The organism is Arthrobacter sp. TJ-270 (assembly GCF_058269075.1).
The window spans coordinates 57,672-256,020 of sequence record NZ_JBZCNB010000005.1; the positions used below are offsets into that span (position 1 = coordinate 57,672).

General features: G+C 63.2%; 177 protein-coding genes and 1 tRNA gene (1 of these 178 running past the window's edge). 83 read left to right on the plus strand and 95 right to left on the minus strand.

Annotated features, from left to right (window positions below; all coding sequences use genetic code 11):
- Positions 1-274 carry the start of a LacI family DNA-binding transcriptional regulator gene (locus tag AC4D2M_RS10940; RefSeq protein WP_490891846.1) on the minus strand. It extends 740 nt beyond the left edge of the window, so the window shows 274 of its 1,014 coding nt (coding positions 1-274); its start codon is at positions 272-274; the stop codon falls past the left edge of the window.
- A 154-nt stretch (positions 275-428) separates the two neighbouring features.
- Here AC4D2M_RS10940 and AC4D2M_RS10945 point away from each other — a divergent pair, with 154 nt between their 5' ends.
- Genes AC4D2M_RS10945 through AC4D2M_RS10960 form a run of 4 tightly spaced genes read left to right on the plus strand, consistent with a single transcriptional unit; the run spans position 429 to position 4,775 of the window.
- Entirely contained in the window at positions 429-1,847 is a 1,419-nt protein-coding gene (locus AC4D2M_RS10945) for a Gfo/Idh/MocA family protein (RefSeq protein ID WP_490891847.1), read from the plus strand.
- Positions 1,816-2,796, plus strand: a complete 981-nt coding sequence (locus AC4D2M_RS10950) for an NAD-dependent epimerase/dehydratase family protein (protein WP_490891848.1) — start codon at positions 1,816-1,818, stop codon at positions 2,794-2,796. Before AC4D2M_RS10945 ends, AC4D2M_RS10950 begins: the two co-directional genes overlap by 32 nt.
- A gap of 3 nt (positions 2,797-2,799) precedes the next feature.
- Complete coding sequence (locus AC4D2M_RS10955; RefSeq protein ID WP_490891849.1) at positions 2,800-3,705, plus strand: 5-dehydro-4-deoxyglucarate dehydratase; 906 nt, start codon at positions 2,800-2,802, stop codon at positions 3,703-3,705.
- Entirely contained in the window at positions 3,702-4,775 is a 1,074-nt protein-coding gene (locus tag AC4D2M_RS10960) for a mandelate racemase/muconate lactonizing enzyme family protein (protein WP_490891850.1), read from the plus strand. Before AC4D2M_RS10955 ends, AC4D2M_RS10960 begins: the two co-directional genes overlap by 4 nt.
- Before the next feature lie 42 nt (positions 4,776-4,817).
- Here AC4D2M_RS10960 and AC4D2M_RS10965 read toward each other — a convergent pair whose 3' ends face one another.
- Entirely contained in the window at positions 4,818-5,525 is a 708-nt protein-coding gene (locus tag AC4D2M_RS10965) for a phosphotransferase family protein (protein ID WP_490891851.1), read from the minus strand.
- Between the two features lie 170 nt (positions 5,526-5,695).
- Between AC4D2M_RS10965 and AC4D2M_RS10970 the strand changes: the two genes are divergently transcribed.
- On the plus strand, positions 5,696-6,691 hold the full coding sequence (locus tag AC4D2M_RS10970; protein ID WP_490891852.1) for a ring-cleaving dioxygenase: 996 nt from the start codon (positions 5,696-5,698) through the stop codon (positions 6,689-6,691).
- The gene (locus AC4D2M_RS10975) at positions 6,691-7,317 is read left to right on the plus strand and encodes an alpha/beta hydrolase (RefSeq protein ID WP_490891853.1); all 627 of its coding nucleotides are present in this window, start codon (positions 6,691-6,693) and stop codon (positions 7,315-7,317) included. The genes AC4D2M_RS10970 and AC4D2M_RS10975 overlap by 1 nt, the downstream gene beginning before the upstream one ends.
- An 88-nt stretch (positions 7,318-7,405) precedes the next feature.
- Here the strand turns inward: AC4D2M_RS10975 and AC4D2M_RS10980 are convergent, their stop codons facing one another.
- The 11 genes from AC4D2M_RS10980 to AC4D2M_RS11030 all read right to left on the minus strand — a co-directional run bounded on the left by AC4D2M_RS10980 (position 7,406) and on the right by AC4D2M_RS11030 (position 18,522).
- Positions 7,406-8,125 carry an NYN domain-containing protein gene (locus tag AC4D2M_RS10980; RefSeq protein ID WP_490891855.1) on the minus strand — a complete coding sequence of 240 codons (720 nt, stop codon included), beginning with the start codon at positions 8,123-8,125 and terminating at the stop codon, positions 7,406-7,408.
- A 50-nt stretch (positions 8,126-8,175) separates the two neighbouring features.
- Entirely contained in the window at positions 8,176-9,279 is a 1,104-nt protein-coding gene (locus AC4D2M_RS10985; protein WP_490891857.1) for a M24 family metallopeptidase, read from the minus strand.
- Positions 9,276-11,315 (minus strand): DUF6807 family protein, encoded by a 2,040-nt coding sequence (locus AC4D2M_RS10990; protein WP_490891858.1) that lies wholly within the window; start codon positions 11,313-11,315, stop codon positions 9,276-9,278. The genes AC4D2M_RS10985 and AC4D2M_RS10990 overlap by 4 nt, the downstream gene beginning before the upstream one ends.
- A gap of 23 nt (positions 11,316-11,338) precedes the next feature.
- Positions 11,339-12,649: an ABC transporter substrate-binding protein gene (locus AC4D2M_RS10995; RefSeq protein ID WP_490891859.1), complete on the minus strand. Its 1,311-nt coding sequence runs from the start codon at positions 12,647-12,649 to the stop codon at positions 11,339-11,341.
- A gap of 49 nt (positions 12,650-12,698) precedes the next feature.
- Positions 12,699-14,003, minus strand: coding sequence for an ABC transporter substrate-binding protein (locus AC4D2M_RS11000; RefSeq protein WP_490891861.1), 1,305 nt, complete (start codon positions 14,001-14,003; stop codon positions 12,699-12,701).
- A 58-nt stretch (positions 14,004-14,061) separates the two neighbouring features.
- On the minus strand, positions 14,062-14,997 hold the full coding sequence (locus tag AC4D2M_RS11005; RefSeq protein ID WP_490891863.1) for a carbohydrate ABC transporter permease: 936 nt from the start codon (positions 14,995-14,997) through the stop codon (positions 14,062-14,064).
- The gene (locus AC4D2M_RS11010) at positions 14,987-15,931 is read right to left on the minus strand and encodes a carbohydrate ABC transporter permease (RefSeq protein WP_490891864.1); all 945 of its coding nucleotides are present in this window, start codon (positions 15,929-15,931) and stop codon (positions 14,987-14,989) included. The genes AC4D2M_RS11005 and AC4D2M_RS11010 overlap by 11 nt, the downstream gene beginning before the upstream one ends.
- A gap of 200 nt (positions 15,932-16,131) precedes the next feature.
- Entirely contained in the window at positions 16,132-16,752 is a 621-nt protein-coding gene (locus tag AC4D2M_RS11015) for a flavin reductase family protein (protein WP_490891866.1), read from the minus strand.
- A 26-nt stretch (positions 16,753-16,778) separates the two neighbouring features.
- A complete protein-coding gene (locus AC4D2M_RS11020; protein ID WP_490891867.1) occupies positions 16,779-17,258 on the minus strand; it encodes an SRPBCC family protein in 480 nt (159 codons plus the stop codon).
- Positions 17,255-17,611 carry an ArsR/SmtB family transcription factor gene (locus AC4D2M_RS11025; RefSeq protein ID WP_490891868.1) on the minus strand — a complete coding sequence of 119 codons (357 nt, stop codon included), beginning with the start codon at positions 17,609-17,611 and terminating at the stop codon, positions 17,255-17,257. Before AC4D2M_RS11025 ends, AC4D2M_RS11020 begins: the two co-directional genes overlap by 4 nt.
- Before the next feature lie 74 nt (positions 17,612-17,685).
- Positions 17,686-18,522 carry an SDR family oxidoreductase gene (locus AC4D2M_RS11030; protein ID WP_490891870.1) on the minus strand — a complete coding sequence of 279 codons (837 nt, stop codon included), beginning with the start codon at positions 18,520-18,522 and terminating at the stop codon, positions 17,686-17,688.
- A 118-nt stretch (positions 18,523-18,640) separates the two neighbouring features.
- Between AC4D2M_RS11030 and AC4D2M_RS11035 the strand changes: the two genes are divergently transcribed.
- The gene (locus AC4D2M_RS11035) at positions 18,641-19,444 is read left to right on the plus strand and encodes an SGNH/GDSL hydrolase family protein (RefSeq protein ID WP_490892075.1); all 804 of its coding nucleotides are present in this window, start codon (positions 18,641-18,643) and stop codon (positions 19,442-19,444) included.
- A 24-nt stretch (positions 19,445-19,468) separates the two neighbouring features.
- Here AC4D2M_RS11035 and AC4D2M_RS11040 read toward each other — a convergent pair whose 3' ends face one another.
- From AC4D2M_RS11040 to AC4D2M_RS11050, 3 genes are all read right to left on the minus strand, one after another.
- Complete coding sequence (locus AC4D2M_RS11040; RefSeq protein WP_490891872.1) at positions 19,469-19,807, minus strand: DUF3140 domain-containing protein; 339 nt, start codon at positions 19,805-19,807, stop codon at positions 19,469-19,471.
- A gap of 153 nt (positions 19,808-19,960) precedes the next feature.
- Positions 19,961-21,634, minus strand: a complete 1,674-nt coding sequence (locus AC4D2M_RS11045) for an alpha-amylase family protein (protein WP_490891873.1) — start codon at positions 21,632-21,634, stop codon at positions 19,961-19,963.
- Positions 21,634-22,590, minus strand: a complete 957-nt coding sequence (locus AC4D2M_RS11050) for a TIGR03885 family FMN-dependent LLM class oxidoreductase (protein ID WP_490891875.1) — start codon at positions 22,588-22,590, stop codon at positions 21,634-21,636. Before AC4D2M_RS11050 ends, AC4D2M_RS11045 begins: the two co-directional genes overlap by 1 nt.
- Positions 22,591-22,739: 149 nt before the next feature.
- On the opposite strand from AC4D2M_RS11050, the gene AC4D2M_RS11055 reads away from it, so the two are divergent.
- From AC4D2M_RS11055 to AC4D2M_RS11075, 5 genes are all read left to right on the plus strand, one after another.
- A complete protein-coding gene (locus AC4D2M_RS11055) occupies positions 22,740-23,633 on the plus strand; it encodes an SDR family oxidoreductase (RefSeq protein WP_490891876.1) in 894 nt (297 codons plus the stop codon).
- A 343-nt stretch (positions 23,634-23,976) separates the two neighbouring features.
- Positions 23,977-24,858 (plus strand): manganese catalase, encoded by an 882-nt coding sequence (locus tag AC4D2M_RS11060; RefSeq protein ID WP_490891877.1) that lies wholly within the window; start codon positions 23,977-23,979, stop codon positions 24,856-24,858.
- Positions 24,859-24,998: 140 nt separating this feature from the next.
- Entirely contained in the window at positions 24,999-26,027 is a 1,029-nt protein-coding gene (locus AC4D2M_RS11065) for an iron-containing redox enzyme family protein (RefSeq protein ID WP_490891878.1), read from the plus strand.
- Positions 25,976-26,992 carry a glycosyltransferase family 2 protein gene (locus AC4D2M_RS11070; protein ID WP_490891880.1) on the plus strand — a complete coding sequence of 339 codons (1,017 nt, stop codon included), beginning with the start codon at positions 25,976-25,978 and terminating at the stop codon, positions 26,990-26,992. The genes AC4D2M_RS11065 and AC4D2M_RS11070 overlap by 52 nt, the downstream gene beginning before the upstream one ends.
- 213 nt (positions 26,993-27,205) lie before the next feature.
- Positions 27,206-27,706, plus strand: a complete 501-nt coding sequence (locus AC4D2M_RS11075; RefSeq protein WP_490891883.1) for a DUF456 domain-containing protein — start codon at positions 27,206-27,208, stop codon at positions 27,704-27,706.
- A gap of 17 nt (positions 27,707-27,723) precedes the next feature.
- On the opposite strand, the gene AC4D2M_RS11080 is transcribed toward AC4D2M_RS11075, so the two are convergent.
- The 3 genes from AC4D2M_RS11080 to AC4D2M_RS11090 are packed head-to-tail and all read right to left on the minus strand — an operon-like array spanning position 27,724 to position 30,870.
- Positions 27,724-27,846: a hypothetical protein gene (locus AC4D2M_RS11080; protein ID WP_490891884.1), complete on the minus strand. Its 123-nt coding sequence runs from the start codon at positions 27,844-27,846 to the stop codon at positions 27,724-27,726.
- 46 nt (positions 27,847-27,892) lie between these two features.
- The gene (locus tag AC4D2M_RS11085) at positions 27,893-29,371 is read right to left on the minus strand and encodes a S10 family peptidase (RefSeq protein ID WP_490891885.1); all 1,479 of its coding nucleotides are present in this window, start codon (positions 29,369-29,371) and stop codon (positions 27,893-27,895) included.
- A gap of 32 nt (positions 29,372-29,403) precedes the next feature.
- A complete protein-coding gene (locus tag AC4D2M_RS11090; RefSeq protein WP_490891887.1) occupies positions 29,404-30,870 on the minus strand; it encodes a DHA2 family efflux MFS transporter permease subunit in 1,467 nt (488 codons plus the stop codon).
- Positions 30,871-30,939: 69 nt separating this feature from the next.
- Here AC4D2M_RS11090 and AC4D2M_RS11095 point away from each other — a divergent pair.
- Both AC4D2M_RS11095 and AC4D2M_RS11100 read left to right on the plus strand, forming a co-directional pair.
- Positions 30,940-31,012: transfer RNA gene (locus tag AC4D2M_RS11095), tRNA-Ala, on the plus strand.
- Positions 31,013-31,201: 189 nt separating this feature from the next.
- On the plus strand, positions 31,202-31,663 hold the full coding sequence (locus tag AC4D2M_RS11100) for a MarR family winged helix-turn-helix transcriptional regulator (RefSeq protein ID WP_490891888.1): 462 nt from the start codon (positions 31,202-31,204) through the stop codon (positions 31,661-31,663).
- Between the two features lie 61 nt (positions 31,664-31,724).
- On the opposite strand, the gene AC4D2M_RS11105 is transcribed toward AC4D2M_RS11100, so the two are convergent.
- From AC4D2M_RS11105 to AC4D2M_RS11115, 3 genes are read right to left on the minus strand one after another with little or no spacing between them, the layout of a single operon-like run.
- On the minus strand, positions 31,725-32,399 hold the full coding sequence (locus AC4D2M_RS11105) for a DUF3618 domain-containing protein (RefSeq protein WP_490891889.1): 675 nt from the start codon (positions 32,397-32,399) through the stop codon (positions 31,725-31,727).
- Positions 32,396-32,845: a phage holin family protein gene (locus tag AC4D2M_RS11110; RefSeq protein ID WP_490891890.1), complete on the minus strand. Its 450-nt coding sequence runs from the start codon at positions 32,843-32,845 to the stop codon at positions 32,396-32,398. Before AC4D2M_RS11110 ends, AC4D2M_RS11105 begins: the two co-directional genes overlap by 4 nt.
- The gene (locus tag AC4D2M_RS11115) at positions 32,845-33,609 is read right to left on the minus strand and encodes a hypothetical protein (protein WP_490891891.1); all 765 of its coding nucleotides are present in this window, start codon (positions 33,607-33,609) and stop codon (positions 32,845-32,847) included. The genes AC4D2M_RS11110 and AC4D2M_RS11115 overlap by 1 nt, the downstream gene beginning before the upstream one ends.
- A 200-nt stretch (positions 33,610-33,809) precedes the next feature.
- Here AC4D2M_RS11115 and AC4D2M_RS11120 point away from each other — a divergent pair, with 200 nt between their 5' ends.
- Positions 33,810-34,052: a CDGSH iron-sulfur domain-containing protein gene (locus AC4D2M_RS11120; protein WP_490891892.1), complete on the plus strand. Its 243-nt coding sequence runs from the start codon at positions 33,810-33,812 to the stop codon at positions 34,050-34,052.
- Positions 34,053-34,122: 70 nt separating this feature from the next.
- On the opposite strand, the gene AC4D2M_RS11125 is transcribed toward AC4D2M_RS11120, so the two are convergent.
- From AC4D2M_RS11125 to AC4D2M_RS11135, 3 genes are all read right to left on the minus strand, one after another.
- Positions 34,123-36,249 carry an FG-GAP-like repeat-containing protein gene (locus AC4D2M_RS11125; protein ID WP_490891894.1) on the minus strand — a complete coding sequence of 709 codons (2,127 nt, stop codon included), beginning with the start codon at positions 36,247-36,249 and terminating at the stop codon, positions 34,123-34,125.
- A 265-nt stretch (positions 36,250-36,514) separates the two neighbouring features.
- Positions 36,515-36,787: a hypothetical protein gene (locus tag AC4D2M_RS11130; RefSeq protein WP_490891896.1), complete on the minus strand. Its 273-nt coding sequence runs from the start codon at positions 36,785-36,787 to the stop codon at positions 36,515-36,517.
- Between the two features lie 181 nt (positions 36,788-36,968).
- Positions 36,969-38,195 carry an alpha-hydroxy acid oxidase gene (locus AC4D2M_RS11135; protein WP_490891898.1) on the minus strand — a complete coding sequence of 409 codons (1,227 nt, stop codon included), beginning with the start codon at positions 38,193-38,195 and terminating at the stop codon, positions 36,969-36,971.
- 76 nt (positions 38,196-38,271) lie between these two features.
- Between AC4D2M_RS11135 and AC4D2M_RS11140 the strand changes: the two genes are divergently transcribed.
- On the plus strand, positions 38,272-38,952 hold the full coding sequence (locus AC4D2M_RS11140; protein ID WP_490891900.1) for a FadR/GntR family transcriptional regulator: 681 nt from the start codon (positions 38,272-38,274) through the stop codon (positions 38,950-38,952).
- A gap of 6 nt (positions 38,953-38,958) precedes the next feature.
- Here the strand turns inward: AC4D2M_RS11140 and AC4D2M_RS11145 are convergent, their stop codons facing one another.
- The 3 genes from AC4D2M_RS11145 to AC4D2M_RS11155 form a co-directional block, all read right to left on the minus strand.
- Positions 38,959-39,423, minus strand: a complete 465-nt coding sequence (locus tag AC4D2M_RS11145; protein WP_490891901.1) for a MarR family winged helix-turn-helix transcriptional regulator — start codon at positions 39,421-39,423, stop codon at positions 38,959-38,961.
- Between the two features lie 78 nt (positions 39,424-39,501).
- The gene (locus AC4D2M_RS11150) at positions 39,502-40,650 is read right to left on the minus strand and encodes a glycerate kinase (RefSeq protein ID WP_490891902.1); all 1,149 of its coding nucleotides are present in this window, start codon (positions 40,648-40,650) and stop codon (positions 39,502-39,504) included.
- Positions 40,647-41,660, minus strand: coding sequence for a LacI family DNA-binding transcriptional regulator (locus tag AC4D2M_RS11155; protein ID WP_490891904.1), 1,014 nt, complete (start codon positions 41,658-41,660; stop codon positions 40,647-40,649). The genes AC4D2M_RS11150 and AC4D2M_RS11155 overlap by 4 nt, the downstream gene beginning before the upstream one ends.
- Before the next feature lie 202 nt (positions 41,661-41,862).
- Here AC4D2M_RS11155 and AC4D2M_RS11160 point away from each other — a divergent pair, with 202 nt between their 5' ends.
- The 4 genes from AC4D2M_RS11160 to AC4D2M_RS11175 all read left to right on the plus strand — a co-directional run bounded on the left by AC4D2M_RS11160 (position 41,863) and on the right by AC4D2M_RS11175 (position 45,700).
- Positions 41,863-42,999: a Gfo/Idh/MocA family protein gene (locus tag AC4D2M_RS11160; protein WP_490892076.1), complete on the plus strand. Its 1,137-nt coding sequence runs from the start codon at positions 41,863-41,865 to the stop codon at positions 42,997-42,999.
- Positions 42,996-44,210 (plus strand): dihydrodipicolinate synthase family protein, encoded by a 1,215-nt coding sequence (locus AC4D2M_RS11165; protein ID WP_490891905.1) that lies wholly within the window; start codon positions 42,996-42,998, stop codon positions 44,208-44,210. The genes AC4D2M_RS11160 and AC4D2M_RS11165 overlap by 4 nt, the downstream gene beginning before the upstream one ends.
- Positions 44,207-45,082 (plus strand): sugar phosphate isomerase/epimerase family protein, encoded by an 876-nt coding sequence (locus tag AC4D2M_RS11170; protein WP_490891906.1) that lies wholly within the window; start codon positions 44,207-44,209, stop codon positions 45,080-45,082. The genes AC4D2M_RS11165 and AC4D2M_RS11170 overlap by 4 nt, the downstream gene beginning before the upstream one ends.
- A 96-nt stretch (positions 45,083-45,178) precedes the next feature.
- Positions 45,179-45,700, plus strand: a complete 522-nt coding sequence (locus tag AC4D2M_RS11175; protein ID WP_490891907.1) for a mycothiol transferase — start codon at positions 45,179-45,181, stop codon at positions 45,698-45,700.
- 89 nt (positions 45,701-45,789) lie between these two features.
- Here AC4D2M_RS11175 and AC4D2M_RS11180 read toward each other — a convergent pair whose 3' ends face one another.
- The gene (locus tag AC4D2M_RS11180; RefSeq protein WP_490891908.1) at positions 45,790-46,437 is read right to left on the minus strand and encodes an alpha-ketoglutarate-dependent dioxygenase AlkB family protein; all 648 of its coding nucleotides are present in this window, start codon (positions 46,435-46,437) and stop codon (positions 45,790-45,792) included.
- Positions 46,438-46,514: 77 nt separating this feature from the next.
- On the opposite strand from AC4D2M_RS11180, the gene AC4D2M_RS11185 reads away from it, so the two are divergent.
- Positions 46,515-47,300 (plus strand): VOC family protein, encoded by a 786-nt coding sequence (locus AC4D2M_RS11185; protein ID WP_490891909.1) that lies wholly within the window; start codon positions 46,515-46,517, stop codon positions 47,298-47,300.
- On the opposite strand, the gene AC4D2M_RS11190 is transcribed toward AC4D2M_RS11185, so the two are convergent.
- From AC4D2M_RS11190 to AC4D2M_RS11210, 5 genes are all read right to left on the minus strand, one after another.
- Positions 47,297-47,857, minus strand: coding sequence for a sugar phosphate isomerase/epimerase family protein (locus AC4D2M_RS11190; protein ID WP_490891910.1), 561 nt, complete (start codon positions 47,855-47,857; stop codon positions 47,297-47,299). The genes AC4D2M_RS11185 and AC4D2M_RS11190 overlap by 4 nt on opposite strands.
- Positions 47,794-47,958, minus strand: coding sequence for a hypothetical protein (locus AC4D2M_RS11195; protein ID WP_490892081.1), 165 nt, complete (start codon positions 47,956-47,958; stop codon positions 47,794-47,796). The genes AC4D2M_RS11190 and AC4D2M_RS11195 overlap by 64 nt, the downstream gene beginning before the upstream one ends.
- 18 nt (positions 47,959-47,976) lie before the next feature.
- Entirely contained in the window at positions 47,977-48,813 is an 837-nt protein-coding gene (locus tag AC4D2M_RS11200) for a carbohydrate ABC transporter permease (protein ID WP_490891911.1), read from the minus strand.
- Complete coding sequence (locus tag AC4D2M_RS11205) at positions 48,807-49,682, minus strand: carbohydrate ABC transporter permease (RefSeq protein WP_490891912.1); 876 nt, start codon at positions 49,680-49,682, stop codon at positions 48,807-48,809. The genes AC4D2M_RS11200 and AC4D2M_RS11205 overlap by 7 nt, the downstream gene beginning before the upstream one ends.
- Positions 49,683-49,766: 84 nt before the next feature.
- Positions 49,767-51,086 (minus strand): ABC transporter substrate-binding protein, encoded by a 1,320-nt coding sequence (locus AC4D2M_RS11210; protein ID WP_490891913.1) that lies wholly within the window; start codon positions 51,084-51,086, stop codon positions 49,767-49,769.
- 370 nt (positions 51,087-51,456) lie between these two features.
- Between AC4D2M_RS11210 and AC4D2M_RS11215 the strand changes: the two genes are divergently transcribed.
- The 3 genes from AC4D2M_RS11215 (at position 51,457) to AC4D2M_RS11225 (ending at position 54,581) form a co-directional block, all read left to right on the plus strand.
- Positions 51,457-52,461 (plus strand): SIS domain-containing protein, encoded by a 1,005-nt coding sequence (locus AC4D2M_RS11215; RefSeq protein WP_490891914.1) that lies wholly within the window; start codon positions 51,457-51,459, stop codon positions 52,459-52,461.
- A gap of 94 nt (positions 52,462-52,555) precedes the next feature.
- Entirely contained in the window at positions 52,556-53,440 is an 885-nt protein-coding gene (locus tag AC4D2M_RS11220) for a PfkB family carbohydrate kinase (RefSeq protein WP_490891915.1), read from the plus strand.
- Between the two features lie 46 nt (positions 53,441-53,486).
- Positions 53,487-54,581, plus strand: a complete 1,095-nt coding sequence (locus tag AC4D2M_RS11225) for a LacI family DNA-binding transcriptional regulator (protein ID WP_490891916.1) — start codon at positions 53,487-53,489, stop codon at positions 54,579-54,581.
- A gap of 6 nt (positions 54,582-54,587) precedes the next feature.
- Here AC4D2M_RS11225 and AC4D2M_RS11230 read toward each other — a convergent pair whose 3' ends face one another.
- Together AC4D2M_RS11230 and AC4D2M_RS11235 are read right to left on the minus strand one after the other, a co-directional pair.
- Positions 54,588-55,385 (minus strand): MBL fold metallo-hydrolase, encoded by a 798-nt coding sequence (locus tag AC4D2M_RS11230; protein ID WP_490891917.1) that lies wholly within the window; start codon positions 55,383-55,385, stop codon positions 54,588-54,590.
- Positions 55,386-55,388: 3 nt separating this feature from the next.
- A complete protein-coding gene (locus AC4D2M_RS11235) occupies positions 55,389-56,279 on the minus strand; it encodes a phosphoribosyltransferase (RefSeq protein WP_490891919.1) in 891 nt (296 codons plus the stop codon).
- Between the two features lie 118 nt (positions 56,280-56,397).
- Here AC4D2M_RS11235 and AC4D2M_RS11240 point away from each other — a divergent pair, with 118 nt between their 5' ends.
- Genes AC4D2M_RS11240 through AC4D2M_RS11250 form a run of 3 tightly spaced genes read left to right on the plus strand, consistent with a single transcriptional unit; the run spans position 56,398 to position 59,590 of the window.
- Positions 56,398-56,676, plus strand: coding sequence for a hypothetical protein (locus tag AC4D2M_RS11240; protein ID WP_490891921.1), 279 nt, complete (start codon positions 56,398-56,400; stop codon positions 56,674-56,676).
- Complete coding sequence (locus AC4D2M_RS11245; RefSeq protein WP_490891923.1) at positions 56,673-57,812, plus strand: baeRF2 domain-containing protein; 1,140 nt, start codon at positions 56,673-56,675, stop codon at positions 57,810-57,812. The genes AC4D2M_RS11240 and AC4D2M_RS11245 overlap by 4 nt, the downstream gene beginning before the upstream one ends.
- Positions 57,812-59,590, plus strand: a complete 1,779-nt coding sequence (locus AC4D2M_RS11250) for a thiamine pyrophosphate-requiring protein (protein WP_490891925.1) — start codon at positions 57,812-57,814, stop codon at positions 59,588-59,590. The genes AC4D2M_RS11245 and AC4D2M_RS11250 overlap by 1 nt, the downstream gene beginning before the upstream one ends.
- Positions 59,591-59,601: 11 nt before the next feature.
- Here AC4D2M_RS11250 and AC4D2M_RS11255 read toward each other — a convergent pair whose 3' ends face one another.
- The gene (locus AC4D2M_RS11255) at positions 59,602-60,414 is read right to left on the minus strand and encodes a phosphatase PAP2 family protein (RefSeq protein WP_490891926.1); all 813 of its coding nucleotides are present in this window, start codon (positions 60,412-60,414) and stop codon (positions 59,602-59,604) included.
- Positions 60,415-60,478: 64 nt separating this feature from the next.
- On the opposite strand from AC4D2M_RS11255, the gene AC4D2M_RS11260 reads away from it, so the two are divergent.
- On the plus strand, positions 60,479-61,126 hold the full coding sequence (locus tag AC4D2M_RS11260; RefSeq protein WP_490891928.1) for a pyridoxine/pyridoxamine 5'-phosphate oxidase: 648 nt from the start codon (positions 60,479-60,481) through the stop codon (positions 61,124-61,126).
- Between the two features lie 68 nt (positions 61,127-61,194).
- On the opposite strand, the gene AC4D2M_RS11265 is transcribed toward AC4D2M_RS11260, so the two are convergent.
- Positions 61,195-62,028: an aldo/keto reductase gene (locus AC4D2M_RS11265; protein WP_490891932.1), complete on the minus strand. Its 834-nt coding sequence runs from the start codon at positions 62,026-62,028 to the stop codon at positions 61,195-61,197.
- Between the two features lie 98 nt (positions 62,029-62,126).
- Here AC4D2M_RS11265 and AC4D2M_RS11270 point away from each other — a divergent pair, with 98 nt between their 5' ends.
- Positions 62,127-63,245 (plus strand): DNA polymerase IV, encoded by a 1,119-nt coding sequence (locus tag AC4D2M_RS11270; RefSeq protein WP_490892077.1) that lies wholly within the window; start codon positions 62,127-62,129, stop codon positions 63,243-63,245.
- A 114-nt stretch (positions 63,246-63,359) separates the two neighbouring features.
- Here the strand turns inward: AC4D2M_RS11270 and putP are convergent, their stop codons facing one another.
- Positions 63,360-64,859, minus strand: a complete 1,500-nt coding sequence (gene putP, locus AC4D2M_RS11275) for a sodium/proline symporter PutP (protein ID WP_490891934.1) — start codon at positions 64,857-64,859, stop codon at positions 63,360-63,362.
- Between the two features lie 133 nt (positions 64,860-64,992).
- Here putP and AC4D2M_RS11280 point away from each other — a divergent pair, with 133 nt between their 5' ends.
- Entirely contained in the window at positions 64,993-65,541 is a 549-nt protein-coding gene (locus AC4D2M_RS11280) for an acyl-CoA thioesterase (protein ID WP_490891936.1), read from the plus strand.
- 21 nt (positions 65,542-65,562) lie between these two features.
- Here AC4D2M_RS11280 and AC4D2M_RS11285 read toward each other — a convergent pair whose 3' ends face one another.
- Positions 65,563-65,721 (minus strand): hypothetical protein, encoded by a 159-nt coding sequence (locus AC4D2M_RS11285; RefSeq protein WP_490891939.1) that lies wholly within the window; start codon positions 65,719-65,721, stop codon positions 65,563-65,565.
- A gap of 78 nt (positions 65,722-65,799) precedes the next feature.
- Positions 65,800-67,740 carry an acyl-CoA dehydrogenase family protein gene (locus tag AC4D2M_RS11290; RefSeq protein ID WP_490891940.1) on the minus strand — a complete coding sequence of 647 codons (1,941 nt, stop codon included), beginning with the start codon at positions 67,738-67,740 and terminating at the stop codon, positions 65,800-65,802.
- Between the two features lie 213 nt (positions 67,741-67,953).
- Here AC4D2M_RS11290 and AC4D2M_RS11295 point away from each other — a divergent pair, with 213 nt between their 5' ends.
- The 4 genes from AC4D2M_RS11295 to AC4D2M_RS11310 all read left to right on the plus strand — a co-directional run bounded on the left by AC4D2M_RS11295 (position 67,954) and on the right by AC4D2M_RS11310 (position 73,905).
- Entirely contained in the window at positions 67,954-70,077 is a 2,124-nt protein-coding gene (locus AC4D2M_RS11295; RefSeq protein WP_490891941.1) for an FG-GAP-like repeat-containing protein, read from the plus strand.
- Between the two features lie 101 nt (positions 70,078-70,178).
- A complete protein-coding gene (malQ, locus tag AC4D2M_RS11300; RefSeq protein ID WP_490891942.1) occupies positions 70,179-72,251 on the plus strand; it encodes a 4-alpha-glucanotransferase in 2,073 nt (690 codons plus the stop codon).
- Positions 72,252-72,404: 153 nt separating this feature from the next.
- Positions 72,405-73,793, plus strand: coding sequence for an OFA family MFS transporter (locus tag AC4D2M_RS11305; RefSeq protein WP_490891943.1), 1,389 nt, complete (start codon positions 72,405-72,407; stop codon positions 73,791-73,793).
- 1 nt (position 73,794) lies between these two features.
- Entirely contained in the window at positions 73,795-73,905 is a 111-nt protein-coding gene (locus tag AC4D2M_RS11310; RefSeq protein ID WP_490891944.1) for an MFS transporter small subunit, read from the plus strand.
- A 77-nt stretch (positions 73,906-73,982) separates the two neighbouring features.
- Here the strand turns inward: AC4D2M_RS11310 and AC4D2M_RS11315 are convergent, their stop codons facing one another.
- From AC4D2M_RS11315 to AC4D2M_RS11335, 5 genes are all read right to left on the minus strand, one after another.
- A complete protein-coding gene (locus tag AC4D2M_RS11315; protein WP_490891945.1) occupies positions 73,983-74,306 on the minus strand; it encodes a hypothetical protein in 324 nt (107 codons plus the stop codon).
- A 72-nt stretch (positions 74,307-74,378) separates the two neighbouring features.
- The gene (locus tag AC4D2M_RS11320) at positions 74,379-75,362 is read right to left on the minus strand and encodes an aldo/keto reductase (protein ID WP_490891946.1); all 984 of its coding nucleotides are present in this window, start codon (positions 75,360-75,362) and stop codon (positions 74,379-74,381) included.
- A gap of 24 nt (positions 75,363-75,386) precedes the next feature.
- On the minus strand, positions 75,387-76,178 hold the full coding sequence (locus AC4D2M_RS11325; protein ID WP_490891950.1) for a ZIP family metal transporter: 792 nt from the start codon (positions 76,176-76,178) through the stop codon (positions 75,387-75,389).
- A 50-nt stretch (positions 76,179-76,228) separates the two neighbouring features.
- On the minus strand, positions 76,229-77,674 hold the full coding sequence (locus AC4D2M_RS11330) for a glyceraldehyde-3-phosphate dehydrogenase (RefSeq protein WP_490892078.1): 1,446 nt from the start codon (positions 77,672-77,674) through the stop codon (positions 76,229-76,231).
- A 255-nt stretch (positions 77,675-77,929) separates the two neighbouring features.
- On the minus strand, positions 77,930-79,012 hold the full coding sequence (locus AC4D2M_RS11335) for a LacI family DNA-binding transcriptional regulator (RefSeq protein WP_490891951.1): 1,083 nt from the start codon (positions 79,010-79,012) through the stop codon (positions 77,930-77,932).
- A gap of 165 nt (positions 79,013-79,177) precedes the next feature.
- On the opposite strand from AC4D2M_RS11335, the gene AC4D2M_RS11340 reads away from it, so the two are divergent.
- The 7 genes from AC4D2M_RS11340 (at position 79,178) to AC4D2M_RS11370 (ending at position 84,852) form a co-directional block, all read left to right on the plus strand.
- A complete protein-coding gene (locus AC4D2M_RS11340) occupies positions 79,178-80,026 on the plus strand; it encodes an ABC transporter substrate-binding protein (RefSeq protein ID WP_490892079.1) in 849 nt (282 codons plus the stop codon).
- A gap of 58 nt (positions 80,027-80,084) precedes the next feature.
- Positions 80,085-80,867 carry an amino acid ABC transporter permease gene (locus tag AC4D2M_RS11345; RefSeq protein WP_490891952.1) on the plus strand — a complete coding sequence of 261 codons (783 nt, stop codon included), beginning with the start codon at positions 80,085-80,087 and terminating at the stop codon, positions 80,865-80,867.
- Complete coding sequence (locus tag AC4D2M_RS11350; RefSeq protein WP_490891954.1) at positions 80,864-81,646, plus strand: amino acid ABC transporter ATP-binding protein; 783 nt, start codon at positions 80,864-80,866, stop codon at positions 81,644-81,646. Before AC4D2M_RS11345 ends, AC4D2M_RS11350 begins: the two co-directional genes overlap by 4 nt.
- A complete protein-coding gene (locus AC4D2M_RS11355) occupies positions 81,646-82,686 on the plus strand; it encodes a Gfo/Idh/MocA family protein (RefSeq protein WP_490891956.1) in 1,041 nt (346 codons plus the stop codon). The genes AC4D2M_RS11350 and AC4D2M_RS11355 overlap by 1 nt, the downstream gene beginning before the upstream one ends.
- Positions 82,687-82,714: 28 nt before the next feature.
- Complete coding sequence (locus AC4D2M_RS11360; RefSeq protein ID WP_490891958.1) at positions 82,715-83,842, plus strand: NAD(P)/FAD-dependent oxidoreductase; 1,128 nt, start codon at positions 82,715-82,717, stop codon at positions 83,840-83,842.
- 92 nt (positions 83,843-83,934) lie between these two features.
- Complete coding sequence (locus AC4D2M_RS11365; RefSeq protein WP_490891959.1) at positions 83,935-84,195, plus strand: antitoxin; 261 nt, start codon at positions 83,935-83,937, stop codon at positions 84,193-84,195.
- 3 nt (positions 84,196-84,198) lie between these two features.
- Positions 84,199-84,852: a DNA alkylation repair protein gene (locus AC4D2M_RS11370; RefSeq protein WP_490891961.1), complete on the plus strand. Its 654-nt coding sequence runs from the start codon at positions 84,199-84,201 to the stop codon at positions 84,850-84,852.
- Between the two features lie 9 nt (positions 84,853-84,861).
- Here AC4D2M_RS11370 and AC4D2M_RS11375 read toward each other — a convergent pair whose 3' ends face one another.
- The gene (locus tag AC4D2M_RS11375; RefSeq protein ID WP_490891963.1) at positions 84,862-85,752 is read right to left on the minus strand and encodes a ribonuclease Z; all 891 of its coding nucleotides are present in this window, start codon (positions 85,750-85,752) and stop codon (positions 84,862-84,864) included.
- Positions 85,753-85,816: 64 nt separating this feature from the next.
- Positions 85,817-86,425: an SRPBCC family protein gene (locus tag AC4D2M_RS11380; RefSeq protein WP_490891964.1), complete on the minus strand. Its 609-nt coding sequence runs from the start codon at positions 86,423-86,425 to the stop codon at positions 85,817-85,819.
- Positions 86,426-86,518: 93 nt separating this feature from the next.
- Between AC4D2M_RS11380 and AC4D2M_RS11385 the strand changes: the two genes are divergently transcribed.
- Positions 86,519-86,749, plus strand: a complete 231-nt coding sequence (locus tag AC4D2M_RS11385) for a hypothetical protein (RefSeq protein ID WP_490891966.1) — start codon at positions 86,519-86,521, stop codon at positions 86,747-86,749.
- Here the strand turns inward: AC4D2M_RS11385 and AC4D2M_RS11390 are convergent.
- The 5 genes from AC4D2M_RS11390 to AC4D2M_RS11410 all read right to left on the minus strand — a co-directional run bounded on the left by AC4D2M_RS11390 (position 86,746) and on the right by AC4D2M_RS11410 (position 92,454).
- The gene (locus tag AC4D2M_RS11390; protein WP_490891968.1) at positions 86,746-88,014 is read right to left on the minus strand and encodes a multidrug effflux MFS transporter; all 1,269 of its coding nucleotides are present in this window, start codon (positions 88,012-88,014) and stop codon (positions 86,746-86,748) included. The genes AC4D2M_RS11385 and AC4D2M_RS11390 overlap by 4 nt on opposite strands.
- A 129-nt stretch (positions 88,015-88,143) precedes the next feature.
- On the minus strand, positions 88,144-88,467 hold the full coding sequence (locus tag AC4D2M_RS11395) for a hypothetical protein (protein WP_490891969.1): 324 nt from the start codon (positions 88,465-88,467) through the stop codon (positions 88,144-88,146).
- 73 nt (positions 88,468-88,540) lie between these two features.
- Entirely contained in the window at positions 88,541-89,980 is a 1,440-nt protein-coding gene (locus AC4D2M_RS11400) for a lipase maturation factor family protein (protein ID WP_490891970.1), read from the minus strand.
- Positions 89,981-90,032: 52 nt separating this feature from the next.
- Complete coding sequence (locus tag AC4D2M_RS11405) at positions 90,033-91,700, minus strand: alkaline phosphatase D family protein (RefSeq protein WP_490891972.1); 1,668 nt, start codon at positions 91,698-91,700, stop codon at positions 90,033-90,035.
- 52 nt (positions 91,701-91,752) lie between these two features.
- Positions 91,753-92,454, minus strand: coding sequence for a GntR family transcriptional regulator (locus AC4D2M_RS11410; RefSeq protein ID WP_490891973.1), 702 nt, complete (start codon positions 92,452-92,454; stop codon positions 91,753-91,755).
- Positions 92,455-92,506: 52 nt separating this feature from the next.
- Here AC4D2M_RS11410 and AC4D2M_RS11415 point away from each other — a divergent pair, with 52 nt between their 5' ends.
- Positions 92,507-95,365, plus strand: a complete 2,859-nt coding sequence (locus tag AC4D2M_RS11415; protein WP_490891975.1) for an FAD-binding and (Fe-S)-binding domain-containing protein — start codon at positions 92,507-92,509, stop codon at positions 95,363-95,365.
- Between the two features lie 140 nt (positions 95,366-95,505).
- Entirely contained in the window at positions 95,506-96,327 is an 822-nt protein-coding gene (locus AC4D2M_RS11420) for a nitrilase-related carbon-nitrogen hydrolase (protein ID WP_490891976.1), read from the plus strand.
- On the opposite strand, the gene AC4D2M_RS11425 is transcribed toward AC4D2M_RS11420, so the two are convergent.
- The gene (locus tag AC4D2M_RS11425; protein ID WP_490891977.1) at positions 96,324-97,940 is read right to left on the minus strand and encodes a PucR family transcriptional regulator; all 1,617 of its coding nucleotides are present in this window, start codon (positions 97,938-97,940) and stop codon (positions 96,324-96,326) included. The genes AC4D2M_RS11420 and AC4D2M_RS11425 overlap by 4 nt on opposite strands.
- A gap of 143 nt (positions 97,941-98,083) precedes the next feature.
- Between AC4D2M_RS11425 and AC4D2M_RS11430 the strand changes: the two genes are divergently transcribed.
- From AC4D2M_RS11430 to AC4D2M_RS11445, 4 genes are all read left to right on the plus strand, one after another.
- Positions 98,084-99,598, plus strand: a complete 1,515-nt coding sequence (locus AC4D2M_RS11430) for an amino acid permease (protein ID WP_490891978.1) — start codon at positions 98,084-98,086, stop codon at positions 99,596-99,598.
- Between the two features lie 60 nt (positions 99,599-99,658).
- Complete coding sequence (locus tag AC4D2M_RS11435; protein ID WP_490891980.1) at positions 99,659-101,344, plus strand: flavin monoamine oxidase family protein; 1,686 nt, start codon at positions 99,659-99,661, stop codon at positions 101,342-101,344.
- A gap of 158 nt (positions 101,345-101,502) precedes the next feature.
- Positions 101,503-102,774, plus strand: coding sequence for a hypothetical protein (locus AC4D2M_RS11440; protein WP_490891981.1), 1,272 nt, complete (start codon positions 101,503-101,505; stop codon positions 102,772-102,774).
- A gap of 88 nt (positions 102,775-102,862) precedes the next feature.
- Positions 102,863-103,549, plus strand: a complete 687-nt coding sequence (locus tag AC4D2M_RS11445; RefSeq protein WP_490891982.1) for a class F sortase — start codon at positions 102,863-102,865, stop codon at positions 103,547-103,549.
- 171 nt (positions 103,550-103,720) lie between these two features.
- Here AC4D2M_RS11445 and AC4D2M_RS11450 read toward each other — a convergent pair whose 3' ends face one another.
- The 7 genes from AC4D2M_RS11450 to AC4D2M_RS11480 form a co-directional block, all read right to left on the minus strand.
- Entirely contained in the window at positions 103,721-104,665 is a 945-nt protein-coding gene (locus AC4D2M_RS11450) for a hypothetical protein (RefSeq protein ID WP_490891984.1), read from the minus strand.
- Positions 104,666-104,817: 152 nt separating this feature from the next.
- Entirely contained in the window at positions 104,818-105,333 is a 516-nt protein-coding gene (locus tag AC4D2M_RS11455) for a gluconokinase (RefSeq protein WP_490891986.1), read from the minus strand.
- Positions 105,330-106,559: a D-mannonate dehydratase ManD gene (manD, locus tag AC4D2M_RS11460; RefSeq protein ID WP_490891988.1), complete on the minus strand. Its 1,230-nt coding sequence runs from the start codon at positions 106,557-106,559 to the stop codon at positions 105,330-105,332. The genes AC4D2M_RS11455 and manD overlap by 4 nt, the downstream gene beginning before the upstream one ends.
- Positions 106,560-106,623: 64 nt before the next feature.
- Complete coding sequence (locus AC4D2M_RS11465; RefSeq protein WP_490891990.1) at positions 106,624-108,021, minus strand: mannitol dehydrogenase family protein; 1,398 nt, start codon at positions 108,019-108,021, stop codon at positions 106,624-106,626.
- Positions 108,022-108,044: 23 nt separating this feature from the next.
- Positions 108,045-109,460, minus strand: coding sequence for a glucuronate isomerase (uxaC, locus tag AC4D2M_RS11470; RefSeq protein ID WP_490891991.1), 1,416 nt, complete (start codon positions 109,458-109,460; stop codon positions 108,045-108,047).
- Positions 109,461-109,524: 64 nt separating this feature from the next.
- Positions 109,525-110,532 (minus strand): LacI family DNA-binding transcriptional regulator, encoded by a 1,008-nt coding sequence (locus tag AC4D2M_RS11475; protein ID WP_490891992.1) that lies wholly within the window; start codon positions 110,530-110,532, stop codon positions 109,525-109,527.
- Between the two features lie 137 nt (positions 110,533-110,669).
- Positions 110,670-112,670, minus strand: coding sequence for a hypothetical protein (locus tag AC4D2M_RS11480; protein ID WP_490891993.1), 2,001 nt, complete (start codon positions 112,668-112,670; stop codon positions 110,670-110,672).
- Positions 112,671-112,862: 192 nt separating this feature from the next.
- On the opposite strand from AC4D2M_RS11480, the gene AC4D2M_RS11485 reads away from it, so the two are divergent.
- The 5 genes from AC4D2M_RS11485 (at position 112,863) to AC4D2M_RS11505 (ending at position 121,454) form a co-directional block, all read left to right on the plus strand.
- The gene (locus tag AC4D2M_RS11485) at positions 112,863-114,098 is read left to right on the plus strand and encodes a family 1 glycosylhydrolase (RefSeq protein ID WP_490891995.1); all 1,236 of its coding nucleotides are present in this window, start codon (positions 112,863-112,865) and stop codon (positions 114,096-114,098) included.
- On the plus strand, positions 114,095-115,129 hold the full coding sequence (locus AC4D2M_RS11490) for a Gfo/Idh/MocA family protein (protein ID WP_490891996.1): 1,035 nt from the start codon (positions 114,095-114,097) through the stop codon (positions 115,127-115,129). The genes AC4D2M_RS11485 and AC4D2M_RS11490 overlap by 4 nt, the downstream gene beginning before the upstream one ends.
- The gene (locus AC4D2M_RS11495; RefSeq protein ID WP_490891997.1) at positions 115,126-118,188 is read left to right on the plus strand and encodes a glycoside hydrolase family 2 TIM barrel-domain containing protein; all 3,063 of its coding nucleotides are present in this window, start codon (positions 115,126-115,128) and stop codon (positions 118,186-118,188) included. The genes AC4D2M_RS11490 and AC4D2M_RS11495 overlap by 4 nt, the downstream gene beginning before the upstream one ends.
- A gap of 4 nt (positions 118,189-118,192) precedes the next feature.
- Positions 118,193-119,986 carry a beta-glucuronidase gene (gene uidA / locus AC4D2M_RS11500; protein WP_490891998.1) on the plus strand — a complete coding sequence of 598 codons (1,794 nt, stop codon included), beginning with the start codon at positions 118,193-118,195 and terminating at the stop codon, positions 119,984-119,986.
- A gap of 112 nt (positions 119,987-120,098) precedes the next feature.
- Positions 120,099-121,454 carry an MFS transporter gene (locus tag AC4D2M_RS11505; protein ID WP_490891999.1) on the plus strand — a complete coding sequence of 452 codons (1,356 nt, stop codon included), beginning with the start codon at positions 120,099-120,101 and terminating at the stop codon, positions 121,452-121,454.
- Here AC4D2M_RS11505 and AC4D2M_RS11510 read toward each other — a convergent pair.
- The gene (locus tag AC4D2M_RS11510) at positions 121,443-122,495 is read right to left on the minus strand and encodes a LacI family DNA-binding transcriptional regulator (RefSeq protein ID WP_490892001.1); all 1,053 of its coding nucleotides are present in this window, start codon (positions 122,493-122,495) and stop codon (positions 121,443-121,445) included. The genes AC4D2M_RS11505 and AC4D2M_RS11510 overlap by 12 nt on opposite strands.
- Before the next feature lie 154 nt (positions 122,496-122,649).
- Here AC4D2M_RS11510 and AC4D2M_RS11515 point away from each other — a divergent pair, with 154 nt between their 5' ends.
- Positions 122,650-123,276, plus strand: coding sequence for a TetR/AcrR family transcriptional regulator (locus AC4D2M_RS11515; RefSeq protein WP_490892002.1), 627 nt, complete (start codon positions 122,650-122,652; stop codon positions 123,274-123,276).
- Here the strand turns inward: AC4D2M_RS11515 and AC4D2M_RS11520 are convergent.
- The 6 genes from AC4D2M_RS11520 to AC4D2M_RS11545 all read right to left on the minus strand — a co-directional run bounded on the left by AC4D2M_RS11520 (position 123,273) and on the right by AC4D2M_RS11545 (position 130,837).
- Positions 123,273-124,784: a glycoside hydrolase family 43 protein gene (locus AC4D2M_RS11520; RefSeq protein WP_490892004.1), complete on the minus strand. Its 1,512-nt coding sequence runs from the start codon at positions 124,782-124,784 to the stop codon at positions 123,273-123,275. The two genes, AC4D2M_RS11515 and AC4D2M_RS11520, sit on opposite strands and share 4 nt — an antisense overlap.
- Positions 124,781-125,644 carry an ATP-binding cassette domain-containing protein gene (locus AC4D2M_RS11525; protein ID WP_490892005.1) on the minus strand — a complete coding sequence of 288 codons (864 nt, stop codon included), beginning with the start codon at positions 125,642-125,644 and terminating at the stop codon, positions 124,781-124,783. The genes AC4D2M_RS11520 and AC4D2M_RS11525 overlap by 4 nt, the downstream gene beginning before the upstream one ends.
- Before the next feature lie 5 nt (positions 125,645-125,649).
- A complete protein-coding gene (locus AC4D2M_RS11530; RefSeq protein ID WP_490892006.1) occupies positions 125,650-127,455 on the minus strand; it encodes a dipeptide/oligopeptide/nickel ABC transporter permease/ATP-binding protein in 1,806 nt (601 codons plus the stop codon).
- Positions 127,425-128,366 (minus strand): ABC transporter permease, encoded by a 942-nt coding sequence (locus AC4D2M_RS11535; RefSeq protein WP_490892007.1) that lies wholly within the window; start codon positions 128,364-128,366, stop codon positions 127,425-127,427. Before AC4D2M_RS11535 ends, AC4D2M_RS11530 begins: the two co-directional genes overlap by 31 nt.
- 66 nt (positions 128,367-128,432) lie before the next feature.
- Positions 128,433-130,001 carry an ABC transporter substrate-binding protein gene (locus AC4D2M_RS11540; RefSeq protein WP_490892009.1) on the minus strand — a complete coding sequence of 523 codons (1,569 nt, stop codon included), beginning with the start codon at positions 129,999-130,001 and terminating at the stop codon, positions 128,433-128,435.
- 233 nt (positions 130,002-130,234) lie between these two features.
- Positions 130,235-130,837, minus strand: a complete 603-nt coding sequence (locus AC4D2M_RS11545; protein ID WP_490892011.1) for a TetR/AcrR family transcriptional regulator — start codon at positions 130,835-130,837, stop codon at positions 130,235-130,237.
- Between the two features lie 94 nt (positions 130,838-130,931).
- On the opposite strand from AC4D2M_RS11545, the gene AC4D2M_RS11550 reads away from it, so the two are divergent.
- The 3 genes from AC4D2M_RS11550 (at position 130,932) to AC4D2M_RS11560 (ending at position 136,048) form a co-directional block, all read left to right on the plus strand.
- Positions 130,932-131,711: an SDR family NAD(P)-dependent oxidoreductase gene (locus tag AC4D2M_RS11550; protein ID WP_490892013.1), complete on the plus strand. Its 780-nt coding sequence runs from the start codon at positions 130,932-130,934 to the stop codon at positions 131,709-131,711.
- A 97-nt stretch (positions 131,712-131,808) separates the two neighbouring features.
- The gene (locus AC4D2M_RS11555; RefSeq protein WP_490892014.1) at positions 131,809-133,455 is read left to right on the plus strand and encodes an FAD-binding protein; all 1,647 of its coding nucleotides are present in this window, start codon (positions 131,809-131,811) and stop codon (positions 133,453-133,455) included.
- A 151-nt stretch (positions 133,456-133,606) separates the two neighbouring features.
- Entirely contained in the window at positions 133,607-136,048 is a 2,442-nt protein-coding gene (locus tag AC4D2M_RS11560) for a beta-glucosidase (RefSeq protein WP_490892015.1), read from the plus strand.
- A gap of 333 nt (positions 136,049-136,381) precedes the next feature.
- Here AC4D2M_RS11560 and AC4D2M_RS11565 read toward each other — a convergent pair whose 3' ends face one another.
- Genes AC4D2M_RS11565 through AC4D2M_RS11575 form a run of 3 tightly spaced genes read right to left on the minus strand, consistent with a single transcriptional unit; the run spans position 136,382 to position 138,274 of the window.
- Positions 136,382-137,113, minus strand: a complete 732-nt coding sequence (locus tag AC4D2M_RS11565; protein WP_490892016.1) for a mycothiol-dependent nitroreductase Rv2466c family protein — start codon at positions 137,111-137,113, stop codon at positions 136,382-136,384.
- A gap of 22 nt (positions 137,114-137,135) precedes the next feature.
- Positions 137,136-137,564: a VOC family protein gene (locus AC4D2M_RS11570; RefSeq protein ID WP_490892017.1), complete on the minus strand. Its 429-nt coding sequence runs from the start codon at positions 137,562-137,564 to the stop codon at positions 137,136-137,138.
- An 8-nt stretch (positions 137,565-137,572) separates the two neighbouring features.
- Entirely contained in the window at positions 137,573-138,274 is a 702-nt protein-coding gene (locus AC4D2M_RS11575) for a DNA alkylation repair protein (RefSeq protein WP_490892018.1), read from the minus strand.
- Positions 138,275-138,397: 123 nt separating this feature from the next.
- Between AC4D2M_RS11575 and AC4D2M_RS11580 the strand changes: the two genes are divergently transcribed.
- On the plus strand, positions 138,398-138,709 hold the full coding sequence (locus tag AC4D2M_RS11580; RefSeq protein ID WP_490892020.1) for a putative quinol monooxygenase: 312 nt from the start codon (positions 138,398-138,400) through the stop codon (positions 138,707-138,709).
- A 96-nt stretch (positions 138,710-138,805) separates the two neighbouring features.
- On the opposite strand, the gene AC4D2M_RS11585 is transcribed toward AC4D2M_RS11580, so the two are convergent.
- A complete protein-coding gene (locus AC4D2M_RS11585) occupies positions 138,806-143,116 on the minus strand; it encodes a beta strand repeat-containing protein (RefSeq protein ID WP_490892021.1) in 4,311 nt (1,436 codons plus the stop codon).
- Between the two features lie 168 nt (positions 143,117-143,284).
- Positions 143,285-144,325 carry an LLM class flavin-dependent oxidoreductase gene (locus AC4D2M_RS11590; protein ID WP_490892022.1) on the minus strand — a complete coding sequence of 347 codons (1,041 nt, stop codon included), beginning with the start codon at positions 144,323-144,325 and terminating at the stop codon, positions 143,285-143,287.
- Positions 144,326-144,514: 189 nt separating this feature from the next.
- Here AC4D2M_RS11590 and AC4D2M_RS11595 point away from each other — a divergent pair, with 189 nt between their 5' ends.
- The 3 genes from AC4D2M_RS11595 to AC4D2M_RS11605 are packed head-to-tail and all read left to right on the plus strand — an operon-like array spanning position 144,515 to position 147,636.
- The gene (locus AC4D2M_RS11595; protein ID WP_490892023.1) at positions 144,515-145,375 is read left to right on the plus strand and encodes a sugar phosphate isomerase/epimerase family protein; all 861 of its coding nucleotides are present in this window, start codon (positions 144,515-144,517) and stop codon (positions 145,373-145,375) included.
- Positions 145,376-145,435: 60 nt separating this feature from the next.
- Positions 145,436-147,145 (plus strand): dihydroxyacetone kinase family protein, encoded by a 1,710-nt coding sequence (locus tag AC4D2M_RS11600; RefSeq protein WP_490892024.1) that lies wholly within the window; start codon positions 145,436-145,438, stop codon positions 147,143-147,145.
- Positions 147,142-147,636, plus strand: coding sequence for a ribose-5-phosphate isomerase (locus tag AC4D2M_RS11605; RefSeq protein WP_490892026.1), 495 nt, complete (start codon positions 147,142-147,144; stop codon positions 147,634-147,636). Before AC4D2M_RS11600 ends, AC4D2M_RS11605 begins: the two co-directional genes overlap by 4 nt.
- Before the next feature lie 28 nt (positions 147,637-147,664).
- Here AC4D2M_RS11605 and AC4D2M_RS11610 read toward each other — a convergent pair whose 3' ends face one another.
- Positions 147,665-148,348 carry a GntR family transcriptional regulator gene (locus tag AC4D2M_RS11610; protein ID WP_490892027.1) on the minus strand — a complete coding sequence of 228 codons (684 nt, stop codon included), beginning with the start codon at positions 148,346-148,348 and terminating at the stop codon, positions 147,665-147,667.
- Positions 148,349-148,647: 299 nt separating this feature from the next.
- Between AC4D2M_RS11610 and AC4D2M_RS11615 the strand changes: the two genes are divergently transcribed.
- Genes AC4D2M_RS11615 through AC4D2M_RS11630 form a run of 4 tightly spaced genes read left to right on the plus strand, consistent with a single transcriptional unit; the run spans position 148,648 to position 152,372 of the window.
- Positions 148,648-149,421 carry an SDR family NAD(P)-dependent oxidoreductase gene (locus AC4D2M_RS11615; protein ID WP_490892028.1) on the plus strand — a complete coding sequence of 258 codons (774 nt, stop codon included), beginning with the start codon at positions 148,648-148,650 and terminating at the stop codon, positions 149,419-149,421.
- A 41-nt stretch (positions 149,422-149,462) separates the two neighbouring features.
- Positions 149,463-150,521 (plus strand): TRAP transporter substrate-binding protein, encoded by a 1,059-nt coding sequence (locus tag AC4D2M_RS11620; RefSeq protein ID WP_490892029.1) that lies wholly within the window; start codon positions 149,463-149,465, stop codon positions 150,519-150,521.
- Entirely contained in the window at positions 150,521-151,108 is a 588-nt protein-coding gene (locus tag AC4D2M_RS11625) for a TRAP transporter small permease (protein ID WP_490892030.1), read from the plus strand. Before AC4D2M_RS11620 ends, AC4D2M_RS11625 begins: the two co-directional genes overlap by 1 nt.
- Entirely contained in the window at positions 151,101-152,372 is a 1,272-nt protein-coding gene (locus tag AC4D2M_RS11630; protein ID WP_490892031.1) for a TRAP transporter large permease, read from the plus strand. The genes AC4D2M_RS11625 and AC4D2M_RS11630 overlap by 8 nt, the downstream gene beginning before the upstream one ends.
- On the opposite strand, the gene xylB is transcribed toward AC4D2M_RS11630, so the two are convergent.
- Together xylB and xylA are read right to left on the minus strand one after the other, a co-directional pair.
- The gene (gene xylB / locus AC4D2M_RS11635) at positions 152,369-153,769 is read right to left on the minus strand and encodes a xylulokinase (protein ID WP_490892032.1); all 1,401 of its coding nucleotides are present in this window, start codon (positions 153,767-153,769) and stop codon (positions 152,369-152,371) included. The two genes, AC4D2M_RS11630 and xylB, sit on opposite strands and share 4 nt — an antisense overlap.
- A gap of 118 nt (positions 153,770-153,887) precedes the next feature.
- Entirely contained in the window at positions 153,888-155,078 is a 1,191-nt protein-coding gene (gene xylA / locus AC4D2M_RS11640) for a xylose isomerase (RefSeq protein WP_490892034.1), read from the minus strand.
- A 144-nt stretch (positions 155,079-155,222) separates the two neighbouring features.
- On the opposite strand from xylA, the gene AC4D2M_RS11645 reads away from it, so the two are divergent.
- Positions 155,223-156,389, plus strand: a complete 1,167-nt coding sequence (locus tag AC4D2M_RS11645) for an ROK family transcriptional regulator (protein WP_490892035.1) — start codon at positions 155,223-155,225, stop codon at positions 156,387-156,389.
- A 7-nt stretch (positions 156,390-156,396) separates the two neighbouring features.
- Here the strand turns inward: AC4D2M_RS11645 and AC4D2M_RS11650 are convergent, their stop codons facing one another.
- The 6 genes from AC4D2M_RS11650 to AC4D2M_RS11675 all read right to left on the minus strand — a co-directional run bounded on the left by AC4D2M_RS11650 (position 156,397) and on the right by AC4D2M_RS11675 (position 162,409).
- Positions 156,397-157,281 (minus strand): EamA family transporter, encoded by an 885-nt coding sequence (locus AC4D2M_RS11650; RefSeq protein ID WP_490892037.1) that lies wholly within the window; start codon positions 157,279-157,281, stop codon positions 156,397-156,399.
- Between the two features lie 32 nt (positions 157,282-157,313).
- Entirely contained in the window at positions 157,314-157,685 is a 372-nt protein-coding gene (locus AC4D2M_RS11655) for an Hpt domain-containing protein (protein ID WP_490892038.1), read from the minus strand.
- Positions 157,686-158,053: 368 nt separating this feature from the next.
- On the minus strand, positions 158,054-159,712 hold the full coding sequence (locus AC4D2M_RS11660) for an amidohydrolase (RefSeq protein ID WP_490892039.1): 1,659 nt from the start codon (positions 159,710-159,712) through the stop codon (positions 158,054-158,056).
- Positions 159,713-159,728: 16 nt separating this feature from the next.
- On the minus strand, positions 159,729-160,964 hold the full coding sequence (locus AC4D2M_RS11665; RefSeq protein WP_490892040.1) for an MFS transporter: 1,236 nt from the start codon (positions 160,962-160,964) through the stop codon (positions 159,729-159,731).
- 106 nt (positions 160,965-161,070) lie between these two features.
- On the minus strand, positions 161,071-161,688 hold the full coding sequence (locus tag AC4D2M_RS11670) for a TetR/AcrR family transcriptional regulator C-terminal domain-containing protein (protein WP_490892041.1): 618 nt from the start codon (positions 161,686-161,688) through the stop codon (positions 161,071-161,073).
- A 19-nt stretch (positions 161,689-161,707) separates the two neighbouring features.
- Positions 161,708-162,409, minus strand: a complete 702-nt coding sequence (locus AC4D2M_RS11675) for a TetR/AcrR family transcriptional regulator C-terminal domain-containing protein (RefSeq protein WP_490892042.1) — start codon at positions 162,407-162,409, stop codon at positions 161,708-161,710.
- A 130-nt stretch (positions 162,410-162,539) separates the two neighbouring features.
- Between AC4D2M_RS11675 and AC4D2M_RS11680 the strand changes: the two genes are divergently transcribed.
- The 3 genes from AC4D2M_RS11680 to AC4D2M_RS11690 are packed head-to-tail and all read left to right on the plus strand — an operon-like array spanning position 162,540 to position 166,733.
- Positions 162,540-163,931, plus strand: coding sequence for a flavin monoamine oxidase family protein (locus tag AC4D2M_RS11680; RefSeq protein WP_490892043.1), 1,392 nt, complete (start codon positions 162,540-162,542; stop codon positions 163,929-163,931).
- 10 nt (positions 163,932-163,941) lie between these two features.
- A complete protein-coding gene (locus AC4D2M_RS11685; RefSeq protein ID WP_490892044.1) occupies positions 163,942-165,033 on the plus strand; it encodes an agmatine deiminase family protein in 1,092 nt (363 codons plus the stop codon).
- Positions 165,033-166,733 carry an amidase gene (locus tag AC4D2M_RS11690; RefSeq protein WP_490892045.1) on the plus strand — a complete coding sequence of 567 codons (1,701 nt, stop codon included), beginning with the start codon at positions 165,033-165,035 and terminating at the stop codon, positions 166,731-166,733. The genes AC4D2M_RS11685 and AC4D2M_RS11690 overlap by 1 nt, the downstream gene beginning before the upstream one ends.
- Positions 166,734-166,751: 18 nt before the next feature.
- On the opposite strand, the gene AC4D2M_RS11695 is transcribed toward AC4D2M_RS11690, so the two are convergent.
- Positions 166,752-167,102, minus strand: a complete 351-nt coding sequence (locus AC4D2M_RS11695; RefSeq protein WP_490892047.1) for an ArsR/SmtB family transcription factor — start codon at positions 167,100-167,102, stop codon at positions 166,752-166,754.
- Between the two features lie 94 nt (positions 167,103-167,196).
- On the opposite strand from AC4D2M_RS11695, the gene arsB reads away from it, so the two are divergent.
- Positions 167,197-168,288 (plus strand): ACR3 family arsenite efflux transporter, encoded by a 1,092-nt coding sequence (gene arsB / locus AC4D2M_RS11700; protein WP_490892080.1) that lies wholly within the window; start codon positions 167,197-167,199, stop codon positions 168,286-168,288.
- A 17-nt stretch (positions 168,289-168,305) separates the two neighbouring features.
- The gene (locus tag AC4D2M_RS11705) at positions 168,306-168,728 is read left to right on the plus strand and encodes an arsenate reductase ArsC (RefSeq protein WP_490892048.1); all 423 of its coding nucleotides are present in this window, start codon (positions 168,306-168,308) and stop codon (positions 168,726-168,728) included.
- Between the two features lie 27 nt (positions 168,729-168,755).
- Here the strand turns inward: AC4D2M_RS11705 and AC4D2M_RS11710 are convergent, their stop codons facing one another.
- Complete coding sequence (locus AC4D2M_RS11710) at positions 168,756-169,307, minus strand: heme-degrading domain-containing protein (protein WP_490892049.1); 552 nt, start codon at positions 169,305-169,307, stop codon at positions 168,756-168,758.
- Between the two features lie 149 nt (positions 169,308-169,456).
- On the opposite strand from AC4D2M_RS11710, the gene AC4D2M_RS11715 reads away from it, so the two are divergent.
- Positions 169,457-170,503 (plus strand): NAD(P)-dependent alcohol dehydrogenase, encoded by a 1,047-nt coding sequence (locus AC4D2M_RS11715; RefSeq protein WP_490892050.1) that lies wholly within the window; start codon positions 169,457-169,459, stop codon positions 170,501-170,503.
- Positions 170,504-170,582: 79 nt separating this feature from the next.
- On the opposite strand, the gene AC4D2M_RS11720 is transcribed toward AC4D2M_RS11715, so the two are convergent.
- A complete protein-coding gene (locus AC4D2M_RS11720) occupies positions 170,583-172,619 on the minus strand; it encodes a BCCT family transporter (RefSeq protein WP_490892051.1) in 2,037 nt (678 codons plus the stop codon).
- Positions 172,620-172,657: 38 nt separating this feature from the next.
- Positions 172,658-173,008 (minus strand): bifunctional 3-phenylpropionate/cinnamic acid dioxygenase ferredoxin subunit, encoded by a 351-nt coding sequence (locus AC4D2M_RS11725; RefSeq protein ID WP_490892052.1) that lies wholly within the window; start codon positions 173,006-173,008, stop codon positions 172,658-172,660.
- Between the two features lie 237 nt (positions 173,009-173,245).
- Between AC4D2M_RS11725 and AC4D2M_RS11730 the strand changes: the two genes are divergently transcribed.
- Positions 173,246-174,448: an NAD(P)/FAD-dependent oxidoreductase gene (locus AC4D2M_RS11730; protein ID WP_490892053.1), complete on the plus strand. Its 1,203-nt coding sequence runs from the start codon at positions 173,246-173,248 to the stop codon at positions 174,446-174,448.
- Between the two features lie 71 nt (positions 174,449-174,519).
- Complete coding sequence (locus AC4D2M_RS11735; protein WP_490892054.1) at positions 174,520-175,656, plus strand: aromatic ring-hydroxylating oxygenase subunit alpha; 1,137 nt, start codon at positions 174,520-174,522, stop codon at positions 175,654-175,656.
- Between the two features lie 43 nt (positions 175,657-175,699).
- Here the strand turns inward: AC4D2M_RS11735 and AC4D2M_RS11740 are convergent, their stop codons facing one another.
- From AC4D2M_RS11740 to AC4D2M_RS11755, 4 genes are all read right to left on the minus strand, one after another.
- The gene (locus AC4D2M_RS11740) at positions 175,700-176,500 is read right to left on the minus strand and encodes an IclR family transcriptional regulator (protein ID WP_490892055.1); all 801 of its coding nucleotides are present in this window, start codon (positions 176,498-176,500) and stop codon (positions 175,700-175,702) included.
- 132 nt (positions 176,501-176,632) lie between these two features.
- Positions 176,633-177,925: a molybdopterin molybdotransferase MoeA gene (locus AC4D2M_RS11745; RefSeq protein ID WP_490892056.1), complete on the minus strand. Its 1,293-nt coding sequence runs from the start codon at positions 177,923-177,925 to the stop codon at positions 176,633-176,635.
- 173 nt (positions 177,926-178,098) lie between these two features.
- Complete coding sequence (locus AC4D2M_RS11750) at positions 178,099-180,432, minus strand: FdhF/YdeP family oxidoreductase (protein ID WP_490892057.1); 2,334 nt, start codon at positions 180,430-180,432, stop codon at positions 178,099-178,101.
- 12 nt (positions 180,433-180,444) lie between these two features.
- Positions 180,445-181,311 (minus strand): methylenetetrahydrofolate reductase, encoded by an 867-nt coding sequence (locus AC4D2M_RS11755; RefSeq protein ID WP_490892058.1) that lies wholly within the window; start codon positions 181,309-181,311, stop codon positions 180,445-180,447.
- A gap of 218 nt (positions 181,312-181,529) precedes the next feature.
- Between AC4D2M_RS11755 and AC4D2M_RS11760 the strand changes: the two genes are divergently transcribed.
- Positions 181,530-182,180, plus strand: coding sequence for a GntR family transcriptional regulator (locus AC4D2M_RS11760; RefSeq protein WP_490892059.1), 651 nt, complete (start codon positions 181,530-181,532; stop codon positions 182,178-182,180).
- 26 nt (positions 182,181-182,206) lie between these two features.
- Here the strand turns inward: AC4D2M_RS11760 and AC4D2M_RS11765 are convergent, their stop codons facing one another.
- From AC4D2M_RS11765 to purU, 5 genes are all read right to left on the minus strand, one after another.
- Positions 182,207-184,015 (minus strand): anthranilate synthase component I family protein, encoded by a 1,809-nt coding sequence (locus AC4D2M_RS11765; RefSeq protein WP_490892060.1) that lies wholly within the window; start codon positions 184,013-184,015, stop codon positions 182,207-182,209.
- The gene (locus AC4D2M_RS11770; protein ID WP_490892061.1) at positions 184,012-184,887 is read right to left on the minus strand and encodes a bifunctional 5,10-methylenetetrahydrofolate dehydrogenase/5,10-methenyltetrahydrofolate cyclohydrolase; all 876 of its coding nucleotides are present in this window, start codon (positions 184,885-184,887) and stop codon (positions 184,012-184,014) included. The genes AC4D2M_RS11765 and AC4D2M_RS11770 overlap by 4 nt, the downstream gene beginning before the upstream one ends.
- Positions 184,884-185,510 carry a cyclodeaminase/cyclohydrolase family protein gene (locus AC4D2M_RS11775; protein WP_490892062.1) on the minus strand — a complete coding sequence of 209 codons (627 nt, stop codon included), beginning with the start codon at positions 185,508-185,510 and terminating at the stop codon, positions 184,884-184,886. The genes AC4D2M_RS11770 and AC4D2M_RS11775 overlap by 4 nt, the downstream gene beginning before the upstream one ends.
- A 121-nt stretch (positions 185,511-185,631) precedes the next feature.
- Entirely contained in the window at positions 185,632-188,124 is a 2,493-nt protein-coding gene (locus AC4D2M_RS11780) for a GcvT family protein (RefSeq protein ID WP_490892063.1), read from the minus strand.
- 54 nt (positions 188,125-188,178) lie between these two features.
- Positions 188,179-189,093, minus strand: coding sequence for a formyltetrahydrofolate deformylase (gene purU / locus AC4D2M_RS11785; protein WP_490892064.1), 915 nt, complete (start codon positions 189,091-189,093; stop codon positions 188,179-188,181).
- A gap of 122 nt (positions 189,094-189,215) precedes the next feature.
- On the opposite strand from purU, the gene AC4D2M_RS11790 reads away from it, so the two are divergent.
- The 8 genes from AC4D2M_RS11790 to AC4D2M_RS11825 form a co-directional block, all read left to right on the plus strand.
- The gene (locus AC4D2M_RS11790; protein ID WP_490892065.1) at positions 189,216-189,896 is read left to right on the plus strand and encodes a GntR family transcriptional regulator; all 681 of its coding nucleotides are present in this window, start codon (positions 189,216-189,218) and stop codon (positions 189,894-189,896) included.
- 112 nt (positions 189,897-190,008) lie between these two features.
- On the plus strand, positions 190,009-191,307 hold the full coding sequence (gene glyA / locus AC4D2M_RS11795; RefSeq protein ID WP_490892066.1) for a serine hydroxymethyltransferase: 1,299 nt from the start codon (positions 190,009-190,011) through the stop codon (positions 191,305-191,307).
- Positions 191,307-192,524: a sarcosine oxidase subunit beta family protein gene (locus tag AC4D2M_RS11800; protein ID WP_490892067.1), complete on the plus strand. Its 1,218-nt coding sequence runs from the start codon at positions 191,307-191,309 to the stop codon at positions 192,522-192,524. The genes glyA and AC4D2M_RS11800 overlap by 1 nt, the downstream gene beginning before the upstream one ends.
- A 13-nt stretch (positions 192,525-192,537) precedes the next feature.
- Positions 192,538-192,861, plus strand: a complete 324-nt coding sequence (locus AC4D2M_RS11805; RefSeq protein WP_490892068.1) for a sarcosine oxidase subunit delta — start codon at positions 192,538-192,540, stop codon at positions 192,859-192,861.
- Positions 192,858-195,779 carry a sarcosine oxidase subunit alpha family protein gene (locus AC4D2M_RS11810; protein ID WP_490892069.1) on the plus strand — a complete coding sequence of 974 codons (2,922 nt, stop codon included), beginning with the start codon at positions 192,858-192,860 and terminating at the stop codon, positions 195,777-195,779. Before AC4D2M_RS11805 ends, AC4D2M_RS11810 begins: the two co-directional genes overlap by 4 nt.
- Positions 195,772-196,404 carry a sarcosine oxidase subunit gamma gene (locus AC4D2M_RS11815; RefSeq protein ID WP_490892070.1) on the plus strand — a complete coding sequence of 211 codons (633 nt, stop codon included), beginning with the start codon at positions 195,772-195,774 and terminating at the stop codon, positions 196,402-196,404. The genes AC4D2M_RS11810 and AC4D2M_RS11815 overlap by 8 nt, the downstream gene beginning before the upstream one ends.
- The gene (locus AC4D2M_RS11820; protein WP_490892071.1) at positions 196,404-197,780 is read left to right on the plus strand and encodes an L-serine ammonia-lyase; all 1,377 of its coding nucleotides are present in this window, start codon (positions 196,404-196,406) and stop codon (positions 197,778-197,780) included. Before AC4D2M_RS11815 ends, AC4D2M_RS11820 begins: the two co-directional genes overlap by 1 nt.
- Before the next feature lie 132 nt (positions 197,781-197,912).
- On the plus strand, positions 197,913-198,349 hold a 437-nt coding region (locus AC4D2M_RS11825), incomplete at its 3' end, for a beta/alpha barrel domain-containing protein (protein WP_490892072.1).

Consider the following 198,349-nt stretch of genomic DNA (forward strand, 5'->3'; position numbering starts at 1 on the left):
CGCGGCTCACTCCGCGGAGCATGCCCTGGAAGGTGGGGTTGGCGAGGTCCGGAACGACGACGCCGATCGTGTCGGTTTTGCCCAGCGCCAGGCTGCGTCCCACTGCGTTGGGTTGGTAGTTCAGTTCCGCAGCAGCGGTCCTGACCCGGGCGGCGATCTCGGGGTCAACCGAGAAGTTGCCGTTCATGACGCGTGAGACCGAGGCCAGCGAGACTCCTGCCCGCTGTGCGACGTCGGTGATGCCTACCCTGCGGTTGGCAGTTTTCCTGGCCATAGGTTCCTCATCCGGGTGGGGAATCGGTGCCCCCGCAGCAAATGGTTGACGGGTGCACCGGTGTGTTGATAGAAAGCATATAACCTTTTCCAGAAAACGTTTTCTCGCATCAAGGCGTCGCATCATCGCCGATGCAGGCGACTGAAGGAGCCCCATGAGTACCGCCCCGCACACACTTCCCGCCGCGCAGCAGGCGCAGGAGCACGAACGCACCCGTCTGGCCCTGATCGGCACCGGCTCCCGCGCTGAGATGTACGTCCGCGCCGCGCTTGGCGATCACGCCTCCTCAGCCGAACTGGTGGCCATCAGCGACACCAATCCGGGGCGGGTTGAGTACTACCTCAACCTCGTTGCGGAATTATCACCGGCAACACAGGTTGCGCAGTTCCGGCCGGAGGATCTGACGCAATTCATCCGGGATAACAGCATCGGCCGCGTCATTGTCACCACGCCTGATTTTACCCACGCCGACTACATCGTCGAGGCTCTGGAAGCTGGCGCCGACGTCGTGGTGGAAAAGCCGCTCACCATCAACGACGACGGCTGCCGCCGGATCTGCGACGCAATCGGCCGCACGGGACGCGACGTCGTCGTGACCTTCAACTACCGTTACTCGCCCCGGAACAGCGCCCTGAAGGAGATCATCCAAAGCGGCGCGATCGGCACTGTCACTTCCATCGACTTCAGCTGGATGCTCGACACCGTCCACGGAGCCGACTACTTCCGCCGCTGGCACCGGCAGAAGGAGAACTCCGGCGGCCTCCTGATCCACAAGGCCTCCCATCACTTCGACCTCGTGAACTGGTGGATCGAGGACGTTCCCGAACGCGTCTTCGCCAGTGGGGGACTGCGCTTCTACGGCGACAGCAACGCTGCCGGGCGCGGGCTCACGAACCGCCCCGAGCGCGGCACCACGGACTCCGCCGCGGGTGATCCGTTCGCCCTGGACCTCCGTGAGGATGAGCGACTCAACGCCCTCTACTACGCCAACGAACACCACGACGGGTACCAGCGCGACCAGGACGTCTTCGCCCCCGGAATCACGATCGAGGACAACCTCGCCCTCGTGGTCGACTACCAGTCCGGACCGACCCTCAGCTATTCACTCAACGCGCACAGCCCCTGGGAAGGCTACCGGGTCGCGGTGAACGGAACGCTCGGGCGTGCCGAGCTCGAGGTCGTGGAGAGAGCTGCGGTCTCCAACAGCACCGATCAGAAAAACGTGGTCGACCCAAGCGCCACCCCGGTGGAGGAGGACGACGCGGTCCGGGTCAACGGTGAACGCCTCATCCTCCAGCGCCACTGGGAGCCCGCCGTGGAAATCCCGATCGTGAACGGAGAGGGAGGGCACGGCGGCGGTGATGCCCTGCTGCTCGCGGACCTGTTCGAGGGGCCGGGGGATGACCCGCTCGGCAGGCCGTCCGGCTACCTGGACGGACTGCGCGCCGTCGCCGTGGGCATTGCCGGCAACGCGTCGCTCGAATCCTCGCTGCCCGTCAGGATCAGCGAGCTCAACCTCGGTGCGGATCTCGCCGCGGACCGTGCGGAGAACGGGCGAGTACGCCGTGGCTGAGCGGGCGCAGACCGTGGTCCTCATCACGGGCGGCTCCGGCAGGCTTGGCCGCAGCGTGGTGACCGGCCTTGCTGGAGCAGGCTACGACGTCGTCTCCGTGGACCGCGCGCCCGTCCCGGAAGGTGCGTTCCCAGCGCATGTCCGGCAGGAGTCGGTTGACCTGCTGGCGGCGGGCGAGGCCCGCCGGGTCATCGAAGAGCACCGGCCCGATGCCGTCATCCACCTTGCTGCGATCGCCGTCCCCTTCAGCGCCCCGGAAGATGTCATCCTCCAGACCAACAGCCAGCTCGCCTTCCAGGTCATGGGCGCGGCCACGGAGCTGGGCGTCAGCCGGATCATCACCGCGTCCAGTCCGACGGTGCTCGGCTACGGCTCACCGGCCGGGTGGATGCCGGAGGCGTTCCCCCTCGATGAGGAAACGACGCCGAAACCCTGGAACGCGTACGCCCTCTCCAAACTGCTCGCCGAACAGACCATGCGCATGTTCGCTGCCGCACAGGGCGACCGCATCCGTTACGCGGCGTTCCGGCCCTGCTATGTCATCTCGCCGGAGGAATGGGCGGGTGCGCCCACGCAGCAGGGGAACACCGTCGTCGAACGGCTGGATGATCCGTCGCTTTCCGCACCGGCCGTCTTCAACTACGTCGACGCGCGGGATGTGGCGGATTTCCTCGACGTCCTGCTGCAGTCCATGGACCGCATTCCGAATGCGGAAACGTTCTTCGTTGGCGCTGCGGACGCGCTCGCCCGTGAGCCGTTGTCCGTACTCATTCCGCGCTACCTTCCTGCTGTGGGCGCGCTCGCTTCCAACCTGAGCGGCACCAGCCCGGCCTTCTCGATTGAGAAGGCGCGCAGGCTCCTCGGGTGGGAACCTAAGCGCAGCTGGCGCACTGAACTCAGCGAATCTCAGGAGTCCGAGTTGGCCTCCACAATCCAGGAAGCCAGGTAAGTCATGCAGTTCAACGGAGTGCTGTTTTTCCCCGTCACACCCTTCTCACCCACGGGGTCAGTTGATACCGCAAAGCTTCGCGAGCACATTGAGTCCCGGCTCAGTCACCAGCCGGGTGGGGTCTTTCCTGCCTGCGGCACCGGTGAGTTCCACGCCCTCGACATCGAGGAGATCCGCGCCGTCGTCACGACGGCTGCGAGCGCTGTCGATGGGCAGGTCCCGGTGATCGCCGGAGCCGGTGGCCCGCTCGGCCACGCCCGCGCTGCGGCGAAGGTTGCGGAGGAGGCCGGTGCCGATGCGCTGCTCGTGCTGCCGCCCTACCTCGTAAAGGGCCCCACCGACGGGCTGGTTGCCTATGTCGAGGACGTAGCCGCCGCGTCGAGCCTTCCGGTCATCATCTACCACCGCGCCAACGGGGTGTTCACGGCCGACGCCGTTGCCCGGCTGGCCGCCAACCCGAAGGTGATCGGCTTCAAGGACGGTGTGGGCGACGTCGGCCTGGCACAGGAGATCGTGTCCGCAGTCGCAGCCACGGGTCGCACCGATTTCCAGTTCTTCAACGGCCTGCTGACCGCCGAACTCAGCCAGGGGGCCTACCGCGGACTTGGAATTCCGCTTTACTCTTCCGCGGCATTTGCCATGGCACCGGATACTGCCACCGCGTACTACCGCGCCTACATCGACAATGACGAAGCGGCCCGGCACCGCCTGCTCGAAGGCTTCTACGCACCGCTGGTGCGCCTGCGCGACCAGGCGCCCGGCTTTGGCGTCTCGCTCATCAAGGCTGGCCTGCGGCTGGACGGGTTCGACGTCGGCTCCGTCCGCCCGCCGCTGGTCGACCCCACCGAGAGCCAGTTGGTTGAGCTCAAGGCGATCCTCACCGCCGGCCGGGAGCTCGTGGCAGCATGAGCCCGAAGATCACCGGCCTCACCGCACGCCTCATCACGGTGCCCCTGCGGCGCGCCTGGGGAGCGGACGTCCCGGAAAACCACTTCATCGCAACCACGGTGACCACGGACGACGGCGGTGTGGGCCACGGCTTCTCCTGGACCCCCACCATCGGGCCGCAGGCAGTACTGGCGTTGCTGGAAAATGACATCGCACCGTTCATAGCAGGACTTCCTGCACGCCCCGAGGAGGTCTGGGACGCGCTATGGGTCCGGCTCCACGAGGCCGGCGGGGGAGGGCTGACCACCATAGCGATGGCCGGCGTCGACCTCGCCCTCTGGGACCTGGCCGGGCGCCAGGCCGGCTGCTCGGTTCCGGACCTGTTGGGCCGGCGTCGTGAGAGCGTGCCGGTATACGGGTCCGGAGTGAACCTGCATTACAGCCTCGACGAGCTGGTTGAGCAGGCACAGCGCTGGGTCGCCGAGGGCAGGCAGGCTGTGAAGGTGAAGGTCGGGAAGCCGGACCTGCGCGAGGATGCCGAGCGCATCGCCGCAGTCCGGGAGGTCATCGGCCCGGATCGCGCGCTCATGATCGATGCCAATCAACGGTGGGACCTGCCCACCACCCTGCGCGCGCTTGAGTGGCTCGCAGAGTACGGCCTGCACTGGCTCGAGGAGCCTATTCGTGCCGACGACCTCTCGGCTTACCGCCGGCTGCGCCGCTCCTCACCGGTGCCCATCGCATTGGGCGAGAACGTGCACACCATCTACCGGTTCCGGGATTTCATCGAGGCGGACGCGGTCGACATCATCCAGCCCAACATCATCCGGGTCGGTGGCATCACTCCGTTCCGGCGCATCGTGGAGCTCGCGCGGGCCAACAGCATCGCCGTGGCCCCGCACCTGCTTCCCGAGCTTTCCGGTCAGCTTGCTTCCACCCTCGCGGAGACGGCGTGGGTCGAAGCGGTCGACGGCGCCACTCTGGGCGAGTTGGGCATCCTTGCCGGACCGTCGCCGGTCAGCATCACGGAATCGGGGCTCACCGTGACCGGGCAGCCGGGACTCGGCTTGGAGTTCACCGCGCCGCGCTGAGTGCTCGGCCTGCTGACGCGAGGAGCAGGCCCACAAGCGCGGTCAGCTCTTCCAGTGCCGCAGCGGGATCCTCGTTGGGGAGGGCTGCCGCGTCGCGGCGTCTGCCCTGCCTCGGTGCCCGCGACGACGTCGACGGCGAGCTTCCAGCGAAGTGCGATCGCGGCGTGGAAGCCCAGACGTATCTCCTCGAAGGTGATGTCGTGTACCTCCAAGCGGAGAGCATCGGCGTAGCTGTCCAGCATCGTCATTGACGATCGGCACTACGACGCCGGCCAGGACATCACGTCGGCGGACCGACGAGAAGGCAAGTGATGCCAGGTCCGCTCCCACCGGACCAGCGCCGACCGATTCCCAGTCAATGAGAATCGTCCCGGCGCCGGAGGAGAAGATGTTCGCACCGGCGGCGTCGTGGTGGCACAGCGTGTGCGGAAGTACTTCCAGGATTTTGCGGAAGCGGACTTGCTCGAGGATCAGTTGCTCGGCGCCGGCCAGTGGGTCACCGAGATGCGCGACGGCGTCGGGGTGGGCTCGGCGCAGCGTCGCCAACCCTTGTTCGACGGCTTCAGGCTGGCTGTGGCGGTCGATCCACTCCGTGAAGTACCAGGGCTCAGCGAGTTCGCGGTGGGCCCACTGACCTGCCATGCCGCCCAGGTCGCGTGCGGCGTCGAACTCCCGCCTGCCGTTATCCAAGAGGTACGGAGAGGCCAAACCAGAGCCCTCGGTATGCTTCTCGATCAGTGACCACGGCACGTTCCCACGGTCGACAGCTGCATACCCCCGGAGCCGACTTACCGTGCGGTGGGCGAGGAACGCATCGTAATCCAGGTAACGCCCGGTCGAGGGAATAACTTCGAAGGTACATGTATTTGCATGTATATGCGTCGACCGCAGGGGCCGGCTGAAAGTTCCGGAGGATCACCATGACAGCGCAAACCCCGGGTCTGCACCACGTCACCGCGATCGCAGGTGACCCGCAGGCCAACGTCGACTTCTATATCCGTGGCCTCGGGCTCCGGCTCGTGAAGAAGACCGTCAATTTCGATGACCCGTCCACCTACCACCTCTACTACGGCGACGACGCAGGCAGGCCGGGCTCTCTCATGACCTTCTTCCCGTGGGGCCAGGTAGCGCCCGGGCGGATTGGTTCCGGCCAGTCGACAACCACTGCGTTCTCTGTCCCCGAGGGAAGCCTTGGCTGGTGGCAGGATCACTTCCGCGCCCTCGGCGTGGAGTCCTCCGTCGCGGGGGTCTCCGCGGATGAGGAGAGGTTGTCGCTGCGCGATCCCGACGGACTCCAACTCGACCTTGTGGCCTCCTCCATCTCCGACCCCCGAGATCCATGGGATTCATCCTTTGTCCCCGCTGAGCACGCCGTGCGCGGCCAACACTCGTCGGTGCTTACAGTCGCCAACCCTGAGCGCACACTGCGCGTGCTCACCGAAGACCTCGGCCTACGGATCACCGGCGAGTCACAGGGCCGTACCCGTCTGGAAGCGGGTGACGGCGGCGCAGGAAACACGATCGACGTCGTCGCTGATACGTCCGGGCAACCCGGCCTGGTGGCCGGCGGCACCGTGCACCACATCGCCTTCCGGGTCCCGGACAAAGCCACCCAGGAACTGTGGCGGCAGGACCTCGTTGAACGGGGCTTCGCCGTCACGGCCATTTTGGACCGTCAGTACTTCACCTCGATCTACTTCCGGGAACCGGGCGGTGTGCTCTTCGAGATCGCGACCGATACCCCTGGTTTCAACGTCGACGAACCGCTGCTTGAGCTTGGCCGGTCGTTGAAACTCCCGCCGTGGCTTGAACCCTCACGTGAAGACATCGAAGCGTCCGTGGCAGCCGTGGAAGTGCCGGAGGACAACAACGTACTCACCGGCCGCACCGCCGCGGGCTCCACCGACAACGCCTGATGGCCGGCCCACAGCTCACCGACTGGCCTCACCTGTACCGGGAGGGCGCTACTGACCGACCCGTGCTCCTGATGCTGCACGGCACCGGCTCGAATGAGCACGAGATCACCGCGCTGGCAGCGGAGTTGGATCCGAACGCGTCCGTCCTCGCGCCGCGCGGCCGGACGCAGGAAAACGGCATGCTTCGCTGGTTTGCGCGGCGTGCTGAGGGAGTGTTCGACGTCGACGACGTTCTTGTGCGAGCCGGTGAGCTTGCTGGCTTCATCGAGAACGCACGGGAGGGCTATGTTCTCGGCGACCGGCAGATCGTCGCTGTTGGCTTCTCCAACGGCGCCAATATTGCGCTGGCAACGGCGATGCTTCATCCCGAGTCCCTCGACTGCGTGATCGCATTCTCCGGGATGTACCCGTTCGGCGAGCGGCGCCAGGAGATCGACCTGTCCGGCAGCCGTTTCCTGGTGCTCAATGGACAAGCGGACCCTATGGCACCACTGGACAGTGTCACCACACTGGTGTCCGAGCTGCAGCGCCAGGGGGCCGCCGTCGGACAGGTTTTGCGGGCGGGCGGCCACGGCATTGATCGCTCGGACCAGAGCGCCGCCGTCGACTGGCTTGGCAGCCTGTAAAAAGAAGCACCTCTGGTGGGTTCCGGCGTCGTAAAGCCACCAGAGCTGCGCAAAACTTCCCTAGACCTCCAGGGTCACCGGCCGCACATCAGACCTTGCGGTTATCCCGCACGTAAACCGTCAAGTCTTGCCGCTTGACTTGGAACATGCCCGTCGCTTCAACCAGCTCACTCAACTTCGTGTAGCCGTAATTCCGGGAGTCGAAGGAGGCCTGATTACTAATCTGATGGCCTACTACGCCCAAATGTGCCCAGCCATCATCTCCGCTAGCTGCGTCCACGGCGCTGCGCAGCATCAGCATCAGGCGGGCATCGCCTCTCAACTTCTGTGATTCGCGAGGCGCCGGTACCGTTCCGTTGCCTTCTGCTAGTTGCTGGCCGAGACCTTCAACATAGGTGAACTGAGAGCACGCGTTGATGAAAGGCTTGGGTGTCTTCTGTTCTCCGAATCCGTATACCTTGAGACCGTCGGTCAGCACGCGCATAACCAGTGGGGTGAAATCGGCGTCACTCGAAACGAAGGCAAATGCGTCAACCGATCGGGTATACAGCAGGTCCATGGCGTCAATAATCATCGCCATATCGGATGCGTTCTTGCCCGTGCTGTAGGCGAACTGCTGGATTGGACGGATTGCGTACGTGTGGAGTGTGTCTTCCCACGGCTTCATACTCGGGCTTTTCCAGTTGCCGTAGGCGCGTCGAATATTGGCCGTGCCGTACCGGGCAACTTCCGCAAGGATCACATCGACCTTTGAAGCCGGCGCGTTTTCAGCATCGATCAGTAGGGCGATGCGCTTCTCGTCAGTCACTTGCTGAGCATGTCGGGGAACTGGCACAAGGTCAACTGCGCAAAACTTCCCTAGACCTCCAGGGTAACCGGCCGCAGGAGTCCGTTGACCTCGACCGTCGGCCAGCGCTCGTCAACGCTGAGCACTTTGATGCCCTCGGCAGTGAGGAGCACAGTGTCCTCGATCTTGACCCCTGGGCCGGACGGGTTCCACGTGAATGCCTGATTCAGTACCACCTCGTCATCGGTGGACGCCGTGACTCTCGGGTCCCTGCCCGCATACCCTGCGGGACCGCCCTGGTGATGCAGCCGCCACTGGTCCGGCCCAAAGCCGTGGGCGTCATACGAGCGCTGGATGACGTCGAAGATTGCATCCAGCCGCGCACCCGGGACCGTCGCCGCGAAGATGTCCGATTCAACTGCGGCAATCCGCGCCTCGGAATCGCGCTCGGCGGCCGTCGATCCGTCGAAACGAACCCAGCGCGTGACATTCGCGACCATGCCGTGTCGCCTCGCGCATACAACCGCCATCGCCCGCCGCCCCAACGGTGACGCCGTCGGGAGCGGGTGGCGGAAGGCGGAGCGTTCGCGGCCGTTGCACAGCAGGACCAGGGGCTCCGCGTCCATCGCGATGACCCGAGCTGCCAGTTCCGCGGAGATGTCACGTTCAGGCGTGTGCGGCCGCGCCGCTGAGAGGACATCGGTCATGGCCCGTGCTACCTCGCGGTTGAGCTCGGCGTACTGCTCGGCTTCGACCGGAAGGAGGGACCGCCGCGCCTCGCGCAGTTCCCGCCGGACGCTCGCCTCGTCGAGCGGTTCGGCTGGGGATAGCCGGCGGGCCACCTCGTCCACGGAACCGTGCCACGGGACGGGATGAACGACGACGCCGGTCGGCAACTCCTCGCGCATCAACCGGTCCGCCTCGTTGTTGAAAGTCACCAGGTGGTCCCGCTCGCGGTCAATCAGCAGGGCGGCGATCGGATCGCCCGCGAGGCTGATATGCAGGCGGCTGCCGCCCAGATACCAGGTCATAGCCGTGTTGGTGGTGAGCAGCAGGGAGTCATGGCCGGTGCGGTCGAGGATGTCGAGGACCCGACGGCGTTTGATCGCACGCTCGTCGGCGAGATCCGCTGTTGGCTCCGCGACAGACAGCCCGGGCTCTGAGGTGGTGGTCATGGATGCCTTTCTTCGGCCGCGAGTGCACGGATTGCCTCGGCGGTCAGGGCGCCGTCGGCAATGAGAACGGTGACGGAGCGGGTAAGCGGGGATTCGCGTGTGGTGGTAACTGGGCGGTCCCAGGCGAGTGCCAGACCCACTCCCGGGTAGCCTTCGGCCCGCACGAACCAAGGGTCAGCGGTGTTGTCGTCGGGCAGGAAGAGAAGCGTCGCCAGTTGACCATCGAAGGTCCCCTGCCAGCACAGCCAGTCGGACACGGTGCCGTGGACGTCCGCTTCACCGGAGGCGTCCGCCGTCGTAATCGCGGGGTTTTCGCAGGCGGGGAGGCGCCAGAAGAAGCCGCCGTAGCCACCGCCGTCCCGCCCGTTCGATCCCGGGCTTCCGAGGTGCACGGGACCGTCCATGACGGGAGTGAGGGCGAACTCGAGCGAGAGTGCCCACACTGCGTCATTCACGGAGCGCCAGGTGATCCGGCGCGCTTCGTGCAGTAGCGTGGCGCCGTCAGGGCCGCTCCAGCGAAGGGTCTCCTCGAGGAAATCATTCTGTTGGGTGATCGCGGTGCGGGAGATCCGGCCGTGGTCCGGGCGCCAGACGTAGCCCTGCTGCTCGCGCCGATAGGTGCGCCCGCCCCAGAAGTTGACGCCGTTGACGTCCTGAATGGCAACGCCGACCCCGAGGTGCCAGACGTGGTCAGCGGGGAAATGATCGGTGACAACCACTCCGCCGCGTGTCGTGAGCGGGTGCAGATAGGGGCGGGGCGACAGCAGGGGAGTGACGGCGGAGCCGTCCCGGTAGGAGCCCACCGGGCGGCCGTCGAGCACAACAGGCAAGGACGACGACGCGCGCGCCCAGCCCGGATCAAGCTCACTGAACGTCGCCTGCGCCAGGCAGGCCCGCTGCAGGAGATCCTCGATGCCGTGTACGACGGGGCGCGCATCCTCCCCGTCGCCCTCCCAGGTGACGTACGCGGGGTCGATGGGGTGGGGTGGCGGTGCCAGCCGGACTGCGTCGAGGACCCGCATGAAAGCACCCGAGGAGTCGAGCGGACTGATCAGCGGAGTTCCGGCTGCTCGGTGCTCGAGGAGGTTTTCCAGCAGGTCGGCGCGCCCGAAGTGCTCAGCTACGGTCCCCTCGGCGGTGGTGACCGCCAGTTCGTCTTCGGTGTAATACAGCACGGCGGTCCCCTGTGTGCCGTGGAGCGTGACGCTGGGTCGCGTCTGCTCCGCGGCACACAGGGTAAGTGCGAGTGTGACGACGGAGCCGGGAGCTGTGCGCACCCGGATAGCCGAGGTGTCGTCGCACTCGATGTCGTGTGCCCGGTACAGGTCAGTCTCGACGGTAGCCACGTCGGACGCCTTCCTTGCACCAGCCACACGGAGGGCGGTCGCAACCGCATGGGCGAGTGGGTTCGTGGCCACGCCGTCGACCACGTCCACTCCATCCAGGGTCCGTTTCCCCGCCCAGCGTGAGCGCGCAAAGTAGCCCCGGGTTCGCACCCAGGCTCCGAGCGCGCTGACGCCGCGGACCGAACCCAGCGATCCCGATGCCACGAGATCGTCGATCCGGTCCAGCGCTGCCGAGCCCAGACTCTGAAACCCGGTCTGCACGGCAACGCCTGCTTTTTCCGCAGCAGTCAGAAGCGATTCGTACTGCTCCATCGACGCCACGGGAGGCTTCTCGACATACACATCCGCGCCCGCCGCGATCGCCGCGTGGGCGAGCGGCGCATGGGCCTGGATTGGGGTGGCGATAACGACGACGTCGGGCGCCACCCCTGCAGCAAGCAGGTCCTCCAGATTGTCGAACACGCCGACCTCGCTACCCAGCGTCCCCTCAGCGGGAGGGCGGGGGTCCGCCACGGCTACCAGCCGCGCGGCGCCCCCGGCCTCAAGCCGCCGAAGGTTGTCCAGGTGCCGGGCGCCGTACCCGTGGACGCCGACCAGGGCCACTCGCGCAACGCGGACGGATCCGTCGTGGCCCTGATGGTCGGCGGTATCTGCCGAGGAGTTCAGCGGACGGGGTGCGGGGTCGAGCATGATCGTTGTTCCGTTCCGGATGATCAGCCTGCGCTGATCATGCCTTCGATTTCGGCTGTCAGCTGTTCCGTTGCCTGCTCCGGAGTGAGCTTCTCGAACAGCACCTCGGAAACGTAGCGCTTGACCGTGTCCTGGACGCCGCCTGCACCCACGGGGGAGGGCAGCGGAGCTTCGGCCATGTCGGGGCGGATCTCGTCGAGGAAGTCCACCACGGTCTGATCTGTTTCATTCAGCTCCGGAGCAATGGCGGCAGCCATGTCGGGGTTCGCGGGAACCCCGCGGTCCACGAGCATCTTTTTTGCCGCCTCCGGGTTGTTGGCCAGGTAGTTCACAAACTTCGCAGCTTCCTCCTGGTCATCGGACTGGCTGGAAATGGACCAATACATCGACGCCTTGTAGTACATGCCGTTTTCGGAGGCATCGCCTGACTTCGAAGGAGGACGAAGCATCGTCACCTCACTGCCGCTCGCGGACTCCACCGCCGAGAGCTGGTTTGACCAGTACCACCCCATCGCTGCGCGGTTAGTTGCGAAACCACCGGCCTCGAAGGAGCCCGACATTTCCTCTGTGTACCGTGCGGCACTCGGTCCGCCGCCGTCGCGCACCTCGAGCAGGTGCTCGAACCAGGCGGTGACGTTCTCCGGTGAGTAGCCCACGGTTCCGGGCTCTTCGTCGTTGTAGAGGTTCTCCCCGTGCTGGCGGAGCCAGATACGCAGGTCGACATCCTGGGCGCCATATTCGGTGCCGACGATGTCTCCGCCCAGTTTCTCGCTCAGCTCCGCCGAGATGCGGTAGTAGTCGTCCCAGGTCCAGCTGGTGTCATCCGGGAGTTCCATACCGGCCTGCTCGAACAGGTCATTGTTGGCCATCACCACGTAGGCATTCTGCCCGGTCGACAGGCCGTACAGACCTTCCTCGTACCGGCCAAGGTTCAGCGACGCCTCATTGAACTTGGACGTGTCCAACCCTTCGAGGGTGCTGAGGTCCGCCAAAGCTCCGCGACCGGCGTATTCCTGCAGGTACTTCTCGTCCATGGTGATCACGTCCGGGGCGTCACGTCCCGCCGTCGTCGTAGCGAGTTTGTCCCAGTAGCCGCCGAAGTCGGAGTACTCACCCTCGATGGTGACGCCCTCGTTCTCGGCCTCGTACATGTCGATGATCTCCTGATTGGCCACATGGCGGGGGTCCGAGCCCCACCAGGAGAACCGCAGGTTGCCGTCACCGGCAGCAGCGCTGTCGCCGCTGCTGCCGCCGCAGGCGCCAAGGGTCATACTGAGCGCTACGACCGCGGTGGCGGCCGTGACTGCACGGGTTGCGCGAGAGAATCGCTTCATTGAATCTCGTCCTGTCTATCGGATGGATGTCGTTCGAGGATCAGAGGAGTCAGCCTGCGCTGATCATGCCTTCGATTTCGGCAGTCAACTGTTCGGAGGCCTGCTCCGGAGTGAGGTTGTCGAACAGGACCTCACCGACGTAGCGGACGATCGTTTCCTGCACGTTCCCTGCACCAACGGGTGAAGGCTTCGGTGAATCGGAAACCTCCGGAGCGATCTCCTCGAGGAAGGTAACGACGGTCTGCTGGGACTCGTCCAGCTTGGGCTCAATCGCGGTGGCCATGTCCGGGTTGGCGGGGACGCCGCGGTCAACGAGCATCTTCTCGGCGGCTGCAGGGTCATTCGCAAGGAAGTTCACGAAGTCGGCTGCTGCTGCCTGGTCGTCCGACTGGCTGGAGATGGACCAGTACATGGAAGCCTTGTAGTACATGCCGTTGTCTTCGGCGTTGCCGCTGGGTGAGGGAATCCGAAGCATGCGGACGTCATCACCGGTGGCAGACCGGAGGGCACCCAGCTGGTTGGACCAGTACCAGCCCATGGCGGTCTTTTTAGTGGGGAAGTTTTCGGCTTCGAAAGTGCCCGCAGCGGCCTCGGTAAACTGGGCAGCGCTGACGCCGCCGCCGGTGTCACGGACGTTGAGCAGGTGTTCGAACCAGGATGTCAGGGTCTCCTGCGAGTAACCGACCGTGCCCGGCTCGTCCTCGTTGTAGAGCTCCTCCCCGTTCTGGCGGAGCCAGATCCGCAGGTCCGCGTCCAGTGCGCCGTAATCGGTTCCCTTGACCTCGCCCAGCTTTTCGCTGATCTCGGCCGAGATCTCGTAGTAGTCGTCCCAGGTCCAGGTGGTGTCATCCGGGATTTCGACACCGGCCTCGGCAAAGAGGTCTGCATTGACCATCACGGTGTAGGCGTTCTGTCCGGTGCTCAGCCCGTAAACGCCGTCCTCGTAGCGGCCAAGGTCCAGAGCGGACTCAGGGAACTTGGACAGGTCCAGATTCTCGAGTTCGGTGAGGTCAGTCAGGGCGCCGCGGCCCGCATACTCCATGATGAACTTCTCATCCATGGTGATGACGTCGGGCGCGTCTCTGCCGGCCGTCGTCGTCGCCAGTTTGTCCCAGTAACCGGAGAAGTCCGAGAATTCGCCGGTGACGGTGACGCCCTCGTTGTTCGCTTCGTAAATGTCGATGATTTCCTGCGTGGCCTCGTGGCGGGGGTCTGATCCCCACCAGGAGAACCGGAGGTTGCCGTCACCGGCGGCTTCGTCGCCGCCGCTGCCGCAGGCGGCCAGGGATGCGCCGAGCACCACGGCCATGGAGGCCGCTGTTACGGCACGGAGGGGTCGGGAGAACTTCCTCATTGAATTTCTTTCCTAACTATCTGTTGTCTGTCGAGTTTTGCTTTTCAAACAGGGACGGCTATTTGATGCCGGTGGTGGCGATGCCCTTGACCAGGTACTTCTGACCGAACAGGAACACCAGGAAGACGGGCAGGAGGGAAACGATGGACATGGCGAACATGGAACCCCAGGAGGATGTTGCGGTGCTGTCCACGAAGGACCGCAGGGCGACCGGCACCGTATACATGTTCGGGTCGGTCAGGTAAATCAGCTGGCTGAAGAAGTCGTTCCAGGTCCAGATGAAGGTGAAGATGGTCGTTGTCGCGAGGGCGGGCACCATCAGGGGGAGGATGATGCGGGTGAAGATCCGCACGTGGCCGCAGCCGTCGATCCGCGCTGCTTCATCCAGCTCCTTGGGCAGCCCGCGAATGAACTGCACCATGAGGAAGACGAAGAACGCGTCCGTGGCCAGCAGCTTGGGAAGCACCAGCGGGATGAAGGTGTTCACCCAGCCCAGCTCGGAGAAGATGATGTACTGCGGCACGATGATCACGTGGATGGGAAGCATGATCGTCATGAGCATGATGGCGAAGAGCAGGTTACGGCGGCGGAACCTCAGACGGGCGAAGGCGTAGGCCGCCATGGAACAGGACACCAGGTTGCCGATGATGGAGCCGATGACCACGATCATCGAGTTGATCATGTAGTGCCCGAATGGTGACTGAAGTGCGTTCCACCCTTGGGTGTAGTTGCTGATCTCGAACGAGGTGAGCCAGAGGCCCGCCTCCCGGAAGATTTCGTCGTTCGGTCGCAGTGAGCTCACCAGCATCCAGAGCAGCGGGTAGAGCATGATGATGCCGAAGGCGGTGAGCGCAATGTGCTTGAGCAGTCGGCGTCCGGCGCTTCCGGTGACGTCCTCGTTACGGCTGCGGCGGCGGACCCGCGGCGGCTCGGGGGTCTCGTGTTGCCTGGTCGCAGGGGACGTAGTTGTCTGGGGCTCGATATTAGTCGTCATAGAACACCCACCATTTCGAGGCGATGAAGTTGATGAAGGTGAAGGCGGCAATGATGAGCAGGAGCAGCCATGCCATGGCTGAGGCGTAGCCCATATTGAAGTTGCCGAAGCCCTGCTGGTAGAGGTACAGGGTGAAGAACATGGTCGAATCCGCTGGGCCGCCCGTTCCGCCTGACACGACGAATGCCTGGGTGAAGGACTGGAAGGCGCCGATGATCTGCAGGACCAGGTTGAAGAAGATGATCGGGGTGAGCAGCGGGACGGTGATGGTGGTGAACTGCCGCACCTTCGATGCGCCGTCCATGGCCGCTGCCTCGTAGTACATCGACGGGATCTGGCGGAGGCCCGCCAGGAAGATCACCATCGGAGCGCCGAACGTCCACACGTTGAGCACCATCAGTGTGCCCAGCGCCGTGGAGGGATCGGCAATCCAGCCCATGCCCTCGATGCCCACAAGCGCCAGGAGCTGGTTGATCAGGCCGGAGGTTCCGAAAATCTGCCGCCACAGAACTGCGATAGCGACGGAGCCGCCAAGCAGGGAGGGCAGGTAGTAGACCGACCGGTAAAAGCTCAGGCCCCGCATGCCGCGGTCCAGGACCAGTGCGAGCGCCAGCGCTGCGATGAGCTGGAGGGGTACGGAGACGAAGACGTAGAGGAAGGTGACTCCGAGCGAGTTCTGGAGCCGGCTGTCCTCAAACATCCGCATGTAGTTGTCCAGCCCGGTCCATTCGGGGGGCTGGAGCAGGTTGTAGTCAGTGAAGGAGAGGTACAGCGAAGCCGCCATCGGGCCGATTGTGATGACCACCAGGCCGATCAGCCAGGGTGCCAGGAACAGGTAGCCGGCCCGCTCTTCCTTCTTTTCCGCATCGGTCAGCTTTCGCTTCTTTCCACGCGGCTCTTTTTTCAGCCGCGACATCTCACTCAGAGCTGACATGGCCGGTCCTTTCCGCGATCGCGAGGGCGCGTGATCGCGCCGTCGCGCACGCGTCGCTGGGAGGCTTCATCGGGAACCTTCTGTCCGGTTGTAGGGCAAATGCTTAGGTCCGAGAAAACGCTTTCTCGGGATTGCACTTGACCCTAGTGTGTCATCCGCCACACGTCAAGGAAAACGTTTTCTGACGTGACCGGGAACTGTCACACTCCGCCCGGGAAGGAGTCCGGCCAGTCTTCCACCCGGATCCTGTTGATCTGTCGGACATCACCGAGCGTGCCCCATTCATTGCGCCCGAGCCGTGACAGCGGCTTGAGCAGATCCACGCGCGGATGGTTTCCGTCGAGCACGTGTTCGGAGACTGCCGCGTGCACTACCTCACCCAGAACCAGGGTGCAGTTGCCCACGGGGATCAAATTGTGCAGGCGGCATTCCAGCGCCACGGGTGATTCGTGGACCCGGGGGGCGCCTACAACGGTGCTCGGCTCGCGTTGCAGACCCGCGGCGTCGAACTCGCTAACCTCCGGGCCGAATGCCGTGGCCGTCGCGTTGACTCGTTCGAAGAGCTCCTCCGAAGTGAAGTTCACGGTGAATTCGCCGCGTGCGCGGATGTTGCGCAGGCTGTCCTTTTCTCCCACCGATGTGAACTGGATGATCGGCGGGTCCGTTGACGCAACGGTGAAGAAAGAATGCGGCGCGAGGTTGTCTACGCCGCTCTCGGATTGGGATGCCACCCACGCAATGGGCCGCGGCACCACTGTGGCGGTCAGTAGTTTGTAGAAGGCGCCAGCTGAAAGTTGGTCACGGTGGAAGTCCCTGCGCATGTACCGAGCGTATGTTGCGGCGGGGGTTAGTGCTTGCCACCGAGCAGTTCTTCGAGACGCTCGTAGCCCTCGGTCATTCCGCCTTCCATCCCGGACTGCGCCATGCCGTCCCGAGCTTCCTGGGTGGGGTACACGGAGTGGCCCAGCAGTTTGGAGCGTCCGCTGCCCAGATCCTCGAACCGGAGGAATTCGAGGCTCACGACGTCGGGATAGCCGTCGAATTCGAACGTCTGGATGGCGAACTCGTTCTCCCGGACAGTGTGGAAGACGCCGCTGAAACCGTACGAAACGCCGTCGGGGCCGGTGTGGGTGTAGTGGTAGCTGCCGCCGCTGCGGAAGTCGTAGTGGTCCACCTCCGCGGTCATGCCGCGCGGGCCGAGCCACTGGGGAATGAGGACGGGGTCCCTGTGTGCTTCGAAGACTGCCTCGACCGGGAAGTCGAACTCCCGCTCGAAGTCAATGAAGGGGACGCCTGCAGGGACGGAGAGTTTGAGTTGGTTGCTCATGATTGATCCTTGGGTGCGCGGCCGTTTCTGGCCCTGGATTCGAGTAGATCATCGAGTGCGCGGAACTGGCTCTCACGTACAAGCCTGTACTGGTCAATCCACGCGGTGAGCGCCTCCAGTTTTGCGGGGTTCAGGTGCACTGGGCGACGCTGCGCATCACGCGAGCGCGTCACCAGCTCGGCCTGTTCAAGAACCTGGATGTGTCTGGAGACCGCCTGCTTGGTGATGTTGAATGGCGCGGCCAATTCATTGACGGTTGCCGGGCCACGGCTGAGGTGGGCGATAATGCTGCGGCGCGCGGGGTCCGCCAGGGCCATGAAAGCCCGGTCGAGATGGTCCGCCTCCGATTCCATTGTCAACCTAATCTTTTATCAACGAACTGGTTGAATACGAGGATAGACCTGACCACGAAAGGGGTCAAGGGTTTCTAACGCTTGAGCAGTTCTTCCAGGCTGGTCGGTTCCGATCCGGTCAGGTCCCGGACCACCGTCGTCGTGCTTTCCAGCTGCCCGGAAGCGATGGCGGTGTACGTACTCACCCACGCGTCCAATTGCCAGTCGGGCACACCGTAGGAAGCACGGGAGGCGTAAGCCTCCTCGACCGTTTCCTCCTCATACCGGGTATTGCGGCCGGTCACGCGGGTGATGATGGCCGCCACCTCACTGAGGGAGAGGGCTTTAGGGCCGGTGAGATCGTAGGTGCGTCCAACGTGGGCCTGTGGATCCTTGAGAACGACGACGGCAGCGCGCGCCACATCAGTCCGCGCCACTGCCGCTACCCGGCCGTCTCCTGCCGGTCCGCGCAGCACGCCTTCATCTCCCGCGAAGAGGGGCAGGACGTCGAGGTAGAAATTGTCACGCAGGAACGTGTGGCTCATTCCGGAGTCTCGGATGTGCTCCTCCGTTGCCCAGTGGTCCCGGCCCAGCGTGAAGGTTGCCTCAGGACCGGCGGCAAGGAAAGAGGTGTAGACGATGTGTTGGACTTCGGCTTCCGCGGCGGCGTCGATGAAGGTGCGGTGTTGATCCACGCGGTCTTCTGCCTCCGAGCCCGAGACCATGAAAAGCACCTCGCTGCCGCGGAGTGCATCAACGGCCGCCTCCCGGTCGGAGTATTCGGCCCGGGCGACCCTCCATCCCGGGAGATCCGGCGCCCGGGCAGGGTCGCGCACGATGAGTTTTTGTTCGTATCCTGCGTCGGACAAACGGCGGGCTACTTCCCCGCCTACGTGGCCGGTGGAGCCGGTAACCGCGATTCGTGGAGTCATGCTGGGTGGAGCGTTGAGTCCTGTCCGGATATTCCGAATTCACCGGGACTTTTCTTCACCGACACATGAGCGATGAGCCGGCGTCGTCCGTCTTCCCTACCGTGGAGCGGTGTCCAGGCTGTTTGTCGCGATCGGTGATTCCTTCACGGAGGGTGTGGGGGACTGGGACTCCCGCTATCCCAACGGTGTGCGCGGATGGGCCGATCGCGTGGCGAAACAGCTGAGCAAACAGGACCCCACCTGGCGCTACGCCAACTTTGCCATCCGCAGCAAGCGGCTTCGGCAGATCATCGACGAGCAGCTGCAGCCCGCGCTCGACCTCAACCCTACGGTTGTCAGCGTTTATGCGGGCGGCAACGACATCCTCGAACTGCGCACCAGCATTACGCCCCTCATGGAAAGCTACGAGGAAATGGTGTCGCGCATCGCCGGAGCCGGAGCCCGACCGCTCCTCTTCACCGGATTCGACGTGCGGCTCCACCCGGTCCTGGAACCGATGCGACGCCGGAACTGGACCTACAATGATCACGTCCGCCGGATCGCTGAGACCTACGGCGCACTGCTCGTGGACTATTGGTGTTTCGACGAGTACCACGACCCCAGGCTCTGGGATGTCGACCGCCTCCACATGTCTCCGGCGGGCCACAAGAATATGGCCGCCCACGTGCTGCGCGTGCTGGGCGTCGATCATACCCTCACGTCTAAACCCCTCCGTCCCCGGCAGCGGTTCACCGTCGCCGAACTGCTCCGCAGGGAGTCGGCCTGGTGGGGCGAATGGGTAATCCCGATGTTTGGACGGCGCCTGCGCAACGTTACGCTCGGGGATCATCTTGAGCCGCGGTGGCCAACACCCATCCGTCCGGCTGAGGGACTGAAGCGATTGGCCGCTTCCGGGAGCGCTCACCTGGCGTCCCGGGACTAGGCCAACGACGGCGGGCCCGTCGGCTCAGTCCTTCAGCGGGTCGTGCCCCCAGTTCATGAGCGAGTAGCGCCACTTTGAATGTTCGACGTCGGAGGACGGCTTCTGCGCAAGGTGCCGGTGAACGTAGCCAACCACCTTGCGCATGTGTTCAATGTCCGAGTCTGTCAGGTCGGCCTTCTTCGTGGACAGGATCTTGATGATGCGACGCCCGGACGCATGCCCAACCGATTCGCCGCCGTCGTCCTTCTGACCGACCTCCTGAGACTGATTCGTGTCCAGCCACTGGTCCAGCTCAGAAGCGGTCATATTGACCGCTTCCTTCCAGTCATCCCAGACCCCGTCAATGCCGGTGTTGTCACCCATGTCTACTCCTGCCCTCGTACACTGGTTGCATCATGACTTTCATCAACAAGTACCGCGTCCCGATTGTCTGGCTCGTCGTCATCGCTATGGTGGCCTCCGTTGGAGCAGGCTTCTTCGCCACCATCTTCTAGGCAGATCTGCCCGCTGAGGGCGTCACCACAACCGTCCGCTGCCCGGCGCCTGGATCCGCAGCCAGCGGTACCCGTATGGCGGCAGGCTCACTTTGAGGTCGTCGTCCGGTTCGATTTCCGTCTTCCTGTCCTCCAGTAGATCGGTGAGCGCGCCACCTCCGCGGGGCACGTCTCCGGCCTTGAGGGGTACTACAAAGTCCGCCGACTCATCAGAGAAGTTGTGGAAGAGGAACAGCGTATTGCCCTCCCAATCACAGCGATGGGCAAAGACGGCGGGATTGGCGATGTCGATCAGGGTGAAGGAACCCCACCCGAGTTCGGGACACTCACGATAACGCCGGATCAGCGTACCCATGAATCGAAGTAGCGATGAGCGGTCACGGCGGGACGCTGCCACGTTGACTTTTTCGGGCCCGAATTCGCCCTGGACAAGAGGAGCAACAAGCTTGTCCGGTGGCGCGGAGGAAAACCCGGCGCTGTCCTCGTCGGTCCATTGCATGGGCGTGCGCACGGCCATCCGGCCCTTCGCCGCCAGGTTTTCCCCCATGCCGATCTCTTCGCCGTAAAACAGCACGGGAGTGCCGGGCAGGGAGAACAAAAGCGAGTAGACCATCCGCATGCGCTGCTGATCGCCTTCAAGCATGGGAGGAAGCCGGCGCTTGAGGCCGCGATCGAAAATCTGCATGTTCTTCTCTGGTCCGAAAGCTTCGAACACCTCCTGCCGCTCTGAGCTCATCAGCTTGTCCAGTGTCAGCTCGTCATGATTGCGTACGAACGTTGCCCACTGGCTATCCGGGTCGATGGTGGGCCGGTCGGTGAGTGCCCGCGCCAACGGGCGGGCATCCCCGCGAGCCAGGGAAAGATACATCTGCTGCATTGTCACGAAGTCGAACTGCATAGTGAGTTCGTCCGCGGCATCGCCGAAAAATTCAGCCTGCTGCTCGTAGGGGAGATTGACTTCGCCCAGAAGGACGGCGTCGCCTGCCCGCCGTGAAAGGTACCGGCGCAGGTCCCGCAGGTAATCGTGCGGATCCCCAGCCTGTTTGTCGATACCCCGGGTCTCCAGGAAAAACGGAACAGCATCCACGCGGAATCCGGAGAGGCCCAGTTCCATCCAGAAGCCGATCGCCTTCGCGATTTCGTCGCGGACTTTCGGATTCGCGACGTTGAGGTCGGGCTGGTGCGAGTAGAAGCGGTGCAGATACCACTCGCCCGTCTTCCGGTCCTTGCTCCAGATCGAGTTTTCCTCGTCCGGGAAGACCACCTCGCCGGACGTATCCGGCGGTTCTTCCGACCGCCAGACGTAGAAGTCGCGGTAGGGGTTGTCCTTCGACGAGCGTGCCTGCTTGAACCAGGGGTGCTGGTCCGAAGTGTGGTTGACCACCAGGTCGGCGATGACCCGCATCCCGCGGTCCTTGGCGGTCCTGATGAACTCGACCACGTCGCCCAGGGTGCCGAGCCGTTCGTCCACCCCGTAGAAGTCAACGATGTCGTACCCGTCATCGCGCTGGGGAGATGGGTAGAAAGGCATGAGCCAAACGCACGTGACACCCAGTTCCGCCAGATAGTCCAGCCGCTGGGCGGCACCGGCAAAGTCTCCGACGCCGTCACCGTTGGAATCGCAGAACGTCTCGATGTCAAGGCAGTAGACGACCGCATTTTTCCACCAGAGGTCAGCGGTGTCGGTGATCCGCATCAGCGCACTTCCGGGAGGACGTGCTCGGCGAAGGCCTCGATGAACGGCTTCTGTTCTGTTCCCACATAGTGCAGGTAAAGCTCATCGAAACCAAGGTCCGCGAACTCCCGGAGCCGCTGGGCATGCGTGGCGAGATCGGCTGAAATCTGTACGGTGTCCCGAAGCTCCTCCTCGGTAAGGTCCCGGGTGGCTTCCTCAAAGTCGGACGGACGGGCGAGGTCCCATGTGGTCGGCGGCTTCACACAGTTCGAACTCCACTGCCTGTAAGCAACGTCCACGGCCTCCTCCTCAGTAGGCGCCCAGGACAGGTGTACCTGCAGGATGAGTTTCCCCTGACCGCCGTTGTCCCGGTAGGCGTTGATCATTTCCGTCAGCTTCTCGTGCGGCTGGTTCACTGTCACCAGGCCGTCGGCCCACCGTGCGCTTCGGGCGGCCGTTTCGACGCTCACCGCCGGCGCGATCAGCGGCGGCTTTACCTCCGGCGCATCCCAGAGCCGGGCCTGCTCCACGGTGACCAGGCCGCGGTGCGTGACTTCCTCGCCGTCGTGCATTCGCCGGATGATGTCAACACATTCTTCTATTCTCCGCTGGCGCTCCTCCTTGGGCGGCCAGGGATCCCCCGTGATGTGCTCGTTCAGGTTCTCTCCGCTGCCAAGGGCAGCCCAGAACCGACCCGGGAACATGCTCGCCAGTGTGCCGCTCGCCTGAGCAATGATGGCCGGGTGGTAGCGCTGCCCCGGAGCGGTTACGACGCCGAAGCGCAGCCTGGTGGTGGCAAGCGCGGCCCCCAGCCAGGACCAGGCAAAACCCGAATGTCCCTGCACCTCGGACCACGGTTCGAAGTGGTCGGAGCACATTGCGGCGTCGAAACCGGCCTGCTCCGCCAGCTGGACATCCTCTAGGAGCTGTCCCGGCGCGATCTGTTCGTGGGAGGCGTGAAAGCCGATGAGGGGCATACGGGGGCCTTTCCTTGGGTGGTGCTTGAACGCTTGAGCAGGTCCGTCCTAGTGTGATCAGCAGGCTTAGCAATACCTTTTGAGCCTATCTGTACTGCAGGTGGCCCTCAAGGGTGCTACCAGAAACTTCCACGTACCAGGAGGAACGCATGAGTGATCAGTACACATTTCAGAACCCCGTGACCCGTTTCCCGGAAATATCGCCACCCAAGCAGGACCAGCCGGAACCCGGGCTGGACCGCGACCTCGAGCCGCAGAGTGACCGCGGTGAAGAGTCGTACCGTGGCATGGGCCGCCTGGAGGGCCGGAAGGCTCTTATCACTGGAGCGGATTCAGGGATCGGCGCGGCAGTGGCGATCGCGTTCGCCCGGGAAGGCGCCGACGTCGCGCTTTCCTATCTGCCCGAGGAGGAAGCCGACGCCGATGAGATTGTCCGCCTGATCGAGGAGTGCGGGCGGACCGCGGTCAAGCTTCCCGGTGACATCAAGGACGGTGAGTTCTGCAAGGAGCTGGTCACGCGGGCGGTGGAGGGCCTCGGCGGTCTCGACATCCTGGTCAACAACGCAGGCAAGCAGATCGCGGTGGAGCGCCTTGAGGACCTGGACGACGAGCAGCTCGACCATACATTCAAGACCAACATCTACTCGTTCTTCCGCATCACACGCGAAGCGCTGCAGCACCTGCCGGCTGGATCGAGCATTATCAACACCACGTCGATCCAGGCGTACAACCCGTCGCCGACCCTGCTTGACTACGCGAGCACCAAGGCGGCAATCAACAACTTCACCAAGGGTCTCGCGCAGCAGCTTGCTCCTCGCGGAATCCGCGTGAACGCCGTCGCGCCCGGTCCGTTCTGGACGCCGCTTCAGGTGTCTGACGGGCAGCCGAAGGATGCGTTGCCCGAGTTCGGAAAGTCCACGCCGCTGGGTCGCGCCGGCCAGCCTACCGAACTGGCACCGGCCTATGTGTTCCTGGCATCGCCGGAGTCGAGCTATGTGCTCGGGGAGACCCTCAACGTCAACGGCGGAAGCCCGACACCGTAACCTGCGGGCTGCTGGCGGTTGGTGCCGGGAATGAACGCCCCGGGTAGTGCCCGGGCGGGACCGCCTCAGTCGGGGAAACGTGGCGGTCCCGCTCGGGGGGCTCTGGGAATACCAGTGCCGGCAGGAGGAGCCGGTGGTCTCGCCCGTCTCTGTCCTGCTCCATCAATATGACGGCCGCACCTTGGGAATTTCTTGGAGAAAATTCCCAGAAAAATAAGCGTGCTTACTGCTTCCCCTCAAGTGGGAGGGCGGGTTAACGTCGAAAAACATGGTTCCGTGTTCTCCAGCCCGTACAGATGAGTTGGCCGTCCAGGCCCGGAGCCACAATCGCGGAGGTATCCCCGTGTTCTTCCACAAGCAGGAATTGCAGTTCAAATCCACACCCGACAAGCCTGACGCCGTTTACGCAAGAAAGCTGCAGGAGGTCCTCGGCGGCCAATACGGTGAAATAACCGTCGCCATGCAGTACAGCTTCCAGGCCTGGAACACCCACATACCTGGCAAATACCGGGACCTGCTCTTCGGGATCGGCGCTGAAGAGTTCGGCCACGTGGAGATGCTGGCGACCATGATTGCCCAGCTGCTGGAGAAGGCGCCTCTTGGCATCACCGACGACGCCGTCCAGTCTGACCCCGCCATTGCCGCCGTCGTTGGCGGTACGGACATGCAGCAGGCAATTGTTGCCGGCGCCGGTGCGCGTCCCGTGGACAGCATGGGTAACCCATGGCAGGGCAGTTACATCACCGCCAGCGGGAACCTGCTGGCGGACTTCACAGCCAACGCCAATGCTGAAATGCAGGGCCGGCTGCAGGTCGCCCGGCTTTATCATATGACTGACGACCACGGCGTGCGGGACATGCTTTCCTTCCTGCTGGCGCGCGACACGATGCACCAGAACCAGTGGATGGCAGCCGCTCGCGAGCTTCAGGAAGAAGGGGCGGAGAACTTCCCCGTTCCCAGCAACTTCCCACTGAAGAAGGAAGAGCGAAGCGTGTCCTACCAGTACCTGAACTTCTCGGACGGCAAGGCGGCGTCTGAGGGGTCCTGGGCCTCCGGACCTACTCCTGACGGGCACGGCGAATTCACTTACCACGATGGTCCTACGACGTCGGCTCCCATGCCGCCGCCTACGCACCCCGATTCGCGTTTTTATGGAACCACGGAATTGCCGAACACCATGGAGAAAATGGCCGGCAGCGTGCAGGACAAGCTGCACAAGGAATAGGACTCATCCCTCAGCGGGCAGCCCTTTCACTCAGGTGCGGGGGCTGCCCGATGTTCGCACCTACCCAAATAGACAGTAGGCTTAGCACTGTGTGGTTTAAGGGGACGACGACGTCGTCCACCGGGTAGGAAGGTTGTGCCATGAGGAGTCCCGAAGCGCGCGGAATCGCGAGCAAGGCTTTGCTGGAGTTGCTACCGCAGGAACCGAACGCCGAGGGCATAGACGCCCTGCACGGAGCGGTACGGGCTGCGCTTGGAGGTTCCCCGGCAATACTGTCGGATGACGATCTCCAACTGACGCTCTTCTGTCTCTACGAACTGCACTACAGCGGTATCGACGGAGTCCACGCCGACTGGGAATGGGAGCCTGGCCTCATCGGGATCCGCCGTGAAATTGAGCGGGACTTCGAAGCGGCACTGCGTGCCGCCGTCGACCTTCCCTCGCTGGAACCGCGCGACAGCGACGGCGTGGCCGCCGTTCTCTTCGAGCTCGCTGCTGCCGATACCGGCCCGAGCGTTTCGCGATTCGTCGCCAGGAAGGCCACCCTTGAACAGGCCCAGGAATTCCTGATCCACAAATCCATTTACCAGCTGAAGGAAGCCGACCCCCACACCTGGGCCATACCCCGCCTGACCGGCCGGGCAAAGGCAGCCATGGTCGAAATCCAGGCTGACGAGTACGGTGGCGGACGCCCCGACCGCATGCATTCCACGCTGTTCGCGCGCACCATGCGGGGGTTGGAACTCGAGGACAGCTACGGACACTACGTTGACGCCGTCCCTGCCCTTACACTCGCGTCCACCAACATGATGTCCATGTTCGGGCTGAACCGCAGGCTCCGAGGCGCCATAGTGGGCCACCTGGCAGCGTACGAGATGACCTCATCCCAGCCCAACCGCCTGTATGGCAACGGATTCCGGCGGCTTGGTTTCGGCGAGGACGTCACCTGGTACTTCGACGAGCACGTCGAGGCCGATGCCGTCCACGAACAGATTGCCGGTCGGGATCTCGCCGGCGGTCTGGTGGAAGCGGAGCCGGAGTTGCTCGAGGACGTGTACTTCGGGGCCTCCGCTGCCCTCACCCTCGACGGCATGCTCGGTGAGCACATCATGGCCGCATGGGAGAAAGGTCAGTCGTCGTTGCGGGCAACCGCACCCGCACCGGTATGACCGGGCCCGCGGCGACCTACATCCTGCCGCTGCGGTGGACCGAAGATGGCGGGATAGAGGCGCTGGCAGCCTACCTCGATGAGGTGAGGCAGTGGGCCGAAGTGCTCGTGGTGGACGGATCGCCGGACGGCTTGTTTGCTCATCACGCGGCAGTCCTCCCTTCCCGGGTTCGCCATCTTCGCCCACGGTTCGCCTGCCGAAACGGCAAGGTGGCCGGAGTGCTTACCGGGCTTGCCGACGCCTCGTGTGAGCGGATCATCATTGCCGACGACGACGTCCGCTACGACGCCTCCACATTCCAGCGCGTTATCGACCTGTTGGATGAGGCCGACATCGTCCGGCCCCAGAACTACTTCCTGTCTCTGCCGTGGCACGCCCGCTGGGATACGGGCAGGACGCTGCTGAATCGGGCTTTCGGCTCGGACTTCCCCGGCACCGTCGGCGTGCGCCGATCCATTCTGAGTGCAACCGGCGGCTACGACGGCGACGTTCTGTTCGAAAATCTCGAGCTCCTCCGCACGGTGCGTGCAGCAGGCGGGCTGGAACTGCGTGCAAATGACCTGTTCGTGGGCAGGGTCCCACCTCCAGTGGGGCACTTTCGCCGCCAGCGAGTGCGGCAGGCCTATGACGACTTCGCCCAGCCGCCCCGGCTGCTCCTGGAACTGTCCCTGCTTCCCACGCTCATCCTGCTTGTGCGACGCTACGGTGCGGTCTCCTGCCTGCCGGCAGCCGCCGTCGTCGTTGGTTTGGCAGAGCTGGGACGACGACGGTGGGGCGGCAGGCAGGTTTTCCCGGTTGCCGCCCCGCTGTGGGCGCCCCCATGGCTGGCTGAGCGGATGCTGACTGTCTGGGTCGCGCTGGGTCTGCGCCTGACTGGCGGAGTGCCCTACTCCGGCTCAAAACTGACAAACGCAGGCAACTCCCTGCGGATGCTCAGGCGAAGGCACACGCCGGCGCGAGCTTAAGGGTTATTGCCGATCGCGTTGTAGTCCGTGCAGTCAATCTTGCGGCGGTACCGCATGCCGGTCAGTCCGCCCAGCACGGCGCCGGCCAGGCTGCAAGCAGCGCCACGACGACGGCGATGATGCCGGCCGTGGTCAGCGTACCTTCATTCAACGGCCAGTATTCCGCCGACGTGGAAACAAGGACACCACCCCGGCGGTGGCATGCTTGGGAGCATGGACTGGGAGATTCTTGTGACCGTAATCTGCGGGCTGGCCATTGCGGTTGGAGTGGCGGGCGTGGTCATTCCGATCCTGCCCGGCAGCATCCTGATCATCGTGGCGCTACTGGGGTGGGCACTCGCAGTAACGAGCGGTCCCGGTTGGGCTGCGCTCGCGGTGGGCGGCGCGTTGGCGCTGGCGGGGCTGTTGGCTGGGACCATATTGACCGGGCGCAAGTTGCGTCAACGCAGGATCCCCGGGCGCTCCATCACCATTGGCCTGGTCCTCGGCGTGGTGGGCATGTTCGTTATCCCCGTGGTGGGACTGATCGTCGGCTTCGTCGTCGGTCTGCTGCTGAGTGAAGCCGCACGACTGCACGATTTCGGTGCAGCCCTGTCTTCGAGCGGTGCCGCGCTCAAGGCTCTGGGTGTTGGGATTTTGGTGGAACTCCTGCTTGCGTGTGCGGCGGGCAGCGCATGGGTTCTTGCCGTGTGGGCGCATTTCGCCATGCGCTGACCCGCCTGACGCTTCGCTTACCGCTTGTAGCCGCGGTTCTTTCCTCGGCCGTACTTGGAGTTGGTACGGCCCTGCTGGCGCTTACCGAGCACTTTCGACGCAATGACCGGTGCGAGCATCCAGAGCATCTTCTTCAGCATATTGTTCCGCCTTTCGAGGAATGGACCTCCATAGTAAGCACACTGACTAATTCCCTGTCGACCGGAAGGAGACGAATTCCCCGAGGGTGGTGAGCTGAGCGAGTCTGCATTCGGGCTTGAGGTACATCATGTGGCCGGCCTCGTGATAGTGATGGGAAATCCGGGCTCGCGCGTGTTCATTGAGCGCCATATGTGCGAACACGTACTCAGCTGCGAAGTGCGGAGTAGCGCCGTCCTGATATCCGTAGTCCACGTGCACCCGCAGCGCCGGATTGTGGACCATAAGGCGCTCGAGTACGTCGCTGACGTCAACGGGTGCGCCTTCGAAGGTCCGGTAGCTCCACGGTTGAACCCGTGCGGTGAGGATCTCGTAGGGAAGGTCGTTTTCGTACCCGAGTTCGGCGCGCACATAGTGGTTGATTGCCGCCGCAAATGGCCCGGTAATGGCGCGCATGCTCGGATCATCCGTTGAGCTGGAGGACTGCAGGTTGGCGGGCGGAGCGGTGAATCGACCGTCAATCCTGCCCACTACCAGGCCCTCTGTCCTCAGCAGTTCCGCGGCGAACTCGTGGTACTCCCAGCGCAGGTTGGTGCGCCGGATGAAGGCCTCATCGAGGGTGGTGAGGGCACTGAGGCGGGCAACGGCCTCATCGTATTCGGACTGTGTCAGCCGCGCGCCCTGGGTGAGGGCATACCCGAAGTCGCGGGAGGCGAATTCCTCCGCTTCACGAACCACGTCCGTTAGGTCCCTGCCGGGATGGCGGCCGTGATAGTGCGCAATCGCTGCGTAAGTCGGCAGGTGGAGCGCGTACGGGGTGTCGCTGCCGGGGAAGAACCGAAGGGTGGACATGTTCAGCACTGTCGAAATGAGTCCCAGTCCGTTGACTGCCATGCCGTAGGCGTCGAACAAGCGTCCTGCGACGGCAACCGCACGGAGTGTTCCATAGGACTCACCGACGAGGTACTTCGGCGAGAGCCACCGGTTGTTGCGCGTGGTCCAGAGGCGGATGACTTCGGAGACGAGGTCACGGTCTTCGATGAATGCGTGGAACTCGTCGGTCTTCTCGCCCTCGATGACCCGGGAGAAGCCGGTGCTCACGGGATCAATCAGGACCAGGTCGCTGTGTTCGAGCAGGGTCTCAGGGTTGTCCACAAGGCCGAAGGGTGGAGGAGTCATGGCGCCGACGTCGCCTGAGTCCACCCTGCGTGGGCCCAGCAGGCCGAGGTGCAGCCAGACCGACGAGGAGCCTGGCCCACCGTTGAATGCGAATGTGACCGGGCGGCTGGAGTCGCTGTTGTCCTTCGTGTATGCGATGACGAAGATCTCCGCCTTCGGTTTGAAACCCTCGGACTTGCCGTCCTTGGTCTCTTCACGGCGCAGCACGAGCCGCCCGGTTGTTGCGGTGTACGCAAGGCCTGAGGGCGTGGTGTGCTGCCGTGTCACGAAGTCGTCGCTGACTTCCTTGACAGCGGCCGGCTCACTCTTCTCGGCGGTGGTATCTTCGGTTGCGAATTCTTCAGCCATGACCCGAGCCTAGCGGTGGTTACGGAAGGCAACTACCCCCGTTTAGAGGTTTGCATGGTGTGGCCGACGTCCGCGCTCCACGGCTGATGCTGTTCGGGGCGGGCGAAGAAGAGGGCCGCAACCAGGCCGATGACAATAACCGTTGCCGGCAGGAGCAGCGACTGCCCCATTGCTGCAGCGTACTCCGCGGCGCGCTCCGGTGCGTCCACCGCATTATTGGCGACGAGCCGTGCCTGCATAATCGCCGCGATACCGGCGCTGCCAATCACGGCTCCTACCTGCCGTGTGGTGTTGTAGACGCCGGAACCCGCGCCGGCTAACGACGGCGGGAGGTTGCGTGTGGCTGTCAATGAAACTGGAGCCCAGATCCCTGCACTCGCCAGACCGATCAGCGCGATTGGCAACGTCAGGAGCCAGATCGGTGTATCCGGCCTGAGCAGCGACGCCAGCCAGAACAGCGCAACCGCCATGCCCGTGAACCCGAAGATGGCCATGTATTTCGGGTTGCCGCGCTGGACGAGTTTGCCGACGAAAGGAGCGAGCACACCGGAGATGACCGCCATGGGAACCAGCAGCATCGCAGCTTCCGTGGGGGACAGGTTGCGGACGTTCTGGGCATAGAGCATCAGTGGGAGGCTCATGGTGGTGATAGTGAAGCCCATCGACGATATTGCGGTGTTAGCCAGTGTGAAGTTGCGGTCGCGGAACAGCTTCAGAGGGATGAGCGGTTCCTTGCGGTTGAAGCGTTGCCAGAGGAGGAAGGCGCTGAACAGGACTGCTCCGGTGATGATAAGGGACCATACGGAGATTGGCCCTGCGATGGGGCCCCAGTTGTAGCTCTCGGCCTCCTGGAGACCGAATACCAGGCAGAACATTCCTGCTGCGCTGAGAATAACTCCGAGGAGGTCGAAAGAGTGGCTATTGGTGGTTAGCTCGGGAACGTACCGGTAAGCAAGCACCAGGCCGATCACGCCCACCGGTACGTTGACGAAGAAGATCCACTCCCAGCCGAGAGTGTCCACCAGCACCCCACCCAGGATTGGGCCCACGAGAGTGGCTATGCCCGCGACGGAACCCCAGAGACCCATGGCAGAGCCGCGCCGGTCGGGTGGGAAAATCCGGGTGATGACAGACATTGTCTGTGGTGTCATCAGCGCGGCGCCCAACCCCTGGACCACCCGGGCGAGGATGAGCAGCTCGATGGTGTCGGCAAAGCCGCACAGGGCGCTGGACACAGTGAACACGGCGAGACCGGCGAGGTAGACCCGCCGGGGCCCGAACCTGTCACCCAGCCTTCCCGTGATGAGCAGCGGCACGGCGTAGGCAAGAAGATATGCGCTGGTGACCCAGATGGCGCTGTCAATATCCGCTTCCAGCGACTCCATGATGGCGGGGGTGGCAACGGACACGATGGTTGAGTCGACAAGGATCATGAAGAACCCGATGACGAGCGACCATAACGCCGGCCATGCCCGGATCTCCGTAGCGGAGGAACGCATGGTTCGAGGGTACAACCGGGCCCGGACATTTGGTTTCACGCCGGGATGCTGGGGTATCTTTGTTGCTGCGGGGCCTTAGCTCAGTTGGTAGAGCGTTTCGTTCGCAATGAAAAGGTCAGGGGTTCGATTCCCCTAGGCTCCACTTGTTTCCCCTGGTATCACTGGGCAGTTTCGGGTTGTTCCAATAATCGATATACCCAACGCGCCGCCGTCTCCCGGCTTGCCCGGTGAGTAAAACGCATCGTGCGCTAAACAGTGGTAGGAAAGAAACCATCCGTGGGCTGACAGGCTGCGAATTCCTAATTCCGAACCACGATGAAAAGAGGTGGAGATGTCGGAAACAGATCTTTGGACCACCGAAAGACTGCTGACCACCGCCGCCCGCCTCACCGAAAACGCCTGGAATGAACGTCTCCTCGCGATCGGAATAACTCACGCGGCCTTCATTGCTTTGCGCTCGATCGAGGCGAAGGGTCCGCTGTCCCAGACCGAGCTGGCGGAGCAGTTGCACGTCACAGCCCAAACCGTCGGCCGAACGCTGGTTCGCCTGCAGGACCAGGGGCTGGTGTCGCGCCAGAGCAGCGAGAGTGACCGGCGAACGTTCGTCGTGAGCCTGACTCCACGCGGCAGGTCCCGGCTCTCCGAGGCCGAGCACCACGAACGGGAATTTCTGCAGGACCTGCACCGTGCTTCTCCGGAACTGCGGCGGCTCTTGATGGAGCTGATCGAGGATCTGCTGCCCTCCCGGCCCGATCCGGCGGCAGCGGTCCAGCCGGAAGGAACTCCTGAATAAACAGAACAGGCCGGTGGCGCTGCATGTTTTCATGCAGCGCCACCGGCCTGTCGAGCGTCAGTTACGGTGTGCTCGAGCTGTCCTTGACGTTGGACTTGGCATCCTGCGCGCGGTCCTTGACGTCGGACGCTGCGCTTGTGCCCTCTTCCTTCACCGTGTTGGCCGAATCGGTGGCGGTCTCCTTCACAGAGTCCATCGCCTGCTGTGCCGGCTCCTTCATATCCTCAGCGACCTGCTTGGCTGCGTCAGAAACTTCGGAAACGAGCGGCTGGGCCTTCTCCTTGACGGTTTGAGCCGCCTGCTTCTCTTTCTCGCTTGCGGGGATCAGCGATGCTGCAAGCAGGCCCGCACCGAATGCGATCAACCCGGCGGCGAGGGGGTTTCCCTGCGTCTTCGAGGTAATGCGCTGCGGTGCTGACTGAACGGCCCCACCGGCCTGGTGCATTAGATCTCCCGCGGAGTGGGCTTTGCCCTTGGCCGAATAGGTAGCGTCCTGGGCGGAACCCGCCACGCTGTTTTTGGCGTCGTGGGCCGTGCCCATCACGCTGTCCTTGGCGTCCTGGGCCGTGCCCATTACACTGTCCTTGACATTGCCCAGCTTGCTTTTGACCTTGTCGGTCTGCCGCTGGGCGATGTTCGACGGGTTTACCTTATCGGCAACCGCGTCTACATCGGCGCCCAGTTCGCTGCGGGTGCGTTCAATGTCCGCGCGGATCTCATCAGGTGTCTGGTTCATGGCGTGTGCTCTCCTGGTTTCAACGTAGGCGGAATTTCCTTGGCTGTCTCAGCGGTCTGCGGCATGCCCTTGATCGATTTCATTTCCTTCTTGCCCTTCAGAGCGAGGACCGCAGCGATGATTCCCCAGATCACTGCAACGATCACCGAGGCCCAGCCGAGGCTCTCGATGAGGTCTGCCAAGCCCCACATCAGGGCGAGGGAAAGAAAGAGAAGTACAAAGTGCCCTGCGACGGCAGCGCCGCTCAACATTCCAGCGCCCTTGCCGGCACGGGTTCCGGACTCGCGCAGTTCAGCTTTCGCAAGCTCGAGCTCCTGGCGCATCAGCGTTGACAGGTCACGAGTGACCTCGCTGAGCAGCTCTCCGAGGGATGCATTCGAACCGCTGTCAGAACTCGACGGCGGCGGTTGCGCCGCGTGCGATCCGTGAAGGTGTTGTTCAGTCATTATCGGAAGTCCCTCCCTGATTCAGTCCCGCTTGCACCAGGCTGGCTGAGCGGAGTGGTGGGGGTGACGGTCGGCGTCGTCGTAGGCGGCGCGACCGGCGGGGTGTCAATGCCGGCACCGTAGTCCGGTACGTCGGTTCCGTACTCGTCCGGGACCGGCGGGTAGGTAGCAACGTGTTGTCCGCCCTTTGCTGAGCCGGTGGGTCCGTCCGACGAAGGCGAGCCGCTCGGGCCCGAGCCGCCTGTCATTCCGCGGGTAAGGCGCCCGGCGACGAGGCCTGCGCCTGCGGCAATCAGCAGGAATGTTCCTGGACGGCGTCGGGCAAAGCCGGTGACTTCATCCAACAGTGATCCCGGATCCCGGCCCTCAAGCCAGGATGCGGCGCTGTCGGTGCGCTGTGCCACCTGCTGTACGAGCTGCTGGGCGGTGCCGCCCTCGGACTTGTCAGCCATGGACTTGAGTTCGTCGGTGAGGGAACGCAGGCCTTCGGTGACACGCTGCTGCTGGCTGCCGGCCTGGTCCTTCAAGCCTGAACCAAGCTCGCCGACCAGGTTCTTAACCTGTGTGCCGGCTTCATTTGCCACGTTCTTCGCTTCTGCCCCCGCGGTCTGTGCGACGCCCTTTGCTGCGTCCGCGCCTTGCCGCCCTACATCCTTGGCTTCATCCTTCGCAGCAGACTTAGTGGACTGTCCCGAGGTTGAGGGGTCCTGTGCGCCCGGCGTTGAGGTGACCAGCGGGTCTTCTGACCAGTTCGTTGTGCTCATAATGACTCCTTTATTGATGTGGAGGACTCCTGGGAAGTAAGTCATCGCATCTACACAATAAGCATGCTTAGCATATGACCACAAGACCGCAACGAAAACTCTCCTTCAACCGACGGGCTCGCCGGGTCCTGCGTGGACAGTCAGCTTAGTATTCTGATCGAGAGACGGCTAGGGTCGTAGCTCGCAACGAGGGAGACATCATGAGTTCACCATCCGCATCATCCGGGAACGACGACGTCAGTATCGTGGCCTGCCCTGATGGCCCCCTGTTGGTGAGGGGGGATGTCCCCATTGTGACTCCGTCGGGAGAGCCGGTGCCCCGCCGTCGTAAGACCGTAGCGCTGTGCCGGTGCGGTGCTTCGGCTATCAAGCCGTACTGTGACGGAACGCACAAGCTCATCAATTTCCGTACCGAGCCGGATTTGCCCGACACTCAGGAGTAGGGGCAAAGCGAAAGGCCGCCGGTACCGCTGGAAAGCGGTACCGGCGGCCTTTCGCTCGGAAACCTTTGGGTTACTCCGCTATGTACATGTCCTGCCAGCCCTTGCCGATCTTTTGCGAGCCGCTGAAGCGTCCCGTCCCGTTACCGGTGTAGAGGTACAGTTCGCCGTTGCTGCTGCGTGCGATCAGATCGGCGTTGGAATCCGAGCCCCACGGTCCCGGACCGGCGAATGCTGTCATCCCGTTCCAGCCCGAACCGATCTGCGACGCGGCGAGGAAGCCTCCCCTACCATTTCCGGGGTAGAGGTGCAGCCCACCTTTGGAGTCCCGGGCAACCAGGTCAGACTTCCCATCTCCGCTGAAGTCTCCTGTGCTCAACAGTGCGGTCATCCCACCCCAACCCCGACCGATCTGAGTGGGAGTACCCCAACCGCCCTTACCGTTCCCGGGGTAGAGGTGCATCGCCCCGTCGCTGGAGCGGGCAATAAGGTCGGCGAAACCGTCTCCGTTGAAGTCGCCGGGTGTCACCAGGGCGCTCATGCCACCCCATTTACTTCCGATCTGGGCCCCTGGCTTGACACCGCCGGTTCCAGTGCCGGCGTAGAGCCAGAGTCGGCCCAGGCTGTCCCGGGCCATGACGTCGGCGATACCGTCTCCGTCGAAGTCACCGGGGAGGAGGATCATTTTCATGCCGCTCCACCCGGAACCAATCTGCACCCTCTGTCCGAAGGTCCCCGAGGCCGTGCTCGGGTACAGCCAGAGCCGACCGGATGAGTCGCGTGCGACGATATCCGGGTTCCCATCCCGGTTCATATCGGTGCGCCCGCCGGATGTGGCGGAAGGAGTCGCGACGGGCTGCGGGTTTGTCGCGACAGGGAACGGGTTCGTATTGATGGTGACTGAAGCGCCAGTATCTGAGACGGAGTTGATCTTGACGGCTGTTCCAGCGTGCGTCATGAACGTGCTGCCGGCCTGCCAAGCCGTGTTTTCCGCATAGTAACCAGGGAACGGCTTGCTCGAGGGCATCAGGAGAACGGAAGACGCCGGTGTGAGGCCGCCGCTCTGTACAATCTTCACTCCCCGGTTGCCGTTGATTGCAAGGTTCTTGTCGAAGCCGACGGGAACGCGAAGCTCCAGGTAGTAGATCTCACCGCTCTTCGGATCCGTGAACTTCACTGCCCGGTAGGCGTTGGAACCGGCCCATGGTCGAAGAGTGTAGGTTTTACTGCCGGACGCAACGCCGACGTTGAGAATCTCATCCCCGCGCCCAAATCCGCCGTAGTCCCAGAAACTGGAGCTGATGACCGGGGTGTCGAACCATCGGGAAATGCCCATCAGGTCTGATGTGTCACCGTAGTGCCGGATTTCACACCCGGAGCCGAAGGCGGCGGTATCCGTCTGGCCGGTGGTGCACTGCAGCGAATCAGCGTGCATGAGGCCCAGTACATGGCCAAACTCGTGGGTGAGTACGTTCGTGGTGAAGTTGCTCAGCTGGGAGGTGTGAGGCATAAGGATACGACCGCTGGTGCCGCTGCTGCTCCAGCCGTAGCCCAGGTAGCCCTCCTTCAACGCTGTGGGGGTGAAGACCACCAATGCGGTGTACGGGCTGTAGGTCCACTTCAGTTCTGCAGTGACCTTGTTCATGATCTGGTCGTAGGAATCAGTGGACTTCGCGGCCGTCTTGTGATTGACGACTCTCGACGCTACTGACATCGAAAGCCGTCCGTTGGACATGCTCTTCCAGTAGGCGCTCGATACGCCGATGGCGTTTTCGGCAGTTGTGAACGGAACCGTTGCGGTGCTGTCGGCCAGGTCTATCGTTACAAGCCGAACCTTGATGTCGCCCGCGCGGGACAGGGTGCCGCCGGCACCGAGCGGCGACGTGGCAGCGCCCTCGGTCTCTGCATCGTGTGAATGGGCATCGTGGGGTGTCGAACCGGGTGTCGAACCCTCGTAGGTATGGTCGGGATAGGACGGTATGCCGCCCGGGAAAAGTTCATGAATTTCGGCCGGCTCCGTCTCAGCCGGCGCTGTTTCGGACGGTGCAACCCCGGAATCCGGGCTCTGCTCCGCGGAATGGGTTGCGGTCGGAGACGGCTGAACGGTCTGCGCGGATGCCGGGTACACCCCGACAGAGAGGCTGCCCGCCAGGAGCAGGACGCCGGCGAGGGCAGCAGTGAAACGCTGAAGTGAAGGCATGAGAGTCCTTGGTGGTACGAGTGGGTCGGGGCCCACGTCGCAGTCTTCCCCGACAGCGACAACCGGCCGCTCGCAATCAGCGGCGCTTTATAGCCCCCCACCAAGTATGGTTTATCAATCGCCGGTAAATCGCTGGGAATTTGCAAAGGATTATGCAAAGAAGCTCAGTTTTACCGCAGGATCAACGCAACTGGAATGCCCAGCAGAAATTCGAATATATTTCTAATTGCCCAACCTAATTATGTGATTGAACGGGCGTTGCAAATTATGAGGCGCTGCGAGTAGCGCGCGCTGGCACAGGAGAGCTTGCCGAGCGGGGATCCAGATGTACGACGACGGTGGCCTCCGGCGTGACAATCGGGCGGTTCAGCGCCATTTGCGCTAGCGCCAGCAGAAAGACGGGGAGGGAGAGCAGTACGAAGGTGAAGAGCCCGTACAAGGCGATGATCGCGTGGACGGGGGAGTGGAACAGGCTGGCGATGAACGTTGCGCTCCCCAGCCAGGTCCAGAGCCAGAACAGCGCTACGGCATAAATCACTGTTCGGGCACGCCGATATTTCAACGGATAATGCACCCGCCGCCGCTTCATTTTATTGTGACCCCCAGGTCTCGCGGATCCCGCGCCCCGCGAGTTCCTCCAATGATAATAAGCCCAGGGAAAGCTTTTGTCGCCTGGCTGCCGCTTTGAATGAATTGGAGCGGAAGACAGGCGACAAAAACTACAGGAAACGAACGTGTTCGGGGGTGAGGTCCTCTACGCGGGTAACTCCGAGCAGCTGCATGGTGCGCGTGATTTCCTTCTCGAGGATGGCGACAGCACGGTCGACGCCGGCCCGGCCTCCGGCCATGAGGCCATACAGGTACGCGCGGCCGATCAGCGTGAAGTCAGCACCGAGGGCGAGGGCCGCAACAATGTCGCCGCCGCTCATGATGCCGGTGTCCAGCATGATCGACGTCTTGCCTTTCAGTTCGGCAGCGACGTCAGGAAGAAGCCGGAGGGGTATCGGTGCGCGGTCGAGCTGGCGCCCCCCGTGGTTGGAAAGCACAATGCCGTCCGCACCATGATCCACTACCTTTTTGGCGTCATCGAGAGTCTGAATGCCTTTCACAACGAGGTTGCCCTTCCAGACCTGGCGCAACCAGTCCAGGTCATCGAAGGTAAGGGTGGGGTCAAACATGGAATTGATGAGATCAGCGACGGTGCCCGAGTAGCGGTTGAGCGAGGCGAACGCCAACGGCTCATGCGTCAGGAAGTTGAACCACCAGGCCGGCCGGTAGGAAGCGTCGATGACCGTTTTAAGGGTCAGCGCCGGCGGAATGGTCATGCCGTTTCGGACGTCGCGGAGGCGGGCACCGGCTACAGCGGTGTCCACGGTGACCATCAGCGTGTCGTTGCCGGCGGCGGCTGCCCGCTCAATCAGCTCCATTGACCGCTCGCGGTCCGTCCAGAGGTACAACTGGAACCAGTTCCGCCCCGCGGGTGCTGCCTTGGCGACGTCCTCGATCGACGCGGTTCCCATGGTGGAGAGCGTGTAGGGGATTCCGGCGGCTTCCGCAGCCTGCGAGCCCGCGTACTCACCCTCGGACTGCATCATGCGGGTGAAGCCGGTGGGTGCGATGCCGAACGGCAGAGCGGATTCCTTGCCCAGGACCGTCACCGATGTGTCGACCTTCTCTACGTTCCGCAAAATGCCCGGCCGGAATTCAATGTCGAGGAATGCCTCCCGTGCACGCCGCAGCGTAATTTCCGCTTCCGCAGCCCCGTCGGTGTAGTCGAACGGTGCGGTGGGCGTCCGTCGCTTCGCAATGGCACGAAGATCACCGATGGTGTTGGCGCGGCCCAACCTGGCGCTTTGGCTGAACTCCGGCTTCTTGAACTGCATCAAGGGGGCCAGGTCAGCAACTTTGGGGATCCGGCGCTTGAGCGCTTCGGGCGTGTAGGACATGGGAAACCTTCGCGTCGAGATGTGGTCCGACCACAGTAGCGCCATGTGGTCTGACCATGCAAGCTAAACTTGCTGCATGCGTACCCATCAACTCGTGCAATCCTGGCTGGAGGACCAGCTCGCGGCCGGACGGCTGGCAGTCGGTGATCGGTTGCCGGGCGAACGCACCGTGGCGGAGCAACTGGGCATCTCCCGTGCTTCGGCTCGGGAAGGCATACGCGTACTGGAAGCAATGGGTATTGTTCGTGCGGGCGTCGGCTCCGGGCCGGGGGCAGGCACCGTTATTACTGCCAATCCGGCGGCCGCGTTGGGAGCCGCGCTCCGCCTGCACATGGCGACGTCACACCTGCCCATTGAGGACATTGTGCAGACGCGACTGCTGCTCGAGACGTGGGCTGCCGAGCATGCCGATCCTGCCGCACCCGCCATGGAAGATGCTGCTGCGCTGCTTGCTGCAATGGATGCCTCAGCGCCCGATGAGAAGGAATTCCTGCGTCTTGACTCGCTCTTCCATGTTGCGCTCGCCGAAGCGGCCGGCAATGTGCTGGTCGGAGCGATGATGTCGTCGCTCAGGGAATCGATCGAGGGCTATACGCTGCGGCTGACGCGCACCCTGCCCGACTGGGCAGCCACGTCGGCCCGCCTTCGCGCGGAACATCACGACATCCACGACGCAATCAGGAACGACGACGGCGCGCTCGCCGCCCGGATTGTTGCGCGCCATATCGAGGGTTTCTATAAAGAAGCCGGGTTCTAGGCCCGGCTACTGGTCCTCCACTGCGTGGAGCCCGCTTCTGCCGCGGACATGGCGCTGGGGCTCGGCGAGTTCCTCGATCGCAGCGCGGAGGTGTGATCGCAGCTCTGGAGACAGCAGCGCCTCATCCGAAACCAGGGTGCGCTCAATGTCGCGGCCCTTCTCCAGTGTTGCGAGGCCCTTCTCAGTGATCCGGACCGTCTGACTGCGCCGGTCGTCGTCGCCCCGCGTGCGTTCGATGTGTCCCCTGGCCTCAAGGCGATTGAGTGTTTTCCCAATGGTCTGCGCCTGCACATGCACTAATTCAGCGAGCTGGGCCTGCCGAAGCGGCCCATAAGTTGCCAATACGGCCAAGGCCGTAAACCCGGCGTGGGTGACATCCAGCTCCGCGAGGCGCTGATTCCAAGATTGCTCAACTAGCCGCGCCGCTGTTGTAAGGAGCCGGCCTGTCGACCAGGCTGAAAGATCGGGCATGCGCTTTCACCTTCCCTGTCGAAACCGTTTATCCAACTAATCATCAGCTTACTTATGATTGGTCTGGAATCAACCGTGCTACCCGGGAAAGGTACCTGTCAACCCTGAGGAGCTCGAGAGGAGGGCCCTAAGCACCCATTCTGACGCGTCGGCTGCATAGCGCCCGGCGTCGTTCATTGCGGCTGCTACGGAAGGCGCGGTGTCAGCCAGACTGCGCGCCTGCACCACCCCGTGGGCGGCCAGATCGGCCTCCGACAGCGTGATGCGGCCGGCCACCGCGAGGACCGGGAGGCCCAGGTCCCGGGCTCGATCCGCCAGGCCCAGCGGTGCCTTCCCAAACTGGGATTGCGCGTCAAGCGAACCTTCACCGGTGAGCACCAGATCTGCCTCTGCCAGTTTTCCGTCCAGCCCGGTGAGTCCTGCCACCAGATCGAAACCGGGCTCCAGTGAAGCATTCGCACAGGCGAGGAAAGCGGAGGGGAAACCACCGGCGGCACCGGCACCGGGCTGCTGGACATTGTTCCCCGTGGTGTCCTGCAGCAGCTGCGCCCAGTGGGCGAGGGCGGCGTCGAGCGTCGCGCGGAGGTCTGCGTCCGCTCCCTTCTGCGCGCCGAAAATATGGGCGGCGCCGTCGGGCCCGTACAACGGGTTCTGCACATCGACGGCGATGCGTAGCTGAGCGGTTTGAAGGCGGGGATCAAGGCCGGAAAGATCCAGGGAGGCCGCCCGGGACAGGGCAAGCCCACCCAGGGGGAGCTCGGCGCCGTCGTGGTCACGAATCTTCGCGCCGAGGGCACGCAGCGCGCCGGATCCGCCGTCGGTCATGGCTGATCCGCCTACGCCAAGCACAATCTCCGTAGCACCGGCGTCGAGCGCGGCCGCCAGCAGTTCGCCGCTTCCGTAGCAGTGCGCTGCGCCCGCCGATTCCATAGACGGGGTCACGAATTCCAGCCCACTGGCGCGAGCCGTTTCGATCACGGCAGTGGAACCCATGAGCGCCCACGGGGCCGTAACGGTGTCCTCGAGCGGCCCATGGACGCTTGTCTCGTTCCGGACACCGCCGGATGCCAACACGGCCTCAAGCGTTCCTTCACCGCCGTCCGCGATGGGCTGCACAGTGATGTCCGCATCCGGCATGACCCGGCGAACCCCCGCGGCCATCGCCTCGGCAGCCTCCGCGCCTGTCAGGGTGCCCTTGAACTTGTCCGGTGCAATCAAAATCCTCATGACGCTGATCCTGCTCCTGCCGATTCACGGATGATGACTTCGCCCATGACCGGAGCCGGCGGCGCCTGGTCGGGATTCAGGGCGAGGTTGGCTGCTTCTTCGCCCAACTGCTCGAGCGGCAGGTGGACCGTGGTGAGCGCGGGGAAGTAATCGCGTAGCGGGGGAATGTCATCGAAGCCTGAGACAAGGGCGTCCCCGGGCACCGCAACGCCGAGGGCCCGCAGCCCGGCGATGGCACCGATCGCCATGACGTCATTTACCGCCAGCAGGCAGGCCCCGCGCTCGCCGTTCAACTCCTCCCAGCAGCGCTGCGCGGCCTCGAAACCGCCCTCTCGGCCGAAGGAACTGCCGACGACGGCGGCAGGCTCCAGCCCTGCTTCATTGAGGGCAGCAGTGAAGCCGGCGACGCGGTCGCGTGCGGTATTCAGCTCGCTGGGGCCGGCGAGGATGGCGAACCTGGTGATGCCGAGCGACACGAGTTTCGAAACCAGGGCCGCGGCGCCCTCAGAATTTCCCACCGGTACGGTCAAGCCGGAGCCGCGCATGCCCCCAATGGTCACGACCCGACCACCGTTCTGCTGGTACCGGGCCAGCTCCTGTTCGAGGTCGGGGTCGGGCTGTGCACGGCGCGAACCCGCCAGGATGATCGCGTCGGTGCGATGGGAGGCGAAGGCGGCGACGGCGTCGTGCTCTGCGCTTTCGGAGGGGTCGGTGCTGGCGAGCAGGACCTGCCGGCGGTAGTTCCTGGCCGCGTGCTGGACGCCGCGGGCGATCGAGGAGAAGTAGGGGTCGGAGATGTCGTGGACAACCAGGCCGACCAGCCCGGTGGAGGAACGTGCGAGGGCCTGGGCCTGCGCGTTGGGGACATATCCGAGCTCGAGTGCCGAGGCGCGGACCCGCTCGGCGATATCTTCAGCCGGACGCCGCGACGAGCCGTTCAGTACCCGCGATGCTGTGGCCAGGGAAACGCCGGCGTGGCGGGCAACGCCGGACAGGGTTACAGCGGCCACCGGGCTCCTTCGGTTGGTGGGTTTCCCTGCTGACTGCGGAGGTGAGGCTCCCGGCCCGGCCGGAGCCTCACAATCTTTCCATTCAACGAGGAAGGGGGTTGACGTGGTCCTGATCACCACTCTATATTGGAAAGCGCTTTCCACCAACATTCTTCACTCTCCGGGAGTAAACGTGACAGAGACCAAGACCATCCGCATCGCGATGAATGGCATCACCGGCCGGATGGGGTACCGGCAGCACCTGGTGCGCTCCATCCTGCCCATCCGTGAGCAGGGTGGCGTCACCCTTGCCGATGGAACAAAAGTTCAGGTAGAACCCATCCTCGTAGGACGCAACGAAGCGAAAATCCGCGAGCTGGCCCAGCAGCACAAAGTAGAGCACTGGACCACCGACCTGGACGGGATCATCGCCGACCCCACCGTCGATGTTGTCTTCGACGCCTCCATGACCTCCCTGCGTGCCACAACCCTCAAGAAGGCAATGGCTGCCGGCAAGCACATCTACACGGAGAAGCCGACGGCGGAAACCCTCGCCGAAGCCGTCGAGCTGGCCCGGATCGCCCAGGAAGCCGGCGTCACCGCCGGTGTTGTACACGACAAGCTCTACCTGCCGGGTCTCGTGAAACTGCGCCGCCTGGTCGATGAAGGCTTCTTCGGACGCATCCTCTCCCTCCGCGGCGAGTTCGGCTACTGGGTCTTCGAGGGCGATCACCAGCCCGCGCAGCGCCCATCGTGGAACTACCGCAAGGAAGACGGCGGCGGCATGACCACCGACATGTTCTGCCACTGGAACTACGTGCTCGAGGGCATCATCGGCAAGGTCAAGACCGTCAGTGCCAACACCGTCACCCACATCCCCACCCGCTGGGATGAGCAGGGCAAGGAATACAAGGCAACGGCCGACGACGCCGCGTACGGCATCTTCGAACTCGAAACTCCCGCGGGCGATCCTGTGCTCGCGCAGATCAACTCCTCCTGGGCTGTCCGCGTTTACCGCGACGAACTCGTTGAGTTCCAGATCGACGGCACCCACGGTTCGGCCGTCGCAGGCCTCAACAAGTGCGTTGCCCAGCAGCGCGCCCACACCCCCAAGCCCGTGTGGAACCCGGACCTGCCCGTCACAGAGTCCTTCCGCGACCAGTGGCAGGAAGTTCCGGCCAACGCCGAACTGGACAACGGCTTCAAGCTGCAGTGGGAGGAATTCCTGCGGGACGTGTCGGCCGGCCGCGAGCACCGGTTCGGTCTCCTGTCGGCAGCCCGCGGCGTCCAGCTCGCTGAGCTCGGCCTGCAGTCATCCGCCGAGCGCCGTACTCTCGACATCCCGGAGATCACGCTATGACGTCGCTCTACCTTCCCACTGCGGCCGGCTCGCTTGAGCGCTACGAGCTCGCTCCGACCACCACCTGGGCGAAGCCCACGGCACCCCTCACCGCCCGCCACGCCTACGCGGCCGCGCATGTGATCCCCGAGGTCACCGCCGACAACACTCCCGGCGCGCCCGCCGTCCTTGACTGGGACGCCACGCTCGCCTATCGCCGGGAGCTGTGGTCCTACGGGCTCGGCGTCGCCGACGCGATGGACACCGCCCAGCGCGGCATGGGCCTGGACTGGCCGGCCACGCAGGAACTGATCCGCCGCTCCGGGGCGGAGGCTGCCGCCGTCGTCGGTTCCAACGCTGACGCGACCCGCGGCAAAACCGTCCGCGACCTCCTTGCCTGCGGCGCCGGCACCGACCAGCTGGACCTGGCGAACCTGCCGGCAGGCCGGGCGGGACTGAACGCCGTTGTCGAGGCCTACCGCGAGCAGATCAAGGTGGTGTCCGACGCCGGCGCGAAGGTCATCCTCATGGCTTCCCGCGCGCTCGCCGCCGTGGCGCAGAGCCCCGCCGACTATCAGTACGTCTACGGGATCCTGCTGGCCGAGGCCGAGGAGCCCGTAATCCTGCACTGGCTCGGCACCATGTTCGACCCGGCGCTGAGCGGTTACTGGGGCAACAACAACGTCGACGCTGCCACCAGCATCTTCCTCGACCTCATTCGCGCACAGCCGGAGAAGGTGGACGGCGTGAAGGTGTCTCTGCTCGACGCGGCACACGAGACCGCGCTGCGTGCCGCCCTCCCCGAGAGCGTTCGGCTCTACACCGGCGATGACTTCAACTACCCGGAACTCATCCACGGCGACGGGACGCACTACTCGGATGCGCTGCTTGGCATCTTCGCGGCGATCTACCCCGCTGCGTCAGCAGCTTTGCAGGCGTACGACGACGGCGACGCGGACGGCGGGCGCGCAATCCTGGATTCCACACGGAACCTGGGCAAGCACATTTTCAGCGCGCCGACCTTCTACTACAAGACCGGCGTCGCGTTCCTGTCCTGGGTCAACGGGCACCAGCCCGGGTTCCAGATGGTGGGCGGACTGCACTCCGGGCGTTCGGCACTGCATCTGGCGGATACCTTCCGCCTCGCCGACAAGGCCGGGCTGCTGGCTGATCCCGATGTTGCCGCGCACCGCTTCGAGTGGCTGCTCGCAAGCTACGGGGTGGGCGCATGAGCCGTCTCTCCCTGAACACCGCCACCACGAAGAACATCACGCTGGCGGAAGCGGTAACTTTGTCCGCCGACGCCGGACTGACCCATATCGGTGTCTGGCGGGACCGCGTCGCCGAGGTCGGACTGGACAAGGCAGTTCGCCTCGTGTCGGAAGCCGGTTTGTCCGTCTCCAGCCTGTGCAGGGGCGGGTTCCTGACCGCTGCCGATGAAGCGGGCCAGGCAGCGGCGCTTGCCGACAACACCCAGGCCATCATCGAAGCGGCAACGCTGGGCACCCGCGAGCTGATCATGGTGGTGGGCGGTCTTCCCGCAGCCGGCGCGCTCATCGGCGGCCCCGCCGTCGACCCTTCCGCGCCCGGCGCGAAGGATGTCGCCGCGGCACGTCAGCGGGTTGCTGACCGGATTGCGGAACTGGTTCCGGTAGCGCAGGAGCACAATGTACGGCTGGTGCTGGAGCCCCTGCACCCGATGTACGCAGCGGACCGCGCGGTGCTCTCCACACTGGGCCAGGCACTGGACCTCGCGGTACCCTTCCCCGCGGAGACTGTCGGCGTTGTCGTCGATACCTTCCACGTCTGGTGGGACCCAGCACTTGAATCCTCGATCCAGCGCGCCGGTGCTGAGGGGCGCATTGCGTCCTACCAAGTGTGCGACTGGAATCTCCCGATTGCGGCCGACGCACTGCTCTCCCGCGGGTACATGGGTGACGGTTACATCGACTTCGAGACGATCACCCGGTGGGTTGCCGCAACCGGCTATGCGGGCCCCGTCGAGGTGGAAATCTTCAACCAGGAGATCTGGGATTCACCGGCCGCCGACGTGCTCGCGACAGTGAAGGCCCGTTATGAGTCGCTCGTGGAGCCGTACCTGTAACCCAGCGCCAAAACTGCCCGAAAGGGGCAGGATCGTGGGAAAGGTCCCACGATCCTGCCCCTTTCCGGCATATCTGCGGCTTACTAGGCTGGGTGCATGAGCGGAAACGACGTGCTTGTCGAGGCTTTCGGGCGAATCCCGGACGCGGTGTCCCGTGCGGTGCAAGGGCTCGACGCCGGTCAGCTCGCCTATCGGCCGAGCCTCCCTGACGGGTCGGGCGCCGCAGGCAACAGCATCGGCTGGCTCATCTGGCACCTCACCAGGGTGCAGGACAACCACCTGGCCGACGCCGCCGGCCGCGATGAGCTCTGGCTCACCGATGGCTGGTTCGACAGGTTCAGCCTTGACCTGCCGCGCGAGGACACGGGCTACGGGCACAGCACCAGCGAAGTCGACAAGGTCCGCCTCGACTCCTCTGAGCTGCTCATCGAGTATCACCGGGCGGTGCACGCACGCACCATGAAGTTCGTTGAGAACCTCAACGAGACCGACCTGGACCGGATCATCGACACGTCGTGGGACCCGCCTGTCACTCTCCGCGTGCGGTTGGTGAGCGTCATCGAGGATTGTGCCCAGCATGCGGGGCAGGCTTCATACTTACGAGGGCTTTTGGTCTGACCCCTCGACCGGTACAGATTCGCCGTTCCGTGGCACGATCGCCGGACAATTTCCACGGTCCTGCTACTTTGCAACGAATCTGCGGCGTTTCAGGACAAACCCGTCACCCTCAGCGTGATGTTGAGCCGTCCCTCCAAGCCCAACGCGGGATCGGCTGTTCCGGGATAGGTCTTCATCACCCCGTGGTACGCCAGCCGGGATTCGCCTCCGAAGACGAACAGGTCGCCCGACTCCAGCCGAACGTCCATCCACGGCCTGTTCCGGTTCTGGGTGTTTCCGAAGCGGAAGAGGCAGCTGTCCCCGATGCTCAGGGACACCACGGGCGCAAGGGACTTCTCTTCCTTGTCCTGATGCATGCCCATTTTCGCCGAGGCATCGTAGAAGTTGATCAGCGCTGCGTCGGGTTCATAGCCCTCATCGCGCACGCCATAAGCAGCTTCCACGGCGTCGCGCCCCAGATCGGCCAGCCACGAAGGGAACCGCGCAACCTGCCCGCCGCCGACGTCGTCCGCTGTCCGGCTGTAGCGGTAGGGGACCCAGTGCCAGCCCAGGCAGACGGTCTGCACGGACATCCGTGATCCGTTCGGCATCCGCGTGTGCCGCATCGGCACCGGTCCGGCAGCCCACTCCCGGCACGCCGCGATGAGCTCGCGCTGGCGTTCCACGCCCAGCCAGTCCGGAACGTGCACGGCACCAGGTGCGACGACGGCAGGTTCGCGGGGCAGGAGAGTGGCCATGGGTTCATTCTCTTCCATTGTGTGTCCGAGTACTGGGGGATACGCTCACTTCGACCGACATGCCAGGAGGAGAAGCCATGCCCCACCGAGAGACCTTTCGTGACGGAATGCCTTGCTGGATCGACCTCACCAGTTCGGATCCCGGAAAGTCAGGGCGGTTCTACAGCCAGTTGCTCGGCTGGGCGGTCGAGGACATGGGCCCGGACTACGGTCACTACACCAAGTTCCTCAAGGGGGGTCAGGCAGTCGCCGGGCTGTCCGGGAAGCCCGAGGGGTCGGCCTTCCCGGATGGCTGGGTCACGTACTTCGCCGCCGGGGACATTCCGGCACTGACCGAGAAGGCGGCGCTCGCGGGAGCCGAGATTCTGGTTGCGCCGTTCACTGTCTCGGACCAGGGCAGCGTTGCGCACCTCGCGGATCCGTCCGGAGCGACCTTCGGACTGTGGCAGGGGGACAAGCTGCCCGGTTTCGGGATGCATGGTGAAACAGGCGCCGCCGTCTGGCATGAGCTTTCAACCCGGCTATACCGCCGGTGCGTGGACTTCTACACGAGCGTTCTCGACTGGGAACCGCAGGTGGAGAGCGACACCGACGACTTCCGCTACACGACAGGTCTGCTGGACGGGGAGCAGCAGGCAGGAATCATGGACGCAGCGAACCTGCTGCCCGAGGGTACTCCGTCCGCGTGGGGCGTCTACTTTGGAGTGGACAACACGGACGACGCCGCGGCTCGCGTCCAAGAGCTCGGCGGCACCCTGATTTCAGACCCGGAGGATTCACCCTACGGTCGACTCTGCACCGCAACGGATCCAACAGGCGCCGCCTTCAAGCTGATCGCGGTGGGGCCAGTCTCACCAAGTTAATTGCTGGCAATCGCAGCGCAGAATGCGTGGACACACTGCTCGAGCGCCGGGCGTGGATTGAAGGCATAGGTGCCGTCACCGAAGAGCTCGAAGGTGAACAGCCCTGTGTAGCCTGCGTCTTCGAGCGCCGCGAGGTAGCGTCCCAGCGGTAGTTCGCCATCGCCCCACGCAAGGTGCCCTGTCGGGCGACCGTCGACAAGGTGGACATGTCGGATGAGGGTTCCGAGATTGTCGTAATAGTCGGCCACGGTTTCCCCGGCAACGGCCATGGCCACCGTGTCCCGAACCGCACCAAGGTTGCACACTCCGACGTCGTCAATCATGCGTCGAAGGGCACAGGAGTCATTGACGAGGTTCGACTCCACCCTCTGCAAGGGCTCCAGCACGCACCCGACGCCGAGAGCGCCGGCGTAGGAAACAATTTCTCCCACCGCATCAACGGACCTTTGCCACGCGCTTTGCGGACTTTCGTTCTCGAAGCCGCGGCCAGGTGTCAGGAGGAGCAGCGGCGACCTGGAGTTCCGCGCACACCTCGGCTGCCCGCTTGAACAGGACAATACTGTCCTCCCGCAACCACCATGTCGTCGAGGAACGTCTCAAAAGGCAGGTGCTGGTAGGAGAAGTTTGAGCCGGTGATCTGGTCAGTCGATAGGGTCATGAGCCACCGCCTGCGGAATTATTTGCCGATGCCATCTGCTAGTCCCTTCACGAAGTAGCGCTGGCCGATGAAGAAGAGCAGCACCACGGGGATTGCAGCGATCACCATGCCGGCAAATACAACCGGGTAATCCGTCCCATGCTTACTCATGAGGCTTGTCAGCCCTACAGGAAGTGTCTGTACGCCGGAACCGCTCGTGAATACCATCGCGAAAAGGTACTCATTCCACGCGAAGAGAATGTGCAGGATGATCGTCGAGACGATGATGGGTTTGCACATAGGCAGGATGATCTGCCAGAACGTGGTCCATTTGGTCGCGCCATCAACCTCGGCTGCCTCGTCGATTTCCCTAGGCAAATCGATCATGTAGGCGCGTATGAGGAAGGTGGTGAAGGGGATGCGGAACGCTGTGTACAGAATAAGCAACGCCCAGAAGGTGTTGTACAGCCCCAAGCTCTGAAACATCTTGACCAGCGGGACAAGCGCGACCGCTGGAGCGAGCATAAGTCCACCAAGGATGATTGTGACTATCACCTTGCTGAAGGGAATGTTCACGCGCGTCAGCCCGTAGGCCGCCCACGCGCTGATGAAGACCGTGGCGATCGTAGAGGTAACTGTGACGAGCACGCTGGTCATCAGATAGTTGCTGACTCCCCGGTTCCACGCATTCACGTAGTTCTGCCAGTCCCAGGTAAGAGGGAGAGCGAAGGGGTTCCCAAAGAGTTCGGCATTCTCCTTGAAGCCGTTCAGCACCATCCACAACAGCGGATAGACCACCACTACGACCAGGCCCAGTAGGAAGGTCCACATGAAAACCTTCACGATGATGCCGAGGAAGGAAATTCTAGTCACCATTCGACTCTTCTCCTGTGCGTAATCCAGAGCTGCATGAGAGCGATGACGAGTGTGACTAGGAAGATGACCATGGCGATTGCGGCCGCGTAACCGAAATCGTTTCGGACGAAGCCGCTGCGGTAGAGCCAGGTGGCCAGGACCTGGGTGGAGTTATTCGGTCCTCCACTGGTCATCACCATCACTTCGTTGAAGACCTGGAAAGCGCCTGAAATGGTCACGATGGTCATCAGCCCCGTCATCTCCCGCACCAAGGGCATCGTTACCGTGAAGAACCGGCGGATGGTGCCGATGCCGTCGATTGACGCCGCTTCGTAGAGTTCCGAGGGGATGCGCTGGATCGCGATGGCGAACAGAAGTGTCGAGTATCCGAATCCCTGCCATTGGCTCATCGCGATGACAGCCATCATGGCCGTGCTTTCCTGTCCGAGCCACGGTTGGGCCAGCGCGTTCAGGCCGACACTATTCAGGATGTAATTCAGCAATCCCAGATTCGGTTCGTAGATGAAGTAGAAAAGCAGACCTGCCACGGTGAGCGAGATAGCCGAGGGGATGAAATAGACGGCCCGCAGGGCGCGCCTCCAGCGTTCCCTTCGCACGCTTTCGATGATGGCCGCGAGCAGGAGGGCGCCGAACACCTGGAAGGCGATGGAAATGCCGGCATACATGGTGTTGTTGCCCAGCGATGACCAGAAGATCGGGTCATTCATGAGCTTGGTGTAATTCTCGGTACCGATGAATGTCTGGTTGCCGCTGTAGATATCCCACTCGAGAAAGCTGAAGCCGAGGTTTTGCGCTAACGGCAGATATACAAACACACCGAGGAGAACCAGAGCCGGAAGAACCCATGCGAGTCCGAGGAGCCTCTTCATGGCTGACCGGGATGTTGCAGGAGTCTTCAACCGGGGGGAGGGGGGCACCCGCCCTGCGCGGGTGCCCTCGACGGTCAGCACGGCTTACTTCGCCGCGTTGGACGCGTTGCGAACGCTCTCGAGTACCTCTTCGGGCGTCGAACTGCCGCTGATGATCGCCTCTCCGCCCGCGAGCCAGGCGTCCGCAACCTCGGGAACAGTGACTGTGTCGAGCCAGATCACTATCTGCGAGGCGTCATTGACCTGGTCAATGCCCTCATACACGGCTTCACTCGACGTCTCGGGGGTGACCGCACCCAACACCGTACTGGGCTGACCGTACGGCGGTGAGGAAAGAGTGCGAGCGCTCTCTGCGGTCGTCACGAACTTCATGAAGTCCACAGCGAGCGCCGCACGCGGCGACTTCGCATTGATCAGGTACCCCTCGGGTGCGCCCTCGATGGCGTCGGGATCTCCGGCCGCCCCGGATGGAACCGGGAGCTTGAAGATCCCGAAGTTCTCGGGTGTGAGCTTGTTACCCTCCGCGGTCACGGAATCGAATTCGAGGATCTCCTGGTAGTACATCGCCGCTGTTCCACCGGCGAGGGCCTCCTGGGCTGTGGTGTACAGGACTCCGTTGGTGCCGTTACCTGTGTCCGTGCACTCTCCGACCAGCGTCTTGAACTGCTCAAGCGAGGTCAGATAGCCCTCGTGCTCCAGAACCGCGGTTTCCGGATTGAAGTCTGTGTTCAACACATCGGCTGGGACGTTATAGGCGAAGAGCTGCTGAAGGTAATGCAGACCCGGCCAGCCATCCTTGTTCCCGAAAGCGATGGGCTCGTACCCGGCATCGCGTAGGGGGTCGCAGCTTTCGATGAGTTCGTCGAAGGTGGTTGGAATCCCTACACCGGCTTCCTCAAACGCTGCCTTGTTGTAACCCATGAACTTGCCGTTGTTGTAGAGGGGAATCCCGTAGTACTTGTCGTTGTACTTGAAGGCATCCAGGGAAGCCTCTCCGAAGGTTTCTCCCCAAGTGGTGTCGGGTCCAATGACGCTGGTGAGGTCGGCTGCAAGTCCGCCTTCGACGAAGTTCTCGGCCCAGTCCCCGGTCCAGCTGAAATAGATGTCGGGGAGCGCCCCTGAAGCGGTGAGGGTTTTCGTCTTGTCCTTGATGCTTTGGTCAGTTTCCTGAATGAGTTCGAACTCAACATCCGGATGGAGCTTGGTGTATTCCGCAGCAAGCTCCTCGAAGTAGGGCTCCAGTGGGTCCCCGGCGAACTTCGTCAGGATGCTCAGCGTGCCGGAGAACTCCGGCTCCGCTCCTACGTCAGCTACAGCCGTGCCCGATTGGCTGGCGCATCCGTTGAGGCCCAGTGCCGAAGCCATTACGAGCGCTACTGCCGCTATGGAATCTCGTCTCTGCATGGTGGTCCTTCATGTTTGGGTGAGCGGACCCTAGAGGCTCACGAATGCGTGAGCTATCAAACCCGCCGTTGGATTAGGAGTGACTGTGATTTCGATGACTATACCGATCATCTGGTACCGGTACCAGTACTTTTCTGAAACTATTTCCATTCCTTTCTCTCTGGACCGGCGTCACCTGCCCGGAAATCGTCCGAATCTATAGCGGTCCCGTGGATTCGTGCCGATTACGTCACTTGATCGCCTTCTTGGGTGTCCGAAAAGGAAGTTCTTGACGGTCTCGATTCGGTGTGCCAGCATCGAATGTGGCTGATACCGGTATCAGAACACTTTCTATCGGCCGCCCTGACTCTTACCCCCTTGAAAGGACGCAATGATGCTCGGTTTCGACGAGTCGGCATTTCGCAAGCAGATCGCCAGCGCCGTATCCCTCCGCCCCCAGATCGAAGGGCTGGTCGGCACGCTCACGGCCAAAGGCCTGGACAACCTGTTCCTGATTGGCGCGGGAGGAACCTACGCCGCAATGGGGCCCTACGAACACCTGGCACGCCGGCTTTCCAGCCTCCCGGTGAAGACGTCGATAGCCGCTGAACTGATCACATCGGGAGATGCCACCTTGGGCGAGAAATCCGTTGCGGTCTTTGCCTCCGTTTCCGGAACCACCGACGACAGCCTGCGCGCTATTGAATACTGCAAGCAACGTGGCGTGTACACGATCGCCTTCACCGGCTACCCCGATTCACCGATTGCGCAGGCCGTGGACGTGGCTTTGATCTCCGAGCCGAAGACCTGGCCGTTCGACATGCAGATGCTGCTGTTCATGACGCGGCTGCTCTCCGAGCGCGGGGAGTTTGCCGGATATGAGAAATTTGCGGATGAGATGGCGGGACTCCCGCAGATCCTGGTTGACGTGGCCAATCAGGCCGAACCCCAAGCCGCCGCTTTCGCGGAGGCGCACGCAGATACTGACTATCACTTCCTGGTGGGAGGAGGGAACCTGTGGGGATTCACCTACCTCTACTCGATGTGCATCCTCGAGGAAATGCAGTGGCTCCGCACAACCCGGGTTCACAGCGCCGAGTTCTTCCACGGCTCCCTGGAACTGCTTGAAAAGGACACCAGCGTTATCGTCTTCCAGGGCGAGGACGAAACGCGAGCTTTGACTGACCGGGTCGAGACATTCGTCAGGCGGGTCTCTGATGATGTCACCGTCCTCGATACCAAGGACTACGCACTGGATGGGATCAGCGAGGAATTCCGCGGTCTGCTCGCTCCCATCGTGCTGGACACGGTCACCGGCCGAATCAGTAAGCACCTTGAACGCGTGCGCAATCACTCCCTGGACCTGCGGCGCTACTACCGGGTGGTCGAATACTGATCCTCGAAGCAAGCGAGTGCCCGTTCCATCGAACGGGCACTCCTGTACATAAGGCGGCTATGAAGCACATTCATCACCGAACGGGTAAGGGCTCATGAGGGCCCTGGGGTTCGGAGACAACATCATTGACCGGTACCTCGACCGTCGAAAGCTCTACCCGGGCGGCAACTGCGCCAACTACGCTGTGTTCGCTCGCCGGCTCGGAGCCGATTCATCCTACCTGGGAGTCTTCGGGTCAGACGAGCACGGCCGCTTCATCAAGGCGGCCCTCCAAGCGGAGGGCGTGGACGTGAGCCGGTCCGTGACCAAGGACGGGCCGAGTGGCGTCTCGACTATCAGCATTGTCGACGGCGATCGGGTCTTCGGCGGATGGAACGGAGGCGGCGTCACCGTCAGCAGTCCCCTTGAACTCGACGATGATCTGCTGAGCTATGTCTCCGGATTCGACCTGGTCCATTCGAGTGTCTACTCCCGTTCCGAGAAGGAACTGCCCAAAGTGCGCTCCCTCGGTCCCTTGGTCAGCTATGACTTCTCCAGCGAGGCGGAATTTCGCACCAGCGCCTACTTTGGCCTGGTCTGCCCGGCTGTCGATCTCGCGCTTATATCGTGTTCCGGCCTCACCCTCGATGAGACCCACCGGGTCCTGGCCGATCTGGTGGGACATGGTGCCGGTGTGGCGCTCGGCACCCGGGGTGCGGCGGGGGCGGTTGTCTATGACGGGAGGGCTTACATCAGTGCCCCTCCTGCTCCGATACCTGCCACGGACGGGCCCATTGACACGATGGGGTGCGGAGATGCCTTCCTGGCCGCTTTCGCAGTGACGCTGTCAGCCGGTGATTGGAGCCGCGAGGCAACGCCCGCAGAGGTAACGATCCGGGAAGCACTGCTCGCCGGCGCCGCATTCGCCGCCGGACAGTGTCTCGTGGAGGGTGCGTTCGGGCACGGTATCGCGGATTCCCACGCGACCGTTACGATGTGACATGCTGAGCCGGGTGCGCGGACTTACACACAGAATGATGATCTGAATGGCTGCGGAACGCGATCGGAGCGTCGCTCCTCCTACTATTTCGGAGGTGGCCGCTGAAGCCGGAGTAGGGCGCGCCTCAGCGGCTCGTACGCTCGGCGGGTACGGGTATGTGAGTCCTGAACTGCGGGAAAGGGTCCTCAAAGCCGCAGAAAAACTCGGGTATCGTGCGAACGCGCTCGCACGCAGTATGTCGACCGGTGTCAGCCACACTCTCGGACTCATCGTGGCAGATATAGGCAACCCATTCTTTGCCGGCGTGACCAGAGGGATCAGTGATTTCTCCCGCAAGAGGGGCTTCGACACAATCGTCCTCAGCACCCACGAGGATCTCGGGGAGGAGAAAGCCGCCGTTGGGGTACTGGTCGACAAACGTGTAGACGGCATGATTATCGCATCGGCCGCCGTGGGACGGGACGATGTAGCGCACATCCAGGATGCGATAGATCGCGGCATCCCTGTGGTCCTGGTTGACCGCGCAGTTGAGCACTTGGCGCTCGACTCAGTTGTCATAGATAACAGGGAGGCGAGTCGTCGCGCGGTCAACCACTTGATCGATCACGGACACCGGCGCATCGGATTCGTCTGGGGTCCGCCGGTTCAGAAACCCGTGACGACGCGCCGCGCTTTGAGCGCCGCCGCTGCGCGGAACTTGTGGACCGACGGGGAGAGGCTCAGGGGCTATCTGGATGCCCTCGACGACGCCGGGATACCCTTCAACGCTGACCTGGTGATGACAGGTGCGAAGACGGAGAAGAACGCGACTGTGGCCGTCGAACGGATGTTGTCCCTCGACGACCGGGTGACCGCCCTCTTCTGTACAGAAAACGATGCACTCACCGGCGCCCTTCGCGCCGTGCGAGCCAGCGGGCTCAGCTATCCCTCGGATGTTTCACTGATCGGATTCGACGACAGTTCATGGGCGGCTGTGATGGAACCGCCACTGACCATGATCGAGCAACCAATGCTTGAGCTCGGCGCACGCGCCGCCGAAACGTTGCTCAGCGAGATCGCAGGAGTAGCACCGTCACGGACTATGCACACACTCGAGGCACGCTTTATCGAGAGGGCCTCTGTCGGCAGGCGGAATCCCTGATTCCCCTTAGGGGGAATCGCAACGCAGGAAGTGCAACTGCGCCGCCACCGACTGCTCCGCTGCACGGCGCACGGAAGGGTCGACGTCGGCGTACACCCGGTCGGTGACGGAGCCGACGTCGGCCTGCTCCGCTGAGAGGCCAAGCGCCAGGAGCGCAGCCCGCACCTGATCGAGCCGCTCCAGGCGGTGCGTCCGGTACGCGCGGGTGATGTCGCCGAGGTCCGGAAGGATTGGGCCGTGCGCTGGCAGGACGGTCGCGCTTCCCATCGCCTCGAGCGCGTCGAGTGACCGCAAGTAGTCGCCCAGTGTCCCGTCCGGGTAACTGAGCACCGTGGTGCCGCGGCCGAGGATAGTGTCCCCGGTGAGGACGGAACCGTCGGGGCCGTCGTCGGGCAGGTGAAAGCACACTGAATCGGCGGTGTGCCCCGGCGTGGCGAGGACGTTGATCCGCACTCCGCCGGCGGAGAGAACCTCGCCGTCGGCCAGCGAATTGGCGCCGTGACAGTATTCCTGGTCGAGCGCGCGCACCGGAGCGCCCGTCAATTCATGGAACCGGGCACTTGCCTCCGTGTGGTCCCGGTGATGGTGGGTGATGAGCACCAGACTCACGGGCCCTGCTGACTGCAAGGCATCGAGGTGTGCATCGTCCAGCGGGCCCGGATCAACCACCGCGACGGCTTCCGATTCCGGGGAAGCGATGACGTAGGAGTTGGTACCGTCGAGGCTCATGGGCCCCGGGTTGGGTGCAAGCCGGAAACGGGTCAGCGGCCCGCTGGGCGTGAGGGCGTCGTCGTTCTGGGTCACCTGCTAGCGGACTGTCTCGCGGACCTCACCGAAGGGGACCTCGGGGGAGACCTCAGCCTGCGTGTCGGGTCCGAGGCCCGTGGTGATCAGGACGCCATGCTCGCCTCCGGCCACGGACTGCTTGAGAACGGGTATCACGGCAGCAGCGGTGCTGTCGTCCAGTCTCGCGAGGTAGGCGCGGTAGGAATCGGGGAGGTCTGCGTAATCCGTCATGGTCCCCAAACTACGCCCGCGTGCCTCGCGCAACAACCGCTGAACCTCCTCATCCTTCACCTGCTCGAAGCGGTGGTAGGCACTGCCCACCGCCGGCAGGTTCGCAGCGGACCAGGGGTTGATCAGTTCGTCAACCAGTTCACCGACCGTTTCCGCAGCGGAGGTCAGGAATACCGGCGCAGCGGCGATGATCCGGGAAGCACCGGCACTCCGGAGGGCGGCCACTGCGGCGCGCATCGTGGCTCCGGTGGCTACGCCGTCGTCGACAATCACCACGGTCTCACCGTCCACTGCGAGCGGCTCCATCCCCCCGCGGTAGAGCCGTTCACGACGCAGGAGTTCGGCCTGCTCACGTTCAGCAACACGGGCGAAGACAGCGTCGGCATCCCTGAGGCCAGCCAGGACATGGGCGTTACGGACGGTCTCGATCGAGCCGCCGATCGAGGCGATTGCGCCCATCGCCAGCTCGGGAAATTCCGGGACGCCCACCTTACGCACCATCACGACGTCGAGCGCCGCTTCATATACATCGGCCACCACCGCGGCGACCGGAACGCCGCCCCGCGGCAGGCCGAGGACCAACGGCTTACTGCCGGCCAGTGCCGGTTCCAGCGCGATGGTCAGTTGCCGACCGGCGTCTTCACGGTCAGCGTAGCGGCCACGTTCTGTTCGCGGTGTCATCTTCCAGCCCTGCTCGGCGGAGGGGTCTTTTATTCGAGCTCAGAGAATGATAGACCGACAGTAACCTTAGCATTTGCGAGTCAGACGGCACCGACCCCGACGAAGAAGGAGACAGGTCATGGCAGAGCGGGGCAATACCACCCACGGTCCAAACCTGGACGATCAGCTCAAACACGAAACTCAGGGGCTGGTACAGGGGAACCACCCCACGCGCGCCGAAGAATGGCGCGAGGCGGAAACCATGGACGACGGCGAGGGCGAGATTACGGTCCAGGACGTTCAGCCGGACTACGACCCGGGGATCGACCCGGCGCAGGCGAGCGACGCTGCCGATGACGGGCCGCTCACCGAGACGATCGAGGAAAAAGTCAGCAATGACGAAGAGGAGTCGAAGTGACCAGCACCTTGCACACGCTTGCAGATCTGTACCGGAAGCCCGGTCCATGGCTCACCGTTTATACGGATGCCAGCACCGGTACGGTCGACTCGCTCCACGCAGACGACGTCCGCCCCGAGAACATTGCAGCTGCCCTTGAGGAGGCTGGCGCGTCCAAGGACGACCGTAAGGCGGTGGCCGACGCCCTTCGCCAGTCGGCAAAGGGTATGCCGGATCCAGTGGCCCGCCTGATCGTCGCGAGGAACGGGACTGTGGAACTGGACGAGTTCCTCCCGGGACCTCTTGCCCTGCCGGAATTCACTTCCGTAAACGATGTCCCGAATCTGTGCCCCCTGCTCTGGCACCGCCCGGACGATTTCGCCTACGTGGTAGCTGAGGTGGGCCGGGACGGCGGTGAAATCCACCTTCGCCACGCAAACGGCCTGCAGGACGACAACACGGTGCATGTCGAGGGCTCGACCGAGAACCTCAAGAAGGTAGAGCGCGGAGGCTGGTCCCAGGGTCGTTACCAGCACCGGACGGAGAGCATCTGGAAGGCCAACGCCGCCGATATTGCCGGTGAGATTGACCGGATTGTTCGCAGCTGCCGCGCGAGACTGCTCGTTGTGGCCGGAGACATCCGGGCCAGGGGGCTCGTGGCGGAGCAGCTGAGTGAGCAGTCCAAGGAGATCCTCACGATCATCGAGAGCCACAGCCGCACCGATGGAGCGGACAAGGAAGCCTACGCTCAGGAAATCGACAAGCGGGTTGCCGAGTGCATCGCGCGCAGGCAGACTCAACTGCTTGAGCGGTTGAACAATCAGAAGTCCCGGCCCAACCCTGAGTCGACCGAAGGCATCGGGTCGGTGGTACACGCGCTCCAGCAGGCCCAGGTCGACACACTGCTCCTTGAAACCGAGGGCCTCCACGGTCACCGGCTGCTCGCCTTGGGAGCGGAACCGTGGACTACCGAGGTGGACGGGGAAACAGCGGGCGCACCCGTGCTCGGAGAGGTGCCGGCGCCGTCCGCGTTGCTGCGTGCGGCGGTGCTCACAGACGCAGAGGTGGCGCTGTTCCCCTCGGGCGCGCTCGACGGAGGGCCAGTGGCCGCGCTGTTGCGCTGGCCGGTGGGACCAACCGTACCTGTCGCCGGCTGATGGGTGACCGGCTGGTAGCTGACGCCGTCATTGAACGGTTGACCGCATGGGGCGTCGACCGGGTGTTCGGCTATAGCGGTGACGGAATCAACCCGGTGCTCGGCGCGATGCGGCGCGCCGGGGCACCAGAGTTCGTTCAGGCCCGCCACGAGGAGAATGCCGCCTTCATGGCGGTCGGCCACGCCAAGTACACCGGCGGCGTCGGAGTGGTGCTTTCGACGCAGGGTCCGGGCGCCGTGCACCTCCTTAACGGACTGTACGACGCGCGGATGGACAGCGTGCCCGTGGTGGCCGTAGTAGGACAACAGAGCCAAACGGTGCTCGGCTCGGCCTACCAGCAGGAAATCGATCTGCAGAGCCTGTTCAAGGACGTCGCCTCGGGTTTCCGACAGCAGGTGAACAGCCCAGACCAGGCGCCCATGGTGATCGACCGGGCATTCAAGGCGGCGCTTGCCACCCGGTCTCCTGCCGTCGTCATCCTTCCCCACGACGTGCAGCAGGAGCCCGCGCCGGAACTCGAGCACGAGCATGGCGTCATCCCCTCCGCAGCGCTCTGGAGTCCGGGGACGGTTATCCCGCAAAAGCAGGACGTGCACGACGCCGCCGCGCTTGTGAATTCCGGATCGAAACTTGCGCTGCTCGTCGGGCAGGGAGCGCGGGGTGCGCAGGCAGAGGTGGTGGCGCTCGCGGAGAAGCTGGGCGCCGCCGTCGTCACGAGCCTGCTGGGGAAGCCGTACGTCGATGAAACCCTGCCCTACGCGGCGGGCACCATGGGCCATTTGGGCACCACCGCCAGCGGGTGGGTAATGGCGAACTGCGACACCCTGCTGATCATCGGGTCGAATGATCCGTGGACCGAGTTCTACCCTCCTCCGGGTGCCGCGCGCGCTGTGCAGATCGACAGCGATGCAAAGGCGATCGGAAACAGGTACCCGGTCGAGGTGGCGGTGACGGGGGATGCTGCCGAATCGCTCCGAGCTCTCCTGCCGCTGGTCGAGGGACGCATCGGGTGGCGTGGCGATGTCGAACGGCACGTCGACGCGTGGCGGGGGCTCAACGAAGCCCGCGCCATGACCCCGGCGAATCCCGTGAACCCGGAGCGCGCTGTCCGGGAACTGAACGGGCGCCTCCCCGATAACGCGCAGGTGGCAGTCGACGTCGGCAGCTGCGTCTACTGGTATGCCCGCCAGTTGCACCTGCCAAGCGGTGTGCCCGCGCATCTGTCGAGCACGCTGGCGAGCATGGGATGCTCCCTTCCATACGGAATTGCGGCGAAGCTCTCAGCTCCGGACCGGCCCGTAGTGGCGCTGACCGGTGACGGCGGCATGCAGATGACCGGGATGGCCGAACTGATCACGGTCAGTCGGCTCTGGAAGAGCTGGGCCAACCCCGTCTTCGCCATCTGCATCCTCAACAACCTCGACCTCGCCGAAGTCAGCTGGGAACAACGCGAAACCGAAGCGGAACCTCGTTTCCCGGACAGCCAGGACATCCCCGACGTGGATTACTCGGGTTTCGCGAAGCTCCTCGGACTGGATGGGATGAGGGTGGAAAACCCGGACGACGTCGGCCCCGCCTGGGACCGCGCGCTGGCCGCTGACCGCCCCTTTGTTCTGGACGTCCGCACTGACGCCGGCATCCCGTTGCTTCCGCCGTTCCCGGCCGGTGAGACCTTGGCGGAGTCGATGGAGGAGGGTCTGGAGGCCGAGGAAAATGCCCACGCTCTGGAGCTGCTGCGTGAGTATGTCCGGCTGGAACGGACGCACAACCCGAACTGAAGGCACCCGAACTAGCTGGCGGAAGCCGGTCCCCGCCGCTCACGCCGGTAGTTCCGGAAAGTCAGCAACAGCCGGTGGGCAGTGATCACCAACGCCAGCCAGGCAAGCCCGAGGGTCCAGGCCACGGCCACGTCGGTGACCCAGTGATGCCCGAGATATACGCGTGAGAGACCCATCGTGAAGGCGAAGAGGACGGCTGCTGTGACGGTCAATGCCCGAGCCCGTTTCGAGTGCTGACGCAGTACCAGCAGGTAAGCCAGGATACCGGAAATCACGACGGCGTTGAGCGTATGCCCGCTGGGAAATGACGCTGACATTTCGTACGGCGGCACTGCGAACTCGCGGTCCGGGCGAAGCCGCCCGATGGCGTCCTTGCTCAGGACCGTCATCAGGAGGGAGCCGCCGGCGGCGGCGACCATCAAAATCAGCGGCGTATATGAGCGCCGGGCCACCACGAGGGCAATTGTTGCACCGAGCGCGAGGATGGGCATGCCGAGCGGTCCGCCGATATGCGTGTATGCCGTGACTGCACCGTTCAGCCACGGCGATCGCATGGCGAGGGCAGTATCGAGGGCGGGCTGGTCAAGGACCGCGATTCCGTCTTCATCCGACACCGCTTCATAAACTTCGGCTGAGGCAACCGTGAGGGCCACGGCTCCGCCGATGCCGATAGCCATCAGCAGCAGGAGCGCCCACCGGGGCCCCACCCACTGCGCCAGCCGCCGAACGCAGGTGACCAGAAACCGACCGACCGGCGTCGCCCACCGGGTCAGGTCTCGTGTACCGACGTGATGTTCTTCGTGCTCCGGTTCCTGAAATGACATCTTTCGAGGGTAGCAACGCTGCCCGTAACCCGCTGGCCGCAGGGACGCGGCGTAGGCTGGCCGCATGAACACACCAGCCCAAAATCTGCTGCGCGGCTTGCCCGTGTTCCCCGAGGAGATGCGGCCGTTCGATCCGGCCTCCGCGCCCGAATCCCCGCTGGACCTGTTCACCCAGTGGCTCGGCGCAGCGATCGACGACGGCGTCCCCGCCCCTCACGCGGTCACCGTCTCGACAACCGACGACGACGGGCGCCCTGACGCACGCGTGGTCATCCTCAGAGACCTCGACGGCCGCGGATTTTCCTTCGCCACCAGCAGCGACAGCCCCAAAGGTCGGCAGCTTCAGGCAACGCCCTACGCCGCGCTGACCTTTTTCTGGCAAGCGGCTGGCAGGCAGGTGCGCGTCAGCGGCGCCGTGACGCCGGGAACGGCCGAAGAGAACGACGCCGACTTCCGCCGCCGCCATCCCGCTGCACGTGCGCTGGTGCTGGCCGGGCCGCAGAGCGATGTCATTGCCGAGGGAGAATCGGTGAGCGCCGCCGTCGAGCGTGAACTCGAGGGGATCGAGGACAGGGGATCGGCAACGTGGACGGTCTACACGGTGGCGCCGGAGCGCGTGGAGTTCTGGCAGGCCGACCCTGAGCGCCGCCATACCCGCCTGCGGTACGTGCGCAGTGGTGAGGGCTGGCGTCGCGAGGTCCTCTGGCCATAGCCCCCGAAGTTTTGTCGCCTATCTGCCGTTGGAACGCGGCCAAAGGCGCAGATAGGCGACAAAAATTCCTAGTGGCCGAAGGAGTCCGAGTCCGTGATGTCGCCGTCTCCGGTGTCGAGCGCGGACAGCGACTCCACCTCATCCTGGGTGAGCTCGAAGCCGAACAGGTTGATGTTCTGCTTGATCCGCAATGGATTGGCCGACTTCGGAATTGCCACGAGTCCGAGCTGAAGGTGCCACCGCAGGACGATCTGCGCCGGCGTCATGCCGTACTTGTCGGCGAGACGGTCCACGGCCGGATCCTGCAGCAGGTCGCTGCCCTTTCCGAGAGGGCTCCATGACTCAGTGACGATCCCATGCCTGGCGTGGAATTCGCGCGACTCACCCCGCGTGTGGCGAGGGTCGAGCTGGATCTGGTTGACGTCCGGCACGAGTCCCTCGTCGAGGACGCGCTGCAGGTGGGCAGGCTTGAAGTTGGAGACGCCGATAGCCCGAATCAGGCCGTCCTCACGCAGCGCAGCGAGACCCTTCACGGCATCGACGTAGCGGTCCTGAGCCGGATTGGGCCAGTGCACCAGCAGGAGGTCGATGTAGTCGACGCGCAACCGGGTAGCGCTCTGTTCGAATGCCTTCCGGACGCCGTCGACGCTGTGCCACTGCTGGTTGAACTTGGTGGTGATGAATACCTGATTCCGCTCAATCCCTGACCGCCGGATCCCTTCACCGACCCCAGCTTCATTGCCGTAGTTCTCTGCCGTGTCGAACAGGCGGTACCCCGCGGAGACGGCTTTCTCGACGGCGCCGGCTGCCTCGTCATCATCGAGCGGCCAGGTGCCCAGTCCGAGTACCGGAATGGACACACCGCTGAGAAGCTCGATGGTCGGTGCCGCTGCGTCAGTCATGTTCTCCTCGTATCGGTCGGTGGTGCGTGCGCTTCACCCCAGCTTTCTAGTTGGGACCGTGGTGCGTCAATCCGAAGTTCGACGAGCGTCTCGGCGAGATGGTGGTGCAGGAAGGAACGGGCAGGCAGACTGGAACCGTGAGTCAAGGCCACATCCCATGGGTGCTGCACGTTGATCTGGACCAGTTCATTGCTGCGGTCGAGGTGCTGCGCCGGCCCGAACTTGCAGGAAAACCGGTGATAGTGGGTGGCCGCGGCGATCCTGCGGAGCGCGCGGTGGTATCGACTGCGTCCTACGAGGCCCGTGCATTCGGCGTCGGCTCCGGAATGCCTTTACGCACCGCCGCACGCAAGGTGCCGGACGCTGTGATCCTGCCCGTTGATTCCGAGGCGTACCTGCCCGTATCGGAGACGGTAATGGCCACCCTGCGCGCTCAACCGGCTGCCACCGTTCAGGTGCTGGGCTGGGATGAAGCCTTCGTGGGAGTCGAAACTGGTGACCCGGAGGGATATGCCCGGCGCATGCAGGATGCGGTGCTTGAGAGCACGCAGTTGCACTGCAGCGTCGGTATCGGCGACACCCTTGTGCGGGCCAAGGTCGCCACGGGGTTCGCCAAACCGGCAGGAGTTTTCCGCCTCACCGTGGATAACTGGCTGCACGCGATGGGGGACCGGCCCACCATCGACCTGTGGGGTGTCGGGCCCAAGGTTTCCCGCCGTCTGGCAGGGCTCGACATCACGACCGTCGCGCAGCTCGCCGCCTGTGATCCCCTCGATCTCGTCCCGGAGTTCGGGCCGAAGATGGGCCCGTGGTACGCACAACTTGGTCGCGGTGACGGCGAGCGGCTGGTCGATGACACTCCGTGGATTCCTCGCGGGCACAGCCGGGAGACGACCTACCAGCAGGATCTGGCGGATCCCACGCAGGTGGACAAAGCCGTACGGGTACTCGTGGCGCGGGTCCTTGAGGACGTCGTCGCTGAGGATCGCCCCGTGATCGGTCTGACGCTCAAGGTGCGGTACGCACCGTTCTTCACCAAGACGTATGCGAAGCGCATTCCCGAAACCTTTGATCGCGACGTCGTGCTGGCCCGTGCCCTGGAGCTCGTCGGGAAAATCGAACCGGGGCGGCCCATCCGGCTTCTTGGTTTCCGGGCGGAAATGCCGATGCCGGAGGAAGCGCGGAAGGGGCATACGCCGACACGCAGCGGCTGGTGAGTGCACCGTCGTCGTTGCCGTCCTGCCGTTGAACGTACAGCGGCTCCCCGGAAGCCGCAGCAACCGGGGAGCCGATGTAGACACGAAGGGGAAACCCCAATCAGGAAGTTCTGATTAGGAGACCGTGACCGGTTCCTTGCGCTCGGAGACGCCGCGAACGGCCTCGTCGAACTCGGCTTCGATCTCCGCGTTCGGCTTCCAGGTCAGCCGGCTGACGACGACGGCGACAACCAGGTTGGCGATGAATGCCGGCACGATCTCGTACATCGTGGACGAGAGCGGCGAATTGCCCCACGCGAAGACGATTGCGGCGCCGACGATCATCCCGGACAGCGCGCCGGGCATCGTCAGTTTCCGCCAGAACAGCGACAGCAGTACGGCAGGGCCGAAGGAGGCACCGAAGCCGGCCCACGCGAACGCGACCAGCGAGAGGATGGACTCGTTGCGGCCGGACGCGAGGACGATCGCAACGATCGCGACGACCAGCACGCCAAGTCGACCGAGGATCACGCCCTGCTTCGCGCTGAGGGTCTTCTTGGAGACCATGTTGTAGAGGTCCTCGACCAGCGCGGAGGAGCACACCACGAGCTGCGACGAGATGGTGCTCATGATTGCCGCGAGCACCGCAGCGAGGACGATCCCGGCAACGAACGGGTGGAAGAACGCCTGTGACAGCGAAAGGAAGACGGCCTCAGGATCAGCAAGCGTGAGCTGGGGGTTCTGCTGGAAGTAGGCGATGCCCACCAGCGCAGTAGCAACTGCACCGAGAACAGTGAGGATCATCCAGCTGATACCGATCCTGCGTCCGGCAACGGCGTCCTGCGGGCTGCGCAGCGCCATGAAACGGACAATGATGTGTGGCTGGCCGAAGTAGCCGAGGCCCCAGGCGGCAGCGGAGATGATGGCCAGAACAGAACCGCCGGCGACGAAGTTGAGCATGGACGGGTCCACTGCGTTGATCGACTCCGTCATTCCGGTGAAGCCGCCCACCTGGACGAACCCGATGATCGGCACGACGATCAGCGCGAGCAGCATGAGAAGTCCCTGGGCTACATCGGTGAACGTTGCACCCATGAAGCCTCCGAACAGCGTGTAGGCGATCGTGACCACCGCGACGATGATCATGCCGAGGGTGTAGCTGGAGTTGAAGGACGACTCGAAGAAGACGCCGCCGGCAACCATGCCGGAGGAGACGTAGAACGTGAAGAACACCAGGATGAGGATGCCGGAGACGATACGGAGAACCCTCGAACGGTCCTTCAGCCGGTTCTCAAGGAAGCTGGGCACGGTGATCGAGTTGTTCGATACCTCCGTGTAGCTGCGTAACCGCGGCGCAACGAACTTCCAGTTCAACCATGCGCCAATGGTCAGGCCGATGGCGATCCAGACCTCAATCAGGCCGGACAGGTAGATCGCGCCGGGGAGTCCGAGCAGCAGCCACCCCGACATGTCGGAGGCTCCAGCACTGAGCGCTGCAACGCCCGGCTTGAGCCCGCGGCCGGCGAGCATATAGTCATCGAGGTCGGACGTTTTCCGGTAGGCGTACCAGCCGATTCCCAGCATGGCGATCATGTAAAGCGCCATGGCAAGGTATTGCCAGGTCTGGTCAGTCATGGATTCCTTTCACAGTTTCCTTGGAGTTGGCTGAGTGCAGCCGTCCACTATTCCAAGAACCCACACCGCATGGCTAATAAGGTGAGTTGTCTCACGATCCATCCGGACGGTTACTCACCGGTAATATGGCAAAATGCACCTGTTTTTCCGGACACTCTGGATCCTGTTCGCTTCCCGGCGTCGACCGCCCGTCAGTATTTGGGATCCGGCGTCCTTGCCGCTGCGGGTTCGGCTCACCGACATTGACATCGCCATGCACGTCAACAACGGCATGTACCTCTCGCTGATGGACCTCGGCAGGTTCGATCTCATGATCCGGAGCGGTGTTTGGAAGATGATGCGCCGCAAAGGGTGGAGCCCTGTGGTCAATGCCGAAACCATCACGTTCCGGAAGTCCCTTCAGCTCGGCCAGCGCTACACCATTGAAACGCGGATTATGGGCTTCGATGAGCGCGCCATCTACTTCGAGCAGCGCATGGTGAACGACGACGAAATTTACGCACGCGCCTACATCGCCACCCGCCTGCTCAGCGTCCAGGGACCCGTTGCGAACGCTGAAATTTTCGGGGCGTTCGGGAACCCGCCGGAGGATATGGTTCTACCGGAATGGATTCATGAATGGCGCGCGAACACTGCCCTACCCAGCACCCGCCGCCCCGCTCCACACGAATGGTCAGCGTAGGGGCGAGAGAAACCGCAGGTATCAGGCTCCGTTGAGAACGGCACTGACGACCACGAAGACCACCACCGCGAGAATCAGGACGGCGATGCCGCCCATCATGACGTAGCTGACTTTCTTTTGACCCTTTGGGGTGAGATCGCCGTCGTCGGTTGAGTGCTGCTTGTCGGGTGTCTCATTCATTGGGTGTCCTCACGGTCGGTCCTTGCTACTTTTCCATCGTAGGAAGTTGCGGATGAAATGGAAAGGAAGCTTATTATCTCAGCGATACCTTCGATGCAGGTCCGCCGGCTGTCCGTCGGAAGGCTCCTGTCCGGTCTCCCCGTCCGGTTCGGCGATCCACGGGCCGGTTCCCTCCGACGGGTCGAGGACGCCCTCCTCGAGCCACTCATGACGGCCGTCAAGGACACTGCGCGCAAGCCGGTAATCCGTGCTGTCGGTGTTCTTCCACAGCTCGGTGAAGAGCTGCTCGATCCGCAGCCGTGATTGTCGGCAGAAGGCATCCGCAAGATCGATTGCTTCCCGCCGTCCCTGGCCCTCAAGGTGTTTGGCGTGCGCGCAGGTTGCCGCCATCGCGAACAGTTCCGCTCCGATATCCACGATGCGCCCCAGGAACACCTGCCGGTGCTCGAGCTTGGCCTGCCACCGCGCCATCCCCATGAACGTATGTCGGGCAAGGCGCCGCGATGCCCGCTCAACGTAACGCACGTGCCCGGCGAGCCGCCCGAAATCGGTGTAGGAACGCGGTGAAAGACCCGGTCCTGCAAGCAGTTGCGGCAACCAGCCCGCATAGAAGCTGCTGGCACCGGCGGCCGCCTTCGCCTTCGCTAACAGGTCAGCGTCCGACGACGCGAGGTCACCTGCCGCGGCAAGGTGAGCGTCGACTGCCTCCCTGGCAATGAGCAGGTGCATGATCTCGGAAGAACCCTCGAAGATCCGGTTGATGCGCAGGTCGCGCAGTTGCTGTTCGACCGGAATGGCCCGTTCCCCGCGCGCTTTCAGGGAAGCAGCCGTCTCGTACCCCCTGCCACCACGGATCTGCATCAGTTCATCGGCGATGCGGTAGGCCATTTCGCTGGACCACAGCTTGGCAAGTGCCGCTTCGATTCGGACGTCCTTCTGCCCGGAATCAGCGAGGGCCGCCGAGAGCTCGAAGACGGACTCGAGAGCGAACGCGGTCGCAGCGATGAAGGAAATCTTCTGCGCGACCGCCTCATGCTTGCCGATCGGCCTGCCCCACTGCACCCGGGCATTCGACCATTCACGCGCAATCTTGAGTGACCATTTACCTGCGGCAGCGCAGTTCGCGGGGATTGAGAGCCGTCCGGTATTCAGGGTGGTCAGCGCGATCTTCAGCCCCTGCCCCTCCTTACCCAGACGATTCGCGATCGGGATCCTCACGTTCTCGAATCGGGTGACGCCGTTTTCAATGCCGCGCAGACCCATGAAGGCGTTGCGGTGCGTCACCGTAATACCCGGCGTATCCGCTTCCACCACGAAGGCGGAGATGCCGCCCGGGCCGCCGCTGTGTGCCGGTACCTTTGCCATCACCACCACCAGTTCGGCGATTACTCCGTTGGTGGTCCAGAGCTTGCTGCCGTTGAGTACATACGTGCCGTCGTCGTCATTGCGGGTGGCAGTCGCGCTCAACCGTGCGGGATCGGACCCGACATCGGGTTCGGTGAGCAGGAAAGCCGAGATCGCGCCGGAGGCGCAACGGGGGAGATACTCGCCTTTCTGCTCCGGCGTGCCGAACATGCGAACAGGCTCAGGTACGCCGATGGACTGGTGGGCGGAGACGAGGGCGCCGAGGCTGGGGTGGACGGAGGTGAGCAGCATCAGTGCCCGCCCGTAATAGGCCAGAGACAGTCCGAGTCCGCCGAAATCCTTCGGGATTTTGATACCGAAGACACCCAGGGAAGCCAGATCCTTTAGGTACTCATCGGGGATGCGTGCGTCCCGTTCGATCACCTGCCCGTCCATGTTCGAAAGAATTGCGGCCAGCCGGGAGAGGAACTCCTCGCCGTCGTCGTTCCCGGTGTAAGTCGAGGAGGGTCGGGGGTGAATCAGAGAGATGTCGCAGCGGCCCAGATAGAGACCCTTGGCAAAGCTGGGCCGCGTCCATTCCGTTTCCCTGGCGGACTCAGCCACCTTCCGGGATTCGCGCTCGTTGACGTTCTCCTGAAGTGTTTCGGCGCCCATGGCAGCCCCCTTCAACGGCAGGCTCCGCCAGCCGGAACCCGGCGATGGACTAATGCTACTCCTGAGTAGCAAAACTGCATCCTAGCGACACATTCCCGATCAAAGGAACGACCTCGATTCATTCCCAAGAATTGTCCAAGGAATGGGGCGCAAAGTGGGCGAACCGAGCCGGTAGTAAGCACGGTTTCGGTTCTGAAACGAGGGAGCTCTGAAATGTCCAACCATCCACACGCGGTTGATCCCCCGAAGGACCGCCGCACATTACGTCTCACATCATCAGCAACAATTTCAGCGATGCTCGTGGCGGTACTCGCCCCGCTTGCCGCTGCACCCGCGCAGGGCGCTACCGCCGCCACAGGCCCCGTCAGCACTCTCCATGGTTATCCCGAGTGGTATGACGATGGCACAGTCAAGCTCGCGCTGTGCTACGAGGCCGGACAGGGCTGCCTGTCCGAGCCGCCGAACCCGGAGGCGCCGGCCTCCTACCCAGACAACTTCCCGGACGAGTCCTTCTGGTTCCAGGCCGCTGCCGAGGTGGGCACTATTGGGTCTTACGAGGCCGCGCTGGAGGCAGCGCACGCGAACGAAGCCGTGATTCCGGGGGACCAGATTGGTTTCGGTCGACTTCGGTTCCGCTTCGAGGGCCTTACGCCGAACTCGGATTACACCATCGCCCATCCCTACGGGACGCATACATTCACCTCCGATGGCGAGGGCTTCATCAACCAGACCATCGACGACGGCTGCCTCGACACGCCCTGTGACTGGAATGAAGTCGGTGCGGCGTTCCTCGGGGACTACGCGGTGGGCACTACCGCGACCTTCCTGAAGCAGACCACTGCCCCGGCGGGCACTATCGGTGACATCAACACCGCCCGAACCGTGACTGGAGCACCTTCCGGTCTGAACGGAGTGACGGTGACTGACGCGAGCGGAGCTGTTCTTGCCTCGACAACGCTATTCACCGTTCAGGGCCTGATCGCCACGGTTGTTGACGGCTCCCCGTCCACCCCTAACCTGAACGATGCAAGTGACAGCGGCCGTTCAAACGCTGACAATATCACCAACGTAAACCTGCCGACCTTCACCGGGACGACGACGGCGGATGCGCCCGTTGACCTCCTGGTTGATGGTGTTGTGGCCGCTTCCGGCGTAGCAGGGGCTGATGGCAGCTTCTCGCTGACCCCGGCGACACCCCTTGCGGATGGGGCGCACGCCGTGCGGGCCCAGATCCCCGACCCGGCCACTGCCGGGGCATTCCTCACGTCGGCGGCGCTGAACATTCACGTGGACACAGTGGCCCCGGCCGCTTCCGTCGTGGCACCATTGCCGTCCAATCCCACAGCGGACGACACGCCGACGCTGCACTTCACGTCGGAAGCAAACGCCCGCTTCGAGTGCCAGTTGCTTCCCAGCAACTCGATATTCGCACCGTGCACCTCGCCCCACACCTACGACTCGCAGCTGAATGGCGACTATACGTTCAACGTCAGGGCCACCGACGTCGCCGGGAACACCGGAGCCAACGCCACTTACTCCTGGCGGATCGGTCCCGCAACACCACCGCCGCCGCCGACCGCTGAGCAGAAGGACATGAACGGCGACGGCAATCCTGACCTCGTGGCACGGGACTCCGGCGGACGGCTCTGGCTCTACCCGTCGACTTCATCCGGCGGTTTCGGAACTCGGGTCCAGATCGGCAGCGGTTGGGGTTCGATGAACGCCATCCTGCAGCCGGGTGACTTCAACGGCGACGGACACTCCGACATCATGGCCCGCGATACGTCCGGACGGCTCTGGCTCTACACCGGAACCGGCACCGGCAGAATCAACGGTGGCGCGCTGATCGGTTCGGGCTGGGGCGGCATGACTGCCCTCGTTACGCCGGGTGACTTCAACGGTGACCGAAAGGTTGATCTGCTCGCCCGTGACAGTGGCGGACGGCTGTACCTCTACCCGGGTAACGGCGCCGGCGGTTGGGGCACCCGCACCCAGCCCGGTTCCGGCTGGGGTGGGTTCACTGCCATCCTCAGCACCGGTGATTTCAGCGGCGACGGGCGCTCCGACGTCATCACACGCACCTCCGGCGGAGCCTTGTGGCTCTACCGGGGTAACGGCACCGGCGGCTTCGGCACAGCGAATCAGATCGGATCCGGCTGGAACGGCTTCACCCTGACCGGCCCGGGAGCTTGGGGCACCGCTGATGCACACAGCGACCTCGTAGCCCGCGACAGCGCCGGAGCCCTGTGGCTCTACCGCGGAAGCGGCACGGGAGGGTTCGTCGGATCCCGGACGCAGATCGGCGGGGGCTGGGGCGGGTTCACCATCGTCCAGTAACGCTTCGATTCCGCAGTGATAAGAGAAGATCCCCTCCCGCTCAGGCGGGAGGGGATCTTCTCCGTGAGGCACAAACCGGGGGGAGCCAATAGATTAGGAAGATGCCTGAGCTCACACCACTCCAGCAACTTGCCGAGCAGCACCGCGTCGGAATCACTTTCAAAGGCTGGGACGACACTCCACAGACGGTCAGCGATGCAACTCTCGTTGCGGTCCTTACCGCCCTGGGCGTTCCCTGCACAACGGACGACGACGTGGCGGCCTCCCTGAGCGCAGCGGAAGTAGCGCCGTGGCTGCGGACACTGCCCGCCGCCGTCGTCATTCGGGAGGGCGATGCAACCGAAGTGCCGGTGAACGTACCGTCGGGCAGCTCGCCGACCCTCCGCATTCTGCTCGAGGACGGGTCTGAACGGTCACTGACCGTAGACGCCGCGCGAAACCAGGAGATGGACGGCAAGAGCATCAGCCGGTTCACGGTGGAGATCCCGCTTGACCTCCCGTTGGGCTGGCACACGCTCGTCGCGGATGACGGCTCCACCGAGAGCAGCTGCGCGCTCGTCGCGACTCCGCGCAAGCTCAGCACCGCAGACGGTTTGACCCGGACCTGGGGGCTCATGGCACAGCTGTACTCCGTACGGTCACGATCGTCATGGGGCATCGGTGACCTCGATGACCTCGCACGCCTCGCTGAGGTGTCCGCCGCCAAGGACGCAGGCTTCGTACTGATCAACCCGCTGCACGCTGCCCAGCCGAAGCCGCCGGTGGAGGCATCTCCATATCTGCCGAGCACCCGCAGGTTTTTCAACCCGATCTACCTGCGTGTGGAGAACATCGCCGAGCTCGAGGCTCTCTCCGACCCGGACGCTGAGGTCATCCGGGATCTGGCGGGGAAGTTCGAGACGGCAAACCTGAATGCGGAGAGGATTGACCGGGATCCGAGCTACGCCGCCAAGCTGCAGGCTCTTGAGCTCGTCTTCGGCGTACAGCGCACACCTGAACGGGAAGACGCTTTCGGCAGGTTCCGCCGGGAAGCAGGGCCGGGGCTGGAAAACTTCGCGCTGTGGTCGGCGCTCGCCGAGAAGCTGCCCGAGGGAGCACCCGAGTGGAATGATCCCGAATTCCTCGAAGCGCAGCGGGTACAGCTCGCTGACCGTATCGAGTTCCATGCCTGGCTGCAGTGGCTTTGTGATGAGCAGCTGGAAGCAGCCCAGCGGGCCGCCACGGACGCCGGGATGAATCTCGGCATCATGCACGACCTCGCGGTAGGGGTTCACCCGGCTGGTGCGGATGCGTGGACGTTGCGCGACGTACTGGCCTCCGGGATCAGCGTCGGCGCGCCACCGGACATGTTCAACCAACAGGGCCAGGACTGGGCGCAGCCGCCGTGGCATCCGGAACGGCTCGCAGAATCCGGTTACGCCGCGTACCGCGACATGCTGCGCACCATCCTCCGACACGCCGGAGGCATCCGGATCGACCACATCCTCGGCCTCTTCAGGCTGTGGTGGATCCCGCAGGGGCAGATGCCCGGCGACGGCGCGTACGTGTACTACGACCACGAGGCGCTCATCGGCATCCTCGCGCTGGAGGCCGAGCGGGCCGGCGCCGTCGTCGTCGGTGAGGACCTCGGCGTCTTCGAGCCGGGCGTGCAGGAGTACCTGGCCGAGCGCGGCGTGCTCGGCACGTCCATCCTGTGGTTTGAGTACGACGACGAGGAGCCCCGCCCCGCGGAGCAGTACCGGACGGCGTGCCTCACCACGGTCACCACACACGACCTTCCGCCAACCGCGGGATACCTCGCCGGCAGGCACGTCGAACTGCGCGAGCAGCTCGGTCTGCTGGGCAGGCCCGTGAAGGAGGAGAAGGCTGCGGACCGGGAGGCCCAGGAGCAGGTGCTCTCGCTTGTCCGTTCAACGACCGGCATCGAGCCCTCCACGGCGCAGGAAACGGTCGAAGCAATGCACTCGTTCATCGCGAAGACTCCGTCGGTGCTGCTCGGAGTGGCGCTGACCGACGCCGTCGGTGAGGAGCGCACGCAGAACCAGCCCGGGACCACAGCCCAGCAGTATCCCAACTGGCAGGTACCGCTGGCAGGGCCGGACGGCGTCGTGCTGGTTGAAGACCTGTCCGGGTTGCAGCGGTTCGATTCGCTGGTTCGCGCTCTGCGACGCTGATTCCGCGCGCTACCTTTCGTCGCGCCGGGATGACCGTTCACCGCACGGCAGTGTTGTGTGCCCCGGGCAACATGTGACCTAATGCACAATTGTCCCTGGTGGGGGCCGAGCGGACGTTGACGTCCACTAAATAGAGGGAAAGGCGTTCAGCTCATGAGTTGGCTCGACAGGGAACACACAATCGCTCCACCCGGATTCAACCGCTGGCTGATTCCGCCCGCAGCACTCGCCGTGCATTTGTGCATCGGCCAGGCCTATGCCACCAGCGTCTACAAGACAGCGCTCGTCGAACACTTCGATGCAAGCCTGACCGAAATCGGCGTCATCTTCTCCATCGCCATCGTGATGCTCGGCCTGTCCGCGGCGCTGATGGGGACGTGGGTGGACAAGAACGGCCCGCGCAAGGCCATGTTCACCTCTGCCCTGTTCTGGGTCAGCGGCTTCCTGGTGGCAGCCCTCGGTATCTCCACGAACCAGCTCTGGTTGGTGTACCTCGGGTACGGAGTCATTGGCGGAATCGGCTTGGGGATCGGGTATATCTCACCCGTCTCGACTTTGATCAAGTGGTTCCCTGACAGGCCGGGGCTTGCCACCGGTATGGCGATCATGGGCTTCGGCGGCGGTGCGCTGATCGCCAGCCCGCTGTCCACCCAGTTGCTGAGGACGTATGACCCGAATTCGGGCGCTGAAGGCTGGGTGGCCAGTGGGGCCGCGGTCTCCATGCTCTTCGTGACCCTCGCGGTGATCTACCTGGTCTACATGGTCTTCGGGGCATTCACCATCAAGGTACCTGCCGCGGACTGGCGCCCGGACGGTTTCGATCCGAGCACCCTGAAATCCAAGCCGCTGGTCACCAGTGACAATGTCTCGGCCAAGAACGCGATCCGGACAAAGCAGTTCTGGCTGATCTGGATTGTGCTGTTCTGCAACGTCACCGCCGGGATCGGCATCCTCGAGCAGGCCGCCCCCATGATTCAGGACTTCTTCCGCCAGCCCGATGGCATCAGCGCTGTTTCGGTAGCGGTGGCGGGCGGCTTCGTAGGTCTGCTGTCGATCGGCAACATGGCCGGCCGTTTCGTATGGTCCAGCACGTCGGACATCATCGGACGCAAGCGTATCTACATGGTTTTCCTCGGCGTCGGTGCCGTGCTGTACACGGTGCTGGCCCTCGCGGGTTCCTCCACCACTGCGCTTTACGTTCTGCTGGCATTCGTGATCATCTCCTTCTACGGCGGCGGCTTTGCAACTGTTCCCGCGTACCTTCGCGACCTCTTCGGTACGTACCAGGTCGGTGCCATCCACGGCCGCCTCCTGACCGCCTGGTCGGCTGCCGGTGTTGCAGGGCCACTGATCGTGAACGGGATCCTCGATGCAAGGGGTACGCCCGGGCAGCTTGTCGCATCCGATTATCAGCCGGCACTGCTGACCATGGTCGGCCTGCTGATCATTGGCTTCATAGCGAACCTGATGATCAAGCCCGTGGACTCCCGTTTCCATGAGCCGTCGAAGACCACCACCGAAGAACCTGCACTGGAGGCATGAAATGGAAATAAGCAAGGCTCGCCTGGTCGTTGTATGGGCACTCGTGGGTTTGCCGCTGGCCTATGGAATCTTCCAGACCCTCACCAGGGTCACCGCACTATTCACCGGGTAGGAGTGGCCGCCTGAAAGGAGCAGGACCGTGGAATTGTTCCCACGGTCCTGCTCTCTTATGACGCTTATTTGCGCTGGCTAGCCCCGCGTGACGTTGAGGTGAACGCCTTCCTCGTCGATGCTTTCCACGGAGTCGGCTTCCTCGTAGAAGTGGTTGCCGATACCGGTCCCGTCCACCTCCACGTAGCCGAGCCTGAGCAGACGTTGGCTACGTTCCTCATCGACGTCCTCGGAGGAGAAGGCACCAGAGAAGAAATTGACGATCCCGGGGCGTTCCTCGGATTGGCCCTGCGGAGTGACCGCCTCCGGGTCGCCCATCTTTACTTCCTTCACCGTGCCGACCTTTTTGCCGGCGGCATCGAAGACGTCCATCCCTTCGCGAACTTCACTGAGCTTATCCATGGTGAATGTCCTTTCCGATCGCGTCCCTGGAATTTCAACACTAGGACGGTGGCCGAGCTCCGTCGAGGCCTGCTACCAGCGAGGGTGGACCGCTTCCCGGAAGTAGCGGTTGTAGATGTCCTGTACACCAGACCCGATGTTCTTGCCAAGGTCCAACTGCCCCGCTGCTTCCGCGTTCGCCCGCGCCTGAGCAGCGGACCGGGCTCCGGGAATGACTGTGGTGACGCCGTCCTGGGCGATAATCCAGGCAAGTGCGGCCTGGGCGGTGCTCCCGCCGTCTGGCACCAACGACGTGAACTCGTCCGCGGCTGCCAGGCCAGTCTCGAAGTCCACGCCGGAGAAAGTCTCACCGACGTCGAACGCTGCACCCGTGCGGTTGTAGTTGCGGTGGTCGTTTTCCGGGAATTCCGTGTTCCTGGTGTACTTGCCGGACAGCAGGCCCGAGGCCAGCGGCACCCTGGCGATGATGCCGATTCCGGCTTGCTTTGCGGCGGGAAGTACTTCATCGAGAGGCTTGAGCCGGAACGCGTTGAGAATGATCTGCACGGTGGCGGTGTTGCCGCGGCGGATCGCTTCGAGGGCTTCGTCCGTCCTTTCAACGCTGACTCCGTAATTGGCAATGGCCCCTTCGGACACAAGGGTGTCAAGGGCGTCATACACTTCGGATGAGGAGTACACAGCCGTCGGCGGGCAGTGCAGCTGGACAAGGTCCAGGGTGTCCTGCTGCAGGTTGCGGCGGGAGCGGTCGGTCCATTCCCTGAAGTTCTTGAGGGTGTAGTTTTCGGGCACCTGGTCGACCCGGCGGCCCATTTTGGTGGCCACCGTGATGTCGAGGCCTGGGTTTGCCTTCAGGAAGTTCCCGATAGTTTGTTCGCTCCGGCCGTCACCGTAAACGTCCGCTGTGTCGAAGAAGTTCACTCCGGCGTCGGCGGCGGCCTCAAGGACCGCGAGGGCGTCCTCGGGCCGGACGTCTCCCCAGTCCGCTCCCAGCTGCCATGTTCCCAGACCGACGGTCGAGACGTTGCGTTGTGTTCTGCCAAGTGTGCGTTGTTCCATTGTTCGACTATAGGGCGGCCGCTCCTACATGAGCGACAGAACGAACGCGAGGACGAAGCCTGCCGCAGTGCTCATGGCGACTGCGGGTCCTCCGTGCTCGTAGGCCTCCGGCATAAGGGTGTCCGCGAGAGACGCGATCACGGCGCCGGCCGCGAAGGCCAGAGGGAGCGAGATCGTCTGCTCGGTGGCACCGGAAAGCGGGCCGGCTCCGATCACGACGGCGGCGACCAGCAGTACGGCGCAGGCCGACCAGAGGCCGACAATGCGCCCCTTTGGCATCCCCTGACTCTGCATGGAGGCGGAGCCGACAAGTGCCTCGGGCAGGTTGGACACGAAGATGGCCGCGAGGAGCGCCAGCCCGCCGGTGCCCCCGCCGAGCGCAACGCCGAGGGCTACGTTCTCCGGTACTCCGTCCAGCGTGACAGCGGCCAGTAGCGCGAGACCGGCAGCGCCGCGGGTTGACACGGCGGATGACTTTTCATCCTCGGCGGCCGCGTCGGTATCGAGCTTCGCACTGCCCTGATACTCGTCGGAGGGAGTGTCCTTCCCTCCGGGCTGCGCCCACTTGTCCAGCAACGCGCTCAGCACCGTGAAGACAAGGGCACCGGTGAAGAGGCCCACCGCCGCCAGCATAATCCCGCCGCGTTCGTAGGCGTCCTGGAACAGTTCGAAGGCGAGTGCCGTGATCAAGGAACCCGCAGCGAAAGACAGCATGATCGCGAGAACCCGCTTCGGCAGCTTGAAGCGGACGCCGATGAGTGAACCGATGATCAGCGGCGTCGACGCGACCACCCCGAACAGAAGGGCCGTTCCCATGGCGAAAGTATAGGCTCGCTTGCGGGCGAGCGGGGGCCTCTTTTCGAGGATTAGCGGATGGAGGCAAGCTCCGCCGTCGGAATGGCTTCCTTCGCCGGGAACGACGGCGGATTGACTCCGGCCATCTCCTCCATGACGCGCACTACCTGGCAGCTGTAACCGAACTCGTTGTCGTACCAGACGTAGAGTACGAGGTTGTTGTCATTGCAGATGGTTGCGAGACCGTCGATGGTTCCTGAGCGGCGTGAGCCCACGAAGTCGGTGGAGACGACGTCGGGGGAGTCGATGTAATCCAGTTGCTTGCGCAGCACGGAGTGCAGCGACATTTCGCGGAGGTAGTCGTTGACATCGTCCTTGGTCGTCCCGCTCTCGAGGGACAGGTTGAGGATCGCGATCGACACATCCGGGGTGGGTACGCGGATGGAACTGCCGGTGAGCTTGCCCTGCAGTTCAGGCAACGCCTTCGCGACGGCCTTTGCGGCACCCGTCTCGGTGATGACCATGTTGAGCGCAGCCGAGCGGCCGCGGCGGTCGCCCTTGTGGAAGTTGTCGATGAGGTTCTGGTCATTGGTGAACGAGTGAACGGTCTCGACGTGCCCGTGCACGACGCCGAACTCGTCATTGATCGCCTTGAGCACCGGGGTAATGGCGTTGGTGGTGCAGGACGCGGCGGTGACAATACGGTCATCGGCGGTGATATCCGTGTGGTTGATGCCGTGGACGATGTTCTTCAGCGAGCCCTTACCCGGCGCCGTCAGCAGTACCTTGGCAACGCCCTTGCTCTGCAGGTGCTGGCTGAGGCCTTCCTCGTCACGCCAGCGGCCGGTGTTGTCCACGACGAGCGCGTTGTTGATGCCGTACGCGGTGTAGTCGATGGTTGCCGGGTCATTCGAGTAGATGACCTGGATCCGCACGCCGTTGGCGGTGATGGTGTTGGTTTCCTCGTCCACCTGGATGCTGCCCTCAAAGGACCCGTGCACCGAGTCGCGCCGCAGCAGGCTTCCGCGCTTCATGAGGTCATTATCGGCGCCCTTGCGCACCACGATCGCTCGCAGGCAGAGACCGTGCCCGCCGCCTGCCTTCTCGATGAGCAGCCGGGCCACCAGGCGGCCGATGCGGCCGAAACCATAGAGAACGACGTCGGTGCTCGTCCGCGCATCCGCGCCGCGCTTCCCGACGACGTCGGCCAGCTCCGCCCGGAGGAACTCTTCCAGGGAGGCGTCACCGCCGTCGGCCTTGTACTTCTGGCTGAGGCGGGCGACATCAATGGACGCGGCTCCCAACTCCAGGTCGGCGAGGATGCGCAGCAGGGGAGCAGTCTCTTCGAGGAGCAGCTCTTCCTTGCTCATGCGGCGCGCGAAGCGGTGCGCCTTGAGGATGCCCATGGTGGACTTGTTGATCAGGCTGCGCCCGTGGATGCTGGTGACCACGTTGTTTTCGCGGTACAGACGGCCGATGACGGGAATCATCCCTTCGGCCAGTGCCTCCCGGCTCATCCAGGTGTCGCGGGTGACTAAAGGGTTATGATCCACGATGATCAGGTCCTCTCTCTCGCCGGTTGTTCCGGCGTTTGCCGCTGGCTTCCAGAACGGGAGTGCGGCAGGTTCAGTGGCTCGGTTTCCGCGCTGATCCGGACGACTTCGACGTCGGCAGGTTGGGTGCGGTGATGCAGCTAGGATATCCGCCGCCCGGGCTGCGGATAACTTCTGGGGGCGATCTGTGACGAACGGCATACCGGGTGGGTCAGCGTGTTACGACGCGAATGCAGAGAGGGAGGGCGCTCCCACCGATTCCCTCTCGATCAGGGTGGCGGGAAACACAGGCAGGACCGGTGGAGCAACGCCGCGGATGCGGTGCAGCAGCGTGGTGGCCGCTGCCTGCCCAAGTTCGTAGACCGGCTGCGAAACCACAGTCAGCGGCGGCGTAACCAGCCGGGTCCAAGGAAAATCGTCGTACATCACGAAGGAAAGATCCTCAGGGATTCTCACGTCCATGGAGCGCAGTATCTCCAGAACACTCAGTGCGACGAGGCTGTCAGAGGCAACAATCGCCGTTGTTCTCTCGCCACTGGACAGCAGGTCACTGAGGATTGACTGGACGCTTTCTGTGGTGTTGGCGCCCAGTCGGATGAAGGAATCGTGAAACGGAACCCCGGCTTCATTGAAGGCCCGCCGGGTGCCGCTAATGCGCTCGCCGACCGCTGAAGATTCCAGCGCTCTGCCGCTTTGATACTCGGCACCTCCGGTCTCGAGCGCCGATATATAGGCTATGCGCTCATGACCGCGGTTGATGAGGAGTTTTGCAGCATCGTAAGCGGCCTGCTCGACATCGGAAGCGATCATATCGACGTCGACTCCGGGCGCTGAACGGTCAAAAAGCACCAGCGGGCGGCCAGCCTCAACGATCTGTTGCAGGTGCTGCGTGCTGGAGGAGGAAGCGGGTGCAACAATCAGGCCGTCCACCCGCTTGTCCTGCAGGACCCGCACTGCGTCAATCTCGGCTTGCAGGTCCTCGCCGGTGTTGATGAGGATGACGTCGTAGTCGGCCCGTTTCGCGGCATCGGAAATGCCGCGCATGGCAAGTCCGAAATGGGGGTTCTCAATATCCCCGACCACAACGCCGATGGTGTTGGACCTTCCCGTGTTCATGCTGCGCGCAAGCTCGTTGGGCCTGTAACCCAATTGCTCCGCCGCCGCCAGGACCCGTGAATTGACCTCTTCGCTCACAGCCCCGTAACCGCCGAGAGCCCTCGCCGCCTGCGCTTTCGACACTTTTGCTTCGCGGGCCACGTCGGCAACGGTGATGTCCCGCTTCCGGGAACTGGAGGTCGTCATATGCAGCCTTTCGAATGATGGGGGTTGACGTATCTCTCGATGTGCGCGTAGATTCCTCATCAACCTTTGTGAGCCCGGTCTCATCCTAGCGATTGAGACCGGACTCAACAAGTACGGCAAACGAGGCACACCACTAGCACCCCACTGATAGAGATTGGATCAATGATGAATATCCGTTCCAAGTTCCGCCCCACCGTCGCAATGGCAGCAGCGGCGCTGTCACTTCTGGTGATGACAGGCTGCGCCAGCGAAGCAGTTTCCGACACGGCCGAAAGCAACCCCTACGGGCTGATCGAACCAGGGAAGATCCGGGTTGCAAGTCTCGGTGACGCCAAGCCGTACACCTTCACCGATGAGTCGGGGCAATTCACCGGGTTCGACGTTGAACTGTTCGAGGATGTAGCCGGACGTATCGGGATCGAGGAAGTCGTCTTCACCGGTCAGGACTTCTCCGGCCTACTCGCTGCCGTGGCGAACGAGCAGTTCGACGTCGGCGTTGCCGCAATCGGCATCACCGAGGAACGCAAGCAAACGGTCGACTTCTCGGATGGCTACCTTGCCGGCTACCTCACCGTGATCACCACGGAAGGGTCGGGAGTTACGGGCGAGGATGCGCTGGCGGGCCGGCGACTGGGCGTGGTGCAGGGGACGCTCCAGGAGGCCTACGCGGTCAAGAACTTCACCGAAACCGACTTGGTGCGCTTCCCGGATAACAACACCGCAATTTCCGCGGTGAACAGCGGCACCGTCGACGCACACTTCCTCGATTATGAAGCAGCCAAGGACTACATGGAGAAGTTCGGACTGGTCAGCGCAGCCGACATTCCGTCCTTCGACGCCCCCGCCGGCTTCGCCATTGCAAAGGGGAAGGAAGAATTCCAGGCAGCCCTCAATGAAGCGCTGGCCGCCGCAATGGAAGACGGGACCTGGAAGGAGCTATACCAGAAGTGGTTCCCGGGATCTCCTATGCCTGAGCAGTACCTGCCCGAAGCCGAGCAAACTCCCGGCAAGTGACCGACGCAGCGCACATCTTGTACTGCGCAGCGAACCGTATGACGACTGAGAGCCAATAATGGACCTGCTCGATACCCTCGCAAGAACGTTCCTCGACTTTGAAGCCATGATGGCAGTGTTGCCTCAACTGCTTCAGGTGGGGCTCATCAATACCCTGATCATTTCTGTCAGCGCCACTATCATCGGCGTTGTGCTCGGAATGGTGGTCGCGATCATGGGCATATCGCAGTCGCGATGGTTGCGCATTCCTGCCCGCATCTACACCGACCTTTTTCGCGGGCTGCCGGCCATCCTGACGATTCTCCTGATCGGACAGGGATTCGCACGGATGAGCCAGGAGATATTCGGCCCCTCGCCATACCCCTTGGGCATTCTCGCACTCAGCCTGATTGCCAGCGCCTACATCGGCGAGATCTTCCGCGCCGGTATTCAAAGCGTTGAACGGGGTCAGCTGGAAGCATGCCGTGCACTGGGCATGAGTTATGGCCGCGCGATGGCACTCGTCGTAGTACCCCAGGGCATACGCAGGGTCCTCCCGGCTTTGGTGAACCAGTTCATCGCCATCATCAAGGACTCCTCCCTGGTCTACTTCCTCGGCCTCCTCGTATCCGAACGGGAACTCTTCCGGGTGGGACAGGACGCAGCAGTGCTCACCGGCAACCTCTCGCCTCTCGTCATGGCGGGGCTGTTCTACCTCATTATCACGGTGCCACTCACCCACCTCGTGAACTACTTCGACCAGCGCTTCCGGGCCGGCGGGCGCCGTCGTCCGGCTGCGCCCACCAGCGGACTGAAGGAAGTAACTGAAATCGAGAGCGCAACCACAGGGAGCGGACGATGAACCAGACAACACCGATGGGCCAGGCCATCGCCACTCCGGAAGCCAAGACATTCCGCGGATCAAGCCTCGAGTTGCGGGGAATGTCCATGGCGTACGGCGATATCGACGTATTGCGCAACGTGAACATCACCGTGGACCCTGGAACGACAACATGCATCATCGGGCCCTCCGGATCAGGAAAGTCCACGCTGCTCAGGGGTATCAACCGTCTCCACGAACCTAAGAGCGGGGACGTCCTTCTGGGCGGGACCAGCGTGCTGAAGGACAAGCCCGATGCGCTGCGCCTGCGCATCGGCATGGTCTTCCAGCACTTCAATCTCTTCCCCGACCACACAGCACTCGAAAATGTTGCCCTTGCTCCGTGGAAGGTCAAGCGGATGTCCAGAGCCGATGCCAGGGCACTGGCCGCGGAGCGCCTGAAGGAAGTTGGTTTGGCCGAACGGGCTGACCATCGCCCCCGCGACCTCTCCGGTGGGCAGCAGCAGCGGGTCGCGATCGCCCGCGCCCTCGCCATGGAGCCTGAGGTCATGCTCTTCGATGAGGTCACCTCCGCGCTGGATCCCGAACTCGTCAAGGGTGTATTGAACCTCATGGCGGGTCTCGGCGAACGGGGAATGACCATGGTCGTCGTCACCCATGAGATGGGCTTCGCACGCAAGGTCGCTGACCAGGTGGTCTTCATGGATGAAGGCGAGGTTGTTGAAGCCGGGCGACCGGCGGACCTGTTCGACCGGCCACAGTCCCCGAGGCTGCAGCGATTCCTCTCGGAGGTGCTCTAGTGGAAGCCGGAAAGCCCCTGCGCACCGCCGTCGTCGGTTTCGGGGTATCAGGTCGGGTGTTCCATGCGCCGCTGATTGCGGCGAACCCCGACTATTCGCTGGATGTGATTGTCACAGGCAATCCCGACCGCGCGGCCCAGGCGGAGACCCTGTACCCGGGCACCAAAATCCTCGCAAACCCCGAGGATGTGTTCGCGCATACCGATGAGTTGGATCTGGTCGTGCTTGGAACCCCGCCGGCCAACCACTATGCGCTGACGGAGCAGGCAGTAGCGTGCGGTTTGAACGTGGTTGTAGACAAGCCGTTCGTCCCCACTTCTGCCGAGGGCGAGGAGCTGATCACGAAGGCGGGTGACGCCGGCGTCGTGCTCTCGGTTTTCCAGAACCGGCGCTGGGACGGTGATTTCCTCACCGTCCGCAGACTGATCGACGGCGGCCACCTGGGCGATGTGCGCACGTTCGAGTCGCGCTTTGAATGGTGGATGCCTGAAGGTTTCCGAAGCTGGAAGGACGAAGCCCGCATATCCGAGGGGGGCGGCATTCTCTTTGACCTCGGAAGCCACCTGATTGATCAGGCAGTCGTGCTGTTCGGGCCGGTTAAGGACCTGCATGCGGAAGCCGTACGCCATTCGCCGAGCAGCGTGTCAGATGCGGATGAAGACACTTTCGTGTCGCTGCTCCACGAGTCCGGGGTGCGTTCCCGCTTATGGATGAACGGACTGGCGGCCCGCCCGGCTCCCCGCTTCCATGTGCTCGGTTCCCGTTCGGCCTACACGAAATGGGGTCTCGATGGACAGGAGCCGGCACTGGACGGCGGGCTTTCACCATCAGATCCCCACTATGGGGTTGAGCCCGAATCTCGCTGGGGTGAGCTGGGCGCAGGGGAGAAGGAGCAGTTCGTCCCAACCGTGCGAGGCAATTACCCCGAGTATTACGAGCTGCTGGCCGGTGCTATCCGTAACGGTGGGGAACTGCCAGCAGACCCGGCCGACTCCGTTTCCGTCCTCAAAATTATTGAAGAAATCCACGGCCTGCTTTAGGCCCGTCAGTTTGAGAAAGAGAGCTGCTATGTCCCTGGAATCACCTGCCCGGAGAGTTGCCGTCATCGGTGGCGGCATCCTGGGAGTCTCCACAGCCGTCCACCTGCTTCGCGGCGGTGCGTCAGTGGTCTTGCTCAGTGAGGGGGAACTCGCCAGCGGGGCCTCCGGTAGATCACTGTCCTGGCTGAACTCGGCGGGGGAACGGTCCCGCCCCTACCATGACCTTCGCCTGGCCGGGATCGACCGGTACCGCACGCTGTTTGCTTCCGATCCTGATCGCGACTGGCTGCGCTTCGACGGTGGCCTGTTCTGGGATATCGAAGCGAACAGCGCAGCGACGGTGAAACGCCACAAGTACGAGAAGGCACAGGGCTACGACTCCCACCTCATCGCCCCTGAGCAGCTCAACCGCTGCGCACCCAACGTGAATAGCGCCACTGCGGGAGCAGCATCCATCTTCAATCCGGGGGAAGGATGGGTGAGTTTGCCTCATCTCATCGAGTTCCTGATGGAGGAGTTCAAGGAATTGGGCGGTGACCTCGTCACCAACGCCGGTAAGGTGTCGGTCACCGTGGACGATCAGGGCCGGGCGGCAGGTGTTGCGGCGGCCGACGGGGAGGCCTATGCAGCCGACGTCGTTCTGGTTGCATGCGGACCCCAGACGCCCGCGGTCGTCGCCGGCCTGGGTGTACACATCGACGACGCCTCGCCGGTGTCCATGCTTGTACTGACTGAACCGGCGGAACACGGAGTTCGAGCTGTGATGAACACGCCCCGTGCCGCCGTACGCCCGAACCCTGATAGCACCCTTGCCCTTGACCACGACTGGTATGAGGAGCAGATCACGGAGCATCCGGACGGCACCTTTTCCATCCCGGAAGCCGTTGTCCAGGAACTCGCGGACGAGGCCTCCGCATTGATCGAGGGGACGCCGCAACTCAAGGCGGCCTCCTGGCAGATCGGCCGCAAGCCTATCCCGGGCGATGGAGAGCCGGTTTTCGGTGAGCTGCAGAAGGTCCCGGGGTGTTTCGTTGCGTTCACCCACTCGGGCGCCACCCTTGGTCTGATCGCAGGGGAGCTCCTGGCCGGGGAGATACTGACGGGCGAAAAGCACCCTATGCTGGCTACCTTCCGCCCGGAACGGTTCGAGAAATAAACCCGCACGGGTAGTAGCTCTACCCGGGGATTATTTGCCGCGCGGCTACGTTGGTATTGGCAGAACATCACTACGAAGATAGGTACCGCGTCATGGCTGGATTAGGCTCGCTCGGCAAGATTGCCCGGGAACTCGCTCGAAACCCGAAGGTTCGGGAGGCGATCAACAGTCCGAAGGCAAAGCAGATGGGCAGCAAGGTGGTGGACCGTGTGGCGGACGCCGCAGACAAGGCCACCAAAGGTAAGCACCAGGACAAGATCCAGGACGCCCGGGGTTCGGCGCAGAAGCACTTGCGCGGCCCCGGGAATGGTCCTGAAGTAAATCCCAATGACCCGGGAACACCCCGCTCCTAAGCCTTGAGCGGGGCAGTTGATTTCATTGACGCAGCGCTTCAGCGCGAGGCGTCCTGGGACCGGGCTGATGCACTGAACGCGCTCGACGATGGACTCCGCTATTACGGGTCCTCCGTCGGCGCGGTCCGCGGCACCGTGCGCGACGCCGTCCGCAAGTATCGCGGCATGGATCGGCAGGACGTGCTCCTTTTGAGCGCTGAACTGTGGTTTGAGCCGGTGTTCGAGAGGCGCCTTGCCGCCGTCGTGCTGCTGCAGACCCAAGTGGCGCTGCTTCGAGACTCTGATCTCGCCCGGCTGGAGCGGTATGTGAGGGATAGCCGGAAGGACGCGCTCGTGGACCCGATCGCGGTCGACGTTGTCGGACCCCTGGCGGCGCGCCTGGCGGGGCCGGAGTGTGCCCACGCCGAAGAGGTGCTGGACCGGTGGGCGTCGAGCTCGGATCCTTGGCTCCGCCGGGCCGCCCTGCTGGCACCGTTGCGGGAGTTGCGCTCAGGCGATAACGACGGTGATGCTTTTCTTCGCCGCGCTCGTCTGGCGCTTGCAAAGGAGGACGACGACGGCCCCGTCCGCGACGCTCTCGACGTCCTGAACGCTGAACTGGGCAAGCGGCGCCCCGAGCTTCTGGCCGAACTGCCCGCGCCCTCTGACTCGCCCTGAGGACCTGCTTCAGGAGACACGGCGGCGCTTCGGGAACGGGATTCGGTCCAGGTCGCTCGCCGCGATCACCTGCGTGCCGACGACGGCGGCCGTTGCCTGCTCCGCCAGCAGGCCGACATCCGGGTACCGCGACGAAAAATGGGTGAGGATCAACGTCCCCGCATTGCCGTTAGCGGCCAGCGCGCCCGCCTGCCCGGCGGTGAGGTGCAGATACTGCTCAGCAAGACCGGCGTCGTCGTTGCTGAAGGTAGATTCCGCAACGAGTACGTCGGCGCTGTCTGCCAGCGACTCGGCACCCTCGCACTCCGCAGTGTCCATGACGAAGGCGAAGCTCTGACCCGGACGCGGGACACTGACGTCCGCAAGCGTGGTGTTGCCGATGCGTCCTTCGCGCTGCAAACGGCCGACGTCGGGTCCTGAAATTCCGGCGTGAGCGAGGCGATCCGGCACCAGGCTGCGCGACGGGGGCTCGCTCAACCGGTAGCCGTAGGCCTCGATCCGGTGCCGCAGCGGTTGCACTTCCAGGCCGTCAGCGATGGTACCGGCCGAGCCATGCGGCCTGAATCGCAGGTCGAGGCCCGGTGTCGCCAGCGAAACCAGCGCGCGGAGCGACTCTTCCCCGGACGCAGGGTAGTGGAGGTGTACCGGGTGGGTTACGCCGTCGAGCACCATGCGCGACAGGACCCCGGGGAGGCCGAGGCAGTGGTCGCCGTGGAGGTGGGTCAAACAGATGCGGGTGATGCTCGAAGCGCCGACGCCGGCGTAGGTCATCTGCCGCTGTGTGCCCTCACCCGGGTCGAAGAGCAAGCCCTCGCCGTCCCAGCGGAGCAAGTAACCGTTGTGGTTGCGTGTCCGGGTGGGAACCTGGGAGGCGGTGCCTAGGATCACGAGTTCACGCATGGGGTCGAGTCTGCCATCCCTTGCCCGTCGGACACACCCGCGGTCCGGAAGCCTCCAGCAAGTCCTATGGCGCAGGCCGGAACCGCTCAGCCAGACGCTTCAATTCCTTCAATTGCTTGCGCATCATGAACAAATCTCCCCATGCGAGTGCGTATCGGCGGAAAGTCTTCAGTGGTCCGGGAGGCCGCGGAACAACCATCTCCACGATGAGACGCGACTGCGCACCCCTGCGTTCGACCTCATAGTGCACCGTCAGGGCTCCGAAGAGTGAGCGCGGTGTTCCCTTGTTCATGCTCACAGTCATCGATGTCCCCGGCACAACCGCAATCACGGTGAAGATGGTCATTACAGAGTCACCAACGGAAACGTTCACCAGAGCCCGGTCAATCGATTGAGGGCTTCGGCGTCCAAAGTTGTCGGCCCAGTCGTAACTGTAGGGCGCCCTGCGCAACTGCGTGACCCAGGCGAACTGCTCCTCAGGCGCAGCATCAATGTCGATCGCCCGGACCCAGCGCTGCCCCGGACTTGTCGCCGCAAAATGCCGTGGAGCAAAGCCTTCACGGGATCCAACCGGATACCACCACCAGGGAGCGCGTTGCGGCAGGGAGTCCGCGTCGCCGATTTTCACAGTCCGCGTGCGGGGGAGAGTTTGCGCATGAATTGAGTCTGCCATCCTTGCCCGATTGCTGGTTCGGCACACGCCCATGGGTGCACGCTGCGCGGTAACGTAGGTGGAATCAACGGGGAATGATCGTAGGAGGAACTCATGGGTACCGGTGATTCGCAGAACGGCGTACAGGACGGTCTTCAGAATGAGCACAATCCGATATCGCGGGACCCTGAGCGCACTGATGATGAAAAAGCCGCGGACATAGCCGCAGACGAAGCCGAGGGTGTCGCTGAGGGCGTCAACGAAGCCGCAGGGCCTGCCGAAGAGAAAGACCAGGAGGGCGACGATGACCGCGAGCTGACCACGGACACCAGTCCCAGCGACTAGGGCTTCGCGGCGGCCGTTTCCTCCGGAACTTCCAGAGCTTGCCAGCCGCCCTTGCGGAACACCGGTGTGCCACACAGGAGCACGACGACGGTGAGCGCCACAGTGCCGAGCATGACCACCGCCATGGAAACGGCATCGCCGCCCAGAAGCCCCACTACCGGACTGACAATCCCAGCCACTCCGGATTGCAGAGCGCCGATCACTGCTGCAGCAGTGCCCGCCATGTGCCCGTAGGAGTTGAGAGCTAGCACCGATGCGTTGGCCGGGATCATGCCCTGGGTGCCGAGGACCAGCCACAGGGCAGCGCAGAGCCCAACAACGCCGCCGAACCCGGTGGCCGCAACTGCGAGCAGGATCAGCGCGAACAGCAGTTGAGCGACCGCCGCCGTGCGCAGGAGCCGCGCTGGAGCGATTCTCCTGACCAACGATGCGTTCACCTGCGCAGATAGCACCAGCGCAACCCCGTTCAACGCGAAGACCATCGCGAATTGTGCCTGGCTCAGGCCGTACTGGTCCTGGAACACGAAGGGTGAACCCACCACGTAGCTCATGATCACGCCGAGGCCGAGCCCCGGAATGACCGCGAGCGACATAAAGCGCACGTTGCGCAGCAGGTGCCAGTAACCGCCCGCCACGTGCCTCACGTGACTCGACCGCCGCCGCTCCTCCGGCAGGGTCTCCGGCATGAACCGCCAGACGATAATCACGAGGGCTACCCCGATCAGTGCAAGGGCGTAGAACACCGCGCGCCAGTGCCACACTCCGGCGATCGCCTGCCCCACGGTGGGAGCGAAAAGCGGGGCAACGCCGATGACCAGCATCAGGCGTGAAAGGAGCCGGGCGGCGTCGGACCCGACGAACCTGTCGCGGATAACCGCGATGGCGACGACGGCGGCGGCCGCGTTGAAGAATCCCTGCAGAACGCGAAGCACAATGAGCGTGGCGATGTCGGGCGCGATCGAGCACAACAGCGAAATCACCACGTGGAGGGTGATCCCGACGATGAGCGGCAATCGTCTCCCGAACCGGTCGGATAGCGGACCGATCACGAGCTGCCCGACACCTCCGCCCAGCAGCATCCCGGACAGCGTGAACTGCACGGCAGCCTGGCTCGCCCGCAGGTCCTCCGCAACCGCGGGAAGCGACGGGAGGTACATGTCGGTGGTGACGGCCGGCAGTGCGGCGAGGGCTCCCAACATCAGGATGTACTTGATGCCAGGAACATAGCGTGGGGTTTGAGCCTGGGATGCAGGCAGATTGTTCACCCGATCAACTGTAAACCGATTTCGGCTCGCGTGGAGGGGGAGTTGAAACGTTACGAGCGGGTCAGACGGTTCTGCGCCGAGTCGCAGCGACGGCCGCTGCATAGCGCTGCGGGAAGTCGTTCATTCCGCTCACGGCATCCCGCCTGGTCCGGCCTGGCCCTGCATCCCGGCGCTCGGGTACTGGTGCGGGTTGTGCGGCCGGTCGTCGTCGAAGGTTTTCCCACTCAACTCTTCGCCGTACGTGCGTGCGCGCTTGAGGTCGCGCTTGCGCGCCTGCATTCCGAGGAAGAACATGGCGATTCCCTCAAGCAGCAGGAACGCTCCGATGACCGCGAGGAACCAGTCCAGCCCGCCGGCGGTGCCGTCGACGATCTCGCTCAGCGGCACCAGGAACAGGAAGACGCCGGCAAGCAGCGACGTGCCGCCGGTCAGCAGGAGCTTGGTGTAGTTCATTGCGTTCCCCCTTTTGATAGTCCCCTCCATTCAAACAGGGACGACGGCGGCTGGCTATGCAAACCGCGCGTCCTCAACGCCGATGGCCCGCCTTCAGGGACACCGGATCCACGAGCGTCCCGGCTTCCTCCCGCATCCAGACCAGCCCGTTGACCCGTTTCTCCTCGTGCGTGGAGAAACGGTAGCGGAATACCCGGGCACGCACGTATCTGGGCGGCTCGCCGTTGAACGGGTCATGCCGCAGCAGCTTCAGGATCTTTGGATCCGCCTCCAGCAGTTTCACCAGCAGCGGCGTGAACCACCCGCCGTCGGACCCTAATGCCAGGAACCACATCAACCAGTCGAGGCGCAGGTGGTAGGGCGCGTACTGGCGCGGCGTGCGGCTGGGATCGCCGGGCTTGCCCTTGAACTCGTACTCCTCCCAGCGGGAACCCGGTTCGCCGTCGTCAGTTGTACCTTCAACGATCACCTCACACCGGACCTTTGTCACGCTGCCGAACGCACCATACGCATTGACAAGGTGGAAGCGGTTGAAGCTGGCGTTCATCAACTGCCGCTTCGCGAACAGGTTCCGCAGCGGCTGCCAGCTCAGGTAGGCAATGAAAACTGTCGTGAGAACGGCGACGGCGGCGAACCAGACCGGGGTCGTGCTGTAAGTGGGCCCGATCGTGAAGCCGAGGGCTTCATAGAAGGAGTCGGGCACCGCGCCGAACGTGAGAACAATGGTGATCCAATTGAGCCACGCGAAGTTCCCCGAGATCACCAGCCAGCCCTGGGTGACGATGATGATGATCGCGGCAACGCCCGCGACCGGCTGCGGCGCGAAGAGGAAGAACGGCACCACCAGCTGCGTGAAGTGGTTCCCGGCCACTTCCATGCGGTGCAGCGGTTTCGGGAGCAGGTGAAAGAAGCGGCTGGCCGGGTTCGGCATCGGCTGGGTTTCGTGGTGGTAGTAGAGCGCGGTGAGATCACGCCAGGAGCGGTCGCCGCGCATCTTGATCATGCCGGCGCCGAACTCCAGCCGGAACACCAGCCACCGGATGGCCAGCAGCACCAGGAACGGAGGCGCCACCTCGTTGGAGCCCAGGAACGCCACCAGGAATCCGGCTTCGAGCAGCAGGCTCTCCCATCCGAAGCCGTAGAACACCTGGCCTACATTCACGATCGACAGGTACAGCGCCCACAGAATCAGGAACGCGAGCATCGGGAGCCACGGCGGCCCGGCCTGCGGAATCCCGATCACCAGCAGCGCCGCGATAATGCTGCCCACCCAGCACACCGCCAGCAGCAGCCGGTCGGAGTAACGCCAGCGGAACAGCGTGGGGCCGGCGCGCTTGCCCGCCCGTTCGATGAATCGGGGAGCCGGCAGCAGTCCTTTCTCGCCGAGCAGCGCCGGGAACTGGTTGATGGCCGAGATAAAAGCGATGAGGTAGATTGCGGCCACTCCGCGCTGGAGGATCTGCCGCCCCACTTCGTATCCCTCGGCATCGAGCACGCCGCTCAACCACTCCATGCTCCAACGAAACTCCCGTCACGCCCGGAGCGTCAAGGGTCGTTGAGAAGGGTCAGGATGCGTCCCGAGCGGTCACCGGGTGCGGAACGATGGTGATCGAGGTGACTTCCTTCAGCGTCGGGGCAGCATGGGCGCCGCTGACGACGCCGGTGTCCCACCGCAGTTTCAACCCCTCCTCGGTTACCTCAAGGCTTGCGAGGTTGTTGTCGAACCATGGGCTCTTCAGCGTGGACCAGTGGAACGGCGGATGCGGGACGAAGCGGGCCAGCATGCCGCCGACGGGGCCGGCGACCCGCGTCGACAGCAACGCCGCAACCCAGCGCAGCGCAGGCCGGAGCGGATTCCGGATCGGGGAGCAGACCGCCTGCAGGACGCGGGATTGCATGGGGTGATCCACTTCCTCGATGTAGGAAAAGTGGACGTCGCCGGACAGGAAGGTCACCGTTTCAGGGGCGGCGCCGCGCCTTCCTTCGGCGACCTCCGTGGCCATGGTGGCGACGGCGCGGAAGCTGTCCGGGAACGCGGCCCAGTGCTCGAGGTCGATTTTCTGGCGGATCCATTCGCCCACCGTGGCAAGGCGTTCGCCCCAGCGGCCATCGGCGAGCACGGCGTTCCAGTCTTCGATGTGGTGGAGGCCCCGCGGAAGCAGGAACGGGAGGGACGTGGCGACCAACAGGTGCCGCCGATCACCCTGCATCAACTCATCCAGCCACTGCAGTTCCTTGTGGTCGAGCATCGAGCGCCGACCGGGTTCCAGGACGCGCGCCGCCCGCGAATCGAGAACGATCAGGCGCGTATCGCCGAAGTCCCGGCAGAAGCTCCAGCGGTAGCGCTCGGGGTCGCGGTCAGCCTCCTCGACGACTGCCTCGACCACGGCGCTGAGGTCCAGTTCTTCCGGTCCCTGGTGGGACTTGATGGTTTGCCAGACTTCGTCGGCGGCGCGCTCGGCCGGGGAGAGGTTCCCGAGGTGCTGGTACACCCAGTAGGACGCGAGACCGGAGACGATGCGGTCATGCCACCAGGGGAGTGCCGCTACCTTCTTCTTCCAGAGCAGCGAGGAGTTCCAGTCGTCACGGATGTCGTGGTCGTCGAAGATCATCGCGCTGGGGACAGTGGAAAGCAGCCACCGGATGGCCTGCCCGCACCATGCCAGCCGATAGACCTGCGTGTACTCCTCATAGTTGCGGAGCTCGGCGTCCAGCTTGGTGTTGATTCCGCGATCGTCGCTGATGAGCTGGCGCATCTCATCGCTTGGAATGTCGGCGTACACCTGGTCACCCAGAAACGCGATGAGATCCGGTCGGGCCCCTTCATCACGGGCGGCGAGGTCGAGTGCGAACGCCAGCAGGGAGTCCACTCCGTGCTCCTTGTGCGTGGCAACGTCGTTGGCTTCGCTCGTCCGGCAGGAACCGTAGGAAAGTCGCAAGGGGCGTTCCGGATCCAGGGTACGGATGGTCGGCGCAGGGAACGGCGATCCGTCCTCCGGCCACACTCGCTGGCCGTCGACTTCCACCGTGTACGCCGAGCTCGATCCTGGTTCCAGCCGGTCCACCTCAACCAGCGCGTAGTGGTGCCCACGCACCGCAAAGGTTCCCGTTTCCCATTCCCGGCCGGCGGCGATGACCCGCACACTGGCGGTCGAGCGCGTTTCCACCCACACACTTGCCGTCGTCTCGTCGACGTACCTGAGCATCGGGCCGAGTACCAGCAAGCTGTCCATCCCTTATTTCTACGCGAGCGGGAGGTGTGGCGCCATTGCAGGACGCCTGCGCTCAGCCGACGTAGTCCTCCCAGAGGCGATCGACGTCGTCGTTCTCGGTTGCCGCGCCGCGCAGCAGGAGCTTCCCCGTCGATTCCAGGTGGCGGCGCATCGCCTGCGCTGCGGCGTCGGCGTCGCCGTGTTCGACGGCGGTGAGGATCGGCAGATGCTCGGCGTAGACGTCCTCGAGTGAGCGGGCCGTGCGGATGGTGGACATGCCGACCAGGCGGGTTGCGTCGCGCAGGTTCTCGATGATGCGGATGGTGTGACTGTTGCTTGCCAGGTTGAGCAGGACGGCATGGAGCCGTTGGTCGTGCAGGAGGAACGCACCCTCGTCGCCGTCCCGGACTGACTGTTGCATGGCTACGCGTTCCCTCTCCAGGGCCGCGCGGTCCTCCGGGCTGGCGCGTCGGGCAGCCTGCGCGGCTGCCGGAACTTCAAGGGCCAGCCGGACGGCCATAATTTCAGCAAGTTCACGCGCACCGGGCAGCACCACCCGGAAGCCGCGGTTCTTCTCGATGGTCACCATTCCGGTTTCGGCGAGCCGCAGCAGTGCCTCGCGGACCGGGCTGCGGGACACGCCCAGGCGGTGCGCCAGCTGGTAGACGGAGTACAGCTCGCCGGGTACCAGCGAACCGCTCCGGATATCGTCCCGCACCGCTTCGATGGTGCGCTCGGTGAGCGACGGCGGTCTCGACGACTGTGCGGCAGGCATGCGTCAAGCGTAGCCGTGTGCACATACGCCGCGGAGGACTAACATGTTACGCATGGCGACGACGCTCACAGCACCCCGGTCCCTTGTCTCGGAACTGCAGTCCCGCGGAGTCGGGGATGCGCGGGCCGATGCCACCTCACGCGCCGTCTATTCGAGCGATGCCTCGCTCTACCGGATCCAGCCGGCCGCCGTCGTCTTTCCGCGGCACCTCGACGAGGTGCTGACCACGCTCGAGGTCTGCAGGGAGCGGGGCATTCCATTCACCTCTCGTGGTGCCGGGACCTCGATAGCGGGGAACGCCATCGGCCGGGGTGTGGTGATCGACTTCAGCCGCCACCTCAACCGCGTCCTCGATTTCGACGCTGAAAACCGGACCGCCGTCGTCGAACCAGGTGCTGTCCATGCGACATTGCAGAAGGTTGCGCTCGCCAACGGGCTGCGCTTCGGGCCGGACCCGTCCACCCACTCCCGCTGCACGGTCGGTGGCATGATCGGCAACAACGCGTGCGGATCGCGAGCGCTCGCCTATGGCCGGACGGCCGACAACGTAACGCACCTCGAGGTTCTGACGGGCTCCGGGACCAGGCTTCGGCTGGGAACGGGCCGGACGCCGTCGTCCGCGGAAACCGACGCGCTCCGCGAACTGGTGGCCGCCAACCTCGGAACAATCCGTACTGAACTGGGCCGGTTCGGTAGGCAGGTATCCGGCTACTCGCTCGAACACCTGTTGCCGGAACGGGATTTCGACCTCAGGCGAATGCTGGTGGGCACTGAGGGTACCCTCGCCGTCGTGCTGGAAGCCGGCGTCCGGCTGGTGACCGACGCGGCCCACAAAACCATGGTCGTGCTCGGATTCGAGAACATCGGTGAGGCCGGTGACGCAGTGACTTCCGTCCTCCCGTTCAAGCCGACAGCGTGTGAGGGGCTGGATTCGCGCATTGTCGAGGTGGTGCGCTCGCGAAAAGGCCCGCAGGCCGTGCCCGAGCTGCCCGGCGGAGCGGCGTGGCTGTTCGTCGAGATTTCGGGTGAAGACGCTCTCGAAGTTGCTGACCGGGCCGCTGCGGTGAGCCGCCTCGACGTTGCCCGCCACACCCGCATCATCACCGACGCCGGCCAGGCCGCCGCGCTGTGGAGGATCCGTGAGGACGGCGGCGGACTCGCCGGCCGCTCACCAGCCGGCGCACCGGCCCATGCGGGGTGGGAGGACGCGGCTGTCCCGCCGGAGCGGCTCGGGGACTATCTGCGGGAGTTCGACGAACTCCTGCTCGCGCACAATCTCACCGGCTTCCCGTTCGGACACTTCGGCGATGGCTGCGTGCACGTGCGCCTGGACTTCCCGTTCCAGCGCGATGACGGCGCAGCGGCCTTCCGTTCGTTCCTCACCGATGCGGCCAGGCTCGTTGCCTCCTACGGTGGCTCCCTGTCCGGCGAACACGGCGACGGACGCGCACGCAGCGAGCTCCTGCCCTTCATGTACACGCCGGCCGCGCTTTCCCTGTTCGGAAAGGTGAAGCGCATCTTCGACCCGGACAACATCCTCAATCCGGGCGTCCTCATCGATCCCGAGCCGCTCGACGCGAATGTCCGCGTCGCCGAGGCTGGACCCCTGCGGTCCGGCCTGGCCTTCGGCTACGAGCACGACGGCGGCGACTTCAGCCAGGCGGTCCACCGCTGTACCGGTGTGGGACAGTGCCGCGCCGCGCATCGGAACAACCAGACGGTGATGTGCCCGTCCTACGTTGCAACGCTCGAGGAGAAGGACTCCACGCGCGGTCGTGCCCGCGCGCTGCAGGAGATGATCAACGGCAGCGTGACCGGCGGCGCGGCCGCAGGTCACACGCATGGCAAACCGAACTGGCGCGCGCCGGAGGTCCATGACGCACTCGACCTGTGCCTGTCCTGCAAGGGCTGCGCTTCGGACTGCCCCACGGGCATCGACATGGCCGCCTACAAGGCTGAAGTCCTGCACCAGAGCTACAAGGGGCGGATCCGGCCGGCGTCGCACTATTCGCTTGGCTGGCTGCCGCGGTGGGCGTCAGTTGCCGCAGTTGCACCGCGCCTGGTCAACGCCCTGGTGAGCCTGCCCGGTCTCGGAAAACTGGGCCTGCGGATCGCGGGGGTGGACCAGCGCAGGAAGATCCCTGCGTTCGCTCCGCAGACCTTCCACAAGTGGTTCGGCCGCCGGACGGCCCCCGCGTCCGCGCGGCAACCGCAGGTGCTCCTCTGGGCCGACTCCTTCACCAACAACTTCTCCCCGGAGGTGGGCAAAGCGGCAGTCCGGGTGCTGGAAGATGCCGGGTACGAGGTCCGGATTCCCGAAAAGCCCGTGTGCTGTGGGCTGACCTGGATTTCGACCGGGCAGCTCGACGGTGCCCGCAAGATCCTGCGCTCCTCGGTGGAGACGTTGAGGGAGTATGCGGAACAGGGAATTCCCATCGTCGGCCTTGAGCCCTCGTGTACCGGGGTGCTGCGGTCGGACTCGATCGAACTGCTGGGTCGGCCGGAAGCAGAGGTCGTCGCAGCCGCCACGCATACTCTCGCAGAACTGCTCGCGAAGACACCGGGGTGGGAAGCGCCGTCACTGGATGGGACCACCGTCGTCGCGCAGCCGCACTGCCACCATCACGCCGTAATGGGTTGGAGCCCGGATGCGGCTTTGCTGAAGGGCGCGGGCGCCACGCTGCAGAAGCTCGGCGGGTGCTGCGGCCTCGCCGGAAACTTCGGCGTGGAGCGCGGCCACTACGAGGTTTCGGTTGCGGTAGCCGAGCAGCAGCTCCTGCCGGCGGTCCGCGCGGCGGAGGCCGACGCCGTCGTACTCGCGGACGGCTACTCCTGCCGAACCCAGCTGGAGGATCTCAGTGAGCGGAAGGGAATTCACCTGGCGCAGCTGCTGGACCCTGAGCGACGCTGATATCCGCGGGTAGGCCGAAGGTTTCCGCCGGTGCATTTCATCCTGCATGCGCCTTCAGTGGGGTCTTTCGTCCATCGACCCCCGGGCCGGTTCAGCTTAAGCTGGCAGTAGCCATTCGAGCGCAGGTGCAAGGAGGACGGATGCGGATCGCAGCCATGCAGGAGGCCGCCGGGGTTCTGGACGTCGACGGAAACCTTGCCCTGATCGAAGCCGCCGCAATCCGTGCGGCCGACGCAGGTGCGGACGTTCTGGTTACCCCCGAGTTATTCACCTGCGGCTATGCGCCGCAGGCGGTGAGCCCCCGTCTGGCCACGGACCTGGTTCGCCGTATAGAGGAGGGCGCAGCACGAATCGCGGGAGAGCGCCACATCGGGCTTGTTTACAGTGTCCCTTTGCCCGCCCCCGACGGCTGGCATATCGGGGCGGTGCTGCTGGACAAGTCCGGCCACGAACTGTTGCGTTACGCCAAGGTGCACCTGTTCGGTGACGAGGAACGGGCCTCCTTCATGCCGGCATCGGCGGTGCCGGGCGTCACCGTATTCGAAGGGCTGAGCGTGGGTCTGCTTGTCTGCTACGACGCGGAATTTCCCGAGAGCGTTCGCGCCCTGGCCGACGCCGGCGCGGAGGTGGTGCTGGTGCCCACTGCGCTGGGGACCGGCTTTCAGTCGGTGCCACAGGTGCTGCTGCGTGCCCGGGCTCTGGAGAGCCAAGTGGCGCTGGCCTATGCCAATCACGCGGGCAACGCACCCGCGGCTGACGGCGGGACCCTGGCTTTCGGCGGGGGCAGCATCATTCTTGGCCCCGACGGGGGCGTCCTTGGCCAGGCCGGACCAGATCCGGACCTGATCATCGCCGACGTGGAGAAGACAACAATCGAGCAGGCTCGCTCGGCTGTTCCTTATCTGTTGGACCGGCGGCGGGATGTCTACTCCTCCTGGATGACTGACGCAGCGGCCGACTAGGTTTTCACGAACCGCAGGGCTATCAGCAGTTCCGCGCGTGTGCCGGCATCGGCCAGATCCACACCCAGGATCTCGGCCGCCTGACCTACCTGCCGCCGCACGCTGTTGCGGTGCAGCCCCAGTGCCTTGGCCGACGCGTCCCAGCTTCCGTTTTCCTCCAGCCAGCCCCGCAACACACGCAGCAGTGGATGCGATTTGGCTGGATCCGGGTCGAGCAGCGGCCCCAAGAGCTGCTGTGCCAGCATGTTTCCGGCCTCCGGTCCCAGAAGGCCCTCAACGGACCAGCCCGTCTTCTCCGCCCGGAGACTTTTGCCCGAGGTCTCCAGTTGGCGGCGCAGGGCAGTAACCTGCCGGTGAGCATCGGGCAGCTCGTTCGGCTCAACCGGTTCGGACACCGCCAGCAACCAGCCCAACCGTTCTGCTTCGCCAGTTGCGGCGGGATCCACCTTGAGCCGGGTGATCGCACAGAAACCGTAATCGGTCAGCTCCACGAGCTTGGTGTCGAACAACCGCCGCCACTGCAGCAGGTCACGCATCGGACCTTCGGTTCCGCCGTGAGGTGCTCCGGAGGCCGGGATGCCGTGAACTACGCGCAGGGGCGTGAATCGTGCGGACGAGGTGCACTGGGCGAGCAGGTCCCGATCCGCGCCGGCCTGCCTCAAGGATCCGGAGAGAGCGGTCTCGGGATGCAGCAGCAATCCGGTCGCGAGCTGGCCGGGAGCCAGGGCGCCGCTGGTGCGCTGGCGGAGCAGTGCCTCGAGCAGGCCGACGGCGGCTTCCACGATATTGCGATCCACCGGACCGAAACTTCCATCCGTGCCGACGAGAACAGCACCGATGTTCGCGTCGCGCGTGCTACGCAGCGGATAACCTGTGACGGCGCTGAAGCCGGGTTCGTCGAAACTTTCCAACTCGATCCGCGGACCGCTGCCGGCAAAAAGCCTGCCGAGCACCGCCGCGACCTTCTCCGGATCAGGATCCTGTCCGGCACCCACACGCAGGCGGATCCGGCCGTCCGCCCCTGCCAGGAGCGCTGTCACCGGAACGTACCTGGTCAGCGTCTCCAGTACCTGGGCGTCAGGGCGTGCCGACAGCACGGCCTTGAGCAGCTGACCCGTTGCCTCGGACAATCTGCGCAGGGCACGCAGGTTTTGCGCCTCCAGGAGTCGGGCGAAATGCAGCCCCAGCGCGGCGAACGGCACGCTCTGCGGAATCTGCAACAGCATGAGCCGGTGCCGCCGGCAGGCGCGGACCAGTTCCTCAGGGACCTCGTCAAAGTAAGGCTCGACGCCGAATCCCAGGGCGCATACCCCGGACCGCACCAGCCGGGCAGCGTACTCCTCCAGAGCCTCGGACGTACCGCCGGAGCCCAGGAAGGGCAGACCGGCGGTAAGCACGAGCTCGCCCTCAAGGAGGTACGGCGTGGGGTCTTCGAGCTCGCTCGGTTCCACCCACCGAAGGGCGGCCCCGCGGGCGGCATCCACCAGGTCCTCGTCGGACAGGAGCCGGATTCCCGGGGGCAGCACGTCCAGGAAGTCACCGAGCACCACCTGCCCGAGCTGATTGACGCCGTCGGATTCCGACATTGCGGGTGGAGGTGCAGAACGTCCCATGAGGACAAATATTAGGGCACTTTGTCCCGGCTTGTAACCGGCACCACATGCCATTCTTATTGGCGGTGGAGACCCCGGCAGGGAGCCGGCGGTCCACGGACCCGCCGGCTCCGAGCCGGCCCAGCAGGATTGGAAAGTCAACGATGACCCAGCAGACAGGCACCCGCGGCCAGCTTGGCCTGACCCGGCAACTGGCGCGCCGCAAGCCCCTTGCCCAGATGATCAGCGAGTCCGGCACCACCACGGGCGGACCCTCTCTGCGGCGTAGCCTCGGCGTCTGGCAGCTGACCATGATCAGTGTCGGTGCCACGCTTGGCACCGGCATCCTCGTTGTTCTCGGTTCGTCCGTGCCATTGGCCGGACCGGCGATCTTCATCTCCTTCCTGATCGCGGGCGTAGCCGCATTGCTCTCGGCAATTTCGTATGCCGAAATGGCCGGCGCCGTGCCGGTTTCCGGGTCCAGCTACTCGTACACCTACGCCACCATGGGAGAAGGCCTCGCGTGGATCTGCGGTTGGTGCCTGGTCCTGGAGTACGCCGTCTCCGTGGCCGCCGTCGCCGTCGGTGCAAGCGAATACGTCAATGAGGCCCTGCAGACCTTCGGCCTGTCCCTGCCTGCGGCCCTTGCTGCACCACCGGGTGCAGAAGGCGGCATGCTGAACCTGCCCGCCATCGTCATCGTGGTTCTGGCGATGCTGCTGCTGGTCAGGGGCGCGCGGGAAAGCGCCTGGGTCAACACCGTCATGGTGATCATCAAGGTGGCGGTCCTGGTCCTCTTCATCGCTATCGCGTTCACTGCATTCAACGCCGGCAACTTCCAGCCGTTGCTGCCCATGGGTGCTGCGGGCATGTCCGCTGCCGCGTCCCGGTTGTTCTTCTCCTACATAGGTTTCGACGCCGCCTCAACGGCAGGCGAGGAAGCCAAGAATCCTCAGCGGGACCTGCCCCGGGCAATCCTGCTGTCCATGACGATCGTCACGGCGCTCTACATCCTGGTGGCCGTTGCAGCCATCGGGGCACGCGAGTGGACCTGGTTCGACGGCACCGAGGCCGCCCTGGTCCAGATCCTGGAGGAACTGACCGGCCAACCGTGGGTCGCGCTGGTCTTCGCCCTCGGCTCCATTGTGGCGATCGCCAGCATCGTGCTGACCGTGCTGTACGGTCAGACCCGCATCCTGATGTCAATGTCCCGTGACGGCCTGGTGCCGCCGGTCTTCGGCAAGGTTTCAGCACGCACCGGCACGCCGGTGGCGGGCACATTGATTGTGGGCAGCGCGGTAGCCCTCACGGCAGGCCTGGTGCCGCTGGGCGAGCTGGCAGACGCCACGAGCATCGGCACGCTCTTCGCCTTCATGCTCGTCAACCTTTCGGTCATCTATCTGCGCCGGTCACGCCCGAACCTGCCGCGCACCTTCCGGGTTCCGCTGTACCCCGCCACGCCGGTCCTGGGTTCCGTGATGTGCGTCTACCTGATGGCAAATCTCGGGTCCAGCACCTGGTGGGTCTTCACAGCCTGGATGCTTGTGGGCACAGCGGTCTACTTCGGCTACGGCCGCAGGCACTCCCGGGTCGCAGCTCTGAGCCAGACCGACTACGAGTACCTGAGCGCACAATCTCCCGAGGACAGCACCAATTCCGCGGCACTCCCGGTACGCTAACCGGCACCCCCTCAACCAATCCAACAGCCAATCTCTGCCAAGTATGAAAGTGTCCGCCTCATGACTATCGCCACCGAACTGACATCGCCGCCTCCAGTCGGTGCACCGGTGACCATGCTCAACCCTGACTTCCCGTTCAGCTACGACCACTACCTCACTCACCCGGCTGGTCTCGGTTCGGTCCCGGCACACCTGCATGGCACCGAAGTGGCAGTGGTAGGCGCGGGCCTGTCCGGACTGGTCACCGCATATGAACTGATGAAGCTCGGACTGCGCCCGGTGCTGTACGAGGCTGGGCGGCTCGGCGGACGCCTGCGCACCAACGCCTTTGAGTCCGCACCGGAGGTGGTGGCGGACCTGGGTGGGATGCGCTTCCCCGTGTCCGGCAGGGCTCTCTACCACTACATCGATATGCTCGGACTCCAGACCCAGGCGTTCCCCAACCCGCTATCCGAGGCAACTCCCAGCACCGTCATTGAGCTCGAGGGCCGCCGGTACTATGCGGAAACCCCTGACCAGCTGCCGCAGTTCTTCCATGAGGTCGCTGAAGCCTGGCGGCGGGCTCTGGAGGACCATGCCCAGTTCAGCGAGATGCAGGAAGCGATCCGGAATCGGGATACCCGGCGCATCAAGGAACTCTGGAACAGCATGCTCCCGTTGATGGACGAGCAGACGTTCTACGGCTTCATGGCAGAGTCGAAAGCCTTCAAGGACGCGGGCTTTGCACACCGCGAGGCTTTTGGGCAGGTCGGTTTCGGTACCGGGGGCTGGGATACGGACTTCCCGAACTCGATCCTGGAGATTCTCCGCGTGGTCTACACGAACGCCGACGACGCCCACCGGCGCATCACCGGCGGAGCGCAGCGGCTGCCCGAGGCTCTGTTCACGCACTCGCCCGACGGGATGGTGCACTGGCCGGCCGGAACCTCCCTGGCCTCCCTGCATAACGGAGCGCCCCGCGGCGCCGTCGCCAGGATTCGGCGCGGCGCGGAAGGGACTGTGGCCATCACTGAAAAGTGGGGCCGCGAACGGAGCTTCGCGGCCGCCGTCGTGACCTGTCAGTCGTGGCTGCTTTCCACCGGGATCGACACCGAGGAAGATCTGTTTCCTGCGCCGATGTGGACGGCGATCGAGCGCAGCCACTACATGCAGTCGTCCAAGACGTTCGTCATGGTGGATCGGCCGTTCTGGAAGGACAAGGATCCGGTCACCGGACAGGATGTACTGTCCATGACGCTCACTGACCGGATCAACCGGGCCACTTACCTGCTCGACGACGGCGACGACAAGCCGGCGGTCATCCTGCTGTCCTACACCTGGAATGACGACGCCCTGAAGTGGCTCTCCCTCGATGCCGAGCGCCGGGCGGAGCTGATGCTGCACTCGCTGTCCAAGATCTACCCGGGCGTGGACATCGCCTCGCACATTGTCGGTGAACCAATCACCGTGTCATGGGAACACGATCCTCACTTCATGGGCGCCTTCAAAGCCAATCTGCCCGGACACTACCGTTACCAGCAGCGGCTGTTCACCCACTTCAAGCAGGACGCCCTGCCTGCACACCAGCGCGGGATCTTCCTGGCAGGGGATGATGTCTCCTTCACCGCCGGGTGGGCCGAGGGAGCGGTGACCACCGAACTGAACGCCGTCTGGGGTGTGGTGAATCATCTGGGCGGCAGCTCGGCGCTGGAAAACCCCGGACCAGGTGAACTGCTGGACGAGCTTGGTCCGGTCGCTTTGGACTAGAAGGCGCCCAGAACTGTAACGGTTCAATAACGTAATAGGCCATCTTTCCTGCGGCCTGCCGGTTTCCTGTAGTACTTGGGAGGGCCTTTTGTTGGGTTTCGCAACTTGAAGGGCTTTGTTGGCAAAAGGCCAACCAATTACACGCACTGGGGAGAACTATGAAAGCACGCAAGCAGTTACTCGCAGCAGGATCCACCGCCACACTCGTCGCCGGCGGTGTTTTCTTTGGGGCGGCACCCGCATCCGCGGTTCACGACTCACCGGAATGCCTCTCGGCACAGAGCCAGTTCACGGCAGCACTCCACAACGTCGAGCTCAATGCCGATCTCGAAGTCCAGCTTTCCGTTGCGCTGCAGAATCTGATCGACGCCGAGGAAGCCCTGAACCTGCTGATCGCAGAGGGGGCGCTCACGATTGAAGAGGTAGAGGCGCTGATCGCTCCGCTGCTGCTCGACCTTCAAGCGAACGTTCCGAATCTGCCGAACATCAATGCTCTCGTGAACGCAGAAGCAAGCGCTAACAGCGCGGTCGCAGACGCACGCGCGCTTCTCGATCTCGCGGTCGATGGTTCGCTGGACCAGGCCACGTTGGAGGCACTGGCAGCGGCCGGCATTGACGCGGAAACGTTCGTGCTTGCACCATTGCTCTCTGAGGTAGAGCTTACGGCCGCGGTCAACGCGGCAGTTGAGCTCGGACTTCCGACGGACGTTGATCAGACCGACGTAGATGCCCTCCTGGTCGACATCAACGACGGCGACGAGGTGTTGAGCGTCGACAGCCTTGCAACGCTCTCTGCGCTCCTCGTCGACGTGACGGCTTACCAGACGGCACAGTACGATCTGGCGGCAATTGCTGCAGTGCTGGACGCCGTCGTCACGGTGGAGGAGCAGGAAGCCGCGTTGGCCCTGATCGCCGCACTGAACGCCGGCGATATCGCGGCGATTCTGGATGCTGAAGCTGCACTCGAGGCGCTGGTCGGTGAAAGCGTAGATCTCACGGCCCTGGCTGAGCTTGAGGCGGAGCTCCTGCTGACTCTTGCCGTGTTGGATGCTGAGGCCAATCTGAACGCGGCCATTACCGTAGTCGATGATCTGCTGATTCAGCTCGACGCGCTCGACATTGATCTGTCGGAGCTGGAAGCGCTCTTCGCCGCGGCGATTAATGCCTGCTCCGGTGCTGGCGTTGGTGTCGTCGACGACGATGACGATGACGATGACGACTACGCCGGTGGCGGCGGCACCGGTGGCAGCACCACGGGTGGTGCAGGCACGACGGGCGGCAACAAGGGCGGGTCCAACCGCGGAATGAACGTGCAGACCGCAGTACCGACCGCCAGCACCGATCCTGCCGGAATCGGCGCGCTCGCAGCCGGTATCGGCTTCATGGTCGTAGCTGGAACACTGGCAGCACGTCAGGTCCGCAAGAGCTAACAGTCCTGCATACGATTGTCAGGGGGCGCCGTCCGGGTGGACGGCGCCCCCTGTACATGCAGCACCACAGGGGAAAGATCGCAGCACCATGAGCCATACCGAACACGCACCCACCGGACCCGACGAGCACAAACGGCGGCAATCGCCGCTGACGATTGCCGCCGTCGTCGTTGTGTTGTTTCTCGCCCTTGTGGTCTTCGGGATCCAGTTCTTCTCCGGGGCGGGTGCCTCCCCAACCTCGGTAGCTCCGACGGCATCTCCGACGAGTTCGTCCCCGTCAGCACCGTCACCAACACCGGAAACGTCCGCCCCGACGCCGGTGGCGTCACTACCGCCGGCGTCCGCGCCGAATGAACTCACCATCGAATCAGCGGATGTCAACGTTGCCATCCTCCCTTTGACTCCCACGGAGACTGATCTGGAAACGCAGTCCCTGGTGCCCCCCGAGACGCTGGATGGCTACTGGCTCACCAACTACGGGACGCCCGGCGAAGGCTCCGAGAACACCGTCTACATCACGGGCCACAGCTGGGAAGACCGCGACAGTCCCTTCAACCGGTTCAGTTCCGATGTCGAGGTGGGTGACCCCGTCGTCCTCACTACTGACGAGGGGGTCATTGAGTACGTAGTGGACTCCGTCACGACCCACAACAAGGACACCCTGAAGGACAGCGACATCTGGGACATTGTTCCCAACAGGCTTGTTCTCATCAGCTGCTACACCCAGGATCTCTGGGGCAAGAATGTAGTCATTACCGCCAAGCCCGTGCTCTAGGAAGCCTCACGCGGTTTGACCTCTTGAGTAAGAGGGGGATGCGTAGTTTATCGCCATAAATCTGCGGTTGATCCATAAGGAACCCGAGCAGAAAGAGCGCCAAGAAGCCGGATGACCCCCAGAGGTTTCCCTTCGGGGGTCATCCGGCAGCGGTGGGTTAGGATCCTCGGGTCAGCCGCCGGTGCCCTCAGTAGGCTCGTCCGTGGCCTCGTCCGTGGCCTCGTCAGTGGCGCCGTCGGTGGCTTCGTCAGTCGCCTCGTCCGTCGCACCATCGGTGGCTTCGTCGGTAGCTTCGTCGGTCGCGCCGTCGGTGGCTTCGTCAGTCGCCTCGTCAGTAGACGGGCTTTCGGTTGAATCGGCCGTTTCGGTCTCCGTAGGAGTTGCCCCGGAACCTCCCTCGGCCTTGCTCAGAACCTCGTTGACGAGATCCTCCAACTCCTGCTGGTCTTCGTCACCGAGGTCAGTTCCGCCCTTGGTGGCCACCACCAAAAGTCGGCCCTCGGCCGCAGAAACCTGCATCAGCATCTGGGAGTTGTCGGGGCCGCGGGTGCTGACTGTGGCGAAGGTCTGTTCAGCGTCGGTCTGCGCGTCCAGCTCTTCGCTCGTGACCTCCAGTTCCTGGCCGGCGGCTTCAATCGTGAATTCCTGGCACTGATCAGCGGTTCCGCTCACCTCTTCAAGGAGTTCCGTAGCGGACGGTCCTTCCTCTCCCGACTGAGCCGAGAGGGTTCTCGGTTGCTCGCTCTCGGAGATGGCGACTGCAACCTCGCTGCCTTCGACAGTGTCCATGAGGCCTGCGGTGGCGATGGACTTGCATTCCTCGGGGGTGACTGTGGCGGTGGTCAACAGCAGTTCCGCGATCTGGCTGCCCTGCTCTACCTGATCTTCCGAGTAGAGCGTCAGCTCGTTGCCTTCCTCGTCGGTCATACCGGAGATGAGGTCACGGAGCTCATCTTCGCTGTAGACCTTCTCGTCGGGCTGAGCCTCTCCGGTTTCCGTGGCAGTTCCTCCGGCGGTGGGTTCAGCGGTCCCCGAGTCGCCACCACCCCCTGTGCAGGCAGACAATGCAAGGGACATGGCGGCAGCCAGCCCGAGTATCGACGGTGCATTCTTCATGATGCGCGGCCTCATTCCTGATCGGGAAGCTTGCTTACCTTTAAGAGGTTAACCGCCAAAAGCCGAAGGCAACAGGTCGCCGACGTCGACCGTGATGGTCGTGTCCTGAAAGTTATAGATCGAGACAGGGGACCGTTACGTGCTGGCCCCACTCAGGCCACTGTGGACGTGAGCGCGCGGAGCCAGCCCAAGGCTTCCTGAACCAGCTCCGTCGGCGGGTGGGCGATGTCCAGTACAACTCCCGCCTCATCCGTTTGAACCGGCTCCAGCGTCTGCAGCTGTGACGTCAGAAGCGAGGTCGGCATGAAGTGCCCCGGCCGGGCTGCCATCCGGGCGCCGAGAAGTTCGGCGGTGCCGTGCAGATGGACGAATCGGGCGTCCGGAGCACCGGCCCGGATTAGGTCTCGGTAGGAGCGCTTCAGGGCACTGCAGGCGATCACGAGTGATCTGTCGCCCGCTGAGGTGAAGCGCCGTCCGATTTCCTCAAGCCAGGGCTGGCGGTCGGAGTCATCCAGAGGGATTCCTGCTGCCATCTTCTTCACATTGCTGACCGGGTGCAGTGAGTCGCCGTCAAGAAACTCCGCCTCAAGGTTGCCTGCCATGAGCGCTCCGATTGTGCTCTTGCCGCAGCCGGAGACGCCCATGACGATGACGTGATGTGTTCTCACCAGTCGTGCACTGTTCCGTCGGACAGGCGGTTGTAGGGCAGGTACGCCTGCTGGTAGGGGAACGACGCCGCTGCCTCCTCGTTCAGTTCAACGCCGAGACCGGGCTTGTCACCTGGGTGCAGGAAGCCGTCCTTGAAGGTCATGGACTGCTCGAAGACGGTGTTGGTTTTTTCGCTGTGCTCCATATACTCCTGGATGCCGAAGTTGTGGATCGCCAGACCGACGTGGGTCTGGGCGGCCAACCCGACAGGCGATACATCGGTCGGCCCGTGGAAGCCCGACTTGATCTGGTACTGCGCCGCATAGTCCATGACCTTCTTCAGCGGTGAAATGCCGCCGAAGTGGGTCGACGCCGCGCGAACGTAGTCGATGAGCTGCTCGCGGATCAGGGTCTGAAAATCGAACACGGTATTGAAGATTTCGCCGACAGCCAGGGGAGTGGTGGTGTGCTGTCGGATGAGCCGGAAGGAGTCCTGGTTCTCCGCCGGAGTGACATCCTCGAGCCAGAACAGATCGTACGGTTCCAGGGACTTCCCGAGCTTTGCGGCCTGGATGGGAGTCATCCGGTGGTGGCCGTCGTGCAGCAGCGGCAGTTCGGGGCCGAACTCGTTCCGGACGGCATCGAACACGGTGGGGATATGCCGAAGGTAGGCCCGGGTGTCCCAGTCTTCCTCGGTGGGCTGGGCGCCGCGGCCGGCGGGTTCAAAGTCGTAGCGCTCACCGGTGGCCTGGGCCTGCGCAGCAACACCGTACAGTGCCTTGATGCCGGGCACGGATGTCTGTACCCGGATGGATTTGTAGCCCTCCTCGAGGTGCTGGCGGATCGAGTCGAAGAGCTCGGGCAGGTCGCGGCCGGAGGCGTGGCCGTAGGTGCGTAGCGCGGTGCGGGAAGCCCCGCCCAGCAGTTGGTACACCGGCATTCCGGCGGCCTTGCCCTTGATGTCCCACAGCGCCATGTCGACGGCGGCGATCGCGGCCATGGTGACAGGTCCGCGGCGCCAGTACGCGCTGCGGTAGAGGAACTGCCAGGTGTCCTCGATGCGGTGCGGATCGCGGTTGATCAGCAGTTGGGTGACGTGCTCCTTGAGATAGGAGGCAACGGCGAGCTCGCGGCCGTTGAGGGTGGCATCACCGATACCGGTGATGCCCTCATCGGTGGTGATCTTCAGAGTGACGAAATTCCGGCTCGGACTGGTGACGATAACGTCCGCTGCGACGATTTTCATGGGTGTTCCTTTCAGTGATGGGGGCGCCGGAGCGCAGGGAGGGAGGCGCGAAGAGGAGGAGCTGTTACCAGCTGCCCCGGAGACTGTGGACGAGATCGACGACGGCGGCATCGGCTCCGACGTCGGCATTCAGTGTGGTGACAAGCGCCTCGGTGAGGTCCCTGCCGGAGCGCTTCAGAAGCCTTTCAAGGCGGTCGGCTTCAGCGTCGGCCGGCTTGGCGCCGTCGTCGCGCTGCCGGACCAGGAAATCTGCCCAGGCGGCAATCATGTGGGCCGCGCCGATGCCGGTCCGGCCGGCGGACCGTTCGGCGGTGAGGACCGGCACCGCCCGCATGCGGAGTTTGGTGGAACCGTCAGCGCCGATCTGCTCGAGCAGGTGCTCGATTCGTGTGTTGCGGAAGCGGCTCAGGAGAGCTTCGCGGTAGGCAGGAATGTCGAGCCCGGGTTGGTTCAGATGGGCTGCGGCTTCATTCCAGAAGGTCTCGAGCTCTGCCGAGCAGGATGGGTCCGCCACCGCTTCCGCCACCGTTCGCAGGCCACGTAGCTGGCCTGCGTAGGCAAGCAGCGAGTGCGCACCGTTGAGCAGCCACAGCTTGCGTTGTTCAAAGGGTGCAATGTCGTCGACGAAGACGGCTCCGGCGTTCTCCCAGGCCGGGCGCCCCGCGGGGAATTCACCGCTGAGCACCCAGCTCGAGAACGGCTCGGTGATAACGGGTGCGGCGTCGTCGAACCCGGTGGCCTCTCGCACTGCGGTGATGTCGGCCTCAGTGGTGCGCGGGGTAATGCGGTCCACCGAGGTGTCCACGAACGACACGTTCTTCCGGATCCAGTCGGCCAGCTCCGTCGAGACGATCGCGGCGAGGCCTTCAATCGCCTCGGACGCGGCCTGTCCGTTGGATGTCAGGTTGTCGCAGGGGACGACGGCGAGAGGACCGGCGTTCGCGCGGCGCCGCGCATCGAGTCCTGGCAGGACTCGTGCGCCCATTGTGACGAGCTGCGGATAGCCCCCCTGTACGTCGAGGCCTCCAACCCGCGCCCATATGTCCTTGAGGACGGCTGCATCGGCTGCGACAGCTGGGGCGGAAGTGTTGAGGAGCCCATCGGCACCGAGGTGGTAAGCGGGTTCGGTGATGGTGATCGTCATGAGCGCCGTCTCGGGTGCCGACAGTACCGCCGTGAGCCGGTGGAGGTCCGCGCCGTCGTACGCGGCACTGATGCTGCCCATGACACTGAACCCATCACCGTCGTCGCCGCGTTCCACCAGGGTGTAGAGGCCGTCCTGGGCAGCGAGTGTCGCTGCTGCTTCCGGGCTCCGGCCGGTGAAAGCTGCGATGCCCCACTGGCGTTCCGCGTCGGCCTGCTCCGTGTACCACGCCTGGTGTGAACGGTGAAAGGCACCGAGACCGATGTGCACAATTCGCACCGGCGGCGTCGGGCCAACTTCGGCGTTGATGCGGTTCAACGCCTTAGCCTTGTTTCGGACGCTCACAGCTTGAAGACCCGTCGCGGCGCGCGGTCAACGACGTCGACGATCAGTTCCTGCGCGCGGTCCGGCGTGATGCGGTGCTCGGCCACGAGTCGGGCCAGGAACGAGGCTTCGATTCGGCGCGATGCATCGTGGCGGGCGGGGATGGAGCAGAACGCCCGGGTGTCGTCGATGAAGCCGGAGGAGCGTGAGAACCCTGCGGTTTCCGTGATGGCTGAGCGGAAGCGGAGCATGGCGTCGGGGGCATCGAGGAACCACCAGGGCGCACCGATGTACACCGACGGGTAGAACCCGGCCAGCGGTGCCAGCTCGCGTGAGAAGACGGTCTCGTCGAGCGTGAACAGGACCAGGTGGAAGTCCGGTGCTGTGCCGAAGTCCTGCAGCAGTGGGCGGATGGCCTCGGTGTAGCTGACCGGGAACGGGATGTCATGGCCGGTGTCGCCGCCGAACTTCTCGAAGCTGGGCAGGTGATGGTTGCGGTAGGACCCCGGGTGGATCGTCATGACCAAACCGTCCTGGACGGACATGCGCGCCATTTCGTACATCATGTGGGCCTCGAAGACATCGCGGTCCTCGGTGGTCCATTCCCCGCACCGTGCCCGGGTGAAGAGCTTCTCGGCATCGGACCGGTCCAGCTTGAGGGTTAGGGGCGTGCGCACTCCGTGGTCTGCGGACACCGCGCCGTGGTCCACGAAGTAGTGTCTGCGGTTTTCCAACGCCCGGATGTATCCGGCGTAGCCTGCTGCACCGTCACCGGCAGCTCCGATCAGCCGGTCTACGTTTTCCACCCAGTTGGGGTGCGCGATGTTGATGTACGCGTCGGGCCGGAATGTGGGAACCACCTTGCCGCGGAATGTGTCATCGGCTGCGATGGCGGCGTGGTGCTGCAGATCGTCCAGCGGGTCATCCGTGGTGGCCAGTACCTCGATATTGAAGTCGTGGAAGAGTTGGCGCGGGCGGAACGCGGGCTCACTCAAGCGCGACTGGAGTGCATCGAAGGTGCTGTCCGCTGTCTCCTCCGAGATTTCCTCGTCGAGTTTGAAAACATGCTCGAACTCTGAGCGGATCCAGTAGCCGGATGCAGTGCCGTCGAACAACGGCCATGCCTTGCAGAACTCGCGCCACACGCTACGGGGATCCGAGTTGGCGATCGGTCCCTGGTTGAGCCGGTCGAGTGGAACTCCGCTGGCATGGATGAGGCGCACCACGTAATGATCGGGTGTGACCAGCAGGGTCGCCGGATCCGGGAAAGGGGTGTCCTGAGCCAGCACGGCGGCATCGACGTGGCAGTGTGGGGAGATGATCGGAAGCGACTCCACAAGGGCGAACAAATCCCGGGCGATTGCCCGCACACCGGGTTCAGCCGGCAGAAGCCGATCCGGCTCGGCCGCGAGAGAAGAAATAGAAGAAGGCATGCGCCCAATCGTTGCCAAGGAGAACGAGCGTGGTCAACGAGTTGCCATTTGTTGGCAAAAACGCTCAGTCGGCTGCAGGCGCCGTCGAGTCGCGGACGATCAGGCGCGTCGGCAGAACTACCGGCTGGTTGGATCGCGAACGGGCGCCCGCCGCGAAGGCCAGCAGGTTGTTCACGGCAGTCGCCCCAAGCGAGTAAAGCGGTGCCTCAATTGTCGTCAGGGACGGCGTGATGAGGGCGGCCCCGTAGCTGTTGTCATGTCCAACTACACTCACATCTCCCGGCACGTTGAGACCACGCTGTTGAAGGGCGCGGATGAAACCGATGGCCATCTGGTCGTTGTACGCGATGACCCCAGGGGTTCGGTGTCGCAGCCACTCCGCGGCAACCTCTTCGCCTCCCCGGATGGTCGGCAGATAAGGTCCTGTCCGGCGGACAGAGAGCTCCAGCTCCGTGGCCACCGCACGCAGGGAGCGCCACCTCATGCCGTCGGCCCAAGATGCTTCAGGCCCGGCCAGATAGGTGATGCTGCGATGCCCCAACTCACCGAAGTGCTCGGCCGCGCGGCGGATCCCGCGCGGGTTGTCGGTGACAACGCTGGCCACGCCCTTGACAGCGCGGTTCATGACGATGAGCGGCTTCTGCTTGGCCATCATGCGTATGGCCGAATCCGACATGCGGGAACTGGAAAGGACGATTCCGTCGACCGACGTCAGTGCCCGTTCAAGTGCTTGGCGTTCCTTGCGCTCGGACTCCTCAGTGTGCGCGAACAGCACCGTGTAACCGGCTTCAGTCGCCGCGGCTTCCGCACCGCGCACCATCTCCGCGTACACAGGGTTCCTGATGTCCGCGATGACCAGTGCGATCATCGATGTTCGTTGTCCGCCGGGGTGCTGAATGCCGGCAACATGGGTGGAGCGATAGCCCACTTCGACAGCTGCGGCGAAGATTTTCTGTGCCGTGTGGTGGCTCACCCGGCCGGGTCGGGCGAACGCGCGGGAGACCGTCGATGCCGACACGCCGGCCACGCGGGCGACGTCATAGATTGAGGGCAAACCTCGCGAATCAGGCATCAGGACCTCCGCCACCACCATAGACCCGCCGAAGGCAACTATTTTCAACTGTTCTGTCTCCGCCAACCAAGGCCCATTCGAAGGTGGAGAATTTTCGCCCAGCATGGGGCGTTACTCGGAAATGGGTTAGAGGTGGTTCAGCTGACAACGATGCGTGCCCGCGCCAGGTTCTCGATCCTTGCCCAGGGCGAGTTCGCGTCACCTTCTCCCTGAGCTGTCACTCGCGCCGTGATGAAGTAGGTGCCGGGCTCGGTGAAACGGGCCGTATGGGTGAGGTCAACCCGGGTCGCTGGCTGAATTGTTTCTGCAGCGTCATAGACACCATCGCCGTCCAGATCCCATTCGACGCTAATGATCTCCCCCGAGCGGGAAGGCATATCGGCGGTTAATCTCAGCAGAACCGCCTTCCCTGAAGGAACTTCGGCACGGGAACGTGAGTTCGCGGTCAGCAGCGCAACCGGCTGCACGCCGCCGCGATCAGCTGCGGTAATCGGCACGACCACTTGTCCGTCCACAACTCTGTACGATGTCCCTGCTGCCGGCGTTTCATCCCGTTCAACCCAGGCGGCAAGCTGTCGCAAAGCCTCCTGCAGGGCACCAATATAGGGGATGGAGCGGGTGGGGTGTTCTTCCTCAGTACCGCCGTCACCGTGGAGGCCGTGGTCCACGTACCACAGACGGAAACGGGCATCGAATTGCTCACCCAGGTGTTCGTGAACCTTTTCTGCATACCAGTCGGCCTGCCACGGAAACGCTTCCCGATCCAGCAAGCAGGCAACGACGATCATTTTGCCCTCGAACTTTCCCGTTTGGACGGTTCCTGAGGCACCCTTGGCAAGCACCGGTCCGACGAGGAATGGGCGCTGTGGATAGGTGGGGGTACCGTCCGGATTACGGTACTGGTCCCATACTGTGTACTCCGGACCAGGTACTTGGTGCCTGTGATAGGTCTGCGCAGCAAGGACGTTGCTGTTGTCGATTGTGACTGTGTCGCCCGGTCTGAGGGCGTCCAGTGCTCGTCCCGCCTCCGAGATGCCGATGGTGGCAATATCGGCTTCAACATGCTCAAGGAAAATCCGAGTGCCTTCTGCGGACCCGGAACTGACCGTCAACTCGGCATTCTGAGTATTGATCGGTGCGTTGGTTGACAGCCGAACAGCGATGACCTGATCCTGCGTGGGTTCCGAGACTCGAAACGCTTGGTCCACACCGCCCCGCGGTCCGTGGCCCTGTCCAACGGCCTCCCCACGAATCAGCTCAGCGACCTCAACATTCCACTGCAATCTGTCCCGGTGGACGGAGGCGTCCGGATCGGCACCGAGGTAGCCCTGTTCTGTCCAGAACCTACTGAAGTAGTCGGGGTCCATGGCCAATAGCCCGGCAAATAGGGCGCCGAAAGCGTGGGAACCCATGGTTCGGTAGCCGAACCAGGATCGGGGAGGAAAGCCCATTCTGGTGACCTCGGTCAGCGCGTCCTGTTCCTCCGCACTCAGTTCCAGCATCTGCTTGTCGTTGCCGCCAGCATCGTATGCGTCATCGATGACGTCGAATTTCTCACGTAGTACCCGTTGTGCATGCATGCGGACGGTGAAGACGTTAGGCAGAGCCATGGGGCTTCCGATGACGTATGGGACGAAACCATCCCATACTCCGGAGGTGTTTTCCGCTCCGCCGATAGTGCGGAAACCTCCGCCGCTGCCTCCGTAGGCATAACCGAATGGTCTGTGTGCCCCATAGAATTCTGCGGCCAGACAGCGGGAGTAGTCTGCCGCTGCCGCGTTGGCCCGATAGGCGGAGATGCTGGGATCGTGGTCAGCTGCTGTTGGTGAAGACCCGTGTCCGCCCCCGTTGGTTTCAACGAAGTAGGCGCCGCTGGAGAAGGCAAAGCTGACTTTGTCTTCGCGCCCAGTGAGTGTCTGCGCCAGGTTTTCGCTGTCGGGAACGGGGGTGATGTGCTGGAAAAAGCGACCGCTGTACTCATGAACCGGCGGGAAGTATACGGAGAAGCAGGTGTCGGTTCCCTCGAAGCCACCATGGACATACCTGTGCCGGACGGGCAGGTCGCGCTCCTCGTCGATGTCCACGTACGGGGCTTCAAATCCAGGGTTCAGGGAATGGCCAGATTTGGTTTGCTCCATTGCGGTTCAATCCTCCGTGATGTCGGCCCTGCGGGTAGGGGTCAAGCGCAAACTTCGATGGGCGCTTAGCTCCGCGCTGGGTCTCTCTCAGGTCATCGAAATTAGTGACGCGTTTCTATTTTCATGTTAGCATCCTTTACATGGCAATCGGTTTCCGATTCACCTCTATCTGACAGATCGGCATGTACAAAGATGAACCTTTCGACGGAATTCCTCTGGGGAGCCTCGACCGCGCCCCATCAGACAGAAGGCAACAACTTAAACAGCGACTTCTGGGCCCGAGAACAACTCAGGGCTGGCATGGAACGCAGCGGCGATGCTGTTGACAGCTATCACCGGTACGCCGAGGATATGCAACTCTTGGCCGACGCTGGCCTCAACGCCTACCGGTTTGGGATCGAGTGGGCGCGCATCGAGCCGTCTCCCGGCCACTATTCCGGCGCTGAACTTGCCCACTACCGTCGTATGATCGACACCGCTCTCCGGTTGGGGCTGAAGCCCGTCATCACGCTGCATCACTTCACGAATCCCCGGTGGTTCGCTGAGGAGGGCGGGTGGATGGGCCCCCGGGCAATCGAGCGGTTCACAGCATATGCGGAAGTGGTTGCAGGCATCCTCCACGGCGTTGAGTGGATCTGCACCATGAACGAACCCAACATGGTCGCGTTGATGACGACGATGAGCCGGGCAGCTGAGCAGCAGAAGGATCAAAAGTGGCTTAGCCCCACCGTCGAGGGTGAGGCTCGCCCGGTCCTGCCTGACCCTGAGCCAGAGGTCGGTTACCGGCTTGTCGAAGCCCATCACGCTGTCCGCGACCTGTTGCGTGAACGAACCGGCGCGGCAGTGGGGTGGACTGTTGCGAACCAGGCACTGGTTGCTCTGCCAGGCGGGGAGGACATGTTGCGCGCGAAGCAGTTCGTCAGGGAAGATCTGTACCTTGAAGCTGCCCGTGGCGACGAATTCATCGGCGTTCAGTCCTACAGCAGCCAGAACGTCACTGCAGACGGCATCGTGCCCCACCCGCCACATCCTGACAACACGCTAGTTGGAAATGCCTACCGGCCCGACGCGCTCGGCATCGCCGTGCGACACACCTGGGAGGTTACAGGCGGTGTGCCGATCCTTGTCACCGAAAACGGCATCGCGACGGCAGACGATGAACGGCGCATCGCGTACACGCAAACCGCGCTGCAGCACCTGACCGCCGCGATGGACGACGGCGTTGACGTCCGGGGCTACCTGCACTGGAGTGCGCTCGACAACTATGAATGGGGCCACTGGGAGCCAACATTCGGGCTCATCGCCGTGGACCGGACAACCTTCGAGCGCCACCCCAAGCCGAGCCTCGCATGGCTCGGGAACGTAGCCAGGAGCGGGTCCATTGAATCGAAGGGCCAACCGGTCAGCTCGGGAACCAGGACATCATGAAGACCCTTCATGAGCCCGACACCGTGCCGGCCACCCTGCGCTGGGGGGTCGTGGGTACGGGGAGGATCTCAACGAGTGTGGTCGCGGACCTCGCCGAATGCGCGGGCACTGAGATCCTGTCCGTGCACAGCAGGGACTCCACAAAGGCTGCTGCCTTCGCCAGGCAGTTCGGGATCCCACGCTCGACTGATGACTTCGACGTCCTACTGGAAGACGAGGAGATCGACGTTGTCTACATCGCGACGCCCTTCGCCACTCATCATGCGATGACCCGACAGGCGCTGCTTGCGGGCAAACACGTCCTGGTCGAGAAGCCGATGGCGATGAGCGCAGACGAGGTTGCAGACCTGTTCCAGCTCGCTGCCGACCGTGACCTCTTCCTCATGGAAGGCATGTGGATGAAGTTTAATCCGGCATTCATCCAGTTGCAGGACGAGGTTGCCGCCGGGCGGATTGGCGAGCCCCGCAGCGTGCGGGCCATGTTCGGCATGCCGTTTCCGAAAGACGACGGCAGTCGCTGGGACCTTGCACGCAGCGGGAGCACGCTGCTGGACCAGGGCATCTATCCGGTGACGCTTGCACACGTCATCTTCGGGGAGCCGGAGTCAATCTATGCGGCAGGCACCGTTCGCGACGATGGGCTGGACCTTGCCGGGCATTTCACACTCGAGTACAGCGGGGGAAGATTCGCTCAATGTGCCGCCTCAACGGAGGAATTTGCTGACCTTTCCGGCTCGGTCAGCGGAACGAAGGGGTGGATGGTTCTCCCTGGGCCCTTTTGGGCGACCACATCGTTGCAGATGCACGCGGGCTCCTGGCAATCCATCATTCATAACCCTGTCGCCGTCGATCTGGATCGGGAAGGCAACGGGTACATCCCCATGCTGCGCGCAGTCAGCGAAGCCATCACTGCAGGTCTCACGCAACACCCGTGGCATACGGCAGTCGACACCGTTGCCGTTTTCCACACCCTCGACAAAATCCGTGCCGCCGTCGGAGCCGGCACGCCTACCCTGCAGAAGGCCAAGTGATCACCGACTTCACCGCGATGCCGGCCGACTTCTCAGGCCTGCATCCTGTTGGACGGCTGCCTATGACTTCGCTGCGTCGGCCGGTAGACGTTGACCTCGATGGTTCCTGGGACTTCCAGCTGGTGGAACGGCCCGATGCGCCGGTCAGCGACGTGTGGGGGAAGACGACGGTACCGGGCCTTTGGACCATGTCGGAGCCTACTGACCCGCCGCACTATACCAACGTGCCGATGCCTTTCGATGAGATTCCGCCGGAGCTACCCAAGCGCAACCCCACCGGTCTGTATCGGCGGAGCTTCGATTTGTCCCCGGAGCCGGGTAATCGGGCCATCCTGCATGTCGGTGCAGCGGAGTCGGCGCTTCGCGTGTTCATCAACGGTGCCCCGGTGGGACTGAGCACGGACTCCCACCTCGCAGCCGAATTCGACATCACCGAACACATAGCCCAAGACTCAAATGAAATCGTGCTCGTTGTCACCAAGTTTTCGGCCGAGAGCTACCTCGAGGATCAGGATCACTGGTGGCAGGCAGGGATTACCCGGCCGGTCTATATCTATACCGTTCCGGAGGTGCGCATCGACGACGTCGTGGCCGTCCCTGACTACGACGCAGATTCAGGGAAAGGGTCGCTGACCGTTGACATCGTGACCACCGGTCTGGCACACCTTTCCGCGGTCGATTGGTCGGTTCAGGTAGCAGTCCTGGGTCGCGAGGAGACCCTGCCCATCGCACCGCGGAGGGCAACAATGACTCTCCCGAAGCCAATCGACGAACGCGCCAGTAAGCCGAGTCCCCGGTTCCCGTCCGACTTCATGGACCTGCTGAGCATCCAGGCAGCCGGCGCGGAGGTGCCAGAACGGTTCGCCGCGATTGCGGGAAACTTCGCCCAGACAGTCACCCACGAGACGGCCGCCGGAAAGGCACGCTTCGAGCGGAAGGAGCTGGACGTTGCACCCTGGACGGCTGAAACACCACACCTGGAAAGTCTCGTTGTCCGCCTCCTTGATGCAGAGGGAAAGATTGTCGATGAGGTAAGCCTCCGTATCGGCTTCCGTCGGGTCGAAATTCGGGGCCGCGATCTTCTCGTCAACGGCCGGCGCATCCTCATCCAAGGGGTTGCCCGCCACGACGTCGATCCACGCACAGGTCGCGTGATGACAAGGGACTCCCTCCTGACGGAGCTTTCGCTGATGAAACGCAACAACGTCAACGCGGTGCGGACAGCGCACTACCCCAACGATCCGGTCTTCCTCGATTTGTGCGATGAAATCGGCTTTTATGTCGTGGACGAGGCAGACATCGAAGGGCATGCCTTCGCCGGCGAGATCGCCGACGATCCACTGTTCCTCCCTAGTTTCATGCGCCGCTACTCACGGATGGTGCTGCGTGACCGGAACCACCCCAGCGTCATCATCTGGTCGCTGGGAAACGAGACAGGGTACGGCGCAGCTCACGACGCCATGGCTGCCTGGTCCCGCAACATTGACCCCACCCGACCAGTGCATTATGAAGGCGCCATAGCAAACGATTGGCATGGGGGCCACGCCGCAACTGACATCGTCTGCCCGATGTACGGGTCCTTCCCGGCCCTCGAGTCATACGCCAGGGACAACCGGGCCGACCGCCCGCTGATCCTGTGCGAGTACGCCTTCTCCCTCGGAAACTCCATGGGCGGATTGGATGAGTACTGGCGCCTCTTCGAATCACTGCCGGGACTGCAGGGCGGCTTCATCTGGGGGTGGCGTGACCACTCCCTGGACCCTGACTGCGATGGCCGTTACCGCTACGGCGGCGACTTCGGCGACGAGCCTAATAGCGGAGCGATACTCAACTACGGGATCGTCTTCCCGGACCTCACGCCGAAGCCGGCACTCTTTGAAGCCCGGGGGGTCTTCGCACCCGTACGAATCACATCAGACGCTACAGCTGCCCGGGATGGTCGGCTCGAGATCCTCAACCGTCAGACGTTTGCCGACCTCAGTGGGCTTATGGCGGAGGTGCAGATCGAAACGGCTGCCGGCCCCGTCGAAGTAACCGGCCTTGACTTCCCTGATACTGCTCCGGGCACCCTGGCTCTGCTGCAACTTCCTGAGCAGGTGCGCTCAGCTGCGGGAGAGGCCGGTGCGCTGGCGCTGACGCTGACGCTGCGGACGCGGGCACACACACTGTGGGCGCCGGTCGGCACCGAAGTAGCGGTACTCCAGGTGGACCTCGGAGCCGAGCACTACCAGCTGACCACCGTTGATCCGATCAAGGTTGAGCTCAACCAGAATGGTTCACTTTCACATCCACTGCTGACTCGCCCGCCCGAACTGTGTCTCTGGCGCCCGCTCACAGATAACGACCGTTCCTTCGCCCTCGATAACCGCTTTGTGCGTTCCGGCTTCTTCGAGCTCGACCCGATCAAGTCCGAGATCGAGTACCAGGGACAAAATGCCATGGTCACCCGTACTTATGGCACCGCCTTTGGTGATGACATCGTCACGCACCGTCGCAGTATCACGGCCGCCGGCCCGGGCGACTGGATCATCGACGAGCACGTCATCCTGCCCGAATCCACCCGGGACGGTCTGCGCGTCGGCATCGAGTTTGAACTCATTGACGGCTTTGAAGAAGGACGCTGGGTAGGGCTCGGGCCTTGGGAAAACTATCCGGACCGCGGGCAGTCTGCGCTTCTGGGAGCTTGGGAGAGCAGAATCGATGACCTGGCAGTGCCCTACATCGTTCCCCAATCCAACGGCACGCGAGGGGGAGTGCGTGAACTCCTGCTCGAAGGTCCGGCAGGAACCGTCAAGACGGAGCATGCCAGCGCCTTGCACATGACCGTGTCGCGTTATTCGATCGAAGAACTCGAATCGGCTACCCACCGCTGGCGACTGCCCGGCTCTGCCAAAACCATCGTCAATCTAGACATCGTTCATCGCGGTGTGGGGACTGTATTCCTCGGACCTGACACGCTGCCCAAGCATCGCCTCGACGGCCACGAGTACGCCTGGCAGTGGCGGCTCACGCTCCACAACCCAACCAACGGAACATCCGCCAAGATTTCAAAGGACTAACTCCATGCTCAAACCACAAATGACCCCCACTCGCGAACTGGTTTCGCTCGACGGACTCTGGGCGTTCGACATCGAACGTGAATCACGGCCCCAGGTCTGGGCCGGCACCCTTGACAGCGGACTTGAGGCCGCCGTCCCTGCCAGTTACAACGATCTCTTTGTTGACCCCTCCATCCGCGACCATGTCGGCTGGGCCTGGTACCAGCGCAAAGTCTGCGTTCCGCGCAGATGGACTTCGGACCGGATCTTCCTGCGCGTGGACGCCGCCACCCATGAAGGCCGTGTTTACGTCAACGACTCACTCGTAGGACAGCACATCGGCGGTTACACCCCGTTCGAAATGGATATCACCGATTTGGTTGCTCCGGGGGAGGAGTTTCGGCTGACGATTGGCGTGAACAATGAGCTGACGAACATTACGATCCCTCCCGGGTCCATTACAGTGGCTCAGGACGGTCGCAGGCAGCAGAAATATCTGCACGACTTCTACAACTACGCTGGGCTTTCCCGCTCCGTCTGGCTCTACAGCACGCCCCAGCGACGGATCGAAGACGTCACAGTGGTGACCGGGATCGAAGGTACCACCGGAGTCGTGACGTATGACGTTCAGACATCCGACTCTTCGACAGTGCGGGTTCGCGCGGTGGATGCCTCTGGCATCCAGGTTGCGGAAACCGAAGGAGCATCCGGAAGCCTCCGTATTGAAGCTGCGACCTTCTGGAAGCCCGGAGCGGCCTATCTGTACAACCTCGTCACGGAGATCCTCGAAGACGGTGAGGTTATCGACAGCTACACACAATCCTTTGGCCTACGTACGGTCGAAGTGCGCGGTACCGAATTCCTTATCAATGGTGAGCCGTTCTACTTCACAGGGTTCGGCAAGCACGAGGACTCGCCCGTGCGGGGCAAAGGCCATGATGACGCCTATCTGGTGCATGACTTCCAGCTGCTGGAGTGGGTGGGCGCGAACTCATTCCGAACCTCCCACTATCCCTATGCCGAAGAGGTTATGGACTTTGCCGACCGTCACGGCATCGTCGTCATCGATGAAACAGCTGCGGTTGGGCTCAACCTCGCCGTGCAGGGAGGACTCACCGGTAAAGCAACAACACCCACGTTCTCACCTGAAACCTTCAACGATGAGACCCAGACCGCTCACGCCCGGGCGATCCGCGAACTGATCGCCCGGGACAAGAACCACCCAAGCGTCGTCATGTGGTGCATCGCAAACGAGCCATCCTCCAACGAGGACGGGGCCAGGGAGTACTTCGAACCGCTCGTGGAGCTGACCCGGTCGCTTGATCCAACCCGCCCGGTCACCTATGCGGTCGTCATGTTCGCCACATTCAAGAATGACAAGATCGCTGACCTCTTTGATGTCATGTGTCTCAACCGCTACTACGGCTGGTATGTCGCCACAGGAGACCTGACCACAGCTGAGACCTATCTCAGAGGTGAGTTGCAGGGGTGGGTTGAGACGTTTGGAAAGCCCATCATGATGGCGGAGTACGGAGCCGACACGCTCCCAGGCCTGCACTCCGTATGGGACATGCCATGGACGGAGGAGTATCAGGCGGCCTATCTGGATATGAACCACAGGGTCTTCGACAGCATTCCGTCATTCGTGGGCGAACAGGTCTGGAACTTCGCAGACTTCCAAACCTCCAACGGCATCCACCGCGTCGACGGCAACAGGAAGGGAGTTTTCACTCGGGACCGCAAACCCAAGTCGGCGGCCCACGCACTCCGCGCTCGCTGGCGAGGCCTCGAGAACCAGAAGCCAGGAGCCGGCATCTAAGACGCTCTGCGGACACAGATGGAGCGTAATTACAACGTGGATGTCCTTTCCCCTCGAGGAGCGGAACTCCCGAACTTGAGAGGCGGTGCCCACCTTGGTTGCTAGAGAGGAAGTGGCAGGGCGTTCGGAGCAGTTCGAGGCGGAGGCCGGGCGGATACCGAAGTCGAACGTCGCGCTGCCCTCGCCTCCCGCGATCGAGTCGCCGTCACCTGACATTGCCGAAGATCGGCCGCAGCCTGTCAGTCGGGCAACGGTGGTTCTTCTTGTTATGGCAACTTTCGGCGGTGGCATGGCGATGATCGTGCCGATGGCCTTTTCCCTGGCCCTCAGGCTCGACCAACTGGCACCGGGGCGTGAGGAGTTCCTGGGGTACATGCTCGGGATCGGTTCGTTGTGTTCTCTGATCGCTGCACCGCTCACTGGCATCCTGAGCGACAGAATGAGGTCCCGATGGGGCAGGCGGCGGCCGTTCACCGTGATCGGTATGGTTGTTGGGCTGGCGGCGATCCCCGTCATGGCCTTCGCTCCGAATGTTGCCCTGCTTGGGGTCGGTTGGGTTCTTTCAACCGTTGGGTGGGGTACGGCTGTTGGTTCCATCGGTAACTACCAGGCTGACAACCTGACAGGGTTCCAGCGGGGCAAGGTATCCGGTCTTACGGGCCTGACCATGCAAATTTCACCTGTCATTGGGATCATTCTCGTCGGTAGGGTTGCTGCTGATGCGTTGTGGGTATTCTTGCTGCCCGCAGCCGTCGGAACGCTTTTTGTTGCCGCCTTCGTCATCCTTGCCCCGGAAAAGGATTCTCGGGGGCTCGCGCTATCCGGCCGACTTTCGCTCGGAAGCGTGCTCAAGAGTTTTGTTTTCAACCCCAAAGAGCATCCGGCATTTGCGTGGACGTGGGCGGGGCGTTTCGTTTTCTTCCTCGGACTGTCCCTAACGACCAGCTATGCAGCATTCTTCTATGCGCAACGGCTGGACATGAGCGTCGCTGAGGTGGCGACCGTTATCGCCGTTATTTCCGGTGCAAGCATTGTCACTTCTACCGTTGGCGCATTGGGCGGGGGATGGTTCTCCGACCGTGCCAACCGCCGGCAACCCTTCATTTTGTTGGGGACCGTAATTTACGGAGCAGGCACGATAGTGTCGGCCTTCTCTCACGACTTCATCACCCTCATCGTAGGCTCCTTGATCTCGTCCATGGGGGTTGCCGCCTTCATCGCGGTAGGACAGGCACTCGTGCTCGATGTCCTCCCACACCGGGAATCACAAGCAGGAAAATTCATGGCGATCACGAGCTTCTCCCAGAAAATTCCGGCGGTGCTTGCCCCCGGACTAGCCCCCGCCCTCCTGGCTATCGCGGCAACCGGGAACGACAAAAATTACACTGTGCTGTTCCTTGTCGCCGGTGCCCTCGCCCTCATCGGCGGACTGGTAACAGTGCTCGGTGTCCGCGAGTCAAACAACTGATGTCTTTGCCCCTGCAACGACCGGGGCGGTTGATCCACGAGGCACGAGTTCTGTGATGAGCTCGACCGGAGCAGGTTCATTGTGACCGCGCGCAAACTCCACGAGGCGACGTACAGCGTACTCGCCGACCGTGCCCACAGGGGTACGGATCGTAGTCATCGGAGGAGAAGTGAACGCGGAACCGAAGATGTCGTCGAATCCGATGATGCTTAGGTCTTCCGGTACTGCGATGTTCGCTTCCTGGCAGGCAGTGAGCAGGCCGATGGCCATAAGGTCGTTGTAGGCAAGGACCGCTGTCGCCTCGGCCGCCTGGATGCGGTGGAGTCCATTATGGCCACCTTCCACAGTGGGCTGCCCCGGACCGATTTCGACAATGTACATGTTTCGTTTCAGGGCTTCTTCAGAAATGACTTCCCAGCGGAGGGAGTTCATCCAGGAGTTGGCTGGGCCGGACAGGAACGCGAGAGAACGATGGCCGAACTCGGCGAGATGATCCAGGGCATGTGTGATTCCCGGAACGACGTCGGGAATCACACTCGGCAGCCCTGCCACAGTTCGGTTAACGAGCACGACAGGTTTGCGGGCTGCGGAGGCGCGGATATCGCGCTCGGACAATCGTGTCCCCACCAGAACCAGCCCGTCAACCGAGACCAGAAGGCGCTGGACAGTTTGTGCTTCCAACTCCGAAGACTCCTGCGACTCGGCAAGGACCAAGGTATAACCTTCGGCTTCCGCGGCCCGCCCTGCACCGCGAATGAGGTCGAAGTAGACGGGGTTAGTGATGTCGGACATGACGAGACCAACCGTACTTGTCATCCCGGTGGGCAGCGCCCTGGCCATGGGATTGATCCTGTAATCCAGGGCGGTTGCCGCATCGCGGATGCGTTGCCCTGTCTTGGCATTTACCCGACCAGGATTGCTCAAAGCCCGGGAAACCGTGGACGGATTGACGCCGGTGACTCGGGCGATGTCGTAGATTGTCGTCTGACTCTTGCGGGCGGGACGAGCCGCATTCCCTTCATCCGCGATGTGTTCATTCACTTTGAGGTTTCCCTCGTCGTGCAACCTTTTTCACGCCACATAGGTTCCTCCCCCTGACCGGCTTTCAAGCTACGGCTTTGTTTGATATGGCCAATGAAATTACTATTCTGATGCTATTTTGGTTCTAGAAGCACAGGCGACGATAGGAACCACCATGCCCACGGCCACGGCCAAACAGCGGGGACCGTACGCGAAAACCGCAGCTCTGCAGTCGAGGATCCTCGAAACGTGCATCGAGCTCTTTGGGCAGACGGGATTCCACAACCTGACCATGAAGGACGTGGCCCTCCGGGTAGGCATCAGCCACACAGGGCTCCTTCACCACTTCGCTAATAAAGACGAGTTGCTCTCTGGCGTCCTGAAACTCAGAGACCAGAAAAGAAGGGAGTTTTTTCGAGAGCGCGGCGTGGACGTGGTCACAGTGCCCGAAGATAGTGCGGCCATAAAGGCGCTGCTGAAGGCCGTTGCCGCAAACGACCTGCAGCCCGGTCTGATCGAGTTGCACAGTACGCTGTCTACTGAGGCCAGTTCTCCTGACCATCCGGCGCATGAGTACTATCGCCAGCGCTATACTGCAGCCATAGGACTCTATACCGGTGCGTTCGCAGCATTGGCAGGCCGGGGCGAGCTGAAGAGTGAGAGCGCTCCGGAAGATCTGGCGGCAATGTTCGTTGCTTTGACCGACGGACTGCAAATCCAATGGCTGTACAACCGGGACACGGAGCGGCTTAACAGACATGTCCGTCAGTTCCTCCGTTCGTTCATTCCCGATATTGACTAAGACGCAACTTCGGCGGATTCGTGGCCTGCCTCCTGGACTCTTGATGCCGGAAATCCTTGATATCCGAAGCTGACCAGTCTTGCGGGTGACCCCAGCGCCTCGACGCCGATGACCCGTCCGGTGAAACCGCCAGCGACTTCTGTTGAGAGATAGCGACCGTCTACACTTGCAAGGCTCCGGAACTCGTTGTTTCTCAGGTAACCCAGTTTGAGGGTGTCGGGACCACTGCGGAACCGGCGCTCAGCACCATGTCCCATGGCTCGAATGGCTAGCGGTGCATCTGGAAAGACCCCGTCCTGGACGGCCAGTTCTTGATCGAGTGGTCCCACTACCAGACGTGCCGACAGGCGATGCCCTCGCCTTTCAACTCCGGCCCAGTGTTGATCATCGATCCGCACGACGAGGCCGGCATCACCTTCTGGAAGTGTTGCAACGGCGGTCCACTCTGGATCGCGAGCCCTCACACCCAGCAGGCTGACCGACTCGGTTTCCTCGATCCTTCGGCCGGCGGAGAGAATGAGCCCGGATCTTCCATCACGGGCAGCGAAGGAGTTCGGGTCGACACCTGGAGAGATCCATCGGGGGTCCAAACGTTCGGTGGAGAATTGATCGATGAACGACGTGTGGGACCTCGGAGGGGCGAATGTTTCAGGCTGGACGACGGGCCAATCCTCCACCCAGTCCACTCCCGCGATAAACGTTTCCCGTCCATTGACGTGGTACTTCGGAAAGGAGCCGCGCGGGCGCACGCCCAAGTGAACCATCGCCCAGTTGCCGTCGGTGCATTCAACCAGGTCGCCGTGGCCGGTGTTTTGAACAGCGTGCGGAGTGCTCCGACGGGAGAAGATTGGATTAAGCGGATGTCCGTGGAACTTGCCACCGATGGAGCGGGAACGTGCAATTGAGACGGAATGCCCGTGATGGGTGCCGCCCTCCGCCGCCAGGAGGTACCACCAGCCGTTGCGGTGAAAAAGATGCGGACCCTCGGGGTGTGCAAGCCCGGTACCTGTCCATAATTCGTGCGGATCTGACTGTAACTCGCCGGTGGCCGGGTCCACGGTTGCGTGGAATATACCGCCCATGGGGTTGGCCCAGGTGAGGTGGCAGGTTCCTTCATCGTCCCAGCACAGGTCCGGATCAACTCCCACTGCGCCGGTCGTGTACACCGGGTCTGTCCATGGGCCGGCTGGGTCACTGGCGCGGACGATAAGGTGGCCTCGGCGGATGTCGGTGATGTTCGTGGTCGCCAGCCAGAATTCGCCGTCGTGGAACCGGAGTGTTGGTGCGTAAATACCTCCACCAGCGCCCGTGATACCCGGGCGTACATTCAGCTGACTCTCTCGATCGAGAACATTACCGATCTGCTTCCAGTCAATCAGGTTCTTGCTATGGAAAATGGGCACGCCCGGAAAGTATTCGAAGCTGGAGTTCACCAGGTAGTAGTCGTCGCCTACCCTGCAGATGGACGGGTCCGGGTGGAAGCCCGGGATGATCGGTTCTGAAGTCATGCGCGGACAACACCTGCCTGCAGGTCCTGCTCACGGTGGAGTTCCAAGAGCCGTCGTCGTTCAGCGCGCCGTTTCTCCTGAGCCAGCGGATCAGCTATCGGGGCAGCGAGCAAAAGCCGCTGGGTGTAAGGGTGTTCAGGGTCCGACGTCACCACTTCAGCCGACCCTGTCTCAACGATGTCCCCCTTATAGACGACGCTGACCCTGTGACTGACATGCCTCACGACCGCAAGGTCGTGGGAGACAAACAGGTATGCCACCCCGGTTTGACGCTGGATATCGATGAACAGGTCCAGTACCCGTGCCTGGGTAGAGAGGTCAAGGGCAGAAACCGGTTCGTCGCACACAATGAGCTTTGGCTCGGGCGCCAGAGCGCGGGCGATCGCAACCCGTTGACGCTGACCACCGCTGAACTCCCGTGGAAGCCGTTCAATGGCGTCAGTCGGCAGCCCTACCTGGTCAAGGAGCATCCTGACACGCGCCCGTGCATCCTTCCGGGTACGCCCTTGAATGATGAGAGGCTCGCTGAGGATGTCACCGATCGTCATGGATGGGTTGAGCGAGGTGTAAGGATCCTGGAAGACTACCTGGATGTCCTTGGATAGTTCGCGACGCTGTTTGGGACTGACGTGGGTGATGTCCCGATCCCTGAAGGTGATTTCGCCGCCGCTGGGTTTGACCAGCCCCAGTACCGCGCGGCCGATGGTGGTCTTGCCGGAACCAGATTCGCCAACGACACCGAGAGTCTCTCCCTCGCTTATCGTTAGGGAAACCCCATGCAGGACCTCCTGTGGCTTGGCGCGGAAACCTCGGCCGGCGTATGCCACCCTCAATTGTTTTACATTAAGCAGGGTGCTCATCAGCGCTACTTTCCGACCGTGCTGGGGAGAGCCGTAGGGCCGTCCTTACGCACCGTGGTCTCGTCGAGGATGGAGTCTAAAAGCATGGTGGTGTACGGATGCTGTGGGTTCTGGAAGATGTCCAAGGCACTTCCCGACTCCACGATCTGTCCAGCCTGCATCACGGAAATGTGGTCACAGATGTCTGCGACGACGCCGAAATTATGGGTGACGAGGAGTACCGCCATGTTCAGTTCTGCCTGCAGCTCCCGCAGGAGGTCCAAGATTTCCGCTTGCACGGTGACGTCAAGGGCGGTGGTCGGTTCGTCAGCGATGAGAAGCTTTGGTCGGCTGGCAACGGCTCCGGCGATCAGAACACGTTGGGCCATACCTCCGGAAATCTGATGCGGGTAGGAGTGGAAGGTACGTTCCGGGTCCTGAATGCCAACACGCGTCAGGAGTGCGATCACACGTTCCTTAGCGTCCTTGGCCGACATATCAGAGGTCGCGCGAATTCCTTCGACCAGTTGGGCGCCCACTGAAAAGGACGGATCCAGATTCGACATCGGCTCCTGGGGAATGTAGGCGATGGACCGTCCACGGAGGGAGCGCATCTCCCGTTCGCTGAGGCCAAGAAGGTCCCGGCCATCCAACTTTATTGATCCGCGTGTTATGACCGCCTCAGGAGGTAGGACGCCGAGGACAGCGAAGGCAGTCTGCGTCTTCCCCGAGCCGGACTCACCAACCAAACCCAAGGTCTGGCCGGCGGCCAAGTCCAGGTTCACGCCGTTGACCACTTCCTGCAGTTCGCCCGTTGGCGTCGGATAAGCGATCGCAAGGTCTCTAACGGCCAGCAGCAACGGTTCTTCACTGGTAACTTGCTGGTCGGATGGTTTCACTTGAACCTGTGCCCTGGGACGCTTTGCTGCTTTGGGTCGGACGCCTTCGAACGCGTCACGCAGTGCATTACCGAGTAGCACCATTGAGGCTGTAATGACGCCCAGAAGCAGGCTCGGCCAGAGGAATTGACCTGGCTCCTCGTACAGGTTCAGGAATCCGTCAGCGATCATCGCACCAAAGCTGGGGATGGTGTTGGAGCCGACACCGAGGAACGCCAGGCCCGACTGCAACGTGATTGCTGAACCGGCAAGAAAGGCTGCGGCGATGATGATAGGTCCCCGAACAACGAAAAGAACATGCCGAGCCAGGATGCGGATATCGGAAAGGCCCGATACTTTCGCTGCATCAACGAACAGTTCGTTCTTAACGCCCACAACCTGGTTGCGGACAATCCGATAGATCCCGGGAGAGAGCAGGATTCCGAAGATGAACATGGTAGCGCGGTAGTCACCCTTCGTGACCGGCATGAGGATGATGAGGAGGAGGATCCCGGGGAAGGTCATGATAAGGCTGAAAACCCACTCCGTGGCACCTTGGATCTTACGCCCGTAATAGCCGCCGATGAGTCCGAAAATGACGCCGATTGTGAGGGCGACACTGGCTCCGATCAAGCCGGAGATCATGCTCGTGTTGATGGAGTGGAGCAGGCGGGTGAAGATGTCTTGCCCGTTCTGGTCTCCGCCCAGGGGATAACCTGGTGTCCCAAACGGTGCGTTGATGGCGTCCAGGGACGCCTCGTTCGGCCCGTGCTGGGTTAGAACCGGAGTCAGGATTCCAAGAAGGGTAATAGCGAGCAGAAGTGACGCTGTGATGACAGCTTGGGGGTCCCCCAGCAGTTTCCGCCATACCGACTTGCGGGGGGCAGCTGTTCGGACCGGTTCGACGATGAGTTCTTCGACGCTCAAAAGATTCTCGCTTTCGGATTGAGCCACCCGTTCACAAGGTCGACTAGGAGGTTAATGGAGACTACGAGCATCACGCTGAACAGCGTGATGCCCATGATCACGGTGATGTCCCCCTGCAGGGAGGAGTTGAACGCAAAGGTGCCGAATCCAGGTAGCGCGAATACCTTCTCAATGATGAGAGCTCCACCGAGCATGGCGATGAACTCAAAGGATAGGACGGTAAGTGCGGGCCCGGCGGCGTTACGCAGGGCGTGCTTGAGAACGATGGACCGCGTGGAGATTCCCCGCGTGCGGAGGGTCCGCACATAGTCCTTTCGCATTTCGTCGATCATCGTGCCACGGACTTGGGCAGTGATATTCGCGGCGCCACCGATGACGAGGACAATGACGGGAATGGTGATGGTGGCTGCCCACCTACCTGGGTCCACACTGAACGGGGTGTACCCCGTCGCAGGCAGTAGACGCAGGTTAACGGCGAAGACCACCACCAGGACGATCGCGATGAGCAGACCCGGAACGACGTAGCCCACCAGAGACGCTGCCTGCGCCAGGCGGTCCACTACGCCGCCTCGAACAGCCGCGACGACACCGAGCGTGACGCTGATAACCACGGTGATGGCCAAAGCGACAAGCACGAGGGACAATGTGACGGCCAACCGCGACGCTACCGCCGGCCCAACGGGTTCGCTCGTGAACAAAGAGTTACCGAAGTCGCCGCGGAGTACTCCGCCCAGCCAGTCGAAGTACTGGATCAGTACTGGCCGGTCAAAACCCAGGTCGGCTGTCATCGCTGCTATAGCTTCCGGTGTTGCTACGCTGCCCAGTCGGGCGCGAACGACCGAGTCGAAGGAAAAACTGAGCAGAAAGAAAGTGATCAGCGTCACCAGTAATGCAAGCAGGATGCCTGTTCCGAAGCGACGCAGGATATAGGTGGTCATTGGATGTCCTTCAAGCAGTAAGCAGGGAGGTGGGTCCCGGGCGGCGACGTCCGGGACCCACCATTTTTACTTCGTGACGCCGAACGCCCGGATGGTGCTACTGGTGTTTGAACCATCACCCAGGTACTCGATGCCATCTTCGGTTGCCCAAATTGTGCCGATGTAGAACAACGGCGAGTCCAAGGCGTTGTCTACGATGTAGGTGTTGATCTCCTTGTACAGCTCAGCAGCCTTGGCTTCATCGGTCTCGAGGCTGACCTCGGTCATGAGCTCCTCCAGCTCGGGCGGCGTGGCCGCAAACGGGTTGAGGAAGCCATCCTCACCAAAGTTGTTCTGGAGCTCGCGCGGGGTGACGTTGAGTCCGTCGATGAAGAACACCATCGGGAACCTCTTGGAGGAAACGGAAGCAGCCGTATCTTGCGGGGGAACAGGCTCCCAAGTCACGTTGATCCCGATGTCAGCCAGCGGTTGAGCGATAAGCGGCTCAAACGACCTCGAAATCACGGTGCTGGGCATGGTGACGTCGAACCCGTCCGGGTATCCCGCCTCGGCAAGGAGCTTCTTAGCACCTTCAGGGTCGAACGTGTAGGTGCCCTCCAGTGAGGGGTCGTACGCTACACCCTTCGGGTTGAAGATTTGCACAGTTGCCTTACCGGAACCGCGCAGGACCTGCTCAACCAGCTTCTCCCGGTCAAAAGCCATGTTGATGGCCTGCCGGACGCGTTCGTCCGCGAGAGGTTCAAGGATCGTGCCTTCACGATCCGCCAAGACGAGGTTAGCGATCGCAGTGGCCTCGACCTTGGCAGTGTCGAACCCAGCAGCCTCGATCTGCTCAACCTGCTGAGCCTCGACGTTTCCGGCATCGAGCTCCCCGGCCTGCAACGCGTTGAAAACAGCAGTTCGGTCCTGGATGACGCGGACCGTCAGGGTCTCAAAGGGGTACGCCTCGGCGTTCCAGTAGTCGTCCCTACGCTTCAGAACATAAGTTGTCCCAGAAACGGTTGCACCTTCGTCAAGGATGTAAGGTCCCGACCCGACCGGATTCAACGCCGTGGTCTCATCATCAAGAGTCTCAGGGTCACCAATCACTCCTGCGGCGAGGGCAAGATTCGTAAGCAGCGAAGGGTCCGGTTGTGTCAGGGTGAGCACCACGGTTCTGTCGTCAGTGGCTTCGATCGACTGAACGGTAGACAGCTTGCCCTGCTGCTGACCAGGGGTAGTTCGGGTCCGCTCGAGTGTCCCTGCGACGTCTTCTGCCGTCACCGGGTCACCGTTGCTGAAAGTCATCCCTTCCCGCAGGGTCAGTGACAAAGTGAGGCCATCCTCCGACAGCTCCCAGCTTTCCGCTGCGTTCGGCTGAAGTTCGCCGGAGTTATCAATATAAAGAAGCGTGTCGAAAACGGATCCCCAGACATAAGTCTGCTGACCCTCCTGAAGTTGGGCGGGATCAAGGGAAGCCGGCGCTGCACCGACCGCCAGGGCAATGGTGGCGTCGGAGCTGGCGCCAGTTGCACCGGGATCGGCTTCTTCCTGATCAGTACCGCCAGAGCAGGCAGTCGTCGCCAGCAAAACAACTGCTGCAACTGAAGTAGCGATTCCGGAACGGAATCTAGGTCGGGTCACACGGGTGATCACAAGAGCTCCTTTGGTCATGGAATGAGTGGCCTTCACCGCAAGCAGTCAACCTGGGGCAGCCTTAGAGGAAATTAGTAACGTATTTCTAATTTCGTACTGAAACTAGTGAAGCATCCCCTTCGGCCCCTGACAACCGATTGCCGGAATTTCTTTTAAGTGACAGACGAAGGGCTGCACGCTTACGCCGCCAGCCCGGGAAGCCACCTCGAAGGCGGCATGGGTGAGGAAGTAAGTCAGACTGCATCCAGACGCAGGACCGTCAGTGCGGCCAGGAGGTGGTGGTCGGGCGTCGGATCGTCCCCGGCGGCCCACTGCAACCACGCTTCGAATGAGGCGCCAATGAGTGCAGCGCACAGATATCTTGCTGTCTGTTCCGGGATTCCGCGGGCGGTGAGGTAGGAACGTGTCCGATGGCGTTGTGGGGCGAGGAACTCATAGCTTCGGCTCATGAGTTCTGGGTGTTCGGCGATCAGCCGTAGCCGAGCGCGGGTGACCGCCAGGTCGGGAAGGGCGTTGATGCCGACAGTTAGCGCTTCTCGAAGGCCTGCAAGAATCTCATCGCCTGGCATGTCAGGAGCGGAGGGCGCGCCCAATATGGGTGCGGAGGCTTCGATCGCGGGGCCCATTCCACCCCACACCAGCTCGGCCTTGTTCGCGAAGTGGCGGTAGAGGGTCTTCCGCCCGACGCCTGCCTCGCGGGCGATGTCCTCCATGGATGTCTGCTCGTACCCGTGCTCGGCAAACATGGTGAGGGCGTGGGCCGCTACAGCATCGGGGTCGATGCTTACCGGTCGACCCATGGGGCGGGTCGAGGAGGTCGGGTCATCCGAATGCATTCCACAAGTATGACCCTTCCCTTATGACACGGTGTGTCATAAGGTTGGGGCGCACGGCCAACGCCGAACCGCAATCACCGTCTGGAAGGACATCATGGGCAACGAAGCTACGTGGCAGGAAACCATCACCAGCAATCGCTTTGCAGGAAAAACCGTCATCGTTACCGGTGCAGCTTCCGGGATTGGGCAGGCGACCGCCCTGCGCATCGCCAAGGAGGGTGGCAAGGTCATCGCCGCAGATATCAGCAAGGAACGCCTCGATGCCCTGGTGGAGGAGAACAGTGGCCTGGACCTGGTGCCCGTCGCCGGTGATATCTCCACGGAAGAGACCGTCGCCGCTGTCATCGCTGCCGTCGGCGGACAGGTGGATGCTCTGGCTAACGTTGCCGGGATTATGGACAACTTTGCTCCCATCCACGAGGTGGACGACGAGCTTTGGGAACGGGTCTTTCGAATCAACGTCACCGCGCTCATGCGCCTTAGCCGTGCTGTGGTGCCGCTCATGCTCGACGCCGGTACGGGCTCGGTAGTGAACGTCTCCTCCGAGGCCGGGATCCGGGGCTCGGCCGCCGGCGCCGCGTACACCGCCTCGAAGCACGCAGTCGTGGGACTGACCAAGAACTCCGCGGTTATCTACGGGCCCAAGGGCCTGCGCTTCAACGCCGTAGCGCCGGGGCCCACCATCACCGGTATCGTGGCGAACTTCGGGTCTCGAATGGCCGCAGAACGCCTCGGCCCGCTCATGCAGACCAACATCCCCACACCGGCAACCGCCGCCCAACTGGCCGCATCGATCACCTTCCTGCTCAGCGACGACGGCACCAACATCAACGGCGCCATTCTCGCCTCCGACGGCGGCTGGTCAGCCCTCTAGTGAAGTGAAATGGGCGACGGCGGAATGAGGTTCCGCCGCCGCCCCTGTCTAAAGCCTGTTCCGGAATTCAGGCAGCGATGAAGCATAGGAGCAATGCATGCCAGGACTGAAGTACTTCGAACAAAGCTATGACGTCGTCGTCGTCGGCACAGGTGCCGCCGGACTGGTGACAGCCATGGGCGCAGCCGATGAAGGCCTGCGGGTCCTCCTGCTGGAGAGCACCAGCAAGTGGGGTGGCAACACGGCTATGTCCGGCGGCGGCATGTGGCTGCCAAACAACCCGCTCATGCAGCGTGACGGTGCGGGCGACTCCCGCAGCGAGGCTCTGACCTACCTCGAGGCGACGGTTGGGAACGAGGGGCGCGCCACTACGCGGGCGCGCAAGGAAGCGTTCGTCGACGGCGTCGCTGACTTCGTCACTACCGCCGAGAAGTACGGCGTGACATTCGTGCGCGCGGCCGATTACCCGGACTACTACCCCGAGCTCCCGGGTGGCAAGATCGGCCGTGCCCTTGAGGTTGAGCCGTTCGATATCAAGAAGATCGGCGACTGGTGGAAGACGTGCCAGGCCCCCGTTGCGCTGCCTATCAAGACTGACGACATATGGCTTCTGGGTCGCGCGTGGTCAACGCCTTCCGGGTTCGTCCGCGGGGCGCAGTTCGTCTTCCGTGCCCTCGGCGGCGTGGTCACCGGCAAGAAGCTCGCAGGCATCGGCGCGGGGTTCGCTGCTGCATTCCTCGACGTTGTTGTCCAGAAGCAGGGTGCAGAGATGTGGCTTGACGCGCCGCTGCAGGAACTCATCGTCGAAGATGGCCGCGTCGTAGGCGTGCAAATCACGAAACAGGGCAAGCCAATGAGAATTGGCGCCACGCGCGGCGTGATGCTGGCCGGCGGCGGGTTTGATCACAACAAGGACCTCCGCCAGAAGCACCACGGAATCGATGGGGCCCCGTCTGGCGCTCCGGGCAACGTCGGGCGCCCCATCGAGATTGCCCAGGACAACCGCGCCGCGCTTGAACTCATGGATGACGCCTGGTGGGGCGGATCAGTCGCCGCGCCGCCCGGCCATGGCCCCGCGTTCATAGTCGGTGAGCGTTCCCTGCCCTACTCAGTCATCCTTGATGCGCAGGGCGAGCGATTTGTGAACGAGTCCGAGTCCTACGTGGACCTGGGCCACCACATGCTCGAGCACGACAAGGACGGCCCGTACTGGATGGTCGGCGACGTCCGGCATGCGCGCCGTTACCTCCGCACCTTCGCGATCGACCCGAAGAACAACAAAGCCATGAAGAAGGCGGGGATCATGGTCAAGGCCGACACGCTCCCCGAGCTCGCCGCAAAACTCGACATGGACCCCGCCCGTCTGGAGGCGACTGTCCAACGGTTCAACGGCTTCGCCCGTGCGGGCGTCGACGGAGACTTCGGTCGCGGCAACTCAGCCTATGACCGCTACTACGGGGACCCGACGATCCACCCCAATCCCTGCCTCGGACCACTCGAGAATGGACCGTTCACCGCATTCAAAGTGGTGATTGGAGATCTCGGTACGAAGGGCGGCGTCGTCACTGACGCTGAGGCCCGGGCCTTACGGGAGGACGGCACTGTGATAGAAGGTCTCTACTCCGCTGGGAATAACTCCGCCTCCGTCATGGGGCGGACGTATCCTGGTCCGGGCTCAACTATCGGACCCGCGGTGGTGTTCGGTCTCCGCGCTGCGCGCCACATGGCACGTCAAGGCGGCTGAGAACAGGGGCGCTACACCATATGCACTAGCACCCCCTACCCGCCCGCGGGGAGGGGGTGCTACCATGAAAGTCGAAACGCGTTACTATATTCGCTAGCGGACTCCGTTGATAGGCGCACTCCGACAATGCGAGCCACACGAAAGGTCACTGATGACTTACCGGAACCCCTCTCTGCCCGTAGGTGACCGCGCGGCGGACTTGTTAGGCCGCATGACGTTGGCGGAGAAAACTATGCAACTCGTAGGGATCCTTCCGCAGCCGCTTCTTGGGGCCGACGGAGTCGCCAAGGCGCAACTGGACCGCCACCTAGGTCAGGGAATCGGCCATATCTCTGGTGCCGGGATGGCGGGCGGTGACGCCGTACGCCTGGCCAGGATGAACAACGACATCCAAACATTCCTTCGTGAGTCGACCCGTTTGGGAATTCCTGCCATCCTGCACAATGAAGCTCTCAATGGGGTTGTGGCGGAAGGCCATTCCTCATTCCCTACGGCTATAGGTCTGGCTGCGACCTGGAACCCAGCCGGAGTCCGTGAAATGGCAGACCTCACCCGGCGACAGATGCTTTCGGTTGGTTTCCGCCAAGGGCTGGCTCCAGTTCTTGACGTAGCGCGGGACGCGCGCTGGGGTCGGGTGCACGAAACCTACGGCGAAGAAGTCCTGCTCGTCTCGGCGATGGGCGTAGCTTTCGTACAGGGGCTGCAGGGGGAGGATCTCCGCCAAGGTGTTCTGGCCACAGCCAAACATTTTCTGGGTTATGCCATGACGGAGGCAGGTCAGAACCTTGCTGCCACACAACTGGGAACCCGGGAACTCTACGACGTCTACGCAACACCCTTTGAAGCGGCCATACGCCTCGCTGGCCTTCGCAGTGTCATGAACAGCTATTCCGAGATTGATGGCGTACCGGTCGCGACATCGTCGGCTCTGCTCACGGACTTGCTCCGAAAGAAACTGGGCTTCGAAGGGACGGTGGTGGCTGATTACCGCACCATTCAGTATCTCGTTGAGCGCCAGCGGGTGGCACGGACTCCTGAGGAAGCAGGGTCCATGTCACTCGCCGCAGGCCTGGATGTCGAACTACCCAGTGCTTACGGCTATGGACCCGCGCTGGCTAGGGCAGTAGAAACTGGAATGGTCGATGAAGCTTTGGTCGATCGGGCTGTTTGCAGGGTCCTGACCCATAAATTCGAACTCGGACTGTTCGAGGATCCTTTCGTGAAAGAGGATCCAATCACGCTCAGGGCGGTGGCCAAGGAGGGTCGTCAACTCTCGGAGGAACTGGCGACCCAGTCTGTGACCCTTTTGAAGAACGACGGTGGCCTCCTGCCATTCGACCGCAGCGTTCGCCGCATTGCCGTGATAGGACCGCACGCGGACTCAGGGATGGTCAACTTCGCCAACTACACCTATCCCACTGCCCTGGAAATGATCAAGGGAATGATGACAGGCCGGTCCCGGATGGTCGGGATGGAAGGCGCGCTGGATGGCATGCCCGAGGACATGAAAAAAGCTGCCGCGGACCGCATCAGTGCCATGGAGAACCTTGATCTGGAGAAGGTTGTCCGCGAAGAGTATGGAAGCCAGAGCCTGAGCGAGGCTATCCGATCGCTCATGCCAGACGCGGATGTCGTATCCGTTTCCGGCACCGGTGTTCTCGATTCTGATCCGCACGACATTGAGACGGCGGTGGCTGCCGCTTCGACAGCCACCGTGGTCATCCTCGCTATTGGTGGGAGGGCAGGTGCCTTCTCAGGAACAACCACAGAAGGTGAAGGCACCGATTCTGCAAACATCGACCTGCCCGCGCGACAGGCACAGCTCGTAAAGGAAGTGACCGCGCTTGGAAAGCCCACGGCGGCAGTCCTCTATATGGGCCGCCCGTACGGACTCTCCGGCGTGGATGATGCCCTCTCTGCACTGGTTACCGCCTACTACCCGGGTCCGGAAGGCGCAACGGCACTCGCCCGCGTACTCTTCGGACTCGCTGCTCCTTCAGGCAAGCTCCCATTCTCGATTCCCCGGCACTCAGGGCAGGTACCGATATACCAGGCGCAGAAAAGAGGCAGCGGTTACCGGCGTGAAAGCATTGACATGGCAAAGGCCTACGCCGATATGCCAAGCACCCCAAAGTATGCCTTTGGGCATGGGCTGAGCTACTCCGAGTTCGAATACGGTGAGCTTCGGATCGAACCGGCGGCAGTCACTGCAGATGAGGAAGTGACCATAACCGTCCCACTTCGGAACGTAGGGAGCATACGCAGCGCAGAAGTTTCGCAGTTGTATGTCGGTCTTTTGGGGACGGGAATCACCCGCCCTGCCCAACAATTGGCGGGATTCGCGCGAGTGGAACTTGAGAGCGGAGACGAAGCAGAAGTCAGCTATACAGTCCGGGGCTCACAGCTGGGACACACTGCTCCAGACGGCCGATTCGTCGTCGAGCCAGGTGAGGTTTCAGTTTGGGTGGGTTCAGCATCCAACGACCTTCGGGCTGCAGCATCCTTCACCGTTCTTGGCGATAAGCCCGTAGACGTCTCCAACACCCGGAGCTACTTCCCGGAGGTGAAGGTTCGCCAGGCAACCCGGACCTGATGCTGGGGCCGGGGGATGGAGCCGTCAGCCCCGGCGCAGCTCGATATCCAACGCGTCACGGCCAACTCTGGCTAGTGCGGCGTTCACTGCACCGGTCAGCACGATGTCCCCGGCGAGCGACCACGCCACCACACGGGGCGGAAAGTGCGACGTCGTTGCCGGATGAGTTCATTCGCGTAATAGTGGTGCCGGACGGGACACGCCAGATGGCGTCGAGGATCAGCCGCGCATTGGAGCGGCGCAGCATATTTGTCGACGAGGCACCCGCGGAGACCGCGCGCCGCTGAGTTTCGGTGAGGTTCACCTGTCCAGTTAACAGTCTGGCGAGCGGCGCTACTTCTTCTGGCGCCGACTCCCGCCGTGCCAGTCCTCCTCGACGCCCGCCTCGGCCTCGGCGATCCCGAAACTGCGCAGCTGGGGCTGCTCGCGGAGGCTGCGCTTCAGTTCCGCGAACCCAGGGAAGCGGGCGAGGGCCAGCACGTGGTCCCAGAGCTCACCGGCCTCTTCGCGGGAGGGGAGCCTGCTGATGACTGGGCCGAAGAACGCCACGCCGTTGGGCGGCTCGAAGTGGATGATCGGTGTGCCGACGTCCTTACCGGTGTGGGAAAGCGCTTCGTCGGTCTCAGCCTGGATGACGGCGTCAAGCGATTCGTCCTCAAGGGCGCCAACCAACGACGACGGCAGCCCGGCTTCTGCCAGAATCGGCTCGAGGAAGGCGCGGCTGCCGTGGTGTCCCGTGGCTCCGGACTGCCACGGATCGTCCCTTCCGGTGTCGAAGATGTGCGCGCCGAGCCGGGCATGAAGGGTGCCGACGGCGTCGGGCCCGTGCTCCTGCCTTGTGCGGGCCGCGACGCGGAGCAGGCGGAGGCCGGCAGTATGTCCGGCTTCATAGCCCTCGGGGAAATGTGAGTCGTAGTCGACCGACGAATTGAGCAGGCGCAATGAAATGAAGCGCCAATCGACGGAGTAGTCGCGATCCTCGGTCACCATGCGTACCCACTTGCTGGTCATCCAGGCGAAGGGGCAGACCGGGTCAAAGTAAAAGTGGATGTCGGCGTTGCTCATGCGGCCACTATAGGGGCGGTGGCTAACCGAGTTCCACGCCGCCGTCGTCGTTGATGCGCCAGCCCGGATTGTGGGCGATCTCCCAGACGATGCCATTCGGGTCCTGCACATGCGCGTGGAAGATGCCGCCGAACTGGCCATGCTGCGGCGCTTTCAACGTCACGCCACCGGCTACAGTCATGGCGGCCACGGTGCTTCGGACGGCGTCAGGGCTGTTGACGTTGTGGGAGAGGGTCACACCGGACACGTCCGGTGCGAGGCCGCGACCGAGATCCTCGGCAAATTTGTCGGCGTCGAACAAGCCGAGGAGCAGGCCCGGCGCAACCTGGTAAAAGAGGATCTCGCCTGGCACATCGAGCTTCGCCTCCCAGCCCAGACCGTCCTGATAGAACGCCCGGGCAGCGTCGAGATTCCGGGTGGCGAGGGTGATGAAATGAAGCTGCTGGTCCATGGGGCTCCCTAACCTGTTCTTCCGACGTAGCGGTCGCGGATGGGTTTGGCTAGTTTCTCAGTGGCAGCCCGCACGGCTGAGCGAGCCATCTCGGGGCCGTGCTCGTCAAGAAACGCGAGCAGCGCCAGCTCATCATTGTCGCCGACATAGCGCAGCATCCACCCAACACCCTTCTGAACGAACTCTTCTTCGTCGTGCGTAAGAATTGCCGCGATACGCAACGTATCTGCGACCTCCCCGCGCTTGAGGAACGCCGCAGTCGCGACGATCGCGCTCCTTCTCCGGGGCCAAAACGTCGATACCGCTAGATCGTCCAGGGGCCTCCGCGACCTGCTCAACAGCCAGGAGCCGACAACCTGATATGCGACGAGGTCCACGAGGTCCCAGGTGTTGATCCGGTCATGGCGCCGCAGACAGAGGTCGTACAACTCACCGTGCCGCTCAGGAGGAACCTTTTTCGCTGTCGCCGCCTTGCCCATGATCGAGCACGCGCCGACACGTACCTCGTGGGTTTCGCTCTCAAGCAGCCGCTCGATTTCGGCAGTCCTCATCGTGAGATTCTGCTTAGCGAGCGCGAAAACGTCACCCATCCGCACCCCGATCAGCGAATTGTCGCCGGGGAAGAAGCGCTGGTATTTGGTTCGTTGCTCCTCGGTGGCGAGATCCCGGAGGCGGCTCTCGAATTCCGCCGCTGAAAGAGACTCGCTCATGACATCGCCTTCCTCAGGTACCCCGGGACTCAGCTGCACCTCTTGGTAGAGCTCGCCAAACACGGGTCCGGTTGTTGTCTAGTATGGCGAAGAAGCTTCTACCGACTAAGAGAGTGAGATCCCATGTCGATCGTCGTTACCGCAGTTTTCACCCCCAACGAGGGAGCCTTCGACCAGGTGGTCGAGGCGCTTCGGCCGGCGATCGCTGAGGTGCACGAGGAACCAGGGTGTCTGCTCTACGCCATCCACGAAGCCCCGAACGGGGACATCGTGATGATCGAGAAATGGGAGAGCGTGGAGTTGTTGGACGCACACGGTGCGGGTGATGCTGTTGCACGCCTGGGTAAATCGCTCCAGGGTCTGCTGCAGAAGCCGGTCGAAGTGGCACGGTTGACCGCCATCCCGGCCGGAACGGCGACCCAGGGCGAGCTTTAACCGCTCAGTCGAAAGAGACCGGTTCCGCTCCCTCAACGGAAGCGGAACCGGTCTCTTTCGTCAGAGCTTCTATTTCGATGAATTGCTCCCTCAGGCCTACCTGATGGGGTGGGTGACATTGAGTGTGTAATCGGCATCCCGACCGGTGTTGTTGATGAGCGAGAAGCGGTAGTCACCGGGAATGGTTACGGTAAAGGTCCCGGTCTTGGGCCGTGCGCTGCTGGTGTCCAGATAGACCTGGCTCCCGGAGGGATCTGTCACCCGCACGTCGAGGTCAACCCGCGATTCGTCCCAGTTCAAGTCGAAGGTCACCGTGCCGGTACCGGAGGAGACGATGCGGTTGATCGTCTGGTTATCGTCTATTTCCCCCGAGAACGTGGTGGTGGTTGTTGTTGGAGTGGGTGCGGTGACGGTAAGGGTGGCCGTACGCGTGACCCCGTCGTAGGTAGCGGAAATGATGCTTGAGGTGTTCGTGCCGACGGTGCTGGTCGAGACGGTGAAAGTCGCTCCCGTTGCTCCTTCGGCGATGGTGACACTGACAGGTACGGTCGCGGCGGATGTGTTGCTGCTGGCCAGGGCAACAGTGACACCTCCGGCCGGCGCTGCAGTGTCGAGTGTGACGGTGCCGGTCGAGTTGTTGCCGCCGGTCACGGTCGTGGGGTCGAGGCTCAGGGACGCCAGCGCGGGGGCCGGCGCGCTGTTGTCGACGGTGATGCTGACAGTTGCGGCGTTGCCGCTGTTGCCCGCGGCGTCGGTGGCGATGGCCGTGAGGTCCACGGAGCCGTTGGTCGTCGTGGTGGTGTCCCACGAGATGTCATACGGAGCGGTGGTGTCCGCGCCGATGAGCGTGCCGTCCGCGAAGAACTGGACTTCGGTGACGCCGACATTGTCTTCGGCAGCCGCGCTGACGGTGATGGTGCCGGAGACCGTGGCCCCGGCAGCAGGCGTCGAGATACTCGCGGTCGGCGCGGTCGTATCAGTCGGCGGCGGTGCATTGTTCACCGTGACCGCGACCGCGTCTGCGTTGCCGGCGTTGCCTGCTGCGTCGAAGGCCGTAGCAGTCAGGACGTGCTCACCGTCAGTGGAACCTGTGGTGTCCCAGGAGATCTCGTAGGGCGCGGTCTCGTCAGTGCCGACCTCAGTGCCGTCGACATAGAAGACGACATGGGACACCCCGACGTCGTCGGAAGCAGTGGCCGCTACGGTCACCGTTCCCGAAACGGTGGCTCCGCCTGGGGGTGAGGAGAGGCTCACAGCCGGGGCAGTGTTGTCCACCGGTGGCTCCTCCACGTTCTCCACCGTGACCGTCACCGGTGCAGACGTGGCCGTGTTGCCTGCGGCGTCGACTGCGGTCGCCGTCAGGGTGTGCTCCCCGTCAGCCACAGTGGTGGTGTCCCAGGAAATCCCAAACGGAGAAGTCGTGTCCGCACCGATCAGTGTGTTGCCCACACTGAAGCGGACCTCGGAAACGCCCACGTTATCGGACGCTGAGGCGCTCACGGGAACGGTTCCTGAAACGGTCGTGCCGTTCGCCGGCGCGGAGATACTCACAGTCGGTGCCGTCGTATCGGCCGGCGCCTGTGGCGAGTTGACCGGATGCGTGACGTCGAGGGTGTAATTCGTCTTGCGGTCGGTGTTGTTGATGAGCGAGAACCGGTAGTCGCCAGCGATTGTGGCCGTGAAAGAGCCCGTCTTCGGTCTGGCGTTGCTGGTGTTGACGTAAACCTCGTTTCCGGAGGGGCCTGTGACCCGAAGGTCGAGGTCCACCCGTGATTCGTTCCAGTTCAAATCGAAGGTAACGGTGCCGATGCCAGATGAAACGGTCTGGTTGAGCGTCTGGTTCTTGTCGATGCGACCGGAGAACGAGGTGGTTGTTGTGGTGGGTGCGCTGTTGTCGACCGTTACGGTAACCGGTCCGGCATCACCGGTGTTGCCGGACGCGTCGACGGCGGTGGCCGTGAGTTCCGCGGAGCCGTTGGCCGTGCGGGTGGTGTCCCAGGAGATGCTGTGGGGTGCCGTTGTGTCGGTGCCGATGACATTCCCGTTCGCGAAGAAGCGGACTTCCGTGACGCCGACGTCGTCTGATGCATTCGCGCTGACTGTGGTGGTCCCGGACACCGTGGTGCCGGCTGCCGGTGCGGAGATGCTTACCGTGGGCGCCGTGGTGTCAGCCGGTGGCGGAGGCGGCGGAGCTGTGCCGCTTCCGAACATCGCGACGAAAGCGTCGCCCCAGAAGATGCTGGTGTCGCCGGCCCATAGCTGGTCGAAAGCCCCGGCAGTGGTCGGGAAGTCCGACGACAGGGTAGTGCCGGTGACATAGATATTCTCGTTCGGATCGAGGGCTATGCCGCTGGCGAACTCGTTGTTGCTGCCGCCCAGATAGGTGGCGTAAATGAGGCTGGAGCCGTTGTCATTGAGTTGTGCAAGGTAGGCATCGCCGCTGCCGGCATTGGTCGGCTGATGTGCATCAGCGGTGGTGGCTGCGCCGGCTTCGGCCCGGCCGCCGATCCATGCGTTATTCGCCGCATCGACGCTGATTGCCGCGGAGGAAGCGATGCCAAGGTAGGTGGAGTAGCTGAGGGCGGTGCCGTCAGAGCGCAGCTTCGCGACAAAGGATTCGCTGGTCGAGTCGAAGGCCGTATCGAACGCCCCGGCAGTCGTCGGGAATTCCGGTGACTGGGTTCCTCCCGTCACATAGGCGTTCCCGGCGCCGTCGATCGCCAGTCCGTTGGCCCGGTCCACCCGGGTGCCGCCCAGGAACGTTGACCAGACAAGACTGCCCCCGGTGGTATCCAGCTTGGTCACGAACACCTCGAAGAGGTCAGCGAAACCGCCGCCGCTATGAGCAGGCTGGAAGGAGCCGGACGTGGTGGGAAATTCAAGGGAGCGCGTTGAGCCGGTCAGGTAGGCGTTCCCGGCAGTGTCGACGGCGATGCCCGCTGACAGCTCGTTCTCCGCCCCGCCGAGGAAGGTGGAATAGGCGAGGGAGCTTCCGCCGGGGTTCAGCTTTGCAACAAAAACGTCCTCGCCGCCACCAAACGTGGCGTCGAATGCACCCGTGCTCACAGGGAAGTCGGCAGAGAACGTACTGCCGCCTACGTAGGCATTGCCGTCACCGTCGACGGCGATGGTACGTCCGTCGTCGCTCGCTGCCCCGCCCAGGAAGGTGGAATACTGCAGCCCGCCCGTCGGGCTGAGCTTGGTGACGAAGCCGTCGGTGGCCGTCTGTTCCCCCACGCTCAGCGTCTGCTGAAAGGCTCCGCTGGTGATGGGGAAGTCGCCAGAGCTGGTCTGCCCGGTGATGTACGCGTTCCCGGCAGCGTCCACCGCGACGTCACGGGCCGTCTCCGTCTCTTCAACCGTGCCCCTCCGGGTGGGCGTCGGAGTGCCGCCCAGGTAGGTGGAGTAGACCAGACCGGAGCCGTCAGCGTTGAGCTTGGTGACGAAGGCATCCATCACCCCGCCGCTGAAGGTTCGGTCAACGGTTCCCACCGTGGTGGGGAAGTCCGTCGATTGAGTGCTGCCGGCGATGATCGCGTTTCCGTCGGCATCGACGGTGATCGCTTCGGCGCGATCAGCGCTAGAGCCGCCAACGAAGGTGGAGTAATCGAGTCCCGGATCAATGACCAAGGGGTGCTCCGCCTGATAGGGACCGACGTCGAAACTGTAGGCGGTGCCTTCATTCAGTTGGAAACTGCTTGCCACTGGCACCCGTGCACCGTCGATTTCCTGATAGGACACAGGGGCTGAGTCCTCCAGGGACCCGAGCGCAGTTCTGATCTGCATCGCACCGGAGCTGTCCATCGTGAGGCTGCTGGCGCCGTCGTAATCCAGCCCGATCACGCCGGGGTCAGTTCCGGGTTGGACATGGAACTCGTACTTCAGCTCGCCGTCCTGGCCGCGCAGCCGCATGTCGATTCCAGGCCAAAGCTCGTCGTAAACGACTTCAGAGTAGCCGGAGAGCCCGGTGTTCCATTGGCCGGGGTCATTGCCCCGGACATAGTTCACCCGGGCGTCAGTGGGTCCGACGGCTTTCAGCTGGACGCCGTCGTGGGCACCGACGAAATTCATGCCAAGGACCGACGCGCGGGGCGCGGCATTCGACCCCACGGGGAGATCCTCGCTGAGCGAGATGACGATCCGCTCGGGCGTAAAGAAGAAGGCGTAGTCGGACCCCTGAGCGTGGTAGCGCACCTGAGGATCGGTTTGACCGAGGTTCTCAACGAAGGTCAGGGGCAGATCCGTGAAGGCCTGCGAAATCTGTTTCTCCTCCGCGGAGGTAGGAGAGGCCGACGACGACGAGGCCGTTGTCAGCGGCTGCGCGCTCGCAGGCACTCCGAGCATCAGCGAAAGAACGACGACGCCGAGCGCCTTCAATGACAGGTTGCTGCTGGACCTGGAGGGCATCGCCGGTCTCCGTCTGTAATGGCGCTGCCTTCGAGGCAATCGGTAAAACGGATACGCGGACGAGTTATGACGGCCGAGCTTGGCTCCCAGAAGCGCCTGACCTATGTGGAGATCTCACGGTAGGCAGGATCCCATGGAGAAACCTTGGGAAATTCTTGGGAGGCCTAGCTAGGGAAGACGATCGACGTCAACCTTCCGCTCCCACCCGATCGCCGGCGCAACGTGTTCAGCGACGTTCCGCAGCAGTTTGGCGTTGTAGTCGACGCCAAGCTGGTTCGGCACGGTGAGCATGAGGGTGTCGGCGGAGCGCACGGCGTCGTCACCGGCCAGTTCCGCGGCGATTCTGTCGGGCTCGCCGATGTAGCTTTTCCCGAAACGGGACATGGCGCCGTCGAGCACGCCCACCTGGTCGCGCGTCTCGCGCAGCGCGCTGAGGGCAAAATATTGTCGGTCCTCGTCGTCAACGATCGGGATGACGCTGCGGCTGACTGAAACCCGGGGGGAAAAGGTGTGGCCGGCCTCGTCCCAGGCTTCGCGGAACAGCTGGATCTGTTCGGCTTGCAATTGGTCGAAGGGAACGCCGGTGTCTTCCGTCAGCAGGGTCGAGCTCATCAGGTTCATGCCCTGCTCGGCGGCCCAGACTGCGGTCTTCCGTGTGCCGGCTCCCCACCAGATGCGTTCGCTCAATCCGGGGGAGTGCGGCTGGATGGGTAGCAAGCCGGCTCCCTGACGAGGGTCGGCCTGTGCAATCCCGGCACCGCTGATCGCGTAGCGGAACACCTCGGCGTGCCGGCGTGCCGTGTCCGCCGGTTCCTCGCCGTCCGCAGGGACGTAACCGAAGTTCGCCGCACCGTTGAGCGCTGGCTCGGGGGATCCCCGGCTGATTCCCAACTGCAGCCGTCCGCCGCTGATGAGGTCGGTTTCTGCGGCTTCCTCCGCCATATAGAGCGGGTTTTCGTAACGCATATCCACTACGCCCGTGCCGATCTCGATGCGCGAAGTCCGGGCCGCAATGGCCGAGAGGAGCGGGAACGGGGCTGCCTGCTGGCGCGCAAAGTGATGGACCCGGAAGAACGCACCGTCGATGCCGATTTCCTCGGCTGCCTCCGCGAGCTCGATTCCCTGGATGAGGGAGTCGCGTGCGGAACGGGTGCGTGAGCCTTCAAGCGGTGACCAGTGGCCGAAGGAGAGGAATCCGATTCGCTTCATACGCGCAACAACCACGCCCGACGGCGGGACATTCCTTTCGTGCTCAGGGTCCGCATGCCGTCAGCGACGAGTCAACACGTCCCGCGGGGACCGCTCAGTCAACCGTCCGCATTCACGTGACAGATCTCACCTTTTCGTGGTTGACTGTTAACAGTCGAACAGTCGAACAGTGAACCTCGAGAGGTGACGATGACGTTTCATCCCAAACTGGGATGCTCCAGTATCAGCTTCCGGCATCAGGACCTTCCCGAGGCCCTGTCCACTATCCGCGGCATCGGATTCGAGCAGATTGACCTCGGAGCGCTGCCCGGTGTCTGCAACCATGTGCCCTTCGAGCTCACCGCGGAGGCGGTGACAGAGGTCATCGGCCAGGTGAAACAATCCGGCATCGCCGTGCGTTCGGTCAACGGCGACGTAGGCGATCTCAATGCGCTACTCGACGCCGATGCGCGCGCCGCCCGTCAGGAGCATCTGAACCGACTCCTGTCACTGACAGCCGGCGTCGGTGCACGTGCCCTGGTGCTTCCCTGCGGCGCGCAGGACCACGCGCCGGTGGCAAACCTGGAGGAAGACCTCGCCCTCGTTGCGGAGGAACTCATCGCGGCGTCCCGCCTCGCACAGTCCTATGGTGTGGAACTGTGGACCGAATCCCTCCACTTCTTCCGGCTCAGCTGGAACATCGACATCGCCTCCAGGCTCCATGAGTTGCTGGGGGAGAGCGGCGTCGGGGTGGTCATGGACTTCAGCCACATCGTCGCTGCCGGCAACGACCCTATGGACTTCGTGGAACGCTTTGCCCCGATCATCCGGCATGTGCATCTTCGCGACGCTGTGCCGGGGAACATCCATCTGTCCATCGGAAACGGAGCCGCCGACTTCGCCGGCGGCATCGCCGCCCTGTTGAACGCCGGTTACGACGGGAACTTCGCGCTCGAACTTGAGACGCGGGACGTCTCCCATGAGGAGCGGCCGGCCGCCGCCGCCAAAGCCGGCGAGTACATCTCCGACATCATCAGTACGAAGTCACGACAGAAAGCAGCAGTTCTATGACCCGGGTTCCGGCTCTTTCTACCTCCTAACTCATCCGTTGTTCGCTGGAAGGCACTCGACATGACTCACATATTCAACGATCCCGCCGAGTTCGTCGGGGACGCTATGCGCGGGTTCGTGGATCTTTACCCCCGCTACGTCCGGGGAGTTGCCGGGGGAGTGACCCGCCGGCAGAAGCCCGCCGAACCCAAGGTCGCAGTCATTGTGGGTGGCGGCAGCGGTCACTACCCGGCGTTTGCAGGGATTGTGGGACCGGGTTTCGCCGACGCCGCCGTCGTCGGGAATATCTTCACCTCGCCGTCGTCGCACTTCGCGTACTCTGTGGCGAAGGCCGCGCACAGTGGCAGTGGCGTGATCTTCAGCTACGGAAATTACGCCGGCGATGTCATGAACTTCGGGCTCGCAACGGAACAGTTGCAGGAGGAGGGTATCGACGCCCGCAACCTGTTGGTCACCGACGACATTGCCAGCGCGCCCGTCAATGAAATGAGCAAGCGCCGCGGGATCGCCGGCGATTTCGTCGTCTTCAAGGCGCTCTCTGCTGCGGCGGATGCAGGCTTGGACATCGATGAGGTCGAGCGCGTCGGGCGCAAGGCGAATGACCGCACGCGCACCATTGGCACTGCCTTCTCCGGATGCACCTTCCCCGGCGGAGCCGCTCCGCTCTTCACCGTAGACAAGGGAGAAATGGGCCTGGGCCTGGGTATCCATGGCGAACCTGGTCTGCACAACGAGCCCATCCCGTCCGCTGAGGACCTTGCGCGGCTGCTGGTCCACCGGCTCATGGCCGAGGCCCCCGCGGACCACAACGGACGGGTCGGTGTCATCCTCAACGGACTCGGCAGCACCAAGTACGAGGAACTGTTCGTGTTGTGGGGATCGGTGGCGCCGCTGCTGCGTGAACAGGGCCTGGAACTGGTGGACCCTGAAGTCGGTGAACTCGTCACCAGCCTGGACATGGCCGGTGTCTCCCTCACCCTTGTCTGGCTCGACGAGGAACTGGAAAAGTACTGGACCGCGCCGGCAGATACCCCCGCCTACCGCAAGGGTGACAATATGGCCGCCGCGGAGTGGGACGCCGACGACGACGCCGCTGCGGAAAGCAGCGTTGCTTACGCATCAGGCTCCGACGCCTCGCGCGCGGCCGCAGCCCAGACTCTCGAACTCATGGCGTCGGTCCGGAAAGCCCTCCACGATGCCGAAACCGAGCTCGGACGGATCGACGCTATCGCCGGCGATGGCGACCACGGCCGCGGCATGGTCCGCGGTATCGACGCGGCGCTCGCCGCCGCACAGCGCGCCGCCGAAGCTGGCGCGGGCGTCGGCACGGTGCTGCAGGCCGGTGGCGATGCCTGGACGAGTGAGGCGGGCGGAACCTCCGGCGTGCTCTGGGGCAGCGCCCTCGGGGCGTTCGGCCGGGTCATCGGCGACGGAGAACACCCATCGGCGCAGCGCCTCGCCGAAGCGGTCGAAGCTTTCCGGCAGCGGCTGGTGGCACTCGGGAAGGCGGAGCCGGGTGACAAGACGATGGTCGACGCCGTCGTCCCGTTCGTCGCCACCTTCCGTGAATCGGTCGACGGAGGGCGTCCTGCATCGGAGGCAATGGCCGCCGCAGCTGAGGCTGCCGATTCCGCTGCCCGCAGCACGGCGGAACTGCGCCCCAAACTCGGCCGGGCGCGTCCGCTTGCGGAACGAAGCGTCGGCACCCCGGACCCGGGGGCCACATCATTCGCGCTGATCGCGCGGGTACTGACGGGAGAAACCAAATGAACGCACCACTGCGGCTGGTCATCGGCTGCGACGACGCCGGACTGCGCTACAAGGAAGCACTCAAGCAGGTGCTCGAAGACAGCGACCTCGTTGCCTCCGTGCTCGACGTCGGTGTCCAGGCAGACGAGGACACCGCGTACCCCCGCGTTGCCTTCAAGGCCGCCGGTGAGATCGCCGAAGGCCGGGCCGACCGCGCCCTGCTGATCTGCGGCACGGGACTCGGCGTCGCGATCAGTGCCAACAAGGTGCCCGGCATCCGCGCCGTTACCGCGCACGACTCCTTCTCCGTGGAACGCTCGGTGCTCTCGAACAATGCACAGGTTTTGTGCGTCGGCGAGCGCGTGATCGGTTTGGAACTCGCCAAGCGCCTGGTGAAGGAATGGCTCGGCTACCGCTTCGATGAACAGTCTGCTTCCGCAGGCAAGGTCGCCGCCATCACCGACTTCGAACGGAAGAACGGCACCGTCGAGGAGCCGGCTTCCTGCGACTGAGCAGCCCTGGAATCGGCGCGGCCGTGAGTTACTGAGCGGGCTCCTCAGGAGAAGTGCCGAGCAGGTTGGAAAGGGCAATTTCCATGTGTTCAATGGTCACGTGACGGGCGATGCCTGTATCTCCGGACTTGATCGCGTCCACAATGTCCTGGTGGCGGTTCGGTGTCATGTTGCCGACTGCGCGCTCAAGGCCGGAGAACATGATCGACATCCGGATAGAGCCCTCGAGGGATCCCCACTGGTGGATCAGGGTGCTGTTCCCTGCCAGCTCGACGAGCGTTCGGTGGAAGTCGAGATCCGCTTCGATGCTCGCATCGAGACCGTCCTTCCGGGACCGCTCCATGTGGGCGACGGCGGCGGTCAGCTTCTCGACGACGGCGCTGCGGTCGGTCCTAGCCGCCAAACGCTCAGCGGCCAGGGCCTCCAGGGCAGCACGAACCTCGAAAATCTCGCCGATCTCACCGGAGTCCAGGTTGCGCACCCGCAAACGGCCCCTGTCATCAGCGGTAACGAGGCCTTCCTGCTGAAGCTGACGGAGCGCTTCACGCAGGGTGCCGCGGCTGATGCCGAGCGTTTCCGACAGCTCGGTTTCGACCAGATGCCTGCCCGGGGGAAGCTCGCCGGTGGTGACTGCGATGCGCAGCGCCGTGACCGCTTGCTCGCGCAGGTTGGTCCGCGCGAGTCCGGATAATGCCATTGATGAAGCTGCCACTGATCGGTCTCCGAGTGTCGGCAATTGGTTCGTCTACGGAACTGTACCGCGCCGCCGGAGAGTTCCAGAGCTGCAGGAATTCGGCCTGCTGTTGACAGTTAACTAAATCCACTGTCCGATATCGCGGGAATGTTTGTCAATGGGTTGCTCAGGGACTTTACGAGTCGGGAAAAGTGTGACAAGCTTCACTTCAATGAGTTGACTGTTGACAGTCAGCATGCCGGAACAGGCGAACGGAACGCATACCGTCGCATCCCCGAAAAACTGATACACATCCCCCGATTCCCAGGAGACAAAGCATGACCAACCCTCAACGCACCGCCGTCGTCACCGGCGCAGCCTCACCACGAGGAATCGGTAAGGCGACAGCTGCCCGCTATGCCCGCGACGGCTGGGCCGTCGTCATTCTGGATCTCGACGGTGAAGCCTCCTCAAAGGTCGCCGCCGAAATAGCCGGTGACTTTGGAGTTCCTGCCTTCGGCCACGTCGTTGATGTGACCAACGAGCAGTCAGTTCTCGAAGCGCACGCCGCCGTTGACGCCGAGGTTTCTGCAGGCAGGCTTCCGGCTGTCGGTGCCCTGGCCAACATCGCAGGAATCACCTCGCCCGTGCCCTTCCTGGAGACCACGCTCGACCTGTGGAACAAGGTCATGGCCGTGAACGCAACAGGCACCTACCTCGTGACCAAGGCATTCCTGCCGGGCATGCTGGATCAGCAGTGGGGCCGGATCGTGAACATGTCCTCCGTATCAGCCCAGCGCGGCGGCGGCGTATTCGGCCGCGTACCTTACTCCTCGGCCAAGGCCGCGATTCTAGGGTTCACCAAGTCGCTGGCCCGTGAACTCGGGCCGCAGGGCGTGACGGTCAATGCTGTTACCCCCGGCGCCGTGGATACGGACATCCGTGTCGGCACCACGCCTGAGCTCGAGGCCGCGATCGTCCGCGATGTTCCGCTGGGTCGTCAGGGATCGACGGACGACATCGCCGGAGTGATTGCATTCCTTTCCTCGGAGGACGCCGGCTACATCACCGGTTCCACCATCGATATCAACGGCGGCAGCCACATCCACTAACACGCTCCACACCCACTTCAGGAAAACAAGGAGGTCTTCCCATGACAACGAACAAGACTTACACCGGTCGTAAGGCGCTCAAGGCACTCGCGCTTGCCGCCGTCGTCGGACTCGCGGCGACAGCCTGCGGCGGCGGCGGTGGCGGTGGCGGCGAGACGGGTGGCTCAGGAGAATCGCGCCAGCTGCTCCTCGGCCACGGCGCTGACCCGACGAACCCCCGTTCGGAGGCTGCGACGTTCTTCAGCGAGGAAGTTGCGGAACTCACCGACGACCAGCTGACCGTGCAGGTGCAGGGCTCCGAGCAGCTCGGCAGCGACAGCGAGATGATGGTTTCGCTGTCCTCGGGCACACTGGATCTGACCGCAAACTCCCAGGGCGCAGTCTCGGGCAGCGTGCCCGAAATGGCGCTCTTCGGCCTGCCCTTCCTCTTCGAATCCTCTGAGCACGCCTACGCCGTGGTCGACGGTCCCATCGGGGACGAGATCGCAACAGCAGCCGAAAGCGCCGGTTTCAAGGTACTCGCATGGTGGGACAACGGAATTCGTGACATCACCAACAGCAAGGTGCCCATCGAAACTCCGGAAGACGTTGCCGGTCTGAAGATCCGTACACCCGAGGATCCGATGACCATCGACATCTTCAATGCACTCAACGCCAACCCGACACCGCTGGCCTTCAACGAGCTGTACCTCGCACTGCAGCAGGGCGCGGTTGATGGCCAGGAGAACCCGATCACGAACATCGCTTCCTCGAAGCTTTACGAAGTGCAGGAACACCTTGCCCGCACCGGCCACAAGTACGAAGTGACCCCGTTCATCATCAGCATGAGCACGTGGGAATCCCTGTCCGCGGAACAGCAGGAGGCGGTGCAGACCGCGGCGGACGAAGCGCGTGACATGCAGCGTGAGCTGATGCTTGAGCGCAGCGAGGAACTCTACGCGGAGCTGGAAGGCGAGCTTGCCATCACCACTCCGGAGCTGGAGCCCTTCCGCGAGGCCACCTCGTCGGTTTACGACAAGTGGTCCGAGGAGTACCCGGAACTCGTTGAACAGTTCGTGTCGGAGGCCGACGCGAACCGAGCAGAATTCGCCGCTGAATAATGACAACCACGACTGGGTTGGTTCCGAGCCCGGAACCGGAGTTTGACCCGAACAATCCGCAGGCGCTCGATCAGCCCAGTCCCCTGGCGCTCGTCACCGACAAGGTAAACCTCTGGGCTACCTATGTCGGTGGCGCAGTGTCGGTCGTCGGCTTCCTGGTGATCGGCGCGCTGCTGGTCGTTGCGGTAATCCTGCGATTCGTCTTCAACTCCAGCCTCGACTTCGCGACGGAGATACCGACCTTCGCGTTCCCCTGGCTGGTTGCCGGAGGTGTTGTGGCGGCAATGGGGCGCAGCGGGCACCTGGCGGTGGATTACTTCACCAAGAAGGCGAGCCCCAGGGTGCAGCGTTACATCGACGTCCTGGTGTGGACGCTCTGCACACTCGCGCTCGCGTACCTGTTCTACATCGCCACCTTGATGATCAGGCCCTACACCTTCCAGAAGTCTCCGATTCTGGGGCTCCCGCTGATGATGAGCTACGGAGCGTACCTCTTTATGACCGCAAGCCTCGTAATCCAATCCGCAGCACGTCTATGGACGGCGATTCGCGGCACCTACGTTCACAGGGAGGCCCTCGGTGTTTGAGGTCGGAATTGCAATCCTCGTCTTCCTGGTACTGCTTCTCATCAGCGTGCCGGTCTCCTTCGCACTGTTCATGTCCACGATGACGGGCCTGGCGCTGGTGGGGACCTACCCGCTGCAGATCGTCGCGCAGCAGTCCTTCGCGCCGGCGTCGAACTTTCTGTTCCTTGCCATACCGTTCTTCATTCTGACTGCGGATCTGCTGTCGAGCGGGAAACTGGGGCAGACGGTCATCGGGCTGGCTACCAAACTGGTGGGCCGGTTCCGTGGTGGCGTGGGCCAGGCCAGCGTCGCAACCTCCGTGGTGTTCTCCGGCGTTTCCGGATCCGCCGTAGCGGACGCCTCCGGTCTGGGCTCCGTGCTCATTCCGTGGAGCAAGAAGGTTGGCTATCCGGGCCCGTTCAACGCTGCGGTCAACGCCTCGTCATCCGTTATCGGCGTCATTCTTCCGCCGTCGATTCCGATGATCCTGTTCGCCGCGACCTCCGGCGTCTCTGTTGCCGCGATCTTCCTGTCCGGGCTCATCCCGGGTTTGATTCTGGCAACCGCCTTCTTCATCACCTGCTGGGCCGTGGCTCTTCGCCATGGGTTCCCCAGGATCAAGGTGAAGCTGACGGCACGGAACCTGATGAAGGATCTGCTGCTCGCGCTCCCCGCGGTGCTGATGCCCATCATCATGATCCGCGTCGTTCTGCTGGGCGGCATCGCAACGGTGACCGAGGTAGCCGTGCTGTCGGCGCTCTACGCGATTCTCATCCGTCTGATCTACCGGGACATTACGTTCCGCGGATTCATCAGTTCGCTGGTGAACGCGGCAGCAGCGACCGGCGTGGTGATGTTGCTGATCATGATGTCCGAAGCGCTGAGCTGGTTCCTCACGGTTCAGCAGGCGCCGCAGCAGATCACCCAATCCCTGCTCTCGAGCATCGGGTCGCCGTTCCTCATCCTGCTTCTGATCAACCTGATCCTTCTGGTTGTGGGGGCGTTCCTCGATATGTCACCGGCAATCCTGCTGCTGACTCCGGTGCTGATGCCGATTGCCGAAGGCATTGGGCTGGATCCCATCCAGCTCGGGCTGATTATGATCCTCAACCTCGGTATCGGCTTGTTCACTCCACCGGTGGGAACCACGCTGTACATCTCGACGTCCATTGCAAAGGTGCCGATTGAACAGACGGTAAAGGCCCTGCTTCCGTTCTATGCAGCGTCTATCGCCGTTCTCCTGGCTGTCACCTATATTCCGGCGCTCACGAGCTTCGGACGCTAGAGGGCAGTGCCATTTCGATGAGTCCGCTTCCGGTAGTGCTCCAGCACCTCCGGGGCGGGCTCAGTTTCTACCAGTTCGACGTCGTTCGTCTGCCAGGTAGGCAGGGCTCCACGAAGCGCCCCCGCCGCCTGGCGGGCGGCGCCGTCGGCCACGTATTCGCCCGGACTCGGTACTGAAACGGGCAGTCCGAAGACGGCGCCGACCGACTGCCGCAGTGCAGCTGAACGTGCGCCGCCCCCAACCAGGATGATGCGCCGCGCAACTACTCCCACGTCCGTCAGGGCCTTGAGCCCGTCCGCAAGCGAGCAGGCAACGCCCTCGACGGCGGCCCTGGCAAGGTTCGCCGGAGTGTAGTTCTGAAGCGTCAGACCGTGGAGGGAACCCGTTGCGTTCGGAAGATTGGGTGTCCGCTCACCGGAGAAATAGGGCACGAGCGTGAGTCCGTCCGCGCCGGCGGGAGCCTGCAGAGCGAGGTTCGAGAATTCCTCATGGTCGACCTCCAGCAGACCCGCGGTCGCGTCGAGCACGAGCGTTGCGTTGAGAGTGCAGACCAGCGGTAGGTAGTTTCCCGTCGCGTCGGCGAAACCGGCCACCAGTCCGGAGGGGTCCGACGCCGGGCTATCAGACACCGCAAACACCGTGCCGGACGTGCCAACCGAGACGACGACGTCGCCCTCCGCCGCTCCGACGCCCAGCCCCGCTCCGGCGTTGTCACCACAGCCGGCCCCGATGATCAGGCCTTCGGGCGTTTTCCGGAAGTCGAGCGGCCCGAGGACCTCGGGGAGGACCGGTACATGCCCGAGCGTGTTTTCGAGGACCTCGGCCAGGTACCCCTCAGTTGCAGACCAGTAGCCCGTGCCGGAAGCGTCGGAGCGGTCCGTTGCCAACTCCTTCAGGCCGTCGCTGCCCGAGCCGGGGCCGTACCCGGCCAGACGCCAGCTGAGCCAGTCATGCGGCAGGCAAACGGCGGCGGTCCTCGCGGCGTTTTCCGGTTCGTTCTCCGCAAGCCACCGCAGCTTCGTTGCAGTCAGGGAGGCCACCGGGACGGTGCCGGTGGCCTCTGCCCACCACTCGGCACCCTTCTCGTCGACCAGTGCCGACGCAGCCGGTGCGGAACGCGTGTCATTCCAGAGGAGCGCCGGGCGCACCACGTCACCATTGCTGTCCAGGCACACCATGCCGTGCTGCTGCCCGGAAACGGAGACCGCGGCGACATCGTCGAATCCGCCCGCCGCCGCGATGGCCTCCTGCAAAGCGGTCCACCAAGCCTCTGGATGGATTTCCGTGCCCGGCGGGTGTTGCGCCGCGCCCCGGCGAACCAGTTCACCGGTTTCCGCATCCCGGATGACGACCTTGCACGACTGCGTGGAGCTGTCCACTCCGGCTACCAGCGACATGACTGTTCCTTTGCTGCGTTCTCAAACCTGGGGGCTTGTGAAGGTTTTGTCGCCTAGTTGCTGCTGAAGCCACTTCATAACGTCAACTAGGCGACAAAAACTTTCTTAGGTGGGGCTCTTAGGCGCGGGCGCCGAGGAGGTGCTCCATGGCCAGCTGGTTCAGGCGGACGAAGGCGAAGGAACGCTCTGAGGCCTTCTCTGCATCGAAATCCTCGAATGCGGTGCGGTCCGCGAGAAGGTCCGCGGTGGTTTCGCCCGCGGCGAGCGTCGTTTCGCCGAGTTCGACGACGCCGGACGTCTTCAGCGCTTCCTGCACCTCCGGATCTGCACGGAAGGCGAGAGCGCGTTCCTTGAGCATGAGGTACATGGAGATGTTGGCTCGAGCGGATTCCCAGACGCCGTCGTAACCGTCGGTGCGGGACGGCTTGTAGTCGAAGTGCCGCGGACCGTCGTAACGCGGGCCGCCGTTGGGGAAGCCGTTCTCAAGCAGGTCCACCGTGAAGAAAGCGCTGGTGAGGTCGCCGTGGCCGAACACGAGATCCTGGTCGTACTTGATGGACTTCTGCCCGTTGAGGTCGATGTGGAAGAGCTTGCCCGCCCACAGTGCCTGCGCGATGCCGTGCGTGAAGTTCAGACCGGCCATCTGCTCGTGGCCTGTCTCAGGGTTCAGACCCACGATGTCGCCGTGTTCCAGCTCGGCGATAAACGCCAGTGCGTGGCCGACGGTGGGCAGGAGGATGTCGCCGCGCGGCTCATTGGGCTTCGGCTCGAGGGCCAGGCGAAGGTTGTATCCCTTTTCCTTGATGTAGCCGGCGGCGGTGTCGACGCCTTCCTTCATACGGTCGAAGGCTGCTGCGAGGTCCTTGGAGCCGTCGTACTCGGCGCCTTCGCGGCCACCCCACATGACGAACGTCTCGGCGCCGAGCTCGGCGGCGAGGTCAATGTTGGCCAGGACCTTCCGCAGAGCGAACCGCCGGATGGAACGGTCATTGCTCGTGAACCCGCCGTCCTTGAACACAGGGTGGCTGAAGAGGTTGGTGGTGACCATGGGAACCTTCAGCCCGGTCTCGTCCAGAGCGGCACGGAAGCTCGCGTGGATGTTTTCACGCTGCTGGTCGGTGGAGCCAAAGGGCACAAGGTCGTTGTCGTGGAAGGTGATTCCGTACGCACCGAGCTCCGCGAGCCGGTGCACGGCTTCGACGGGATCCAGGGGTGCGCGGGTGTCCGTGCCGAAAGGGTCATTGCCGGTCCAGCCGACGGTCCAGAGGCCGAAGGTGAAGCGATCCGCAGGGGTGGGTTGAGGTGACATGTAGTACTCCGCACTGAGCTTGAAGGGATAAGTTCGTGACTAAAACATATCGGTAAAGTTGTCAGCCGTCAACGGGTGCAAACGCTACTTCTGCAGGCGCCAGTGCTATGTTTAGGTCCAGCACAAATGAGGCAGGGAGTAGCAATGAGTGAACGCGGCGGCACTGAAGACCTGCGGCGTCGCAACCTCTCAGCAGTCCTCACGACAGCGCATCGCCACGGTCCGCTGACTCGTGCAGCCCTCGTGCAGCGCTGCAATCTCACCCGGTCCACCATCGGCGCATTGGTCGGCGAACTGTCAGCCCTCGGCCTGGTCTATGAGACGGACGCCGCCGCGGCGCGCGTCGGCCGGCCCAGTCCCATGGTGCACGCGAGCGAACGTGTGGTTGCTCTCGCGGTCAATCCTGACGTTGATGCGGTGACAGTCGGTGTCGTCGGTCTGGGCGGCACGGTTCATCGCCGGATCCGTTACAACACCTCGTCCATTCCATCCCTGGATGAGGCAGTGAACATCACGCGCGCTGTTGTCGAGGGTCTCTCGGTGGAACTGGCGGGCAGTGAGCTTGTGCTCGGCGTGGGCCTGGCAATCCCTGGCCTGGTCAACGCTGACGCCGGGGAAGTTCGTTTGGCGCCGCACCTCGGCTGGAAAGATGTCGACGTCGTCGGGCCGTTCCGGGACGCGCTCAGCATGCCGGCTATGGCGGCCAATGATGCGACGCTCGGCACGCTGGCAGAGAGCATTTTCGGTGCAGCCGCCGGGTACCGCGACGCGCTCTATCTGAACGGCAGCGCCTCGGGCATCGGTGGAGGGGCGATCGTCGGCGGCCAGCCGCTCGGCGGTGCGTCGGGGTACGCCGGCGAGTTCGGGCACATGGTGATCCGGCCTGACGGAGAGCCGTGCCACTGCGGGCGCCGAGGATGCCTCGAGACGGAGGTCAATTTGGAGCGGCTGCTCAAGGTCGCAGGCCTGGACCACGCGGACGCCGAGCAGTTGGAGGACGCACTTGCCTCCGGACCGTCCTTCCCGACCCTCCGCGAGATCCGGCGCCAGTCCGACCTGCTTGCAATTGCGCTCAGCAACCTCGTAAACGTCTTCAACCCCGAGGTGATCGTGCTCGGTGGGTTCCTCGGCGTGCTGCTCGCGGCCGATAAGGAGCGGCTCAGCGCTGCGGTGGCCACGGGTGCCATCAGCGGGCTCGGAGCCGAAGTCCGCCTTGAGCGCGCTGCACTCGGTGCGGAACTTCTGCTCGTGGGGGCGGCGGAGGCCGTCTTCGCCGGGCTCCTGTCTGAACCGCGAAGCGCCGCCCGGTAATACAACCTTACGGTGCGGGCGGGGCCGGGACCTTCGGGCCAGGTGAGCGACGTCGTCGTGCGCCCACAGTCACTCCCACCGATGCGGCGGTGACCAGAAGGAGAGCAGTGATTTCCCGCGGACCAAGCGCCTGGCCGAGCACCAGCAGCCCCGCGAGCGCGGCCATCGCCGGACCCAGGGCGGAAAGAACTCCGAACACGCGGGTGGACAGCCGCTGCAGCGCGAGCATTTCGAGCGCATAGGGGAGGGCGCTGGACAACAGCGCCACACCGACGAAGACTGGCACCACCATGGGCGATGCCAGAGCTCCACCCGTCGCCGCCACTGCACCGAACGGCAGGACGATCACCGCGCCGATCGCCATCGAGACAGCCAGCCCTTCAACGCCGGGAACCAGCCGCCCCACGCGCGCGCTGAAAACGATGTAAACGACCCAGAACACGCCGGCGCCGAGCGCGAAGAGGATGCCGGCAAGCGGAAGGGCACCGCCGTCGTCGAGACCCAAAAGAATGACGCCGGCAAACGCCAGCAGTGCCCACGCCGCGTCGGCGAAGCGCCGCGTCTGCACGAGGGCCAGCAGGAGCGGGCCGGTGAACTCGAGCGTTACGGCCACGCCGATCGGGATGAGGCCGATGGCAAGGTAGATCAGGCTGTTCATCCCCGCCAGCGCCACGCCCAGCATCGCAGCGGCTGCCCACTGTTCGCGCTTCCACCCGCCGATTCTCGGACGTACAACGATCAACAGGATGAGCGCACCGAAGACCAGCCGAAGCAGTGTCGCGCCGGTGGGGCCCACGGCGTCGAACTGGGTTGCGGCAAGCGCCGCCCCGAACTGGACGGACAACACAGCCGTGATCATCAGCACGGGAGCGGGAACGGACGAGGTGCGCATACCTACATTCTGTCCGGCTCACGGCCGCCGCCTTACCAATCGGTGTTTATGTAGTTTGTGGTCAGTTCCTTGATCGTCGCTTCTCCGCACAGTCTCAGTTCGGGGAGCGCCTCGGCAACCGCCTCCGTGTTACCGCGCTTCAGGCTCACCTCCAGTTCCGCCGCGAGTCTGGCTAATCGTGAGGCGCCGATCATTGTGGAGGAAATCCTGACACTGAGCAGGGCATCGAGTGTCGCGTCGGGGTCTCCGTGCCTTACCGCATCGGCGACGCGCAGGTATCTTTCGTCCCAGAAAGCAATGAAGTCCCGCACGAATGATCGGGCAGGACGGGGATCCTCGAACTCTTCCTCGAGTTCGTGCAGCACTTTCTGGTCTACCAGCGGCAGTCGCTTTTTCGCTGTCATACGGGTCTCCTAGGAGTGGCACTGGCAACTGTGCGGCGCTAGTCACCGGTTGTTCATGCTCAACCTAGGGATGGAGAGGACGGAAAACATCAGTAGTCAATACCCGCTTATCCGGAGGCGACTACTCGAACGAGACGGGAACACTCGCATCCAGCGGCCGCCGACAGGGTTCGTTGGCAGTGTTCCCTGGCAGAAAACGCCCGATCAGGAGAAGCCAAGAACCAACGAACCGCCAGCGACGACGACACACAACGTGGCGAAGACAGACCGAGCAAGAACATTCCCTCGCAGTTGCAGCAGGGGACCGCGAAGGCCACGATTTGCCGCGACATGCGCTACATGAAGCTGTAGGCGGGGTCTTCTGCGAGCTAGGAACGGCTGGTTGCTACCATTTCTTCGGCGGCCGGCGCAGCCTGGTATTGCACTTCACCGCCCACAACAACGGTCGTGGGACCGTTCTCCAGCAGCCCTTCAAGGTGCTGATGGAACGGGTTGTTGCGCAGAACGACGAAGTCCGCCCTGAAACCTGGAGCTATGCTGCCCTCCTCGTGCTCGGCTCTGCAGGAATAGGCCGCATCACGGGTGGCGTGCTGCAGCGCATCCTCGAGGCGTAGCGCGTACTTCGGGAAATTCGCGGGCAAGGACCTGTCCAATGCTGATTTGCGGGTCGTCGCGACGTACATGTTCGGCAGCGGATCATACGGAGCGGTAGGCGCATCGGTGCTCAGCGCCAGGGTTGCGCCCGCTGCGGTGAATTCCGTCCAGGGGAATCCCCGTTCGATCCGATGGTCATCCAAGACTGCCTGCCAGTTCTCCTGCACGGCGGGGTCTGCGTGGACCGGCTGCATCGATGCAACGAGTCCCAGCCTCGCTAGACGCATCACATTCGCCTCGGTGACCGTTTCAAGGTGTTCAATGCGATGACGGCGCTCGCGTGGACCATTGAGACGGTAAACCTCCTCAAGCGCGTCTAGCGCGATGTTCGATGCTTCATCCCCAATAGCGTGGATGGCGATTTGCAACCCGGCGGCATCCGCCGCAGCCACCACGGGTATGAGGGCTTCCCGGTCCCACACTGGGTCCGCGTTGGTGCCATTGGCGTAGGGCTCCTTCATTGACGCGGTGCAGCTGTCGATCACTCCGTCGATCATCAGCTTGATGCCGGTGATCTTCAGGGTCGGTGAATTGATCTCCTGCGCAAGTGCGGCAGCGTGGGTGACCTGCTTCAGGTTTTCCTCGACGGACGCGCGGCGGTGGATAAACCAGTGCCCCTTGATGCGAAGAGGCAGGGTGTCATACCGGGCCTGCGCACGAAGGAAGGTTTGTAGGTCGTCATCTCCGACAGCCATATCGACGGCGCTTGTGACGCCACTGGCGAGATAGTGACTGATGGCGCTGTCCAGCCATGAATCCCGGTCGGCATCCGTTGCTTGCCTTGCCAGCGCAGGCCAGACAATCTGTTGGGCGGCCGTCTCCTGCAGCATTCCCGTGGCCTCCCCGGTGTCAGGCTCGCGGGCGATGGTTCCACCGATAGGGTCGGGTGTGTCCGCTGTAATTCCCAGTTCAACGAGCGCAGCGGAATTGACCCATACCGAATGCAGATCGTTCGCGTCGAGATACACGGGGATGTCCGGAACAGCGGCATCCAATAGTTGCCGTGTCGGCTCCTGCCCGTCGAGCGCGCTGTAAAGCCAACTGGTGCCCAGGATCCGCCGTGCTGCGGGATCCTGCGCCCGCGCAGCGCGCAATGCCGCCTGGATATCCTCCACGGTCTTCGCCGAGCGCAGCTGCACCTTCTGAAGAGACTGCCCAAGCATGAGCAGGTGTGTGTGGGCGTCGATGAAGCCCGGCATGACGAAGCGGCCCTCAAGGTCAATCTTCTCGGCATCCGCAGTTGTTGGAGTGGTGGTACCCGGTCGGCAAACTTCTTCAATCAGATTGCCTTCGACAGCAAATGAACAGCTGTCGATAACCCCCTCCGGAGTCAGGATCGAGGCATTGGTGTAAATGGTGCGGGTGGTAGGCACAACAGTCCGTTCTGAGTTAGACAATGGCGGCTTTGGGAAAGTCGGTCTCCGGGGCAGAGCCTGCGGCAAGATCCCGTTCCGTCCTGAGCGACAGCCGCGAAATCAGGGCCAGGGGAACAAGAAGGACGAGGGTGATACCGCCGAGGATGATGCCCAGCGCTGAGTAGCCGAGCGACTCTGAGACCACGGTGCCGAAGAGCGGCGCGAAGGAAGAACCCACCAGATACACGCCGAGGATCGGTCCCGACCAGCGGCCGCTGGCGTCGAGGGCTGCGGCGATAGCTACCACGTAGAGGAAGGCGACGATGTAGATGGTGTTCCAGGCGATGATTACGACCAGGTACAGCTGCGGGTCGGTCACGAAGCCGGACGCGATCTTGAGCCCGGCTCCGGCGAGGAGCGCTGCCACCAGCGGGATTGTCCGACCGATCTTGTTGCCGCCGATGCTGACCATGGCGGCGGCGGCGAGGCCACCCAGTGTGGACAGGCTGAGCACCAGCCCCATACCCGTTTCATCGAGCCCGGCCTGCTCTTCACCCATCACGGCGGCGACGGCCCATAGGGAGTCCTCGCCCAGTGCCCAGACGGCGAAGCAGGCCAGCAACCCGAAACCGGCGATCGTGACGGTGCGCGAGGGCTTTTCCTGACGAGCGGCAGGCGAGGCAAGGCCAGGGGCCGCCTGGACAGGGCGGTCGGGAAGCCAGCCCGTTGTTACGAGTGCTACCAGTGCAAGGCCCGCGAGAATCCCGAACGCGCTTCCCATCGCAATACCGACCGCGGGGATGATGAACAGAACCACCGCCACAATCGCGCGGTTGGTGAAGCCGCTGATCCCGGAAGCGCGGTCAGGGTTGCGCAGGGCAGCGAGGGCGGCGCCGCCCGCTGCCACGGCACCTCCGCTGCCGATTCCGGCCAGGACGATACCGATTCCGGCGACGACGGCGTCGGGCACCACTGCCGCAGTACCGTACCCGAGCGCAGTGAGGAGCAGACCGACGCGTGCGACGACGTAGCGCCCGTTCAGGGCGGTCCATCGCGATGTCGCGAGGCAGGACAGTGCGGACAGCAGAAGGCAGGCGGTCATGAGGCTGCCCGCTCCGGTGGCGCTGTAGCCGAGGTCGGCGAGGGCCAAAATCATCACCGGGATGAGGTTGGCGGTCATGAAGCCGACGACGGTCACGCCGAAGGTTGAGATGGCACGCGGCGCCGTCAGCGGAACACGCGTTTCCTCGGGATGGTGGGCCTGGTTCACGTGGAACCCCGTTTCGTTGGAAGGATGTGAAAGCCGTCACTAACGAACGGCATTCGTTTAGTATGGGGGTCGCTTCCTGTCATCTGCAAGGGTTTTTGAAAGGCTTTCAGTAAATTTCCTGTTTCGCCCGTATTTCGATGCCTGCAACGAGGGTCTCCATCCCGAATTCGAACGCCCGGTTCACGCGCTCCGAAGCAGATGCCGTGGACCCTGTGGCTCGCGCCAGGGCGGGAAACTGCTCCGGCGACAGGTGCCACACCTCATCCGGAGCGGTGGCGTCCAGCGCTGCACCCAGGGCGAAGTAGTCAATCATCGCGATTGCCGGTCCGATGTCTTCCGCAGCCAGCCCTGATCGCTCGAGCGTGAGGGCGAGGTCCTCGTACATACCCATGACTTCAGGTGCGCGCACCGTTTGCGTCACGAGGAGAGGTACCAGCTTCGGATGCCGGGCGAAGCGGTCCCGGTATGACCGGATGAGGGTTCGGGCAGCGTCCTGCCAGGGTTTATGCGCTACTGGTTTCGATGGCGTCGCTTCGAACAGGTGCGCCCGGAGTAGCTCAATGATGTGCTCGCGGCTTTCGATCCGGTTGTAGAGCGACGACTGACTGACGCCCAGTACCCGTGCGATCTTGGGAAAACTGAAATCACCCGTCTCGTCAACCAACTTCAGGGCCGCATTGACGATCAGCTCGACTGACAATAGTTCGGATCGGGGACGAGGCATGGGTTCTCTTCCTTGGTAGTTACTCTGCCGAAGCGGGGGAGTGCAACCGCTCCAGCTGCGCGCGGAGGCCGACAAGAAGCGCCTCAAGGCCGACGTCGAACGCGTCATCAGCGCCGCTGCGCTCGGTTCCGGCGGAAGAACTGCTCGTCACCGCGGAGGTGAACAGCGGAAAGTCATCAGCGAGTGCGCCGGGGTCGAAGATGTTGGTCGGCGCTGACACATCCATGGCCGAGCCGTAGACGAAGGACTCGACGGCGACGATTGTCGAGATGACGCGCTCCCGCGGCCATCCGGCGTGCAGCAGTCCGCGCGTGACTTCCTCGTACATGCGCAGCGTTTCGTACGCGCCGCCCACCGGCATGACCGCGATCACCGGCACCAGTGGTGCGTGCGCGGCGAACGCCTCCCGGTAGGACCAGGCCCAGCCCCGAAGCGCGTCATCCCAGGGCCGGCTCTGGAACCCACTGGTGTCGACGAGCCCCATGAGGTGATCCTGTACCCAGATCAGGACGTCCCGCTTGGATTCGACGTGGTTGTACAGGGCTGACGGTGCGACCTTCAGATGGCGTGCCAGCGCGGCGATGGTGAATCCCTCGTAACCTACGGTCTCCAGAAGGGAGAGGGTCGCGGAGGTGATGCTCTCGCGGGTCAGAACCTTATTCGCCGGGCGGCCGGCGCGCCGGGGCTCATGCCTGCCTGCCGCCTGGTGCTCCAGTGCCATGTCCTGTCCCTTCTGAGTGCCGGTTTCATGCGTCCGGCTTTTCAAACTGTGCCCTGTCCTCTACAGTAATCGGAAATAAATGAATATGATTCATTTTATGCCGCGGCGTTCGCCGCGTAGAGAGGACACCATGAGGATCATCGAAAGCGACGTCGTCGTCGTTGGGGCCGGACCGTCAGGACTGATGGCAGCGAGGGAGCTGCGCAAGGCCGGCCACACTGTCACGGTTCTGGAGGCGCGGGACCGCGTGGGCGGTCGCACTCACACCGACGTCGTCGACGGTGCGGTGCTCGAGGTCGGCGGACAGTGGGTGTCCCCGGACCAGGAGGCGCTGATCGGGCTTCTCGATGAGCTGGGGCTGCAGACCTACTCCCGCTACCGCGAGGGCGAATCCGTCTACATCGGAGCCGACGGAAAAGCCGTCCGCTACACCGGGGAGATGTTTCCCGTCGGCCGCCGGACCAGTGCGGAAATGGCCCGGCTCATCGAGGAACTGGACCGTCTGACAGCGCTGATGGACCCGAAAGCGCCGTGGGAACACCCGCAGGCGCGCGAGCTGGACACCATCTCCTTCCACCATTGGCTCCACCAGCAGTCCGACGATGAAGAGGCCTGCAACAACATCGGCCTCTTCATCGCCGGTGGAATGCTGACCAAGCCGGCTCACGCGTTCTCCGCCCTGCAGGCTGTTCTGATGGCCGCCTCCGCAGGGTCTTTCTCGCACCTTGTGGATGAAGATTTCATCCTCGACAAGCGCGTGGTCGGCGGAATGCAGTCGGTGTCGGAGCGCATGGCAGCAGAGCTGGGGGACTACGTCGTACTGAACAGTCCCGTGCGCACCCTCCGCTGGTCTGAGGATCCGGACGGGACCACCAGCGTGACGGCCATCTCGGAGGATGTCGCCGTCAACGCCCGCTACGCCATCATGGCCGTCCCGCCGAACCTGTATTCGCGCGTCTCCTACGAGCCGCCGTTGCCGCGCAGGCAGCACCAGATGCACCAGCACCAGTCGCTCGGCCTGGTCATCAAGGTGCACGCCGTCTATTCCACGCCGTTCTGGCGGAAGGACGGACTGTCCGGAACAGGGTTCAGCGCGGGGTCGATTGTGCAGGAGGTGTACGACAACACCAATCACCAGGACACCCGCGGGACCCTCGTCGCCTTCATCTCCGATGAGAAGGCCGACGCAATGTTCGAGCTTGCTCCCGAGGAGCGACGCAGCCGCATCCTCGAATCCATCGCCGGTTTCCTTGGGCCGCAGGCGCTGGAACCGGAGGTGTACTACGAGTCCGACTGGGGCTCGGAGGAATGGACGCGCGGCGCGTACGCCGCTAGCTACGATCTGGGCGGCCTGTACCGCTACGGCCGGCACCAGCTGACGCCGGTCGGGCCCATCCACTGGTCTAGCTCCGACCTCGCGGCCGAGGGCTACCAGCACGTGGACGGCGCCATCCGCATGGGCCAGTTCACCGCGCGGAACATTACGACGGCGCTTTCCAAACAGCGCGCTCTCATCGGCTAGGGGCAACACAATGAAAACCAATACTTTGACCACCATGACAACAACCACGGTGATGCCCGCCGAGTGGGAGCGGCATGACCGCACGTGGATGGCGTTCCCGCCTGCCAATGAAACGTTCGGAGCGCCCGGCAGCGAGAGCCTGGGCTGGGCGCGGGAGGCATGGTCCCGCGTCGCCCGGACGATCGCCCGCTACGAGCCCGTGACGGTGCTCGCCGATCCCGCCGGCGTCGAACAGGCACGCGCCATGCTCGGTGAGGGCATCACCGTCCGGGAAAGCGAGCTCGACGACGCGTGGCTCCGCGACTCTGGGCCCACGTTCATCCATCGGGCGGACGGGTCCGTCGGCGCCGTCAACTGGGTCTTCAACGGCTGGGGCGCTCAGCACTGGGCGGCCTGGGAGAAGGACCAGCACGTCGGAAGGTCCGTCGGCACGCATGCCGGTATTCCGGTCGATGACAGCCCGCTCGTGAATGAGGGGGGCGGGTTCCACATCGACGGTCGCGGAACGGTCCTGCTCACCGAGACCGTGCAGCTCGATCCCGGACGCAATCCGGGGGCCACCAGGGACTCGGTCGAAGCCGAGTTGCATGCCCGGCTGGGCACCCGGCACGCCATCTGGCTGTCGCGCGGCCTCAGCCGCGACTACGAGGAGTTCGGCACCCGCGGCCACGTGGACATTGTCGCCGCGTTCACGCCGTCGGGCGCGGTGCTCCTGCACCGTCAGGACAACCGCGCGCACCCCGACTATGAAGTGACCCGCTTCCTGCGCTCCGAGCTCGAGAAAGCGGTCGACGCCGCCGGCCGGCCACTGGCGATTATCGATGTCCCGGCGCCCACCGTTATTACCGATGACGACGGTTTCGTCGATTACTCCTACATCAACCACTACGTAGCGAATGACGCAGTGATCCTCTGTTCCTTCGATGACGCGAACGACGCCGTTGCGGCGGACATCCTCGGCCGCGCCTACCCGGGACGCACCATCGAACTGGTCGACGCCCGCGACATCTTCTCCTTCGGCGGCGGCATCCACTGCATCACGCAGCAGCAGCCCGCGCCGCGTACTGAGTCTTCCGTCAGCACCGGTGAGGGGGAGCGGTAATGGGGTTCGACGTCGTCGAAGCAGGCATAGCGGACCTCCGCGAAGCGTTTGAGACCGGTCAGGTGACCAGCGAGGAACTTGTCGAGGCCTACCTCAATCGCATCGCCGTCTACGATCATGCGGGCATCCGGCTCAACTCCGTGATCGTGATGAACCCTGACGCGCTGGAGGAAGCGCGTGCCTCGGATGCCCGCAGATCCCGTGGGGAGACCTTGAGCCCACTGGACGGTGTCCCGTACACGGCGAAGGACAGCTACCAGGCCAAGGGCCTCACCGTCGCCGCCGGGTCACCGGCATTCCAGGGGCTGATCGCACAGCAGGACGCTTTCACCATTGAACGGCTCCGCCGCGCCGGCGCCATCCTGCTCGGGCTCACCAACATGCCGCCCATGGCGAACGGCGGGATGCAGCGCGGCGTCTACGGGCGCGCGGAAAGCCCCTACAACGCCGACTACCTGACCGCTGCGTTTGCCTCCGGTTCCTCGAACGGTTCCGGGACAGCGACGGCCGCCAGTTTCGCAGCCTTCGGCCTGGCCGAGGAGACGTGGTCCTCGGGGCGTGCTCCGGCGTCGAACAACGGGCTGTGTGCCTACACGCCCTCGCGCGGGGTGATCTCCGTCCGCGGGAACTGGCCGCTGGTGCCCACCATGGACGTCGTCGTTCCCCATGCCCGCACCATGGCGGATTTGCTGGAAGTCCTCGACATCATCGTCGCGGACGACGCCGAGACCCGCGGCGACTTCTGGCGTGTCCAGCCCTGGATTCCCATCCCGCCCGCTTCGGAGGTGCGTCCGTCGTCGTACCGGTCATTGGCAGCGGGCGCTGCCGCGTTGAAGGGGAAGCGCTTCGGTGTGCCGCGCATGTACATCAACCGGGATCCCGACGCCGGTACCGCAGACTTGCCCGGAATTGGCGGCCCCACGGGCCGGCGGATCGAGACCCGCCCGTCGGTGATCGCGCTCTGGGAAGCAGCCCGGCGGGACCTGGAGAACGCAGGCGCGGAGGTGGTCGAGGTCGACTTCCCCGTTGTGTCCAACTACGAGGGCGACCGGCCGGGAGCACCGACGATCAGCACGCGCGGACTCGTGAGCCCTGAGTACCTCAAACGCGAGATCGTGGACCTGTCCGCCTGGGCATGGGAAGACTTCCTGCAGGCGAACGATGACCCGCAACAGTCCTCGCTCGCCGACGTCGACGGCGCCACCATCTTCCCCGCGCCAGCCGGCGCGTTGCCGGACCGGTATACCGGGTTCGACGACGACATCGCCGAATACCCCGGATTCATTCGCGAGCGCGGAGCCGGCCAGATGACGGACATCCCGCACCTGGAGGAGGGGCTTCGAGGCCTGGAGGAGACCCGCCGCGTGGATCTGCACGGATGGATGGATGAGAACGGACTGGATGCCGTCATCTTCCCGGCAGCGGCCGACGTCGGCCCTGCTGACTGCGACACGAATGTCGCCTCCGCGGACCTCGCCTGGCGGAACGGGGCATGGGTGTCCAACGGCAACCTGGTGCCGCGTCATCTCGGCATTCCGACGGTCACCGTACCGATGGGAGTCATGTCCGACATCGGTATGCCCGTGGGCCTGACGTTCGCGGGACGTGCTTACACCGACAACGATCTGCTGCGCCTGGCGGCTGCGTTCGAAGCGACAGGGTTCCGGCGGGTCGCTCCACCGCGGACACCGGCGCTGTAAGGCAGAAAGCAAGGCCCGTCAGAGCGTGGTGACGAGCCCGGCGACCTTGTCGAGCGCACCGGGAACAAGCGAGTAGTAGGCCCAGGTGCCGCGCTTTTCACGGTGCAGCAGACCGGCCTCCACGAGGATTTTCAGGTGGTGGGAGACGGTCGGCTGGCCAAGGTCCAGGGGCTCAGTCAAGTCGCACACACAGGCCTCACCTGACTCACCAGCCTTCACGATGGAAAGCAACCGCAACCGGTTCGGGTCTGCGAGGGCCTTGAACATGGCGGCCCGCTGCTGGGCGTCCTCAACGCTCAGCGACGGCTGATCCGACGGGAGGCAGCAGGAAGCATCCGTGGTCGGTTCGAGGGTTTGCGCAGTGTTCATGAACCCATTATGCACCGTGGATTGACAACGATCGATATAGCTGGTGGTATTCATATCGATCCCCATCAATCTATCTCGCAGGAGCCGTGTGAGTATCCAGACTGCCCGCTTGCCCCCGGAAGGCGCGCAAACCGCCGTCGTCGGCAAGCTCTCCACCCTCGACCGGTTCCTTCCCGTGTGGATCATCGCCGCCATGGTCCTCGGACTCGTTCTGGGTGCGCTGATACCCGGGCTCAATACTGCACTGGACGCATTGAAGGTCGGTGAAGTCTCCCTGCCCATCGCCGTCGGACTTCTGGTGATGATGTATCCGGTCCTGGCCAAGGTCCGCTTCGACCAGACGCACCGGGTGATCGCCGACCGCAAGCTCATGGCGGCGTCGCTGGCACTGAACTGGCTTCTGGCCCCGGCCTTCATGTTCGCTCTGGCGTGGATCTTCCTGCCGGACCTGCCTGAATACCGTACCGGCCTCATCATTGTCGGTCTTGCCCGCTGCATCGCCATGGTGATGATCTGGAACGACCTCGCCTGCGGTGACCGCGAGGCAGCGGCAGTGCTGGTCTTCATCAACTCCGTTTTCCAGGTGTTTGCTTTCGGTGCGCTCGGCTGGTTCTACCTCCAGGTCCTGCCGTCCTGGCTCGGATTATCGACCACCAGTGCCGACTTCTCCTTCTGGGCAATCACGGTCTCCGTCCTGATCTTCCTGGGTATACCCCTGTTGGCAGGCTTCCTGACCCGGACGATCGGCGAAAAGGCGAAGGGCAGGGACTGGTATGAGAACACGCTCCTGCCCAAACTCGGCCCCTGGGCGCTGTACGGACTGCTGTTCACGATCGCGCTGCTCTTCGCACTCCAGGGCGAGACCATCACCGCCCGCCCGCTCGACGTCGCCCGCATCGCTCTGCCGCTGCTTGTCTATTTCCTGGTGGTTTTCACCGCCGGTATGCTGACCGGCAAGTGGCTCGGCCTCGGCTATGCGAGGACGACCACGCTGGCGTTCACGGCCGCAGGAAACAACTTCGAACTGGCCATCGCGGTGGCGATCGGCACCTTCGGGGTCACGTCCGGGCAGGCGCTCGCCGGCGTCGTCGGACCGTTGATTGAGGTGCCCGTCCTCGTTGCGCTCGTCTATGTCGCCCTCTGGGCACAGAAACGCTTCTTCACTCCAACTTCTCTGTCCGCGTAATTTCCGCAGGAGCTCCTATGACTACTGAAACCACCAAGAAGCCTTCCGTCCTGTTCGTCTGCGTCCACAACGCGGGCCGTTCGCAAATGGCCGCAGCCTTCCTCACCACCCTGTCGAAGGGTGCTATTGAGGTGCGCTCGGCAGGTTCCCAGCCGGCTGAAAAGATCAATCCTTCCGCCGTGGAGGCCATGGCAGAGGTCGGGATCGACATGGGTAACGAAATACCCAAAGTCCTCACCACCGAGGCCGTGCAGGAATCAGATGTGGTGATCACCATGGGCTGCGGCGACGAGTGCCCGTACTTCCCCGGAAAGCGTTACGAGGATTGGGTGCTCGAGGACCCCGCGGGCAAGGGCGTGGAGTCGGTACGGCCCATCCGTGACGAGATCCGGGGCCGCATCGAAGGGCTCATCGAGTCGCTGACGCCTGCGGCCGGATAGGGCCGGGGGAGCGACCGGAGGCAGAGACTACGCCGGGACGGCCTTCTTCTTGCGCCGGCTGAACTTCGTGAGTGCCTCGACCACCAGTTCGTGGTCCGCCACTTGGGGAAGGCCGGAAACCGTGACGACTGCGACAGGTCCCGTTCCGCGCACATACACGGGGAAGGCGCCGCCGTGTGCAGCGTACGCCGACTCGTCGAACCAGGCGTTGTCCTCCAACCGGCCGCCTCCCAGCCGTCCGCGCAGGCCAACCAGCAGGGACGGCACACCGTAGCGTTCAGCCGTACGGGACTTCTTCTCCACCCAGATGTCGTTATCCGGTGTGGCGCCCGGTAGGGACACATGGAACAGCACGTGTGTTCCCCGCCGGATGTCGACGGCGACCGGCAGCTCCCGTTCCGTCGCAAGTTCGACGAGCAGCAGTCCAAGCGCCAGGGCATCCTCCTGGCTGAACCGCGCCAGCTGAAGTTTGTCGACTTCATTCTCGATGCGCCCGATGAACGCCTCAAGGGCGGACTGGGACTGTGCACCGGACGCATCCGGGTCAAACTCAGCTGCAGAATTCGGGTTTTCAGTCACGTAGCGTCTCTCCTTGGCAACAGGGCCTCAGTTCCGAGCCTAGCGGAGTGGTGTTCCCCACTGCCCATCCCATGGGGAATACGACTCCACCGGCCGACGTTGCTTAGCCCTGAAACGTTGCACGTCAACACGATGCTCAGGAGTTACCTATGCCCACCACTGTTTCCGCCTACGCCGCGCCGTCGGCCACAGAGGACCTCATCCCCACAACCATCGAACGCCGGGACGTCGGCCCGGACGACGTCTTGATTGACATCAAGTTCGCAGGCATCTGCCACTCGGACATTCACACTGTCCGCGGAGACTGGGGTCCGCAGCAGTTCCCATTGGCGCCCGGCCACGAGATTGCCGGCATCGTCACCGAAGTCGGCTCCAACGTCACCAAACACGCCGTAGGCGACCGCGTGGGAGTCGGCTGCATGGTCAACTCCTGCCGCGAATGCAAAAACTGCCAGGCCGGCGAGGAGCAGTATTGCCTCAACGGCAACGTTGGCACCTACGGCGCTGTCGACCGCGACGGCACCATCACGCAGGGCGGCTACTCCACCCACATTGTGGTGACCGAGGACTTCGTTGTCCGCATTCCCGAAGGCATCGAGCTCGACGCCGCCGCACCGCTTCTGTGCGCGGGCATCACCACTTTCTCGCCCCTGCGGCACTGGGGTGCCGGACCGGGGAAGAAGGTTGCCGTCGTCGGTCTCGGCGGGCTCGGCCATATGGCCGTGAAGCTTGCCCATGCCATGGGAGCGGAAGTGACGGTTCTATCGCAGTCCCTGAAGAAGCAGGAAGACGGCCTCCGTCTCGGCGCCGACTCCTACTACGCCACCAGCGACGAGAACACGTTCACCGAGCTGGCAGGTTCCTTTGACCTGATCATCAACACGGTCAGTGCGTCACTGGATATCAGCGCCTACCTCGGACTGCTGAGCCTCGACGGTGCGCTGGTCAACGTTGGTGCTCCGGCCGAGCCCCTTCCCGTTCAGGCGTTTGCGCTGATCGGCGGGCGGAGGTCCTTCGCCGGATCGATGATCGGTGGCATCCGGGAGACTCAGGAGATGCTCGACTTCTGCGCCGAGCACAACCTTGGTGCCGAGATCGAGGTGATCCCGGCCGAGAAGATCAACGAGGCCTATGAACGTGTGCTGGTTTCCGACGTGCGGTACCGCTTCGTCATCGACGCCTCGACCTTCAACTAGGCATATTCGACCGAAAGCGGCAGGTTCGAGTAATTATCGCTCGAACCTGCCGCTTTCGGTCTACGAGATCCCGGATCCGCTACCGGAGAGTCTCGCTCTGCACCGGAGGCTTTTCGCTCACGGTGTTGTTCGTCACCGTGTTATTGGTTGCGGTGTTGTGATCGGTGACGGTGTTGCTTGGGCAATCAGAGCCCTGGCAAGTGTCGCCACACTCGTGCTTCGTGACGAAATCGAACTGGACGCCTCGGTGTTGTTCCACCCCGGTGCGGATTGCGCGTTCCATCACTGAATCGGCCAGACGCCGACGCAACGACAGTGGGTCACGACGCAGATCCTTGACGAGGGCGAAGCACAACAAGAGCATGACCAGGACGAACGGCAACGCAGCCACGATTGTAATTCTCTGTAGTCCTGAGAGTGCCTCCGAGGGTTCATTACCGCCGGCCAGCAACATAACGGCCGCGACTGCTCCGGTGAGCGTGCCCCAGAAGACCACCAGTCCACGCTTCGGATCAGAGGAGCCGTTGGAACTGAGCGACGACATAACCAGCGACGCCGAATCCGCTCCGGTGACGAAGAAGATTCCAACCAGCACCATGGCCAGAGCAATCACTCCGACGGTAAGCCAAGCCGGCAAAGACAACTGCTTCACCAGGTCGAAGAGCGCTCCGTCGAAGTCAATCGTGGGGACGCCATCCGTAACGGTAACCAGCCCGGGAGTATTCGCTGCGTCCGCTTCGCGCTGGAGATGGAAAGCCGTTCCGCCGAAGATTCCGAACCAGATAACACTCACAACGCTGGGAACCAGCAGGACGCCTGTAACAAACTGGCGGATCGTGCGACCGCGGCTGATGCGGGCAATGAACATACCGACGAAGGGCGTCCAGGAGATCCACCATGCCCAGTAGAAGATGGTCCAGCCGGACATCCAGGCACGCAGTGATTCGTCGCCTACGGCTTCCGTGCGCGAGGACATCTCCGCAAGGTCGCGGGCGTAGTCGCCGACCGCTGACGGAATTAGGTTCAGGATGAACAGGGTCGGTCCGGCGATGAAGACGATTGCGGCGAGGACGACTGCCAAGACCATGTTGATGTTGGATAGCCACTGGATGCCACGGCTGATACCTGAGACGGCTGATGCAACGAAGCAGGCGGTCAGAATGGCGACAATAGCAACGAGGACCGGCGTCCCTATCTCGCCGAACCAGCCGTTGGAGGTGAGGCCGCTACCGATCTGCAGTGCGCCCAGTCCCAGGGAGGCTGCCGTGCCGAAGAGAGTGGCGAAGATAGCCAGAATGTTGATGAACTTACCTGCCGGTCCTTCGACTGTCCGGATGCCAAACAGGGAAGTAAACGCCGCGGAGATCAGCTGCTTGCGTCCCAGACGGAAGGTGCCATAGGCCATTGCGATCCCGACGACCGCGTACATAGCCCAGGGGTGAAGCGTCCAGTGGAAGATCGAAGTAGCCATTGCTGTTTGAATGGCTGCAGGAGTGCTTCCGTCCACCGTCCCGGGCGGGGGAGAAACATAGTGGTAGAGGGGTTCGGCAACTCCATAGAACATGAGGCCAATACCCATGCCGGCGGCGAACATCATGGAGATCCATGAAACTGTCCGGAACTCAGGCTTCTCGCCGTCTTTGCCGAGAGGAATGTTTCCGAACTTGCCGAGTGCCAGCCAGAGGACGAAGACAACGAAGAGCGAGGCCAGGACCATAAAGAGCCAGCCCGTATATTCCATCACCCAGTCCAGCGCGGTCAGCGAGGTGGAGGAGAGGCTCTCCTTGCCGACAAAGCCCCAGATCACGAAGGCGACCGCCAGGACGCCCGTAATTCCGAAAATGGTCTTGTCGAGGGTGAGGTTTCGGCTCCTGCGCGCGGTGACCGCCTGATCTGTCTTAGCGTGGCGGAGTTCGTCGAGGATCTGCTCGTATTCCTCTGATTCCGGTGCGCTCGCCGGGCTTCCGTTCTCCGAGCCCAGGGCGGGGGAGACTTCATCCGCGGGAACGGAGCGGCGGGTACTCCCGGGTCTGTTTCTTAGGGGAGCGTCAGCCCCACCCTTGTCGGCAGGCAACTCCTCTGGGGGTAGGGGTTTTACTTCACTGTTTGTAGCCATGAGCGGATCCTTTGCTCGGCGAGTCAGGGGCTTTCGCCTTAGACATGGCCTTGGGGTGTTAGACCGGGCGGAAGATTGGGGGCTTCCTCCGATTCGATGACCATGATGTTTCCGTCGACGATTTGTACTTCGTGCTTGCGGACCGGCAACTTCGCCGGCGGCGCATCCACGCCTCCAGTACTGAGGTTGAACCTGGATGCGTGAAGGGGGCACTCGACCCAGCAGTCCTCCACGTAGCCATCAGCCAGCGACGCGTCCTGATGCGTGCACGTGTCGTCAATGGCGAAGATCTCGCCGTCCTCAGTGTGAAAGACCGCGATTGGCGGAGCTGTGTCGAGCCTGAGCGCCTCCCCGGGAGCGAGTTCACTGAGCGGGCAGGCCTTATGCATTTCGCACCTCTTCGTGCTTGGGGGGATCAGATTCGATATCGCACGCTCCTGGCTTCTCCAGTGTTCCGCAGTAGTCAACGAAGCGCACGCTAAGCAACAGAGTGCTCCTGGTCACATGCAATGTCAAGGGTTGCCGTCATGCGTTCGTTACATATTGACACCGAGAGTGTTCTAGGTCACTCTGTTGCATATCGCGCTTTCTGTTGCGCTGAAGGCAATTCCGAAGAAGGACAAGATATGAAGACTCTCGTGGTCGTGGGGGCTTCTCTGGCAGGGCTCTCTGCAGCCCGGGCCGCCCGCGCTCAAGGTTTCACCGGACGTTTGGTCATCATTGGCGATGAGCATCACCGTCCGTATGACAGGCCCCCGCTTTCCAAAGATTTCCTCCTCGGCACGATTACCACTCAAGACCTTTTCCTTGAGACGGACGGGGACGGACTGGACGCAGAATGGATTCTTGGCGTAGGGGCAGTCGGGCTGGACACCGCGAGCCTGACCATCCGATTGGCGGATGGACGGTCAGTTGCGGCTGACCGCATCGTCATTGCCACCGGTGCCCGATGCCGCAAGCTTCCGGCGTTGGAGGGCATGGAGAACGTCTTTTACCTGCGGACCATTGCGGACGCGGAACGCCTCGCACCGAAGTTGATCGCAGGCGACCGGATGATAGTTATCGGCGCCGGATTCATCGGTGCCGAGGCCGCCTCCGCGGCCGCAGCCCGCGGTATGGACGTCACCATGATCAACAACAACCCCGTTCCCTTCACCGCTCAGCTGGGCTCTGACATGGGTGCCGCGGTAGCCAGCCTTCACACCTCCAACGGAGTGAGCCTGGTCTGTGGAGTCGGGATCGAGCAGTTTGACACAGCTGATGGAGAGGTAACAGGGCTGTCCCTGGCCGATGGACGCCGGCTGCCAACCAACGTTGTTGTGGTCGGGATCGGTGCCGAGCCCAACGTTGAATGGCTCGAAGGCTCGGGGATCGAGCTGTGCGACGGCGTGCTGTGCGATGCCATGGGTCGGACAAATATCCCGGGCATCGTCGCCGTCGGAGATTGTGCAGCATGGTTTGATGAAGGGCTGGGCAGGAACCGTCGGGTTGAGCACTGGACCGGCGCCCTGGAGCGCGCCGCTCTGGCAGTTCAGGCACTGATTGACAAGGACGCTCCGCAGCAACCTCTGAAGCCGCCTTATTTCTGGTCCGACCAGCACGGCGTGAAGATTCAGTTCGCCGGCCACTCGGCAGGTTACGACCGGCTCGAGGTTGAAGCAGGCGACCCGCAGGAACACAGCTTCCTGGCCGTCTACTACCGGGGTGAGACCCCCGTGGCAGTGCTTGGCATGAACCAACCGCGACTGTTCACGCGGTGGCGCCGGAGCATCGGCATCGCGGGTGCGAAACCAGCGCCGGCCAAGCTTGTGTCCAGAGCGGCATCCTAGGCCCAGGCAACGCACCTTTCGTTTTCACAAGCTTGAAAGCAACACGGCAACTCAGTTCTGAGGAGGAACAATTGACCACTGAGGTAACCACTCCGAGCCTTATCCCCACGCTGCCGGGCTCGACTTACGTGGATGGAGCGGTATTCCGTGCTGAGCAGGAGCGCATCTTCGAGCAGATGTGGTTCTGCGCAATTCGGTCCGCTGACCTGGACAAGGCCGGCGCCTGGCGGACAGTGCAGGTTGGTCGCGAGAGTGTGTTGATTTCACGCACCCGTAAAGGGCAGATCCGCGCGTTCTACAACATTTGTCGGCACCGTGGTGTGAAGCTGTGCATGGAGGAGCAGGGCGAAGCGGCCCGCAACTTCCAGTGCCCTTACCACGCCTGGACCTATGATTTCGAAGGCAAGCTGATTGCAGCCCCTAACCTCACCAAGATGCCGGACATCGACCGCGACGAATACGGCCTGGCCAAGGTTCACATTCGTGAATACCTCGGTTATGTCTGGGTCTGCCTCGCTGACGAGCCGCCGTCGTTTGAGGAAGATGTCATGGGAGCTATTGAGGAGCGGCTCGGGAGCGTGCACGCTATCGACGGCTACGACGTGGCGAACCTCAGCCTCGGACGCCGGATCAAGTACGACGTCAAGGCGAACTGGAAGCTCATCATTGAGAACTTCATGGAGTGCTACCACTGCGCCACCATCCACCCTGAACTCACCGAAGTTCTCCCCGAGTTCGCCGACGGCCTTGCTGCGCAGTACTTCGTGGGACACGGCGCCGAGTTCGGCGAAGATGTCAAAGGCTTCACTGTCGACGGTTCCGAGGGCCTCGACGTGATCCCGGGCGTCGCGGAGGACCAGGACCGCCGCTACTACGCCATCACCATCAAGCCAACAGTGTTCGTGAACCTCGTTCCCGACCACGTCATCATCCACCGCATGTTCCCCATGGCAGTAGACCACACCATCGTCGAATGTGACTGGCTGTACCTGCCCAGCGTGGTGGAAAGCGGCAAGGACGTCTCCGCCTCGGTGGAGCTGTTCCACCGCGTCAACCAGCAGGACTTCGACGCCTGCGAGCGTTGCCAGCCTGCCATGGGATCGAAGGTCTATGCCAAGGGCGGTGTGCTGGTGCCAAGTGAACACCACATCGGTGCTTTCCATGACTGGATTCAGGAGACGGTAGGGGACGTCGTTCCGATTAGGTAACTCGACGGATAACCCGCTGACGAGCCCGGCCCTACGGCTGGGCTCATTGGCGTCGGTAGCCCATTCTGGCGCTGATCGCCATGCCCGCCTCGCGAAGGTGCTCTATGAGTGCAGGGTCATCTTCGGGAGCGAACCGGAACGCGGGACCGGAGATGCTGACCGACGCGATGACATTCCCCTCATGGTTATAGATGGGAACGGCTATGGCAGTCAGGCCGATCTCATATTCCTCGTGGACCACTGCGTAGCCTTGGTGCGAGACCTCCAACAGCTCCTTCTCGAGTTGTGCTCGATTCGTTATGGTTTTCGGGGTGCGGGCAGGCAGGCCGATGCCCTTGAGGATCGCATCCCTCTCATCGGTGGAAACGGCAGCGAGCAGCACCTTCCCGCTTGACGTGGCGTGCAGAGGGGTCAGGCTGCCCACCCAGTCATAAGTCGCAAGAGTGGACGGACCCATGGCCTGGTCGACGTTCACGGCGTATCCCGATCGCAGGACGGCCAGGTTCACAGTTTCCTTGAATTCCTCGGCCAGGCCCTCCAGTACTTCCCGGGCCTGTTGCACGATGCTCAGCCTCCCGGGGATTGACGATGCCAATCGCAGAATTCCAAAGCCCAGCTGGTACTTGCCCCGTTCGCTGTTCTGCCGGACCAGTTCACGATTCACGAGAGAGCCCACGAGCCTGGAAACTGTGGATTTGTGCACGCCCATCTCTTCAGCGATTTCGCTGGCTCCGGCGTCTCCCTCCCGGGCGAGGATTTCCAGGATCTGGAGGGCGCGATCCACGGACTGGACGCCTCCACCTTGAGCGTCTGAGTCCACTTCCGGTTCGGTATGTGCGGCCATGATGCCTCGTGTCTTTGTCTAAGCGCGGGTCTTCAGGGCTGGAATGCCAAGCCTGATATCCATTCACTTCATCCTAGACCGTGTCTGAAGCGCGCCCGTTCACGGCCGCTGGGGCTACGGACGTCCGGTGACCTAACGGAATTGTCCGCCCTGATGGACGTTCGCGTTCGACTGTGTCCAGGGTAGGGGAAGCACGGGAACCGTCCCGCCTGACTTGGTGCCGCCGGGGGGAACTGCCATCACACACTCCGCCCGGGCAAGGCCGCGCATCATGCCGGGCCCGGTATGGGAAACAGGAACAGCCATGCCGTGGATGAAGGTGCAGGGAATGAGACGTGTATGTCCTGGGAGCGGATCAATGTCAGCTCCGGATGCCATGTGCACTGGTGCGTTCAAAGGACGGTCGCCAAGAGCAGCCAGGAGCGGCTCTGCCAGCGTGACGAGCGCCATCATGGCAGCCAGGGGGTTTCCGGGGAGGCCCAGGAGGAAGCGTCCGTCGGGCAGTTCCGCCAGGACAGCGGGGTGACCGGGACGCATGGCGACACCGTCCAGAAGTAGCCTCCCGCCAAGTGCGGATACGACGGCGCGGAAATGGTCGGTCTCGGAAACGCCGGTCCCGCCGGTCGTTATCGTTACGTTCGGTCGCTGCCCGGCCGGCGTATCAAAAGCTCCCAGGGCCGACAGCCAGTCTCGGTAGGAATCACCGATTCTGAGCGGGATAGCGGGGGTGGCTCCAAGAAGGGAGATTACAGACTCAAGTTGGGGACCGAGCGTGTCCCTGACCCGTCCCGGTGCGGGGAGGCCGGACGTCACTACCTCTGAACCAGTCAGGACGATCGAGACCGTCGGTCTTCCCTGGACTCGCAGTTCGTCGTAGCCTGCTACGGCGGCGAGGGCAACGTGCGCGGGATTCAGCACTGTATCCATGGCGATCAACACCTCACCGGCTGTGGCCTCTTCTGCCGCATGGCGAATGTGCTGACCGAGTACTGGCTCGCCGAGCGCCGCCCGGTCGTTCAGGGTCAGGAGCGGTTTGCCCTCAGCGTTCTGCGTGAGCCGGCCACTTTCCTTGCGGAGTATGGCCTGAGCGCCCGGTGGAACCAGTCCACCGGTGGCAATGGTGCAGGCCTCGTCGGGTGACAGGGCGCGTCCTTGTGCAGTGAGTATCCAGGGACCGTTGCCGTTGACGGCCCAACCATCCATGGCGGAGGAAGCATAGTGGGGTATGTCCTGCCGCGCGGTGACGTCTCGGGTAAGCCTCCGGCCCGGAGCCGACGCGAGGGGGACGCTCACGGGTGGAAGTGCGGAAGCACAATCGAAGGCAATCCTGCGGGCTTCGGACCAGGATCGGGTTGACCCTGCGGCCTGGTCCCGGTGCAGCGGCGAACCGGCAGCGTGACCACCTGGGGTTTCGTGAGTAAGCACTTCGGCACCTTTCTGGCTGGCTTGACGCGCGCTGTCCCGACTCCCGAGAGCGATGCTTCGATGAGGATACCTCCCCAGGTTTCAGGCCACCGAAGCACCGTTCACGGGATACGCGACACCTCATCCTTCATGAATCCGGCACGCACCCGGCTCAGAACAGTCGTCCGGTCATATCAGAGCTGGGAGCCGGCCCTTTCCATCCGCACGACGACTGACTTGGAGGTCGGCGTACCGCTGGTGTCGGCGACAGAATCAAGCGGCACGAGCACATTGGTTTCCGGATAGTACGCCGCTGCGCATCCCTTGGGGGTCGAATACGAAACGATGCGGAAATTGTCCGCTCGGCGCTCAGTTCCCTGGAACTCGGAAATGAGGTGAACCAGATCGCCATCCCTGAACCCCATCTCCGCAATATCCGATTCGTTGACGAGGACCACGCGTCGCCCTCCATGAATGCCGCGGTACCGATCGTCTTTGCCGTAAATGGTGGTGTTGTACTGGTCATGCGAGCGTAGCGTCTGGAGGATCAGGCGTCCCGGGGGCACCTTGATGAACTCGAGCTTGTTGCCGGTGAAATGGGCCATGCCCGATTCTGTGTCGAACTTTCTGGCGTCCCGAGGAGGGTTTGGAAGCACGAAGCCCCCGGGATGCTGGATCCGCTCCTCGAAGTCCTCGAATCCGTCGATCACAGCCTCGATGTGTTTCCGGACGAGGGAGTAGTCGTCCTTCATCGCGAGCCAGTCGGCTCTGGGGGCGTTGGACCGTGGGCGATTGTCGCTGTCCACGAACAGCTTGTGGGCGAGGTTGCACACGATGGCCACCTCTGAGTGCAGGTGCTCACTGGCGGGCTTGATGCGTCCGCGCGAAGCGTGGACTGCGCTCATGGAGTCTTCCACTGTCACCCTCTGGTCACCAGAACGTTGGGTATCCTTCTCGGTGCGTCCGAGGGTGGGCAGGATCAGCGCACGGCGGCCTGTGGACACGTGGGAATGGTTAAGTTTCGTGGAGATCTGCACACTCAGACGGGTATTGGCCAAGGCCTTCTCTGTGACCTCTGAATCCGGGGCCGCCCTGACGAAGTTGCCGCCCATTCCGATGAAGACACGGACGTCACCGTCCCGCATGGCGCGGATCGCTGCCACAGTGTCGTAGCCGTGCTTCCGCGGTGAGAGGAACTCGAACCGGTGGTCGAGGCTGTCATGGAACTTCGCGGGCATTTTCTCGAAGATGCCCATGGTCCGATCGCCCTGGACGTTCGAGTGGCCTCGGACTGGGCAGACTCCTGCTCCGGGCTTCCCGATGTTCCCCTGAAGTAGCAGCACGTTGACCACGTCCCGGAGCGTGGGTACCGAATGCTTGTGCTGGGTGAGGCCCATGGCCCAGCAGACGATCGTCGCGTTGGACGCCAGAAGGCGTTCTCCGGCGGCTTCGATCTGTTCCCGGGTGAGTCCGGTGGCTTCCAGGATGTCATCCCATTGCGTTTCATTCAGGAACCGCAGGTACTCATCGATTCCGACAGTGTGGTTCCTGATGAAGTCATGGTCGAGCACTGTGGACAGCCCGGGTGTCTTTCTCCCCTGGGCTTCCGCTTCGAGAAGGTACTTGCCAAGGCCCTGGAAGAGGGCCTGGTCGCCGCCGGCACGGATCTGCAGGAAGTCATCGGTCAGTTGCGTGCCTTTGACCATGCCTGAGACGGTCTGGGGATTCTCGAACCGAAGGAGCCCGGCTTCGGGAAGGGGATTCACGGAAATGATGAAGGCGCCGTTTTTCTTGGCCTTCTCCAGTGCGCTAAGCATTCGTGGGTGATTGGTGCCGGGGTTCTGGCCGGCAACAAAAATCAGGGACGCGGTTTCGAGGTCATGCAGGCTTACGGAACCTTTACCGATGCCGATAGTTTCGACGAGCGCTGATCCCGAGGACTCGTGGCACATGTTGGAGCAATCGGGGAGGTTGTTGGTCCCGATGCCCCGCACGAGGAGCTGGTAGAGGAAGGCTGCCTCATTGGAGGTCCGTCCGGAGGTGTAGAAGACCGCCTGATCCGGATGGTCCATGTCCTTTATTTCCTGGGCGATCAGTTCATAGGCGTCGTCCCACTCGATCGGCCTGTAATGGGTTGCATGCTCGTCAAGAAGCATCGGGTGCGTCAGCCGGCCCTGCTGGCCCAGCCAGTAGTCGTCACGCGTCCGCAGGTCGGCGATGGAATGCTTGGCGAAGAACTCGGGCGTAACGCGGCGGCGAGTGGCTTCTTCGGCCACCGCCTTTGCGCCGTTCTCGCAGAATTCGGCTGTGTTGCGCTTTTCGTGTTCGGGCCAGGCGCACCCCATGCAATCGAAACCGTCGATCTGATTGACGGCCAAGAGCGTTTGAACGCTGCGCAGAGGGCCCATCTGATCCATGGAGATCTTCAGCGAGTTCATGACTGCGGGCAGGCCGACAGCCTTGGACTTGGGCTTGGTGAGAGTCAGCTTCGACTCGTCGATATTTTCTTTGGGAGCTTTTGAAGCCACGAGATCTTCCCTTCAGATCTTGGCAGGAAACAGAGGACTGGGGGTGTTGCCTGGGGGCAACGTTGCCTGCTGCGGCAGTCCGCTCAGGAGGTTGGGTAGACGCCCGAGGTCATTGAATGTGTAGACGTGGAAGCCGGCGAAGAGGGGATTGTCCGCCACCTTCCGGTGAACGTCGCGGACGAGCCTGCCGCTGTCGTAATTCAGGAAGTCGCCCCGTCGCCACAAGGCACCGGCCATGCCGGTCCTACGGGCAAGCTTGAGCGAACGACCGACTCCGAGGCGCGCTCCCATTGCCGCCAGCTTCTTGACTGAAACGGGACCGGGAACCCCGACCCATACGGGCAGTTCTACGCCATTCTCGCGCAGTGAGCGCAGATACCGGCTGATTGCTTCCGCGGAAAAGCACATCTGGGTGACAAGGGAGGATGCCATCGGTGCCTTGCTCGCAAGGTTGCGCGCCAGCTGTTCCTGGCTCAGCTCAGGATGCCCTTCAGGATAGCCGGCAATGCCCGCGGAAAATCCAGGGGAGAACTCCTTCACTGCCTCCAGGAGGTGCCCGCTCCAGGAGTACGGGCCTGCAGGTGTGCGTCGGTCGCCCGCAACAAGAAACAGCTCTGAGACGCCGGCATCCTGCAACTGTGTCAGCAGGGAATGCAGTTGCGCCCGGCTGGCGATACCGCGGGCCGCGAGATGGGGAATTGCGCGGTAACCCAAACGGGCCAGGTCTACCGATGCTTCTACAGTGCGCTTGGGACCGTGGTGGGGAAGGCAGGTCACACTGACGGAGCCCGGCATATCAAAGATCGCCGGAAGTTGTGTGAGCAGATCTGGCGACGGGACAACTTCCAGCCGCACCCTCGCGGCCGTTGGGTTACTCATCGGTCTCCATTTCTGGGCAACTGGCCTTCGCCGATTTACGTAAGTCTCTGACACCCGCAAGGGCAGTTTCGTGACATTCCGCTTGTTGCGTATTGATATATCAGTTATGGGAATACTATGTACGCAGAGCCTTCGAGTCAAGGCTCACCGTATTCAGGAGGAGAACTTCGAAGATGACAAGTGTTGGCGAATTAGCGGTCGCGGGGGAAGATTCGTACTTGCCTCCGAGGCAGGACGGCGAATCCTTTGCCGATTATGCCTACCGGGTTCTCTGCGACGAACTGATCGTGCTGGACATCAAACCCGGTGAACCGCTCAACGATGAGGTCATCTCCCGGCGCCTGGGTGTGGGCCGGACGCCTATCCGGGAGGCCATGAAACGGCTCGAGAGCGACCATCTGGTCGTGGCTTATCCGCGGCGGGGCACATTCGCCGCAGGCGTGGACATCACCGATCTCGCTGAGATCTCCGAGATTCGCCAGTTGCTGGAGCCTGCAGCAGCATCGCGTGCTGCGCGGATGGCGTCTCCGCAGCTCAGGCAGGAGCTGAAGGAATTCGCCCGGGAGGTCGAGCAGCGTCTGCCGGAAATGCACGCGCAAAAGGACCTGATGCGGCTGGACATGCGCGTGCACCGGACCATTTACAGGGCCACGGGAAGCCGCCACCTCGAAGATGTCCTCACCCGGTACGACAACCTTGCGACGAGGATCTGGAGCCTGGTGCTGGAGAAGCTTCCGCCGGTGTCCGAGCACATTGCCCAGCACATTGAGCTGCTGGAATGTATCGCCGAAGGGGACTCCGAGTCCGCAGTTCGACTGACAACCAAGCATGTCACCGATTTCGAGAATCTGATCAGGGCAGTCCTGTAGCCCTTGCGGATGCCTGCGGCATCAGCTCATTCGGGGAAGTTAGCCCCAAGAACGCCGAGGATCGCCCTGGCTTTGGTATGGATTTCTGCAAGCTCCTCGTCGGGGTGTGAATCGGCTGTGATGGCTCCGCCGATGCCCACGGTCACCCGTTGGACCCCCGTGGTCGATCTTTGGAATACGGCGCTGCGGATCGTGACGGACAGGTCTGCTGCGCCGTTGGGAGAGAAGTAGCCAACCACACCCGAGTATGGGCCGCGTGGTTGAGGCTCGAGCCGGTCGAGGATGTTCATGCTGCTGATCTTGGGTGCGCCCGTCATTGACCCTGGGGGATAGGCGGCTGCCACGACCGCCGCCCGTGACCTCCCGGGCGCGATGGTTGCTTCGATGGTACTGACCAGCTGGTGCACTGTTGCGTACGTCTCCACGTCGCAGAGCCGTGTCACGCATACTGTTCCCGGTTCGGCATGGCGTGACAGGTCGTTACGCATAAGGTCCACGATCATGATGTTCTCCGCCCTGTCTTTTACTGAAGTCGTCAGGTCCCGCTTCAGGCGCCTGTCAACCGACGGGGATGCGTCACGCCGTCGTGTTCCCTTGATGGGTTCGGCACGCGCGTGGCCGTCAGCAGTGATACTGAGGAACCGCTCCGGCGAGGAGCTCGCGATGGTGACCGATCCCAGCTGTATGTAACTCGCAAACGGGGCAGGGCTTGCGCGGCGGAGCCTCCGGTAGAACTCCCACGAATCGACGCTCTCGTGGTTGTCGCTGGAAATCTGCGTCGTCAGGCAGACCTCGTAGGAGTTCCCCTGCGTGATTTCATCCTGGGATGCAGCGATCTTCTCCAGGTAGGACCGGCAGGAGTCGGCTGCGCTGAACTGCACGGACGGCAAAGGGCTGGTGATCGGCTGTGGCGTGTCAGGCAGGCGGCCGATGCGTCGTGCAGCATCTTCGCACCATTGCCGGCCTTCCTGCCCGGCTTCCGCCAGTAGATATACGTGCCGTCTCTGGTGGTCGAACACCACAGCCCGGCTGCAACGAATCAGTGAAGCATCCGGCAGGGATGACTCCACAGCGTTGCCGCCGCACTCACGCTTGAGTTCATATCCAAGATAGCCGAGCCAGCCAAGAGCGAACCCCAGTCCGGAGGGAAGGCCGGCAGTGTGGGCCTGGGTATTGTCCCAATTCCTGTCCAACCAGGTGAAAAAGGGACCGGGAACCCGGCTGGTGATGACGTCTGATTCGACGGTGGTCACACCGTTCTCGTGCCGTGCCCGCATCCCCCGGCTACCGGAATCATCGGCCATGATGCTGAATCGGCTTCGTCCTTCCGTGGCGTCCGTCGCAGGGTTCGAGCTGTCCAGCCAGACACGGTGGCTGGACAACCCGTACAACTCCAGAAAGACGGCTTCCGCGTCCAGGTGCTCCGACAGCTTCACACATTGCAGAGGAGGGGGGACGGGCAATTTCCCGAGACCGGCGACCGCGTCCAGAGCGGGTAGGGAAGCCATGGCTTCGGCCGTGCGCAGAGCCGCATCCGGGTGCAGAGGGTCCATCACCGTGATTTGGGTACCGGCTGCTGCGCGGCGCCCATTGGTCCCGAGGAGGATCTGCAGTGCGTGGCGCCGGTCTTTGGCAGCCCCTGACTCGAAAACCATGTCGGGGCATTCTCCAGGCGCGTGCAGCTCATCCTGGTCGTCCGCCGTCCGCACCAGGTAGGAGTAACCCAGCGCCTTCCTCAGCGTGGTAACGAAGTCCTGCCGTTCGGGCTCATCCGCACCCTCGACGGAGACGACGACGGGTTCAACCGGATAGCAGCTGTGCCCGCTGCGGTTCACCCGACAGTTCCCCGTACCAATGCATGAGACTGCTCCCGCGCGGCATCCGTGGTGTGCAGGAGCAGCAGAGACGTAGTGACTGAACCGACGCCGCCCGGGACTGGGGTCAGCGCTGCGGCGGTGCCGCGCACGCTGGCATCGTCGACGTCGCCCACGAGGGTGCCGTCGGCAAGGACGTTTGTGCCGACGTCGATCACTACGGCGTCGGTGGAGATGTGGTCGCCGTTCAGCAGACCGGCGCGGCCTGCTGCGACGACCACGACGTCGGCCGTTTTTGTGTATTTCTCCAGGGGCCCCGACCGGGAGTGGCACACAGTGACCGCGGCATCGCGTTGCAGCAGCAGCAGGGACAGCGGCTTTCCAACCACGGCGGAACGGCCGACGACGACGACGTTCTTGCCCGCGACAGGGATGTCGAAGTGGTCAAGAATCTCCACAACCGCACGCGCTGTCGCGGGAGCGAAAGAGGGCTGGCCTACCGCCAGGCGTCCAAGGCTCAACGGGTTTGCGCCATCGATGTCCTTTTCCGGCGCAATATGACCAACCAGCTCGTCGGTCCGGACGCCGGCAGGCAAAGGTGTCTGGAGGATGATGCCGTGTACAGACGGGGTTGCGCTGAGGTCTTTCAGTACGGAGGCCAGGACTGGTTCGGTGGTGTCATGGCCGAGGTCCACGATCCTGCAGTTGATGCCCGCGCTTTCTGCGGCCCTTTCGATGGACCGCACATACCAGTGTGTGGAGCTGTCGTCGGTGGCCACGACTACCGCCAGCGTAGGGCGCAGCCCGTCAGCTTCGAGTGTCCTCGCCTGATCCTCGGCCTTCTGCCGAATCAGACCTGCCAGTGCTTTTCCGGAGAGGATTGCGGTGCTCAACTGAGAATCCTTCCGCGTACGCGCTCCACGAGGGAGTCTGCTGCCAGGACGATTTTCTCCTCGAGACCATCGGTCTGCTCAGCCAGCTGGGCACGGGCCGCAGGATCTTTCACCGCGACCACGTTGATGTCTATGTTCACTCGGGCGGTGGTCGCGGCTGCGCGGGCTGCATCCGCAGCTGCGGCAATGTCACTGATGACGTTGGCATTGGCGACCTCGAGAAGTTCAGTGCCCAGGTCTACGATGACGCCGGCAAGCTCGATGAGCTGTGCAGGGACTTGCGCGGCCAGGATGAGTGCCTCCTGGATGGACGCCGTCCGCGCCGCCTTGAGCTCATCCGTCCCGGATGGAAGTTTGTAGGCATCAATGACGCCCTGGAACGCCTGTTGATCCGCGTCCGAGAGGCGCAGCGCGTCCGTCACCAGTGCATCGGCGGCGCTGATGACTCTGGTCACGAGTTCTGCGTGCTGCTCGTATTTCCCGCCGGTGGTGTACCTGGCAACCATCGCAACCAGCGCGGCCGCCTGGGCCGCGTGAAGGGCCGCGGCTGCGCCGCCCCCGGGCGTGGGTTCGCGTGAGGCAAGCCTGGCGAGGTAGTCGTTAATAGTTTCTGAGCTGATCATGTGTCTTCCTGGCTAAAGCTCGAGTCGGCTCGGCTGGGATTGAGGGGCCGGGGTACAACGGCGGCCCGGCCCCTGTTTGCAGGGATGGGGCCGGGCCGCCTGCCCTGGTGGACCGCGGTTACTAGCCGCGGAGCCTGGTCATGGTGGGGTCGTAGAGCGGATCCGCCGTGACCGTCGCCGGGATGCGGCGTCCGAAGTACTCAATCTCCACAGAATCACCGATGGAGACTGCGGACGGAAGGTACGCGTAGGCGATCGGTTTGGCGACGGTGTAGCCGTACGCAGCGCTGGTGACGTAGCCAACGGCCTGCTCCTTGTAGAAGACCGGTTCCTTGCCCAACACGATGCTGCGGCCGTCGTCGACCGTCAGGCAACGCATGCGGCGGGCGGAATTGTCCTCGGTCCGGCCTTCGAGGGCGGCCTTCCCGACGAAGTTCTCCTTGGTCATCTTCACCGCGAATCCGACACCTGCTTCGAACGGATCATGCTCAGTGGTCATGTCGGTGCCCCACGAGCGGTAGCCCTTCTCGAGACGCAGCGAGCCGAATGCTGCCCGGCCTGCCGCGATGACGCCGAACGGCTGACCGGCCTTCCAGAGCGCATCCCAGAGGCGCTGCCCGTTGTCCGCACTGGTGTAGAGCTCCCAGCCCAGCTCGCCGACGTAGGACAAGCGCATCGCGGTGACGGAGACGCCGCCGATGACTACCTGCTTGGAACGGAAGTAGCGAAGACCATCATTGCTGAAGTCGTCGCTGCTGACGGTGCCGATGAGGTCACGGGCAAGCGGACCCCACAGGCCGATGCAGCAGGTGCCGCCGGTGGTGTCCCGAACCTGGACCCAGTCGCTGGCGGTGCCGGCTTCAGTCTGGTGGCGGGCCGCACGCTCGAAGTAGGCGGTATCGATGTTGCCGTTGGCACCGAGCTGGAAGGTGTCCTCGCTCAGGCGCGCCACCGTGATGTCGCTTCGGATGCCGCCGGCGTCGTCCAGCAATAGGGTGTAAGTGACTGCGCCGGGCTTCTTGTTCATCTCCGCGGTGGTGAGTTCCTGGAGCAGTTTCAGGGCTCCAGGGCCGGAAACTTCAAGGCGCTTGAGCGGAGTCATGTCGTACATGGCAACTGCCGTGCGGGTCTTCCAGGCTTCGGCAGCGGCAATGGGTGAGCTGAACATCCCGGACCAGGCGTCGCGCGCCGGCGGCTGCCATTCGTCCGGCATTTCCTTCAGCAGCTCGGCGTTCGATTCGAACCAGTAGGGGCGTTCCCATCCGCCGCCCTCCAGGAAGTATCCGCCCAATTGCTTGTGGCGTGCATGGAAAGGGCTCACCCGGAGGTTGCGGGGGGAGAGCTTGGGCTGGAGAGGGTGGAGGACGTCGTAGATCTCCACAAAGTTCTGCTGGGACGTTTCGCTCACGTATTCGGGGGTCAGCTGGATCTCCTCGAAGCGGTGAATGTCGCAATCGCCCAGGTCAATCTCCGACTTCCCGGTGGTCAGCAGTTCGGCGACAGCGCGGGCAATACCGGCAGAGTGGGTTACCCACACGGCTTCAGCCACGAAGAAGCCGTCCAGCTCCTTGGACTCGCCCACCAGGGAACCGCCGTCGGGAGTGAAGGAGAAGATGCCGTTGAAGCCATCCTCGATGTCGCTTTCCTGCAGCGCCGGAAGCAACTGCTTGGTGGCCTCCCAGACCGGGAGGAAGTCCTCCAGCGTGAAATCCAGCCGGGATGGCATGTTGTGTTCGCTGATCGTGCTCGGCTCATAGTTGCCGAGCTCGTCGAGGTCCACGGGCATGGGGCGGTGGGCGTAGGAACCGATGCCGTAGCGGTCGCCGTGCTCGCGGTAGTACAGGTCCTGGTCCTGGTGGCGCAGGATGGGCAGGGAGGCGCCGTTAGGCAGTTCGTTCTTGCCCTTCTGAGCCGGCACAGGAGTGGTCTTGACGTACTGGTGGGCCAGCGGGAGGAGCGGGACGGACATGCCGATCATCTCTCCGATTTTGGCGCCCCAGAAACCGGCGCAGGAGACAACGATGTCGGCCGGGATGACGCCGTCGGACGTTTCGACGCCGGTGACCCGGCGGTTGGACTGTTCGATTCCGGTGACGGTGGTGTTGCCCAGGTACTTGACTCCCGCGGCCTCCGTGCGCTTGATCAGCAGCTGCACGGCGCGGGCGGCGCTGGCCAGTCCGTCACTGGGAACGTGAAGCCCACCAAGGATGTCTTCCTCGTTGAGGAGCGGGTAAAGCTCTTTGCACTCTTCAGTGGTAAGGATCTTGCCTTCGATGCCCCACGATTCCGCATAGCCCAGCTTGCGCTTCAGGTCGGTAAGGCGCGTTTCGGTGGTGGCAACTTCCAGGCCGCCCACCTGGTTGAAACAGCTCACGCCGTCCTCGGTGAGGGACAGAAGCTTCTCCACCGTGTACTTGGCGAAGAGGGCCATGGTCTTTGAGGGGTTGGTCTGGAAAACAAGGCCGGGGGCGTGGGACGTTGAACCCCCGGGCATGTTCAACGGTCCCTGATCCAGGACGGTGATGTTGTTCCAGCCCCGTGTGACCAGTTCGTCGGCGAGATTGGTGCCAACGATTCCGGCTCCGATGATGACAATACGCGGCGTCGATGCCATGTGCTTTTCTCCTGCTGATTTAGTCTTTGGACTCTGCTGCTTCAGTTGATTCGCTTACCGGAACACGACTGTGCTGGTTCGATCCAGCAGTACGCGGTGTTCACAGTGCCATCGGACGGCGCGTGAGAGTGCGAGGGCTTCAGCGTCCCGGCCCACTGTCGAAAGGGCAGTGGGGCCGTAGCTGTGATCGACCCGGATAACTTCCTGCTCGATGATCGGTCCCTCGTCCAGATCCGCAGTTACATAGTGCGCGGTGGCCCCCACGAGCTTCACGCCACGGTCGTAGGCCTGGTGGTAGGGCCGTGCGCCCTTGAAGCCCGGCAGGAACGAGTGATGAATATTGATGGCCCGGCCTTCCAGGGCCCGGCACAGATCGTCGGAGAGCACCTGCATGTATCGGGCGAGCACCACGAGGTCGATGTCATACTCGTCCACCAGTTCCAGCAGTCTCGCTTCGGAGTCTGCCTTCGTCTCTGGAGTGACCGGAACGTAGATGAAGGGAAGGCCTGCCGCATCGGCCATGGCGCGGTGTGTCTCATGGTTTGAAACCACAAGGACGATGTCACCGCCGAGGCTTCCGCCGCGCCAGCGGAAGAGCAGGTCATTCAGGCAGTGGCCGAATTTCGAGACCATGACCAGGATGCGCTGCTTGGTTTCGTCGTGAAAGCCGAACTTCATGTCGAAGCGGTTTGCGATCGCGCTGAACTCTTCGTTGAGCCTTTCGGGTGTGTACTCGGAGGAACCCGAGAACGCAGTGCGCAGATGCAGTGTCTGACGGAGGCCGTCGTCGAACTGCTGGTGCTCGTCGATGTTGAACCCACGCTCAAAGAGGAACGTGGTGACCGCCTGGACGATGCCGGCGCGTTCGACGCACGACAGCGTGAGAACGAACTTCCTCGTCTGTTCCTCCGCGCGGGCCTCCGGCTGGGCAAGCGTGCTGGTGGATGAATCTGATGCCATGAGGGTCATCTCTCCTCCTTTAGATATATTCCAAAAATCCATACTGATATATTAGATTCGGCAATCAGCGTATACTGGTGAGAGGGGCGGGGTCAATAGTCTCGCCATTCGGGATAAGAGGGGTTGGCGTTATGGTTTTTGAGGCTCTTGCGGTCGACGACGAGACCGCCAGAAAGTCATTGGCAGACGTAGCGTACGAGAACATCAGAGACCGGCTGTTGATGTTGAACATCCGGCCGGGGGACCTCCTCAATGACGACCAGCTCGCGAAGGATCTTGGCGTGGGACGGACTCCGGTGCGTGAGGCGCTCAAGCGGCTGGAGCTGGATCGCCTCGTTGTTTCCTACCCGCGGAGGGGCACGTTCGCCACGCGGGTTGAAGTCACCGACCTCGCGTTCATCTCGGAGATTCGCACACAGCTCGAACCCCTTGCCGCCGCCCGGGCGGCCCGGGTGGCAACCGAAGCCTCGCGGGAACAGCTGCGGGCAGTTATGCGTGCAGTCGAGGAATTCGATACCGGTGCCGCGTCCATCGTGGAAACCTTGCGGCTCGATGCCCGGGTTCATCAGGGTATATACGCTGCGGCTGCCAATCCCCATCTGGAGGATGTCCTGATCCGCTACGACAACCTCGCAACCCGCATCTGGTGCATGGTTCTGGACCGGCTTCCGGACCTGTCTCATCACGTGCGCGAGCACGTGGACCTCCTGCGTGCCGTCATTGGCGGTGATGAGGCGAAATCCGCCGAACTCGCCAGGGCTCACGTCACCGGTTTTGAGCATGCCGTCCGCGAGGCTCTTTTCGCCGCGTAGGCCGGCCCACACTCCGTCTGTAGAGGGTGTTGACAGCTACGACCGTCGATAGCATACTTGAGCCACACAACTAATATATCAAGAGGATATTAGAGCTGACTTAGGAGAAACGATGGTCGAGATTCTGACCCGCTCGCTCACAGAGACCGATCCCGAGATCCACGCCGCCGTGGAGCAGGAACTGCTACGACAGCAGAACACTCTGGAGATGATCGCCTCTGAAAACTTTGCTCCTACTGCCGTTATGGAGGCGCAGGGGTCCGTCCTGACGAACAAGTACGCGGAGGGTTACCCCGGCAAGCGTTACTACGGTGGCTGTGAGCACGTCGATGTTGTGGAGCAGCTTGCAATCGACCGCCTCAAGTCGCTGTTCGGTTCCGACTTTGCCAACGTCCAGCCTCACTCCGGTGCGCAGGCCAACGCGGCTGCGATGTTCGCCCTCATCCAGCCCGGAGACACCATTCTCGGGTTGAACCTCGCGCACGGCGGGCACCTGACCCATGGCATGCGCATCAACTTCTCCGGAAAGCTCTACAAGGTCGTCCCTTACGGAGTCCGCGAAGAGGACATGCTGATCGACATGGCCGAGGTGGAACGCCTGGCTGTCGAGCACAAGCCGCAGCTGATCGTCGCCGGCTGGTCTGCATACTCCCGGCAGTTGGATTTCGCCGAATTCCGTCGTATCGCCGACCTCGTTGGTGCTTACCTGATGGTGGACATGGCGCACTTCGCCGGACTGGTGGCAGCAGGTCTGCACCCGAATCCCGTCCCGCACGCACACATTGTCACGAGCACCACGCACAAGACACTCGGCGGTCCGCGCGGGGGAATCATCCTCACCAACGACGCAACCATCGCGAAGAAGGTCAACTCCGCAGTCTTCCCCGGCCAGCAGGGCGGCCCGCTGGAACACGTTATTGCCGCAAAGGCCGTCGCTTTCAAGCTGGCAGCCGAGCCAGAATTCCGGGACCGCCAGGAGCGCACCCTGGAAGGTGCCCGGATTATCGCGCAGCGGCTACTTGCTGATGACGTAGCCGAGAACGGTGCGACTGTCGTCAGCGGCGGCACCGAAGTGCACCTGGTCCTGGTGGATCTGCGTAACTCGGAGCTGGACGGGCAGCAGGGCGAGGACCGGCTGCACCGCATCGGGATCACCGTCAACCGCAACGCCGTCCCGTTCGATCCGCGCCCCCCGATGATCTCCTCGGGCCTGCGCGTCGGCACGCCGGCTCTGGCCACCCGAGGTTTCGGCGCGGCTGAATTCAGCGAGGTGGCGGACATTATCGCCGCAGCCCTCAAGCGCGAGTTCAGCGACGAGACCGCGGCAGCACTCCGACAGCGGGTTGAAAACCTGGCTGAGAAATTCCCCCTGTACCCCAACCTCTCCGCTCAAAAGATCAAGGTAGCGTAATGGCTGATCTCCTCCCGGAGCACCCGGATTTCCTCTGGCACAATCCCGAGCCCAAGTCCTCCTATGATGCAGTCATCATCGGCGGCGGCGGACATGGCCTTGCCACTGCCTACTACCTGGCCAAGAACCACGGCATGACCAACATCGCCATCCTTGAAAAGGGCTGGCTGGCTGGTGGCAACATGGCCCGCAACACCACGATCATCCGTTCCAATTACCTCTGGGACGAGAGTGCGGCCATCTACGAGCACTCGCTCAAACTGTGGGAGCAGCTCCCGGAGGAGCTCGAGTACGATTTCCTCTTCAGCCAGCGCGGTGTCCTGAATCTGGACCACACGCTGCAGGATGTCCGTGATTCCACGCGTCGCGTCAACGCCAACAAGCTCAACGGCGTCGATGCTGAGTGGCTGGACATTGACCAGGTCAAGGAAGTCTGCCCGATCATCAACACGAGCGACAAGATCCGCTACCCGATCCTGGGCGGCACGTTCCAGCCGCGCGCGGGCATCGCGAAGCATGACCACGTGGCCTGGGCCTTCGCACGCAAATGCGATGAACTCGGCGTGGACATCATCCAGAACTGTGAAGTCACAGGCTTCATCAAGGACGGCAACAAGGTCACCGGCGTCAAGACCAACCGTGGCACCATCAACGCAGGCAAGGTTGCGTTGTGCGCAGCCGGTCACTCCAGCGTTCTGGCCAAGATGGCCGGCTTTGACCTGCCCATCCAGTCACACCCGCTGCAGGCGCTGGTTTCCGAACTGCATGAAATGGTCCACCCGACCGTCGTGATGTCCAACCACGTGCACGTCTACGTTTCCCAGGCGCACAAGGGCGAACTGGTCATGGGCGCGGGAGTCGATTCCTACAACGGTTACGGCCAGCGTGGATCCTTCCACGTGATCGAGAACCAGATGGCTGCCGCCGTCGAGCTGTTCCCGATCTTCGCCCGTGCCCACCTGCTCCGGACCTGGGGCGGCATCGTGGACACCACGGCGGATGCCTCTCCGATCGTCGGCAAGGCCCCGGTTGAGAACATGTACGTGAACTGCGGATGGGGAACCGGCGGCTTCAAGGGAACGCCCGGAGCGGGCTGGAGCTTCGCCGCGACAATCGCCAATGACGAGCCCCACCAGCTCAACAAACCCTTCGGGCTTGAACGCTTCGTCACCGGTGCGCTCATCGATGAGCACGGCGCAGCCGCCGTGGCCCACTGAAAGAAGAGACGGCATGATACAGATCCAGTGCCCCAACTGCGGGCCACGAGACGAAACCGAATTCCACTACGGCGGACAGGCCCATGTGGAGTATCCGGCAGACCCCCACGCGCTCAGCGACGAAGAATGGGCACGCTACCTCTTCTACCGCGAGAACACGAAAGGCCAGTTCGCTGAACGCTGGTCGCACGCAGCCGGCTGTCGCAAATGGTTCAACGCCATCCGCGACACAGTCACCTACCGGATCTCGGCCGTCTACCCTCCGGGTGGGGCCCGTCCCGACATCACGAACGCCCAAGCCGATAGCACCGGCCCCATTGCTGGAGGGACCAAATGACACCTCAGCCTCACCGCGTCGCCGAAGGCGGCCGGATCGACCGTTCCCAGGAGCTGGCCTTCACCGTGGACGGCAAGGAATACACCGGTCACGCCGGTGACACCCTTGCCTCCGCCCTGCTCGCCAATGGAGTTATTGAAACCGCTCCCTCCCTGTATCTGAGCCGGCCTCGCGGCATTCTCTCCGCCGGCATCGAGGAACCCAATGCGCTGGTGAAGGTTCATCACCGCGGCCAGGGCGGCGTGAACGAGTCGATGCTTCCGGCCACGACGGTGGAGCTGACCGACGGACTCTCCGCCGAGTACCTCTCCGGCCTGGGCCAGCTGGATCCGGCCGATGATACGGCCGTCTATGACAAGAAGTACGTCCACACCGACGTCCTGGTCATCGGAGCCGGACCCAGCGGGCTGGCCGCTGCCCGCGCTGCCGCCGTCACAGGTGCCCGCGTGATCCTCATCGACGACCAGCCGGAACTGGGCGGCTCGCTCCTGTCCGCGCCGGGCACCACGATCGATGGACAGAGCTCCGTCGAATGGATCAATTCCGTTCGGGCTGAGCTGGAGGCCGCCGAGGAAGTCACCATCCTTTCCCGCACCAACGCCTTCGGAAACTACGACAGCAATTACGTGATCGCCCTCCAGAGCCGGACGGACCACCTCGGGCAGGCTGCAGCTGCGCCCGAGATGTCACCGGTCTCCCGTCAGAGACTCTGGCACATTCGCGCCCAGCAGGTGGTTGTTGCCACTGGCGCACATGAGCGTCCCATCGTTTTCAGTAACAACGACCGTCCAGGTGTCATGCTCGCCTCGGCAGTCCGCACCTACATCAACCGTTACGCCGTGGCGCCGGGTGCCCGAGTGCTTATCAGCACCAACAACGACAGCGCGTATGACCTGGTCAGCGACCTCCAGCGTGCAAACATCAGCATCGCGGCGATCGCAGATGCCCGGCCTGAAGCGTCCCCCGCGGCCCGGGCCGCTACGGACCAAGGAATCCGGGTCCTGCTCGGCTCCGTTGTCGCGGACACCGTGGGCAACCCGCGCGTCAGCGGTGCCGTCGTGCGATCGCTCAATGACGACGGCATTGCGTACGGGCCGGTGGCGGAAGTCGCCTGTGATCTGGTTGCCGTTTCAGGCGGCTGGAGCCCGGTCACCCACCTTCACAGCCAGCGCCAGGGCCGCGTCCGCTGGGACGACAGCCTGGTTGCATTCGTGCCGTCCGATGCGGTGGAGGGCCAGCAGATAGTCGGATCGGCCGCGGGCAGCTTTGCCACGGAGGATTGCCTTGCGGAAGGCGGCCACGCAGGATCGGTGGCAGCGTTCAACGCCGGCTTCGTCAACGAGATGGGCGCCCATGCCCTCGCGGTTTCCTCCCACCCGCCTGTGGCGCAGGGTCCGACCCGGCCGCTGTGGCTCGTCCATGACGAAAACTCGCAGCTCGGGGACCTGAGCGAGCACTTTGTGGACCTGCAGCGCGATCAAACAGTTGCAGACGTGCTTCGGGCCACCGGCGCCGGAATGCGTTCCGTGGAACATATCAAGCGCTACACCTCCATCAGCACCGCCAACGACCAGGGAAAGACCTCCGGTGTCAACGCAATCGGCGTGATCGCCGCAGCGCTGAACGGCGGAGCGACCCCGGGCGAAATCGGTACCACGACCTACCGTGCTCCTTACGCTCCGGTGGCGTTCGCGGCGCTGGCGGGTCGCGAACGAGGCGACCTCTTCGATCCGGCACGATTCACTTCGATCCACCCATGGCACGTCGCCCAGGGCGCCGAGTTCGAGATCGTGGGCCAGTGGCTGCGTCCCTGGTACTACGCACAGCCGGGTGAAGACATGGATGCTGCGGTTGCGCGCGAGTGCGCTGCAGTGCGGGATTCGGTGGGCTTCATGGACGCCACCACGCTGGGCAAGATTGAGATCTGGGGCAGCGATGCCGGTGAGTTCCTGAACCGCATCTACACCAACGCTTTCAAGAAGCTCGCACCCGGTTCCGCCCGTTATGGAGTCATGTGCACTCCGGACGGCATGATTTACGACGACGGCGTGACCCTGCGCATCGACGAAGGCCGTTACTTCATGACCACCACGACAGGCGGCGCCGCAAAGGTTCTGGACTGGCTTGAGGAGTGGCTCCAGACCGAGTGGCCGGAGCTGGACATGAATTGCACCTCGGTGACTGAGCAGTGGAGCACCATCGCAATTGTCGGCCCGAAGTCCCGTGAAGTGGTCGCCAAGCTGGCACCGGAGCTGGACGTTTCCAACGATTCGTTCCCGTTCATGACCTTCCGGGAGACCACCCTCGCCTCGGGGATCCCTGCGCGTGTCTGCCGTATCTCCTTCTCCGGTGAGCTGGCCTTCGAGATCAACGTCTCGGGCTGGTACGGACAGCAGGTGTGGGAGGACGTGGCAGCCGCCGGTGCAGAGTTCAACATCACCCCCTACGGCACCGAAACCATGCACGTACTTCGCGCCGAGAAGGGCTATCCCATCGTCGGGCAGGACACTGACGGCACCATTACACCCCAGGATGCCGGCATGGAATGGATCATTTCCAAGGCCAAGGATTTCGTGGGCAAGCGCTCCTACTCACGCGAGGACACCAAGCGCACTGACCGCAAGCACCTGGTGAGTGTGCTTCCTGTGGACAAGCACATTCGGCTCCCCGAGGGAACCCAGCTTGTCGAGGAGGGAGCCATCGAGAAGGCCGGAGCGGGTGCTGTTCCGATGGTCGGACATGTCACGTCCAGCTATCACAGCCAGGCGCTGGGTCGCTCATTTGGCCTGGCGCTGATCAAAAACGGCCGCAACCGCATCGGGGAGACCCTTGTGGCTCCGGTAGGCGACCAGCTCGTCGACGTCACCGTCGCCGAAACCGTACTTTACGATCCGGAAGGGAACCGCCGAGATGGCTGACACGCTCCTTGAGAACACCAGTACCACTGATCACGCCGCCTTGCGGCGCAGCCCGGCAGGCCATCTGGCAGCTGCCTTCGCCGACGCGAGCGTGGACGGCCGGCGCGGAGTAAGCCTTCGCGAGGTGCCGTTCCAGACGATGGTCGGTTTGAGGGCGACGCCACAGAGCGAGGGCGCGCATCGGCTCGAGGAGGTCCTCGGGGCGCAGCTCCCGGACCGGCACGGTCTGGTCACAACGGGGTCCGGACGCTCTGTCCTCTGGCTGGCGCCGGACGAGTTCCTTGTGGTTTCGGATGAAGCTTCCGAGCATCTTGTCCTTGCGCTGCAAAAGGCGCTTCAGGGTTTTCCGGGCTCGGTGCTCGATCTCTCCGCCAACCGGACCACTTTTGAACTGACCGGTCCGTCGGCCAGGGGCGTCCTGGAGAAGGGATGCCCAGTGGACCTTCACCCCCGGGCCTTCAAGGAGGGCACAGCGGTGAACACGAATATCGGGCACGTTCCGGTGATCCTTCGGAAGGTGGAGGCGGAGACTTTCCGGCTCTACCCGCGGTCTTCCTTCGCGGACTACCTGGGCCGGTGGCTTGTCGATGCCATGGCTGAGTACAAAGCACCGGAGATAAGTTAATGGCGCTGAGCACGCTGGACCTTTTCTCGATCGGAATCGGCCCGTCGTCCTCACACACCGTTGGCCCCATGCGTGCCGCCAAGCGGTTCACTGACGTTCTGGCAGCAGAGGGGCTGCTGGAACAGGTGACCCGCGTTCACTCCCAGTTGTTCGGTTCCCTCGGCGCCACCGGTCATGGCCATGGATCCGGCAAGGCCGTGGTTCTCGGTCTGCAGGGGGAAACCCCCGAAACGGTGGACACCGACCGTGCCGACGAGATCGTGGCCGATGCAGCCAGACAGGGGAAACTGAATCTGGCCGCTGTACGGCCGATCGGGTTCGACATGGATGCGGACGTTATCCTCCATCGGCGCAAATCCCTGCCTGCCCATCCGAACGGCATGACGTTCACCGCCCAGAAAAGCGATGGGTCGGTGCTCAAGGCTGCGACGTACTATTCGGTGGGCGGCGGGTTCGTCGTCGACGAGCAGGCTGCAGGTGCGGACCGCATCGTTCAGGACACCACTCCGCTCCCGTATCCGTTCACAACCGGCGGCCAGCTTCTCGAGCATTGCCGCCGGGAAGGGCTGCGTATCAGCGACATCATGCTCGCAAATGAGCTGTCCTGGCGGAGCGAGGATGCACTGCGCAGCGAACTGCTGCATATCTGGTCCGTCATGAAGGAATGCGTTCAAAACGGATGCGAGCGTACCGAACCGGTCCTGCCCGGTGGACTGCGCGTTCCGCGGCGAGCCCCCAGGTTGTACGCCGCGCTGTCCACCCGCACGGATGATACAGACCCGATGCGTGCAATGGACTGGGTGAACCTTTTCGCGTTGGCGGTCAATGAAGAGAATGCCTCAGGCGGCCGCATAGTGACCGCACCGACCAACGGCGCCGCAGGCATCGTCCCGGCAGTGCTGCATTACTACGAGAAGTTCATTCCGGGAGCGAGCGAGGACGGCATCGTCCGCTTTCTCCTCGCGGCGGCCGCGGTGGGCATTCTCTTCAAGGAGAATGCCTCCATCTCCGGCGCCGAGGTCGGCTGCCAGGGCGAGGTCGGATCGGCGTGTTCCATGGCTGCAGCGGGTCTCTGCGAAGTCCTGGGAGGCACACCGGAGCAGGTTGAGAATGCTGCCGAGGTGGGCATCGAGCACAATCTGGGGCTGACGTGCGATCCCGTCGGCGGTTTGGTGCAAATCCCTTGCATCGAACGCAATGCCATTGCCAGTAACAAGGCCATCAACGCGGCGCGCATGGCGATGCACGGCGACGGATCACACAAGGTCTCCCTCGACAAAGCAATCAAGACGATGAGGGAAACCGGTGCTGACATGAAAGTCAAGTACAAGGAGACCTCGCGGGGCGGGCTCGCGGTCAACGTCATCGAGTGTTGATCCGGACACTTGCCTGTCTACCGGGTGTTCGCGGACACCCGGGCTTCCTCCCACCATTCCAACGCCTGGCTCTACAGGCATACCGTTCCCATGGAGCAAGACTTGACCCTTAGACCACTCCCTTATGAACACATGGCCACCGGCAGCAGTCGTGTTAAGCGCGGGATGGCGGAAATGCTCAAGGGCGGCGTCATCATGGATGTTGTCACCGCGGAGCAGGCCCGCATCGCCGAGGATGCCGGCGCTGTTGCCGTCATGGCGCTTGAGCGGGTTCCCGCTGATATCCGCGCCCAGGGCGGGGTTTCCCGGATGTCTGATCCGGACATGATCGACAGCATTATTGAGGCTGTGTCCATTCCGGTGATGGCCAAGGCCCGTATCGGTCATTTCGTTGAGGCGCAGGTGCTGCAGTCCCTGGGCGTTGATTACATTGACGAGTCCGAGGTGCTCACGCCGGCGGATTTCACCAACCACATTGATAAGTGGAAGTTCACTGTTCCCTTCGTGTGTGGTGCCACCAACCTGGGGGAGGCGCTGCGCCGTATCAATGAGGGGGCGGCGATGATCCG

Excerpts from the sequence above, each read along its gene's own strand:
- AC4D2M_RS11615 (WP_490892028.1), top strand. The coding sequence starts at position 148,648 with ATGACCAACCCTCAACGCACCGCCGTCGTCACCGGCGCAGCCTCACCA.
- AC4D2M_RS10960 (WP_490891850.1), top strand. The coding sequence starts at position 3,702 with ATGAGCCCGAAGATCACCGGCCTCACCGCACGCCTCATCACGGTGCCC.
- AC4D2M_RS11165 (WP_490891905.1), top strand. The coding sequence starts at position 42,996 with ATGACGTCGCTCTACCTTCCCACTGCGGCCGGCTCGCTTGAGCGCTAC.
- AC4D2M_RS11410 (WP_490891973.1), bottom strand. The coding sequence starts at position 92,454 with ATGCCTGCCGCACAGTCGTCGAGACCGCCGTCGCTCACCGAGCGCACC.
- glyA (WP_490892066.1), top strand. The coding sequence starts at position 190,009 with ATGGTCGAGATTCTGACCCGCTCGCTCACAGAGACCGATCCCGAGATC.
- AC4D2M_RS11420 (WP_490891976.1), top strand. The coding sequence starts at position 95,506 with ATGCGGATCGCAGCCATGCAGGAGGCCGCCGGGGTTCTGGACGTCGAC.
- AC4D2M_RS11330 (WP_490892078.1), bottom strand. The coding sequence starts at position 77,674 with ATGAGCCGGGAGGCACTGGCCGAAGGGATGATTCCCGTCATCGGCCGT.
- manD (WP_490891988.1), bottom strand. The coding sequence starts at position 106,559 with ATGAAAATCGTCGCAGCGGACGTTATCGTCACCAGTCCGAGCCGGAAT.
- AC4D2M_RS11030 (WP_490891870.1), bottom strand. The coding sequence starts at position 18,522 with ATGACTCCACGAATCGCGGTTACCGGCTCCACCGGCCACGTAGGCGGG.
- AC4D2M_RS11445 (WP_490891982.1), top strand. The coding sequence starts at position 102,863 with ATGAGCCATACCGAACACGCACCCACCGGACCCGACGAGCACAAACGG.
- AC4D2M_RS11775 (WP_490892062.1), bottom strand. The coding sequence starts at position 185,510 with ATGATCAGCTCAGAAACTATTAACGACTACCTCGCCAGGCTTGCCTCA.
- AC4D2M_RS10990 (WP_490891858.1), bottom strand. The coding sequence starts at position 11,315 with ATGCTCGACCCCGCACCCCGTCCGCTGAACTCCTCGGCAGATACCGCC.
- AC4D2M_RS11545 (WP_490892011.1), bottom strand. The coding sequence starts at position 130,837 with ATGCATTCGGATGACCCGACCTCCTCGACCCGCCCCATGGGTCGACCG.
- AC4D2M_RS11685 (WP_490892044.1), top strand. The coding sequence starts at position 163,942 with ATGAAAACCAATACTTTGACCACCATGACAACAACCACGGTGATGCCC.
- AC4D2M_RS11240 (WP_490891921.1), top strand. The coding sequence starts at position 56,398 with ATGGCAGAGCGGGGCAATACCACCCACGGTCCAAACCTGGACGATCAG.
- AC4D2M_RS11100 (WP_490891888.1), top strand. The coding sequence starts at position 31,202 with ATGTCGGAAACAGATCTTTGGACCACCGAAAGACTGCTGACCACCGCC.
- AC4D2M_RS11015 (WP_490891866.1), bottom strand. The coding sequence starts at position 16,752 with ATGCGCAGGGACTTCCACCGTGACCAACTTTCAGCTGGCGCCTTCTAC.
- AC4D2M_RS11805 (WP_490892068.1), top strand. The coding sequence starts at position 192,538 with ATGATACAGATCCAGTGCCCCAACTGCGGGCCACGAGACGAAACCGAA.
- AC4D2M_RS11175 (WP_490891907.1), top strand. The coding sequence starts at position 45,179 with ATGAGCGGAAACGACGTGCTTGTCGAGGCTTTCGGGCGAATCCCGGAC.
- AC4D2M_RS11590 (WP_490892022.1), bottom strand. The coding sequence starts at position 144,325 with ATGAAGCGAATCGGATTCCTCTCCTTCGGCCACTGGTCACCGCTTGAA.
- AC4D2M_RS11185 (WP_490891909.1), top strand. The coding sequence starts at position 46,515 with ATGCCCCACCGAGAGACCTTTCGTGACGGAATGCCTTGCTGGATCGAC.
- AC4D2M_RS11655 (WP_490892038.1), bottom strand. The coding sequence starts at position 157,685 with ATGACAGCGAAAAAGCGACTGCCGCTGGTAGACCAGAAAGTGCTGCAC.
- AC4D2M_RS11560 (WP_490892015.1), top strand. The coding sequence starts at position 133,607 with ATGACTTACCGGAACCCCTCTCTGCCCGTAGGTGACCGCGCGGCGGAC.
- AC4D2M_RS11110 (WP_490891890.1), bottom strand. The coding sequence starts at position 32,845 with ATGACTGAACAACACCTTCACGGATCGCACGCGGCGCAACCGCCGCCG.
- AC4D2M_RS11670 (WP_490892041.1), bottom strand. The coding sequence starts at position 161,688 with ATGCCTCGTCCCCGATCCGAACTATTGTCAGTCGAGCTGATCGTCAAT.
- AC4D2M_RS11200 (WP_490891911.1), bottom strand. The coding sequence starts at position 48,813 with ATGGTGACTAGAATTTCCTTCCTCGGCATCATCGTGAAGGTTTTCATG.
- AC4D2M_RS11075 (WP_490891883.1), top strand. The coding sequence starts at position 27,206 with ATGGACTGGGAGATTCTTGTGACCGTAATCTGCGGGCTGGCCATTGCG.
- AC4D2M_RS11325 (WP_490891950.1), bottom strand. The coding sequence starts at position 76,178 with ATGGGAACGGCCCTTCTGTTCGGGGTGGTCGCGTCGACGCCGCTGATC.
- AC4D2M_RS11055 (WP_490891876.1), top strand. The coding sequence starts at position 22,740 with ATGAGTGATCAGTACACATTTCAGAACCCCGTGACCCGTTTCCCGGAA.
- AC4D2M_RS11295 (WP_490891941.1), top strand. The coding sequence starts at position 67,954 with ATGTCCAACCATCCACACGCGGTTGATCCCCCGAAGGACCGCCGCACA.
- AC4D2M_RS11395 (WP_490891969.1), bottom strand. The coding sequence starts at position 88,467 with ATGAACTACACCAAGCTCCTGCTGACCGGCGGCACGTCGCTGCTTGCC.
- uxaC (WP_490891991.1), bottom strand. The coding sequence starts at position 109,460 with ATGCCTTCTTCTATTTCTTCTCTCGCGGCCGAGCCGGATCGGCTTCTG.
- AC4D2M_RS11180 (WP_490891908.1), bottom strand. The coding sequence starts at position 46,437 with ATGGCCACTCTCCTGCCCCGCGAACCTGCCGTCGTCGCACCTGGTGCC.
- AC4D2M_RS11525 (WP_490892005.1), bottom strand. The coding sequence starts at position 125,644 with ATGAGCACCCTGCTTAATGTAAAACAATTGAGGGTGGCATACGCCGGC.
- AC4D2M_RS10945 (WP_490891847.1), top strand. The coding sequence starts at position 429 with ATGAGTACCGCCCCGCACACACTTCCCGCCGCGCAGCAGGCGCAGGAG.
- AC4D2M_RS11715 (WP_490892050.1), top strand. The coding sequence starts at position 169,457 with ATGCCCACCACTGTTTCCGCCTACGCCGCGCCGTCGGCCACAGAGGAC.
- AC4D2M_RS11360 (WP_490891958.1), top strand. The coding sequence starts at position 82,715 with ATGTCCCTGGAATCACCTGCCCGGAGAGTTGCCGTCATCGGTGGCGGC.
- AC4D2M_RS11350 (WP_490891954.1), top strand. The coding sequence starts at position 80,864 with ATGAACCAGACAACACCGATGGGCCAGGCCATCGCCACTCCGGAAGCC.
- AC4D2M_RS11580 (WP_490892020.1), top strand. The coding sequence starts at position 138,398 with ATGTCGATCGTCGTTACCGCAGTTTTCACCCCCAACGAGGGAGCCTTC.
- AC4D2M_RS11280 (WP_490891936.1), top strand. The coding sequence starts at position 64,993 with ATGCACCTGTTTTTCCGGACACTCTGGATCCTGTTCGCTTCCCGGCGT.
- AC4D2M_RS11310 (WP_490891944.1), top strand. The coding sequence starts at position 73,795 with ATGGAAATAAGCAAGGCTCGCCTGGTCGTTGTATGGGCACTCGTGGGT.
- AC4D2M_RS11215 (WP_490891914.1), top strand. The coding sequence starts at position 51,457 with ATGATGCTCGGTTTCGACGAGTCGGCATTTCGCAAGCAGATCGCCAGC.
- AC4D2M_RS11050 (WP_490891875.1), bottom strand. The coding sequence starts at position 22,590 with ATGCCCCTCATCGGCTTTCACGCCTCCCACGAACAGATCGCGCCGGGA.
- AC4D2M_RS11210 (WP_490891913.1), bottom strand. The coding sequence starts at position 51,086 with ATGCAGAGACGAGATTCCATAGCGGCAGTAGCGCTCGTAATGGCTTCG.
- AC4D2M_RS11120 (WP_490891892.1), top strand. The coding sequence starts at position 33,810 with ATGAGTTCACCATCCGCATCATCCGGGAACGACGACGTCAGTATCGTG.
- AC4D2M_RS11790 (WP_490892065.1), top strand. The coding sequence starts at position 189,216 with ATGGTTTTTGAGGCTCTTGCGGTCGACGACGAGACCGCCAGAAAGTCA.
- AC4D2M_RS11565 (WP_490892016.1), bottom strand. The coding sequence starts at position 137,113 with ATGAGCAACGCCGACATCCACTTTTACTTTGACCCGGTCTGCCCCTTC.
- AC4D2M_RS11435 (WP_490891980.1), top strand. The coding sequence starts at position 99,659 with ATGACTATCGCCACCGAACTGACATCGCCGCCTCCAGTCGGTGCACCG.
- AC4D2M_RS11085 (WP_490891885.1), bottom strand. The coding sequence starts at position 29,371 with ATGGCTGAAGAATTCGCAACCGAAGATACCACCGCCGAGAAGAGTGAG.
- AC4D2M_RS11475 (WP_490891992.1), bottom strand. The coding sequence starts at position 110,532 with ATGCCTGATTCGCGAGGTTTGCCCTCAATCTATGACGTCGCCCGCGTG.
- AC4D2M_RS10975 (WP_490891853.1), top strand. The coding sequence starts at position 6,691 with ATGGCCGGCCCACAGCTCACCGACTGGCCTCACCTGTACCGGGAGGGC.
- AC4D2M_RS11320 (WP_490891946.1), bottom strand. The coding sequence starts at position 75,362 with ATGGAACAACGCACACTTGGCAGAACACAACGCAACGTCTCGACCGTC.
- AC4D2M_RS11260 (WP_490891928.1), top strand. The coding sequence starts at position 60,479 with ATGAACACACCAGCCCAAAATCTGCTGCGCGGCTTGCCCGTGTTCCCC.
- AC4D2M_RS11675 (WP_490892042.1), bottom strand. The coding sequence starts at position 162,409 with ATGGCACTGGAGCACCAGGCGGCAGGCAGGCATGAGCCCCGGCGCGCC.
- AC4D2M_RS11125 (WP_490891894.1), bottom strand. The coding sequence starts at position 36,249 with ATGCCTTCACTTCAGCGTTTCACTGCTGCCCTCGCCGGCGTCCTGCTC.
- AC4D2M_RS11690 (WP_490892045.1), top strand. The coding sequence starts at position 165,033 with ATGGGGTTCGACGTCGTCGAAGCAGGCATAGCGGACCTCCGCGAAGCG.
- AC4D2M_RS11235 (WP_490891919.1), bottom strand. The coding sequence starts at position 56,279 with ATGACACCGCGAACAGAACGTGGCCGCTACGCTGACCGTGAAGACGCC.
- AC4D2M_RS11160 (WP_490892076.1), top strand. The coding sequence starts at position 41,863 with ATGAATGGCATCACCGGCCGGATGGGGTACCGGCAGCACCTGGTGCGC.
- AC4D2M_RS11405 (WP_490891972.1), bottom strand. The coding sequence starts at position 91,700 with ATGGACAGCTTGCTGGTACTCGGCCCGATGCTCAGGTACGTCGACGAG.
- AC4D2M_RS11490 (WP_490891996.1), top strand. The coding sequence starts at position 114,095 with ATGAAGACCCTTCATGAGCCCGACACCGTGCCGGCCACCCTGCGCTGG.
- AC4D2M_RS11625 (WP_490892030.1), top strand. The coding sequence starts at position 150,521 with ATGACAACCACGACTGGGTTGGTTCCGAGCCCGGAACCGGAGTTTGAC.
- AC4D2M_RS11620 (WP_490892029.1), top strand. The coding sequence starts at position 149,463 with ATGACAACGAACAAGACTTACACCGGTCGTAAGGCGCTCAAGGCACTC.
- AC4D2M_RS11205 (WP_490891912.1), bottom strand. The coding sequence starts at position 49,682 with ATGAAGAGGCTCCTCGGACTCGCATGGGTTCTTCCGGCTCTGGTTCTC.
- AC4D2M_RS11600 (WP_490892024.1), top strand. The coding sequence starts at position 145,436 with ATGACTCACATATTCAACGATCCCGCCGAGTTCGTCGGGGACGCTATG.
- AC4D2M_RS11380 (WP_490891964.1), bottom strand. The coding sequence starts at position 86,425 with ATGGCAGACTCAATTCATGCGCAAACTCTCCCCCGCACGCGGACTGTG.
- AC4D2M_RS11555 (WP_490892014.1), top strand. The coding sequence starts at position 131,809 with ATGCCAGGACTGAAGTACTTCGAACAAAGCTATGACGTCGTCGTCGTC.
- AC4D2M_RS11195 (WP_490892081.1), bottom strand. The coding sequence starts at position 47,958 with ATGACCCTATCGACTGACCAGATCACCGGCTCAAACTTCTCCTACCAG.
- AC4D2M_RS11005 (WP_490891863.1), bottom strand. The coding sequence starts at position 14,997 with ATGACGACTAATATCGAGCCCCAGACAACTACGTCCCCTGCGACCAGG.
- AC4D2M_RS11730 (WP_490892053.1), top strand. The coding sequence starts at position 173,246 with ATGAAGACTCTCGTGGTCGTGGGGGCTTCTCTGGCAGGGCTCTCTGCA.
- AC4D2M_RS11705 (WP_490892048.1), top strand. The coding sequence starts at position 168,306 with ATGACTACTGAAACCACCAAGAAGCCTTCCGTCCTGTTCGTCTGCGTC.
- AC4D2M_RS11695 (WP_490892047.1), bottom strand. The coding sequence starts at position 167,102 with ATGAACACTGCGCAAACCCTCGAACCGACCACGGATGCTTCCTGCTGC.
- AC4D2M_RS10985 (WP_490891857.1), bottom strand. The coding sequence starts at position 9,279 with ATGACCACCACCTCAGAGCCCGGGCTGTCTGTCGCGGAGCCAACAGCG.
- AC4D2M_RS11025 (WP_490891868.1), bottom strand. The coding sequence starts at position 17,611 with ATGGAATCGGAGGCGGACCATCTCGACCGGGCTTTCATGGCCCTGGCG.
- AC4D2M_RS11065 (WP_490891878.1), top strand. The coding sequence starts at position 24,999 with ATGAGGAGTCCCGAAGCGCGCGGAATCGCGAGCAAGGCTTTGCTGGAG.
- AC4D2M_RS11220 (WP_490891915.1), top strand. The coding sequence starts at position 52,556 with ATGAGGGCCCTGGGGTTCGGAGACAACATCATTGACCGGTACCTCGAC.
- AC4D2M_RS11400 (WP_490891970.1), bottom strand. The coding sequence starts at position 89,980 with ATGGAGTGGTTGAGCGGCGTGCTCGATGCCGAGGGATACGAAGTGGGG.
- AC4D2M_RS11045 (WP_490891873.1), bottom strand. The coding sequence starts at position 21,634 with ATGCGGATCACCGACACCGCTGACCTCTGGTGGAAAAATGCGGTCGTC.
- AC4D2M_RS11800 (WP_490892067.1), top strand. The coding sequence starts at position 191,307 with ATGGCTGATCTCCTCCCGGAGCACCCGGATTTCCTCTGGCACAATCCC.
- AC4D2M_RS11645 (WP_490892035.1), top strand. The coding sequence starts at position 155,223 with ATGAGTGAACGCGGCGGCACTGAAGACCTGCGGCGTCGCAACCTCTCA.
- AC4D2M_RS11335 (WP_490891951.1), bottom strand. The coding sequence starts at position 79,012 with ATGACGACCTCCAGTTCCCGGAAGCGGGACATCACCGTTGCCGACGTG.
- AC4D2M_RS11145 (WP_490891901.1), bottom strand. The coding sequence starts at position 39,423 with ATGCCCGATCTTTCAGCCTGGTCGACAGGCCGGCTCCTTACAACAGCG.
- AC4D2M_RS11375 (WP_490891963.1), bottom strand. The coding sequence starts at position 85,752 with ATGCGTGAACTCGTGATCCTAGGCACCGCCTCCCAGGTTCCCACCCGG.
- AC4D2M_RS11725 (WP_490892052.1), bottom strand. The coding sequence starts at position 173,008 with ATGCATAAGGCCTGCCCGCTCAGTGAACTCGCTCCCGGGGAGGCGCTC.
- AC4D2M_RS11170 (WP_490891906.1), top strand. The coding sequence starts at position 44,207 with ATGAGCCGTCTCTCCCTGAACACCGCCACCACGAAGAACATCACGCTG.
- AC4D2M_RS11270 (WP_490892077.1), top strand. The coding sequence starts at position 62,127 with ATGGTGGTGCAGGAAGGAACGGGCAGGCAGACTGGAACCGTGAGTCAA.
- AC4D2M_RS11520 (WP_490892004.1), bottom strand. The coding sequence starts at position 124,784 with ATGACTTCAGAACCGATCATCCCGGGCTTCCACCCGGACCCGTCCATC.
- AC4D2M_RS11150 (WP_490891902.1), bottom strand. The coding sequence starts at position 40,650 with ATGAGGATTTTGATTGCACCGGACAAGTTCAAGGGCACCCTGACAGGC.
- AC4D2M_RS11315 (WP_490891945.1), bottom strand. The coding sequence starts at position 74,306 with ATGGATAAGCTCAGTGAAGTTCGCGAAGGGATGGACGTCTTCGATGCC.
- AC4D2M_RS11285 (WP_490891939.1), bottom strand. The coding sequence starts at position 65,721 with ATGAATGAGACACCCGACAAGCAGCACTCAACCGACGACGGCGATCTC.
- AC4D2M_RS10970 (WP_490891852.1), top strand. The coding sequence starts at position 5,696 with ATGACAGCGCAAACCCCGGGTCTGCACCACGTCACCGCGATCGCAGGT.
- AC4D2M_RS11365 (WP_490891959.1), top strand. The coding sequence starts at position 83,935 with ATGGCTGGATTAGGCTCGCTCGGCAAGATTGCCCGGGAACTCGCTCGA.
- AC4D2M_RS11020 (WP_490891867.1), bottom strand. The coding sequence starts at position 17,258 with ATGAGCAACCAACTCAAACTCTCCGTCCCTGCAGGCGTCCCCTTCATT.
- AC4D2M_RS11345 (WP_490891952.1), top strand. The coding sequence starts at position 80,085 with ATGGACCTGCTCGATACCCTCGCAAGAACGTTCCTCGACTTTGAAGCC.
- AC4D2M_RS11575 (WP_490892018.1), bottom strand. The coding sequence starts at position 138,274 with ATGAGCGAGTCTCTTTCAGCGGCGGAATTCGAGAGCCGCCTCCGGGAT.
- AC4D2M_RS11755 (WP_490892058.1), bottom strand. The coding sequence starts at position 181,311 with ATGAGTAACCCAACGGCCGCGAGGGTGCGGCTGGAAGTTGTCCCGTCG.
- AC4D2M_RS11430 (WP_490891978.1), top strand. The coding sequence starts at position 98,084 with ATGACCCAGCAGACAGGCACCCGCGGCCAGCTTGGCCTGACCCGGCAA.
- AC4D2M_RS11820 (WP_490892071.1), top strand. The coding sequence starts at position 196,404 with ATGGCGCTGAGCACGCTGGACCTTTTCTCGATCGGAATCGGCCCGTCG.
- AC4D2M_RS11255 (WP_490891926.1), bottom strand. The coding sequence starts at position 60,414 with ATGTCATTTCAGGAACCGGAGCACGAAGAACATCACGTCGGTACACGA.
- purU (WP_490892064.1), bottom strand. The coding sequence starts at position 189,093 with ATGACCCTCATGGCATCAGATTCATCCACCAGCACGCTTGCCCAGCCG.
- AC4D2M_RS11595 (WP_490892023.1), top strand. The coding sequence starts at position 144,515 with ATGACGTTTCATCCCAAACTGGGATGCTCCAGTATCAGCTTCCGGCAT.
- malQ (WP_490891942.1), top strand. The coding sequence starts at position 70,179 with ATGCCTGAGCTCACACCACTCCAGCAACTTGCCGAGCAGCACCGCGTC.
- xylA (WP_490892034.1), bottom strand. The coding sequence starts at position 155,078 with ATGTCACCTCAACCCACCCCTGCGGATCGCTTCACCTTCGGCCTCTGG.
- AC4D2M_RS11105 (WP_490891889.1), bottom strand. The coding sequence starts at position 32,399 with ATGAACCAGACACCTGATGAGATCCGCGCGGACATTGAACGCACCCGC.
- AC4D2M_RS11585 (WP_490892021.1), bottom strand. The coding sequence starts at position 143,116 with ATGCCCTCCAGGTCCAGCAGCAACCTGTCATTGAAGGCGCTCGGCGTC.
- AC4D2M_RS11140 (WP_490891900.1), top strand. The coding sequence starts at position 38,272 with ATGCGTACCCATCAACTCGTGCAATCCTGGCTGGAGGACCAGCTCGCG.
- AC4D2M_RS11040 (WP_490891872.1), bottom strand. The coding sequence starts at position 19,807 with ATGGGTGACAACACCGGCATTGACGGGGTCTGGGATGACTGGAAGGAA.
- AC4D2M_RS11780 (WP_490892063.1), bottom strand. The coding sequence starts at position 188,124 with ATGGCATCGACGCCGCGTATTGTCATCATCGGAGCCGGAATCGTTGGC.
- uidA (WP_490891998.1), top strand. The coding sequence starts at position 118,193 with ATGCTCAAACCACAAATGACCCCCACTCGCGAACTGGTTTCGCTCGAC.
- AC4D2M_RS11135 (WP_490891898.1), bottom strand. The coding sequence starts at position 38,195 with ATGTCCTACACGCCCGAAGCGCTCAAGCGCCGGATCCCCAAAGTTGCT.
- AC4D2M_RS11450 (WP_490891984.1), bottom strand. The coding sequence starts at position 104,665 with ATGAAGAATGCACCGTCGATACTCGGGCTGGCTGCCGCCATGTCCCTT.
- AC4D2M_RS11340 (WP_490892079.1), top strand. The coding sequence starts at position 79,178 with ATGAATATCCGTTCCAAGTTCCGCCCCACCGTCGCAATGGCAGCAGCG.
- AC4D2M_RS11480 (WP_490891993.1), bottom strand. The coding sequence starts at position 112,670 with ATGGAGCAAACCAAATCTGGCCATTCCCTGAACCCTGGATTTGAAGCC.
- AC4D2M_RS11265 (WP_490891932.1), bottom strand. The coding sequence starts at position 62,028 with ATGACTGACGCAGCGGCACCGACCATCGAGCTTCTCAGCGGTGTGTCC.
- xylB (WP_490892032.1), bottom strand. The coding sequence starts at position 153,769 with ATGTCGCTGGTAGCCGGAGTGGACAGCTCCACGCAGTCGTGCAAGGTC.
- AC4D2M_RS11810 (WP_490892069.1), top strand. The coding sequence starts at position 192,858 with ATGACACCTCAGCCTCACCGCGTCGCCGAAGGCGGCCGGATCGACCGT.
- putP (WP_490891934.1), bottom strand. The coding sequence starts at position 64,859 with ATGACTGACCAGACCTGGCAATACCTTGCCATGGCGCTTTACATGATC.
- AC4D2M_RS11385 (WP_490891966.1), top strand. The coding sequence starts at position 86,519 with ATGGGTACCGGTGATTCGCAGAACGGCGTACAGGACGGTCTTCAGAAT.
- AC4D2M_RS11415 (WP_490891975.1), top strand. The coding sequence starts at position 92,507 with ATGGCGACGACGCTCACAGCACCCCGGTCCCTTGTCTCGGAACTGCAG.
- AC4D2M_RS10995 (WP_490891859.1), bottom strand. The coding sequence starts at position 12,649 with ATGAAGCGATTCTCTCGCGCAACCCGTGCAGTCACGGCCGCCACCGCG.
- AC4D2M_RS11010 (WP_490891864.1), bottom strand. The coding sequence starts at position 15,931 with ATGTCAGCTCTGAGTGAGATGTCGCGGCTGAAAAAAGAGCCGCGTGGA.
- AC4D2M_RS11535 (WP_490892007.1), bottom strand. The coding sequence starts at position 128,366 with ATGACCACCTATATCCTGCGTCGCTTCGGAACAGGCATCCTGCTTGCA.
- AC4D2M_RS11605 (WP_490892026.1), top strand. The coding sequence starts at position 147,142 with ATGAACGCACCACTGCGGCTGGTCATCGGCTGCGACGACGCCGGACTG.
- AC4D2M_RS11740 (WP_490892055.1), bottom strand. The coding sequence starts at position 176,500 with ATGGCCGCACATACCGAACCGGAAGTGGACTCAGACGCTCAAGGTGGA.
- AC4D2M_RS11090 (WP_490891887.1), bottom strand. The coding sequence starts at position 30,870 with ATGCGTTCCTCCGCTACGGAGATCCGGGCATGGCCGGCGTTATGGTCG.
- AC4D2M_RS11570 (WP_490892017.1), bottom strand. The coding sequence starts at position 137,564 with ATGGACCAGCAGCTTCATTTCATCACCCTCGCCACCCGGAATCTCGAC.
- AC4D2M_RS11000 (WP_490891861.1), bottom strand. The coding sequence starts at position 14,003 with ATGAGGAAGTTCTCCCGACCCCTCCGTGCCGTAACAGCGGCCTCCATG.
- AC4D2M_RS11305 (WP_490891943.1), top strand. The coding sequence starts at position 72,405 with ATGAGTTGGCTCGACAGGGAACACACAATCGCTCCACCCGGATTCAAC.
- AC4D2M_RS11815 (WP_490892070.1), top strand. The coding sequence starts at position 195,772 with ATGGCTGACACGCTCCTTGAGAACACCAGTACCACTGATCACGCCGCC.
- AC4D2M_RS11485 (WP_490891995.1), top strand. The coding sequence starts at position 112,863 with ATGAACCTTTCGACGGAATTCCTCTGGGGAGCCTCGACCGCGCCCCAT.
- AC4D2M_RS11650 (WP_490892037.1), bottom strand. The coding sequence starts at position 157,281 with ATGCGCACCTCGTCCGTTCCCGCTCCCGTGCTGATGATCACGGCTGTG.
- AC4D2M_RS11720 (WP_490892051.1), bottom strand. The coding sequence starts at position 172,619 with ATGGCTACAAACAGTGAAGTAAAACCCCTACCCCCAGAGGAGTTGCCT.
- AC4D2M_RS11425 (WP_490891977.1), bottom strand. The coding sequence starts at position 97,940 with ATGGGACGTTCTGCACCTCCACCCGCAATGTCGGAATCCGACGGCGTC.
- AC4D2M_RS11290 (WP_490891940.1), bottom strand. The coding sequence starts at position 67,740 with ATGGGCGCCGAAACACTTCAGGAGAACGTCAACGAGCGCGAATCCCGG.
- AC4D2M_RS10955 (WP_490891849.1), top strand. The coding sequence starts at position 2,800 with ATGCAGTTCAACGGAGTGCTGTTTTTCCCCGTCACACCCTTCTCACCC.
- AC4D2M_RS11115 (WP_490891891.1), bottom strand. The coding sequence starts at position 33,609 with ATGAGCACAACGAACTGGTCAGAAGACCCGCTGGTCACCTCAACGCCG.
- AC4D2M_RS11550 (WP_490892013.1), top strand. The coding sequence starts at position 130,932 with ATGGGCAACGAAGCTACGTGGCAGGAAACCATCACCAGCAATCGCTTT.
- AC4D2M_RS11080 (WP_490891884.1), bottom strand. The coding sequence starts at position 27,846 with ATGCTGAAGAAGATGCTCTGGATGCTCGCACCGGTCATTGCGTCGAAA.
- AC4D2M_RS11515 (WP_490892002.1), top strand. The coding sequence starts at position 122,650 with ATGCCCACGGCCACGGCCAAACAGCGGGGACCGTACGCGAAAACCGCA.
- AC4D2M_RS11225 (WP_490891916.1), top strand. The coding sequence starts at position 53,487 with ATGGCTGCGGAACGCGATCGGAGCGTCGCTCCTCCTACTATTTCGGAG.
- AC4D2M_RS11250 (WP_490891925.1), top strand. The coding sequence starts at position 57,812 with ATGGGTGACCGGCTGGTAGCTGACGCCGTCATTGAACGGTTGACCGCA.
- AC4D2M_RS11070 (WP_490891880.1), top strand. The coding sequence starts at position 25,976 with ATGGGAGAAAGGTCAGTCGTCGTTGCGGGCAACCGCACCCGCACCGGT.
- AC4D2M_RS11680 (WP_490892043.1), top strand. The coding sequence starts at position 162,540 with ATGAGGATCATCGAAAGCGACGTCGTCGTCGTTGGGGCCGGACCGTCA.
- AC4D2M_RS11440 (WP_490891981.1), top strand. The coding sequence starts at position 101,503 with ATGAAAGCACGCAAGCAGTTACTCGCAGCAGGATCCACCGCCACACTC.